Annotated in this window: 188 protein-coding genes, 6 pseudogenes and 1 other annotated feature (1 of these 195 running past the window's edge); of the genes and pseudogenes, 125 read left to right on the forward strand and 69 right to left on the reverse strand. The window is 60.9% G+C overall.

Annotated features, from left to right (window positions below; translation table 11 throughout):
* Nucleotides 1-641, reverse strand: the 5' portion of a protein-coding gene (locus ASD00_RS13765; protein ID WP_057207324.1) for a LacI family DNA-binding transcriptional regulator. It extends 382 nt beyond the left edge of the window; the window shows 641 of its 1,023 coding nt (coding positions 1-641); it begins with the start codon at nucleotides 639-641; the stop codon falls past the left edge of the window.
* 275 nt (nucleotides 642-916) lie between these two features.
* Here ASD00_RS13765 and ASD00_RS13770 point away from each other — a divergent pair, with 275 nt between their 5' ends.
* The 7 genes from ASD00_RS13770 (at nucleotide 917) to ASD00_RS13800 (ending at nucleotide 8,147) form a co-directional block, all read left to right on the forward strand.
* On the forward strand, nucleotides 917-2,254 hold the full coding sequence (locus ASD00_RS13770; RefSeq protein WP_057207165.1) for an extracellular solute-binding protein: 1,338 nt from the start codon (nucleotides 917-919) through the stop codon (nucleotides 2,252-2,254).
* Nucleotides 2,255-2,355: 101 nt separating this feature from the next.
* Nucleotides 2,356-3,303, forward strand: a complete 948-nt coding sequence (locus tag ASD00_RS13775; RefSeq protein WP_025430287.1) for a sugar ABC transporter permease — start codon at nucleotides 2,356-2,358, stop codon at nucleotides 3,301-3,303.
* A complete protein-coding gene (locus ASD00_RS13780; RefSeq protein ID WP_025430286.1) occupies nucleotides 3,300-4,241 on the forward strand; it encodes a carbohydrate ABC transporter permease in 942 nt (313 codons plus the stop codon). Before ASD00_RS13775 ends, ASD00_RS13780 begins: the two co-directional genes overlap by 4 nt.
* A complete protein-coding gene (locus ASD00_RS13785) occupies nucleotides 4,238-4,426 on the forward strand; it encodes a hypothetical protein (protein WP_025430285.1) in 189 nt (62 codons plus the stop codon). Before ASD00_RS13780 ends, ASD00_RS13785 begins: the two co-directional genes overlap by 4 nt.
* A 3-nt stretch (nucleotides 4,427-4,429) precedes the next feature.
* On the forward strand, nucleotides 4,430-5,527 hold the full coding sequence (locus ASD00_RS13790; RefSeq protein WP_057207166.1) for an ABC transporter ATP-binding protein: 1,098 nt from the start codon (nucleotides 4,430-4,432) through the stop codon (nucleotides 5,525-5,527).
* Nucleotides 5,520-6,515, forward strand: a complete 996-nt coding sequence (locus tag ASD00_RS13795) for an ABC transporter ATP-binding protein (RefSeq protein WP_025430283.1) — start codon at nucleotides 5,520-5,522, stop codon at nucleotides 6,513-6,515. Before ASD00_RS13790 ends, ASD00_RS13795 begins: the two co-directional genes overlap by 8 nt.
* A 12-nt stretch (nucleotides 6,516-6,527) precedes the next feature.
* A complete protein-coding gene (locus tag ASD00_RS13800) occupies nucleotides 6,528-8,147 on the forward strand; it encodes a dihydroxyacetone kinase subunit DhaK (protein ID WP_057207167.1) in 1,620 nt (539 codons plus the stop codon).
* Nucleotides 8,148-8,427: 280 nt separating this feature from the next.
* Here ASD00_RS13800 and ASD00_RS13805 read toward each other — a convergent pair whose 3' ends face one another.
* Nucleotides 8,428-9,318, reverse strand: coding sequence for a LysR family transcriptional regulator (locus ASD00_RS13805; RefSeq protein WP_025430281.1), 891 nt, complete (start codon nucleotides 9,316-9,318; stop codon nucleotides 8,428-8,430).
* Between the two features lie 213 nt (nucleotides 9,319-9,531).
* Between ASD00_RS13805 and ASD00_RS13810 the strand changes: the two are divergent.
* The 3 genes and pseudogenes from ASD00_RS13810 to ASD00_RS13820 all read left to right on the forward strand — a co-directional run bounded on the left by ASD00_RS13810 (nucleotide 9,532) and on the right by ASD00_RS13820 (nucleotide 12,291).
* Nucleotides 9,532-10,689: pseudogene (locus ASD00_RS13810) on the forward strand (aldo/keto reductase).
* A gap of 10 nt (nucleotides 10,690-10,699) precedes the next feature.
* Nucleotides 10,700-11,689 carry an aldo/keto reductase gene (locus ASD00_RS13815; RefSeq protein WP_057207168.1) on the forward strand — a complete coding sequence of 330 codons (990 nt, stop codon included), beginning with the start codon at nucleotides 10,700-10,702 and terminating at the stop codon, nucleotides 11,687-11,689.
* Nucleotides 11,690-11,709: 20 nt separating this feature from the next.
* Nucleotides 11,710-12,291, forward strand: coding sequence for a flavodoxin (locus tag ASD00_RS13820; RefSeq protein ID WP_057207169.1), 582 nt, complete (start codon nucleotides 11,710-11,712; stop codon nucleotides 12,289-12,291).
* Between the two features lie 158 nt (nucleotides 12,292-12,449).
* Here the strand turns inward: ASD00_RS13820 and ASD00_RS13825 are convergent, their stop codons facing one another.
* From ASD00_RS13825 to ASD00_RS13835, 3 genes are all read right to left on the reverse strand, one after another.
* Complete coding sequence (locus ASD00_RS13825; protein ID WP_057207170.1) at nucleotides 12,450-13,916, reverse strand: SulP family inorganic anion transporter; 1,467 nt, start codon at nucleotides 13,914-13,916, stop codon at nucleotides 12,450-12,452.
* Nucleotides 13,917-13,986: 70 nt separating this feature from the next.
* Nucleotides 13,987-14,042, reverse strand: a sequence feature (sul1 is cis-regulatory element that is thought to sense ions involved in sulfur or methionine metabolism; They are found in Alphaproteobacteria).
* Between the two features lie 316 nt (nucleotides 14,043-14,358).
* Nucleotides 14,359-14,655: a PRC-barrel domain-containing protein gene (locus ASD00_RS38725; protein ID WP_082523550.1), complete on the reverse strand. Its 297-nt coding sequence runs from the start codon at nucleotides 14,653-14,655 to the stop codon at nucleotides 14,359-14,361.
* Between the two features lie 181 nt (nucleotides 14,656-14,836).
* Nucleotides 14,837-15,085: a hypothetical protein gene (locus ASD00_RS13835; RefSeq protein ID WP_057207172.1), complete on the reverse strand. Its 249-nt coding sequence runs from the start codon at nucleotides 15,083-15,085 to the stop codon at nucleotides 14,837-14,839.
* A gap of 510 nt (nucleotides 15,086-15,595) precedes the next feature.
* On the opposite strand from ASD00_RS13835, the gene ASD00_RS13845 reads away from it, so the two are divergent.
* Nucleotides 15,596-15,841, forward strand: a complete 246-nt coding sequence (locus ASD00_RS13845) for a hypothetical protein (RefSeq protein ID WP_057207325.1) — start codon at nucleotides 15,596-15,598, stop codon at nucleotides 15,839-15,841.
* A gap of 1,108 nt (nucleotides 15,842-16,949) precedes the next feature.
* Here ASD00_RS13845 and ASD00_RS13850 read toward each other — a convergent pair.
* Entirely contained in the window at nucleotides 16,950-17,984 is a 1,035-nt protein-coding gene (locus ASD00_RS13850; protein WP_057207174.1) for an AraC family transcriptional regulator, read from the reverse strand.
* Nucleotides 17,985-18,146: 162 nt separating this feature from the next.
* Here ASD00_RS13850 and ASD00_RS13855 point away from each other — a divergent pair, with 162 nt between their 5' ends.
* The 13 genes from ASD00_RS13855 (at nucleotide 18,147) to ASD00_RS13915 (ending at nucleotide 33,282) form a co-directional block, all read left to right on the forward strand.
* Entirely contained in the window at nucleotides 18,147-19,013 is an 867-nt protein-coding gene (locus tag ASD00_RS13855) for a sugar phosphate isomerase/epimerase (protein WP_158071660.1), read from the forward strand.
* A gap of 7 nt (nucleotides 19,014-19,020) precedes the next feature.
* Nucleotides 19,021-19,869, forward strand: a complete 849-nt coding sequence (locus ASD00_RS13860; protein WP_057207175.1) for a sugar phosphate isomerase/epimerase family protein — start codon at nucleotides 19,021-19,023, stop codon at nucleotides 19,867-19,869.
* Nucleotides 19,866-21,380, forward strand: coding sequence for a sugar ABC transporter ATP-binding protein (locus tag ASD00_RS13865; protein WP_057207326.1), 1,515 nt, complete (start codon nucleotides 19,866-19,868; stop codon nucleotides 21,378-21,380). Before ASD00_RS13860 ends, ASD00_RS13865 begins: the two co-directional genes overlap by 4 nt.
* A complete protein-coding gene (locus ASD00_RS13870) occupies nucleotides 21,377-22,357 on the forward strand; it encodes an ABC transporter permease (RefSeq protein WP_057207176.1) in 981 nt (326 codons plus the stop codon). Before ASD00_RS13865 ends, ASD00_RS13870 begins: the two co-directional genes overlap by 4 nt.
* On the forward strand, nucleotides 22,354-23,355 hold the full coding sequence (locus ASD00_RS13875) for an ABC transporter permease (RefSeq protein ID WP_057207177.1): 1,002 nt from the start codon (nucleotides 22,354-22,356) through the stop codon (nucleotides 23,353-23,355). The genes ASD00_RS13870 and ASD00_RS13875 overlap by 4 nt, the downstream gene beginning before the upstream one ends.
* A gap of 62 nt (nucleotides 23,356-23,417) precedes the next feature.
* Entirely contained in the window at nucleotides 23,418-24,542 is a 1,125-nt protein-coding gene (locus tag ASD00_RS13880; RefSeq protein WP_057207178.1) for an ABC transporter substrate-binding protein, read from the forward strand.
* Between the two features lie 632 nt (nucleotides 24,543-25,174).
* Nucleotides 25,175-26,002: a phosphogluconate dehydrogenase C-terminal domain-containing protein gene (locus tag ASD00_RS13885; RefSeq protein WP_057207179.1), complete on the forward strand. Its 828-nt coding sequence runs from the start codon at nucleotides 25,175-25,177 to the stop codon at nucleotides 26,000-26,002.
* A 117-nt stretch (nucleotides 26,003-26,119) separates the two neighbouring features.
* Entirely contained in the window at nucleotides 26,120-27,061 is a 942-nt protein-coding gene (locus ASD00_RS13890) for a D-ribose ABC transporter substrate-binding protein (protein WP_057207180.1), read from the forward strand.
* A gap of 69 nt (nucleotides 27,062-27,130) precedes the next feature.
* Nucleotides 27,131-27,769 (forward strand): DUF2291 family protein, encoded by a 639-nt coding sequence (locus ASD00_RS13895; RefSeq protein ID WP_057207181.1) that lies wholly within the window; start codon nucleotides 27,131-27,133, stop codon nucleotides 27,767-27,769.
* Between the two features lie 2 nt (nucleotides 27,770-27,771).
* Entirely contained in the window at nucleotides 27,772-29,316 is a 1,545-nt protein-coding gene (locus ASD00_RS13900; protein ID WP_057207182.1) for a sugar ABC transporter ATP-binding protein, read from the forward strand.
* Nucleotides 29,316-30,383 carry an ABC transporter permease gene (locus ASD00_RS13905; protein ID WP_025430261.1) on the forward strand — a complete coding sequence of 356 codons (1,068 nt, stop codon included), beginning with the start codon at nucleotides 29,316-29,318 and terminating at the stop codon, nucleotides 30,381-30,383. The genes ASD00_RS13900 and ASD00_RS13905 overlap by 1 nt, the downstream gene beginning before the upstream one ends.
* A 2-nt stretch (nucleotides 30,384-30,385) precedes the next feature.
* Nucleotides 30,386-31,420 (forward strand): Gfo/Idh/MocA family oxidoreductase, encoded by a 1,035-nt coding sequence (locus ASD00_RS13910; protein WP_057207183.1) that lies wholly within the window; start codon nucleotides 30,386-30,388, stop codon nucleotides 31,418-31,420.
* A complete protein-coding gene (locus tag ASD00_RS13915; RefSeq protein WP_063963257.1) occupies nucleotides 31,417-33,282 on the forward strand; it encodes a hypothetical protein in 1,866 nt (621 codons plus the stop codon). Before ASD00_RS13910 ends, ASD00_RS13915 begins: the two co-directional genes overlap by 4 nt.
* A gap of 24 nt (nucleotides 33,283-33,306) precedes the next feature.
* Here the strand turns inward: ASD00_RS13915 and ASD00_RS13920 are convergent, their stop codons facing one another.
* Nucleotides 33,307-34,023, reverse strand: coding sequence for a transcriptional regulator NanR (locus ASD00_RS13920; RefSeq protein ID WP_025430258.1), 717 nt, complete (start codon nucleotides 34,021-34,023; stop codon nucleotides 33,307-33,309).
* Nucleotides 34,024-34,175: 152 nt separating this feature from the next.
* Here ASD00_RS13920 and oiaX point away from each other — a divergent pair, with 152 nt between their 5' ends.
* Nucleotides 34,176-35,432 (forward strand): 3-oxo-isoapionate-4-phosphate decarboxylase OiaX, encoded by a 1,257-nt coding sequence (oiaX, locus tag ASD00_RS13925; protein ID WP_057207184.1) that lies wholly within the window; start codon nucleotides 34,176-34,178, stop codon nucleotides 35,430-35,432.
* Nucleotides 35,433-35,435: 3 nt separating this feature from the next.
* Nucleotides 35,436-36,737: a four-carbon acid sugar kinase family protein gene (locus ASD00_RS13930; protein WP_057207185.1), complete on the forward strand. Its 1,302-nt coding sequence runs from the start codon at nucleotides 35,436-35,438 to the stop codon at nucleotides 36,735-36,737.
* 301 nt (nucleotides 36,738-37,038) lie between these two features.
* On the opposite strand, the gene ASD00_RS13935 is transcribed toward ASD00_RS13930, so the two are convergent.
* The 3 genes from ASD00_RS13935 to ASD00_RS13945 form a co-directional block, all read right to left on the reverse strand.
* Nucleotides 37,039-38,484 carry a sulfatase-like hydrolase/transferase gene (locus ASD00_RS13935; RefSeq protein WP_057207186.1) on the reverse strand — a complete coding sequence of 482 codons (1,446 nt, stop codon included), beginning with the start codon at nucleotides 38,482-38,484 and terminating at the stop codon, nucleotides 37,039-37,041.
* Nucleotides 38,485-38,624: 140 nt separating this feature from the next.
* Nucleotides 38,625-39,683, reverse strand: a complete 1,059-nt coding sequence (locus ASD00_RS13940) for a LacI family DNA-binding transcriptional regulator (protein WP_057207187.1) — start codon at nucleotides 39,681-39,683, stop codon at nucleotides 38,625-38,627.
* 64 nt (nucleotides 39,684-39,747) lie between these two features.
* The gene (locus ASD00_RS13945; RefSeq protein WP_057207188.1) at nucleotides 39,748-40,938 is read right to left on the reverse strand and encodes a glycoside hydrolase family 88 protein; all 1,191 of its coding nucleotides are present in this window, start codon (nucleotides 40,936-40,938) and stop codon (nucleotides 39,748-39,750) included.
* 156 nt (nucleotides 40,939-41,094) lie between these two features.
* Here ASD00_RS13945 and ASD00_RS13950 point away from each other — a divergent pair, with 156 nt between their 5' ends.
* The 10 genes and pseudogenes from ASD00_RS13950 (at nucleotide 41,095) to ASD00_RS13995 (ending at nucleotide 52,971) form a co-directional block, all read left to right on the forward strand.
* Nucleotides 41,095-42,018 carry a sugar ABC transporter permease gene (locus tag ASD00_RS13950; RefSeq protein WP_082523553.1) on the forward strand — a complete coding sequence of 308 codons (924 nt, stop codon included), beginning with the start codon at nucleotides 41,095-41,097 and terminating at the stop codon, nucleotides 42,016-42,018.
* A 37-nt stretch (nucleotides 42,019-42,055) separates the two neighbouring features.
* Nucleotides 42,056-42,904 (forward strand): carbohydrate ABC transporter permease, encoded by an 849-nt coding sequence (locus ASD00_RS13955; protein ID WP_057207328.1) that lies wholly within the window; start codon nucleotides 42,056-42,058, stop codon nucleotides 42,902-42,904.
* A gap of 47 nt (nucleotides 42,905-42,951) precedes the next feature.
* Nucleotides 42,952-44,034 carry a sn-glycerol-3-phosphate ABC transporter ATP-binding protein UgpC gene (gene ugpC / locus ASD00_RS13960; RefSeq protein ID WP_057207189.1) on the forward strand — a complete coding sequence of 361 codons (1,083 nt, stop codon included), beginning with the start codon at nucleotides 42,952-42,954 and terminating at the stop codon, nucleotides 44,032-44,034.
* 34 nt (nucleotides 44,035-44,068) lie between these two features.
* Nucleotides 44,069-45,355: a sugar ABC transporter substrate-binding protein gene (locus ASD00_RS13965; RefSeq protein WP_057207190.1), complete on the forward strand. Its 1,287-nt coding sequence runs from the start codon at nucleotides 44,069-44,071 to the stop codon at nucleotides 45,353-45,355.
* A 111-nt stretch (nucleotides 45,356-45,466) separates the two neighbouring features.
* On the forward strand, nucleotides 45,467-46,753 hold the full coding sequence (locus tag ASD00_RS13970) for an ABC transporter substrate-binding protein (protein WP_057207191.1): 1,287 nt from the start codon (nucleotides 45,467-45,469) through the stop codon (nucleotides 46,751-46,753).
* Nucleotides 46,754-46,812: 59 nt separating this feature from the next.
* Complete coding sequence (locus ASD00_RS13975) at nucleotides 46,813-48,687, forward strand: DUF2264 domain-containing protein (protein WP_057207192.1); 1,875 nt, start codon at nucleotides 46,813-46,815, stop codon at nucleotides 48,685-48,687.
* Nucleotides 48,688-48,733: 46 nt separating this feature from the next.
* A complete protein-coding gene (kduI, locus tag ASD00_RS13980; RefSeq protein WP_057207193.1) occupies nucleotides 48,734-49,573 on the forward strand; it encodes a 5-dehydro-4-deoxy-D-glucuronate isomerase in 840 nt (279 codons plus the stop codon).
* On the forward strand, nucleotides 49,570-50,334 hold the full coding sequence (gene kduD / locus ASD00_RS13985; protein WP_025430245.1) for a 2-dehydro-3-deoxy-D-gluconate 5-dehydrogenase KduD: 765 nt from the start codon (nucleotides 49,570-49,572) through the stop codon (nucleotides 50,332-50,334). Before kduI ends, kduD begins: the two co-directional genes overlap by 4 nt.
* A 106-nt stretch (nucleotides 50,335-50,440) precedes the next feature.
* A pseudogene (locus tag ASD00_RS38730) lies at nucleotides 50,441-50,569 on the forward strand (transcriptional regulator); the annotation flags it as partial.
* Nucleotides 50,570-50,838: 269 nt separating this feature from the next.
* The gene (locus ASD00_RS13995; RefSeq protein ID WP_244496048.1) at nucleotides 50,839-52,971 is read left to right on the forward strand and encodes an adenylate/guanylate cyclase domain-containing protein; all 2,133 of its coding nucleotides are present in this window, start codon (nucleotides 50,839-50,841) and stop codon (nucleotides 52,969-52,971) included.
* 200 nt (nucleotides 52,972-53,171) lie between these two features.
* On the opposite strand, the gene ASD00_RS14000 is transcribed toward ASD00_RS13995, so the two are convergent.
* From ASD00_RS14000 to ASD00_RS14015, 5 genes are all read right to left on the reverse strand, one after another.
* A complete protein-coding gene (locus ASD00_RS14000) occupies nucleotides 53,172-54,521 on the reverse strand; it encodes a DUF2778 domain-containing protein (protein WP_225906221.1) in 1,350 nt (449 codons plus the stop codon).
* 439 nt (nucleotides 54,522-54,960) lie between these two features.
* Complete coding sequence (locus ASD00_RS14005; protein WP_057207196.1) at nucleotides 54,961-55,566, reverse strand: nucleoside deaminase; 606 nt, start codon at nucleotides 55,564-55,566, stop codon at nucleotides 54,961-54,963.
* A gap of 85 nt (nucleotides 55,567-55,651) precedes the next feature.
* Nucleotides 55,652-57,139: a nucleobase:cation symporter-2 family protein gene (locus ASD00_RS14010; protein WP_107026964.1), complete on the reverse strand. Its 1,488-nt coding sequence runs from the start codon at nucleotides 57,137-57,139 to the stop codon at nucleotides 55,652-55,654.
* A 91-nt stretch (nucleotides 57,140-57,230) separates the two neighbouring features.
* Nucleotides 57,231-57,698 carry a hypothetical protein gene (locus tag ASD00_RS40000; RefSeq protein WP_146160872.1) on the reverse strand — a complete coding sequence of 156 codons (468 nt, stop codon included), beginning with the start codon at nucleotides 57,696-57,698 and terminating at the stop codon, nucleotides 57,231-57,233.
* A gap of 192 nt (nucleotides 57,699-57,890) precedes the next feature.
* Nucleotides 57,891-58,784: a LysR family transcriptional regulator gene (locus ASD00_RS14015; protein WP_057207197.1), complete on the reverse strand. Its 894-nt coding sequence runs from the start codon at nucleotides 58,782-58,784 to the stop codon at nucleotides 57,891-57,893.
* Nucleotides 58,785-58,876: 92 nt separating this feature from the next.
* Between ASD00_RS14015 and ASD00_RS14020 the strand changes: the two genes are divergently transcribed.
* The 3 genes from ASD00_RS14020 (at nucleotide 58,877) to ASD00_RS14025 (ending at nucleotide 61,084) form a co-directional block, all read left to right on the forward strand.
* Nucleotides 58,877-60,292: an aldehyde dehydrogenase family protein gene (locus ASD00_RS14020; protein ID WP_057207198.1), complete on the forward strand. Its 1,416-nt coding sequence runs from the start codon at nucleotides 58,877-58,879 to the stop codon at nucleotides 60,290-60,292.
* An 8-nt stretch (nucleotides 60,293-60,300) separates the two neighbouring features.
* Entirely contained in the window at nucleotides 60,301-60,453 is a 153-nt protein-coding gene (locus ASD00_RS40005) for a hypothetical protein (RefSeq protein WP_156408061.1), read from the forward strand.
* Nucleotides 60,454-60,517: 64 nt separating this feature from the next.
* On the forward strand, nucleotides 60,518-61,084 hold the full coding sequence (locus ASD00_RS14025; RefSeq protein WP_057207199.1) for a tyrosine-protein phosphatase: 567 nt from the start codon (nucleotides 60,518-60,520) through the stop codon (nucleotides 61,082-61,084).
* A gap of 98 nt (nucleotides 61,085-61,182) precedes the next feature.
* Here ASD00_RS14025 and ASD00_RS14030 read toward each other — a convergent pair whose 3' ends face one another.
* The 5 genes from ASD00_RS14030 to cmoA form a co-directional block, all read right to left on the reverse strand.
* The gene (locus tag ASD00_RS14030; RefSeq protein WP_051509367.1) at nucleotides 61,183-61,857 is read right to left on the reverse strand and encodes a phosphatase PAP2 family protein; all 675 of its coding nucleotides are present in this window, start codon (nucleotides 61,855-61,857) and stop codon (nucleotides 61,183-61,185) included.
* Nucleotides 61,858-61,916: 59 nt separating this feature from the next.
* Complete coding sequence (locus ASD00_RS14035; protein WP_057207200.1) at nucleotides 61,917-63,239, reverse strand: histidine kinase dimerization/phospho-acceptor domain-containing protein; 1,323 nt, start codon at nucleotides 63,237-63,239, stop codon at nucleotides 61,917-61,919.
* A 6-nt stretch (nucleotides 63,240-63,245) separates the two neighbouring features.
* Complete coding sequence (locus ASD00_RS14040) at nucleotides 63,246-63,899, reverse strand: response regulator transcription factor (RefSeq protein ID WP_057207331.1); 654 nt, start codon at nucleotides 63,897-63,899, stop codon at nucleotides 63,246-63,248.
* Nucleotides 63,900-64,124: 225 nt separating this feature from the next.
* The gene (locus ASD00_RS14045; protein WP_057207201.1) at nucleotides 64,125-64,874 is read right to left on the reverse strand and encodes an isoprenylcysteine carboxylmethyltransferase family protein; all 750 of its coding nucleotides are present in this window, start codon (nucleotides 64,872-64,874) and stop codon (nucleotides 64,125-64,127) included.
* Nucleotides 64,875-64,883: 9 nt separating this feature from the next.
* On the reverse strand, nucleotides 64,884-65,645 hold the full coding sequence (cmoA, locus tag ASD00_RS14050) for a carboxy-S-adenosyl-L-methionine synthase CmoA (protein WP_057207202.1): 762 nt from the start codon (nucleotides 65,643-65,645) through the stop codon (nucleotides 64,884-64,886).
* Between the two features lie 108 nt (nucleotides 65,646-65,753).
* Between cmoA and ASD00_RS14055 the strand changes: the two genes are divergently transcribed.
* Complete coding sequence (locus ASD00_RS14055; protein ID WP_057207203.1) at nucleotides 65,754-66,179, forward strand: LysR substrate-binding domain-containing protein; 426 nt, start codon at nucleotides 65,754-65,756, stop codon at nucleotides 66,177-66,179.
* A gap of 238 nt (nucleotides 66,180-66,417) precedes the next feature.
* Here the strand turns inward: ASD00_RS14055 and ASD00_RS14060 are convergent, their stop codons facing one another.
* The 4 genes from ASD00_RS14060 to ASD00_RS14075 all read right to left on the reverse strand — a co-directional run bounded on the left by ASD00_RS14060 (nucleotide 66,418) and on the right by ASD00_RS14075 (nucleotide 69,718).
* Nucleotides 66,418-66,657, reverse strand: a complete 240-nt coding sequence (locus tag ASD00_RS14060) for a 4-oxalocrotonate tautomerase family protein (protein ID WP_057207204.1) — start codon at nucleotides 66,655-66,657, stop codon at nucleotides 66,418-66,420.
* Nucleotides 66,658-66,743: 86 nt separating this feature from the next.
* Nucleotides 66,744-67,457, reverse strand: coding sequence for an SDR family oxidoreductase (locus ASD00_RS14065; RefSeq protein ID WP_057207205.1), 714 nt, complete (start codon nucleotides 67,455-67,457; stop codon nucleotides 66,744-66,746).
* A gap of 142 nt (nucleotides 67,458-67,599) precedes the next feature.
* A complete protein-coding gene (locus tag ASD00_RS14070; RefSeq protein ID WP_057207206.1) occupies nucleotides 67,600-68,532 on the reverse strand; it encodes a LysR family transcriptional regulator in 933 nt (310 codons plus the stop codon).
* 154 nt (nucleotides 68,533-68,686) lie between these two features.
* Nucleotides 68,687-69,718 (reverse strand): helix-turn-helix domain-containing protein, encoded by a 1,032-nt coding sequence (locus ASD00_RS14075; RefSeq protein ID WP_057207207.1) that lies wholly within the window; start codon nucleotides 69,716-69,718, stop codon nucleotides 68,687-68,689.
* A gap of 88 nt (nucleotides 69,719-69,806) precedes the next feature.
* On the opposite strand from ASD00_RS14075, the gene ASD00_RS14080 reads away from it, so the two are divergent.
* Complete coding sequence (locus tag ASD00_RS14080) at nucleotides 69,807-71,195, forward strand: FAD-binding oxidoreductase (protein ID WP_057207208.1); 1,389 nt, start codon at nucleotides 69,807-69,809, stop codon at nucleotides 71,193-71,195.
* 311 nt (nucleotides 71,196-71,506) lie between these two features.
* Here the strand turns inward: ASD00_RS14080 and ASD00_RS41645 are convergent.
* A pseudogene (locus tag ASD00_RS41645) lies at nucleotides 71,507-71,572 on the reverse strand (DNA polymerase IV); the annotation flags it as partial.
* Nucleotides 71,573-72,252: 680 nt separating this feature from the next.
* Here ASD00_RS41645 and ASD00_RS14085 point away from each other — a divergent pair.
* Both ASD00_RS14085 and ASD00_RS14090 read left to right on the forward strand, forming a co-directional pair.
* A complete protein-coding gene (locus tag ASD00_RS14085; protein ID WP_057207209.1) occupies nucleotides 72,253-73,686 on the forward strand; it encodes a family 16 glycosylhydrolase in 1,434 nt (477 codons plus the stop codon).
* A gap of 367 nt (nucleotides 73,687-74,053) precedes the next feature.
* Nucleotides 74,054-74,239, forward strand: coding sequence for a twin-arginine translocase TatA/TatE family subunit (locus ASD00_RS14090; RefSeq protein WP_025430220.1), 186 nt, complete (start codon nucleotides 74,054-74,056; stop codon nucleotides 74,237-74,239).
* 246 nt (nucleotides 74,240-74,485) lie between these two features.
* On the opposite strand, the gene ASD00_RS14095 is transcribed toward ASD00_RS14090, so the two are convergent.
* The 3 genes from ASD00_RS14095 to ASD00_RS14105 are packed head-to-tail and all read right to left on the reverse strand — an operon-like array spanning nucleotide 74,486 to nucleotide 76,888.
* Nucleotides 74,486-75,409 (reverse strand): U32 family peptidase, encoded by a 924-nt coding sequence (locus ASD00_RS14095; protein WP_057207210.1) that lies wholly within the window; start codon nucleotides 75,407-75,409, stop codon nucleotides 74,486-74,488.
* A gap of 4 nt (nucleotides 75,410-75,413) precedes the next feature.
* Nucleotides 75,414-76,391, reverse strand: coding sequence for a peptidase U32 family protein (locus ASD00_RS14100; RefSeq protein WP_057207211.1), 978 nt, complete (start codon nucleotides 76,389-76,391; stop codon nucleotides 75,414-75,416).
* Entirely contained in the window at nucleotides 76,382-76,888 is a 507-nt protein-coding gene (locus ASD00_RS14105; protein ID WP_025430217.1) for an SCP2 sterol-binding domain-containing protein, read from the reverse strand. The genes ASD00_RS14100 and ASD00_RS14105 overlap by 10 nt, the downstream gene beginning before the upstream one ends.
* A gap of 113 nt (nucleotides 76,889-77,001) precedes the next feature.
* Between ASD00_RS14105 and ASD00_RS14110 the strand changes: the two genes are divergently transcribed.
* Both ASD00_RS14110 and ASD00_RS14115 read left to right on the forward strand, forming a co-directional pair.
* Nucleotides 77,002-78,513 carry a UbiD family decarboxylase gene (locus ASD00_RS14110; RefSeq protein WP_057207212.1) on the forward strand — a complete coding sequence of 504 codons (1,512 nt, stop codon included), beginning with the start codon at nucleotides 77,002-77,004 and terminating at the stop codon, nucleotides 78,511-78,513.
* Nucleotides 78,510-79,136 (forward strand): UbiX family flavin prenyltransferase, encoded by a 627-nt coding sequence (locus tag ASD00_RS14115; protein WP_057207213.1) that lies wholly within the window; start codon nucleotides 78,510-78,512, stop codon nucleotides 79,134-79,136. Before ASD00_RS14110 ends, ASD00_RS14115 begins: the two co-directional genes overlap by 4 nt.
* Here the strand turns inward: ASD00_RS14115 and ASD00_RS14120 are convergent.
* From ASD00_RS14120 to ASD00_RS40935, 3 genes are all read right to left on the reverse strand, one after another.
* Nucleotides 79,085-79,777, reverse strand: coding sequence for an NnrU family protein (locus ASD00_RS14120; RefSeq protein WP_057207214.1), 693 nt, complete (start codon nucleotides 79,775-79,777; stop codon nucleotides 79,085-79,087). The genes ASD00_RS14115 and ASD00_RS14120 overlap by 52 nt on opposite strands.
* Before the next feature lie 9 nt (nucleotides 79,778-79,786).
* Nucleotides 79,787-80,203, reverse strand: coding sequence for a hemerythrin domain-containing protein (locus ASD00_RS38745; protein ID WP_082523556.1), 417 nt, complete (start codon nucleotides 80,201-80,203; stop codon nucleotides 79,787-79,789).
* Nucleotides 80,204-80,323: 120 nt separating this feature from the next.
* Nucleotides 80,324-80,485, reverse strand: a complete 162-nt coding sequence (locus tag ASD00_RS40935; protein WP_164474989.1) for a hypothetical protein — start codon at nucleotides 80,483-80,485, stop codon at nucleotides 80,324-80,326.
* A 123-nt stretch (nucleotides 80,486-80,608) separates the two neighbouring features.
* Between ASD00_RS40935 and ASD00_RS14130 the strand changes: the two genes are divergently transcribed.
* The 6 genes from ASD00_RS14130 (at nucleotide 80,609) to ASD00_RS14155 (ending at nucleotide 86,238) form a co-directional block, all read left to right on the forward strand.
* Nucleotides 80,609-81,166 (forward strand): cytochrome c oxidase subunit 3, encoded by a 558-nt coding sequence (locus ASD00_RS14130; protein WP_057207216.1) that lies wholly within the window; start codon nucleotides 80,609-80,611, stop codon nucleotides 81,164-81,166.
* A 5-nt stretch (nucleotides 81,167-81,171) separates the two neighbouring features.
* Nucleotides 81,172-81,450, forward strand: a complete 279-nt coding sequence (locus ASD00_RS14135) for a cytochrome C oxidase subunit IV family protein (protein ID WP_057207217.1) — start codon at nucleotides 81,172-81,174, stop codon at nucleotides 81,448-81,450.
* A gap of 172 nt (nucleotides 81,451-81,622) precedes the next feature.
* Nucleotides 81,623-82,075, forward strand: coding sequence for a cytochrome c (locus ASD00_RS14140; protein WP_057207218.1), 453 nt, complete (start codon nucleotides 81,623-81,625; stop codon nucleotides 82,073-82,075).
* A 24-nt stretch (nucleotides 82,076-82,099) separates the two neighbouring features.
* Nucleotides 82,100-83,446 (forward strand): nitric-oxide reductase large subunit, encoded by a 1,347-nt coding sequence (locus ASD00_RS14145; RefSeq protein WP_025430209.1) that lies wholly within the window; start codon nucleotides 82,100-82,102, stop codon nucleotides 83,444-83,446.
* Nucleotides 83,447-83,513: 67 nt separating this feature from the next.
* The gene (locus ASD00_RS14150) at nucleotides 83,514-84,326 is read left to right on the forward strand and encodes a CbbQ/NirQ/NorQ/GpvN family protein (RefSeq protein WP_025430208.1); all 813 of its coding nucleotides are present in this window, start codon (nucleotides 83,514-83,516) and stop codon (nucleotides 84,324-84,326) included.
* A 10-nt stretch (nucleotides 84,327-84,336) separates the two neighbouring features.
* On the forward strand, nucleotides 84,337-86,238 hold the full coding sequence (locus ASD00_RS14155; protein WP_057207219.1) for a nitric oxide reductase activation protein NorD: 1,902 nt from the start codon (nucleotides 84,337-84,339) through the stop codon (nucleotides 86,236-86,238).
* A 69-nt stretch (nucleotides 86,239-86,307) separates the two neighbouring features.
* Here the strand turns inward: ASD00_RS14155 and hemN are convergent, their stop codons facing one another.
* A complete protein-coding gene (hemN, locus tag ASD00_RS14160; protein WP_057207220.1) occupies nucleotides 86,308-87,660 on the reverse strand; it encodes an oxygen-independent coproporphyrinogen III oxidase in 1,353 nt (450 codons plus the stop codon).
* Nucleotides 87,661-87,886: 226 nt separating this feature from the next.
* On the opposite strand from hemN, the gene ASD00_RS14165 reads away from it, so the two are divergent.
* From ASD00_RS14165 to ASD00_RS14185, 5 genes are all read left to right on the forward strand, one after another.
* The gene (locus tag ASD00_RS14165) at nucleotides 87,887-88,177 is read left to right on the forward strand and encodes a DUF2249 domain-containing protein (RefSeq protein WP_025430205.1); all 291 of its coding nucleotides are present in this window, start codon (nucleotides 87,887-87,889) and stop codon (nucleotides 88,175-88,177) included.
* A 135-nt stretch (nucleotides 88,178-88,312) separates the two neighbouring features.
* On the forward strand, nucleotides 88,313-89,677 hold the full coding sequence (locus tag ASD00_RS14170) for a hypothetical protein (protein ID WP_057207221.1): 1,365 nt from the start codon (nucleotides 88,313-88,315) through the stop codon (nucleotides 89,675-89,677).
* Nucleotides 89,674-90,210 (forward strand): DUF2249 domain-containing protein, encoded by a 537-nt coding sequence (locus ASD00_RS14175; RefSeq protein ID WP_057207222.1) that lies wholly within the window; start codon nucleotides 89,674-89,676, stop codon nucleotides 90,208-90,210. Before ASD00_RS14170 ends, ASD00_RS14175 begins: the two co-directional genes overlap by 4 nt.
* Complete coding sequence (locus ASD00_RS14180; protein WP_025430202.1) at nucleotides 90,197-90,505, forward strand: metal-sulfur cluster assembly factor; 309 nt, start codon at nucleotides 90,197-90,199, stop codon at nucleotides 90,503-90,505. The genes ASD00_RS14175 and ASD00_RS14180 overlap by 14 nt, the downstream gene beginning before the upstream one ends.
* 126 nt (nucleotides 90,506-90,631) lie before the next feature.
* A complete protein-coding gene (locus tag ASD00_RS14185) occupies nucleotides 90,632-91,483 on the forward strand; it encodes a DUF1214 domain-containing protein (RefSeq protein WP_244496049.1) in 852 nt (283 codons plus the stop codon).
* A gap of 339 nt (nucleotides 91,484-91,822) precedes the next feature.
* Here ASD00_RS14185 and ASD00_RS14190 read toward each other — a convergent pair whose 3' ends face one another.
* A complete protein-coding gene (locus ASD00_RS14190; RefSeq protein ID WP_057207223.1) occupies nucleotides 91,823-93,046 on the reverse strand; it encodes an NnrS family protein in 1,224 nt (407 codons plus the stop codon).
* A 336-nt stretch (nucleotides 93,047-93,382) separates the two neighbouring features.
* Here ASD00_RS14190 and nirK point away from each other — a divergent pair, with 336 nt between their 5' ends.
* The 4 genes from nirK to ASD00_RS14210 all read left to right on the forward strand — a co-directional run bounded on the left by nirK (nucleotide 93,383) and on the right by ASD00_RS14210 (nucleotide 97,497).
* Nucleotides 93,383-94,525 (forward strand): copper-containing nitrite reductase, encoded by a 1,143-nt coding sequence (gene nirK / locus ASD00_RS14195; protein WP_057207332.1) that lies wholly within the window; start codon nucleotides 93,383-93,385, stop codon nucleotides 94,523-94,525.
* A gap of 110 nt (nucleotides 94,526-94,635) precedes the next feature.
* A complete protein-coding gene (locus tag ASD00_RS14200) occupies nucleotides 94,636-95,553 on the forward strand; it encodes an SUMF1/EgtB/PvdO family nonheme iron enzyme (RefSeq protein WP_057207224.1) in 918 nt (305 codons plus the stop codon).
* 120 nt (nucleotides 95,554-95,673) lie between these two features.
* Nucleotides 95,674-96,375 carry a Crp/Fnr family transcriptional regulator gene (locus ASD00_RS14205; protein WP_025430196.1) on the forward strand — a complete coding sequence of 234 codons (702 nt, stop codon included), beginning with the start codon at nucleotides 95,674-95,676 and terminating at the stop codon, nucleotides 96,373-96,375.
* A gap of 216 nt (nucleotides 96,376-96,591) precedes the next feature.
* Complete coding sequence (locus ASD00_RS14210) at nucleotides 96,592-97,497, forward strand: LysR family transcriptional regulator (protein WP_057207225.1); 906 nt, start codon at nucleotides 96,592-96,594, stop codon at nucleotides 97,495-97,497.
* 13 nt (nucleotides 97,498-97,510) lie between these two features.
* On the opposite strand, the gene ASD00_RS14215 is transcribed toward ASD00_RS14210, so the two are convergent.
* Together ASD00_RS14215 and ASD00_RS14220 are read right to left on the reverse strand one after the other, a co-directional pair.
* Nucleotides 97,511-98,461, reverse strand: a complete 951-nt coding sequence (locus tag ASD00_RS14215; RefSeq protein ID WP_057207226.1) for an alpha/beta hydrolase — start codon at nucleotides 98,459-98,461, stop codon at nucleotides 97,511-97,513.
* Between the two features lie 26 nt (nucleotides 98,462-98,487).
* Entirely contained in the window at nucleotides 98,488-98,709 is a 222-nt protein-coding gene (locus tag ASD00_RS14220) for a DUF2798 domain-containing protein (RefSeq protein WP_057207227.1), read from the reverse strand.
* Nucleotides 98,710-98,905: 196 nt separating this feature from the next.
* Here ASD00_RS14220 and ASD00_RS14225 point away from each other — a divergent pair, with 196 nt between their 5' ends.
* The 3 genes from ASD00_RS14225 (at nucleotide 98,906) to ASD00_RS14235 (ending at nucleotide 101,747) form a co-directional block, all read left to right on the forward strand.
* On the forward strand, nucleotides 98,906-99,697 hold the full coding sequence (locus ASD00_RS14225; RefSeq protein WP_057207228.1) for an SDR family NAD(P)-dependent oxidoreductase: 792 nt from the start codon (nucleotides 98,906-98,908) through the stop codon (nucleotides 99,695-99,697).
* Between the two features lie 145 nt (nucleotides 99,698-99,842).
* On the forward strand, nucleotides 99,843-100,637 hold the full coding sequence (locus ASD00_RS14230; protein WP_057207229.1) for an SDR family oxidoreductase: 795 nt from the start codon (nucleotides 99,843-99,845) through the stop codon (nucleotides 100,635-100,637).
* A 168-nt stretch (nucleotides 100,638-100,805) separates the two neighbouring features.
* A complete protein-coding gene (locus ASD00_RS14235; protein WP_057207230.1) occupies nucleotides 100,806-101,747 on the forward strand; it encodes a DMT family transporter in 942 nt (313 codons plus the stop codon).
* A 45-nt stretch (nucleotides 101,748-101,792) separates the two neighbouring features.
* Here the strand turns inward: ASD00_RS14235 and ASD00_RS14240 are convergent, their stop codons facing one another.
* From ASD00_RS14240 to ASD00_RS14250, 3 genes are all read right to left on the reverse strand, one after another.
* Nucleotides 101,793-102,758, reverse strand: a complete 966-nt coding sequence (locus ASD00_RS14240; protein WP_057207231.1) for an NADP-dependent oxidoreductase — start codon at nucleotides 102,756-102,758, stop codon at nucleotides 101,793-101,795.
* A gap of 134 nt (nucleotides 102,759-102,892) precedes the next feature.
* Nucleotides 102,893-103,348, reverse strand: a complete 456-nt coding sequence (locus ASD00_RS14245) for a carboxymuconolactone decarboxylase family protein (RefSeq protein WP_057207232.1) — start codon at nucleotides 103,346-103,348, stop codon at nucleotides 102,893-102,895.
* A gap of 4 nt (nucleotides 103,349-103,352) precedes the next feature.
* A complete protein-coding gene (locus ASD00_RS14250; RefSeq protein ID WP_057207233.1) occupies nucleotides 103,353-103,778 on the reverse strand; it encodes a cupin domain-containing protein in 426 nt (141 codons plus the stop codon).
* A 108-nt stretch (nucleotides 103,779-103,886) separates the two neighbouring features.
* Here ASD00_RS14250 and ASD00_RS14255 point away from each other — a divergent pair, with 108 nt between their 5' ends.
* Nucleotides 103,887-105,308, forward strand: a complete 1,422-nt coding sequence (locus tag ASD00_RS14255; protein ID WP_057207234.1) for a PLP-dependent aminotransferase family protein — start codon at nucleotides 103,887-103,889, stop codon at nucleotides 105,306-105,308.
* Between the two features lie 194 nt (nucleotides 105,309-105,502).
* On the opposite strand, the gene ASD00_RS14260 is transcribed toward ASD00_RS14255, so the two are convergent.
* Together ASD00_RS14260 and ASD00_RS14265 are read right to left on the reverse strand one after the other, a co-directional pair.
* Nucleotides 105,503-105,715, reverse strand: coding sequence for a hypothetical protein (locus tag ASD00_RS14260; protein WP_025430185.1), 213 nt, complete (start codon nucleotides 105,713-105,715; stop codon nucleotides 105,503-105,505).
* A gap of 314 nt (nucleotides 105,716-106,029) precedes the next feature.
* Nucleotides 106,030-107,268: a bifunctional alpha/beta hydrolase/OsmC family protein gene (locus ASD00_RS14265; protein ID WP_057207235.1), complete on the reverse strand. Its 1,239-nt coding sequence runs from the start codon at nucleotides 107,266-107,268 to the stop codon at nucleotides 106,030-106,032.
* A 168-nt stretch (nucleotides 107,269-107,436) separates the two neighbouring features.
* On the opposite strand from ASD00_RS14265, the gene ASD00_RS14270 reads away from it, so the two are divergent.
* The 4 genes from ASD00_RS14270 (at nucleotide 107,437) to ASD00_RS14285 (ending at nucleotide 111,529) form a co-directional block, all read left to right on the forward strand.
* Complete coding sequence (locus ASD00_RS14270) at nucleotides 107,437-108,312, forward strand: LysR family transcriptional regulator (protein WP_057207236.1); 876 nt, start codon at nucleotides 107,437-107,439, stop codon at nucleotides 108,310-108,312.
* Nucleotides 108,313-108,421: 109 nt separating this feature from the next.
* Nucleotides 108,422-108,868 carry a peptide-methionine (R)-S-oxide reductase MsrB gene (gene msrB, locus ASD00_RS14275; RefSeq protein ID WP_025430182.1) on the forward strand — a complete coding sequence of 149 codons (447 nt, stop codon included), beginning with the start codon at nucleotides 108,422-108,424 and terminating at the stop codon, nucleotides 108,866-108,868.
* Nucleotides 108,865-109,371 (forward strand): peptide-methionine (S)-S-oxide reductase MsrA, encoded by a 507-nt coding sequence (msrA, locus tag ASD00_RS14280; protein WP_057207237.1) that lies wholly within the window; start codon nucleotides 108,865-108,867, stop codon nucleotides 109,369-109,371. Before msrB ends, msrA begins: the two co-directional genes overlap by 4 nt.
* A 304-nt stretch (nucleotides 109,372-109,675) precedes the next feature.
* The gene (locus tag ASD00_RS14285) at nucleotides 109,676-111,529 is read left to right on the forward strand and encodes an ABC transporter ATP-binding protein (RefSeq protein WP_057207238.1); all 1,854 of its coding nucleotides are present in this window, start codon (nucleotides 109,676-109,678) and stop codon (nucleotides 111,527-111,529) included.
* Nucleotides 111,530-111,716: 187 nt separating this feature from the next.
* Here the strand turns inward: ASD00_RS14285 and ASD00_RS14290 are convergent, their stop codons facing one another.
* Together ASD00_RS14290 and ASD00_RS14295 are read right to left on the reverse strand one after the other, a co-directional pair.
* The gene (locus ASD00_RS14290; RefSeq protein WP_057207239.1) at nucleotides 111,717-112,370 is read right to left on the reverse strand and encodes a glutathione S-transferase family protein; all 654 of its coding nucleotides are present in this window, start codon (nucleotides 112,368-112,370) and stop codon (nucleotides 111,717-111,719) included.
* Nucleotides 112,371-112,470: 100 nt separating this feature from the next.
* Nucleotides 112,471-112,755 carry a hypothetical protein gene (locus ASD00_RS14295; RefSeq protein ID WP_057207240.1) on the reverse strand — a complete coding sequence of 95 codons (285 nt, stop codon included), beginning with the start codon at nucleotides 112,753-112,755 and terminating at the stop codon, nucleotides 112,471-112,473.
* A 9-nt stretch (nucleotides 112,756-112,764) separates the two neighbouring features.
* Between ASD00_RS14295 and ASD00_RS14300 the strand changes: the two genes are divergently transcribed.
* From ASD00_RS14300 to cysG, 9 genes and pseudogenes are all read left to right on the forward strand, one after another.
* Nucleotides 112,765-113,352, forward strand: a complete 588-nt coding sequence (locus ASD00_RS14300; protein WP_025430178.1) for an ANTAR domain-containing response regulator — start codon at nucleotides 112,765-112,767, stop codon at nucleotides 113,350-113,352.
* Nucleotides 113,353-113,404: 52 nt separating this feature from the next.
* Complete coding sequence (locus ASD00_RS14305; protein ID WP_057207241.1) at nucleotides 113,405-114,700, forward strand: CmpA/NrtA family ABC transporter substrate-binding protein; 1,296 nt, start codon at nucleotides 113,405-113,407, stop codon at nucleotides 114,698-114,700.
* Between the two features lie 354 nt (nucleotides 114,701-115,054).
* The gene (locus ASD00_RS14310) at nucleotides 115,055-116,347 is read left to right on the forward strand and encodes a CmpA/NrtA family ABC transporter substrate-binding protein (RefSeq protein ID WP_057207242.1); all 1,293 of its coding nucleotides are present in this window, start codon (nucleotides 115,055-115,057) and stop codon (nucleotides 116,345-116,347) included.
* Nucleotides 116,348-116,405: 58 nt separating this feature from the next.
* Nucleotides 116,406-117,299 (forward strand): nitrate ABC transporter permease, encoded by an 894-nt coding sequence (ntrB, locus tag ASD00_RS14315; protein WP_057207243.1) that lies wholly within the window; start codon nucleotides 116,406-116,408, stop codon nucleotides 117,297-117,299.
* A 14-nt stretch (nucleotides 117,300-117,313) separates the two neighbouring features.
* Nucleotides 117,314-118,114 carry an ABC transporter ATP-binding protein gene (locus ASD00_RS14320; RefSeq protein WP_025430174.1) on the forward strand — a complete coding sequence of 267 codons (801 nt, stop codon included), beginning with the start codon at nucleotides 117,314-117,316 and terminating at the stop codon, nucleotides 118,112-118,114.
* A gap of 6 nt (nucleotides 118,115-118,120) precedes the next feature.
* A complete protein-coding gene (gene nirB / locus ASD00_RS14325; protein ID WP_057207244.1) occupies nucleotides 118,121-120,583 on the forward strand; it encodes a nitrite reductase large subunit NirB in 2,463 nt (820 codons plus the stop codon).
* A 10-nt stretch (nucleotides 120,584-120,593) separates the two neighbouring features.
* Complete coding sequence (nirD, locus tag ASD00_RS14330) at nucleotides 120,594-120,923, forward strand: nitrite reductase small subunit NirD (protein ID WP_057207245.1); 330 nt, start codon at nucleotides 120,594-120,596, stop codon at nucleotides 120,921-120,923.
* 2 nt (nucleotides 120,924-120,925) lie between these two features.
* Nucleotides 120,926-123,583: a nitrate reductase gene (locus ASD00_RS14335; protein WP_057207246.1), complete on the forward strand. Its 2,658-nt coding sequence runs from the start codon at nucleotides 120,926-120,928 to the stop codon at nucleotides 123,581-123,583.
* Nucleotides 123,555-124,688 (forward strand): annotated as a pseudogene (cysG, locus tag ASD00_RS14340) (siroheme synthase CysG); the annotation flags it as partial. The gene ASD00_RS14335 and the pseudogene cysG, both read left to right, overlap by 29 nt.
* A 208-nt stretch (nucleotides 124,689-124,896) precedes the next feature.
* On the opposite strand, the gene nadE reads toward cysG, so the two are convergent.
* On the reverse strand, nucleotides 124,897-125,757 hold the full coding sequence (gene nadE / locus ASD00_RS14345; protein ID WP_057207247.1) for an ammonia-dependent NAD(+) synthetase: 861 nt from the start codon (nucleotides 125,755-125,757) through the stop codon (nucleotides 124,897-124,899).
* A 48-nt stretch (nucleotides 125,758-125,805) separates the two neighbouring features.
* Nucleotides 125,806-126,189, reverse strand: coding sequence for a GFA family protein (locus ASD00_RS38750; RefSeq protein WP_057217064.1), 384 nt, complete (start codon nucleotides 126,187-126,189; stop codon nucleotides 125,806-125,808).
* A gap of 455 nt (nucleotides 126,190-126,644) precedes the next feature.
* Between ASD00_RS38750 and ASD00_RS14355 the strand changes: the two genes are divergently transcribed.
* The 8 genes from ASD00_RS14355 to ASD00_RS14390 all read left to right on the forward strand — a co-directional run bounded on the left by ASD00_RS14355 (nucleotide 126,645) and on the right by ASD00_RS14390 (nucleotide 139,948).
* Entirely contained in the window at nucleotides 126,645-128,345 is a 1,701-nt protein-coding gene (locus tag ASD00_RS14355) for a SulP family inorganic anion transporter (RefSeq protein WP_057207249.1), read from the forward strand.
* A gap of 323 nt (nucleotides 128,346-128,668) precedes the next feature.
* Nucleotides 128,669-130,360 (forward strand): aspartate-alanine antiporter, encoded by a 1,692-nt coding sequence (aspT, locus tag ASD00_RS14360; RefSeq protein ID WP_057207250.1) that lies wholly within the window; start codon nucleotides 128,669-128,671, stop codon nucleotides 130,358-130,360.
* 276 nt (nucleotides 130,361-130,636) lie between these two features.
* Nucleotides 130,637-133,363 (forward strand): decarboxylase, encoded by a 2,727-nt coding sequence (locus ASD00_RS14365; RefSeq protein WP_057207251.1) that lies wholly within the window; start codon nucleotides 130,637-130,639, stop codon nucleotides 133,361-133,363.
* Nucleotides 133,364-133,572: 209 nt separating this feature from the next.
* Entirely contained in the window at nucleotides 133,573-135,264 is a 1,692-nt protein-coding gene (aspT, locus tag ASD00_RS14370; RefSeq protein WP_057207252.1) for an aspartate-alanine antiporter, read from the forward strand.
* A 133-nt stretch (nucleotides 135,265-135,397) separates the two neighbouring features.
* Entirely contained in the window at nucleotides 135,398-136,579 is a 1,182-nt protein-coding gene (locus ASD00_RS14375; protein WP_082523558.1) for a porin, read from the forward strand.
* A gap of 115 nt (nucleotides 136,580-136,694) precedes the next feature.
* Nucleotides 136,695-138,299 (forward strand): bifunctional aspartate transaminase/aspartate 4-decarboxylase, encoded by a 1,605-nt coding sequence (locus tag ASD00_RS14380; RefSeq protein ID WP_057207253.1) that lies wholly within the window; start codon nucleotides 136,695-136,697, stop codon nucleotides 138,297-138,299.
* 291 nt (nucleotides 138,300-138,590) lie between these two features.
* Nucleotides 138,591-139,739 carry a DUF2092 domain-containing protein gene (locus ASD00_RS14385; protein WP_348272066.1) on the forward strand — a complete coding sequence of 383 codons (1,149 nt, stop codon included), beginning with the start codon at nucleotides 138,591-138,593 and terminating at the stop codon, nucleotides 139,737-139,739.
* Nucleotides 139,736-139,948 (forward strand): hypothetical protein, encoded by a 213-nt coding sequence (locus tag ASD00_RS14390; protein ID WP_025430159.1) that lies wholly within the window; start codon nucleotides 139,736-139,738, stop codon nucleotides 139,946-139,948. The genes ASD00_RS14385 and ASD00_RS14390 overlap by 4 nt, the downstream gene beginning before the upstream one ends.
* A 200-nt stretch (nucleotides 139,949-140,148) precedes the next feature.
* Here ASD00_RS14390 and ASD00_RS14395 read toward each other — a convergent pair whose 3' ends face one another.
* Entirely contained in the window at nucleotides 140,149-141,072 is a 924-nt protein-coding gene (locus ASD00_RS14395) for a LysR substrate-binding domain-containing protein (RefSeq protein WP_057207255.1), read from the reverse strand.
* A gap of 112 nt (nucleotides 141,073-141,184) precedes the next feature.
* Between ASD00_RS14395 and ASD00_RS14400 the strand changes: the two genes are divergently transcribed.
* From ASD00_RS14400 to ASD00_RS14430, 7 genes are all read left to right on the forward strand, one after another.
* Nucleotides 141,185-142,843: a Na/Pi cotransporter family protein gene (locus ASD00_RS14400; protein WP_057207256.1), complete on the forward strand. Its 1,659-nt coding sequence runs from the start codon at nucleotides 141,185-141,187 to the stop codon at nucleotides 142,841-142,843.
* 100 nt (nucleotides 142,844-142,943) lie between these two features.
* A complete protein-coding gene (locus tag ASD00_RS14405) occupies nucleotides 142,944-144,146 on the forward strand; it encodes a 2-aminoethylphosphonate--pyruvate transaminase (protein WP_057207257.1) in 1,203 nt (400 codons plus the stop codon).
* Between the two features lie 21 nt (nucleotides 144,147-144,167).
* Nucleotides 144,168-145,436, forward strand: coding sequence for a phosphonoacetate hydrolase (gene phnA, locus ASD00_RS14410; protein WP_057207334.1), 1,269 nt, complete (start codon nucleotides 144,168-144,170; stop codon nucleotides 145,434-145,436).
* Nucleotides 145,437-145,446: 10 nt separating this feature from the next.
* Nucleotides 145,447-146,901: a phosphonoacetaldehyde dehydrogenase gene (gene phnY, locus ASD00_RS14415; protein WP_057207258.1), complete on the forward strand. Its 1,455-nt coding sequence runs from the start codon at nucleotides 145,447-145,449 to the stop codon at nucleotides 146,899-146,901.
* Nucleotides 146,902-147,247: 346 nt separating this feature from the next.
* Complete coding sequence (locus ASD00_RS14420; protein WP_057207259.1) at nucleotides 147,248-148,258, forward strand: putative 2-aminoethylphosphonate ABC transporter substrate-binding protein; 1,011 nt, start codon at nucleotides 147,248-147,250, stop codon at nucleotides 148,256-148,258.
* Between the two features lie 168 nt (nucleotides 148,259-148,426).
* Nucleotides 148,427-149,602: a putative 2-aminoethylphosphonate ABC transporter ATP-binding protein gene (locus tag ASD00_RS14425; RefSeq protein ID WP_057207260.1), complete on the forward strand. Its 1,176-nt coding sequence runs from the start codon at nucleotides 148,427-148,429 to the stop codon at nucleotides 149,600-149,602.
* Nucleotides 149,603-149,604: 2 nt separating this feature from the next.
* On the forward strand, nucleotides 149,605-151,611 hold the full coding sequence (locus ASD00_RS14430) for a putative 2-aminoethylphosphonate ABC transporter permease subunit (RefSeq protein WP_057207261.1): 2,007 nt from the start codon (nucleotides 149,605-149,607) through the stop codon (nucleotides 151,609-151,611).
* Nucleotides 151,612-151,689: 78 nt separating this feature from the next.
* Here ASD00_RS14430 and ASD00_RS14435 read toward each other — a convergent pair whose 3' ends face one another.
* Nucleotides 151,690-152,739 (reverse strand): GlxA family transcriptional regulator, encoded by a 1,050-nt coding sequence (locus tag ASD00_RS14435; protein ID WP_057207262.1) that lies wholly within the window; start codon nucleotides 152,737-152,739, stop codon nucleotides 151,690-151,692.
* A 214-nt stretch (nucleotides 152,740-152,953) separates the two neighbouring features.
* On the opposite strand from ASD00_RS14435, the gene ASD00_RS14440 reads away from it, so the two are divergent.
* The 7 genes from ASD00_RS14440 to ASD00_RS14470 all read left to right on the forward strand — a co-directional run bounded on the left by ASD00_RS14440 (nucleotide 152,954) and on the right by ASD00_RS14470 (nucleotide 160,523).
* Entirely contained in the window at nucleotides 152,954-153,736 is a 783-nt protein-coding gene (locus tag ASD00_RS14440) for a DeoR/GlpR family DNA-binding transcription regulator (protein ID WP_057207335.1), read from the forward strand.
* A gap of 83 nt (nucleotides 153,737-153,819) precedes the next feature.
* Nucleotides 153,820-156,270 (forward strand): FAD-dependent oxidoreductase, encoded by a 2,451-nt coding sequence (locus ASD00_RS14445; protein WP_057207263.1) that lies wholly within the window; start codon nucleotides 153,820-153,822, stop codon nucleotides 156,268-156,270.
* A gap of 292 nt (nucleotides 156,271-156,562) precedes the next feature.
* Nucleotides 156,563-156,796 (forward strand): AbrB/MazE/SpoVT family DNA-binding domain-containing protein, encoded by a 234-nt coding sequence (locus ASD00_RS14450; RefSeq protein ID WP_057207264.1) that lies wholly within the window; start codon nucleotides 156,563-156,565, stop codon nucleotides 156,794-156,796.
* On the forward strand, nucleotides 156,793-157,203 hold the full coding sequence (locus ASD00_RS14455) for a type II toxin-antitoxin system VapC family toxin (protein ID WP_057207265.1): 411 nt from the start codon (nucleotides 156,793-156,795) through the stop codon (nucleotides 157,201-157,203). Before ASD00_RS14450 ends, ASD00_RS14455 begins: the two co-directional genes overlap by 4 nt.
* A 670-nt stretch (nucleotides 157,204-157,873) precedes the next feature.
* On the forward strand, nucleotides 157,874-158,713 hold the full coding sequence (gene ppk2, locus ASD00_RS14460) for a polyphosphate kinase 2 (RefSeq protein WP_057207266.1): 840 nt from the start codon (nucleotides 157,874-157,876) through the stop codon (nucleotides 158,711-158,713).
* 99 nt (nucleotides 158,714-158,812) lie between these two features.
* The gene (locus ASD00_RS14465; protein WP_025430143.1) at nucleotides 158,813-159,283 is read left to right on the forward strand and encodes a hypothetical protein; all 471 of its coding nucleotides are present in this window, start codon (nucleotides 158,813-158,815) and stop codon (nucleotides 159,281-159,283) included.
* Nucleotides 159,284-159,356: 73 nt separating this feature from the next.
* A complete protein-coding gene (locus ASD00_RS14470) occupies nucleotides 159,357-160,523 on the forward strand; it encodes an AI-2E family transporter (RefSeq protein ID WP_057207336.1) in 1,167 nt (388 codons plus the stop codon).
* A gap of 199 nt (nucleotides 160,524-160,722) precedes the next feature.
* Here ASD00_RS14470 and ASD00_RS14475 read toward each other — a convergent pair whose 3' ends face one another.
* The 3 genes from ASD00_RS14475 to ASD00_RS14490 form a co-directional block, all read right to left on the reverse strand.
* Entirely contained in the window at nucleotides 160,723-160,956 is a 234-nt protein-coding gene (locus ASD00_RS14475; protein ID WP_025430141.1) for a BrnA antitoxin family protein, read from the reverse strand.
* A gap of 403 nt (nucleotides 160,957-161,359) precedes the next feature.
* Nucleotides 161,360-162,037 carry a phosphoribosylanthranilate isomerase gene (locus ASD00_RS14485; RefSeq protein ID WP_057207268.1) on the reverse strand — a complete coding sequence of 226 codons (678 nt, stop codon included), beginning with the start codon at nucleotides 162,035-162,037 and terminating at the stop codon, nucleotides 161,360-161,362.
* 19 nt (nucleotides 162,038-162,056) lie between these two features.
* On the reverse strand, nucleotides 162,057-162,914 hold the full coding sequence (locus ASD00_RS14490; protein ID WP_082523560.1) for a MurR/RpiR family transcriptional regulator: 858 nt from the start codon (nucleotides 162,912-162,914) through the stop codon (nucleotides 162,057-162,059).
* Nucleotides 162,915-163,062: 148 nt separating this feature from the next.
* Here ASD00_RS14490 and ASD00_RS14495 point away from each other — a divergent pair, with 148 nt between their 5' ends.
* The 9 genes and pseudogenes from ASD00_RS14495 to ASD00_RS14535 all read left to right on the forward strand — a co-directional run bounded on the left by ASD00_RS14495 (nucleotide 163,063) and on the right by ASD00_RS14535 (nucleotide 172,681).
* Nucleotides 163,063-164,316 (forward strand): extracellular solute-binding protein, encoded by a 1,254-nt coding sequence (locus ASD00_RS14495; protein WP_107026922.1) that lies wholly within the window; start codon nucleotides 163,063-163,065, stop codon nucleotides 164,314-164,316.
* Nucleotides 164,317-164,389: 73 nt separating this feature from the next.
* Complete coding sequence (locus ASD00_RS14500; protein ID WP_025430138.1) at nucleotides 164,390-165,292, forward strand: sugar ABC transporter permease; 903 nt, start codon at nucleotides 164,390-164,392, stop codon at nucleotides 165,290-165,292.
* A 3-nt stretch (nucleotides 165,293-165,295) separates the two neighbouring features.
* Entirely contained in the window at nucleotides 165,296-166,132 is an 837-nt protein-coding gene (locus ASD00_RS14505; RefSeq protein ID WP_025430137.1) for a carbohydrate ABC transporter permease, read from the forward strand.
* 134 nt (nucleotides 166,133-166,266) lie between these two features.
* Nucleotides 166,267-167,381 (forward strand): annotated as a pseudogene (locus ASD00_RS14510) (aminotransferase class I/II-fold pyridoxal phosphate-dependent enzyme).
* A 10-nt stretch (nucleotides 167,382-167,391) separates the two neighbouring features.
* Entirely contained in the window at nucleotides 167,392-168,378 is a 987-nt protein-coding gene (locus ASD00_RS14515) for a carbohydrate kinase family protein (protein ID WP_057207269.1), read from the forward strand.
* A gap of 388 nt (nucleotides 168,379-168,766) precedes the next feature.
* Nucleotides 168,767-169,873 (forward strand): polyamine ABC transporter substrate-binding protein, encoded by a 1,107-nt coding sequence (locus ASD00_RS14520; protein ID WP_063963258.1) that lies wholly within the window; start codon nucleotides 168,767-168,769, stop codon nucleotides 169,871-169,873.
* A gap of 36 nt (nucleotides 169,874-169,909) precedes the next feature.
* Nucleotides 169,910-170,980, forward strand: coding sequence for an ABC transporter ATP-binding protein (locus tag ASD00_RS14525; protein ID WP_200951455.1), 1,071 nt, complete (start codon nucleotides 169,910-169,912; stop codon nucleotides 170,978-170,980).
* Between the two features lie 12 nt (nucleotides 170,981-170,992).
* A complete protein-coding gene (locus ASD00_RS14530; protein WP_057207272.1) occupies nucleotides 170,993-171,877 on the forward strand; it encodes an ABC transporter permease subunit in 885 nt (294 codons plus the stop codon).
* A 9-nt stretch (nucleotides 171,878-171,886) separates the two neighbouring features.
* The gene (locus ASD00_RS14535; protein ID WP_057207273.1) at nucleotides 171,887-172,681 is read left to right on the forward strand and encodes an ABC transporter permease; all 795 of its coding nucleotides are present in this window, start codon (nucleotides 171,887-171,889) and stop codon (nucleotides 172,679-172,681) included.
* A 65-nt stretch (nucleotides 172,682-172,746) separates the two neighbouring features.
* On the opposite strand, the gene ASD00_RS14540 is transcribed toward ASD00_RS14535, so the two are convergent.
* On the reverse strand, nucleotides 172,747-173,643 hold the full coding sequence (locus tag ASD00_RS14540) for a helix-turn-helix transcriptional regulator (protein WP_162249725.1): 897 nt from the start codon (nucleotides 173,641-173,643) through the stop codon (nucleotides 172,747-172,749).
* 201 nt (nucleotides 173,644-173,844) lie between these two features.
* Here ASD00_RS14540 and ASD00_RS14545 point away from each other — a divergent pair, with 201 nt between their 5' ends.
* The 3 genes from ASD00_RS14545 to ASD00_RS14555 all read left to right on the forward strand — a co-directional run bounded on the left by ASD00_RS14545 (nucleotide 173,845) and on the right by ASD00_RS14555 (nucleotide 177,430).
* Entirely contained in the window at nucleotides 173,845-175,566 is a 1,722-nt protein-coding gene (locus ASD00_RS14545) for an amidohydrolase (RefSeq protein WP_057207275.1), read from the forward strand.
* 76 nt (nucleotides 175,567-175,642) lie between these two features.
* Nucleotides 175,643-176,020 carry a cupin domain-containing protein gene (locus tag ASD00_RS14550; RefSeq protein ID WP_057207276.1) on the forward strand — a complete coding sequence of 126 codons (378 nt, stop codon included), beginning with the start codon at nucleotides 175,643-175,645 and terminating at the stop codon, nucleotides 176,018-176,020.
* 3 nt (nucleotides 176,021-176,023) lie between these two features.
* On the forward strand, nucleotides 176,024-177,430 hold the full coding sequence (locus ASD00_RS14555) for an FAD-dependent oxidoreductase (RefSeq protein ID WP_200951456.1): 1,407 nt from the start codon (nucleotides 176,024-176,026) through the stop codon (nucleotides 177,428-177,430).
* An 85-nt stretch (nucleotides 177,431-177,515) separates the two neighbouring features.
* Here ASD00_RS14555 and ASD00_RS14560 read toward each other — a convergent pair whose 3' ends face one another.
* The 3 genes from ASD00_RS14560 to ASD00_RS14570 all read right to left on the reverse strand — a co-directional run bounded on the left by ASD00_RS14560 (nucleotide 177,516) and on the right by ASD00_RS14570 (nucleotide 182,538).
* Nucleotides 177,516-179,318, reverse strand: coding sequence for an NAD(P)/FAD-dependent oxidoreductase (locus ASD00_RS14560; RefSeq protein ID WP_057207278.1), 1,803 nt, complete (start codon nucleotides 179,316-179,318; stop codon nucleotides 177,516-177,518).
* A gap of 77 nt (nucleotides 179,319-179,395) precedes the next feature.
* Nucleotides 179,396-180,472: a 2,3-butanediol dehydrogenase gene (locus ASD00_RS14565; protein ID WP_057207279.1), complete on the reverse strand. Its 1,077-nt coding sequence runs from the start codon at nucleotides 180,470-180,472 to the stop codon at nucleotides 179,396-179,398.
* A gap of 161 nt (nucleotides 180,473-180,633) precedes the next feature.
* Entirely contained in the window at nucleotides 180,634-182,538 is a 1,905-nt protein-coding gene (locus tag ASD00_RS14570; RefSeq protein WP_057207280.1) for a sigma-54-dependent Fis family transcriptional regulator, read from the reverse strand.
* A 391-nt stretch (nucleotides 182,539-182,929) separates the two neighbouring features.
* Between ASD00_RS14570 and ASD00_RS14575 the strand changes: the two genes are divergently transcribed.
* Nucleotides 182,930-183,454 (forward strand): BA14K family protein, encoded by a 525-nt coding sequence (locus ASD00_RS14575; RefSeq protein WP_057207281.1) that lies wholly within the window; start codon nucleotides 182,930-182,932, stop codon nucleotides 183,452-183,454.
* A gap of 111 nt (nucleotides 183,455-183,565) precedes the next feature.
* Here the strand turns inward: ASD00_RS14575 and ASD00_RS14580 are convergent, their stop codons facing one another.
* The 8 genes from ASD00_RS14580 to ASD00_RS14615 all read right to left on the reverse strand — a co-directional run bounded on the left by ASD00_RS14580 (nucleotide 183,566) and on the right by ASD00_RS14615 (nucleotide 190,361).
* A complete protein-coding gene (locus tag ASD00_RS14580) occupies nucleotides 183,566-184,513 on the reverse strand; it encodes a carbohydrate kinase family protein (protein WP_025430124.1) in 948 nt (315 codons plus the stop codon).
* The gene (locus ASD00_RS14585) at nucleotides 184,510-185,028 is read right to left on the reverse strand and encodes an ureidoglycolate lyase (protein WP_057207282.1); all 519 of its coding nucleotides are present in this window, start codon (nucleotides 185,026-185,028) and stop codon (nucleotides 184,510-184,512) included. Before ASD00_RS14585 ends, ASD00_RS14580 begins: the two co-directional genes overlap by 4 nt.
* On the reverse strand, nucleotides 185,025-185,765 hold the full coding sequence (locus ASD00_RS14590; RefSeq protein WP_057207283.1) for a BtpA/SgcQ family protein: 741 nt from the start codon (nucleotides 185,763-185,765) through the stop codon (nucleotides 185,025-185,027). The genes ASD00_RS14585 and ASD00_RS14590 overlap by 4 nt, the downstream gene beginning before the upstream one ends.
* Nucleotides 185,766-185,791: 26 nt before the next feature.
* Nucleotides 185,792-186,565: a GntR family transcriptional regulator gene (locus tag ASD00_RS14595; RefSeq protein WP_156408443.1), complete on the reverse strand. Its 774-nt coding sequence runs from the start codon at nucleotides 186,563-186,565 to the stop codon at nucleotides 185,792-185,794.
* Nucleotides 186,566-186,586: 21 nt separating this feature from the next.
* Nucleotides 186,587-187,450, reverse strand: a complete 864-nt coding sequence (locus ASD00_RS14600; protein WP_025430120.1) for an ABC transporter substrate-binding protein — start codon at nucleotides 187,448-187,450, stop codon at nucleotides 186,587-186,589.
* Between the two features lie 32 nt (nucleotides 187,451-187,482).
* Nucleotides 187,483-188,247 carry an amino acid ABC transporter ATP-binding protein gene (locus tag ASD00_RS14605; protein WP_057207285.1) on the reverse strand — a complete coding sequence of 255 codons (765 nt, stop codon included), beginning with the start codon at nucleotides 188,245-188,247 and terminating at the stop codon, nucleotides 187,483-187,485.
* Nucleotides 188,244-189,164, reverse strand: coding sequence for an amino acid ABC transporter permease (locus tag ASD00_RS14610; protein WP_082523563.1), 921 nt, complete (start codon nucleotides 189,162-189,164; stop codon nucleotides 188,244-188,246). Before ASD00_RS14610 ends, ASD00_RS14605 begins: the two co-directional genes overlap by 4 nt.
* 351 nt (nucleotides 189,165-189,515) lie before the next feature.
* Nucleotides 189,516-190,361: a class I SAM-dependent methyltransferase gene (locus ASD00_RS14615; protein WP_057207286.1), complete on the reverse strand. Its 846-nt coding sequence runs from the start codon at nucleotides 190,359-190,361 to the stop codon at nucleotides 189,516-189,518.
* Between the two features lie 135 nt (nucleotides 190,362-190,496).
* Here ASD00_RS14615 and ASD00_RS14620 point away from each other — a divergent pair, with 135 nt between their 5' ends.
* Both ASD00_RS14620 and ASD00_RS14625 read left to right on the forward strand, forming a co-directional pair.
* Nucleotides 190,497-192,491: a transcriptional regulator gene (locus ASD00_RS14620; protein ID WP_156585578.1), complete on the forward strand. Its 1,995-nt coding sequence runs from the start codon at nucleotides 190,497-190,499 to the stop codon at nucleotides 192,489-192,491.
* Nucleotides 192,492-192,550: 59 nt separating this feature from the next.
* Nucleotides 192,551-193,210, forward strand: coding sequence for a phytochelatin synthase family protein (locus tag ASD00_RS14625; RefSeq protein WP_057207288.1), 660 nt, complete (start codon nucleotides 192,551-192,553; stop codon nucleotides 193,208-193,210).
* A gap of 233 nt (nucleotides 193,211-193,443) precedes the next feature.
* Here ASD00_RS14625 and ASD00_RS14630 read toward each other — a convergent pair whose 3' ends face one another.
* The 8 genes from ASD00_RS14630 to ASD00_RS14665 all read right to left on the reverse strand — a co-directional run bounded on the left by ASD00_RS14630 (nucleotide 193,444) and on the right by ASD00_RS14665 (nucleotide 203,239).
* On the reverse strand, nucleotides 193,444-194,724 hold the full coding sequence (locus ASD00_RS14630; protein ID WP_063963260.1) for an SGNH/GDSL hydrolase family protein: 1,281 nt from the start codon (nucleotides 194,722-194,724) through the stop codon (nucleotides 193,444-193,446).
* Nucleotides 194,725-194,733: 9 nt separating this feature from the next.
* Nucleotides 194,734-195,483, reverse strand: coding sequence for a glucose 1-dehydrogenase (locus tag ASD00_RS14635; RefSeq protein WP_057207289.1), 750 nt, complete (start codon nucleotides 195,481-195,483; stop codon nucleotides 194,734-194,736).
* An 18-nt stretch (nucleotides 195,484-195,501) separates the two neighbouring features.
* Nucleotides 195,502-197,826: a DUF4962 domain-containing protein gene (locus ASD00_RS14640; protein WP_057207290.1), complete on the reverse strand. Its 2,325-nt coding sequence runs from the start codon at nucleotides 197,824-197,826 to the stop codon at nucleotides 195,502-195,504.
* A 65-nt stretch (nucleotides 197,827-197,891) separates the two neighbouring features.
* On the reverse strand, nucleotides 197,892-199,460 hold the full coding sequence (locus ASD00_RS14645; protein ID WP_057207291.1) for an extracellular solute-binding protein: 1,569 nt from the start codon (nucleotides 199,458-199,460) through the stop codon (nucleotides 197,892-197,894).
* Between the two features lie 31 nt (nucleotides 199,461-199,491).
* Nucleotides 199,492-200,373: a carbohydrate ABC transporter permease gene (locus ASD00_RS14650; RefSeq protein ID WP_057207292.1), complete on the reverse strand. Its 882-nt coding sequence runs from the start codon at nucleotides 200,371-200,373 to the stop codon at nucleotides 199,492-199,494.
* 5 nt (nucleotides 200,374-200,378) lie between these two features.
* Entirely contained in the window at nucleotides 200,379-201,308 is a 930-nt protein-coding gene (locus tag ASD00_RS14655; RefSeq protein WP_057207339.1) for a sugar ABC transporter permease, read from the reverse strand.
* 8 nt (nucleotides 201,309-201,316) lie between these two features.
* The gene (ugpC, locus tag ASD00_RS14660) at nucleotides 201,317-202,429 is read right to left on the reverse strand and encodes a sn-glycerol-3-phosphate ABC transporter ATP-binding protein UgpC (RefSeq protein WP_057207293.1); all 1,113 of its coding nucleotides are present in this window, start codon (nucleotides 202,427-202,429) and stop codon (nucleotides 201,317-201,319) included.
* Between the two features lie 27 nt (nucleotides 202,430-202,456).
* Entirely contained in the window at nucleotides 202,457-203,239 is a 783-nt protein-coding gene (locus ASD00_RS14665) for a GntR family transcriptional regulator (protein ID WP_025430107.1), read from the reverse strand.
* A gap of 211 nt (nucleotides 203,240-203,450) precedes the next feature.
* Here ASD00_RS14665 and ASD00_RS14670 point away from each other — a divergent pair, with 211 nt between their 5' ends.
* The 11 genes and pseudogenes from ASD00_RS14670 to leuB form a co-directional block, all read left to right on the forward strand.
* Complete coding sequence (locus ASD00_RS14670; protein ID WP_025430106.1) at nucleotides 203,451-204,134, forward strand: GntR family transcriptional regulator; 684 nt, start codon at nucleotides 203,451-203,453, stop codon at nucleotides 204,132-204,134.
* A gap of 1 nt (nucleotide 204,135) precedes the next feature.
* Nucleotides 204,136-205,575: an aldehyde dehydrogenase family protein gene (locus tag ASD00_RS14675; RefSeq protein WP_156585558.1), complete on the forward strand. Its 1,440-nt coding sequence runs from the start codon at nucleotides 204,136-204,138 to the stop codon at nucleotides 205,573-205,575.
* 20 nt (nucleotides 205,576-205,595) lie between these two features.
* The gene (locus ASD00_RS14680) at nucleotides 205,596-206,342 is read left to right on the forward strand and encodes an SDR family oxidoreductase (protein ID WP_025430104.1); all 747 of its coding nucleotides are present in this window, start codon (nucleotides 205,596-205,598) and stop codon (nucleotides 206,340-206,342) included.
* Nucleotides 206,343-206,480: 138 nt separating this feature from the next.
* Nucleotides 206,481-207,956, forward strand: a complete 1,476-nt coding sequence (locus ASD00_RS14685) for an ABC transporter substrate-binding protein (RefSeq protein WP_025430103.1) — start codon at nucleotides 206,481-206,483, stop codon at nucleotides 207,954-207,956.
* Between the two features lie 158 nt (nucleotides 207,957-208,114).
* A complete protein-coding gene (locus ASD00_RS14690) occupies nucleotides 208,115-209,065 on the forward strand; it encodes an ABC transporter permease (protein WP_057207295.1) in 951 nt (316 codons plus the stop codon).
* Nucleotides 209,065-209,925 carry an ABC transporter permease gene (locus tag ASD00_RS14695; RefSeq protein ID WP_025430101.1) on the forward strand — a complete coding sequence of 287 codons (861 nt, stop codon included), beginning with the start codon at nucleotides 209,065-209,067 and terminating at the stop codon, nucleotides 209,923-209,925. Before ASD00_RS14690 ends, ASD00_RS14695 begins: the two co-directional genes overlap by 1 nt.
* Nucleotides 209,922-210,935 (forward strand): ABC transporter ATP-binding protein, encoded by a 1,014-nt coding sequence (locus tag ASD00_RS14700; protein ID WP_057207296.1) that lies wholly within the window; start codon nucleotides 209,922-209,924, stop codon nucleotides 210,933-210,935. The genes ASD00_RS14695 and ASD00_RS14700 overlap by 4 nt, the downstream gene beginning before the upstream one ends.
* Complete coding sequence (locus ASD00_RS14705; RefSeq protein WP_082523564.1) at nucleotides 210,932-211,906, forward strand: oligopeptide/dipeptide ABC transporter ATP-binding protein; 975 nt, start codon at nucleotides 210,932-210,934, stop codon at nucleotides 211,904-211,906. Before ASD00_RS14700 ends, ASD00_RS14705 begins: the two co-directional genes overlap by 4 nt.
* Before the next feature lie 57 nt (nucleotides 211,907-211,963).
* Nucleotides 211,964-213,355, forward strand: a complete 1,392-nt coding sequence (locus tag ASD00_RS14710) for an amidase (RefSeq protein ID WP_057207297.1) — start codon at nucleotides 211,964-211,966, stop codon at nucleotides 213,353-213,355.
* A gap of 45 nt (nucleotides 213,356-213,400) precedes the next feature.
* Nucleotides 213,401-213,564: isocitrate/isopropylmalate family dehydrogenase (locus tag ASD00_RS41650; protein WP_244496054.1), on the forward strand; the 164-nt coding region annotated here is incomplete at its 3' end.
* A 1-nt stretch (nucleotide 213,565) separates the two neighbouring features.
* Nucleotides 213,566-214,599, forward strand: a pseudogene (gene leuB, locus ASD00_RS14715) (3-isopropylmalate dehydrogenase); the annotation flags it as partial.

Below are 214,599 nucleotides of genomic sequence, written 5' to 3' on the forward strand. Positions count from 1 at the left end.
TTGATGATGCTGTCAAAGCCGCGGCGGCGCTCGATACTGTCGCGCGCCACCATGGTTTCCGCGACGATCATGATCTTGCCGACTTCCCGGCCGAGGAACCGGCCAATGATCTTGCCCGCTGTTGCACCGGCTGCGAAGTTGTCAACGCCAACAAAGTCTGCAGTTTCCAACTTTTCCTGTCCGGACAAAAACTGGACCAGATGAATGCCGCGCAGCATCAGCCGGCTGAGCGCGTCGCGCACCTGTGGTGACTCAGGCGCCATGACGGCGACGCCATCCACCTCTTCGTGTTCGATCGAGGCCAGATGCCGTGAAAGCTGATGCGGATCGTCCGTTGGAATTTGATCGACGGTTATTTCCGTCAACTCGGATTTGAGCGTTTGACTTGCCTCCCGAACACGTTGCAGCAGCTCCAGAAGATATTGATCGCCTTTGCTTGGGAGAACGAAGCGAAAGCGGTAGAGCTTGTTGCGAGCCAGGACAACAGCCGCCGGATTGCGAAAAAAACCAATTCGTTCAATGGCTTCGTTCACTTTTCGTACGGCTCCAGCACTGACATTCGGCCGGTCGTTCAAAACGCGATCGACTGTCGCCAAACTCAATCCGGCTGCTTCCGCCAGGTCTTTCGCCGTCGGTCGCATCATCTTTTTTCACCATCCTCCTGTTGCCGCCCACCGCCTCTTTTCCAACAGCACAAGCGAAAAAGCAAGAAATTGAGGTGCGCACCTCAAAAAAACCTTGCACTGAGGTGCGCACCTCAGTTATATGATTGACAACAGCAGCGGCCAGAGGAGTGCGCCGACGCTGGAGGGGAGGGTCGCTCCAAGGAGGGCGAATCTTCGAGTCTGTCGCAACTCGTTGAGAGCGCGAGGCACGTACCGATGGAGGTCGGAGTGTCACGCTGGAGGAGATTTCCATGACAGTTTCATATTTGAAGTCGGCGTTTGGCGCCGGTGTTGCAACCGCATTTTTGACGCTGGGCGCAACCGCGCCGGCGCAGGCCGAGGATTTGACGCTGTGCTGGGCTTCCTGGGATCCGGCCAATGCGCTTGTTGCGCTCAGCAAGGACTTCGAGGCCAAGTCCGGCCACAAGATGAGTTTCGAATTCGTGCCGTGGCCGAACTTCGCCGACCGTATGCTCAATGAGCTGAATTCCGGCGGCAAGCTCTGCGACCTGATGATCGGCGATAGCCAGTGGATCGGCGGCGCGGCGGAAAACGGCCAATACGTCAAGCTCAATGACTTCTTTGGCAAGGAAGGCATCAAGATGAGCGATTTCATCCCGGCGACCGTTACAGGTTATGCCGAGTGGCCGAAGGGTTCGCCGAACTACTGGGCGCTGCCTGCCTTCGGTGACGTCGTTGGCTGGAGCTATCGCAAGGATTGGTTCTCTCGCCCTGAACTGCAGGCGGAATTCAAGCAGAAATACGGCCGCGATCTTGCCGTGCCGAAGACGTTCGCAGAACTCAAAGATATCGCCGCGTTTTTCCAGAATCGCGAGATCGACGGCAACAAGGTTTACGGCGCCGCGATCTATACCGAGCGCGGATCCGAGGGCATCACAATGGGCGCGATGGACGTGCTCTACAGCTTCGGCTTCGAATATCAGAATCCGGACAAGCCCTATGAGCTCGAAGGGTATGTCAATTCAGACAAGTCCGTGAAAGGTCTGGAATTCTACAAGGAGCTTTACAATTGCTGCGCTCCTCCCGGATCGTCCGACGCCTACATGTCCGAGAACATCGATGCTTACAAGTCCGGCCAGGTTGCCCTGCAAATGAACTTCGCCTTCACCTGGCCCGGCATCCATGCCGATCCCAAAGTCGGTGGCGACAAGTCTGGTTATTTCGCGAATCCGGCCGGCCCCGACGGCGTGCAGTTCGCGCAGTTGGGCGGCCAGGGTATCTCCGTGGTCGCAGCATCCGACAAGCAGGATGCTGCCCTTGAATATATCAAATGGTTTGCTCAGCCCGATATCCAGGCCAAATGGTGGCAGCTGGGTGGCTATTCCGCATTGCGCGCAGTCGTTGAAGACCCCGGCTTCGCCAAGAGCCAGCCTTATGCGCAGACCTTTCTGGATTCCATGGCAATCGTGAAGGACTTCTGGGCGGAGCCATCCTATGCTTCGCTTCTACAGGCCTCGCAAAAACGCTTCCACAACTACGTCGTCGCCGGTCAGGGCACGGCCAAGGAAGCGCTTGACGGCTTGGCTGCCGATTGGACCGAGATCTTCGACGACGAAGGCAAATACTAGACACTGACCGCGTACCTCCCCGCGGCTTCAGATGTCTGTGCAGGACCGGCGCTCTTTAGCCGGTCCTGCGAACCAATCTGCATATGATTTAGGGGACTACCATGCTCGATTCATCGATCGAACGGGCGGCACGCGCAACACCGCCTGTGGTTGCCAAACGCATTCAAGGGCTCTCGGATCGGGCCATTGCCTGGCTTTTCGTGGCACCGTCGATCTTCCTGTTGCTCGCCGTCAACATCTTTCCGTTGATTTGGACAATCCGGCTGAGCTTTACCAATTTTCGGGTCAATCGGCCGAATGCCGAGGTCAGTTTCGTCGGGCTCAAGAACTACATCAATATCCTGACAGACTCGGACGTCTGGTTGACGATGCAGGCGACGGCCCATTTCCTGATCTGGACGATCGTCCTCCAGGTTCTGATTGGCTTCGCGCTGGCCTATCTGATCAACAAGAAATTTCGCGGCAACGACATGTGGACGACGATCATCGTGCTGCCGATGATGTTGAGCCCGGCGGTTGTCGGCAACTTCTGGACATTTCTCTACCAGCCGCAGATCGGCCTGTTCAATTACGCCGTGGGGTTCTTGACTGGAGCCGACCCGTCCGCCTTTTCGATGATCGGCGACGTGCCGCTGGCACCGTGGGCCATCGTAATCGTCGATACCTGGATGTGGACGCCTTTCGTCATGCTGATTTGCCTGGCGGGGCTACGGTCCATCCCTGGCAGCATCTATGAAGCGGCGGAATGCGACCGGGCCAGCAAATGGCGGCAGTTCTGGACGATCACAATTCCCCTGGTCCTTCCGTTTCTGATGCTGGCGATCCTCTTCCGCGGCATTGAAAACTTCAAGATGTTCGACCTTGTGGTGCAACTGACGGGCGGCGGTCCCGGGTCGACCACTGAGCTGACGTCCATCAACCTGAAGCGCGAAGCCTTCGAAAAATGGCGCACGGGGTATGCCTCCGCCTACGCGGTCATCCTCTTCGTGACGGTCTTCGGTCTCGCATCGATCTACGTCAAAGCCCTGAACAAGGTGAAACAGAGATGAGCAGCTATTCCGTAACAGAACCTTCGGGTCGCCAGAAATTGTTCGCGGGAACGCTTGTGGTCCTTTACGCCCTGATCACGATCCTGCCGCTCCTGTGGATCATCGGAACAAGCTTCAAGTCGCCCTCCGATGCCATCGCCTATCCGCCCAAAACGTTCTTTTCGCCAACCCTCGAAGGATATGTGAACCTCTTCACCACCCGCACGCGGGCAACGGAAGAGGATGTCAAAGCCCTTGGGGAACCGACGACCTGGTACGACCGCATCGTGCGCAAGGATGGCTTTATCATCGCCGGCCCATCGCGTTTCATGGAACGGTTCTGGAATTCGATCATCATCGGCTTCGGTTCGACGGTGCTGTGCATCGTCTTGGGCACTGCCGCGGCCTACGCCTTCTCCCGCTTCAAGGTACCGCTCAAGGATGACCTGCTGTTCTTCATCCTGTCGACGCGCATGATGCCACCGATTGCCGTGGCGATCCCGATCTTCCTGATGTTCCGCTCGCTTGGCCTCAACGACACCCATCTCGGCATGATCCTGCTCTACACGGCGGTCAACCTGTCGCTGGCGGTCTGGCTGCTTAAGGGCTTTATCGACGAAATCCCGATCGAATACGAGGAAGCGGCGCTGATCGATGGCTACACCCGCTTTCAGGCCTTTTACAAGGTCGTCCTTCCGCAAGCCATGACCGGCATTGCCTCGACAGCGATCTTCTGCCTGATCTTCGCCTGGAACGAATATGCCTTCGCCGTTCTTTTGACCTCGGGCACAGCCCAGACGGCACCACCCTTCATTCCCACGATCATCGGCGTCGGCGGCCAGGACTGGCCGGCCGTGGCAGCGGGTGCAACGTTGTTTCTCGTTCCCGTCATGATTTTCACGATTGTCCTTCGCAAACACCTGTTGCGTGGCATCACATTCGGAGCCGTTCGCAAATGACCGAATTTATCAAGGGGTTGCGCGGGTTCCGGCGCGGCGCATGGGAAATGGTCGCTTCGATCCTCATCGCGCTCGGGGTGTTCATGCTGATGCAGCCGTTCGCACTGTCGATGTTTTCCTACTCGTTCATCGTGACCCTGGTGGGCACTGTCATGTTCATCATCGTCAGCCATTTTCCGGAGTAACCCATGGCACAGATCAGAATTCAGAATGTGCGCAAGGAGTTCGGAGCATTCACTGCCGTCGAGTCCTCCTCGTTCACAGTGGAGGACGGTGAATTCTTCATGCTGCTGGGACCATCGGGTTGCGGCAAGACGACAACGTTGCGAATGATGGCCGGTCTGGAACTGCCGACCAGCGGTGAAATCTTCATCGATGGCGAAGAAGTCGGCATGAAGCCGGCAAGCCAGCGCGACATCGCCTTCGTCTTCCAGATGTTCGCCCTCTATCCGCATATGAATGTACGCAAGAACATTTCCTACCCTCTGCTGAGCCAGGGCATGCCGCGGGCCGAGGTCAAGGCACGCGTGGAAGATGTGGCGCGCATCCTCAAGATCGAGACGATCCTTGACCGCCCGGTCGGCGGATTGTCGGGCGGCGACCGCCAGCGTGTCGCCCTCGGCCGTGCTATCGTGCGCCGCCCAAAGGCGTTTTTCATGGACGAGCCTCTTGGCGCGCTCGATGCGGAGTTCCGCGAGCATATGGCCGAGGAACTGCGTGCACTTCACGACCGGATCGGTGCGACCACTGTCTACGTCACCCACGACCAGCTGGAAGCCATGCAGATGGGCGACAAGATCGTGGTGATGAACCACGGCGTCGTTGAGCAGTTCGGCAAACCGCAGGAAATCTATGACTGGCCGGCAACCAAATTCGTGGCAAAATTCATCGGTTCTCCGGCCATGAACTTCTTCGATTTTGACGGCATGATCGATGCCGGCGGCACTGTCGTCGAGCTTTCGGGGAAGAAGGTCGATGTTCCGTCATCGCGGCAAGGGGCCAGGGGCAAGCTGACAATGGGAGTGAGGCCCGAGCACATCCGCTTTTCCGATTCCTCTGAGTATCGCGGCAGAGTGCTTGCCACGGAATATCTCGGCACCACGCAGATCATTACGCTGGCGACGCCGAACGGCGAGGTCAAGGCGCGTGCGCCCTCGAGGCAGGCTGTCAGATCCGGGGAAGTCATCGGTCTTGAGTTCGATCCCGCCACCCTGACGATATTTGAGGGCGTGAAAGGGCAGGCGCTTCTGTCCGAAGCCAATGAGGGAGTGTTGCGCCATGGCTGACGTCGTTCTTGAAAACGTGACGAAGAAGTTTGGCAATCATACAGCGCTCGACAACGTGTCGCTGACGATACCGAACGGTTCCTTCGTCGTTCTCCTCGGGCCGACGGGCGCCGGAAAAACCACGACGCTGCGCATGGTGTCCGGTCTCGATCGCCCCGATAGCGGCAATATCTATTTCGGCGGCCACTCAGTCGAGGGACATTCACCGGCGCAGCGCAACGTCGCCATGGTGTTTCAGCAGTATTCGCTCTATCCGCATCTGACGGTGCGGCAGAACCTTGAATTCCCGTTGAAATCGCCGCTATTGAAGACGCCACGCGACGCGATTGACCGCAAGGTCAATGCGATCGCCGAGGTTCTGCAGATCTCCCACAAACTCGACAACAAGGCGACGGCGCTCTCGGGCGGCGAAATGCAGCGTGTCTCCATTGGCCGCGCGCTCGTTCGCACGCCGCAGATCTATCTCATGGACGAGCCTTTGAGCTCGCTCGACGCCAAGCTCAGGGCCGATTTGCGCGTCGAGCTGAAGAATATCCAGGCCAAGTCCGGCGCCACGCTGCTTTATGTCACCCACGATCAGATCGAGGCAATGACAATGGCAACGCATATCGGCGTGCTTCACGAAGGCCGGCTGGTGCAGTTCGGCGCCCCGCGTGAAGTCTACGAGCATCCGGTGAGCATCTATGCGGCAACAAAGCTCGGCCAGCCCCGCATCAACATTATTCCCGCCGACACTTTTCCCGGCGCACCATCCAGAGCGGCGCACATCGGCTTGCGGCCCGAGCACATTACACAGGGCAGCGGCCAGGAGGCATTGGTCCGGCGGGTCGAGCATCTTGGTGACCAGACCCGTCTTCATCTGTCCTTCAAGAAAAACGACCTCATCACCGTCACCGACGCCCACACCAGGCTGAAAAGTGGCGACACCGTGAAAATTCAGCCGGACAAGCCGCTCTATTTCGACGCGGCCGGCATGCGCTTAGCTTAGAGGAAGGATCACATGGCACAATTCATCAACAAGAGGGAAGACGTCGTCACCGAGGCGATCGACGGCCTGCTGGCGATAAGCGGCGGCTCGCTGGCACGACTCGACGGCTACCCGCATATTCGCGTGGTTCTGCGCAATGATTGGGACAAGTCCAAGGTGGCGCTGGTCTCCGGCGGCGGGGCAGGGCACGAGCCTGCGCATGCGGGCTTCGTCGGGGCGGGCATATTGACCGCTGCCGTCTGTGGCGACGTCTTTGCCTCGCCCAGTGTCGACGCCGTTCTTGCCGGCATTCTCGCGGTCACCGGTCCAGCCGGCTGCCTTCTGATCGTCAAGAATTATACCGGTGACCGACTGAACTTCGGTCTCGCCGCCGAACGCGCGCGTGCCTTCGGCCTGAATGTCAGCATGGTCATCATCGGCGATGACGTGGCATTGCCCGAGTTGCCGCAGGCACGCGGTGTCGCAGGCACTCTCTTCGTTCACAAGATTGCAGGAGCGTTGGCCGAGGCCGGTGCGGATCTGGAAACGGTGACGGCGGCTGCCCGGCGCGTGGCCGCCGGATCGAAGAGCATCGGCATGTCCCTCGATACATGTACGGTTCCTGGATCCCCAAAGGAGGACCGCATTCCGGCCCACATGGCCGAACTTGGGCTTGGCATCCATGGGGAGGCCGGTGTCGAGCAAGTCGACTTCATCGACGCTCGACTGGCCATGGAAGCAGCCGTAAGCAAACTTGCAGCGGCCATGGAGGATAGATCCTATGTGGCGCTCATCAACAATCTGGGCGGCACCTCAACGCTGGAAATGTCGGTACTAGCGCACGAACTGATCACGTCCTCGATCGGAGCGCGGATTTCGCACATCGTCGGTCCCGCGTCGATGATGACCTCTCTCGACATGCATGGTTTTTCGGTGTCCGTCTATCCAGCTGACGAAGCGGAAATAGCGGCGCTGAGCGCACCGGTTTCCATGGCGGCATGGCCCGGCGTGTCAACGGTCAAACCGGTCATCGTCAACATGCTGCCCGACGGCTTGACGCCAATTGCGCCGCTGTCGTCCGAACACAGGGAGACACGCGAGTTCATTGTCAAATGCTGCCGGATCCTGGTTGCAGCCGAGGAAGACCTGAATGCGCTGGATGCCAAGTCGGGCGATGGCGATACCGGCTCGACACTGGCTGGCGCCGCACGCGCCCTGATCAATGCGATCGACCGGCTGCCGCTCTCCGATCATACCCAACTCTACCGGGCGATTGGCCAGGAACTCAGCCAGACGATGGGCGGATCGTCGGGCGTGCTGCTGGCGATCTTCTTCGCCGCAGCCGGCGACGCTGCGTCAAGCGGCCTTCCCATGCGCGATGCGCTGAAGGCAGGACTTGCCCGGATGCAGGAAATCGGCGGTGCGCGTCTCGGCGACCGAACTATGGTCGATGCGCTTTCCCCCGCTCTCGACGCACTCGGCGACGGGGTCCGTTCGGCCGCCCTGGCGGCTCGGGAAGGAGCAAACCTGACGGCGACGCTCCTCAAGGCCAATGCCGGTCGCGCAGCTTATATCAACGCGCGACAACTGGAGGGCCATGTCGATCCGGGCGCGGAGGCCGTCGCCCGGCTGTTCGAACACCTGGCGGCGTGATGCTCGAGCGCATCTGCATTGCAGGTTGCGCTCGCCCAGATCCATGCCGAGGCGGTACTGCGCCGCCTTGGCAGCGGAGATATCGCCCTTGATGGCAACCAAATCCTTGCCGGCTGAGTGCCGAGAAACGGTGGATCGTGCCTTGGTGCGCCGCACCGGGCCACTTACCTTTGCTACTCTGTCGCGGGCTTCTTCGTTCACTGCCTCGCCATTGCCGGGCTCCGCATGTGCCTGACGCACTACAGTGTGACGTGGGCTCCAGGCATCAAGCGCAGTCCGTTCAGCTGCCGCGATACCGCAGAACGTCCACCAGCAATGCGAGAGCAGGCGATTGCTGCCGACGGCTCGGATAATACAGATGATAGCCGGGGAAGGAGGGGCACCAATCCTCCAAAACGCGCACCAGCCGCCCCTCGGCAACATGAGCGAGTACCTGGTCTTCGGGCATATAGGCGACGCCAAGTCCGTCCAAGGCCGAGGACAATCGCATGCTCAGGCTATTGAACACGAGTTGCCCCTCTCCACGCACTTTCACCTCGCGTCCGTCCTTTTCCAGACCCCAAGGGAATAGCCCGCCATAGGTCGGGAGACGGATGTTGATGCAGGTGTGGGCGGTCAGGTCCTGCGGGGTTTGTGGAAGCGGATGCCGCTCGAAATAGGCTGGCGACGCCACGACCGCCATGCGCATATTGGGGCCGATGCGCACTGCAATCATATCCTTGGCGACCTGCTCGCCCATGCGCACCCCGGCATCATAGCCTTCGGCGACGATATCGGTGAGGCCGTAGTCGACGATGATTTCCACCGCGATGTCGGGATAATCAGGGAGAAATCGTTTGAGCGCGGGCTGAAGGATCGAGATCGCGGGATGTTCACCGGCCGTGAGGCGAACCGTCCCGGCCGGCTTGTCCCGAAGCTCACCCAAAGCGACCAATTCGGCTTCGATCTCTTCGAAGCGCGGCGCAACCGTTCGCAGCAGGCGCTCGCCGGCTTCCGTCGACGAGACGCTGCGCGTCGTGCGGGTCAAAAGCCGCAGACCCAGTCGCTCCTCGAGATTGCGCATGGTCTGGCTGAGTGCCGACGGTGAGACGCCAAGTTTTGCAGCAGCCCGCGTGAAGCTTTTCTCCCTGGCGATAACCGCAAAGGCGGCGAGATCGTTGAAGTTTTCCATCTGGATTTGTTAGCTCATCTAAAAGGTTCATGCGGATTATGGCATCTAATCGCCATCGGCGTCACGCGCTACCTTGGAACTCAATGGTGCGGGCAGCCGGACACTCGGATCTCTTCCAGCTTCTTCCGGCTGCGTTCGCAACGCACTCGGCCCCGAAACACGACGGTCGATGGGTAACGGTCTGCAAACCGATCACAGGGAAGGACGAAAGACATGACGAATGAGGACACAACGACAATCGGCCGTCGAGGCTTCATCGGCGCGGCGGGAAGTCTTGCGGTGGCTCCCCTGCTCGCCAGTGCGAGTTCGCCGGCCTTTGCACAGGCAGGGACCGCGGACAGTTCTGCCTCAGTCCAGTCGAGCGATCGGCGAAAGCTTGGAACGCTGGAAGTCTCAAGCGTCGGCCTTGGTGTTCAGAACATGGGCCGGACCTATCAGATGACGATCCCGTCCCGGCTGGAGATGATCAACATCATCCGTGCGGCCCACGAGCGCGGCGTCACCTTTTTTGATACCGCCGAGGCCTATGGCCCGCATGAGTGCGAGCGGATTCTTGGCGAAGCCATCGAACCGTTCCGAGATGCCGTCGTGATCACCTCGAAATTCGGATGGAACATCGACCTCCAAACCGGCGAGCGCCGTCCCGGCCTCAACAGTCGTCCGGATCACATCAAGCTTGTGGTTGACGGCATGCTCAAGCGTCTGCGCACGGACCGCATCGACCTTCTCTACCAGCACCGCGTCGATCCGAACGTTCCGATCGAGGATGTCGCTGATGTAGTCAAGGACCTCATGGACTAGGGCAAGGTCCTGCATTGGGGCCTTTCCGAAATGGGGATTAACACATTGCGCCGCGCTCACGCCGCACTTCCCGTGTCGGCCGTCCAGAGCGAGTATTCGATGCTGTGGCGTGGGCCTGAAGATCAAGTGCTTTCGGTCTGCGAGGAACACGGCATCGGTTTCGTTCCATGGAGCCCGCTTGGTGTCGGTTTCTTGACGGGTGCAATCGACGCGCGGACGCGTTTTGCCGAGGGCGACATCCGCGGGATCGAATCGCGTTTCTCGCCGGAAAACCTGCCGGCGAACCTGGCGCTTGTGACATTGTTGAATAACTGGGCTGACCGGAAGCAGGCGACCCGGGCTCAAATTGCACTTGCGTGGCTGTTGGCGCAAAAGCCGTGGATCGTACCGATCCCTGGGACGACACAGATGCCGCACCTGCTTGAGAATATCGGCGCCACGTCGATCAGCTTCAGCGCCGAAGAGACCACAGAACTCAATGCCGCAGTCTCTGCCATAAAGGTGCGCGGCCAGCGCTTGCCCGATGCCGTTCTGGCCTACTCGGCCGTCGAGGCGCCTGAGAAGAAGTAAGGCATAAACAATGAAACACAGATATCTCGGAAATCTTGAAGTGTCGGCCCTCGGCCTTGGCTGCATGGGTATGACGGGCGTCTACGGCTCCGTTGGGGATAGGAGTGAGATGATCCAGCTCATCCACGACGCGCACGACCTGGGCGTGACGCTTTTCGACACGGCAGAAGCCTATGGACCTTTCGCCAACGAGGAATTGCTGGGGGAAGCCCTTCGACCAATCCGCGACAAGGTCGTCATTGCCACGAAGTTTGGCTTCGACATCGACCTTGAGACCGGCGCGCGCAACGGCGGCACCAACAGCCGCCCCGAACATGTCAAGGCGGTGGCGGAGGCCGCGTTGAAGCGGCTGAGAACGGATCGCATCGACCTCTTCTATCAGCACCGTGTCGATCCGGCCGTGCCGATCGAAGACGTGGCCGGCACCGTCAAGGAGCTTATCGCCGAAGGCAAGGTCAAGCACTTCGGTCTCTCGGAGGTCGGCGTCCAGACCATCCGCCGCGCCCATGCAGTCCAGCCCGTGACCGCGGTGCAGAGCGAATTCTCGCTGTTCTGGCGCGCACCGGAGGCCGAACTTCTGCCGGCGCTCGAGCAACTTGGCATCGGCTTTGTTCCCTTCAGCCCGCTCGGTGCCGGTTTCCTCACCGGCAAGATAGACGAGAACACGGCTTTTGATCCGACGGATTTCCGCAACCACGTGCCGCGGTTCACACCCGAAGCGCGCAAGGCGAACATGGCGCCGGTGGGCGTGGTCAAGGCAGTGGCCGATCGCAAAGGTGCTACGCCCGCGCAGATCGCGCTCGCCTGGCTGTTGGCGAAAAAGCCCTGGATCGTCCCGATTCCTGGCACCACCAAGCTCCATCGGTTGGAAGAAAACCTTGAAAGTGCCGATCTGGAGCTGGCGCCTAATGATCTTGCCGAGATCGATGCAGAGGTCTCCAAAATCGAGGTCCGTGGCGAGCGTCTTCCCGAAGCATCGCTCAAGATGACCGGGCTCTAATCAAAGGCAGGTGAACCGTCGTGACTGATTTCGGCAATCCGACCCGGAGGGGCCTTCTCACGGCGCCGCTGTTCCTCACCCTTGCGGCGGGCAGCGCGTCCGCCACCGTGGCCCAACAGGGCAAGAAGCCGCTCGTGGCGGTGTTTTCACGCAGCGGAAACACGCGGGTTGTCGCCCGGCAGGTCCGCCGTGCCCTGGGCGCAGATCTATTCGAGATCGAGCCGGAACAACCGTATCCCGACGACTATTTCGAGACGGTCGCGCAGGCGCAATCGGAACGCGACCAAGGCTATAAGCCGCCCTTGAGGGCGACGGTGGACAACGTCGCCAGCTATGCCACGATCGTCCTCGGTTTTCCGATCTGGGGCATGACGGCGCCTCCGGTGATACGGTCGTTTCTTTCCGCGCATGACCTATCGGGCAAAACCATTGTGCCACTCATCACCCATGGCGGTTACGGGCTTGGCGATAGCCTGTCGGTCCTCGCAACGCCCGCGCCGACCGTGAACCTGGTCGAGGGCTTCTCCATGCAGGCGCCGCAGGAACGACAGACGATTGAAAGGGTGACAGACTGGCTCGACCGCTTGGGTGCCCCCCAGTGAGGTCGGGATACTGCTTTTGGTACCGGCCGCCCAGGTCGGCTTCGGCCACAAAAGCGTGACGATTGTGATGGCCGCTGTTGGCCGACAGAACCTTAACAAAGAGGGCCATGGTCCTTGGCGTTCATGGCCAGCTCTTGTTGAGGATCAAATAATCTGGATCAGACCTCTTTAAGCTTCATCGCTCCATTCAGGCTCCCGATCAACGTGGCACTCGCCTCGTTCAGGCCCAATATATCCACGGCGATACCATGCGCCTTGTAACGTCCCACCACCTTATCCAGAGCATCGACGGCGGTGATGTCCCAGAAGTGTGCCTGTGATACGTCGATCAGAACAGCCATGCCACTTGCCTCTTCTATATCGAATGCCTCGACGAAGATGTCGGCCGACGCGAAGAACACCTGGCCCGACACGCGATATGTCAAACGTCCGGCAGCAGCGTCGACCGCGGTTTCAACCCGCAAGAGGCGGGCGACTTTGAATGTGAAGAAAACGCCACTTAGAAGGACGCCCACTGCCACGCCGAGTGCCAGGTTCGAGGTAAACACCGTGACGAGGACGGTCGCGATCATGACCGCGCTCGACACCTTGGGGTGAACGATCACACTGCGCAATGAAGACCAATCGAACGTGTCGATCGACACCATTACCATGATGGCCACCAGTGCTGCGACCGGAACCTGAGACACCCATGGCTTCAGCAACACCATCAGCACCAGCAGGAAGGCCCCCGCAAACAGCGTGGATAGTCGGCCGCGTCCGCCGTACTTCACGTTGCTGATGGTCTGGCCGATCATGCCGCAGCCTGCGATCCCGCCGAACAGGCTTGCCGCGGCATTTGCAATGCCGAGTCCCGTGCACTCCCTGTTCTTCGAACTCGGTGTTCCCGTCAGATCATTCACCACACTGGCCGTCATCATAGATTCAAGCAGGCCGACCATGGCGATGGCGAGCGCCGGCCCTGCGATAATCCTCAGCGTTTCCAGTGTCAGGGGAACGGTGGGCCAGCCAAAGATCGGAAGAGAGTCAGGCAACTTGCCGAGATCGGCAATGGTCATCACCGGGAGTTGTAACGAGATCGATACCAGGGTCAGAACCAAAATACAGATCAACGGCGATGGGATCGCCGTGGTGACCCTTGGGGCAAGGTAGATGACCGCAAGTCCTGCCGCCAGCATGCTGTAGGCAAGCCAGTCGCCGCCAATGATGTGCGGTAGCTGGGCTCCAAAGATCAGGATCGCAAGCGCGTTCACGAAGCCTGTGCGGACAGATTTCGAAACGAAACGCATGAGAACGCCGAGCCGAAGGAGCCCAAACAGTATCTGGAAGATGCCCGCGAGCAATCCGGCGGCAAAGAGATAGGGCAGCCCATGCGCGTGGACGAGGGGTGCTGCGACGAGCGCGACCGATCCTGCAGCAGCGGAAATCATGGCAGGACGCCCGCCCGTGAAAGCGATGACAATGCCGATGATGAAGGAGGCGAATAGGCCGACCTGAGGATCGACGCCGGCGACGAAAGAAAAGGCGATGACCTCGGGGATCAAGGCGAACGTCGCGACGGCCCCGGCGAGCATTTCGCGCATAGGGGCGGCGGACCAATCCCGGCGGATGGAGGAAAATTGCATCTGATGTGTTCTCGCAAAGCATGGCGAACGCGCTCGATCGAGCGGTTCTGAAGTTGGCATGCAGGTTTTGCGTGGTCTGGCGGATCGGCGGCCAGAAGAGCCACCCGGAGTTTCACCGGGTCCGTGGTGAGTGATTTTTTTATGACCTCATTTATTTCGCAATGCAACATGCAACGGAGCCTGCCGCGCATCGATTTGGGAGCTGCCGACCATGCTGGCTGTCGAGACCTCTGGTTCATCGCCGCTCAAGGCGCGAGTTTTGTGGCGGTCGGCGACATACGTTGCATCCGGCTATCTTCGTAGCGGACTTACCGTAGCTCCGTGAGGGAGTCCGCCAATGTGCGCACGTTGAACGAATGTGATCAGATCGGAGATATTCGCCGTCTGCGGTGCTTTTGACCACAGTCGGAGGAAGCCCGGCACATAGGCCGGGCTACAGTGGCTAATGGCGATGCTCGGGCATCTCCTTAAGCTGATCCTTGGTCCATGTCGTGATAGCGTGGACGTCGCCGTCCTCATCCCGCATGAAATCGAGATCGGTAAGGGGAACCGCGACCGGCTTGGCGCCTATGCCGAGGAAGCCGCCGACGTCAATGATAACGCTGCTGCCGGCGCCCGCTCCATGCACATGATCAACTTTGCCAACCTTATGGTCATCCGCTCCGTAAACTGTCGCACCTTCCAGGACTGCGGGCGTGAGTTCTGTGGCTGCGAGGCGGACGTGATTAGTGTGATCCATCTTCGTTTCTCCTTTGAAATGAACTGGTGAAACCTAATTGGAAGGAAAGTGTTCCATTCGAGCGCGATTGGTACTCGGCGTCTGAGTGCGATGGCGTGCCGCGCTTAACCCGCCGAGACGGGCGGACAGCGGCAAACAGACGCTGCTATCCACTAAAGCGTTCCAAGCGCCAGCGCGCCTCCTACCGCCAATAGCCCTGCCTAGTGTCCTCGATCGACGATCGCCCCATAATGTAGCCGATCGCGAAGGCAAGGGCGCCGATCGTAAGCACCAAACCCGTTGCGGTATGTGGGTGGTCCGCGGCCGCAGCAGCCACAGCACTGGTTTCGCGCTTCACCACATCTCCCGCTGTCTTTGCTACTTTGCGAACGCCAGTAGGTGGTTCGGTGGGTGTGCCGGTGAAGCCGGCTGTAAGGTCATTCTTTGCCATGGAGTTTCTCCTTGTTGGTGTGAAGGAGGAACTGACAATGGGGTGGGGAGGTTCCACAAATGGCCGACCGGCCCTTATCAATGGCGGTGCGTCGTCTGCGTAGGGCTGCGGAGCACCCGAAAAGCCGGATTTTCGATTGAGAAGTTTTGGAACGATTTTCCGAACACGGGGTTCATATTTCAGGCGTTCTGTGACGTCACCATCTTCGGTTTGAGGAATGCAATGATTGATCCTCCAAATCAGCCCCCAGGCACATCCGAGCGGAAGGTCGAACTCGACCAGGCGGTTGACTACGCGGTGCAGCTCCTTGTCGAAGAAGCCCACTTGGTCGGATGGGGCCGTGTAGAATTTCTGACGGCTATTTTGGACGCAACCAGTGCCCGACTTGCCGCGGCGGAAGAAGAAACAGAGCTAGAGGCCGGCGGCGTCACATTGCCAAGGGCCGCATACCCGACCGATTAGAGAATGCGCTTTTTCTCAATGGCCGACGAGCCGCAAGAAAGGTCGAACATGACGATTGCGATTGAGGAAGATCCGCAGGCATGGCGCGAGGATCTTCGACTGCGACTTGAGGGGTTGGTAGACCTGTTCGTCGTGGCAGGCATTCAGCAGGAAGATGTTTTCGCCGCCATCCTTGAGGATGTCGATGGTCTGCGCAGCGCCTGGATCCGCGATCCAGACCCCGCAGACGACGACACAGCGAAGACCACTATTGATGAACCTTCAAACGATTGGCCTGCGGCCGAGGGAAGGTAATCGTCCTGTTTTCTAGGGTTCACCGGGTCGCGGATGGGGCTTTTCCTCGTTGTCTGCTGCCACTCATTTTGGTGGTCGAGGATGAGTATCTGATCCCTATTTGGCTGCATATGGCGTAGGTCATAGCCCAAACGGACAACTTGTTTCGGAAAACCCGTCGTCCTATAAAACTGGTATACGCGCATCTGTCGAGCATGAGATAACTCCACGCCGGCAATCGCGCACTGCTTTCGACTCGTGACCACGGATGTACTGGCACTAGTCTTGGAAGCGACAAAGAAAAAAGGTCGGAGCCAGCGCGCCCCGGCCTTTTTTGTTGGGCCCGATGCTTATATTTACTCCGACGCATGCGCCTCTATTGAGCGGCCGCCGTTGGCTGGCGGCGTCGCTGTTTCAGTCGTCGTCTTTCCCGGAAGCACAAGCTTAGTGGCTTGAGCCTACTCGCCACTTCGAACCCGTTCAATATAGCGCTTCCTGTCTTCCTCGGACGCACTAGCCGACATGTCCTGTCCGAGTTCGGCCCTTTGAGATAGCGGGAGCCATGGTCGATTAGGGTTCTCTCTAACCCATAGCTGTCTGGCACGTCTTTCAATTTCAGCGTCTTCCAACGTCTCCTCCTTCGATTTGAGTTCGAGTACCGCAGGGCCAGGCTCTTGCACGACTGACCTTGAATCCTTTGCAGACCAGCGGGCAACCCGAAGTATCCTGGCCTGATAAGGATCTACGTAGTGCAGACACTCGATTGCTTCGATAGGCCGCCGTCGTCGCAAGGCCGTTGAGGCGGAATTTGACGTTGTCGTCAGCTCGCAGGCAGTCAAAGCTACGACCTGACCAAACTCGTGCATCTGGATCGGCGCGGCAACGGGAAGGCTGTTCGCAAATTCCTGGCGTGGATCCAGGGCCAGGTGTGATTGCAGCCGAAGACGAGGACCAACCGGATAGGAAAAAAACGTCCCGCAACCGGTTTGATTCGTCGCTGATGGTCATCCTGGCCATGTCCGCGTAACGCTCGAGACGCCGGTCCTTCCAAAGCCCTCTTTGCGCATAGCGCCGGCGCCCCTGTGCCAACCAGATCTTCGTTCGGTAGGGGGATCCCTCCTGACGGAGCTCAGCTGGTCATCATCGTCTGCTGTCGCGGCGTCTCAATGGGCGAGAAGCCGAAGCGCTTCTTGTAGCAGGTGGCAAAATATTGGCTCGAGGAGAAGCCGCAGTCATAAGCAACGTTGGTGACGGACTGCTGGCCACTTTCGAGCAGTTGGCGCGCCGCGTTCAGGCGCAACATCTGCAAGTAGCGCACAGGCGTCATGTTGGTCAGCACCTGGCAATGCTGGGTGAACTGGGTGCGCGAGAGATTGCATTCGACAGCCATGTTCTCCAGGGTCCAGTCTTCGTCGAGGGCATGCCTCAAGCGCTTGAGGAAAATCTCGACCGTGCGCTTGGAACTTGCGAGTGCCAGATCCAGCACCGGCGCCTGGCTTTCCAGCATTTGGCGGAACTGGAGCAGCATCATCGAGATCAGCAGGCGCAGGCGCGCTTCGCCGCCATGGATGTCACGGCTCGCCACCACCTCGTGAATATCCATGAAGGTGCGCGCGACTTCGCGCGAGGCGAGATAGGAGATCTGCTCGTTCTTGGACAGAAGCTCGCTCAGCCGCCTGCGATCCCGTTCCGGCCAGCCGATCCAATCGGGCCAGAGCCAGGTTTCATGCGGGCGGCGCACGCCCATGTCCATCAGCACCCAGACGATATGGCTTGCGCCGATATTGGGGTCGCCGAGCGCATGCAATTGCCACGGCCGGACGACGAACATCTGGCCTTCGCTGAGCGTGGTCTTGCGGCCGTCCATCGTAATGGTGAGAGAGCCGCGTGCGAGATAGGCGATCTTGACGCCTTCGTTGCAATGTTCGCGCAGACCCCAGTCCTGCGGGTTCGTCGCATCCCAACCGCCGACGGAACAGACCTGCGGTAGGGCGTGGCCGAGGTCGATGCCCGGATAGCCGCGTCGCGTCCATGCGTTGAGTGAGACCTGTCCGGCAAGAGACGCCTTCATCAGGTCCTGGCAGTTCCCGGCATAGAGCAGGGCACCCGGCTCACGGAAAACCGCCGGCCGGCCGACGGCTCGCTCATTGTTGACTTTGCTCATCGTTCTCCCCCGCCGATGTTCAAAATTTACCAGTCCTCTATTTCGAACGCGGACGCTCCTTTATTGCGCAATGCTGCGTCATCATCAAGCGGCAAACGGAGGCGCTTCGTGATTTGTCGTTGAAACTCAACGGCATGGAGGAGAATCAGGGAGGATTTGCCGGTGCGGATAGGTTTCCACACGGACGCGTTCAACTCGGCCTATTGGTCGTTCGAAAAATGCTTGCAGTGGGCGAGCGACAACGATGTGCACTTCATCGAGTGTGGCCTGATAGACGGGGTCAGCTGGATTCATGGGCTCGGCTACCAGCCGCATGTCGCGCTTTACGAGGATCCCGCACTGCTGCGTCGGAAGATGGATCGCTACGGCGTGCGCTTCTCCCAGGTCGATGCCGCCTATCCGCTTTCCGGCGAAGATGGCCCGTTGCGCGGCGTGCCTTACGTGCTGAAATCGATTGCCTGGGCCGCGCAGGCCGGCAGCCCTTGCGTCGACACGACCGACGGGCTCCATATGCCGCCGGGGCTGAGCGAAGAAGAATCGATGGCGCTCATGAAGCGCAGCTACGAGAAGATCATCGAGGTCGCGGAAGCGCACGAAATCATCGTCAATATCGAGCCGCACGGGCATTTCACCACGCGCCCCGAATTCATGGAGCGCATGCTTGCCTTCGTCGATTCCCGATGGCTGCGCATGAACATGGACACCGGCAACACCTTCATCGCCGGTCAGGAGCCGACGGAGTTTCTGCCGCGCTTCGTCGACAAGGTCAGCCACGTTCACGTCAAGGATGTTTCGCAATCGCTCGCCGCTGCGGTTCGTGGCGGGCAGACCGGCATCGCGGTCAGCCATTGCGCGCTCGGCGATGGTGTCAATGCCGACAACATCAAGGCCTGCCTCGCGATACTGCGCGATCACGGCTACGACGGCGTGCTCAGCCTGGAATGCGAGGGAGCCGCCGGCCCGATGATCGAGAAATCCCTGTCTTGGATTCGCGCGACCTGCCGCGACCTCGGCATCAAGCTGCACTGAGCGCGCCATGAACCTAGGCATCAACCTTCTCTGTCTGACTGACTTCGTCGAGGACAGGCACTTGGCCAGCATCGGACGGCTGCGCGACCTCGGTTATGACGGGGTCGAGGTCCCGGTCCTTAAAGGTGCCGTCAGCCACTATGAGCGCCTGGGCAAGGAGCTCGACACGCTCGGCATCGGCCGATCGACCACGTCGATCGTTCCGACGCCGGACGCCAACCCGGTCAGTTGTGACGCGGACGTACGAGCGCGCGGCCTTGCCCATCTCGACTGGGCCCTGGATTGCGCCATCGCCCTTGGGGCCGAAAGTATGGGTGGGCCCTTCCATGCACCGATCGGGTTCTTCACCGGGGCCGGGGCCAGCGAGGACGAGCTCAAATACGGCGCCGACGCACATCGGGCACTGGCGGAGCGGGCTGCGGCAAACGGTATGCATCTGAGCCTCGAGCCCCTCAATCGCTTCGAGACCTATTACCTGAACACCATGGAGCAGGCCCGCTCCTATGTGGACCGGGTTGGGCATCCAGCCTTCAAAATCATGTACGACACCTTTCATGCCAACGTCGAAGAGCGTCGGCCGGAGGCGGCCATTCGCCTGATCGGCAGCGACATCGGCGTCTTTCACGTCTCCGAGAACGATCGTGGCATCCCGGGACGGGGACACATAGACTTCGCCGCAATGTTCAAGATCTTGAAGGAGATCGGTTATGACGGCTGGCTGACCCTTGAAGCATTCGGCGCCGGACTTCCAGCAATCGCGACGGCAACCCGCGTCTGGCGGCCGCTGTTTCCCGATTTCGAGACGCTCTTTTCCGAAAGCGCGACGTTCATTCGCAAGACATGGGCACAAGCATGACCATTCCTTCTCCCGCAATCGAGATGCGCGGCATCACCAAGAATTTTCCCGGCGTCAAAGCGCTGAAAGGTGTGAGCTTCGTTGCCTATCCGGGTGAGGTCCACGCACTGGCCGGCGAGAACGGCGCCGGCAAGTCTACGCTGATGAAGATCCTCTCCGGCGTCTACCGACTGGATGGCGGCGCCGTCGTCGTGGGCGGAGAGGAGCGACATTTCACTCATCCGCTCGATGCGATCCGCGCCGGCATCGCGGTGATCTACCAGGAATTCTCGCTACTACCCGAGCGCACCGTGGCGCAGAACATCTTTCTCGGCCGCGAGCCGACGCGGTTCGGCCTCGTCGACCACGGGGCGATGAACCAGGAGGCGCGACGCGTGCTCTCGCTGTTCGGCTCGTCGCATCGGATCGAACCCGACACGGTTGTCGCCGACCTCGATGTCGCAAGCCAGCAACTGGTCGAGATCGCCAAGGCGGTGTCGCTCGATGCACGGGTGATCGTGATGGACGAGCCGACTGCCGCCCTGAACGAGGCGGAATGCGAGGTGCTGTTCGGCCTCGTTGACACGCTGAAGATGAGGGGTGTGGCGATCGTCTATATCACGCACCGCATGCGCGAGATCACGCGGCTTGCCGATCGGGTGACTGTGCTGAAGGACGGCGAAACGGCCGCGAGCTTCGACGAAGTGCCGGAGCCCGATGTGATCGTACGCGCCATGGTCGGCCGCGATATCGGCGATTTCTATGCGGCGCCGGCGACGTCGCAGGAGATTGGTGATGCCGTGCTCTCCGTGCGCAATGCCGGCAACGAGCGGCTGAAGAACATTTCCTTCGAACTTCGCGCCGGCGAGATCGTCGGTTTTGCCGGATTGCAGGGGGCAGGGCGCGTTGCGCTCGCCCAGGCGATTTTCGGCTTTTCGCCCTTCATCAGGGGCGAGGTGCTGCTTGCCGGCAAGCCGGCGCGGTTCACCAACCCGCGCGACGCCATCCGCGCAGGCATCGGCCTTTTGCCGGGCGATCGCAAGGCCGAAGGGCTGGTGCTCATGCAGTCGGTCACGGACAATGGCATGCTGACGGCAAGGGCGCTGTCGGCTCTCGCGGGCAAGGCTGATGCGACCGCGTTCGCCTCCACTGAGGAGATGGATAGGCTGCTGCAGGACCTCGACGTGCGCGCGGGCAGCTTTTCCCAGGAAATCAAGGCGCTCTCCGGCGGAAACCAGCAGAAGGCAATTGTCGCGCGCTGGCTGGCTCTGGCGCCACGCTTGCTGATCTTCATCGAGCCGACGCGCGGCATCGACGTCAATGCCAAGGCCGGCATCTACCACCTCATGCGCGATCTCGCCCGCAAGGGTACGGCGATCATGATGATTTCGTCCGACCTGCCGGAGGTGCTCGGTGCTGCCGACCGCATCCTCGTTATGCGCGCCGGCGAACTGGTGGCAGCGTTCCAGCGCGGCGTGTCGGAAGCCGATGTCATGCTCGCTGCAACCGGCGAAGAGGCGGTGGCGGCATGAACACGGCGATCTTCACCAAACGCCCCACTTCGCGCATTGAGCGCTATTCGCCGGCCCTGCTGCTCGCTGCCGCGCTTCTGATCTACATCGCTATCGCGCTCAGCCTTGGTTTGACGCGGTTCCTGACACCGGAAGCGGCGATCTCCATCCTCAACCGCTCCATCGCGCTCGGCATGACCGCTGTCGGCCAGACCTTCGCCATTCTCGTCGGCTCGATAGACCTGTCGGTGGCGCATCTCATTTCCGCGTCGGCGGTGGTCTCGTCGGCGATCATGAACGGTGATCCGGCGATGATGGTGCCTGCCGTCCTCGCGGTGCTGCTGATGGGTGTTCTGGTCGGCACGTTGAACGGGCTGCTGATTATCAGGCTGGAGGTCAATCCGCTCATCGCGACGCTGGGCATGGCGCTCATCATTCAGGGTTGCCTTGCTTCCTTCCACGGCAAGTTCGCAGGTTCGGTCCCGGATGCGTTCCAGTTCTTCGCCTATGGCACTGTGCTGGGATTGCCATTCAGCCTCATCATGCTGGCGCTGGTCGTTCTTGCTGCCTGGGTCCTGCTGCGGTTCACTCGCTTCGGGTCCAACATCTACTCAGTCGGCGGCAATCGCGACACCGCGCGTGCAGCGGGCATCAAGACGGGCCGCGTGGTGATGGCGAGCCATATCATCTGCAGCCTGTGTGCGTCACTGGCGGGCCTTTATCTCGCAAGTCGCCTGAAGTCCGGTTCGCCCTGGATCGGCACGGAGGGTGCATACGACCTGGAATCGATCGCCGTCGTGGTCATCGGCGGGACGATCCTCTCCGGCGGCAAGGGCGGGATCTGGGGCACCGTCGCGGGCGTCATCATCTTCTCGCTGATCGACTCCATCTTTAATCTCGCCGGCGTCGACGCCTTCGCCAAGCAGGTGATGCGTGGCATCATCATTGTCGCAGCCGTCGCCTTCTACGCCGTGCGTTCGAAGAGGATAGTGGCATGATTCAGCAAACCATCGGCTCTGCAGAGACGCCCGGCACCTCGAGAAGCGGCCGCTTCCCGAAGATCAATCCCGTCTTCTTCGTGCTTGCAGCCCTGCTCGTCGCCATCACGCTGTCGAACCCGAATTTCGTCGAGCCCCCCGGATACATGAATTTCCTGAAGCGTGCCGCGCCGCTGGCGATCCTCGCCGCCGGCCAGATCTATGTCATCGTCTCTGGTGGATTCGATCTCTCGGTCGGCTCGCTGATCACGCTGACAGTGGTCGGTTCATCGATGCTGCTCAACAACAATGCCGATGCGACATGGTGGGTGATCCCTGTCATGTACGCTGTCGGGCTCGCTGTCGGCGTGATCAACGGTCTCGTCGTCAGCTTTCTGAGGGTCCCCTCGCTGATTGCCACACTCGGCATGATGATTACTCTGAACGGTGCAGCCTTCATGTGGTCGAGCGGATCGCCGCGCGGCTACCTGCCCGAGACTTTCCGCTTCTTCGGGCGCGTCAATATCCAGGGCATTCCGCTCATTCAGTTCCTGCCGGTTGCGCTGCTGGTGCTGCTTTCGGTCGGCATATGCCTGTTCTGGCTCATGCATCGCACCAATCTCGGCCGCATGCTGCATGCGATCGGCGACAATCCGCGGGCGGCGCAGATGTCGGGCGTCCCGCTCGAGCGGGTTCGCATCACCGCCTTCGTCGTGTCGTCGCTGAGCGCCGTGACGGCCGGCATTCTGCTCGGCGGTTTTGCGGGCGTCTCGACAGATGTCGGCGTCGGCTACGAGCTGCAGGCGATCACGGCTTGCGTCATCGGTGGTGCGCAGCTTCTCGGCGGGCGTGGCTCGGTGCCCGCGTCGATCGCCGGCGCGTTGACGCTGACTGCGATCTTCACGCTGCTCAATTTCATTGGCTTGCCGAAACCGGTGCGCGATGTCGTGCAGGGCGTGATCCTGATCGTCGCCGTCGTGCTTGCCACCTATCGGCGCAACCGCGCCGGTGGGACCTGAGTTTCGTCGGCCGAAGGGCCGTCGGGAGGAACTGAAAAATCATGATCAAATGGGAGTGAGACATGAAAAGACTGCTGACCGCCACCCTTTCGGCTGCCCTCATCGCCAGCACCGCGCAGGCCCAACAGCTGAACTTCGACGATCCTGCCGAGTTCGCCAGGCAGCGCGAGCTCTTGACGGCAAAGGCCAACGGCCCGGGTGGGGAGCCGTGGGCGCAATATTACGGTGACCAAATGGCCGACACCGCAAAGTTCAAGAAGGATGGTCCCTACACGATCTGCTTCTCGAACGCCGGGGTCAACAATGCCTGGCGCGTGACCGGCTGGACGAACATGCAGGCTGAAGTGAAGCTCCATCCGGAAATCAAGGAGCTCATCCATGTCGATGCCGAAGGCTCCGACGACAAGCAGATCTCCGACATCGACGATCTGATCAATGGCGGCAAATGCTCGGCTCTGATCGTCTCGCCGAACACGACCGCGGCGCTGACCCCGGCCGTCGAGAAGGCCTGTGCCAAGCTGCCCGTCATCGTCTTCGATCGCGGCGTCAACACAAAATGCCCGGTCACTTTCATCCACCCGGTCGGCGGTTATGGCTTCGGCATCCAGGCAGGCGAATTCGTGGCGGCCAATGCGCCGGCCGGCGCCAACGTGCTGATGCTGCGCATCGTGCCCGGCGTCGACGTACTGGAGACCCGTGCGTCCGCCGCCAAGCACATCTTCAAGGAAAAGGGGCTGAACGTCATCGGCGAGGAGTTCACCGAGGGCGACAACGCCAAGACCAAGTCGATCGTCGAGGACTATCTGCAGCGCGGCACGATCGACGCGGTCTGGATGGATGCCGGCGCCACCGCCGTTGCAGCGCTGGAGGCTTTCGAAGACTCCGGTCTGCCCCTGCCTGTTATCACCGGGGAGGACCAGCAGGACTTTCTGATGAAATGGAAGGCCGAAGGCTTCAAGGCGATCGCGCCGACCTACCCGACCTATCAGTGGCGCACGCCCATCATTGCGGCCGTGAACGTGCTGAAGGGTGAACCGGTCCCGGGTCCGGAATGGGTGATGCCGCAGCCGGCGATCACAGCCGAGACGCTCGACCAGTACGTCAACGACAAGATGCCGCCGCTACATCATGCCATGTGCGGCTGCGAAAAGCTGCCCGACTATCCGGCAGCATGGGGTGGGCAGTAAGAAGAAGAGGGCTGCGCGACAGCGCGGCCCCTTCCGTCGTCTCCCTCGCTGGACCGGTCCATAGAGCCGACGTTCCTCGGCCCGCGAATTGCCGGGTACAGGCCGACCGGAAATCTGAACGAGGCCATACCATCATAGCGCTGGCCGGTTACAGAGCGAAAAGGTGACGCCTTTTGCGCCCAGCCTGTCAATGTCACCAACGCCAGCCCCTTTGCTATAACCTCCGCGTCGCCGAAGGCCGATGCCACGTTGGTTGCGTCCGTCCTCATGGCGACTTGTCCCAGCTGTTTCAGGTCAAGCCACGCTCCGCCAGGTGACGGCCGCCGAGTACGCCTGCGTTCTTCGGTGAGCAGTTGCGGATCAGCCCAGAGGGTTTCAGTGCTTTGGTAGTCGAACGTCTGTGATGCGGCTCCTCTTGTGGGCAGGCCTTGTGCAGGCAGATGCCTCTACCCGGCTTGCAATCGAGCCGTCCTATTGCCGGCGCGGTTTCGCAGATCTCGATAACATGTATCTTATGATACCTGTTGACATGTTATACCAGTTGAGAAATATAGTCCTACGCCGGGATCGGCGGAGGAACGTTTCGGCTGGACGAGATTGGCTCCGGTCACTTGCATTTAGGGAGGTCTTCGATGACATCGATCGCGCTGTTCGGTGCCGGTGGCAAAATGGGCTATCGGCTCGCCAAGAATCTGAAGGGTTCGCGCTTCGATGTCCGGCATGTCGAAGTGAGCGACGCCGGCAAGGCGCGCCTTTCGAAGGATCTCGGCATCGCCTGCGTTTCCGCCGATGAGGGCCTAGATGGTGCCGATGTCGTCATTCTTGCGGTTCCGGATACTGCGATCGGCAAGGTCGCGGCCGGCATTGCCGGCAGGCTGAAGCCGGGCATGATGGTCGTGGCGCTCGATGCCGCGGCCCCATTTGCCGGCCATTTGCCCGAGCGCGCGGACCTTACCTATTTCGTCACGCATCCCTGCCATCCGCCGATCTTCAATGACGAGACGGATCCAGCGGCCAAGCGCGATTTCTTTGGCGGCATCGCGGCCAAGCAGCACATCGTTTCCGCTCTGATGCAGGGTCCGGAAAGTGCCTATGCGCTCGGCGAAGAGATCGCCAAGGTCATCTGGGCGCCGGTCATGCGCTCGCACCGCGTCACCGTCGAGCAGATGGCGCTGCTGGAGCCGGGCCTGTCCGAAACGGTCTGCGCTTCGCTGCTCGTCGTTATGCGCGAAGCAATGGACGAATGCGTGCGCCGCGGCGTTTCCAAGGAGGCTGCCCGCGACTTCCTGCTCGGCCACATGAACGTGCTCGGCGCCGTGATCTTCGAGGAGACACCGGGCGTCTTCTCCGATGCCTGCAACAAGGCGATCGAGTTCGGAAAGCCCGTGCTCATGAAGGACGACTGGAAGCGCGTGTTCGAGCCCGCGGAAATCGCCGCGAGCATCCAGCGCATCACCTGATTTACGGCGGGCTTGGTCCGCGTTGACGGCGCCACGCGCCGGCAAAAAATCGCACCGGGAGGCCATTCTCAATGGGGGGATGGCCGAAGGAGACCGGGGCTAACTGGGAGGAGAAACATGAACATTACCCGTAGACTGATCACTATCGGTTTTGCTGCCGTCATGGCGGCTGGCGTTGCCATGCCGTCGTTTGCTGCCGATCTCATCGCGATCATCACGCCGAGCCACGACAACCCGTTCTTCAAGGCGGAAGCCGTAGGCGCGGAAGCCAAGGCCAAGGAGCTCGGCTACGAGACACTGGTTCTCGTTCATGACGACGACGCCAACAAGCAGTCGCAACTCATCGATACGGCAATCGGCCGCGGCGCCAAGGCGATCATCCTCGACAATGCCGGCTCGGAAGCCTCGATCGCCGCCGTAAAGAAGGCCAAGGATGCGGGCATCCCCTCCTTCCTGATCGACCGTGAAATCAACGCCACGGGCGTCGCTGTTTCCCAGATCGTCTCGAACAACTACCAGGGCGCGCAGCTTGGTGCCGAAGAGTTCGTCAAGCTGATGGGCGAGAAGGGTAACTATGTCGAGCTGCTCGGCCGCGAAGCCGACCTCAATGCCGGCATCCGCTCCAAGGGCTATCACGACGTCATGGACGAATATGCGGACATGAAGATGGTCGCCCAGCAGTCGGCCAACTGGAGCCAGACCGAAGGCTACTCCAAGATGGAGACCATCCTTCAGGCCAATCCGGACATCCAGGGCGTGATCGCCGGCAACGACACGATGGCCATGGGCGCGATCGCGGCTCTGCAGGCGGCCGGCCGCAAAGATGTCATCGTCGTCGGTTTCGACGGGTCGAACGATGTGCGCGACTCGATCAAGGCGGGCGGCATCAAGGCAACTGTCATGCAGCCAGCCTATGCCCAGGCACAGCTCGCCGTCACCCAGGCGCATGAGTACATCACGACCGGCAAGGCGCCGGCCGAAGAAAAGCAGCTGATGGACTGCGTGCTGATCACAGCGGACAACGCCGGCAAGCTCGAAACCTTCGCGCTCTCCGAATAATCCTCTCGCAATGGCGCGAGGCAGGGGAAAACCCTGCCTCGCGTTTGCTGTTTATGACGGAGAATGGGAATGCTGAGGTTTCAGGCTGCCTGTACACTCATGCTTGCCGGCGCGCTTGCGCTTGGCGGCTGCAAATTCGTCAAGACCGAGGACGAACAGAAGCAAGCGGCGGCAGGCGCCTTCAATCCCGACAGGCTGGTCGCCGACATTTGGGACGCGAAGGTCGTACCCTATCTCGACGAGCGTGCAGGCGCGTTCAAGGATGTCACCGCTCTTGCCGCAAACAATCTGGACGCGGCGGCGGAAAAATACGGCCACAAGGAAAAGCAGGGCAACGCGCCATGGACCTTTGCGGCCAAGGTCGACGGCGTGATCGTCGCCGAGGAGACGAAATCACGCGCGGCCTACGTTGATGTGGACGTGGACGGCGACAAGAAGGCGGACGTGCGCGTCTCGATCGGCCCGGCCATCCGCGGCACGGCGTTGCGCGACAGCCTGAAATTCGTGAACTTCAACGAGTTCAAGAACCAGATCGAATGGGCGCAGTACGGAAAGGCCTTCAACACCCACGTGAACCGCGCCTTGCTTGAAAAGCTTTCGCGCGAAGGGCTCACCGGCAAGACGCTCAAAGCGACCGGCGCCTATCCGCTGCCGGCCAAGGGTCAGTTGCCGCAATTCGTGCCTGCCACCATCACCGTGGGAGGTTGACGATGGCCAATCTCGACGACGGCGACGTCATTCTCGAACTGAAGGACATCACCAAGGCCTATTCCGGTATCGTGGCGCTGAAGAAGGCGGACCTGAAGCTTCGCCGCGGTGCCGTGAATGTGCTCGTCGGCGAAAATGGTGCCGGCAAGTCGACGATGATGCGCATCATCGCCGGCGTGGAGCGCCCGACGCTCGGCGAGATCTGGATGGATGGCGAACGCATCCACCTGAACAGTCCCGCCGACGCGGTGCGCCACGGCATCGGTATCGTCTTCCAGGAACTGAACCTCTTCGGCAATCTCTCGGTTGCGGAGAACATCTTTGCCACCCGCGAGATCACACGTGGCCTCCGCGGCATCGACCACAAGGCGCAGGTGGAAAAAGCCAACGAATTCCTCAATCGCCTGGAAGCAGGCATCTCCGCCGAAACGCTTGCAGAAGACCTGCCGATCGGCCAGCAACAGCTCGTCGAGATCGCTCGCGCCGTATCGCTCGACACCCGCATCCTTATCATGGACGAGCCCACCTCGGCGCTCAGCGCCGCCGAAGTCGACGTACTCTTCCGCGTGATTGCGGACCTGAAAGCGCGCGGTGTTGCGATCGTCTACATCTCGCACCGGCTGGAAGAGCTGATGCGCATCGGCGACTACATCACGGTGCTGAAGGACGGCGAGATCACTGGCCATGCCATGGTCAAGGACATCGATACGCGCTGGATCGTGCGCTCGATGATCGGATCGGATGCCAAGGATTTTGCCAAGCAGGTCGAGCACGAGCCGGGCGAAGAGGTCTTTCGCACCGAAAACATCTGCCTGCCGCGCGCGCAGGGCGGCTATGCCGTTGACCATGTGTCGATCGGCGTTCGCAAGGGCGAGATCCTGGGGATCTACGGTCTCATGGGCGCTGGGCGCTCCGAGCTTTTCGAATGCATCATGGGCCGCCACGAGCACTATACGGGGAAAATCTTCGTCGAGGGCGAGGAGCTGAAGGGGCGCGACACGACCCGCCGCATCCGCGAGGGCCTGGCGCTGATCCCGGAAGACCGCCAACGCGAGGGCCTCGTGCAGTCCATGTCGATTGCTGACAACCTTTCCATGGCAAGCCTCGGCCAGTTCCTGAAGGGTGGCTTCCACATCGATCTCAAGCTTGAGAAGAAGGCGATCCTGGACGCGATCCGCAATCTTTCGATCAAGGCGAAGAACCCGGACTTCGACGTCACCTCGATGTCGGGCGGCAATCAGCAGAAGGTCGTCATCGGCAAGGCGCTGATGACCGGGCCGAAAGTGCTGCTGATGGACGAGCCGAGCCGCGGCATCGATGTCGGCGCCAAGGCGGACGTTTTCCGCACCATGCGGCGCCTGGCGGGCGAGGGGCTCGCCATCCTGTTCTCCACCTCCGACCTGGAAGAGGTCATGGCCCTTTCCGATCGCATCGCGGTGATGAGCAATGGCCGCCTCGTGACGGTGGTCGACCGCAAGGATGCCACCGAGGAGATGGTCATCTCGGCCTCCGCAGAGGGACATAAAACCAAAAGGATGCATGCGTGATGACGACAGCAACGCAAACTGCCGCCGCTGGCAACAGCCTCTCCACTGGGGCGGCCCTGCTCACGCTCATGAAGCTGAGGACGTTCATCGCGCTCTTCGCGGTGATCATCTTCTTCTCGATCTTCGCGCCGAATTTTCTGTCGACCGCGAACATGATCCTGATGTCAAAACACGCGACGCAGAACGCCTTTCTCGCCATCGGCATGACCTTTGTCATCATCACCGGTGGCATCGACCTGTCCGTCGGCTCGATCGTCGGGCTCTGCGGCATGATTGCGGGCGGGTTGATCATGTACGGCGTGGCGCTGCCGCTCGGCTACACCGTCTATTTCAATATCGTCGAGGTCGCGATCATCGTGATGGCAGTCGGCATCCTCATCGGTGCGGTCAACGGTCTGCTGATTACCCGACTGAACGTTGCGCCCTTCATTGCGACGCTCGGCACACTCTATGTCGCACGCGGCATGGCGCTGCTCTATTCCGATGGCCAGACCCTGCCCAATCTCAACGGGCGGGAAGACCTCGGCAACCAGGGCTTCAGCTATCTCGGATCCGGCTCGATCCTCGGCCTTCCGGTCTCCGTCTGGATCCTCATCGTCGTGGCGTTGGGTGCGGCCTACTTCGCCCGCTTCGTGCCGCTCGGCCGGCACATCTTCGCAGTCGGCGGCAATGAGCGCGCCTCGCGCATGTCGGGCATCCGTGTCAACCGCGTCAAGATGTTCGTCTACATGTTCTCCGGTTTCTGCGCGGCGATCGTCGGCCTCGTCATCTCCTCGGAACTGATGGCCTCGCATCCCGCGACCGGCACCAATCTCGAGCTCAACGCTATTGCAGCGGCAGTTCTCGGTGGTACATCCATGTCCGGTGGGCGCGGCACGATCGGCGGAACGATCATCGGCGCCTTCGTGATCGGCATTCTGTCCGACGGGTTGGTGATGATGGGCGTGAGTTCGTTCTGGCAGATGGTGATCAAGGGCCTCGTGATCATCGTCGCCGTGGTGGTGGACCAGGCACAGCGCCGCCTGCAGCAGCGCGTGGCCCTGATGCAGATGGCAAAGGCAGGCTGAGCATGGCCAAGATCAAGGGCGCGCTGATCGGCTGCGGTTTCTTCGCCGTCAACCAGATGCATGGCTGGCAGGATATTGCCAATGTGGAGATGGTGGCGATCTGCGACCGCGATCCGGAGCGGTTTCGTATCGTCGGCGACCAGTTCGGCGTCGCGCGGCGCTACCAGTCGGCAGAGGCGATGTTTGCCGATGGCGGCTTCGATTTCGTCGATATCGCCACGACGGTCGGCAGCCATCGGGCACTGGTGGAGCTTGCCGCCAGTCACGCGGTGCCAGCGATCTGCCAGAAGCCGTTCGCGCCGACCCTAGAGGATGCCAAGGCCATGGTGGCTGCTGCCGACGGGGCTGGCATTCCGCTGATGATCCATGAGAACTTCCGCTGGCAAACGCCGATCCTCGCAGTGAAGGCGGTTTTGGACCGTGGCACGATCGGCATGCCCTTCTGGGGGCGCGTCTCCTTCCGATCCGGCTTCGATGTCTTTTCAGGCCAACCCTATCTCGCCAAGGGCAAGCGCTTCATCATCGAGGATCTCGGCATCCATTCGCTCGACATCGCCCGTTTCCTCTTCGGTGATGCGCACCGAATGACTGCCCGCACGGCGCGCATCAATCCTGACATTGCCGGTGAGGATGTGGCGACCATGCTGCTCGGCCACGACAACGGCATCACCTCGATCGTCGATGTCAGCTATGCGAGCAAGCTACCGGAAGAACCGTTCCCGCAGACCTTCGTCGAGATCGACGGCAGCACGGGCACGCTCCGTCTCGGCAAGGACTACAAGCTCACCGTCCATGGGCCAGAGGGCACGACGGAAAGCCTCGTCGCGCCGAAGCTGCTCCCCTGGGCCTCGCGGCCATGGCACAACATTCAGGAGAGCGTGGCGCTGATCCAGAAGCACTGGGTCGAGCGGCTGGCCGCGCGGCAGGAACCGGACACCTCCGGCCGCGACAATCTGCAAACCTTCGCCCTTGTCGAAGCCGCCTATCTTAGCGCCAGGCGCGGCGAGACCGTTTCGCTTGTGGATCTGCTGGGATGAACAAAGACGCGCTGCTGCTCTACGGGACCCGGGAGCGTGAGCCCGAAAGCCGCACGCTCATCGCCGGCGATTTGAGCGTGGCGCTTCAGGACGGTAATCTTCGCAGCCTTCGGTTCCGCGGCTATGAGGTGTTGCGCGCGATCGCCTTCCTGGTGCGCGACGGGGATTGGGGCACCTGCAATGCCATGATCAGTGCCCTTGCCGTCGAAGAGAAAGAACAGGGTTTCTCCGTCACTTACAGCGCCCGCTTCACCGCGCCTTCGGGCGCCAATCTCGATTGCGCGGTCGCGATTTCTGGATCCGAGCGGACAGTGAGCTTTTCCGCAAACTGCATCAGCGACGCTGACTTCGAGACGGCCCGTGCCGGCTTCGCCGTGCTGCACCCGGTCGTCGGCGTCGCGGGCCAGCCAGTGGAAGTCCGGCATGGCGATGGCAGTATCGAGCAGGCGCATTGGCCGGAGCAGATCGAGCCCTGGCAACCTTTCAAGGATATCGCGGCGATCACGCACCGCGTTGCGCCGGGCATCGAGGCAACAACGCAGTTCGGTGGCGACGTCTTCGAGATGGAGGACCAGCGCAACTGGACCGACGGATCCTATAAGACCTATGTGCGGCCACTGGCGCTACCCTGGCCCTACCGCGTGCCGAAGGGCGAAGCGTTCGGCCAGCGGATTACCGTAGACATCCGGGCGGAAGAGGGCGCGGCATTCGCGGTGGCGTCGGATACGGTCACACTTGCGCTGGCGCCGACGGCACTTCGCTTTCCGGAGCTCGGCGTCGGCTTGCGGCCGGAATGCTTCGCCGACCAACTCGCCTCGCTTGCCGTCCTCAAAACGATCGACGCGCGCCATCTGATCGCCTATTTCGATCCTGACGCCGGACATGGGATCTCGGCGCTGGAAGGATACGCGGATATCGCTGAGCGGTCCGGCCTCAAGGTGACACTGGAACTTGCCCTGCCATGCAAGCGCCCGCTTGAGGAGGAAATGGCCGAACTCGCCACGTTCATCGAAAAGGCTGGTCTGGCGCTCGATACGCTGTTCATTTGCCCGTCAGTGGACCGTCAGTCAACGCCGCCCGGCAGTCAGTGGCCGCAGTGCCCGCCGCTCGCGGATGTCTATTCCGCGGCGCGGGCAGCCTTTCCCGGCGTTCGGCTCGGCGGCGGCATGATGAGCTATTTCACCGAGCTCAATCGCAAGCACGTGCCCGGTGATCGGATAGACTATGTCAGCCATTGCACCAACCCGATCGTGCATGCGGCTGATGACCTTTCCGTCATGCAGACCTTCGAGGCCCTTTGCGATGTCGTGCGTTCCACGCGGGCAATCTATGGCGACAAGCCCTATCGCATCGGCCCTTCCACCATCGCCATGCGCCAGAATCCCTATGGCAATGCCACGAAGGACAATCCGGCCGGCGGCCGTATCCCGATGGCCAGTGTCGACCCTCGGCACAATGGACGTTTCGGCGCCGCCTGGGCGCTGGCCTATGCCGCAACCGTGGCCTCTGCAGGACTGGAAGTCCTGACGCTTTCGACGCTTGCAGGCCCTTTCGGGCTTGTCGCCGGTGAGGGGGAGACGACCGCGAAAGGCGAGTTGCGGCCGCTTGCACATGTGCTGGCGCGTCTCGGGGCGCTCGCAGGCGAAGAGGTTGTCGCGGTCGAGACCTCACGGCCGGATGCGGTGCTGGGGCTGGCGTCCCGGGAGCGGTTGCTTCTGGCAAACATAACGCCTGCGCCGCAGACAGTGATGCTCACTGCTACGCCGCGAAAGGTCGTGGAAATTGCGAGCGGTGAGAAAGTCCTGGCGTCAGGACAGCACGTCACTCTACCAGCCTATGGCTGCGTCGAGATCTTCATCTGAGCGTTATACCAACCTACGTTGATACTACTTCTGGCTCTTGAGGGCATAGAGTGCGCGGGAGCGCTCCAGGTGTTTTACCATCGCCTGTTCGGCAAAATCGGCGTCACCCTTTTCGATCGCGCGGATGATTTCCGCGTGTTCTGCAAGTGTGAAGTCCTCGCGGCCCGTCCATATGAGCATTTCCGTATGGTAGGACTTCAACCATCCCAGCATCGCGCCGCTGACGGCCGCAAAGATCGGGTTGCCCGAAATCCGGGCGATCGCGTGGTGGAATTCCATGTCGGCATCGATGAAGGCATCCGCATCGCCGAGGCTCTGTTTCTGCTTTTCGAGCAGCGCGCGCAGTTCGGCGATCTGTGCCGGGCTTACCTTGGCTGCCGCCTCGCGGACCATGCCGCGCTCGAAGAAGATGCGGGCGCTCTTGAGGTGTTCCAGCGAGTCCGAAGAGCCGGAAAGCATCAGCTTTGCCGGCAGATCGACCTGCCGGAAGATGGATTCCGCGGTTATGCGCAAAACTTTGGCGCGCTCGCCTTGGGAAATCTCGACGAGGCCCTTGCCGGCAAGCGCCTGCATCGCTTCGCGGATGGCCGGGCGCCCGACGCCGTAGCGTTCCATCAGTTCGCGTTCGGACGGCATGTCGTCGCCGGCCTTCAGCTCGCCGGTCTCGATCATGAGCTTCAGTCGCGAAAACACTTCATCGGAGAGTTTCTTGCGGACGATCGGTTCGGAAACAACGTTCATGAGTCACCTGGATTCGACAGGTTTGATTATGCATCAAGTTCCTGTGCTGCAACAGGTTTCGCCGCAGCCGGCTTGCAATAACATAAATACTCATTATACCAGTTTGTAGCCGTTAACAAGCATTGCCGCACGGAGGTGCGGGAGGAGAGAACGTGATCCGTCTGACCTATCGGATAGAGACGCCCGGATCTGTAGAAGCGATGGCGTCGAAGATCGCCAGCGACCAGTCGACAGGCACCTTCGTGGCGTTGCCGGGGGAGACGGAAGAGCTGAAGGCGCGCGTAGCGGCGCGCGTCGTCGCCGTCCGTCCGCTGCCGCCCACGCACCAGGCCTCCTTCTCTGACGAAGGGGGCGGCGCCACACAGTTCAACCGTGCGGATGTCGACATCGACTTCCCGATGGACGCGGTGGGCACGGATCTCTCCGCGCTGATGACCATCGCCATCGGCGGCGTGTTTTCCATCAAAGGGCTCACCGGCATCCGCATTGTCGATATGAAGCTGCCGAAGGAATTTGCGGCGGCCCATCTCGGGCCGCAGTTCGGTGTGGCGGGAAGCTTCGCATTGACCGGCGTGACGGATCGCCCGATCATCGGCACCATCGTCAAGCCGGCGCTCGGTCTCAGGCCGCATGAAACAGCTGATATGGTCGGCGAGTTGATCGAGGCGGGCGTCGATTTCATCAAGGACGACGAGAAGCTGATGAGCCCGGGCTATTCGTCGTTGAAGGACCGCGTCGCGGCGATCATGCCGAAAATCCTCGCCCACGAGCAGAAGATCGGCAAGAAGGTCATGTACGCCTTCGGCATCAGTCACGCCGACCCCGACGAGATGATGCGCAACCACGATATGGTCCTTGAGGCCGGCGGCAATTGCGCCGTGGTCAACATTAATTCGATCGGTTTTGGTGGTCTCGCCTTCCTGCGCAAGCGCTCTAGCTTGGTGCTGCATGCCCACCGCAATGGTTGGGATATCCTCACGCGCCATGCCGGCCTCGGCTTCGAGTTTTCCGTCTGGCAGCAGTTCTGGCGCCTGCTCGGCATCGACCAATTCCAGATCAACGGCATCCGCGTGAAATACTGGGAGCCGGACGAAAGTTTCGTACAATCCTACAAGGCCGTCAGCACGCCGTTGTTTTCGGAAGACGACAGGGCGCTGCCGGTGGTCTGCTCGGGCCAGTGGGGCGGGCAGGCGCCCGATACGATCGCGGCGACCGGCGGATCGACAGCGCTTCTCTACCTCTGCGGCGGCGGCATCGTCAGCCATCCGGGCGGGCCGGGAGCGGGCGTGAAGGCGGTCAAGCAGGCATGGGAGGCGGCGGTCGCGGGCGTGCCGCTGGACGCTTACGCGCAGGATCATCCGGAACTCGCGCAATCCATCGAGAAATTTGCCGATGGCAAGGCGGCCTGAGCCATGACACGACCGCTGATCAGCTATTATGGCGACGACTTCACCGGCTCAACCGACGTCATGGAGGCGCTCGCCTCGAACGGTGTCGAAACGGTGCTTTTCCTGAAAGTGCCGGACGCGGACCTCTTGTCGCGCTTCGACGGCGCGCGCGCCTTCGGCCTTGCCGGCACGAGCCGCAGCGAAACGCCTGAGTGGATGGACGTGCACCTTCGCGAAGCCTTCGGCTGGCTGAAGACGCTCGACGCCGAACTCTGCCACTATAAGGTCTGCTCGACCTTCGATTCCGCGCCGCATGTCGGCAATATCGGCCGGGCGATCGAGATCGGCCGCACGGTCTTCGGCGAAGCGACCGTGCCACTCATCGTCGGCGCGCCCCAGATCCGCCGATATACGGCCTTCGGAGAGCTCTTCGCCGCCTATCAAGGCCGCAACTACCGCATCGATCGTCATCCGGTCATGTCGCGCCATCCGGTCACGCCGATGGACGAGTCCAATCTGCTGATGCATCTCGCGCGCCAGACAAAGCTCTCTTCGGCACTCATCGATAATGTCGCGCTGCTGGGCCGGTCGGCGCTTGAAGACGCCGACATCCTGCTCATCGACGTGCTCGACGCGTTGACCCAGGCCGCCGCCGGTGCCTTGGTCTGGAACGCGCTGCATCCCAGAAGCGGCTTCATTTGCGGATCCTCCGGTGTCGAATATGCCTTGATCCCCGCATGGCGGAACGAGGTTCTGATCGGCGACAAACCTGTCTTTGCCGAGGCCGGTCCGGTGGATCGCATCGCGGTCGTGTCCGGCAGCGTTTCTCCCACCACGGAGCGGCAAATTCGCCATGCGCTCGCAAACGGTTTTGGCGGCGTCACGCTTGATCCTCTTGCACTTTCCGGCGACGGGGCCGGATCTGCAATTGCCGTGGCGATCGAAGCCGGCCTCAAGGTGCTGGAAGGCGGCGACAGTGTCGTGCTTTACACGGCGCTTGGTCCATCTGCCGATCGGGGCGGCGAACTCGATTCATCGACAGGCGCTCGTCATCGCCTCGGCCGCGCGCTCGGCCAAATTCAGTCGGCGCTTGTCCAGCGCGCCGGGATCTCGCGCGCCGTGGTGGCCGGCGGCGATACGTCAAGCCACGCGCTCGGTCAGATGGGCATTTTGGCACTGACGCTAAAGATGCCCCTGCCGCAGACGCCGGGCTCGCCGCTTTGCATCGCTCATGGCGGTGCGGTGGATGGCTTGCAGATCGCGCTGAAGGGCGGGCAGGTTGGCGGCGACGACTATTTTTCCATGATCAGAGCGGGCAAAGTATAACTCGGGCGGTGAGCGGCACACCAACGTTAGGCTGGAAATAAAGAGATAGAGCGTTTCCGCGCCTCCGTTTAACGCAGACGTGCGACTGGGCCGCCCGGGCGAGCTGCCGGATCATTCTTCGAAATGCTCATATTCGAAGGTCGACCTCCAGCCAGGCGGACAGCGCCGGCATGATCTCCAAGATGAGATCGGGTGCGCTTGATCGGCGAAGATGTCGGTAAACCTCAGAGCGACGACTTGTTCGCTGTGGCGGCCTCGAAGCTGTCCACCAGTAGCCCGTAGGGCGGGTTATGACCGGAACTTAAGGGAAGGCCAAGGCTTTCCTGCGCAGTATGAACTGCTGAAGCGCATCAGGGCCAAGCGCGATATGGTCTCCTGTTAGCCGCATGTGCTCGGTCAGTTTGGAAAACAAGTATGCGGCCAGATCTTCGCGCTCCACGACCAGGTTGGTCGTTTCCTGCGGGTCGCTTGCCAGCGCGTAAAGCTCAAAGAAGACCTCGTCCTTGAAGATGTCGACGATGAGCTTGTGCGATTGGTGGATGATACACCGCGAGAAGTTGCCCAGGGCGCCATTGCCGTCGAACTGAACAAAGATATCCTTATGCTCGCAAGGCGTCCCGGCGTTGATCGACGGCATCAGGGAGCGGCCGGGAAGGTCTTTGGGTTTCTCGACGTTCACGATGTCGCAAATCGTTGGCAAGACGTCGATGTGACTGACCGCTTGGTCGCAGACCCCGATGCCGGCCATGGGCGCCGGCATCTTGAACAGGAGAGGTGTTCGGATCGCCTCCTCGTACATGCACATCTTCTGCCAGAGGCGATGCGAGCCGAGCATCTCGCCATGATCGCTCGTAAACACGATCAGTGTTTCGTCGTAAATGCCTTCAGCCTTCAGCTTGGAAACGATCGCTCCGATGCAATGGTCGAGAAGAGCCACCAGCCCGGCATAGACGCGCCAAATCTCTTTCCAATCGTCGCGGCTGTAACGGGTGCCGAGGAAGCCGGGTAGATTGTAGAGCTGCAGCGGACTTTGGCCGGAGAACCATTGGCCGACATTGTCAGGCGGCTCGACCTCTCGCGCCAACGAATACCACGGCTCGGGCACATCGAAGGGGGGATGCGGCGCCAGGAACATGGCGCTCAGGAAAAGTGGCCGCGATCTGTCGCGGTTCTCGATGGCGCCGAGCGACGATTGCAGGATATAGCCGTCGAAGAAGCTGTCGAACCCCGGCTCATAGCAGCCGGTCGCCGGCGTCGAATAGTCTCCGACCGAGGTAACGGTGCCTGAAGTCAGTTCCGGAACGATGCCGCGGAAGCGTGGGCCTCCAGGTGGACGGTGCCCCCTCGCATCGAGAAACGCGCCGTAATTCTCTTCAAGTGCATGCCACCTGACCGCCGTGCCTTCGCGCATCTCGAGCGGTGGCTGGTACATCAGATGCTGTTTTCCCGCGTGCCATCCGTCCCAATCGGCAGACAGCAGTCCGTACAGGTTGGCGATATCGTCACCTATGAAGCCATGCTGTTTGTCTACCTCGATCCAGGGGTTGATCAGGCAACCGGTCGAATTGGGATATCGCCCGGTGAAAAACGCGCCGCGCGAAGGCACGCACAGCGGCGAGGCGCAATAGGCGTTCGGAAAGAGGCAGCTGTCAGCCTGAAGCGCCTGCAGATGCGGCATGTAGGATGTGCCGATGAAATCATAGCGAAGCTGATCAGCCATGATGACGACGACGTTGGGTTTCTGCATGAAGGCGTCCTCGCTAAGCCAAGGAGAAAAGACAGCGCAATGCGTTCGCCGTGGCAGCCCGGTCAGTCAGACATCGGCGGTGGCATGCCGTCTGCAAGGGGTGAGCAGGCGTCGGTGAAGGCCTGTAGGTTTCGTCGTCGTCAGCGGGCGGGACGTTCCCTGGGCGGACCGACGGTCGCCCTTTCGATCAGTTTGACGCCCATGTTGACGCGCGTGATGCTTTCTTCGGCGTTGGCTATTCGCTTCATCAGCAGTTGAACGCCGATCCGGCCGAGCTCGATGCGATCGATGCTGATCGTCGTCAGCGGCGGCCGGCTGTGCATGGCAATCGCTACGTCATCGAGCCCGATGATCGAATAGTCGTCGGGCACCGAAAGGCCTTGGCTTTGAAGCGCCTGCATGACGCCGAGCGCGACCACGTCCATGCTGCAGAAAAGCGCCGTCGCCTTGTCCAGCCTGCCGCTCTCAAGCGCCTGGCGCGTGGCCAGTTGCGCCTGGGTTTCCAGGAAACCCATCTTGCCGAGATCAATGAGGTGCTTGTCCGGATAGAAGGCTATTCCAGCCTCTTCCAGCGCGAGACGAAAACCCTCAAGGCGACGCTGCATCGACAATCGCCGTGGCAGCGTCACGTGCACGATGTCTCGGTGCCCGGCCTCGAGTAGACGACGTGTCGCAAGCCAGCCGGCCGACCAGTTGTCGGGCAGAACACTGTCCATGCGCATCGAGCGATCCATGCCGTTGATCAGAACGGTCGGCACGCCACTTGCGGCGAGCCGGTCGATCGCAGCCCGGTCGTCGAGGCCGACCGCGATGACCGTGCTCGGCTCTGCGCCACGCAGGTATTCGTCGATCTCCGCGGTGTTCTGTTTGGTGTCGAGCGTCAGCAGCTGCACGTCGACTTTCAGCGAATGCGCCGCTGCCTCGTCCAGTGCGCCGCGGATCACATCCTCGTAGAACTGCGACCCGGAGTAGTACTCGGCCGGCACGATCAACGCGGTGCTTCCGATGCCAGCCTTGTGAAGCGATCGGGCGTTGCGCCCGAGGTAGCCGAGTTCTTCGGCAAGAGCCAAAATCTTCTTGCGGCTCTCACCGCTGACGCCGCCGCGATTGTTCAGCACCTTCGACACGGATGCGACCGAAACGCCGGCTGCATCGGCGATGTCGCGCAGTGTCAGTGTGGCGAGTTGATCATCGGTCATTGGAAACCCACTCCATCAGATTCCTGCGCTTTTTGGGAGTCGCAGCGACTGGCATTTTGTCTGCTTACCAGAAGAATTGTGTATGCCCGAGCGACCGCATCAAGGCCTCCATGAAATAGTAGTCTCCATAGGGAAGCATGGTGTCGGAATAGCCTGATCCGACATGGGCCGCGCCATGGGCGAGAAGGCCGAGTGCCGTTGGATCTTCGGTCAGGTCGCAGGTGTCGAGCAAGCCAGCGATCAAGCGGTCGGCAAACCCGCGCCAGGCTTGAGCCTCGTCGACGTCGCACTGGTCGGCGAGCATGTAGATGCCGGCTGCCATGATGGCGCCGGCCGAACTGTCGCGCGGCGCGTTCTTCGGGTTGGGGACGTCATAGTCCCACACGGGCACGAGGTCGCTGCCCATCAGCTGCTCGGCCTTGGCGGCGAGCCTGCGGGCCGCATCCAGATAGGTCCTGTTGCCGGTGACGCGCGCGCATTGCGCAAAACCGTGGATCAGCCAGGCCTGGCCGCGTGACCAGCATGATCCGTCGGCATGGCCCTGGTGGGTTTCTCCGCGCAGTGCCTCGCCGGTGCTCGGGTCGAACAGGAAGGTGTGGAAGCTGGTATCGTCGTCGCGCACCAGATGTTTCAATGTGGTGTCGGCATGGCCGTCGGCGGCCTCGCGAAAGTCGGCGCGTCCGGTTTCGCCGTAGGCCCAGTAGAGGAGGGCGAGGTTCTGCATCGTATCGGCGATGATCCGCCCGTTGGCGAAATCTGCGCGCATGGAGCCATGCGCCGGTTGCGCGTTCCACGCCTGAAGATAGCGCCCCTCCGGTCGGTACCGGCCGAGCAGCAGATTGGCGGCTTCAAGAGCGAGCGCGCGCGGCTCCTTCTCGCCGGTCATCAGCCATTCGGCGACGCAGCTGAGCGAGAACTGGAAGCCAAGATCATGGTCCTGAGCGCGGCGATGCGCCAGAATGCCCCGAAAGATCGAGCGGCGGGCGCGCGCTGCGTTCAGGAATGTCGGATCTCCTGTTAGCTGCGAGGCAAGCCATAATTGGCCGGCATGAAAGCTCACGACCCAGTCGTAGGGGCTGCAATAGGCCCAGCTATTGTCGCTCAAGCCGATCTTCGGGTTGCGAATGCCGATGATCGGCATGGTCGTGCGCAATTTTTCGATGCTGCGTACGAGCGCTGCCTGGTGGCGATCAACATGAGAGGTGGCGGCTGCCGGCACGGAGGCTGCAAAGTAGCTACTGGTTTCGATTTTCATGTGAGTGCTCCTGAGTTTGGAAATCTTTTTGCTCATTACGCAATTTTCGTCAATAGCGAAACTTTCGCTTGACGAAGAATGTTTTCGGTTTCATTCTTATGTCTAGTCTGGGCGTCCTTCGTGACGTCCACGGCGCCGATAAGGGAGGGTGAGGGAATGTCCATTACGGACGCATCGAACGCAGGGCCGCCTCTGAGCGTGCGACTGCGCAGCCAGTTGGGCGGCTACGGCTTCCTGCTGCCCTGGCTGCTGGGGTTTGTCGTGCTGACCTTGGGGCCGGCCGTTTCGTCGTTCTATCTTTCGCTTACCGACTTCGGCCTGATGGGTCCGGCCAACTGGGTCGGTGCCGAGAACTACGTGCGGATTGCCAGCGACGACCCCCGTTTCTGGACGGCGATGAGGGTGACCTTCACATTCGTTCTATTATCGGTGCCGCTCAAGCTGATGTTCGCGTTGGCGATCGCCGTGGCGCTGAACAAGGGGTTGCGCGGCCTGACGGTCTTTCGCGCGATCTTCTATCTTCCGTCGCTGGTCGGCGGCAGTGTCGCAATCGCTGTGCTCTGGCGGCAGGTCTTTTCAGGCGACGGCGTGTTGAACCAGGTTCTGGCGGCGCTTTTCGGCTACGAAGGCCCGAGCTGGATCTCGAACCCGTCCACGTCGCTCTACACCCTGGTTCTGCTCGCGGCCTGGCAGTTCGGCTCGTCGATGATCATCTTTCTCGCCGGTCTGCGCCAGATCCCGCAGGATATGTACGAGGCGGCCAGCATTGATGGAGCAAGTCGCTCCCGCCAGTTCTTCAAGATCACGCTGCCGCTTTTGACGCCGGTGATCTTTTTCAATGCGGTGATCCTGACGATCGACGCGTTCAAGGCTTTCACCTCGGCTTTCGTCGTCAGCGACGGCAGCGGTGGTCCGATCGATACGACGCTGTTCTACACGCTCTACCTCTACCAGGAAGCCTTCACCAACTTCCGTTTCGGATACGCATCAGCCCTTGCCTGGGTGCTGGTGGTCATCATCGCCATTTTCACGACGCTGTCCTTCATGTCGGCCAAATATTGGGTGCACTACGATGACTGATACCGTCTACGCGTCGAACGTCGTCGAGGCAGCTGCCATGCCCGACGGAGCCAAATCCTCGCCGCTGAAGCGGGCGTTGGTCTACGCGCTCCTGACCGCCGTGAGCTTCATCATGCTCTATCCGTTGCTGTGGATGGTCTCGAGCTCCTTCAAGCCAGAGAACGAGATCTTCGCGACGACATCGCTAATACCGCAGGAGTTTACGCTCGATGCCTACCGACGCGGTTGGAATGGCCTGAGCGTCAGCTTCGGCCACCTGTTCCTCAACTCGCTGCTGATCTCGGTCCTGGTCGTCATTGGCAACCTGATATCGTGCTCGATGGCCGCCTATGCCTTCACGCGGCTGCAGTTCAAGGGACGCGGGTTCTGGTTCGCGCTCATGCTCGGAACCCTGATGATGCCGCAGCATGCGGTGCTGATCCCGCAATATCTGATGTTTCTCAAGTTCGGCTGGGTCAACACGATCATGCCGCTTGTCGTGCCGAAGTTCTTCGCCATCGATGCCTTCTTCATCTTCCTGATGGTTCAGTTCTTCCGCGGCATCCCGCGCGAACTCGACGAGGCGGCCATCATGGACGGCGCCGGGCCGTTGCGCATCTTCCTCAAGGTGATCCTGCCGCTTTCGACGCCTGTCCTGGCGACCGCCGCAGTCTTCTCCTTCATCTGGACCTGGGACGATTTCTTCGCGCCGCTGATCTATCTGAACGACATCGAGAAATACACGGCCCAGCTTGGCCTTCGAACCTTCGTCGATGCCACGGCGCAATCGGATTGGGGCGCTCTGCTTGCGATGTCGACTTTGACCGTATTGCCGATCTTCATCCTCTTCCTCCTGTTCCAGCGGCTGCTGATCGAAGGCATCGCGACGACGGGCATGAAGCGGTAGTGCCGCGAACAAAAACCACAGAACAAGCAATAGGAAAGGGGAGCCCCATGACGACGCTCGCTTTGAAGCAAGTCCAGAAGCGCTACGGTGCCGTCGAGGTCATCCGCGGCGTCGACCTCCAGATCGGCAGCGGCGAGTTCGTCGTTTTCGTCGGCCCGTCGGGGTGCGGCAAGTCCACGCTCTTGCGCATGATTGCCGGGCTGGAGCCCATCTCCGGCGGCGAGCTGGCGATTGGCGGCGCCAGGATGAATGAGAAGGCAGCCTCCGAGCGCGGCATCGCCATGGTCTTTCAGTCCTATGCCCTCTATCCGCATATGAGTGTCTACAAGAACATGTCGTTCGGCCTTGAAACCATGCGCATGCCAAAGCCCGAGATCGATCAGCGGGTGCGCAAGGCCGCCGAAATCCTGCAGATCACGCAGCTGCTCGAACGCAAGCCAAAGCAGCTGTCGGGCGGCCAGCGTCAACGCGTCGCCATCGGCCGCGCCATCGTGCGTGATCCGAAAATCTTCCTGTTCGACGAACCCTTGTCCAACTTGGATGCCGAGCTTCGCGTGCAGACCCGTGTCGAGATTGCAAAGCTCCACGCCGATATCGGCGCCACGATGATCTACGTCACCCATGACCAGGTCGAAGCCATGACACTGGCTGACCGGATCGTCGTGCTACGCGCCGGCCGGATCGAGCAGCAGGGAACGCCGCTCGAAATCTACAACAGGCCGGTCAACCGCTTTGTCGCCGGCTTCATCGGTTCGCCCAAGATGAATTTCCTGGATGTTTCCGTGGTGGGGCGCCGCGACGACGGTGTTGTCATCGGTCTTGCCGGTGCCGATGTCGCGGTGCCGCTGGTCGAGAGAGCCGAGATCGGGGCGACCCTCAGTCTTGGCGTTCGCCCGGAGCATATCAGGGCCAACAGCGCGGGCGGCATCCATCTGGGGACATTGACGATCACCCATATCGAGCATCTCGGCGGCCAGACCATCGTCTATGGGCGTCTGCCCGACAAGCAGGCGCTCATCGTCGCCATGGAAGGCCAGACACTGCTTGGCACGGGCGAAACGCTGAGCGTCAGCATCGCGCCGGAACATTGCCATCTCTTCGACGCCGAAGGGCGCAGGCTTGCCGACTAGGCTCAGGCAAAAACGGAACCAAAGGGAGGAATTCATGATCAATCGACGCGAACTTCTACGCAACGGCCTGCTGCTCGGCGGAGCGGCTGCATTTTCGCAGCTTCCGCTGCGGACCGCATTTGCCGACAGCGCCACGATGCGGCTCTACTGGTGGGGCACGCCTGCGCGCGCCGAGCGCACCCTTGGCGTCGCCCGGCTGTTTGAAGCCGCCAATCCGGATGTCAAGATCAACGGCGAAGTCGGCGGCAACGACTATTGGTCGAAACTGACGACGATGCTTGTTGGCGGCAATGCCCCTGATATTTTCCAGCTCGAGCCTGGCCGATTTGCCGACTATGCGCGCCGTAACACCACGCTTCCGCTCAACGATTTTCTCGGCAAGTCCATTCGCACCGACAAGCTCGCGCCGGGTGTGCTGGAGCTTGGAACCGTTGACGGCAAGGTGGCGGGCATGCCGCTGTCGCTCAACGCGTTCGCATTGTTCTATGACACGGAAGCCTTCAAGCAGGCCGGGCTCAATCCGCCGGGGGCCGCGACCACGTGGGACGAGTTCGCCAAACTTTGTGTCGAACTGACCAAGGCGATCGACCGCAAGAACGTTTGGGCGGTCGGCAACGCATCACGTTACACCTATGCCTTTGATGCATTCTTGAACCAGCGCGGCAAGCGATTGTACGGCGAGGACGGCAAGATCGGTTTCGATGTCAACGATGCCAAAGACTGGTATGGCTACTGGGAGAGCCTCGCCAAGAACGGCGGCTGCGTGTCGGCCGAAGTTCAGTCGATGGACCAGATCCAGGTCGATTCAAACCCGCTGGCAACCGGCAAGGCCGCTATGGCCATCGCGTTTTCGAACCAGCTTCTCGGCTACCAGTCGGCGATGAAGAACCCGCTAGGGATCACCACGTTGCCGGTGACGGATCCATCAGGACCGTCCGGCCTGTTCTACCGGCCGGGTCTGCATTTCGGCATTGCAAGCACCTGCGAAAATCCGGAACTTGCTGCCCGGTTCATTGACTTCTTCGTCAACGATATGGCTGCCGGCAAGGTTCTCGGCGTCGAGCGCGGCGTTCCCGTCAACACCGACGTCAAGGGCGCGGTCGTTCCGCTGATCGACGACGTGTCGAAACGGACGGTCGACTACATCTCGTCGATTGCCGGCCGGGTCGGCGCCTATCCTCCGCCAGTGCCGGTCGGCGCCTCCGAATTCGACACACGCGCCTTCCGGCCGCTGGCAGACAAGGTGGCCTTTGGCCAAGTGACGCCCGCAGAAGCGGCTGATCAGTTGGTTGCGGAAGGCGGCCGAATTCTCAAGGGCTGATCGTCTCGCGACGATAGTGGCCGCTTCGCTTGTCGAAATCGCCTATGCGCCCAAGTGCGCCGCCGAAGGAGGTCGGCGGCGCACAGAAATCGAAGCTTTCGGGAGAGGACCATGCTTGGCAGACGCGAATTTTTGCAATTGGGGTTGTTGTTCGGGGGCGCGGCAACGTTTTTGCAATCGCCGTTGCGCTCGGCACTGGCGGATAGCGCAACGATGCGCCTCTTCTGGTTCGGTTCTCCCGCACGCGCCGAGCGCACGCTTGGTGTTGCCAGGTTGTTCGAGGCCGCAAATCCCGGCGTGAAGATCAATGGCGAGGTTGGCGGCAACGACTATTGGTCGAAGCTGGCGACGATGCTGGCCGGTGGCAATGCGCCCGATATTTTCCAGCTCGCGCCAAGCCGCTTTGCCGACTACGCCCGCCGCAACACCCTGCTTCCGCTCGGCGATTACCTGGGAAGCGTAATCCGTACCGACAAGTTGATGCCCGGCGTCCTCGATCTCGGGGCGGTCGACGGCAAGGTCGTCGGCATGCCCCTGTCGTTGAATGCGTTTGCTCTGCTTTACGACAGTGTCGCCTTCGACGAGGCCGCCATTGCGCCGCCCGGACCGACGACGACCTGGGACGATTTTGCCAGGCTCTGCATCGACATCACCAAGGCGATCGGCCGGAAGAATGTCTGGGCGGTCGGCAACGGCGCGCGCTACAGCTATGCCTTTGAGGCGTTTCTCGTTCAGCGCGGCAAGCGACTGTACGGCGAAGATGGCCGGATCGGCTTCGATGCCACCGATGCCAGCGACTGGTACGGCTATTGGGAAAGTCTGGCGAAGAACGGCGGCTGCGTGTCGGCCGAGGTCCAGGCAATGGACAAGCTTCAGATCGATTCCAATCCGCTTTCAACCGGTCACGCGGTGATGGCGATCGCCTTTTCCAACCAGTTGCTCGGCTATCAGGCGCTCGCTAAGAACAGGCTGGGGATCACCTCGCTACCGATCGCCGACGCGGCGGGACCTTCCGGCCTGTTCTACAAGGCGAGCCTGCATTTCGGGATTGCCAGCACCTCGAGGCAGCCGGAGCTTGCAGCCCGGTTCCTCGATTTCTTCACCAACGACCTCGCGGCCGGCAAAATTCTCGGCGTGGAACGCGGCGTGCCGATCAACCTTGATGTCAGGGAGGCAGTGACGCCTCTTGTCGACGATGTCTCGAAACGATCGGTGGACTACATTTCCTCGATAGCGGGACGGGTGGGCGCCTTTCCGCCCCAGGTTCCGATCGGGGCCTCCGAGCTGGAGGAACGCGTGTTCCGACCGATCGCCGACCAGGTTGCCTTCGGCCAGCTGACGGTCGCTGCAGCCGGCGAGGAGCTGGTCGCGCAGGCAAACCGCATCCTCAGGAGCTGACGTTTCCAACGGCTCGCCCTGGGCCCTGCACCATAAGCCTCCCAAGACAGGAATGGCCAATGACAGATGGCATATACCCCGACAGCCTGTTCCATCCGTGGTCGGGCAATGAACTGCGCACGCGGGCCGATGTCGAGCGCGCGCTGAAATCGCTCTGCGACCCGGCCGAATCCTACCGGTCGGCCGGTGGCGCGCGGTTGCGGTTCGACGCGACCGCTGCGCATTTCGATCAGGCGGCAGCCGATCTCGAGGGCTTCTCGCGGTTGTTGTGGGGGCTGGTGCCGGCGCAGGTCGGCGGTGCCGACTGGATCGACTGGAAGCCGATCGCACGCGGTCTTGCGTGTGGCACGGATCCGCACCATCCGGAATATTGGGGGCAGCCGACGGATCGCAACCAGCGCCTCGTCGAGCTTGCGGCAATCGGCTTTGCGTTGCGTCTCGTGCCGGACAAACTCTGGGCTCCTCTTGAGCCAGATGAGCGCGAGAACGTCGTCGCCTATCTCAAGTCAGGGCATGCCTGCCGGTTTTCTGAGAACAACTGGAAGTTCTTCCGGCTGCTCATCAGCCTGGGGCTGGATTCCGTCGGCGCCGATCACGATCAGGGTTTGGACCAGGCCTATATCGACGAAATCGAGACCTTCTATTTCGGTGATGGCTGGTACAGCGACGGTGACGCGCGCCGCGCCGACCACTACATTCCCTTCGCCTTTCATTTCTACGGGCTCATTCTTGCCGTGCTCGACGGCCGCGCCTACACGCAGCCCTATCGCGAGCGTGCGCGTCTCGCCGCCGGCGATATGACGCGTTGGTTTGCCGATGATGGCGCCGCATTGGCGTTTGGCCGGTCGATGACCTATCGCTTTGCCATCGCCGGTTTCTTCGGCGCTCTGGCATTCGCCGGCGAGGAGGCGCTGCCGTGGGGGCAACTGAAGGGCTTCTATCTGCGCAATCTGCGCTGGTGGGCCAAGCAGCCGATGGCGTCGAGAGACGGCATCCTGCCGGTTGGTTACGCTTACCCGAACCTTCTGATGTGCGAGACCTACAACTCACCGCAGTCGCCCTATTGGGCCTTGAAGGCGTTTCTGCCGCTGGCCTTACCGGAGCAACAACCCTTCTGGAGCGCTGAAGAGGCGGATTGCCCACCGCGCGCCGACGTCGCCGTGCACGTGCACACGGGCATGATCATCAGGAACCCTCCTGGTGATGCCATCGCGCTTTGCGGTGGCCAGCAAACGGGTCCGCAAAACACCTGGGCACGGTTCGGTGCCGAGAAATACAGCAAGTTCGTCTATTCCGCCCGCTACGGTTTCAGCGTGGAAAGTGACCCCAACCGTTTCGCCGACGCTGTCCTGGACGGCATGATCGGATTCAGCAGCGACGGTCTCCAGTTCCATGTCCGCCAGGCCAACGAGCAAGTGCTGATCGCCGATGACGTCCTCTACGCGCGCTGGCGGCCCAATGGCGACATCCTGGTCGAAACCTGGCTCTACTGTCATGGCGATTTCCATGTCCGCACCCATCGCGTCTGGGCCGAGCGAGCGGTCCTAACCAAGGAAGGCGGCTTTGCGATCGCCCGAAGCGATCGGCTTGCCGATGCACTGGAAGGTGAAGCTGGCAACGCTGTTGTTGCAACTCCGCACGACCTGTCGGCGATCGTCGATCTCGGCTCGTCGGTCATCCGTGCCGGCAAAGCGCATATCGCCCAGCCGAACACCAACCTGATTGCCGGAAGGACGCTGGTGCCGCAGTTGACGGCAGAGATTCCCCGGGGAACGAGCACACTTTTTGCAGCCGTCCTGGCGAGCGCCGATCCGGCCGCCGGGCGCAGCACGCTGACGCGCTTGCCGCCGGCCCCCGACCTGCCAGCGCTTGAAGCCCTGATCAAGGCAAGCGGCCGGCCGGTCACCCTTATGAGCAGAAATACGAGTGCCTGACCGGCTGTTGACGCCGGCCTATTTTGCAAGTCGAGGACAAGAACTGATGGATATTCGCCAAGCTATACATTTCGAACAGGCCGAGACGCTCGACACCGAGGGGCTGCGCCGCCATTTCCTCATCAAGGATCTCTTCGCAGCCGGCGAAATACGCGCCGCCTACAGCCACTATGACCGCCTGGTTCTGCTCGGCATCCGGCCGGAAGCTGCACCGCTCGCCTTCAGCGCCGAGCTCGCGAAATCCGCTGGCGTTGCCGATTTTCTCGAGCGGCGGGAACTGGCCGTCGTTAACCTTGGCGGCGGCGCGGCGAGAATATCCGTCGATGCCGTGGATCATGTCATTGCGCCTTTTGAGGCGCTCTACATCGGCAAGGGTGCGAAAGGCGTGTCCTTTGCCGCCGTGGACGAGGCATCGCCTCCAAAACTCTATGGCGTCTCGGCGCCCGCGCATGCCAGCCACCCCACCCATAAGATCACCCAGGATGAAGCGTCTCCCCAGGCGCTCGGGACGAGCGAGGCCGCCAACAAGCGCACCATCTACAAATATGTCCATGATGGCCTGTTGCCGACCTGCCAGCTCATGCTCGGCATCACGCGGTTCGAGCCGGGAAGCGTCTGGAACACCATGCCTGCGCACCTTCACGATCGGCGCATGGAAGCCTACCTCTATTTCGACATGCCGGAAGATCGTATGGTCGTCCATCTCATGGGGCGGCCCGAGGCGACGCGTCACCTGATCGTTCGCAACGAGCAGGCGGTCATTTCGCCCCCGTGGTCGATCCACAGTGGCAGCGGCACGGGCTCCTATGCCTTCGTGTGGGCAATGGCAGGCGATAACCAGTCCTTCGCCGACATGGATTTTGTGGCAATGGAGACCCTGCGATGACCGAGATTGGGGATCTGTTCAGTCTTTCCGGCAAGTGGGCGCTGGTCACAGGCGCCCGGGGAGGGCTGGGACAGGCGATGGCTTTGGCGCTCGCGAAAGCCGGGGCCGACATCGTCGGCCTCGGCTCGACGCCGATGCCGGAAACAGGCCAGCTGATCGAAGCTGCCGGACGCCGATTCCTCGGCATCCAGGCGGATCTTTCGCAACCCAACGATTTTCGCTCTCTCGTCGGCGAGATCGAAGAGCAAGCCGGGCCCATCGATATCCTGGTCAACAATGCCGGAACGATCAGGCGTGCCGATCTGCTCGACTACTCCGAGGCTGATTGGGACGTGGTGACGAACGTCAACGAAAAGAGCCTGTTCTTCCTGAGCCAGGCCATTGCGCGCGGCATGGTTTCACGCCGCTTCGGTCGCATTATCAACATCGCATCGCTGCTCTCCTTCCAGGGGGGCATCCGGGTTCCGGCCTATACCGCCTCCAAGCATGCGGTGGCGGGGCTGACGAAGCTGATGGCAAACGAGTTGGCTGCATCCGGTGTCACCGTCAACGCAATCGCGCCCGGCTATATGGAAACTGACAACACCGCGGCCCTGCGAGCGGATCCGGAGCGACAGAGGCAAATCCTCGAACGTATTCCCGTCGGGCGATGGGGCGTTCCTGAAGATCTGGCGACCGCGGTCCTGTTTCTGGCAAGTCCGCATGCATCCTATGTGACTGGAGCTATCATTCCGGTGGATGGAGGATGGCTCGCGCGGTGATGGCACTTCGATCGTTAGGACAGTCGCTATGTCGAGCGTGCAGTTTGGGGGTGGCAGTGGAGAAAAAGAGCGCATTGCTTCACCCGAGGCGAGATCGGCATCAGAGGATCTGAAGGGTGAGAAAATCATCTCGTTCTCGCGCCAGAACCTGTCTTACACGGAGCGCTCCGAGAAGTTCGAGGAGTACGATCTTTCGACGAACGTCACTTACAGCTGCGACGACACCTTCTCGCTACAGCGCCGCGCGTCTTATAAGACGCGCAAAGGTCGCTGTAGCACTTTGAATTGCTGCATGCTTTCATCCTTAAATCGAATACGAGCGTTGGCCGTCGAGTGATTTCTGGCATAAGATGGCATCTGCTATACGCCGAGGTTGGCACTGCCCAACAGGCAGCAGATGACCGTTCCACATTGAACAGTCTGCTGTAGCAGAGGTGCGACGTTCGGATCATCACCATTGACGGTATTTGCCCGGCACTTCGCGTTATTGGTGGGAGTTGATTCATGCGTTCGCCAGATATGACCGGAATATCCCGACCCCCGCGCTGGGGGTTGGCCGCAAAGCTGTTTACGACGCTCGTCCTGCTTGGCGCCGCCGCGATCTTGGTGACCGGTGTACTCGGTTACTTCCGTGCCCGTGACGCCATCGAAAAAGCGGTTTTCGACCAACTCACGGCCGCCCGTCAGAACAAGACGCGTCAAGTCGAAACCTATTTTCGCACCATCGCAGCGGAACTGCGCCTGCTCGCCGCCTCCAAGATGGTGGTTGATGCGACGCGCGAATTCCGGATTGCAGTCGACCAGCTCGATCGCGCAGGCGTACAGCCTGACCTTCGGCAGAAGGTCCAAGATTGGTACGCTGAGAACTTCATCCCGCAGATGACGAGTATCCTGGGAAGGCAACCGGAGCTGTCCGACTATCTGCCGGTTGGTGGCGCTCCGTACTATCTGCAGTATCACTACATCGTGGAAAATCCGAACCCGGCGGAGCGACGCAAGCTTCTCGATGATGCCGGTGATGGCAGCGAATACACCAGGCTGCATGCCACCTATCATCCATTGATGCGCGCAGCCGCCTCGATGGTCGGTTTCTTCGATTTCATGATCGCCGATCCCAAATCGGGTCGACTGATCTACACAGTCCAGAAGGAACTCGATTTTACCACATCCCTGCAATTCGGTCCCTACCGCCGCTCCAACGTCGCATCCGCTGTCGCGCGCTGCGCAGAGCCCGCCGGACAATCGGCCATCTGCCTGGAGGATTTCGCTCCATATGCACCGACCGGTGGAGCGCCAATTGCCTTCATGGGAGCACCGGTGATTGATAAGGGTGTCGTCATCGGGGTGCTGGTGGCGCAACTGTCGAACGAGGAGATCGACAACGTCGTCACTGGTGGTCGCCGGTGGCGACAGGAAGGGTTCGGCGACACGGGCGAGGCATATTTAATTGGACCCGACTATCTGGTGCGCTCTGGACCGCGGACATTCTACGAGAACCGGGAGGCGTACTTCGCCGAACTCAAGTCTGTCGGTGCCTCGGACGAGGAGATCGCCGCCATTCAGCGTTACGGGACGCCGGTGATGCATCAGCGCATCGACACCGAAGCATCTCGGGCAGCACTTGCCGGTGTCGAAAACACCGGCGAGATCATCGGGTACCGTGGCGTGCCGACACTCGCCTCGTGGGGCCCGCTCGAGATACCCGGCGTCAGGTGGGCGCTCGTCGCTAAAATTGACAGCGCCGAGGCGTTCGCGCCGATCGCCCAGCTCCGCCAGGAGCTGCTGATCGTCGGGGGATTGGCGCTGTTGGCGGTGGCCGTGACGGCCGCATGGCTTTCGCGCGCACTGCTCGGACCGCTGCGTGAACTCACTGCCGGAGTAAAGCGCTTCGCGGCCGGCGACTATGGAGCCAGTGTGCCAGTTCACACGCGCGACGAGGTGGGCCAACTCTGCTCAGCCTTCAACGGCATGGTCGAGACGCTGCACGAAAAAAATGTCGTGATCGAGAACAAGAATCGTGAGAACGAGGAACTGCTCCTCAACGTGCTGCCGGCTCCGATCGCCAACCGGTTGCGCGGTGGCGAGGCTGGGATCGCCGACGGCTTCGCCGAGGTGACCGTCGCCTTCGCGGATCTGGTTGGCTTCACGGCTCTGTCATCGGAGATGCCGCCACACGAGGTCGTCACGTTTCTCAATGGGCTATTCACGCGCTTCGATGTCGCCGCCAATGAACTCGGAATCGAGAAGATCAAGACGCTTGGTGACGCCTATATGGCGGTGTGTGGCTTGCCCGAGCCGGTGGCTAACCACTCCGAGCGGATGGTGCGCATGGCTATCCGCATGGTTCACATTACCCGAGAGCACGCGATGGAAAACAACGTCTCGATGAAGCTCAGGGTTGGCGTCAATACCGGGCCGGTCGTGGCCGGCATCATCGGCAAAAGCAAGTACATCTACGACCTGTGGGGCGATACGGTGAACCTTGCCAGCAGGATGGAATCAGGCGGCGTGCCCGACGCGGTTCAGGTGACGCGCCCTGTCTACGAAAAGCTCAAAGACCACTTCGTCTTCGAGCCGCGCGGCCCTATCGAAGTCAAGGGCAAGGGCAAGGTAGAGGCCTGGCTGTTGAGGTTGTAATGCCGGACCGGCCATATCCGGCCTGTCGATCAGGTGGAAGCGATACGGGAACGCGTCCGCAATTTCTCGCCGGCATGAACGTCTACGTCTCAACCGCGCGGAGATGATGTAGCTGGAATACTCCAACCCGCGTCCTTCTCAGTCGCGTTGGCGAAACGCCTTGGCGGACATCACTACCGCGACTGCCGGGATGTTGTCCGTCAGCCCTTCTTTCCGTTCGATGCCATCTGTATGCCGGCCGCGCGTCCGCCGCTCGGAACCACGACGATCTGCCTGACCTTGCCTTCTTTGAACGCTGTGAGGAAACGCTTGTAGTCCTTGAAGGCGACGCAGCCATGCGATTCCGCCCGGCCGCTGCGCAGCAGGTAGCTGTGGGTCAGGAAACCGTCTCGGCCGTGCTTGTTCTTTCCGTCGACAGGCAGCATGCGGACCGCCTCGACCCCATGGAAGCGCGTTTCGCGCATCTTGAGATTGTAGGTGTGCGGTGGGGTCGGTCCGGTCATCTTGACGTTCACGTAACGCGGATTGTCGGCCATCTTGCCGATGCCGGAATGGGCCTCGAGCACGCTGCCGTCGGGCATGTAGACCTTCGCGGCGGTGATGTCGTAGACCGCGACGCCATTTCCTGCGCGGGCACCGCCGCCGAATAGGTTGCGGAGCGCGCCGAGGCCGCCACCGGATCGATTGTCCGCCGGATTGTTCGGCCGCACAAAGGCAAGCTGTTGCTGCCTTGGCGTTTCGCGTTCTTCGGTCCTCTTGATTTCATCGGCTTTCGGTGCCGTCCCGTCTTGGACCTGCCTGATCTCTGGCTTTTCGGCTTCAACGACAGGCTTCTGAACTTGACGGCCACCGGGACGGACCTGTGGCAGCGGTCCCGAAGACGGCGTGTCCTCGTAGTCTGGCAGGGCAACGGCCTCATCTTCGGCGTTCGGGTCCGGCGAGGCCGCGAGGTCGTCCTCCATTGGTACTGTCAGCAACGCCGAAAACACAGCGCTGTCCGTTGCGCTCTGAGAGGGCCCCGCATAGGCCAACGAGACCAAGGGCTTGTCGGTTGCTACGGCGCGCGGCGGCCCGAACCGTTCCGGCGCAGGCGCGTCAAGACTGGCGATCGCGCGGCCTGGCGTGACGGAATGAGAGGCCCTGAAGTGGCTGGCGAGCTGCTCGGATGTCAATGCAGCCTGCTTCGCACCGGAACTGAAGCGTGCAGCCTTGCCACTCGTCTCGGCATCTCCAAAGATATCGGCCCTGCGGGGGAGTTTCCCTTCGGCGCCGCTAAGGCTTGCGAGCACGACGGGCTCGGCCACGGCGACCAGCCTCGGCGTCTGTTCGACCCTTGCCTGCTTGACCCACGGGCGCTCTTTTTTGTGCTGCGCCGCATAGAGTTGTGGTTTGGGCAGGAGGTTGCCCGAACCGTGACCGAAATAGCTGCCCATCGCGACTGCACCCACGACGGATCCCGCGGCCGCGCCGGCAAGGGCGATGCCGCAACAGGTGATCAGCAGTGGACGCAACAGACGGCGCAAAGACTGTGAACGAACGACCTTACTCAAACGCATCTCAAGCCAGTAAATCTCGCAAACGCTCTCGGGCCGACGAGCGACCACCGCTGCGCAATTTCCCGGATTGTCCCCTTTTTGACGACGGATCGACAAAGAATGAACAAGTATGGTTAAATTTTGCTTTCCATGAATCTCACTAGATTAAAACTGGCATCAAGGCGTCCGTTCTCGGCCGTCGAATGGGTTTGCCGGATGATCGGCGGCTGGTTTCTGAAGTGGGTAGGATGCCGGGTGTAGCCCCAGCAAGGACTACACCCGATGCGTACTCTTCAATCAGCCTACAGCGCCGCGCGTCCTATTCGACGCGCAAAGGTCGCTGTAGCACTTTGAATTGCTGCATGTTTTCGTCCTTAAATCGAATGCGATTTGAGGAAACATGCTGTAGGCGACGGTTTCTATCGAGACCGACGTGAAGGGACGGATCGGCGCGTTAGTTGAGGGGAATTGCATTATCCCCCTTGCTGGCTTGATAGACAGAAGAGAGATCGTCGTATTTGCGGCCGATTGCAGTTGCTCTTTCCTTCAAAAGCGAATGCTGCGGTTCCGGAACTCCGTCGATCAGCCCCATGATCGACTGTCCTTTCCAGAATGAATTCGTCCGATTGTAGCCCCCGGGCTCCAGCGTGAAGACTTCCTTCAGGATCTTCAAATCGTGCGGAATGGAAAACGCATCCCGGGAATCCTCGTGGCTGAAGAAGTAAAAGAAGTTGTCGAAGCCTGCCCAGGTGATCGCCGAAAGGCACATCGAGCACGGCTCATGGGTCGACAGGAAGATGAGGTCCGTCGTATCCGGCCGCTCGGATCCGGTCATCTCATAGAAGCGCTTCAGGGTGTGAACCTCCCCGTGCCATAACGGGTTCTCGGTTTCGTTGTTGGTTTCGACGAGCACAGTGGAAAGGTCCGATTTCCGCAGCAGCGCCGCTCCGAAGATCTTGTTGCCGGCCGCGACGCCGACCTCCGTGGCGGGGATGATGCCAGCCTCCATGGCTGTCAGCAGGGCGTCGAGCAGACGCGTCGTTTCGATTTCTTCTGACATTCTTCATCTCCTTGAAATGTCGGGAAAAAGTTTTGTCCGGACCAAAGTTTAGATTTCGATCCGGACAGTGATTTCAAAGCAATGCTCAGTGAGCGCCCTCAGGGATCATCGGTATTTCGATGCCTTTTTCGTCATAGAGCTTGCCGTTGAGGAAGTAGTCGCCATCGCGAAGCCGCACGATGTCCTTGTAGCGGATCGTCCGTTCTGTCCCCGCCACGAACACTGACTGCTGATCGGCATTTCCTGCTTTGAAATGGTTGAACAGCAGGTTGAGGACGATCGCCATCAACGCAGCGGAACTGATGCCGGAATGAAAGATCGTCGCGACCCAGGCCGGGAAGTGCTCGTAGAATCCCGGTGACGCGATGGGGATCATGCCGAAACCGATCGACGTCGCGACGATGATCAAGTTCATGTTGTTGTGGTAGTCGACCTTGGAGAGCGTGCGTATGCCACTTGCCGCGACCGTACCGAAAAGGACGATGCCGGCCCCACCGAGAACGGAACTTGGCACGGCTGCAACAACGCGTCCCATGACCGGCAGAAGGCCGAGGGCGACGAGAAAAAGACCGCCGGTCGCCACCACATAGCGGCTCTTCACGCCGGTTACGGCGACAAGCCCGACGTTCTGGGCAAAGGCACTCTGTGTGAACGAACCGAAGATCGGCGCGAGAATACTCGACAGCATGTCGGCCCGAAGCCCATCGCCCAGGCGGTGAGAATCAACCTTCGTTTCGACGATCTCGCCAACGGCGAGAATGTCGGCTGATGTCTCCACGAGCGTCACGATGATGACGATCAGCATCGAGACGATGGCGGCGATCTCGAAGGTGGGATAGCCGAAATGGAATATTGTCGGCAGGGCGAAGAGGGGGCCATTTCCGACTTGCGAAAAGTCGGTCATGCCAACGGCATAGGCGATGCCCGTTCCGATCACGAGCGCAAGCAGGATGGAGAGCCTTGAAACCGATGCGCTTCCAAGCTTGCTGAGCAGGAGAACGATGGCGAGCGTTGTGGCGGCCAGCTGGATATTTGCCGGGCTTCCGAAATCGGGGGAACTGTTGTTGCCGCCCATTGCCCAGAACGCGGCGACCGGCATCAGCGTCAGTCCAATGGTGGTGATGACGATACCGGTGACTAGGGGTGGGAAGAAACGGGTAATCCGTGAGAATACGGGCGTAATCAATAGCCCGATCAACGACGCCGCGATAACGGCGCCGAGAATAGACGGTATTCCCCCATTGCCGGAAATCGCCACCATTGTCGCAACCCCCGAGAACGAAACGCCCTGTACAAGCGGCAGACGGCTCCCGAAGAATGGCAATCCCAATGTTTGCAGGATGGTGGCCAGACCACCGGCAAAAAGCGACGCCGTCACCAGGAGGCCGATGTCACTTGGGCTAAGCCCCGCCGCCTGTCCGACAATAAGGGGTACGGCGACTATGCCGCCGTACATCGTCAGAACGTGCTGTAATCCATATGCGATATTGGCGCCGATGCTGAGTTTTTCGTCTTCCGGGCGCCTGCTTGATGCACTTCCCTCTTTTATAATTGCCAAGGTAAACTCCTCCATACCTTTGCTGAGTTGCGTTTTGAGTTGAACCCCATTTCGGTCAGACACGTCGGCATAGCCATCGGGGCACAGGCCTATGCCGAGCATGGGCTCATGCCTGAATGAGAGATCGTTGCCGCTTATCGTCGACGTTGCTGGAACGCGCACGAGAGACGTGTCGTCGTGCAACAGGGGCAGGGTGTCCGAACCGAATTTCAGGAGCGGTGCCCGGCGGCGCTGCGCGCTCTAAGAGGTGAACCGGATCATCGAAGAGACCGAGCGGCAAGGCAGTTTCGCCACCCTCGATCGAACGGATCCTGATTCCGCGAACGAAATCGAGGCTGCCGATAATTTTATGGATACCCTGGGACCGAGCAATGACTGTGAAACGCTTCGAGTGGACGTCGACCAGCTCTGATGCGACCACGTCGCTCTTGGCAGGGGACTTGCGACGGGCGTCAGACTGGCGCGTATTGCGGCAGATAACGCAATGAAAGCCATAGACTAACCGACCAGCGGTTGAGGTCTTCCAATCATGCTCAAAGCAAAAAATATTACCAAAGGGAAGTTCGGTTTCCATGCCCCCACCAGCTCCATAGTTGAACTGGCAATTGGCCAGTTTCGCTAGGACCCTGTTCCAGGAGGTGCGAACTCCGGATCGTCATCAACGTGGGTTGAACGGGGCAATTCTTGCGAGGCACAGGCCTACGCTTCAATTAACGATGCAATGTTTTTACAGATACTGTCAAGGGGGCCAAGGAGACGTTATCGCTTATCGAGATCGTTCCTTCACGAGATCGATGAAGGCGCGTAGTTTGGCGGGCGCGTGCCGGCGCCCGGGGTAGTAGAGGCTGAGGCCGGGATAGGCCGGGGTCCAGTCATCCAGCACCTGGATCAGCCGTCTCGCCGCCAGATCCTCGGCGACCAGGTCTTCCGTGATCAGCAACAGGCCGACGCCGGCGAGAACCGCCTCGTGCATCAATGCGGTTTCGTCGAGCGTCAGGACGCCGGGAACGTCAATCTCCACCGTCTCGCCGCGCTTCTCGAATTCCCAGCGATAGATCGAACCGGAGGACATGCGCATGCGGATGCAGACATGGCGCAGCAGGTCGGCGGGCACGCGCGGCTGTTCGCGGCCCGCAAAATAGGCGGGCGACCCGACGACGATGGAACGGATCGTCCGGCTGAACGGCACGGCGATCATGTCCGCCGGTAGGCTCTCCTGAAGGCGGAAGCCGGCATCAAATCCTTCCTCCACAAGATCGATCAGCCGATTGTCGGTCACCAGCTCGACCTTCATCTCCGGATAGCGCCGGAGATATTCGAGGATCAGCGGCGACAGGATCATCCGCGCTGCGCCGAGCGAGGTGTTCAGCCGCAGCGTGCCGGAAGGGCGCTCGCGGTGCTGATCGACATTCTCGATGGCGGCGTGGATTTGCGAAAGGGCCGGAGCGACCTCCGCGATGAACTGCTCGCCCGCCGCCGACAGCGAAACGCTGCGGGTGGTGCGATCGAACAGGCGTACGCCAAGCCGCGCCTCGAGACCCGCGACCGCGTGACTGAGGGCTGAGGAGGACATGCCAAGGTCGCGGGCGGCGGCGCGAAATCCACCGCGTCGGGCCACCGCCACCACGGCTTCCAGTTCAATCAGGCCGCTGCGATTCATTGCGCTGGTTTCCGGGACAGTTTGCGTCTCTTTCACGGTCTTATACACGCAATCGGAAGGCGCTACATCCTGGTTTCAACAGGAGAACGACTATGCGCGATATCAACGAAATCTACATCGATGGCGCCTTCGTCACGCCGCACGGGACTGAGCGGTTCCAGCTTTTCAACCCGACTACCGAACAAGCGATCGGCGCGGTGCGCCTGGGCGACGTCGAGGACGCCCGCGGCGCAATTGCTGCTGCGAAACGCGCGCTGCCGGCGTGGTCGCAGACCAGCAAGGAGGAGCGGATCGTCCTGTTGCGCCGTTTCCATGACGTGGTCGCCGCCCGGTTCGACGATCAGCTCGACGCTATCGTCGAGGAATACGGCGCGCCGAAGAGCCGCGCCGGTTGGATGGTGAACATGGCGGCCACTGCCTTTCTGGAGGCGGCGGAAACGCTTGAGGCTTATGATTTCAACCAGACCATCGGCCGTGCGGACGTGCGCATGATGCCCTTGGGCGTCGTCGCCGCCATCACGCCCTGGAACAGCAATGCCTCCTTCATCTGCGGCAAGATGGCGATGGCTATCGCCGCCGGCTGCACCATCGTGATCAAACCCAGCGAAATGAGCGCAATCCAGACCCGGATCGTCACCGAGGCGCTGCATGAGGCGGGTGCTCCTGCAGGTCTGTTCAACATCGTCACCGGACGGGGTGATGTCGTCGGTGCGGAGTTCGCCTCTCACCCCGACGTCGCCAAGGTGACGTTCACCGGTTCGACAGCAGTTGGACGGTCGATCCTGCGGTCGGCCGCAGAGACGATGAAACGCGTGACGCTGGAGCTCGGTGGCAAGGGGCCGCAAATCATTTTGGACGATGCCGATCTCGATGAGGCGATCCCAGTGGTGGTGGCGTCCGGTTTCATGAACAGCGGCCAGGCTTGCGTAGCGGGGACGCGGGTTCTCGTCCCGGAACGCAGAATGGCAGAGACCCTGGCGAGGCTGAAGGCCGAGGTCGAGGCGGTCCGCGCCGGCGATCCGACCAACCCCGAAGTGTCCGTTGGCCCAATGGTCAGCCGGAAGCAGTGGGACCGGGTGCAATCCTATCTGAAGCTTGGACAGGAGGAAGGCGCGACGCTGCTGGTCGGCGGCGAGGGCCGACCTGAAGGCCTTGAGCGCGGCTGGTTCGTGCAGCCGACCGTCTTTGCCAACGTCACCAACGACATGCGGATCGCGCGCGAGGAAATCTTCGGACCTGTGCTGAGCGTGATCGGTTACGCCACGGAGGAAGACGCTATCGCCATCGCCAACGACACGACCTACGGCTTGCAATCCTATGTCCTGTCGTCAGATCCCGTGCGGGCGCGACGGGTTGCCGCGCGCCTGGAGGCCGGGCGAGTCGTCATCAACGGAGCACCCCACGAGCCCCTGGCACCCTTCGGTGGGTTCAAACAGTCGGGAATTGGCCGCGAACGCGGCGTCGTGGGCCTGGAGGCTCATCTTGAGCCCAAGGCGATCCTTGGCTGAGGCAATCGATGGCGTCTCTCGAGGTCTGTCTCGACCTCGAGAGACCCCTGATCGTCCTGCTGGACGCCGATCTTTCGGAAGACGCCGGAACGGATTTCTTCGCAAGCGGCGATGACGCCGTCTCCAGCTTCCAATGGTCAGCCGCAGCAGGCGAACATTGACAACATTGGCGTTCAGCTTCATGTCAGCGGTTGCATCCATGGTGCTCGAAAAGGAGCACGTTGGATGAAATTTGGATCCATAAGACCAATCCTGTGGGCGACACTCGCGGCCGCATTGATCATCGGAGGGTACCTCGGCGGTATCCAGCTTTCCGGGAACTTCCACGAGGTTGTTCCGGGCGAGCTCTACCGTTCGAACCAGCCGACGTCGGCGCAGATCGCCGACTACGCCAAGCGATTTGGCATTAGGTCGATCGTCAATCTTCGTGGTGTCGACAACGGCGCGGCTTGGTATCGCGATGAGGTCGCAACTGCCGCAGCGCTCGGTCTGAAACATGTGGACTTCAGGATGTCCGCGAGCCACGAGATGACACTCGATCAATCCTTGAACCTCGTATTGCTGCTGCGCGATGTTCCCAAACCGGCCCTCATTCACTGCCGGTCAGGCGCCGACCGCACGGGGCTTGCTTCGGTCATCTATCTCCAGCAAATCGCCAAGGCCGACGAAGAGACCGCCGAAAAACAGCTGTCGATACGCTTCGGGCACATCGGGATCCCCTACCTTTCCCCCAGCTACGCAATGGATGAGAACTGGGAGATGTTGGAGAAGGTCTTCGGCCTCGCCGGTTAGGGCATTTCCAGGAAAAGTGCCAAGCGACGTTCCGTGAGGAAATGTTTGGAAACAAAGAGATGGAGCATTTCTTTCACACCGCTTAAATCGGAAGCGCTCTAACCGGCACTCTCCTCGGGGCGGGGCAGATAACGCCTGGCGATCATCCAGCAGATCGTTGCCCATGTCGCACCCGCACACCAACCGCCAAATACATCTGTCGGATAGTGAACGCCGAGGTATATCCGGCTCAATCCGACCATCAAAGTCAGCGCCAGGGCCACGGCGATGACGTAGAGACGCGTGGCGCGGTTCGATTGGACCCGCGAGAGAAGCAGGCCCAACGTCAGATAGGTAACCGCAGACAGCATCGCATGCCCGCTTGGAAAGCTGAGATCATGCACATCGACCAGGTGGGGCACGATGTCGGGTCGAGGTCTCGCAACCCCGATTTTCAGAAGCGTGCTCAGCAACCATCCACCCAGAACCGAGAGCAGTACGAACATACCGGTGGCGCGACGCGATGCGAGAACCAGATAGCCGACTGTAACGATAGTGACGAGGGTCAGTACGGTGGTGCCACCGAGGCTGGTGATGTCGGTGACCACATGCGTCAACCATCCGGGCCCGATGGGAGCGGAGAGGTTGCCGGGCTGGCGCAGCGCGCGCAGGATCGCCTCATCGAACGCGCGCGTTTCTCCCTCGACCACCTCGCTCGTCAGCCTAATGAAGACAAAGGCGCCTCCGGATGCCAGTGCAAAGGCGGCGATGCCTAGGGGCCCATACGCCCTCATGCGTCTGTAAAACCGTTCGGTTAGCGCGGCGATCTTGGACAAGGCGGGCTCCCGCTGGGTTAAAGGCGCACGGCGGCCTCGAAGCCGCCCAACCTCCCGGTCGCAGGAGATTGGAGTGCCAGGCTGCCGTTCATCTGCTCGACGAAGCGCTTGACGATCGACAGCCCAAGTCCAGAGCCGGCCGCTTGCGTTGGTCCGCGCGTGAACCGTCTCGTCAGGCCCGCCAATGTCGGTTGATCGAGGACGGCGCTTTCATTGACGACGCGGATGCCATCAGTGCCGAAATAGACATCGACGACACTGCCCGACGGGCTGTGGACCAATGCATTCTCAAGCAGGTTGCGCACGACGATCGCGAAGGCATCCGGGCGGATTTGCCGCTCGAGGCGCGCCTCATCCGGCGCATGAAGCACGATGCGCCCCGCGCCCAACGCAGATCGCCCGATGTCTTCGATGACAACCTGCAGGACCGGGAAGAGGTCCGTTTTTTCGTCCGACACGCCGATGCCTGCTTCAGCGCGCGACATCTGCAGCAGTTTTTCCGCCAGCCGCCCCAGATGTTGAAGCGATCGTTCGATCTGTCCGACACGGGCAGACAGCGAAGGCGGCACCTCCGCGAGCAGCCGTTGGGTCTGCGCCAGCGCGCCGGCAATCGGTGTGCGCAACTCGTGTGCGCTGTTGGCGGTGAATTCCCGCTCGGATTCGAGAACGGCCCGCAGTCGATCCAGCAGCAAGTTGACGGAGCGGGCGATCGGGCGAAGCTCGACCGGGAGCCCGGCTTCATCCACCGGCACCATGTTGCCACCATCCTTGGTGCCGATATCGTCGCGCAGCCCTTCAATTGGAGACAGGGTCATACGGACGACGAGGATGATGGCAATGATGCTGGCGGGAATGAGTGCCAGGATCGGGAAAAAGAGGGCCATTCCCCCCTCGATTGCAGCCTCGCGCCTATTGTCGAGGGAGTCCGCCACTTGGATGTAGAATGAGCCGTCCGCGGTCCCGGCCGTGTATATCCGGTGCGTATCGTTCTGCGAGAAGCCGACCTCGAGGGGGGCCGGGAAGGGCTCGGCAGGCGCATCCCTCGATTTCAACAGGATCTGCCCGTCCCGACCGCGAACCTGGTAGACAAGATATTCGCGGTTGCTGGCTGCTTTTTCTGCCGGGCGTCGTAGCGCATCGCCCGCATCCCGCCCGGCCAGATCGTCGATGACGATCGGAAGCAGGCGTTCGGCGGTTTCCTGAATGCCGCTATCGAAAATCTCGGAAAACTCGTCCTGCATGATGAGGATGCCAAATCCCATGGCGACGAGCCAGAAAACCGCGACGACACTTGTGATCGCGACGACGAGCTTGCGGGTCATGCTTGGTTTCTGGAACATGGTCACTCACTTGATGCAGTAGCCCACACCCCGAACAGTTTCGATGCGGTCATGGCCGATCTTTTTTCGCAGCCGGCTGATGTAGACCTCGACCGTGTTACTTTCGATCTCGGCGCCGAAGGCGTAAAGCTCCTCGTGAAGCTGTGCCTTGGACACAATTGCTCCGGGTCTGGCCGCCAGTTTGTCCAGGACGGCCCATTCGCGGGCGCTCAAGAGCTGGACCTCATTGTCTACCACCACGTTTCGGTTGATCTGGTCTATCTCGATCCCGGGTAGGCGAATGGTCGAGGTTGGCTTGCCCGCATAGCGCCTCGATACCGCCAGCATGCGCGCAGTCAATTCGTCGAGGTCGAAGGGTTTGACGAGATAGTCGTCTGCCCCGCTGTTAAGTCCCTCGATCCGATCGGATACTTGATCGTGCGCTGTCAGGATGATGACCGGCGTTGCATCCTGACGTGAGCGTAAAGACCGGAGCAATGACAGTCCATCTCCATCCGGCAATCTCAGGTCGAGAAGGATAAGCCCGTATTCGACCGTCCCCGTTGCCGACATCGCATCAACGACGCTTAAGAACCAGTCTACGGCATGGCCCGCGGCGGCGACGTGATCACGCAGCGCCTCCCCCAGGACCTGATCGTCTTCCACAAGCAGAACGCGCAAGCTACCATCCGCCACCAAACAACCTCTGCCTATTGTCGCCCATAGGCATGCGTCAAGTCGATTGTTTTTCGATCGGGCGGATTGCTCATGAGGCCATGGCTCCCTTGCCTGCCGAAAAGGCGCCGAGTTGTGGATCGTAGGCTGCGGGATCCCTGGCATGAACCCGAAGGGCGCGAGACGATGGAAGCCATCGTCTCCGGGCAGGGTGCCCGGCAGCCGGCGCCCTTAGAGCGAAGTCTTCGGTTCGCGAAACGCACCGTGCTTCTTGAAGTGGCTGACCAATGCGGTCGCCATGCCGACAAGCGCCATCAGGGCAGCCAGAACAAGCAGATAGGATCGCCGGTGCTCAAGGTTCTCGGCGATGGCGAACCGATACATTTCCGTTGCGAGGATGGCGAGCAGAGCGGCTGAGACAGTCGAATAATCCTTGGCGACGACGCGTTTGAAATTGAATGACATCCCGTCGATCGAGTGACGGAAGTTCTCAAGCCGCAGCGCCCAGCGCGGCACGTCTCGACAATAGGCCCGATAGGCTTCGCCGAACTTCTGCTCCAGGAAAACTTCCTCGGCATAGACGATGCATTGGTACATGAAGGCAAACAGGCCAACGCCAATCGCAATGACCAGCGGATTGCCGTGCAGCAGGAAAATGCCGGTATAGACGAGCATGTTGCCCACATAGAGCGGGTTTCGGCAGACGCCGAACATGCCTTCGGTGACCAGGTCCTTTGCGTAGACCCTCTTGTTCAACCCGCCGCGCTTAATGTAGGCGTAGCCCACCACGACCGTGCGTAATGCCAGCGCGGCGAGAACAACAGCAATGGCGGCCGCGGTCTTCAGCAGGTTCGCTGTCCCGCTGCCCCACATTTCGGTTGACGGCGGCACCAGGATGAATAGTGCCAGGATGATGGCCGGGAAGACCTGGTTGCGGTACCGGAAGAAGAAATTACCGAGCTGTATCATTAGCGTCTTCATGTCGGCGCCCTACTTGACTGCGACGATGCCGCAGAAATTGTACCAGCGGAAAAAGACTTCGACGCTGCGGAAGCCCACTTCTTTCAGCAGTTGCAGGTTTTCCTCCAGGCGATAGGGGATCAAGACATTCTCCAGGGCTTCGCGCTTCTTGGATATCTCGATCTCGGAGTAGCCGTTGCGCCGCTTGAAATCGTAGTAGTGCTGGATGAAGAGCCGGTTGAAGGTCGTATCTTCACCCGTCAGCTTCTCGACGAGAAGCAGGCAGCCTCGATCGTTGAGAGCTTGATACATCATGCGCATAACGCGTTCGCGGTAGAGCGGACGAATGAACTGCAGCGTCAGCAACATGGTGACGACGCTCGCATTGTCCATGTCCACGCCCTGATGGAGGTCGGCGACCTTGAGGTCGATCTGCCTGCGGGGTGCCGATGCGTCTATCTTCTGGCGCGCCTTGTCGAGCATGTCGGGCGCATTGTCGATGCCGACGAAGCGAACGCTCGGCTCGATGACGCCGTCGAGGCTTAGAAGGGTCGTGGCTGTGGAGCAGCCGATGTCATAGACGTTGGTGTCGGGTTGCGCGAAATCACGCGCAAGCTCGCACACCATGCGCTGCATTTCCTCGTAGTAAGGAACGGAGCGGCCGACCATGTCGTCGAACACATCCGCAACCGTTGCGTTGAAGGCGAAATCCCCGACCTGTTGGTCGTCGCGGGCAAAGACTTCGTCCTTCCCGCTGGAGCGAAGATGCAGGTGTTGTGCCTTGTTGGCCATGGGTCGCAATCCGATTGATACCTTGCGTCATGACCTTCATCGCAGGCGATGAAGGTCTACCGACATTCGCAACAGGCCATTCGAACCTGACATGAACCTGAACGACGGTTGATCCCACTCATCGGATCGTTCCGGCAGGAGAATCCGACCGCCGATCTTGTCATCCAATCGCTCGCGCTGGGCTCGCTTGAGAGGCCCGACCTAACCATCACATATCGGCGAAGCGCCGACGCTCGCGAAGTGTCATCGGCGTTCCTGCTGGATAGGACGATGGCGGTCTGCTCGCCGAAATTGATAGCGGGAAGCAGGGGGCAGCTCGAGGCCAGTGACATCCTCGATTTGCCCATCTTGCTGGACACGGCAGACGCATGGTCTTGGCGGTGCTGGTGCAGTTCTGCGGCGCTCACGTTCGAGCCTCGGGGCGGAAGCATCGCTTTCGATACCGACGAGGCGTCGATCGACGCTTGTATCTCGGGATTGGGAGTAGGACAGGCAAGCCCGCTGTTTATCGAACACGAGCTGAGATCGGGTTAGCTTAGCCTTGGCGGCGTCGGTGTTGCCGGTGGTCGGTGCTTACGAGACCTCAAGGCCCGTCGAATTCGGCATGGCAGGCGTTTTCCTGAAATGGTTGGAGAAATGGACGAACGTCGAGGTTGATTGACAGAGATTCGACGTTCATGCTTTGCGCTACGAAATCCGGCGTTTCCACTATCGCAACGGTCTCTGCCCACACGTTTGGGCAGAGACCGTTGAAATCGGTTGGCCAACTGCTTCAGGACTTGGCGGCGGCAGCACGCAGTGTGCGGTATTGTGCCGTCGGAAGCCCACCCCAGCCCCAGTTATCAAGATCGACCTCTTCGATCACGACATAGGTCGATTCAAGCGGCTTGTGCAGAACATTGAGCAGCACCTCGCTGACGCCCTTGATGATGGCCGCCTTTTCCTCCGCCGACACCGAATTGCGGCCGGGCGTGGTTCCTTCGCGGGTAACCTGTACGGTGACAATAGGCATTGCAGTCTCCTTGCCGAGAGTTGGTTCGGTAAATCATCGGATTTGGTGGGCCGGCGCGGGGATCGTCCCGAGCCAGCACCATGAGGTTACCAGCGCCCGGCGTTCTGGCCGCCATCGACATGGAGGATCTCGCCGGTGACGAAGCTCGCGTTCTCCAGATAGAGTACGGCGTCGACGATATCGCGGATTTCGCCCATCCGGCCAACCGGATGCAGCGCAGAGAGGGCCGCGTGTGTCTCGGGCGCGTGCATGGGGGTCTTGATAACCCCTGGAGATACCGCGTTGACGCGAACCCCGCTCTTCGAGAATTCCATGGCAAGCGACTGGGTGACCGCGTTCAGCCCACCCTTGGTCAGGGAAGCAAGCGCTGAAGGCAGGCCGACGATCGGCTGATTGACCAGGCTTGTGGTGATGCTGACAATGTGGCCCGAGCCCTGCTTCAACATTTCGGCCGCGGCACGCTGGGTAATGTGGAAGAATCCGGCGACATTGACCCCGAGGTTGTGATCATAGTCTTCCTGGGTCATTTCAATGAACGGCTTGGCAAGAAACACGCCGGCGTTGTTCACCAGCGAGTCGATGCGACCGAAGCGCTCCATACCTTCGCGGACGATCCGTTCGGCGGTCTCCGGCCTGCTGATGTCGCCGGGCACGGCGAGAATGTCCGGGTCGGCCGTGGCCGCGATCGACCTGGAACTGGCTATGACGCGAAAGTTTCGGTCACGGTAGGCGCGAACCAGGGCGGCGCCGATGCCTTGTGACGCGCCGGTGATAATGACGACCTTCTGTTCGGTATTCATGATGTGATCCTTTCTCAATGGCAGCGACCGTCTGATCGACGCCCGCCCGACGCCCTCGGCGTTGGTGCTATTGATTTAGATCTATCCTGAAATCGGGAGAATGGTCAGAAGTTGGACGTCAGTCATTCGAATATCGGCATAATCAAGGGAGCGTACCTGCTTCTGCAGCCAGTCGGGCAAATTCGGAGCGCAGACGTGGCGTGGCGAAATCGACAAAGGCTCGAACCTTGGGCACGGACATGCGCCCCTGGGGTGCGAGCAAATGAACGGGCAGGGGTGGGTGCTCGGCGTCGGCGAGGACGATCTTCAGTCGCCCGTCTTTGACATGTTCAGCGACATGATAGGAATAGAGCCTGGCTACGCCTCTACCCGCGACGGCCGAAGCAGCGGCGGCCCGAACGCTGTTGACGATCAATCTCGGCGTGAAGTGAACCGTCCGCGGAATGGTCGAGTCTTCTGCCGGTGTGAAGTTCCAGGAATCGAGACCGAAATTGGTAAAGGCGATGATCTGGTGCTTTGTGAGGTCGGCTGGCACCTCGATGACGGGATGATTGGCGAGATAGCGGGGAGAAGCGACCACCACGCGCCTGACATCACCGCCCAATCGCGTGGAAATATGTGACGAATCCGCCAGATGGCCAATACGCAACGCAATGTCGACGCCTTCGTCCACCAGGTTGACGAACCGATCGAGCAGCAGCAGCCGGGCAGAAACAGCCGGGTGGACGTCGAGGAAATCATCCAGGATCGGACGCATAACCTCGTCCCCTATGATCGGCGGCACGGAAATGGTCAGCGTTCCACGCGGAGCCGCACGCTCACCGCCGGCGAGCATGTCGGCCTCCTCGAGATCGATCAGCACCCGCCGACAGGCAGTCGCGTAGCGTTGGCCGGCCTCGCTGAGCTTGAGTGTGCGGGTCGTGCGATGCAGCAGTTCGGCACCCACATGCGCTTCCAGGAAGCTCAGCGCGCGACTGACCGCCGTCGGGGAGCGCTTCAGCCGACGGGCAGCACCTGCGAGGCTGCCCTCGTCGATCGCGGTCACGAACACTTTCATTGCATCAATGCGATCCATTATTCTGCCGATCTCCGGTGTAGTGCCTATCAGCAGGCAAGTATTCGCCCGAAACTGGCAATAGGTAAATATGCGAACCGAAGGCACCTTCGGTTCCTCTCGGTCGAGATCGATATCGGCGATCGTCGCCGGCTGTGCCGAAACGCGGCTCCAATCAGGTATGTTTCAAGGCTTGGCGCAGCGAGCCAAATCTGAGGCGATAATGCGCGGCGGTCAGGCCCGTTTCACGGTGGAACAGGCGGCTGAAGAAGCTTGCGTCCTCATAGCCTGTTTCGTTGGCGATCGCCTCGATCGTCAGGTCGGTTGTTTCCAGCATCTGCTTTGCTTCTTCGATACGAAGCGCGTGTGCGTAGGCCAGCGGCGTCATGCCTGTCGCTTTGGTGAAGCGGCGGATGAACGAGCGTTCCGACAGCCCGGAAAGAGCCACCATTGCGGCGACGGGCGCGCGGGTCTTGTAGTTCAGCGCGAGCCACTTTTGGCAGGAGTTGATCACCGCGTCGACCGTCTGGCGGAGGCTCATGAGTGACGCAAATGGCTGCTGCCCCAGGTCATGCCATTGCAGCATGTAGACCTTGGCCACTTCCATCGCCTCCTTGAGGCCGACGAACCGCGCAATGAGGTAGAGAGCGAGATCCTGCCAGCTTGACCCGCCCCCCGCCATAACTATGCGCTGCGCCTCACCACTCAGGACCAGTGACCGATCCAGGCGCACCCTGACACCAGGGTAATTGTTGGAAAGGGTCGTGACATAGCCCCAGTGGATCGTCGCTTCGCAATTGATGAGCAGTCCCGCCTCGCCGAGCAGGACGGCACCGGAACAGGCACTGGCCAGCAACGCGCCATCCTCATGCGTTCGCCTTAGCCATCTTGCTTCAGGCTCATACAGCCCTGCGACGCTGTCGCCCGGATTGATGAAAAAATCCGGAATGCACACGATCTGCGGTGGAGGGCAGTCGCCGAATGCGAAGTCTGGTTTGACCCAAATGCCGTTGGCGGCGCGAAAACCACTGTGTGAACGGGCAACGACATAGGGGCGCATGCGCTGTTGTCCCGCTTCACCCTTGACGATGAACGGCCAGTCGCGGCCGGGAGATGAAAACAGATCGAACATGCCGAACAAGGCGGAGGCCGTGACTTCGGGCACCGCGAGAAGTGCTACATTGATAGGGCTGTCCTGATCAAGCATGGCAGAAATGACCGCCTTCCAGCATTTTCGACTTTAGTACCAAGCGTCGAACGCGACTAGGCTCTTTCAGCCAAGAGGAGGTCTCGACATGTCCCATGATGTGCTCCGCAGTGTACTGCGTGGCGAGCTGCTCGAGCCCGGAACTTCGGCTTATGACGCTGCTCGAGTGGTTTGGAACGGGCTGATCGATCGGCGGCCTGCCTTGATTGCCAGATGCCGCAATGCTGCCGACGTCATCGCAGCGGTAAACCATGCGCGGACGCATCGGCTCACCATCGCCGTTCGCAGCGGCGGGCACAATGTCGCCGGCTACGCCGTTTGCGATGATGGTCTGATGGTCGATATGTCGCCCATGAATGCCGTCCACATCGCGCCTGGGCTCGACCGTGTGCTGATCGAAGGCGGGGCGACATGGGGCGATGTCGATGCGGCGACCACGCCTTTTCGGCGGGCCACGCCGGGCGGACTGATTTCGATGACAGGCGTGGCCGGGCTCACTCTTTCGGGCGGCATTGGCTGGTTGCGCGGCACCCATGGCCTGAGCTGCGACAATCTCATTGCTGCCGATGTGGTCACCGGTGATGGCAGGCTCATCCGCGCCAGCGAAGTCGAGAATATCGACTTGCTTTGGGCGCTAAAGGGCGGCGGCGGGAATTTTGGCATCGTCGTGAACTTCGAGCTTCGTCTTCACGAAATCGCCGATCCGGTGATGTTCTGCGCGCCTGCCTATCCGGAAGAGCACGCCGTCGACGTCATCCCACAGTGGCGCGACCATATGGCTTCAGCCCCTGACGAAGTCAGTGGTCTCGCCGAATTCTCCACCATACCGAGTGATCAGGCCTATCCGGAACAGACATGGGGCAGGCGAGTGATAACGCTTGCCACTGTTTATGACGGTCCCGCTGAAAAAGGGGAGCGCGTCATGCAGCCGTTGCGCGCTCTTGGTGAGCCGTTGCTCGATTTCAGTGGTCAGATGCCCTATCGCGAGCTCCAGTCCATTTATGACGGATTGTTCCCCAAGGGGCGTGACCGCTGCTACTGGAAATCGACCTACCTTTCGGGCCTTGGTGACGATGTCATCGGCGCGATCATCGAGCGCCTGATTAAACGACCCTCCGAGATGACCTACGCGTCGATCTGGAAATTTGGCGGAGCCATGCAGCGCGTTGCTTCCGATGCCACTGCCTTCGGCGATCGCAACATACCTTACATGTTGAGCCTTGATGCGATCTGGTCCGATCCGTCAGATGATGACGCGAACATCAGTTGGGTTCGCAATGCATGGCAGGACATGCAGCCCCATTCCACGGGTCGCCTCTACCTGAATTTTCCCGGGCTCGGCGAGGGTGACAACCTGGTTCGCAATGCTCTCGGCGCTGAAACCTATTCGAGACTTCAGAAGATCAAACGCGTCTACGACCCGGAGAACATCTTCCACTTGAACCAGAACATTGCGCCGGACGTTCGATTGTCTTGACCAATGAGCGGTCGCGGCAGTCGGCAAGGGCTGCACTCTGCCGATGGGGCGGATCGACCTGTGGATCCAAGCGCGCGTCACGCCGGAGTGGTACGCCATTTAGATCGCGACGTTGTCCCGCTCTCTCCTGTTACCAGTGGAACATTCGAGCTGACGCCGATGAGGTAGATTTCATCCGCGGATCTGTGGAGGAGAAACGTGATGGCGACAGACATGACCATATCCGAGGTTTTGAGAGATCCGCTTATCAGGCAGGTTTTGCGCGCCGATGGTATCGCACCTGACGTGTTTTCTGCTGCTTTAAAGCAGGCGGCCGCAGGTTTGCGACGCAGTCCCGGATTGTCTTGCTCTTCGACTGAGGCCCAGAACGCATCCATATCGACGTGAATGAGTTTCCGGAGCGGTCAAGTGCCTCATCGTCCAAGGTAGTTTCGCGACCAGCTGTTTAGCGAGGCGACAAGATCGTCTACGCGCGGCCGCCCACCGCGCGTTCTTATTAGACGTGCAAAGATCGCTGTAGGACTTTGAATTGCTGCATATTTTTATCCTTAAATCGAAGGCGATTTAAGGATAAAAATATGCAGTAGGCGGCGGCAACGATACGAGTTGCTTGCGATCGTCACGAACGGAAATTCGTTCTCCAGCACACCCGAACCGGTGCTTCGGTGCCGCTTTTCGGATGGCGCCGTCGCCGTTGCCGAGCATCCAAGGCGCCACGTGCGGTTCCGAATCGGACAATTTCGGCAGCATGCTTCGAAGCCTACTTGCGTAACCGGGAGCATCCACACATGCACGCCGGAACACACCTTTGCGTTCATGCAAGATCTCTGAGGATGTGGCAGGATTTCCCTCTAAGCCTTTCAATACGCGACAAAATTCTGTTTGCAGCGATGTGACCTGGGTCGTGTCATTTACTGCGGCAAAGCGTTGAGATCATCCCGATCACCTGCGTTTTCCAGCGCCGCAATTCACATCAAAAACCCATAAATGCAGGCGGTGCCACCGTCTGCCGAGCGATGTTAGCTTGCCTTCGGGAGGAAACGAAGGAGCTGACCATATGCCAAAATCGATCGTCAACGCCGTAGGCACCCCGCTTTTTTACAGTGGAGCATCGACTGCGTGGTTCTCTGCGACGGGATCGGGGCCTGTGCTTTACGGCACTGAGGCAAACGACTCGATCTGGGGCGATGGCTCCGTCGATGTCACCATGGCGGGCGGGAAGGGTGACGACATTTACTACCTCTATTCGGGCATCAACCGTGCCATGGAGACGGCTGGAGCTGGTGTTGATACCATCAACACCTGGATGAGCTATACCTTGCCTGAGAATTTCGAAAACCTGACCGTCACCGGCAGCGGCCGGCATGCTTTCGGCAACAACGCCGACAATATTATCTCGGGGGCTTCCGGTAGCCAGACGATCGACGGCGGCGGCGGCAACGACATTCTGGTCGGCGGCAGCGGCGCGGACATCTTCGTCGTCGGCCGAGGTGGCGGCAGCGATCTGATTGCCGACTTCGACAGTTCCGATACGGTCCGGCTGAATGGTTACGATCTCACAAGCTTCCAGCAGGTCACCAGCCTTGCGACACAGGAAGGCACGGATTTGAGGCTGAACCTCGGCGACGGCGAGAGCTTGCTGTTTGCTGACACGACCGTGGCCGATCTCGCGCCGGAGCAATTTCAGCTTAGTCTCGATCGCTCAAACCTTGCGCTGAGTTTTGCCGACGAGTTTGACAGCCTCTCCCTTCATGATGGCGATCAGGGCGTATGGGATGCAAAGTTCTGGTGGGCGCCTGAAAAAGGCGGAACCTTGGCCAGCAACGGCGAACTGCAGTGGTACATCAATCCTGACCATGCGGAGACCGCTGCCATCAATCCATTTTCGGTCGAAGATGGCGTGCTGACGATTAAGGCAGAGCCGACGCCGGATGCACTGGAATCAGAGATCGATGGGTACGAATACACGTCCGGAATGCTGACGACGTACTCGACCTTTGCGCAGACCTACGGCTATTTCGAAATCAGAGCGGACATGCCGACCGAAACCGGCACTTGGCCGGCGTTCTGGCTGTTGCCGGCAGATGGCTCCTGGCCCCCCGAACTCGATGTTGTCGAGATGCGGGGGCAGCAACCGAACATTGTCAACGTAACCGTTCACAGCAACGAGACCGGCGAACAGACAAGCGAGACGACCGCAGTCAAGGTCGCCAGTACCGAAGGGTTTCACACCTACGGCGTGCTATGGGAAGAGGATGAAATCGTCTGGTATTACGACGACGTCGCCGTGGCGCGTGCCGATACGCCCGCCGACATGCACGACCCCATGTACATGGTGGTCAATCTGGCGGTGGGAGGGGCAGCGGGGGAACCGAACGCAGACTTCGGCGACGGAGCAGAAATGCAGATCGACTATATTCATGCCTATGCTCTGGATGAAGTGCAGTCGGCGACTGGCGAAGCGCAGCCGATGGACGACTGGTTATCCTGATTCTTCACTTGGGCGCGCGCCGACCAATGCTCAGCCCGTGCCTCCTTGAGCGGTTGGACAGTGCCGACATCCGTCCGAAGTTGCCCCGCGTCGAACAGTCCGGCGATTGCGCGCAGTGCCTTGGCTCGCTTCTCGTCGGGATGCGCCGTCGGCGACACAAGGATGCCACCGGGCCGGCAATCTCTGGTAGCGGTTTAGCGCCAATGAACACCAGATCGGACTGACGGGTGAACGAGCGCCGCGCGCTTTGAATGTTTGCGACCTGACAAAGACTGGTGCCTCATGGCCCGCTAGCTTCCCGATTGTCGCCAGCGGCGCCATCGCCGCGCGGCATTGTAACGGTTCATTGGATCAGGGAAACAACGATATGGGATCTTTTAGTGTCTGGCATTGGGTGATCGTGCTGGCAGTCGTGTTGCTGTTGTTCGGGCGCGGCAAGATCCCGGAGTTGATGGGCGACGTCGCCAAGGGCATTCGCAGCTTCAAGAACGGCTTGAGCGACGAGACCGCAGCGCCCGCCGAGAAGCGGATAGAAACGGGATCGGGAGAGTAATCGGTCGCGCCGAGCCCACGACCAATCAGCCTGAGCATGCCGATCGTCAACCGGCTCGCTCAGGCAGTCGGTCGGGGGGAAGCCTCACGACCTGCTGGAGCAATTGATCGATTTTCTTCCGGCAAATTCAAACGAGCGTGGCGTGATCGATCAGACCGCGGATGCTGCCGACGAAGTCAGCGATGTTGGCATCGTGTGTCGGCACCATGGCTGCGTGGATCAACGCAGCTGCCAATGCGCGCCTCCCTAGGGTGAGCCGGTCGGGGCTGAGATCCACGACGCGCCGGATTGACCATGGTGAAAGCCGTTCGACAACGGCACGCCGGGATAGGCGATAGGCAGCCGTTCGAGCCCCTCTGTGGCCGAGATCCGCCCGGTTGCAACATCCTCATAGATACGGGCGACCGTCACCATGTCGCAGTCCTGCGGCGACAGCCGGATACGGCTGATGCCGGCGGCAGCCAGTTCGGCAAGCTCCTGCAGCAGGCTCTGGCATGTGTGCGACAGGGTCTGGACCCCATTGAGCGTGAGGAACGGCTGGCGATCGAGCGTCTCGACAATGAGGCCGTCGCTGTCTTCGCCGCAGATGAACTGGCAGTTGTCCTTCACCAGCCCCTTGGAGCGGGCGTGTGCACAGCGTGCCGAGATTGCGAGCGGCACCCGGCCAAAGCCGAAGATTTCGAACGCGACATCAGGCGCATCGCGAACGATGTCGCTGACCGACGCCATGGGCAACTCCGGCGGCAAACAAATGCTGGTCGCGCCGCGTGATGCCAGCAGCCGGGCCGTAGCACCGTTGTAGACATTGATCAAAGGCCCGACCGAATGCGGTTTGCCGGCAAGGAGCCCGAGCGCAGACAAATCGTTGGCCTCGATCGGGTGGATGCTGTCGCGCACCAGACCGCGCACGAGTTGGCTCTCGCGCTCCAGGGTGACGAGTGCAAGCGAGGCAAGGCTGACCTTCTTGCCGGCGCCTTCCAGCCGTTCGATTACTTCCGCGACATGCGGCTCGATGAAATGCAGGCGCTTCGAGCAGACCGCCTCGCCGAGGGTGACATGATCAACCGGGGCTTCGTCGGCGATACGGAAATAGAAGTCGCGCCATTTCGGTCCATCCCAGAGGTAAAGCACCGGGCCGAGGCTGAGCGAGGGGTGGGTTGTTGCGGACATGTCGTTACCTCCACCGCTTTTCATAGGCGCCCGACGTCGTCTTCTGTCCTTCGCTGAGCCGCCTAAGTCGTGACAACAAGGCGGGCCTTTCGGCCGCATCGGCAGCGACGGCGCGGCGCATGATTGAAACAACTTCGGCGACATAGGCCTTGCCGCGCTGGCGACCCTCGATCTTCAGTGCGCCGACGCCGGCATCGCGCAAGGCATCGATATGATCCATGACATCGAGAGAAACCGGATCCTCGAAGGCGTAGCCACGCTCCTCGGCGATGTCGAAACGTCCCTTGCAGAGCGTCGGATAGCCGGCAGCCTCGCCGGCCGGAAATCGGTTGATGGTGTAGTCGCCCAGCTCCGACACCAGTTCGCTGCCATCCTCGCGGTAACGAACGTGGCTTGCCGGCGAGCAGACTCCGTTCATGTTGGGCGATTTGCCCGTGGCATAGGACGAGAGGGAGCAGCGGCCTTCTGCCATCACGCAAAGCCCGCCGAAAACAAAGACCTCGATCTCGCAGCTGATCTGCCGTGCAAGGCGGGCAATATCCGGAATGGTCAGAATACGCGGAAGCACGACGCGCTTCGCTCCGAAGGTTTCGACCAGGAATTTGACGGCATCGGCGTTGGAGGCGGAAGCCTGGACCGAGACGTGTAGCCGCTGCTGAGGGTGGCGCTCGGCGGTGTAGGCCATCAATCCGAAGTCGGCGAGGATCACGGCATCGGCCCCCAGACGCACGGCATCGTCGACGGCGTCATGCCAGAGCTTTTCGTGGCCAGCCCGCATGAAGGTGTTGATGGCAACGAAGGACATCACCTTGTGCCTGCGCGCATAGGCGATCGCCGTCTTCAGCTCATCGCGCGAAAAGTTCAGGCCGGGAAAGTTGCGTGCATTGGTCTCGTCGCGAAAGCCGCAATAGACCGCATCGGCACCGGCATCGACGGCCTCGCGAAAGGCAGCCGGCGTGCCTGCCGGACAGATCAGTTCCATCTGGCTGCCTCCCCGGACAATGCGCGTGTCCTGATCTCAGATGCCGCGCGCCGAACCAAAGGCGCGAACGGCCCGCTCATGCGGGCGATATCTGCGGGTAGGTCGATATTGCAGTCGTCGAGCGCGTTGCGCAGCGCCAACATGGCTTCCATGTCGCCCGTTATCGTCAGGCTTCTGGAAAAGAACACGGCATCGCCGTCGATCTGGCCCTCGAGCAACGCCAGAAGCAGCACGAACTTGCCGCCCATGCAGGCGTCAGCGGCCGGCAGATGGGCAGCGCGGTGAACAGAGATGCGCCGGGCGGCCGGCTCGACCAGAAAGCTTACCGGAAGGTCCGTCGGGACGAAGGCATAGCGTTTGCCGGCGTGTTCCCCGAGCCGGTCGAAGAGATCCGGATGCTGCTCGACGACCTGGGCAAAGACGAGCCGCGCGGCGTGTTCTAAGAGGGGGATTGGTACGATCCGGAGCGGCACGGTCATCGCAAAGGGTAGGGTCATGGGCTGCCTGCATGAAAACGGAGCAAAGGATGGCCGCATGCTAGTCGGCGCGTCGCCACCGCTGTTTGTCCCACGTCAAAGACATCGGGCATTTGCCGCCCGTAAGAGGCGGTATGAACAAGAGCTTCCGTCCCGCCAAGGGTTTCGTCTCGCTTCAGGATTTTGCCTGTGCGCTGGAGCGCGAGGGGGAGCTGAAGCGTATCTCCCGTCCCGTGTCCCTGGTGCACGAAGTGACGGAGATCCACCGGCGCATTCTGGCAGATCAGGGCCCGGCTTTGCTCTTCGAGCGGCCGGTCGATGCGTCAGGGCGCGTCCACGACATCCCGCTCTTGGCCAATCTCTTTGGCACCGAGCGTCGGATCGAACGTGGTTTCGGACTGACGGCCGGCGGGCTGACCGGGCTTGCACGAGACCTGGCGGAACTGCGAGACCCACGGGCGCCGGGATCGCTGCGCGACGCCTGGGACCGGCTGCCGCTGTTGCGCTCGGCGCTCTACATGCGGCCGAAACATGTGACATCAGCACCGTGTCAGGACATCGTCTGGCGCGGTACGGACATCGACCTTGGCCTTCTGCCGATCCAATGGTGCTGGCCGGGCGAACCCGCACCGCTGATCACCTGGCCACTGGTGATCACCCGCGCACCGGACGATCCGCGTGATGTCAATGTCGGCATCTATCGTATGCAGGTGCTTGGCCGGGATCGAGTGATCCTGCGCTGGCTTGCCCATCGCGGCGGCGCGCGACACCATCGCCTGTGGCAGCGCCAGGGGCGCGACATGCCGGTTGCCGTAGCAATCGGCGCCGATCCTGCGACGATCCTCGCTTCGGTCATGCCGCTGCCGGAGGGGCTGAGCGAGCTCAACTTTGCCGGATTGCTGCGGCGCAGCCGAACGCAATTAGTCGCCGCCACATCGGTGCCGCTGGCCGTGCCGGCAAATGCCGAGATCGTGCTTGAGGGAACGGTGTCGGCAACCGAGACCGCCGACGAGGGCCCCTATGGTGACCATACCGGCTACTACAATTCGGTCGAGCCGTTTCCGGTCATGACGCTTTCTGCCATCACCACGCGCCGTGCCCCCTATTACCTCTCCACCTACACCGGCCGCCCGCCAGACGAGCCTTCGCGGCTCGGCGAGGCGATGAACACATTGTTCATTCCGCTCGCCAAGAAGCAGTTCCCCGAGATCACCGATCTCTGGCTGCCGCCGGAAGCCTGTTCCTATCGCGCTATGGTGGTCGCGATCGACAAGCGTTACCCCGGACAGGCGAAACGCCTGATGATGGGTCTATGGTCGATGCTGCCTCAGTTCAGCTACACCAAACTGATCATCGCAGTCGACCCGGATATCAATGTCCGCCACTGGCCCGACGTCATGTGGGCGCTGGCGACCCGCTTCGATGCCAGCCGCGACGTCACCATCATTGCCGACACACCGATCGACTATCTCGATTTTGCGTCGCCGCGCTCCGGTCTCGGCGGCAAGCTCGGGCTGGATGCCACCACCAAGATCGGTTCCGAGACCGATCGGGAATGGGGGCGGGTGCTCGACATGACGCCCGATGTCGTCCGCCAGGTGGATGCCATCTGGGCCGATCTTGGGCTTGAAAGGAAAGCATCATGACCAGGCACCGAATTGTCGTTGGTATCACCGGTGCGTCGGGCGCTGCAATTCCGTTGCGCATTGCCGAGCGGCTTGCACAGATCGAGGAGGTGGAGATGCATCTCGTGCTATCGCCGTCGGCCCATCGCACCCTTGCCCATGAGGTTGGCGGACATGCGCTGTTGCGGCTGCTGGAGAAGGCAGGCCGGACTTATGAGCATGACGATATCGGCGCTGCGATCGCCAGCGGGTCGTTTCCGACCGCCGGCATGATCGTCGCACCCTGTTCGATGCGCACGCTTGCCGCGATCGCCAACGGGCTTGCCGACAATCTTATCGTTCGCGCCGCGGACGTGCATCTGAAGGAACGCCGTCGTCTGGTGCTGATGGCGCGCGAAACGCCGCTGCATCTCGGCCACTTGCGCAACATGTGTGCGGTGACCGAGATGGGAGCGATCGTCATGCCGCCGGTGCCGGCATTCTACCATCGGCCTGATAGCGTCGAGGCAATCATCGATCATCTCGCCGCAAGGGCGATCGATCTCCTCGCGCTGCCGATCGGCCCGCTTGCGACCGCCTGGCAGGGGGAGGTTCAGTCGAAAGGCAACGCCTGCAACAGCGGATCTGCCCCGAACATAACGTAGTGGCCACCGGCGAGCAGCCAGAACGTGATCGCCGCGGTCGCGAAGGCTGACAGGATCATCACCGGATCGAGGCGCAGGCACGCCTGACCTTTCAATATCGCGACAAAGGGCCAAATCGAGGTGCCTTGCCGGGTAATCGAGTAATTGTCCCCGAGGCGCCGCCGCACACGCTTTTCCACCATCGGGAAACCGCCGAGTGCAAAAAGCGCGAAGCCGCCGAAGAGCACCAGAGAGCGCAGATCGCCATTGGTGACGACATGGCCGAGAGCCCACAGCAGGAAGCCCCAAAGCACCGGGTGACGTGTGACGCTGACGATCGCACCCTTCCGGGCGTTGCTATGGTAAATGGAGATCGACAGCGGGTTCTCACTGAACAGGCCGGCGAGAACGAGGAAGAGCCCGAGTGGCGCGAGGACAAATGTCGTCCACGCCTGCCACGGGGCCGGCTCCCAGAGCGGGATGAAATCGAGCGCAAGCGCTGCCTGAAAAACCCAGATCAGCGCGACGATCGACAGCAGCGAATAGACGGTGAAATAGGTCCGCCGCCCCAATAGTGTGATCAGCCGCTGACGCAGCGTCGGCAATGCCGGCACCATATGAAGGGCAAGGAAAACTGCGAATGCCGCGAGAAAATTGGACATCACTGGGCCTCAGATCCTCTCAGTGAGGAGCAAACGTTCTGTCGCGATATGGCGCCGGACGGTTTCGAAAAAGGCGCGCAGCATGTAGCCGATCGCCTCCCAGCTGTGCGGGCAGCGCGCGTGAAGCAGTTCATGGAGGACGCGGGCGACTTGCTCGGCCAGTTTTCCGTCATGCCGGTGCTCGTCGCGCAAACGCTCGATCAGCCTCTGTCCGTCGTCAGTGCCTCTTGCCGCCATGATGGCTGGAAACAGGATCTGATCCTCAAGCCTGTGCACAGCCAGCAGCGTCGATGGCAACCTGTCTGCAATCTCGCTGCAAGCGGCTGCATCGATGCGGCGCGGCAGGGAGTCGGCAATCGCCTCGAGGCGATCACACAATCCGAGTAGGCCATGATAGCCTTGTTCCAAGGCAGTCCGTCCAGGCATGGGCAGCTCCGTCAGCGAGGTTTGTCATCCCTCAATCGTCTAGGCGCAATCGAAAGGGCGATCTTTGACATTTCGCAAAGTGGATGGCGACCGACTGGTGAGGAGACATCCGCGACGTGGCTATTGCGACGGGTCGAGGAAGAGCACGAGGGCGATCGCGACGGAAAACAGGATAGCCGACAGCGTTGCCGCACGCTGCAGGACCCCCATGCGATAGAGAAGGATGGCGAACCCGACAATGATCGGGGTTGCGACGGAAAGGCCGATTTGAGCATCTGTCATCGGAAAACTCCTGGATAGATCCTGCTGCTATCAGCCCAGTTGCCAGGCCTCTTTGCGTAATCGCAAAGACAGGTCATCCCCGCCTGCCTAGGTGTCGGCCGGTTCCGGCAAAGGAGTTGGCGCATGGACGGACGGGCACTCCCGGTTCAAGACGCAGACGAGAACGCATCCGCGGATGACCTTCTGCTTTGGGTGCTGGTGTGGAGCGAGTTGGCCGCCTTCGGCATCCTGCTCGTAGGTTTTCTCGTGGTCGGTGTCATCCAGGCGGACGCGTTTGCCGCCGCCCGTTCACATCTCAACCCGTTGCTCGCAGGTATCAATACGCTCGTTCTTCTGACCAGCGGCTGGCAGGCGGCTCTGGCGACGCGCCCGGTCGCTTCGACGCCGACGCGCCGGCGCACGCTCGTTCTGGCCGCGCTCTTCGGTTTCGCCTTCGTCGCCATCAAGCTTTTCGAATATTCGACCGAAGTCGCCGTCGCCGGGTTGCCGCAGTTCGGCGCCTTCTTCGAGCTCTATTTCCTCATCACTGGCTTCCACCTGGTGCATGTCGCCTTCGGCAGCGTGATTCTGCTGTTGGTCGCCTGGCGCCCAAGCCCGGGAAACATCGCTCTGATCACCACGCTCTGGCACGTCATCGACCTTGTCTGGATCGTGATGTTCCCGATCATCTATCTCGCGTGAACGCCATGACCCATCACAATGCGCGCCGACTTCGCAATACCTTTGCCGTGCTGATCGCGATCGTGCTTTCCGGCATGGCCATCATGACGCTTTGCGGCGGCACGGCTTTTGTGATCGCGGCCCTGCTGGTGCTGGCGGTGATCAAATGCCGGCTTGTTGCCCTCGATTTCATGGGCCTTGGTCAGGCGCCGGCTGGCCTGCGGTTTGGGCTCTTGGCCTGGCCGATGATGCTTGCGCTTCTGGCCATCGCCAAGCTTGTGATGGGCGTGGCGCTATCCGCTTGAAACCACTCTCTGTCTTGTTTGCCAAAACGCAAAGAAGGCCCTTCGGAAATCCCTAGACATGGGTCGCGCCCCGACAGTTCGTCGGTGCCGCACGTCGCGGCGCCAAGCGGGGAGGGGATCAGATAAGCCGGCCACGGTGTTTGCGGCCGGCCGAAGTCGAAAGGATGACGTGATGGCAGAACGCCTCACCAAGACCGGGGCCCGAAACGTCTTTTACGGCGGGTCCTTTTTCTTTTTTGCAATCTTTGTCGGGCTTACCGCCCACAGCCACTACTACATGCGGACTGTTTCGACCGATGAGTCGACCCTGACGGACGCCGTCGCCCGCGGCAAGCACGTCTGGGAAAAGAACGCCTGTATCAACTGCCACACGCTTCTCGGTGAAGGCGCCTATTTCGCGCCCGAGCTCGGCAATGTCTGGAAACGCTGGGGCGGCGAGACCGATCCGGAAGGTGCGCGCGAGACGATGAAGGCCTGGATGGCGGCCCAGCCGAGCGGCATCGAAGGGCGCCGCCAGATGCCGCAGTTCAACCTGACCCAACAGGAACTCAACGACCTCGCCGATTTCCTGGAGTGGACGAGCCGCATCAAGACCCAGAACTGGCCGCCGAACGAGGCCGGCTAAGCGTTGCGATTGGAGTGTGAAATCATGAAATACCAGACCCAGAAGGTCGCAATGCTCTACTTCTACGGAGCAATCGGCCTGTTCCTCGCCCAGGTGCTGTTCGGCGTCCTTGCCGGCACCATCTACGTCCTTCCCAATACCTTGTCCGAACTGTTGCCTTTCAACATCGTTCGCATGGTGCACACCAACGCGCTCATCGTCTGGCTGCTGATGGGCTTCATGGGGGCCACCTATTATCTCCTGCCGGAAGAGGCGGAGACCGAGCTTTACAGCACGAAGATCGCAATCGCGCAGTTCTGGATCTTCCTGATCGCGGCTGCGATTGCCGTCGTCGGCTATCTCCTGCACATCCACGAAGGCCGAGAGTTTCTCGAACAACCCTTCGCGATCAAGGTCGGAATCGTCATCGTCGCTCTGATGTTCCTCTATAACATCACGCTGACGGTCCTTAAGGGCCGCAAGACGACCGTCACCAACATCCTGATCTTCGGGCTCTGGGGTGTGGCGATCTTCTTCCTCTTTGCCTTCTACAATCCGATCAATCTCGCGCTCGACAAGATGTACTGGTGGTACGTCGTTCATCTGTGGGTCGAAGGCGTCTGGGAGCTGATCATGGCGTCGGTGCTCGCCTTCCTGATGATCAAGCTCAACGGCATCGACCGGGAAGTCGTCGAAAAGTGGCTCTATGTCATCGTCGGCCTGGCACTGTTTTCGGGCATCCTCGGCACTGGCCACCACTACTACTGGATCGGCGCGCCGGGCTACTGGCAGTGGATCGGTTCGCTGTTCTCGACGCTCGAGGTCGCGCCGTTCTTCACCATGGTGATCTTCACCTTCGTGATGACCTGGAAGGCCGGCCGCAAGCATCCGAACAGGGCGGCGCTGCTGTGGTCGATCGGCTGCTCGGTTATGGCCTTCTTCGGCGCCGGCGTCTGGGGCTTCCTGCACACGCTGTCGTCGGTGAACTACTACACCCACGGCACACAGGTGACCGCCGCTCACGGGCACCTCGCCTTCTTCGGTGCCTATGTCATGCTCAACCTTGCGGTCATGGCCTATGCGATCCCCGAAATCCGCGGGCGGGCGCCCTATAACCAGATGCTTTCGATGGTCAGCTTCTGGATCATGTGCACGGCCATGTCGGTGATGACCTTCGCGCTCACCTTCGCCGGTGTGCTGCAGGCCCATCTGCAGCGCGTGCTCGGTGAAAGCTACATGGACGTCCAGGACCAGCTCGCGCTGTTCTACTGGATCCGCCTTGGCTCCGGCGTCTTCGTGCTGATCTCGGCACTGATGTTCGTCTGGGCAATCCTCGTTCCCGGCCGGGAACGCAGCAAGACGCTGAGCGCATCGATGCAACCCGCAGAATGAATGAACGTGCCGGTCCGGGTTGCCCGAACCGGCCAATCTCCTTCCTCCTTTTTTACGGAGTCATGCCATGAGCATTGTTCAACCAAGCCTGGTACCGGTATCGATCGACATTCCGGCCTATAGCCCCTCCGGCAATGAATGCGCGCTGTTCGAGAATGCCTGGGTCCGGCAATTGCCGCTGCTGCTCAAGGGGCCGACCGGTTGCGGCAAGACGCGTTTCGTCAGCCATATGGCAGCAAAGCTCGGTCTGCCGCTTTCCACCGTCTCCTGCCATGACGATCTGGCTGCAGCGGATCTGACCGGACGCTACCTGTTGAAGGGCGGAGATACGATCTGGGTCGATGGCCCCCTGACGCGCGCCGTGCGTGAAGGCGGGATCTGCTACCTCGACGAGATCGTCGAGGCCCGCAAGGACGTCACCGTCGTGCTGCATCCGCTGACAGACGACCGCCGCATGTTGCCGCTGGAGCGGACCGGCGAATTGCTCGAAGCGCCTTCCGCGTTCATGCTGGTCGTCTCCTACAATCCCGGCTACCAGAACCTGCTCAAGAGCCTGAAGCCGAGCACCCGACAGCGCTTCGTCGCAATCGAGTTCGATTTCCTGCCACGCAACCAGGAGATCGAAGTGGTCTCGCGCGAGAGCGGACTGGCCGCAAGCCAGGTCGCGCCACTCGTCAACCTCGCTCAGCGCCTGCGCGCACTCAAAGGGCATGATCTCGAGGAGGGCGTCTCGACACGGCTGCTTGTCTATTGCGCCTGCCTGATCGATGCGGGAATGCCGATCAGGGATGCGGTGCGCGCTGCGATGATCGAGCCGCTGACCGATGAGCCGGACGTGCGGGCAGCCCTTCTCGAAGTCGCCGCCTCCTTGATCGCTTGAGGACAGGCCCATGCTGGATTTCCTAGAACTCGAAGAAACCGTCGGGCGCGCCTGGCACCGGTTCATTGGCAACACCGGCACCTGGCGACGTTATCCCGAGCAGGCTGTCAAACTGGCCGACATGATGCCGATGCTGGCGATCAGCTTTCGAGGACACGGCGGCGAGACCGCGGTCCAGATCGTCCCCGCACGCGGCCGCACGTCTGGCCACCGTCTGAAGTGGCGACAGAAAATGGGTCTCGGCGAGGAAAAGCTCGTTCAGCCTGGCCGGGATCACGCCTCGTTGATGCTGCCCGGCGAGATCGACATCTTTCCCGACCGGAAACTCAACATTGACCTCTATCTCTGGCTGGTCGCCTATATGGCGACCATGCCGCTTGCCCCGCGTGATGAGGCCGACCCGTTACAGGCCGACCTTACGTATCTGTCGCGGGCGCAGGAAACCGTGGCGGAGGTCTTTCAGCGATTTCCGGGCATGCGCCATAAATACTGCCGCCTGGCTGAAGCCGTTCTTATCGAGCGCCAGCGCGGTTCACTCCCGTCGGTAGAGCAGCATGTCGAAAACCGTGTCCTGCGGCTGTTGCGCAAGGCGGCCGGACAGCCGGATACGACTTTGCCGGTAATCTTCCCGCATCGCGCGCCGCCGGGATATTTGCCGCTGCTGCCGGTGCCGCTGTGGCCCGATACCTTGCTGCGACCCGAGACCATTACCGAACGCGATGACGATGTGGCGGCAACAGGTGCCGCCTCCAGCCAGATCGCCGAGACCGAACGGCACGTGGCCGTCAGGGAAAACCCGGAGAACCGCAAGGGCGATCGTAGCCCCTTCATCCTCAACCGCTTCGAAAAAATTCTGGCGATGGCCGAGATGGTCAATGTCGACCGGCCATCCGACGACAGCGACGAACACGACAACAAGGCCGCACAGGATCTTGACGAGATGACGCTTGGCGAGCGGAAGGGCCGCCCGTCTGCGCGTTTTCGCTTCGATCTCGACCTGCCGCCGGAAGCCGTCGACCCGACGCCGCTGACATCAGAACTGACCTATCCCGAATGGAACTACAGGACGTCGAGCTATCTGAAAGACCATTGCCGGGTGCTGGCCAGCCCAGCCTCGGGCATGGAGGACCGGGCTGAACTCACACCGGAAACCAGGAGCCTGATCCGGCGGGTACGGCGCCAGTTCGAAGTGCTGCGTCCGCGCAACGAGATCCTGCGCGCGCAGATCGACGGCGCCGATCTCGATCTCGATGCCGTGGTGCGGGCTCGCACCGATCTGGCGGCCGGCGGGCAGGGCAGCGATCGCATCCATCTGATGAGCCGCCCGCAGGTTCACGACCTCGCCGTCACCATCCTGGTCGACGTCTCGCTTTCAACCGATGCCTGGTCCGACAATCGCCGGGTGCTGGACGTCGAAAAGGAGGCGCTGCTCATTCTCGCCCATGGCCTTTCGGCCTGCGGCGACAATCATTCGATCCTCACTTTCACCTCGCGGCGGCGCGACTGGGTGAAAGTGGAAAGCGTCAAAGCTTTCGACGAGCCGATGGGCCCGCTGGTCGAATCTCGTATCGCCGCATTGAAGCCGGGATATTACACCCGCATCGGTGCGGCTCTCCGCCATGCCACATCAGAGCTTCAGAGGCAGCCCAACCGCAAGAAGCTGCTTTTGGTCCTGACCGACGGCAAGCCGAACGACGTCGATCACTATGAGGGACGCTTCGCGCTGGAGGACAGCCGCAGGGCGGTGATGGAAGCGCGCCGCAGCGGCATCAGCGCTTTTGCCGTCACCGTCGACCGGGAGGCGCGGTCCTATGTGCCTGCCATGTTCGGCCAGAACGGTTATGCGCTGGTCGGCAATATCGCCCGGCTGCCGGCGGCATTGCCGGCGATCTACCGAAGCCTGGCGGGATAGAACGGTCAGGTACAACGCGAAAAGGCCCGGTCTCGACCGGGCCTTTTCGTGTTTGATGTCGGCCGCGGTTCAGGCCGCCTTGCTGTGCGTGCGTTGCGCGTCGTCGATATAGGCATCGAATGCTGCGGCCACGGCGCGGATCACGAAGCGATGATCTTGGCTTACCGTTATGACGCCGTCGGCGATATCCAGCACGCCATCCTTGGCCATCGTCGTCAGCCGTGCATTGCCACCGAGAAGGAGGTTCGGGTCGCGTCCGTGTGCGGTGGCGATTGCCTTGATGTCGACCGTGAAGTCGCACATCAGTCTCTCGATGATCGCGGCACGCAGGCGATCCTCATCGGTCAAACGATAGCCCTTGGTCGTTGCCAGCCGTCCAGACGCGATGTGGCTTGCATAAAGTCCTGGGGGAACCTCGCTCTGCACGTAGCCCGCTTGTGACCGGCCGATTGCCGAGGCGCCGAAACCGATCAGCGTTTCACAATTGTCCGTGGTATAGCCCTGAAAATTCCGCCGAAGCGTGCCGGAGGATTGCGCGAGCACGAGATCGTCGTCGGGCAGGGCGAAGTGGTCGAGCCCGATCTGGCGGTAACCCGCTTCACAGAGCGCCTCGCTGATGGCGAGCGCCTGATCGGTGCGCGCCGAAGCGTCGGGCAGCACGTTCTCGTCGATCATGCGCTGGTGTTTCTTGAACGACGGCACATGCGCGTAGCCGAAGACGGCAAATCGCTCCGGCCGCATCGCCACTGCCGCCTGGACCGTCTCGACGCAGGAGCGAACCGTCTGGTGCGGCAATCCATAGATCAGGTCGAAATTGATTCCGGTGACACCGGCTTTGCGAAGATGCGCCACTGCATCCGCCGTCTGCTGTTCGCTCTGAATGCGGTTGATCGCCTTCTGGACGACCGGGTCAAAGCTCTGCACGCCGAGGCTGGCGCGTCCAACGCCCCCCTCGCCAAGCGCTTGCGCCATGGCTGCGGTCAGGCGTCGGGGATCGATTTCTACAGCCACGCCTGTCTTTTGACCAAACAGGTAGCGTTCGCGCAGGAGGGCCATCAGGGAAAGGAACTCTTCCGGCTCGATGATCGTCGGCGTCCCGCCGCCGAAATGGACCTCGCCGATCGGCAGCGGCGCGGACACATGATCGGCCACCATGCCGATCTCCTGCCTCAGCACGTTGAGGTAATCGAGGATCGGTTCGTCCTGCCGGGTAATCGTGGTGTGGCAACCGCAATACCAGCACATCGATCGACAGAAGGGGATGTGCAGATAAAGAGACACATCGCGATCCGCGGGAACCGCGCCGAGCCAATCGGCGTAGGTCTTGCGATCGACATCGGCGGAAAAGCGCGGTGCGGTCGGGTAGCTGGTGTAACGCGGCAAGCGCATCTCGGCATATTTCAAAAGGGCGGTGGACTGCATGGCGGTTCCTATCGGCTTGTCGAAACAATCGACCCGTTTCTAGGCCTCGTGCCCCCGTCGTTCTTTGCGAAATGCCAAGTAACCGAGCATGAAGGCGCAAAGCGGGATTTGTTTGCGCTTCGACAAAATGTCGCGTTGCCGTCGGCATTAGCCTTTGCAAATCCGGGCCGTTTGCGCCGGCGTTTCCCGGAAGCTGAAGCAACAACGGCGCCCTGAACGGACTGAGATGACCACTGCAGAAACAGAAACCAAGCCCTTTATCGACGTGCGCACCATCCCGCCGGTGGAGCGCCATCCGAAGATCTTCGGCATGCTCAATGCGCTGGCCGAGGGCGGCTCCTTCATCATCGTCAACGACCATGATCCGCGTCCGCTGCACTATCAGTTGGAAAGCCGCTACCCCGGCGAATTCACCTGGGATTACCTCGAACAGGGACCGGATGTCTGGCGGGTCGAAATCGGCCGGCAACAGGCCTCCGGCTGCGATTGCTGCTGCGGCAGCAGCAGCGGCCACTGATACGAGTGTCCCGGTTAGGGCGTTTCCAGTTTAGGCAGAGCCGCAGGAACGCTCTATCTCTTTGTGTTTACGCATTTCCGGCCGGAAAACCGCTTCGCACTTTTCCTGGAAATGCACTCTTCTGGATGAACCGCGATGTTCGGAGCCACGCTTTCCCGCTGGACGATGTCCTATTTCGCGGCCGCGCTGATCTTTCTTGCCACCAGCGAGATCATGATGGTCCTCGGCTTCGGATATCCGGTTTCATCCATCGAGGCACCTGAGACGCTGGCGCTCGTCCATACCATTGCGCTCGGATGGCTCAGCCTGCTGATGGCGGGGGCACTGCTGCAGTTCGTGCCTGTTCTCGTTGGTCGGCCGCTTTCGTTTCCCAACCTGGCTTTTCCGGCTCTGGCGCTGCTGGTTGTCGGCATAACCAGCCTGGTGCTTGGTTTTGCCAGCCTCGCAGGCGCCGACAGCCTTTCACCGCTCCTTCTGCCGTTCGGGGCGACTGTGACGATCGCCGGTTTCGGCCTGCTCATCATCATCTTTGCATCGACGCTTTGGCAGGCGCGACCGCTGCCCTTGCCCGCGCGGTTTGTCGCCGTTGGTCTTGGCTCGCTGGTCATGACCTTCTTTCTCGGTGGCATCTACGCATTCGTCCTTGCCGGACTTGCCGATGCGCCGGCCGCGATCGATCTGACGCTCGAAGGTGTTTCGCTCCATGCCACGTTGGGGCTGGGCGGCTGGCTGAGTTTTACGACCATGGGGGTCAGCTACCGTCTTTTGACCATGTTCATGCTGTCGCCGGACCGCGAACGGCATAGCAGCAGGATCGTCTGGGCGCTGGGTGCTGTTGCCCTCGGAATGATCGTCTGCATTGTGCCGATGATCCTTTCCGGTTCGGACGGGCGGACGACCCTGCTCGTCGGTGCGGCGCTCGCCGGTGTGATCGCCATTGGAATTTACATGGCGGACATCGTGCGGATCTACCGCGAGCGCAAACGCAAGCTCATCGAATTGAACAGCCGCGCCGGCATCGGCGCTTTCGTGGCGCTGATTGTCGCGACCGTATTCCTTGTAGCTTCGGTCTTGAGCGGCCGCATCGAAGAAGGCGTCGGTCCGCTCGTCTATCTCGTCACTTTTGGCTGGCTGACGGGCATGGGGCTGGCACAGCTCTACAAGATCGTTCCCTTCATCACCTGGCTCGAATGTTACGGCGCGCTGCTTGGACGCATGCCGACGCCGCGCGTTCAGGATCTGGTCGTCGAAACGCGTGCGGCGTTCTGGTTTCGCCTCTACTATCTCACCGTGATCGTTGCCTCGACAGCGCTCTATTTCGACAACGCATTGCTGTTTCGGGCGAGCAGCCTTGGCCAGTTGATTGCGGTCAATGCGTTGCTTTGGGAATTCGTGGCAACACGAAGGCTCAGCAACGTGCCCGGCAATCTTCAGCTTCCTGGCGGCTTCGCCCGTCCGCATCTCTTCTTCCCATCGTTTCAGTCACGGAGACAACCATGATCAAAGACCCCTACGAACTCGACGTCCGGCCGCTTCTCAAAAGCGGTAGCGATCCGTTCCAGGCCATCATGCGCGCCGTCGACGGTCTGGCACCCGGACAACCGCTCAAACTGATTGCAACGTTCAGGCCGGTGCCGCTTTTCAGCGTCATGGCCGGCCGCGGCTTTGCCCACCAGGACCAGCCGCTCGGCAACGGTGACTGGGAGGTTCTATTCACGCCGGAGGAACAGATCGACGAGATCAGGGTCTCCGCCGGCGACACGGATCTGGACGCCTGGCCGGATCCCGCGCGCCAGCTCGACCTGACGGATCTGGACCCGCCCGAGCCGATGGTTCGCATCCTCGCCGTGGTGGAAAAGATGCAGGCCGGCGAGGTGCTTTTCGCACTTCTCGCGCGTGAACCGTTGTTTCTCTATCCCGAACTTGCCATGCGCGGCCACAAATGGGCCGGGAACTTCGACGCGGCGGGCGAGACCTATCGCATCCTGATCCGCGTCGGTGGACACAAGGGGCACGAAAATGCAGCCGACTGAACGCGAAGAGCTGGTCGAAAGCATACGCAGCGCCCTGCGGATGATTGTCGATCCGGAAATGGGGTCCAATGTCGTGGATCTCGGTTTGATCTACGACATTGCTGTCCAGGATGGCGGCATCGTCCGCGTAACGATGACCACGACGATAAAGGCCTGCCCCGCCACGGCCTTTCTCAAGGAAGCCGTGCAGAACTGCGTCTGGTACGTTCCCGGCGTCGAATATGCCGAAGTGCGGCTGACCTACGAGCCGCCATGGACCCCGGAAATGATGCGCGAGGCATCTGCCAGGTATTAGGTCGTGGACGTGTAAACTTGCAGGCATGTAGCGTGCTGGTGCGCACTGTGCTGTCAATCATCTGAACCACAGCACCGTTCAGGTTCGAGATCGCTCTACGGCGACATCGCTGCGGCAGTCAGGAGCGTGAAGGACCATGCGCGTGTCTATCGGCTGTCGGCGGGCAAGGAGCCGCCGGAAACCACCTTTATCAACATCTCAGGCAAGCAGATGAATACGGTCCATGCCAATGACTTCCATTTCTACGAGGAGCTGAACAGCGTCATCCAGACCGAGCCGGGCGATGCATTCGATCCCGAAATTGTCGGCCTGTTCGCATCTATTGGCATAAAGAAGGGCAAGCCGTTCGCGCCTGATACCCGCATGAGGGCAATCCTCACCGAGGCTGTTGCAGTCGGCAATGCGACGGCCCGGTCCATGGTCTTTGCTCCCCGCGATGAACGCGCGAAATTTTACCCCGACCGTCAATGGAACAATGGCTTCATCGGCAACAGCTATCAGTTCCTGAACGACGGCGAACGCATGCTCGACGCGCGCACGATGTTCCACTACGCGGCGACGGGGATCACACCTGCGATGGCAGATGCAAAGCCCGGCACCGGCTCAGCCTACGCGTTTGCGGTCAGGGACTCGACCGGAACCTATCTCGACGGCAGCCAGACATACAAAATCACCTTGCCTGCCCCCGTTCCGGTCGGACAGTTCTGGTCGTTCACGGTGTATGACAATCAGACCAGATCAATGTTGGAGACTGACCAGAAGCTCGCAGGCATCGACAGCAATCAGCCGGGCATCAAGAAGAACGAGGACGGTTCGGTGACAGTCTGGTTCTCTCCAGAGGCTCCGTCGGGACAAGAGGGAAACTGGGTTCAAACCATACCCGGCAAGGGCTGGAATTCGCTGTTGCGGCTGTATGCTCCATTGGAGCCATGGTTCGACAAGAGTTGGAAGCCAGGCGACTTCGAGAGGGTTGATTGAACACGCGCCGCGGGTTCCGGATGTTTTGCATACGGTCCGACACCCGCCCCGCTGGGAAGTCACCGAAGAAATGAACCACAGGCACTGCATGAGTGCTAGATTTCTTGCGTCTGCCGCCGTGGCAAGTGTTTCTGCCCCCAACGCTTTTTTCAGCGCAGCCAATGACCGGTTATTGGCTGCGCTAGCGATTTTCGAGAGGTTCGCCTCACGTCCGCTGTCGGAGGCACAAGCTTCGATCCTGCGGGGCGGCGTCTTTATGAGTACATGGCCTCGTTGGAAGGTTGCCGCAGCGGAGGCAACCTTCTTTTTTGGTTATGCAGAACCAACTTACTCGGGGCGCTAGGCAGCACCCCGTGGCGCGCGCCGGGCGCGAACCAGCATCGGACCGTATTCGATGCAGAACAGCGCAAAGGCTGTGATCCAGAGTGCTCCCGATAGCGCGAGCAGGTGATGATAGTGCGCCGGCAGGATCTCGGCGAAGGGGCGCGCCAGCGCCGCGCCGATGATGGCGATGTAAGAGGCGCAGCTGAGGTTCGATGCAGCCAATGGCCGTCCGGTGTGTCCGCGGCTTGCGCGCGTCATGACGGCCAGCATCATGCAGGCTATGACCCCAACGGTCATCACATGCATGACGGGGTACGCGTCGAGAGCGCCGACCGCGCCTGCCGCAACGGCGGCAAAGCCGAGTGGAACGAAGGCATAGGCCGCGTGCAGGACGAACACGATCTTGTCCGGCCACGTGGTCCACCCGCGCCAGCGGATAAGCCGGGCCGCCTGCAGCAACGAGGCGGCGGACGCTACCGTAGCCGTGACGATGTGTTGCGGCGCGAAGGTCCAGCAGACAAGAGCAGCGACGCCGACGAGAATCGTCACTGTGTCAAAGCGGTTATAGGGAACCGGAAAGTCGGTCCGGCCGAACTTGTTCAGCCAGTTGCGGGTGAAGCTTGGCAGAATTCTGCCGCCGACAATCATGATCAGCATGACATAAGCGCCGATCGCCAGCCGTGCCGCCGCGTCGACGTCGAGCTCACGGACGACGGAGATATGGAACCACGCATTGGCGGCTGAAAGAAGAACCAGACCGCCGACGATTTTCAGATCTTTCCACTTCCGACCGACGATGATTTCGCGCGCGCAGATCGCGAGCAACGCCGGCATGAAGGCGGCCTCGATGATCACTGCGAACTTCAATCCGATAACATCGGTTGCAAGCAGCGCCAGCCGCCCGGCAACCCACAGGGCGAACAGGTAGGCGAGCGGCCTGCCAGAAACTGGCAGCCTGCCGGTCCAGTTCGGAACAGCGGTCAAAAGGAAGCCTGCGAGTACGGCGGATGAGAACCCGAAGAGCATCTCGTGTGCGTGCCAATGGGCAGGGCCATATTCGCCGGCAATGTCGATACCCGTGGTAAGGGCGGCAATCCATCCGGCCATGGCGAAGATCGCCCAGAGACTGGCGCCGAGGAAGAAGGGTCTGAAGCCATAGGAAAAGAGAACGGGACCGGTGGTGGCGATTCCGCGCGGGATTCCTCCGCTGGGCCTTGGTTTGCTGAAGTAACTAAACATTGTTCGATCCTGTTCTTTCGTCGAGCGGACGGGTGGATGGGATCGATTTATCCGGGGCTTGCCGAGGCATCTTTGCGAAAACGCAATTATAGAGCCTGGCGAACGCCGCCCCCGGCGAAGATTTGCAGAAAAACATCCACTTTCCGGGGCGATTTGTTCCAAGACAAAGACGTCATTCGCTCTCGGTTCTACTTGAGGCATGACTACTGAAAAACCGGTGGTCAAAACCTGAGGTGAGCCCGCCAGGGACGGCAGAGGACACCGTAACACGTTGAATTTCGGCATGATTTTCGGACGACCACTCCGGTCGCGCGGTCATGCCCAAGGAGAGCAATGATGACAGAACAGCTGCAGATGACTCGCCGGACGATTCTGGCCGGCGCCGCCTTCGCTGGCGCGCTGACGCCGATCCTGACGGCGACCTCGACCCAGGCCGCAACGGCCGCCGCTCCCGCGGCAGCGGACACGGCGCCGGTCGACATTGCGACACTGGAACGGGTCAAGGTCGACCTCGTCGCTCCGCCCTTCGTTCATGCTCACGATCAGGTCGCCAAGACCGGCCCGCGCGTGGTCGAGTTCACCATGACCATCGAAGAAAAGAAGCTGGTCATTGACGGCGACGGCACCGAAGTGCACGCCATGACCTTCAATGGCTCGGTTCCCGGTCCGCTGATGGTCGTCCACGAGAACGACTATGTCGAACTCAGATTGATCAACCCCGCCACCAACACGCTGCTGCACAATATCGACTTTCACGCAGCAACGGGGGCCTTGGGCGGTGGCGGCCTGACGCAGGTCAATCCCGGCGAGGAGACGACCTTGCGCTTCAAGGCGACCAAGCCTGGCGTCTTCGTCTACCATTGCGCGCCGGAAGGCATGGTGCCCTGGCACGTTACCTCGGGCATGAACGGCGCCATCATGGTGCTGCCGCGTGACGGGCTTAAGGATGAGAAGGGACAGCCGCTGACCTATGACAAGGTCTACTACGTGGGCGAGCAGGATTTCTACATCCCACGCGACGAAGCCGGCAACTACAAGAAATACGAAACGCCCGGCGAAGCCTATGAAGATACCGTCAAGGTCATGCGCACGCTGACCCCGACCCACGTCGTCTTCAATGGCGCGGTCGGAGCGCTGACCGGCGAGAAGGCGCTGACGGCGGCCGTTGGCGAACATGTGCTCGTCATCCACTCGCAGGCCAACCGCGATACACGGCCACACCTGATCGGTGGACACGGCGACTATGTTTGGGCAACCGGCAAGTTCCGCAACCCGCCCGAGCTTGATCAGGAAACCTGGTTCATTCCGGGCGGCACGGCCGGCGCGGCCTTCTACACATTCCGGCAGCCGGGCATCTATGCCTACGTCAACCACAACCTGATCGAGGCCTTCGAACTGGGCGCGGCCGGACACTTCAAGGTCACCGGCGAGTGGAACGACGATCTGATGACCTCGGTCGTCAAGCCGGCTTCGATGTAGCCCCGACATGACAATCGGCCGCGTTGCCCGAAGAGGTCTTTGGGCAGCGCGAGGCAGCGACAAAGGCATGCGCCGGATCCATCGGCGCATGCCAATAGAAGGGGAAGAACATGCGCGATAGACGTCACAAGAATTCGGTTTCGGTGTTTTCCGTCGCCGTTCCAGCTTTGCTGCTGGTTGCCATCGGCGGGGTGCTTTCGGCCAAGGTCGGGCTGCTGGATGACCTCGACGCAACGGTCGACACCCGCATCGAAGCGCCAGTGACAGTGACGATTGAGCCGCGCCGCATGGAATACCGGGCCGAAGGCCACTTCATCAAGAATGGCTTTGCCGTCGATGCACCGCTGGTCGATGCGACGCTGGCGAAACCGTTCAGGATCATGAAGTACCAGGTTAGCCGCACGGACTATCAGCGTTGCGTCGAAGACGGCGCTTGCGAAAAGGGTGAGCCGGCGGCAAGCCTCGGCAATGATACCCCGATGACCGGCGTCAACTACACCGACGCCAGCAACTATGCCGCCTGGCTGACGGAAAAGACGGGGCAGGTCTGGCGTTTGCCGACCGATCGGCAATGGGCCTTTGCGGCCGGCCGGAAATTTCCCGACGACGCGCTCGGCATTGACGGTAGCAAGGACAATCCGGCGCTGAGGTGGCTTGCCGACTACGAGCGCGAATCCGCGCGGCAGAAGTCGAAGAACCCAATGCCGCAACCGTCGGGCACGTTCGGCGAAAACGAATTCGGCGTCGCCGATCTCGACGGCAATGTCTGGGAATGGACGCAGACCTGCCACCGTCGCGTGACGATCGGCGTCGATGGCGAAGTGCTGAAGATATCGCCAGCCTGCGGGATCTACGTCGTCGACGGCAAGCACCGTGCGTCGATGAGCTTTTTCATTCGCGATCCGAAGAGCGGCGGTTGCGCGGTCGGCGTGCCGCCGGACAATCTCGGCTTCCGCCTGGTTCGCGACGATCGTTGGTATGCGGACATGCTGTACGCCTTCGAGCGCCGTTTCCCCGGTGCGGTGTAACAGCGCGGGGCCTTGATTATCGCCGCTTAAGGGCGGCGAAAGGGTGTTGTCCGCTTCTTCCTCCCGATCGCACGTGATATAGCAGCCCGCATCGCCGATCCGCAGGAGACAGGAAACGACGTGGCTGCACTGGACCGAACACTCGTCAAATCACTCCCGCTGTTTCAGAAGATGAGCGATCAGGAGCTGGACAAGCTCCTGGCGCACGCGACCGTGCGGCGCGTCCCCCAGAATGAGGCCGTCTTCGAGCAGGGGGCTGCGGCCGACTCATTCTATCTGCTTCTGCACGGACGCCTTAAGGTCACTCAGGTCACCCGCGACGGACAACAGATCATCGTCCGTGTGGTCAATCCGGGCGATCTGTTCGGCTTTGCCCGCGCGCTGCAGCGCAGCGACTATCCGGGCACGGCGATGACGGCAACGGAAAGCCTCGTCCTCGCCTGGCCGACAGAGCTCTGGAACGTGTTCGTCGAGAGCAATCCGCATCTGGCCATCAATGCGATGCACACGATCGGCCAGCGGCTCGACGAGGCCCATACCCGCATCCGCGAGATGTCGACCGAGGAAGTCGAACGCCGCGTCGCGCACGCGGTTCTGCGCTTGGCCGAACAGGCCGGAAAACGCGAAGAGCTCGGGGTGCGCATCGACTTTCCCATATCCCGCCAGGACATTGCCGAAATGACCGGAACGACGCTCCACACTGTCTCGCGCATTCTCAGCGCGTGGGAGGGACGGGGACTGGTGCAGGGCGGACGACAGAAGCTGCTTCTCTGCGATCTGCCAGGGCTTCGACGGCTCGCGGAACAGGTCGAGAAGAGCTAAGGATTGGACTGCCCCTCCGCGAGGTGTGTTGCTTCCAGACGTCCGGTCAAGGCCACTGTAGTCACCATCGGACCAATGCAGTACCTATGGGCAAACTCTAGAGCGCCGTGCGTTCAGATGAACGCACAAAGGACGCTCTAGCACTTTGAATCTAGAGCATCTTATCCGCTTTCGGTGATGCCACTTGAAAGCGGGATGCTCTAGTCGCGGGGTCCAATGGATCGACTTGATGCTATGCGGGTACTGCTTGCGGTGGTCGACGCCGGAAGTTTGTCGGCTGGCAGCCGCAAGCTGAATGCTCCCTTGCCGAGTGTCAGCCGCAAAGTCGCTGATCTCGAGCGGCACCTCGGTGCAAACCTAATCATTCGCACAAGCCGAAACCTGCAACTGACTGATGCCGGTCGTGATTATGTCGAAGCGGCGCGGAAGATCGTGGCGGACCTGGAGGAGGCCGAGCGACGCGCCTCGGGTGAATATCAAACACCGCGCGGAACGTTGACGATCACGATGCCGGTGGAGTTCGGAAGCCGCTACGTGCTGCCGATTGCATTGGACTTCATGGACAAGCACCCGGAAGTCTCCTTGAACATCTTGTCGTTGGACCGCTCAGTCAATCTCGTCAACGAGCAGGTGGATGTTGCCATTCGTCTCGGGGAACTTGCCGACAGCTCTCTTTACGCAGTCAAGGCTGGCGAGTTTCGCCTTCTGACGGTTGCCAGTCCAGCTTATCTCAAGCGGCATGGCGTGCCTGAGCATCCGAGCGACCTGCCGAAGCATGACGGCATCATGTTCAACAACCGCTCGTTCTTCTGGGGATTTGACGTCGACGGTAAACTGATCGAAGCTCTTCCGATCACCCGGCTCGAAGTCAACACGGCGGCAAATTGTGTTGCCGCCGCGTTAGGTGGCGTGGGCATCGCCCGGGTCTTCGACTACCAGGTACCGGAGGAGCTCTCCACCGGTGCGCTTGTGCCGATCCTGCAAGGTTATGGCGGCGAGGCGAAACCGATCCATATCGTTTATTCGCGTCAAGGGCTTCTCGCACTTAAGGTGCGCGCCTTCATCGACTGGGCCCTGCCGCGGCTTCGTACGACTTGCAGCGAGTATGGATCGGCCGCCTGATAGCTACGCCCCGTCACCGAAATGAAGCTCGAACCTCTTCGATCGTTTGCTTCGGGCTCTGCAGATGAGGGTAATGCCCAACGCCGGCAAGAAGATTGAGTTTTGCGGGGAGCCTTGAGGCGAGTTCGAGCCCCATTTCCTTCTTGATGTAGAGGTCGTTCTCACCCCAAACCACATTTACGGGTGTTTTGAACCGGGCCAATTGCGATTCAAAATAGTCCTGGTCCCGCGTGAAGTGAGAATAGTAGTATGAGAAAGCGTCTGCCGTCGTCATAGCGCCGTGGTTCCAGCCGTTGGCCATGTCGTCCTTGAATTCCTGCGAAACCTCGAACTGCGCTTCCTTGGGCAGGCCTCGTCTGAAGGCGTTCTCGAGGATATCCGCGCGATTCTTGTTCAGCTGGGCACGCGCCTGACCGGTCGCTCCCGCCACCTTCAGGCTTTGCAGGCTCTCGTACATGTATTGGGGCCTGTTGAAGGGAGCGAAGTCACCGACAATGATCGTCTTGGCGATATCAGGGTTTTCCAACGCCAGGAGAAGCGCCGGCAGGGCTCCGATGTCGGTTGCGTAGATCGTCAGCTTCGATGTGTCGATATCGGCCTTCGCCACGTATTCGTTCAAGACGCGCGCGTAGTCCTTGGGTGCATAGGAAAATCTGTCGACCGCTGGCCTTGATGAGAGGCCGTAGCCTGGCCAGTCGAAAGCATGAACCTCGTAGTCATTGCCAAGGGCGAGCGAAACATCTTTCCAGGCATAGAGGGTCTCCGGAAACCCATGCAGGAAGAGAACGGTCCCTTTCGGTCTCGGGTTGTGCACTACCATTCTTCTAAGCGTGATGTCTGCATCGATCTTCAGGAAGTCGATGTTGGCCTTTGGTTGCCGGGTGTCTTCGGCGCTTGCCGGTGCGATGGCCGAGCAAAGCACCGCGGCCGCCGCTAACAACGTCCCAATGGATGATTTTGGCATGTCAGTTTCCTCAATGTAGCGTCAGATCAGTAGATCAGGCGATCGACTTGCGCCTGAAGGCGAGGGCCGATCAGGAGGATTGCGGGAATGACGATCACGTAGCCGATCCCCCAGGAACGCAGCCACGTCAGGACAAATCCATTCGAAAAGCCCAGATTGAAGGCGAGAAGCGAGAAGGAGATGATCCCCGTCGTCACGACGCCCATCGACAGGGCGAATGCGATTTTCCGTTTCAGATGTATGTGCATGTCTCTCTCCCAGAGGGCTCGGAAATAGTGGCTCAATCAGCCTGCTTGTCGTCAGCGACGCGCTCAGGACCTGGCATAAGAATTGAGCGCCACGCCCGCGGCCGGTAGAGCAAGAATGCGAGAGGCAGCCTCTTGATGTCGGCAAGTCCCAAACGGGGCGGAATGACATACACCGGTCGCGAAAGGACGAAATGTCATGTCGCGAACGCACCCGAAGGCCCTTGTGACCTACGCGTCATGCGCGATCGGTCTCCTTTATGCCGATCGGCTGGCGCGCCGCGGATACGATGTTGTGATGCTTGCAAATGGTGCTGATCGACCAGCCGCGCTTGCGCGTATTCTGCAAGCCGAAACCGATGCGGCGGTCGAGATCATCACTCCAAACCTTTGCACCGATCGCGGCCTGGATGACGTGGAAGCCAGTTTCGCGCGAGGAACCGGCTTTGACGTCGTCGTCAATAATCTCGGCCTGCCTCCCGGCAAGGCACTGGCCGAAGCTTCTGCGGCAGATCTCGACCGCCTGATTGGCACGAATGTGAGGGCATACACGCGCATTTCGGCGGCCGCCGCCCGGAGCATGGCCCTTCGGCGCCACGGTGCGATTATCAACGTGGCGTCGGCCGTCGGCATCGCACCCGAAACTGCAACCGGCGTCTATGGCGCGAGCAAGGCCTTCCTGATCGCCCTGGCCCGCACGATGCAACACGAACTGGGACATCACGGCGTTTATGTACAATTGGTTCTGACCGCCGCAATCCGCACCGATGTCTGGCCATTTGCGGGATGTGAAGCCGAACTTCTGCCCGGAATGATGAGTGCCGCCGACGTGGTGGATGCCGCATTGGTCGGATTCGACCGTCGCGAGCCGCTGACCATTCCCTCTCTGGCGAAGGCAAGCCAATGGGCGCGGTACGAACACGCGCGCAAGACGCTGCTCGATGATCTCGTGAATGGCGAGTTGGCGCCGCGATATCGGCGCCTTGTCTGACCCGAGACTACGAAACGAGAGGCTGGCTCTCATTTCCCCTCAGTACCGGTCGCTGGGTGTCCAGCCTAATCTAAAGGGCATGAGCAGAGACCGAAGCTCGCCAGCGATGACGGCCTGCTTTCACCACAATCAGAGAGGAACGACGATGCAAGAGACGTTGGGAAAAGCTGTCATTACCGGTGCATCGAGTGGTATCGGTGCGCTTTACGCTGATCGCCTGGCTCGGAAGGGTTATGATCTGATCCTCGTCGCGCGAAACGGCGATCGGCTGCGGCGAGCTGCTGCAACCATTCACGAGCAGACGGGCCGCACGGTTGAAACGGTCGCGGCCGACCTGACGGTCGCGGACGATGTGGCGCGGGTCGCGGCGCAGATCGCCGGTGATCCGCGGATAACCATGCTGGTCAATAATGCCGGCGTCGGAGCAACTGCGCCTCTGCTCCAATCTGACGCTCACGCCATGAGCGCGATGATCGCACTCAACGTCGACGCTCTGATGCGCCTCACCTATGCCGCGGTGCCTGCCTTCGTTGAGCGGAACAGGGGCACCATCATCAATATCGCTTCGATCGTGGCGGTTGCACCTGAGAGACTGAATGGCGTCTACGGCGGCACGAAGGCCTTTGTTCTCGCCTTCAGCCAGAGCCTGCGTCAGGAGCTCGCCGACAGCAACGTTCATGTGCAGGTCGTGTTGCCAGGCGCCACTGCGACCGACTTCTGGGATATCGCCGGCTTGCCCGTGCAGCACTTGCCCCAGGAAATCGTCATGCCGGCCGATGCCTTGGTCGACGCCGCGCTCATGGGTCTCGCCCGCAACGAATTCGTTACGATCCCCAGCCTTCACGATGTCGGCCAGTGGGACACCTTCGAGGCTGCCCGCCAGGCGATGGCCGACAATCTGTCTACGAACAAACCCGCCGACCGCTACCTGGCCAACTGACCACCATTGAGGGCACACGGGCGACAACGTCGACGCCCGGCAGTGCCTCGAACGAACGCTTAGATCAAGGGAAGCGCGAAGGCTCTATCGCTGTGTAGCATAGAGAATGGCCATGGAACGAGCAGACGGCGGGACCGCCTCGCTTGGCTTGGCAGATCGGGGCCAGTTATGGACAGGCAGTTTTATATCGGCGTTTTCGCGGCGATTTTTGCCGCATTCGCCTTTTCCCTCAACTTCATCGTGCCGTTCGTCATCGGCGATTACTCTACCTTCGATTTTGCTCTGATCCGCCATGTCGTTTCGGCGGTGGTTGGCGTGTATATCTTGGTGATGACCAAGGGGGTGGCGCAGTACCTTACCCCCGGCAACTGGCTCATCGCCACGTGGCTCGCCTTCATCGGCTATGTCGGCTATTTCCTCACGGTTACGGGCGCGGCCATCTATGCCGGGCCGGTGATTGCGCCCGCATTCCTCGGACTTGTCCCGATCGTTCTGGCCCTCATCGGCAATCGGCGGCAGGGATCCCTGCCGTGGCGATTTTTGGTGATGCCGCTCATGCTGGTGTTGTTCGGTCTTGTTCTTGTCAACAGCGCCGCGTTCACCGAGGTCGGATTGGATTCTGTGCGTTCACTCTGGATTGGGGTTCCACTTTCTATCGCAGCCGTCGTGTTGTGGGTATGGTTTGCCATTGCTAACCAGGCAGCACTGGCCGCCAGACCGGGCATGCCTTCAGGTGTGTGGTCGGCTCTCATCCTCATCGGCGGCGGCATTTTGATGCTGGTTTTCTACCCGATTGGCGCAGCGATGGGGCTGTTCCAGCTTCCCAAGCTTGGTTTCGGATGGGGCACCGCTGCACCATTGTACCTGTGGGGTGTGTCGCTCGCTCTGGTGGCGACAGTTGGCGGCGTCTGGACCTGGAATGTGGCCGCGCGCAGCCTGCCGGTCGCGCTGGCGGCTCAATTGATCGTTTCAGAAACGGCCTTCGGCGTCATTGGTGGGCTCATTGTCCATGCTCGAATACCGACGGTTTTGGAAGGCGCCGGCGTTGCGATACTGATCGCCGGGGTCGTTCTGGCGATCCGCGTGTTCCATGGAAGAAGGGCCTGTTGAAGCGACCCATCATTCCATTTCTCCGGTAGCCTGGCGCGATTTTCGTTAGTTGGCTTCACCCATTGCCAGGACGATTTTTCCCTTCGGTCTCGGCAGCTCGCCTTCGAGCATCAAGTGCGCGTCCTTCGCTTGCTCAAACCGTAATGTCGCCCCGACATTCATCCGGAGGGCACCTCGGGAGACGAGAGAGGAGATGCGGGCAAGGCTTTCGGTCGATACGTCGACGAGAAAAAATTTGGACAGGACCTGGTGCTGTGCGGCCAGAGCCTGGTCCGGAACCGAAACGGCCGAAATCAATCGCCCTCCCTTTTTCAGCACCCGGAACGATCGCGTTTGGGTTTCTCCGCCCACCAGATCGATGACGGCATCGACATCGCGAATTTCGTCCTCAAATCTGGTTTTTGTATAGTCGATGACCGTTTCGCCACCGAGAGCAACAACGCTTTCGATGTCACCCGACGCGGCGGTGCACACTGTCCGAAGGCCCGCTTCTCTGGCGAATTGCACGGCATAGGCGCCGACGTTTCCCGCCGAACCGTGGATCAGCACAGTTTGGCCCCTTTCCAAACCAGCCTGATCGAAAAGTGCCTGCCATGCTGTTACCGCGATCACGGGCAGCGATGCCGCAGCGACGTGGTCAATCGACACTGGTTTGTTATCGAGCATGGAAGCACTGGCGACTGCGTATTGCGCGTATCCACCACAAAAGCGCTTGTTGGTGACGCCATAGACATAATCTCCAACCTTGAACCGCGTCACCCCAGCGCCGACCGCGCCGACCTCGCCTGAGATGTCCGAACCGAGAATGAGAGGGAGAGGCTGGGGCAGGGCGCTGTTGCCGGCGCGAATCCACCCATCCCAAGGGCCAACACCAGCCGCATGGACCTTGACGATGACCTCGTTCATCCCTGGCTCTGGAGTGTCCACGCGCTCCAACTGCATTACATCTGGCGGCCCGAACTGATGGACGCGCCATGCCTTTCCTGAGAAGGTCTTTGAGACATCCGGCATGTGTTTTCCTCTCGATGTTAGTGCAGTGACGAGCGCGCTGCTCACAGTGAAACAGCCCGGGCTCCACCGCCAAATCGCGTTGGGCCGCGCTGCGGACGCGCGATCGGCCGCGGTCCGCGAGCGCTGTTTCGAGGCTATCTGCCAATCGCCGCGTGGGGCACATTCCTGAAGCTTATGGCCATCCGATTGTAGGCGTTCATGAGGCTGATCGCGATCGTGAGATCGACGTGTTCGCGTTCGCTGAAGACGGCGCTGACAGCGCCATAGGCGTCACTAGGCACACCCGTCTCTGCCACGCGCGTCACTGTTTCGGCCCATGCGAGCGCCGCACGCTCGCGCTCGTCGAAGAGAGGGCCGGCTTCCCGCCAGGCTTGAAGCAACGCGATCTTCTCGATCTGCTGCCCCTTCTTCAAAAGATCCCGCGTGTGCATGTCGAGACAATAGGCACAGTTGTTGATCTGGGAAACACGCAGATAGACCAGCTCGAGCAAAACGGATGGGAGGCCGCTTTGCATGACGTAGCCGTAGACACCGCCCAGCGCTTTCGCGCCGGCAGGAGCGATTTGGTTATAGTCCAGACGGGCTGACATCGGTTCATTCCTTTGCTTTGGCTGTGGTGGTCAGTTCCTTGTCGTCGGTGTCGACGACAAAGACAGCCAGAAGCTTGGCAGGTTCGGTCTTGCTCGCGTTGCGGCTTACGAGGTGGCTGGAGCCAGGGGTCTCGTAGAAGCTTTCGCCGGGACGATAGGTCCTCTTGGGCTCATCGTTCACCTGTGACTCGATTTCTCCCGACAGAACATAGGCAAAAATGAACGCCGATTTTGCATGGACATGTGGCAGTGACGCTCCGCCTGGACCGTAATCGACGACCACGGCGCGAACCGACTTGCCGGGAATGTTCGGAATATTCTGCTCGAAGGCCGGCGTAACTGTTTCGAGGGGATCATGCGCGGCGACGGGCATCGCAGCGGCAATGGCGACTGCGGTGCAGGCTGCACCGATGATGGATCGTGCATTCATGATGACATTTCTCCTTTGTGGCCTGTTCATCTACTCGCTATAAATACCCCTCGACTGGTCCTGTAATAAGCACCAGGAACGCACGAAAACCCTGTACCACGGGACGGAATGGCTAAACCGCTTGAGCTGCAGATTGATCGCACTGCGAAGAACCCGCTGGCGGACCAGATCTGCATGGGCATCACGGCCGCGATCGACAGTGGCGTACTGGCATCAGGTGTGCGCCTACCCTCCTGGATAGACTTGGCGGCCCAACTTGGCGTCGCCCGTGGCACCGTTCGGCTGGCCTACGATAAACTGGCGGCGGCTCAGCTTATCGTTGCATCTCGCGCAACGGGAACGCGTGTAACGGAGCGACCGATCCTATCCCGGCGACAGGATTCCCCACCGGAGCCTGGCTCCTTCATGGAGCGGTATCAGGAGATGATCGCGGGCCCGGCAATCTTCCAGATGGGCGTGCCGGCGAAGGAGACCTTTCCCGCAAAACTCTTCGCCAGGATCCGGTCCCAAAGTGTGCGCGCCGAGGCGAGCGCACCGGCGATGTATCCGGACCCACGCGGCGAACTCGAGCTGCGGCGGGAGATCGCCGCCTATCTTGCCATTGCGCGCGGGATCGAGTGTTTGCCCTCTCAGATCCTCATCACTTGCGGTTTTGCCAGCGGCCTTGGATTGACCCTCCACGCGTTTGGGCTCGAAGGACGCAAGGCATGGATGGAGGATCCTGGATTTCCGTTCACGCGGCGCGGGCTTGAGTTGGCGAGATTGTTGCCTGTCCCTGTCCCGGTTGACGCCGACGGCATCGATGTCGACTACGGCCTTCGCATCGCTCCGGACGCGGGGCTAGTCGTTGTGACACCTGGACAGCAGGCTCCAACTGGAATGACGCTTTCGCTCGGGCGACGGCTGCATCTTCTTGATTGGGCGGATCAGGCGGGAGCTTGGGTAATCGAGGATGATTATTTGGGCGAGTTGCAACTGACAGGCCGCGCCGCGCCGGCACTCGCCTCGATTGATCGTGCAGGCCGGGTCATCCATATCGGCTCGTTCAGCAAGACCATAAGTCCGACATTGCGCCTCGGCTTTGTCCTCGTGCCGCGGTCTCTGGAAGCCCGCTTCGCCGAGGTGGCGGCATGTTTGGCGCCTCCGCCCGGGCCATCCGTACAACTCGCCACCGCGGAGTTTATTTGCGAGGGGCATTTCTTGCGGCATCTGCGGCGCACGAAACGCGCATACACGGCACGCCGAGACGCATTGCTGCGGTGTCTGGAGGCGCGCGCAGACGGGATAATCGTTGATACGGCGGGTCTGGCCGTTCTGTTGCGCCTCCCCGATGGCGCGCCGGATGTTTCCATCGTGCGCGAAACGCTACCGTTCGGCCTGGCACCGGCACCCTTGTCGGTATGGCACGCGTCGCCAGCCTTCGCGAAACCCGGTCTGCTTTTGGGCGTTGCCACGTGTCCTCAGCAATATGTCGAGCGGTCTTGTGACCGCCTTCTCGAAATTATTCATCGCTGCACATCGTCGCGATGAGGAAGGCACCGGCCCAATCCGTCGGTCTTTTCTGACAGCCTGATCACGGATCCAATGTGCCAACCTTCAAAGGTGGCGGTCAACATACTCCGCCACTCGCGTGCACAAGGGCGAAAGAACGGAGCCTGAGGCCAGCAAGGGGCAGTCTATTGGAGCGCTGGTGATCGCGATCAATCACAGCCGGTGCTTGTCAGCTAGAGGCGCGGGGTTCTGGGTGAGAACTCCTCATCGAGATCCTCGAAATGAAAAGGCGGAGCGAGCGTTCCGTGTGCCTCAGTTGTGGCGAGGAGACCGGCACTGGACCGACTGATTGGCACGAACGGTGCCCTCTTGAAATCGCCCGAGTAAAACAGGGAGGCCGCTGCGGCGACGCAGAAGGCAAGAAAAAGATTGATGATGCCGGACATTTCACGTGCCTTGCTTTGATATTGGCGCCCAATCCGCGGCCAGTGTTCCAGGTGCTGCTTGCCCCGACCATTTACCGCCAAACCACATGGCCTGCAGGCAAGTCTCGACGCCTTGACACAGATCGATAACGCACCTGGAACACTGGTATTCGTTGCGCATGTAGACGTAACCTTGATTTCTCAAGCGTTTGTATCCGATGCCAACGAACCCATCTTCCTGCGATCGCGTATACCGGATATGTCTGCCAAGGGGCGTTTCTGTAATCATTTGTATCCGCGCAGGCGGATTGCGGCGGCGCCTCAATCGAGAGCGGTTATCGCAACGGCGCTTTCACGACCGTTTCTATCCTTGCGACACCCTCCAGCGTACGATGGACCGGGCATTTGTCGGCGATTTCAGCGATCTTGTCTCGAAGCTCCTCTGAGACCTCGCCGTCGATTGATATGACGCGTTCGAAGCGATCAATCCTGCCGCCAGTGCTGCGCTCAGATTCCGTGCATTCCACACAATCCCTGGCATGGATCTTCGTGTGGGAGACATCAACGCCGATGCGTCCGAGCGGCAGATTCTTGTATTCGGCGTATTGGCGCAGCGTCATCGACGTGCAGGCGCCGAGCGCAATGGACAGGAAGTCAAAGGGTGACGGACCGGAATCGAGCCCGCCCATTGCCTTTGGTTCATCGGCGAAAAGACGATGGCTGCCGGCCTGGGTGGTGTTCTGAAATTTGCCGCCGCCTGTCTCCGTCACCCGCACATGCTCTATCGGCTCCGCGCCTTGCGGCGTATCGGCAGCGAGATAGCGCGTCATCCATCCTGAAATGACCCGTCCGGCAAAGGCTGCGTCCTCAAGATTTGTGAGCAAGTGGTCTGCCTTGTCCAGCGATATGAAGCTTTTTGGATGTCTGGCTGCGCCGAAGATTTCGGTAGCGTTGTCGATGCCGACGGTTTCGTCCAAGGGGCTATGCAAAATGAGCAGTGGCTTTTTCAGCGACGCGACGGCGTCCTTGATGCGGTGCGCACGCGCATCCTCGACAAATTGCATGTTGACGAGAAACTTGCGTCCGGCGAGATCCACTTCCGCCGAACCGGACGTCTCGATCTCCTTGAGGCTCGCGCCCAAGTTCTTCAACACGTGGCCGACATCGGCCGGTGCGCCAATCGTTGCAACCGCGCGGACTTCAGCAATGTCCCTGGCCGCCGCGAGCACTGCGGCCCCGCCGAGCGAATGACCGACCAGCAACGAGGGTGCCTGGAAGTGATGACGTAGATAGTCGGCCGCCGAGACAAGGTCGGCAACATTCGAGGAGAAATTCGTCGATGCGAATTCGCCTTCACTCGATCCCAACCCCGTGAAGTCGAAACGCAGGACAGCGATACCCTCTCGGGCCAGTTCCGCTGCGATCCGGCGCGCCGACGCCAGGTCCTTGGAACAGGTGAAACAATGGGCAAACAGAGCGTAGGCGCGCAGGGGCCCGCTGGGGAAGTCGAGCCGGGCGGCAAGAGCTGCTCCGGAATGGCCGGCAAATTGAAGCCGTTGCGAACTGAAAGCCATAGGAATGCTCCATCGCTGCTGGGATGTGCGCAGTCTATATGAGCGGCGGCGGGCGGCTACCCGGATTCGTTCCGGACCCATTCGGCTCGTGCCCTTCACCTGAGCCAAGCGTTGCGGCAAGCTGTGTGCTCCCGACTGCAGCCAGGCAACCAACGTGGAGCATCAGACATGGACATCAATCAGGTCAGATACTTCCTCAATCTGGCTGAAACGTTGAACTTCACGGAAGCCGCGCGTCGAAGCGGCGTGTCGCAACCGAGCTTGACGCGCGCAATTCAACGCCTCGAAGAAGAGCTGGGCAGTCCACTGATCTATCGCGATGGCAAGGACAGCCGCCTCACGGCGCTTGGTCGCGACGTCCAGGCTGAATTCATGCGGGTGGAACTCGCTCTTCGAAACGTGCGCGAACATTCAGAAAGCACGGTCCACGGCCGCCGCCGTATTCTCGACATTGCCGTTGCCCCGACGATCGGCCCCGCCAAGTTCACGGCATTCTTTGACAAAGTGCTCAGCCAACTCCCTGCCGTAAACCTCAACATGCATCAGTTGTCGGCCGGCGAGGGTGCGCTCGAGGTGCTGTCGGGCAAGTATCATGCCTGCATCCTTCCGGAAGCGCCACGTTTCAACCCCAAGCTCAACATCGTGCCGCTGTTTCGTGAGCGATTTCTGCTCGCCTGCGCTGAGGGCCATCCGCTCGCCGGAAATGAAGTCGTCAGCGCCAAGGTCATCGCCTCGTATCCATATGTCGACCGGCTCGCCTGCGAGTTCCACACCCAGATCACAGAGCACCTGATGAACCACAACGCGGTGATGCAGCCGCGTTTCAGTGCCGATCGCGAGGACTGGGTCCAGCAACTGGTGTCGGAAGGTCGCGCGATCTGCATTATGCCCGAGTGGTCGGTGGTGGTTGAGGGGATAGTGACCCGCAGGATCGAAGGCATGTCATTGGAGCGAGAGGTGGTATTGGCATCCGTTTCCGGTTCCGGCACGCCACTTGAGATGCGCAAGATCGCACAGATGGCAACCCGTCACGATTGGGCCTGAGCCGCGAAACGCCCCATGACATCGCTATTGAATCTATGCACGCCCTCTATTGGGAAAATCGCCGACCCAGCGCCATATTCTGGCAGCAAGTCCAATAGGAGTAATGGCTGTGAAGTACACGAAGACCGATGACGCGATCGCCAGGCTGACGTCGATTCAGTACCAAGTGACCCAGAAAAATGCGACGGAACGGCCCTTTACCGGGTCGTACAATGACAACAAGGAACCGGGCATCTACGTCGACATCGTTTCAGGCGAACCGCTGTTTGCCTCTGCCGACAAGTTCGAATCCGGTTGCGGCTGGCCGAGTTTTACCAAGCCGATCGTACATGCAAATGTTCGCGAATTGTCTGATGGTACTCATGGCATGATCCGCACCGAAGTGCGCTCAGCTCATGCCGATAGTCACCTCGGCCACGTGTTCACCGACGGTCCGGCAGATCGGGGTGGATTGCGTTATTGCATCAACTCCGCGGCGCTGCGGTTCATTCCGCTCGGTGAAATGCAGGCCGAGGGCTATGGTGCCTATCTCAACCAAGTGGAGACTTTCAAATGACCGAGAAAGCTGTTTTGGCTGGTGGCTGCTTCTGGGGCATGCAGGATCTAATCCGAGCGTTGCCCGGCGTCATCAAGACCCGGGTGGGTTACACCGGCGGCGATGTACCGAATGCGACCTACCGCAATCACGGCACCCATGCCGAAGCCATTGAGATCGTGTTCGACCCAGAATTGATCAGCTATCGGCGGATTCTGGAGTATTTCTTCCAGATTCACGACCCAACGACGGTCGACCGGCAGGGCAACGACATCGGCAGTTCGTACCGATCTGCGATCTACGTTCTTGGCGATGAGCAAAGACGAATAGCTGAAGACACCATCGCCGACGTTGACGCGTCGGGACTTTGGCCAGGAAAAGCCGTGACGTCAGTCGAGCCGGTTGGAGATTTCTGGGAGGCCGAGCCGGAGCACCAGGACTATCTGGAGCGCTATCCCAACGGCTACACCTGCCACTTTCCGCGCGCGAACTGGGTGCTACCCAAGCGGGAAGCAGCCGCGTAACCGCCGGGACGCCAGCTTCAAGAGAATGGCATCCCAGCGTTCTGGTGATTTGCCGGAACACTGGGATGCCCCAGTACACGGATGCGATCGCGAGCACATATGCCCGCGGTCGCTTTTCGGCCAACCGTGCGTGGTTGGCAAAGACGCCGGGTCTGGGAACTGATATCCGAGGTCTTTGCCCCCTCCCAATAGTTGCAAAGTTCCCGGATTTTGCCAAAATATTCTAATTTAGATTGCAGGAAGAGGGTGGTAAGGTGCGATCTGCGTCGCTGACTTTCCCATCCGCTATTTGACCGAGTGGCCCATGTCGATTTCAGATGCGATCTACCGTCCGTTCGAAACCTTGATCCGACCCCTGGATATTCCTTACCGACCGCTGCCGTCCAAGGGGCCCGCAACTGTCCTTCTGCATTTCATATCGATGTTCCGTGGCGTGCTGATCGCGCTCGCGCTTTCGTCCATGGCGATTGAGGCCATCAACCTGACTATCGTCTGGGGGCTTTCTGTCATCGTCGATGGCGTATCGCAGAACGGTGCATCCGCCTTCTTGCACAACGAATGGCCCCTCCTGACCTTTCTTGGGCTGCTGATCTTTCCGGCCATGCCGGTCGCCTCGTTTCTATTGAACACACTCAACTCGCATACGCTCGGCGTCGGCATGCCGGCCGCTATCCAATGGCAGGGTCACAAGGCGGTCGAGCGGCAGGATCTGGCGTTTTTCCACGATCTTTTTGCCGGACAGGTCGCTTCGCGCCTGTCACAAGTATCATCCGCCGTTCAGCAGCAGATCATCGCCGCCTTCCAGTCCATTCCACGTTTCCTGCTGCAGATGGTCGGTTCCGTCGTTTTGCTGAGCGCCCTATCCTGGCAGCTCGCCTTGCCCGTCATCGTCTGGATCGGGCTCAATGTGGCACTCGCCATCAAGATGGCGCCGATTTTTGTCGAACGCTCGCGCAGCACTGCCAAGCAGCGAAGCTTGGTGTCAGGCGCCATCACCGACCTTTACACCAACATGCAAATGATCAAGCAGTTCGCTGCCGAAGACAGCGAGGCCGGCGCGATCCGTCGCATCATTCACAAAACCATACAGACGCAGCACAAGGAACAGCGCATCTACCGCACGTCGGAACTCATTGTCGTGGCGCTGAACATGGCACTTTGGCTGGCGATGCTTTCGATTGGTTTTTCGGGCCTCGTCAACGCCTTTCTCACGGTCGGCGAGTTCGTCGGGGCGGTCTATATCCTCCAAAGACTGTCCGGGCACACTTTCACGTTCCTGCAGATGGGCCAGCAGATCTTCCAGGCGATCGGGACGATTAAGGATGCGATGCCCGTGATGACGACGCCGCCGACCATAACAGATCGGCCTGACGCGAAGACCCTCGTAGTCAACAGCGGCGAGATACGCTTCCAAGACGTCCGCTTCGCATACAAGTCCGGCAAGCCCGTCATCGCCAATCTATCGCTGACGATGCGGCCCGGGGAGAAAGTGGGGCTGGTCGGCCTTTCCGGGGCCGGCAAGACCACGCTGGTGAGCCTGCTGCTGCGCTTCTACGACATCAACGAAGGCGCTATCCTGATCGACGGGCAGGACATCCGCGATGTCACACAGACAAGTCTTCGCCGCAACATCGGGGTCATCGCGCAGGACGTCGCGCTACTGCACCGTTCGGTCGGCGACAATATCCGTTACGGCCGACCGGAGGCGACGCAGGAACAGGTCGAAGAGGCGGCCAAAACGGCAAGGGCCGATGTGTTCATCGCCGATCTTGCTGATGGCGAAGGCCGTAAGGGCTATGGCGCCTTCGTCGGCGACCGCGGCATCAAGCTCTCGGGCGGTCAACGGCAGCGCGTGGCGATCGCCCGCGTTCTGCTGAAGGATGCGCCGATCCTCGTGTTGGACGAAGCGACTTCCGCCCTCGACAGCGAATCTGAGGCGGCCATCCAGGAAAAACTCAACCTGGTGATGGAGGGAAAGACGGTGATTGCCATAGCACATCGCCTTTCGACCATCGCCATGATGGACCGGATAATCGTACTCGATCAGGGACGCATCGTGGAAGAAGGCAGGCCGGAAGAACTGGTTGAACAGGATGGCCTGTTTGCCCGTCTGTGGAAACGCCAGACCGGCGGCTTCATTCCTGAAGAGATAGGCTAGCCCTGAGACAGGCAGTTGGTGGCGAGATGGGCCATCGAGCGGTTTCCAACTTACCGTCACGCCTTCTGTGTCTTCATTGGTTTTCCGCCGTTGCGTCGATCTCAGCCAAAAGGGTCGGTCCCCAGCGGGGCTGACGGTCGCGCGAATACTCGCGTTCACGTTGATGCGTCCGTCGTAGAGTGGACCTTTATCCGCCTGTTGTTGTAGCGGTGAAAACCGCTAATTGAGCGTCGAAAGCACGCTGGTAGGCGGGTCGCGCTTCGCCGCGGGTGATATAGGCGGCGAGGTTCGGATATTCGTCCAATATGCCTGATCCTGCCAATCTGCGCAGCACCGCCACCATAAGAAGGTCACCGGCGCTGAACTCGCCGTCGAGCCAATCGGCATTGCCAAGCCTCCCGGAAAGTTCGCTCAGCCGTTTACGGATGCGGCCCTCGACGGCAGACGTCCGCTGCTCGTACCAGGTCTCATCGCCTTCCAGATACCTGGCGATTTCGCGATCCACGATCGGCGGCTCCATCGTGTTGAGCGCGGCAAACATCCATGTGATCGCGCGTGCCCGGGCATTCGCATCGTGTGGCAGCAGGCCCGAACGGCGTTCGGCGATATGGAACACAATGGCGCCGGACTCGAACAGGGCGAGATCGCCTTCTTCATAGGTCGGGATCTGTCCGAAAGGATGAAGCGCTAAATGCGCGGGTTCCTTCATCGTTTTGAACGAAACAAGACGAACGTCGTAAGGTTGGCCCACTTCTTCGAGCGCCCAGCGAACGCGCATGTCACGCGCCATGCCCCTGCCGCGATCGGGCGACCGTTCAAATGCGGTAATGGTGATAGTCATCACTGTTCTCCATAGCTCGTCTGTCTTGAAGACGATCGACTAAGCGAGATTCCGACACTCCGTGCTCGCGATTGCTCGGGGGTATTACCGCAATTCTGGCCTATGCCCTGCGGGCATCATATCGACGCAGATCAGACTTGGCAGCAATTGCATGGCGCCCCTCACCACTGAGAAGCCCGGCGATCGCAGAATGCCCCGTGAGCATCTTGCCGGATTCTATAGTCTTGGGAATAATCTCTGCGGAAAGAAGCCTATGGCTTCGGAAGCGCTGTCTGGAGCAACGTTCCGACCTCATAAATGACGCGGCATCGACTAAAAAATAGGCAACGATAAATTTGTTAAGAAAATAGGCAATTCTGTTGCGGAAATTGCTGCGCTGCATCATGATCGCTTCATGACAAACCGCGACCTCACCATTCTCGTCATCGACGAGAACGCCATTCGTGCCTCGATCATCGAGGAAGGATTGCATGAGGCCGGGCATCGCAAGGTGACTGTCATTCATGAGGTTCAGGGTGTCGCGCGCGTCATCGACAGTCTCAGGCCCGATGTCATCGTCATCGACATCGAAAACCCCAATCGCGACATGATGGAGCATCTGTTCCAGCTGACGCGCACGGTGGGGCGGCCGATCGCGATGTTCGTGGATCGCTCCGACACCGCTTCGATCGAGGCGGCGGTGGAGGCGGGCGTGTCGGCTTATATCGTCGACGGTCTCAAGAAGGAGCGCGTCAAGCCGATCCTCGACATGGCCGTCAGTCGTTTCAACGCCTTCAGCCGATTGCAACGGGAACTGGCCGATGCCAGGTCCGCGCTCGAGGAGCGCAAGGTCATCGAGCGCGCCAAGGGCATCCTGATGAAGATCCGTGGTCTCTCGGAAGAGGAAGCCTTTGCCCTGCTGCGGCAGACGGCGATGAACGAAAAGAAGAAGATGTCTGAAATCGCGCAAAGCGTGGTGACGGCCGCCGGCCTGCTGATGTGATGGCGGGCGCGGCGTACCGGCTTTGTCGCAAGGAGTAGGTGGAGTGAACAGCATGGCCAATTTCGGCGATATCGGCAGCGGCCTCACCTCGTCCGGTCACGGATTGCCGGCGCCGCAAAAGATGCGCAGCGAGGGCGCCCGCACGCTTCGTGCCGGCTTCATCCCACTCGTCGATGCATCGGTCCTGATCGCCGCTTGCGAGTTCGGTTTTGCCCGCAGCGAAGGTCTGACACTCGATCTGGTCAAGGATGTCTCCTGGGCGAATGTCCGCGACCGTTTGGCGTTCCGCCAGTTCGATATTGCCCACATGCTTTCCCCCATGCCGGTTGCGGCCATGCTTGGACTTGGCTCCAATCCTTCGCCGACGATCACGCCCTTCTCGCTCGGGCGTGGCGGTAATGCCATCACGCTGTCCAATCGGCTCTTTGCCCGCATGGTGGAGGAGGGGGGGCTTGAAGGCGCCGAGAACGCGCTTGCCTATGCGCAAGCGTTCGCCGCCGTACTTGGTCGCATGAAAGCGAATGGCGATGCGCCGCCGACCTTGGGCGTCACCTATCCGTTCTCCTCGCACAATTACGAATTCCGCTACTGGCTGGCTGCCGGCGGCGTTGATCCGGATCGTGACGTCAAGCTTGTCGTCGTGCCGCCGCCGATGACAACAGACGCGCTCGAAGCCGGCGCGATCGATGGTTTCTGCGTCGGCGCGCCCTGGAACATGGTTGCATCCGAGCGCGGCGTCGGACGTATTGTCGCCGCCAAGCAGGATATCTGGCCGTCGGCGCCCGAAAAGGTCATCGGCATGCGCCCCGAGTGGGCCGAAGCCAATCCAGAGACGGTTTCGCGGTTGATCGTGGCGCTGGATGCTGCCGCCCGTTGGTGCGACGATCCGCAAAATCGCGATGCCTTGTCCGAAGCGCTCGCCGACCAGCGCTATGTCGGCGCCCCGGTCGAAATCATCCGCCGCGTGCTTTCCGGTGAGTTCACCATCGACGCTCAAGGACAGCGTCGGGTCATCGACGACTATTTCGTCTTCCACCGCAACTTCGCCAACTATCCCCGCCCGAGCCACGCACTCTGGATCTACAGCCAGATGGCGCGCTGGGGACAGGCCGACTTGGGCCCGGAAGCGACGACGGCGGCAGCTTCGGCCTATCGCCCTGACCTTTATCGGCTTGCGCTCGGGGCCGATGCGGCACCGGCGGAAGCCGATATCAGGATCGAGGGCGCATCCGCTGAGGATCGCTTCATGGACGGCCATGTTTTCGATCCTGCCGCGATTGAGGCCTATGTCGAGGCGTTTCCTGTGCGTGCAGAGAGCGGCGCGACCGCATCTGGTGCTGACAACTGATGGTTCGGCCGCTGCTTGTTTGGGCAGAGCGGCCGAGCCGGCTGTGTGCAGCGCACAATAATTCAGCAGATTCTACAATAGCTGTTTTGCTGGGCAATTACGCTCGTTCGTATTTTTATCATTCGATATCAAACTATTAGTTCCTGGCTTGTCGAACTGGCACGGCTCTTGCTTGGAAGAAATTGCTTCGGTCAACGGCGATTGAAGCGAGTTCAAACGCCAGATCGCGTTTGCCAGAGACACTGACGTCGCACGGTTTTTGTTTCCCGAGGATTCCTCCTGGTCCCGGACGCAATCTCCAAGCGGCGTTTTTTTATGTCCGGTTTTGCCCGGCAGCAGCAGAGGAACCTGCGCATGATCAAGTTTTCGACTGGCGGACTGACCCGCCGCGGCCTGCTGAAAACCACAGCGACGGCCGCTCTACTCGGTGCCGTCAAGACGGCCTTCCCGACCGGCGCCTTTGCACAGTCGGCCGGTCCCGAGACTACCAAGGCGGTTCTCGGTTTCATTGCTCTGACAGACTCCGCGCCGCTGATCGTCGCCAAGGAGAAGGGCTTGTTCGACAAATACGGCATGACCGAAGTCGACGTCGTCAAGCAGGCCTCCTGGGGCACCACACGTGACAACCTCGTGCTCGGTTCAGCCGGCGCCGGCATCGATGGCGCCCATATCCTGACGCCGATGCCCTACCTGATTTCGACCGGCAAGGTGACACAGAACAACCAGCCGCTGCCGATGGCGATCCTCGCGCGCCTCAATCTCGACGCGCAGGCAATCTCGGTCGGTGGCGCCTATGCCGATCTCAAGGTCGGCCTCGACGCGTCGGCGCTCAAGGAAGCCTTTGCCAAGAAGAAGGCTGAAGGCGCGGCCGCCAAGGTGGCGATGACCTTCCCGGGCGGCACACATGACCTGTGGCTGCGCTATTGGCTCGCCGCTGGCGGTATCGATCCGGACTCCGATGTCGAGACCATCGTCGTGCCGCCGCCGCAGATGGTCGCCAACATGAAGGTCGGCACCATGGACTGTTTCTGCGTCGGCGAGCCGTGGAACGAGCAGCTCGTCAACCAGAAGATCGGCTATACCGCCGTCAACACCGCCGAGATCTGGAACGAGCATCCGGAAAAATCCTTCGCCATGCGGGCCGACTGGGTGGAGAAGAACCCGCGCGCCGCAAGGGCGCTCACCATGGCCATCCAGGAAGCGGCGCAATGGTGCGACGACATGGCCAACAAGGAAGAGCTGGCAAAGATCGTCGGCAAGCGCAGTTGGTTCAACGTGCCGCCGAAGGACATCGTCGACCGGCTGAAGGGCGAATACGACTACGGTAACGGCAAGGTCGTCGAGGCGAGCCCGCACTTCATGAAGTTCTGGCGCGACCACGCCTCCTATCCCTTCCAGAGCCATGACAGCTGGTTCCTGACGGAGAACATCCGCTGGGGCAAGTTTGCTCCTGACACCGACATCAAGGCGCTCGTTGCCAAGGTCAACCGCGAGGATATCTGGCGTGAGGCGGCCAAGGAGCTCGGCGTCTCCGACATCCCGACCTCGACCTCGCGCGGCATCGAGAAATTTTTCGACGGCAAGGTGTTCGATCCGGCGGACCCGCAGGCTTACCTGAAAAGCCTGAGCATTTCGCGCCTCGCCTGAGCCTTCGTGGCGGCGGGCGAGCCCGCCGCCGCTCGACTTGAACCTTTAGGAGAACGGTATGTCCGTCACCAATCTCAAGCTTCCCCAGGAGGCTGCTCAGCGGCCCGTGGCCCGGGTCATCGCCTTTACCCGTGCGACGAAGCCCGGCGGTAGCCGCCGGTTGCCGGCAGCACTCGCCACAGCCTTGACCAACCTCGTCCCGCTGGTGGTGACCCTGAGCTTTATCCTCGTCGCCTGGCAGGTGATCTGTTCTGCGCCCGACTCGAGCCTGCCGGCGCCGACACGTGTTCTGGAGGAAAGCTGGGAGCTGATCGCGCATCCGTTCTATGTCGGACAGGGCGTCGATCAAGGCCTGTTCTGGCATATCTCGGCCAGCCTTCAGCGCGTCGCGATCGGTTATGCGCTCGCCGCTGTCGTCGGTATCGCGCTCGGCGCACTCGTTGGCCAGAGCGCCCTTGCCATGCGCGGGCTCGATCCGATCTTCCAGGTGCTGCGCACCGTGCCGCCGCTCGCCTGGCTGCCGCTGTCGCTCGCCGCCTTCCAGGACGGCACCCCCTCGGCGATCTTCGTGATCTTCATCACCGCGATCTGGCCGATCATCATCAACACCGCGGTCGGCATCCGCAACATTCCGCAGGACTACCAGAACGTCGCCAAGGTGCTGCGGCTCAATGCCTTCGAATATTTCGGCAAGATCATGCTGCCGGCTGCTGCCCCTTACATCTTCACTGGCCTTCGCATCGGCATCGGTCTTTCCTGGTTGGCGATCGTTGCCGCCGAGATGCTGATCGGCGGCGTCGGCATCGGTTTCTTCATCTGGGATGCGTGGAACTCGTCGCTGATCAGCGACATCATCGTTGCGCTCATCTACGTCGGCATCGTCGGCTTCCTCCTCGATCGTCTCATCGCCCTCATCGGCCGCGTCGTCACCCGCGGCACGGCAACTGCGTGAGAAAGGCAAAGACCATGACCAAGAGCTATCTCTCGCTTGAGCTTATCGACAAGAGCTTCGAACGCGGCGGCGTCAGGACGGACGTTCTGAAGCAGGTCTCGCTTTCCGTCGACAAGGGCGAATTCATCTCGATCATCGGCCATTCCGGCTGCGGAAAGTCGACGCTGCTCAATATCGTCGCCGGCCTGACGCAGGCGACCACCGGCGTCGTGCTCCTCGATGGCCGCGTTGCCGACGAGCCGGGACCGGACCGCGCCGTCGTCTTCCAGAACCATTCCCTGCTGCCCTGGTTGACGGTTTACGAAAACGTCCGCCTCGGCGTCGACAAGGTCTTCCGCGCGACCAAGGGCAAGGCCGAACGTCACGAATGGACCATGCGCAATCTCGAGCTGGTGCAGATGGCGCATGCCGCCGACAAGCGTCCGTCCGAGGTTTCCGGCGGCATGAAGCAGCGCGTCGGCATCGCCCGGGCGCTGGCCATGGAACCGAAGGTTCTTCTGCTCGACGAGCCGTTCGGCGCGCTCGACGCCCTGACCCGCGCCCATCTGCAGGACCAGGTGATGCAGATCCACGCCGAGCTCGGCAATACGGTGCTGATGATCACCCATGATGTCGATGAAGCGGTGCTGCTTTCCGACCGCATCGTCATGATGACCAATGGTCCCTCGGCGCGCATCGGCGAAATCCTCGATGTGCCGCTAGCCCGCCCGCGCCGGCGCATCGAACTGGCGGCCGACCGAACCTACCTCAAATGCCGCGAAGCGGTGCTCAAGTTCCTCTACGAGCGCCACCGTTTCGTCGAAGCTGCGGAGTAATTTCCCATGGCTCACCAAACGCCCGAAAAACTCGTCATCATCGGCAATGGCATGGCGCCCGGACGCATGCTGGAGCACCTGTTCGAACAGGCGCCGGGGCAATATCAGGTCACGATCTTCAACGCCGAACCGCGCGTCAACTACGACCGCATCATGCTTTCGCCGGTCCTTTCCGGCGAAAAAGACTACGAGCAGATCATCATCCACGGCGATGGTTGGTACATCAAGCACGGGATCACGCTCTACAAAGGCCACAAGGTCGTGGCGATCGACCGCGCGAAGAAGACTGTGACCTCTGATCACGGTGTGACCGAAAGCTACGACAAGCTTGTCATCGCGACAGGCTCAGTGCCCTTCATTATCCCGGTTCCCGGCAAAGATCTGCCCGGTGTTATTACCTACCGCGACCTCGATGACGTGCAGGCAATGTTGCTTGCCGCGCAGTCGCGCGAAAAGGCTGTCGTCATTGGCGGTGGCCTGCTCGGGCTTGAAGCGGCCGCCGGACTTGCCTCGCGCGGTATGGATGTGACCGTACTGCACGTGATGCCAACTCTGATGGAGCGCCAACTCGATCCGGCGGCTGGTTATCTCTTGCAGAAAGCCGTCGAGGAGCGCGGCATCAAGGTCATCTGCAAGGCCAATACCAAGGCAATCATCGGCGATGGCAAGGTCGAGGGCATCGAGCTCGACAACGGCACGATCATTCCCGCGACACTCGTCGTCATGGCTGTCGGCATCCGGCCGAACGCGGGCATCGCCAAGGAAGCCGGCCTAGCGGTCAATCGCGGCATCGTCGTCGACGACGGCATGCAGACCTCCGATGGCGATATCCTGGCGCTTGGCGAATGCGCCGAGGTCGGCGGCATGGTCTACGGCCTCGTCGCACCACTCTACGAAATGGCGCGCATCGCCGCATCGCATCTGGCGGGCGATCGCTCGCCCGCCTTCGTGCATTCCGACACGCCGACGAAGCTCAAAGTCACCGGCATCAACCTGTTCTCCCTCGGAGACTTTGCCGAAGGCGACGATCGCGAGGAGATCGTGCTGCGCGATGCAGCCGGCGGCGTCTACAAGCGGCTGGTGCTGAAGGACAACCGCATCATCGGCACAGTGCTTTATGGCGAAACCGCCGATGGCGCCTGGTTCAACGATCTGAAGAAGAAAGCCACCGATATCTCGGAAATGCGCGAAACGCTCATTTTCGGCCAGGCCTATCAGGGAGGGTCCCCGCTGGACCCTATGGCGGCCGTTGCAGCCTTGCCGGATGATGCAGAAATCTGCGGCTGCAACGGCGTGTGCAAGGGCAAGATCGTGGCGACGATCAAGGGCAAGGGATTGACGTCGCTCGACGATGTCAGGGCGCATACGAAGGCGTCCGCTTCCTGCGGTTCCTGCACCGGGCTCGTTGAGCAGGTGATGTCGCTGACGCTTGGCGAAACCTACAATCCCGCCGCCGTCCAGCCGATGTGCACCTGCACCGAGCTTGGCCACGACGATGTCCGCCGCCTGATCAAGGCCAAGGGCCTGAAGACCATTCCCGCCGTGATGCAGGAACTGGAGTGGAAGACATCCTGCGGCTGCGCCAAATGCCGCCCGGCGCTCAACTACTACCTCGTCTGCGACTGGCCGGACGAATATGCCGACGACTACCAGTCGCGCTTCATCAACGAGCGTGTGCACGCCAATATCCAGAAGGACGGCACCTACTCCGTCGTTCCGCGCATGTGGGGCGGCGTCACAAACTCTGGGGAATTGCGCGCGATTGCCGACGTCGTCGACAAGTTCGAGATCCCGATGGTCAAGGTCACCGGCGGTCAGCGTATCGACCTGCTCGGCATCGAGAAGGAAGACCTGCCGGCCGTCTGGGCCGATCTCGGCAAAGCCGGCTTCGTGTCGGGCCAGGCTTATGCCAAGGGCCTGCGCACGGTGAAGACCTGCGTTGGTTCCGACTGGTGCCGCTTCGGCACCCAGGATTCCACCGGCCTCGGCATCCGCATCGAGAAATTCATGTGGGGTTCCTGGACGCCGGCCAAGCTGAAGCTGGCCGTCTCCGGTTGTCCGAGAAACTGCGCCGAGGCGACCTGCAAGGATATCGGCGTCATCTGCGTCGACAGCGGTTTCGAGATCCACTTCGCCGGTGCAGCCGGGCTCGACATCAAGGGCACGGAGGTTCTCGGCCTGGTGAGGACCGAGGATGAGGCGCTCGAGCATATCGTCGCTCTGACGCAGATGTATCGCGAGCAGGCCCGTTATCTCGAGCGCATCTACAAATGGGCCAAGCGCATCGGTCTCAACGAGATCCGCCGCCAAATCATGGACGATGCCGAACGGCGCAAGGCGCTCTTCGACCGCTTCGTCTTCAGCCAGAAATTCGCCCAGGTCGACCCCTGGTCGGAGCGTGTCTCCGGCAAGGACAAGCACGAGTTTCGGCCGATGGCGACAGTCGGATTTTCAGAAGCGGCGGAGTGAGGGGGTGGACATGAACTGGATCTCAATAGGTGAAATCTCGGACATCCCGCTTCGCGGCGCACGCTGCGTGCGGACGCCCGAGGGCAAGATCGCCGTCTTTCGCACCGCCGAAAACGAGGTTTTCGCCATCGAAGACCATTGCCCGCACAAGGGCGGGCCGCTGTCGCAGGGCATCGTCCACGGCACGGCGGTCACTTGCCCGCTGCACAACTGGGTGATCTCGCTCGAAACCGGCAAGGCGCTGGGCGCAGACGAGGGCGCCGTGCGCACGATCCCTGTGCGCAACGATGGCGGTGCGCTGTTCATCGCACTCGAAAGCCTGATGATCGCGGCGGAGTAGTCATGGCAACCGAAGTCAAAACCACCTGTCCCTATTGCGGTGTCGGCTGCGGCGTGGTCGCGACGGTTGGCGATGACGGCGGCGTCGGTGTGAAAGGCGACCCGGATCATCCGGCCAACTTCGGCCGGCTTTGCTCCAAGGGGGCGGCGCTTGGCGAGACGCTCGATCTCGACGGGCGGCTGCTCTATCCCGAGATCGGTGGACAGGCCGCGGAGTGGGATAAGGCGCTCGACCTCGTCGCCGATCGCTTTTCGCAGGCGATTGCCGAGCACGGGCCGGATTCTGTCGCCTTCTATGTCTCCGGTCAGTTGCTGACCGAGGACTACTATGTCGCCAACAAACTGATGAAGGGGTTCATCGGTTCGGGGAATATCGACACCAACTCCCGCCTCTGCATGTCCTCATCGGTGGCGGGTCATCGCCGCGCCTTCGGATCGGACACCGTTCCCGGTTGCTACGAGGATCTGGAGCTTGCCGATCTCGTGGTGCTGACGGGCTCCAACCTCGCCTGGTGCCATCCGGTACTCTACCAGCGCCTCGTTGCTGCCAAGGCGGCGCGCCCACAGATGCGCGTCGTCGTCATCGACCCGCGCCGCACCATGACGGCCGATATCGCCGACATGCATCTGGCTGTCCGGCCGGATGGCGACGTCGCGCTCTTCAATGGTCTCCTTGCGTACCTGGCCTCCAGCCCGGCCGTAAACCAGGGCTACATCTCGGCACACACCAGCGGATTTGCCGAGGCCCTCGCCGCGGCAAGCGCCTTCGATCAAGCCACACTGGCGCGACTAACTGGGCTCGACGAACAGGAACTCGCCGCCTTCTTCCGACTTTTCGAGAGCAGCGAAAAGGTCGTCACCTGCTACAGCCAGGGGGTCAACCAATCGGTCTCCGGCACCGACAAGGTCAATGCCATCATCAACTGTCACCTGGCGACCGGCCGGATTGGTCGACCCGGCATGGGGCCGTTCTCCCTGACGGGCCAACCCAACGCCATGGGCGGCCGCGAGGTTGGCGGCCTTGCCAATATGCTGGCCGCCCACATGGACATAGAGAAGGCCGGAGACCGCGATCAGGTCAGACGCTTCTGGGGTGCGCCGGCCATCGCCGCAAGACCAGGCCTCAAGGCCGTCGACATGTTTCGCGCAGTCGCCGATGGGCGCATCAAGGCGATCTGGATCATGGCGACCAATCCGGTGGTGTCGATGCCGGATGCCGATGCGGTCGAGGCAGCGCTCAGGGCCTGTCCCTTCGTCGTGATCTCCGATGTCATCAGGCAAACAGATACGACCCGTCATGCGCATGTGCTGTTACCTTCGCTTGGTTGGGGCGAGAAGGATGGCACCGTTACGAACTCCGAGCGCCGCATCTCCCGCCAGCGCAGTTTCCTGACGGCTCCTGGTGAAGCCCGGGCGGACTGGTGGCAACTTGCCGAAGTCGGCAGCCGCATGGGTTTTGCCGGCGCCTTTGCCTACGCATCGGCATCCGAAATCTTTGCCGAACATGCCGGCCTTTCCGGTTTCGAGAACGATGGCCGGCGCGATTTCGATGTCGGCGCCTATGCCGAAATCGATGGTGCCGGCTATGATGCACTCATGCCGTTCCAATGGCCGCAGCCGCGGGGCAAGGCAAGTACTGTGACGCGCTTCTTCGCCGATGGCGGATTCTACCATCCGGATGGTCGCGCGCGCTTCATCACGACCGCAAGCCAGCTTGCCAATCGCGTCAGCGATGCCTTCCCCTTCACCCTCAATACGGGGCGCGTTCGCGACCATTGGCACACGATGACCCGGACGGGAAAGAGCGCGCGGCTCTCCGCCCATATCGGCGAACCCTTCGTCGAGATCCACCCCCGCGATGCGATGGAGCTTGATCTTTCGCCGGCTGATCTCGTGGTGCTGGAAAGCCCCTTTGGTGCGGTGGTCGTCCGAGCACTGATCACCGACCGCCAGGCGCGCGGCAATCTCTTCGTGCCGATGCATTGGAACGACCAGTTCGCGGCTAAGGCGCGCATCGATGCCTTGGTGCCGCCGATCACCGATCCTGTTTCGGGCCAGCCCGCCTCCAAGAACGTTGCCGTTTCCGCCCGCCGTTTCTCAGCCTCCACCTATGGATTTGCAGTCAGTGCCGCAAGGCCGGAAGGGCTTGATTGCGCCTATTGGGCGCTGGCCAAGGCAAGGGGCGGGTGGCGGCTCGAACTGGCGTCGCAGACCGAGCCTGATGATTGGGTGGCGTGGTGCCGACGCATCTTCGATATCCCGGCGGATATCGAACCAATCGGCTATGCCGACGGGCCGTCCGGCCATCGCCGGCTTGCCTTCTTCGATGGCGCCAAGCTGTTGCTGGCGCTTTATCTCGCGCCAGAACCCGTCGCCGTTGCCCGCAGCTGGGCGGTGGAGCAGCTCGGGGCCTCGCATGCCGATCTGCGACTTCGCTTTGCGCTCGTCGCCGGCCGACCGGGTGCGGATAAGCCCGATCCGGGAGCAACCGTCTGCTCCTGTTTCAATGTCGGGATCAACCAGATCGTTGCTGCCGTCCGTGGCGGCTGCCGCTCGGTCGAAGCTATCGGCCAGACGCTGAATGCCGGAACCAATTGCGGCTCGTGCCGCGCCGAGATCAGGGGGATCGTCGATGGATGCCTTGCTGCTGCCGCGGAATGAAATGCGCCTGCGCGCGGACCCGCCGCGCATGATGCCTTTAGCGAAGCTGCCCGTGTTCTTTGCGCTCGAAGGCCGCCGTGTCGTTGTGGCCGGCGGCTCCGACGCCTGCGCCTGGAAGGCGGAGCTGTTGGCGGCCTGCGGTGCCGAGGTGCATGTCTATGCACCGCCTGAGGAAATCGGAGAGGTCTGCGCCCGCCTTTTCGAGGCCGGTTCCTCTCACCCAGGCGGCAGGTTCACCCATCACCGCGAGGCCTGGACAAAGGAAGCGTTCGCTGGTGCGGCGCTTGCGATTGCCGACTGCGAGGGCGATGAGGACGCGCGGTCCTTCTTCGAGGCGGCCAATGCGGCTGGCGTGCCGGTCAACATTATCGACAAACCGGTCTATTGCCAGTTTCAGTTCGGCTCCATTGTCAATCGCTCGCCGGTCATTGTCGCCATATCGACTGACGGCGCCGCGCCCATTCTTGCCCAAGCGATCCGCCGGCGCATCGAGACCTTGCTGCCGCCGGTCCTGAAGGATTGGGCGTCGCTGGCACAGGCGATCCGCGACAAGGTCAATGCGCGCCTCAAGCCCGGCGCGGCACGCCGCGCCTTTTGGGAGCGTTTTGTCGATCGTGCCTTTCAGGAGACACCGGAGGAGGGTGTCGAGATGCGGCTGGTGGCGGAGATGGATCGCCTCGCGGCGAACCGGACCGACACCGGCCGCGTCACGCTCGTCGGCGCCGGGCCGGGCGACGCGGAGCACCTGACGCTGAAGGCGGTGCGTGCCTTGCAAGTGGCCGATGTCATCCTTTTCGACGGTCTCGTTTCCGATGAGGTGCTGGAGCTTGCCCGTCGCGAAGCCAAGCGTCTGCTGGTGGGCAAACGTGGTGGGCGCGCGAACTGCAGCCACGAAGACCTCAACGACATAATGGTATCCTGGGCACGCGCCGGCAAACGGGTTGTCCGGCTGCAATCCGGTGACCCGGCGATTGTCGGCCGTGGCCGCGAGGAGATCGCCCGGTTGGAAGAAAGGGGCATTGCGGTCGATGTCGTCCCTGGCATCACGGCGGCGAGCGCGATGGCGGCACGCCTGTGCGTCCCGGTTGGAGACCGGGATCATAGCGATCCCATCTCCCGATGGGCGTGACGACGGAGACCGCCTTTATTGACAACGATCGCAAGGCGACAGTTGAGGGACGCATCCTAGATGCGCATTTCGCACTGTGGTTCTATAGGCAGCAAACCGCCAGCAGCGTCGTCACTTCCTCTGGGACCGGCCGCTGCAGCATCTCTGTCATTCGCCCTGGGCGAAGCGCCACCATGAACTCTGGTCAAGGCGCCGCTGCGGGATCCGCGACGAAAGCAGGGCCGATCGGCAGCGCACGTTTATGTCCGCTCCCCCGATACGCAGCAAGAATTCGCTCGGCGGCCGACTTGCATATGGTCTTTCCTTCGAGGAAGTCATCGATCGCGTCATAGCCAATTCCATAGACCTCTTCATCGGGCTTCAGCGGGGCGTCTGTCTCCAGATCGGCTGTGGGGACCTTGGAGACGAGATCGGACGGTGCGCCCATGTAAGTGGCGATGGCGCGTACCCGTCTCTTGTTCAGCCCACTGAGAGGGACGACATCTGCGGCGCCGTCTCCGTGCTTGGTGAAGAAGCCCATCAGGGCCTCGGCGGCATGGTCCGTTCCAATCACCAGCCCGTTTGCGGCACCGGCGATCGCGTACTGGTAGATCATCCGCTGACGCGCCTTCACATTGCCGAGGTGGAAGTCGTCGCGCGCCGTGCCAAAAAGATCGCCAGCGGATTTTCGAACCTCAGTGAACAAAGCGTCGGCAGCCGGTTTGACATTTGCTTCCAGGCCAAGATCGGGGTTGATCACCGCCAGACATTCGCGAGCGGCCGCTTCGTCAGCCTGTGTCCCATAGGGCAGCCGAACGGCGATGAACTGCGCGAGATAGCCGTCCTCGCGCAACGCCCGGACGGCCGCTTGTGCAAGCAATCCGGCAGTCAAGGAATCGACCCCACCGCTGATTCCCAATACATAGGCCCGGGCATTTGCCTGTCGCAAATAGCCGGCCAAAAAAGCAATCCGCTCTCTTGCTTCCCTCTCTGCATCGAACTCGTCCGGCACGCCGAGTGCCCGAATGATCTCGAATTGCTCGTCCACTGACCAGTTTCCGGTCAAATCTGCCTCCCATTCGCCGCGTCCGCGTCAAGTGCTTTCATCGTCGGCTCATCTTTTGTGGCGGTCCTCCCAATGTTGCTCGGCGCCCGGCACTGGGGCAAGCCAGGGTTCACGTCTCTTCACCCACAATTCATAGGTTGGAACCAGGTTGGTCGGTGCATCGCTCAAGCTGCCAAGTTGGACCTCGGCTTCATCTTCGTCATAAGCAAACATGTGGGAGCTGCAGCGCGTGCAGAAACGCTGTCCGTTATGGGCAAGCGTCGTCTCCCCGGTAGCGTCGAAATCGACTCTGGCCCAAATGGCGTAGAATGTGAACGCCGATCCGCTCTCTCGGCGGCAATTGGCGCAATGACAGATACCAACTCGGATGGGTTCGCCTTTCACCTCGTATTTGACCTGCCCGCAGAGGCAGCTACCTGATCTCTTCGTCATGGTTGTGGCTCCGTTTCCTCCACAGGCGGGGGCTGGTTCGATCATCAATGACTCACCGGGATCCGGATTGCCATTGCTAAGGGCGTCGTACGTGTTTCCGCTGCCACCCTCATCGCGCGTAACGAACGCCGTCAAATCAATCAATGACCGACTGATGCAGCACGTACAACGGCACCGTGAATGGTGCGGAAAACAAGGAGCATCGCTTTCTGAAACTGAACCTGAGAGCGCTCGCCTCTGCCTTCTGCGCGGTTCTCGCCGTAGTCTTCCTGATGGGCGTAATGGCGCGGATACTACAATTGTGCTGGCCGCATTATTGTGGGCTTGGCGAACGATCGTGATAGTGTTGAGATTGTTGCGCGTGGGGATCTCCAGGATGGCGAGCGGATGATCCTGTGCTGTTGGGGCAGGCTTGATCGTTCCGACCTGGCACATAGCCGTATGAGGGCAAAGTCATGGTCCCGTTACCGCATACCGACCAATCCATCCAGCCATCGACCGGCACACTGCGACCGGATATCATCGCGGGCCTGACGGCCGCGGCCGTGGTGCTGCCGAAGGCCATGGCCTATGCGACCGTTGCCGGCCTTCCCGTCAGCGTCGGGCTCTACACCGCCTTTGTGCCGATGATCGTCTATGCCCTGCTCGGCACCTCGCGCGTGCTCAGCGTCAGTTCGACGACCACCCTTGCAATTCTGACCGCAAGCCAGCTCGCACTCGTGGTGCCCGATGGGAACCCTGAGCAACTGATCACCGCAACCGCAACGCTGACGGCGCTCACGGGCCTGCTCTTGATCGCGGCTTCGGCCCTTCGTTTGGGTTTCGTGGCAAATTTCATTTCGTCGCCGGTGCTCACGGGTTTCAAGGCCGGGATCGGCATCGTCATCGTGTTGGACCAGGTGCCAAAACTGTTCGGGCTGCATTTTACCAAGGAGGGATTCTTCCGGGATATCCTGAACCTCGTCTACCATTTGCCCGAGACGTCGCTCGTCACATTCGCGGTCGGGGCCACGGCACTGCTGCTCCTACTCCTCCTGGAAAGCCGTTGGCCGCATTCTCCGGCTCCTCTCGCTATCGTCGCAGCGGGAATTGCCGTTTCGTGGTTCGCGGGCCTCGGCCCGGCCGGCGTTGCCATCGTCGGGCACATTCCTCAAGCCCTGCCTTCGCTTGTGCTGCCGGATATCGACCTGATCCTGCAACTCATTCCGGGTGCGTGCGGCATCGCGTTGATGAGCTTCACTGAGACGATTGCTGCTGGACGGGCTTTCGCAGTCGCGGGTGAACCGCCCATCCGCCCAAACCGCGAACTGGTAGCGACTGGCGCTGCCAATCTTGCCGGCGGACTCTTCGGCGCGATGCCGGCAGGCGGGGGCACATCGCAGACGGCGGTGGTACGCGCCGTCGGGGGACGCACGCAAAAGGCATCGCTGGTCACGGCGGCGGCCGCTGCGGCGACAATGCTCGTTCTTGCACCGCTCCTCGGGCTTTTGCCGCAGGCTGTGCTCGCGGCCATCGTCATCGTCTACTCCGTCGGCCTCATCCAGCCGGCCGAGTTCGTTTCGATCCGCAAGGTTCGCCGGATGGAGTTTCGCTGGGCGCTCGCCGCCTTCCTCGGCGTGCTCTTGTTTGGCACGCTCCAGGGCATTCTGGTCGCCATCACCCTGTCGCTCGTCGGCCTCTCGGCACAGGCGGCAAACCCTCGCATTCACATGGTCGGCCGCAAACGCGGCGCAGACGTTCTGCGGCCGCTTTCGGCCGAGCATCCAGATGACGAAACCTTCGAAGGCATGCTCATCCTGCGGCCGGAGGGGAGGCTCTTCTTCGTGAACGCCCAGCAGGTCGGCGACCGTATTCGCACGCTGGCCACTGAACAAAAGCCGCGCGTTCTGATGCTGGACCTCAGCCGCGTTGTCGATATCGAATACTCGGCACTCCAGATGATCATCGATGGCGAACGAAGCCTTGCGCGAGCGGGCATCGAACTCTGGCTCGCAGGCCTCAACCCGGATGTGCTCGCCTACATCAGGGCATCAGGGTTTGCCGACCAGCTTGGGCCTGGCCGCATGTTCTTCAATACCCGCACTGGTATCCGCCGCTACCAGGACAGCCTTGCGGCAACGCCGTCACAGCCCGGGACGGGTGCGGCCACGACTTGATGTTTCGGCGCACCTGACATCCGGTTTTCGCGCTTTCGGTGTGTTTGTTTTCGGGCCGCGCCCCTGGAACATGGTTCCAAGCAGAGGATGCGGCTTCCGACCACGCGCGGGAAGTACTGCGCATCAATCAGCTCAAAGGAAGAAGATAACAAAAAACAATGTGTTTCCCTTGGTCTGGTGGCGTATTTTAAAGTTTTGGATATCGTAGTATTTTATTCTAAATAACACCTTGAAACGAGTGTGTAAGGGTGTATTCTCGCAGAAATAGCGATGAGCATTTAGTCAGATTTGGTTCCCGATTTCCGAGTAATGGGGGAGGCACTATGATTGACTGGTTCGTAAACACGCTTCGTACTTATCCTGAAATTGCAATATTTCTCTCCTTAGCGCTTGGATATTACTTCGGGTCGTTCACGTACAAGGGCCTCGGTCTCGGTGCGGTGACAGCCACGCTGATTGCTGCCGTCATCATCGGGCAGCTCGGGATCACCATATCGCCACCGCTCAAGGCCACGTTCTTTCTGATGTTCCTGTTTGCAATCGGCTACGGTGTCGGGCCGCAATTCGTGCGCGGCATCGCCAAAGATGGCCTCCCGCAGGCATTGTTCGCCGCGGTTGTCTGTGTCTTCTGCCTCGGAGCACCCTATATCGCCGCGAAGATAGCCGGCTACGATGTCGGCTCAGCGCTTGGGCTCTATGCCGGTTCGCAGACCATCTCCGCGTCGATGGGTTTGGGAACGGACGCAATCAATCGCCTTGGTCTGGCGCCGGAAGAAACCAAGAAGCTGCTAGATGCGATGCCGGTCGCCTATGCCGTCACCTATATTTTCGGCACGATCGGATCGGCTATTGTGCTGGCCTTGATCGGCCCCGCGCTCTTGGGTATCGACCTCGAGGCGGAATGCAAACGCTACGAGGCGGAGCAGGGCGGCAAGAAGGAGACGGGCGGGGCGGGAACCGCCTGGCATCACTACGAGTTGCGCGCCTATCGCGTTCGGGAGGGAGGGCCGGTCGTCGGCAAGACGGCACATGACGCCGAATCCATGATCCCCGAGCAGCGGGTTTTCATCGAGCGTATCCGCCGAGGATCAAAGATCGAGGATGCGACGGCAGACACGGTCATCCAGGCGGGTGACATCGTTGCCGTGGCCGGCCGACGCGAAGTGCTGGTGAGCCTGATCGGCCATGCGGCAGAGGAAGTCGACGATCGCGAGTTGCTGGCGGTGCCCGTCGAGGGTGTCGATGTCCTTGTCACCACCAAAGAGGCGAACGGAAAGACGCTGGCCGAACTGGCACAATGGCCGTCGTCCCGCGGCGTGTTTCTGCGCCGGATCGCCCGTGGTGCCACGGCGACGGAGATCCCGATCCTTCCGAACACCCAGATCCATCGTGGCGATATCCTGACGATCGTTGGACGGACGCAGGATACTGCCGCAGCCGCCAAGGCACTCGGTGTGGCCGATCGTCCGAGCGACGTTGCCGACGTCGCGTTCATCGGCGCTGCGATCGCCATTGGCGCCTTGATCGGCGCGCTCGTCTATAAGGTCGGTGATGTGCCGTTTACGCTGTCGACGTCGGGGGGAGCGTTGATCTCTGGGCTCTTCTTCGGCTGGCTGCGCTCCGTGCGGCCGAAGTTCGGACGGATTCCGACATCGACGGTCTGGTTCATGAATTCGGTCGGCCTCAACGTCTTCATCGCCGTGGTCGGTATCTCGTCGGGGCCAGGCTTTGTTGCAGGCTTGCAGCAACTTGGTTTCAGCCTGTTCCTTTGGGGCATATTCGCAACGACCGTGCCGCTGGTGCTGGCAATGTATGTCGGGAAATATGTGTTCCGGTTCCACCCTGCCATTCTCTTGGGGTGCTGCTCTGGCGCGCGCACGACGACTGCCTCCCTCGGCATGATCAATGATCGTGCCAAGAGCCAGATCCCGGGGCTCGGCTATACCGTAACCTATGCCGTCGGTAACACCCTGCTGACGATCTGGGGCATGGTGCTTGTGATGATGATGACCTAGAGCATTTCCAGGAAAAGTGCGAAGCGGTTTTCCGTCAGGAAATGCGTAAAAACAAAGAGATAAAGCGTTTCTGTGACTCCGTTTAAATCGGAAACGCTCTAGCGTCTGTTTCGGGCCGTCATCGATCGTCTTTCGAGGCTCGGACCGGCAGAAGCCGCGCCCGGTTTTCGAGGTGTGTCAGTCTCATTTTGCGACCGGAATTGTAGCTGCCACTGAGTGAGAACCGCGGACGGGTGACAGCGGGCAGCCGATTCAGAACAGAGTTGGGAGCGCGTTATGCCAAGCAAGACCACACATGTAGATCAGTTTCTGCTCATCCATTCGGCACGGGCCGATAATTGGCGCGAGATCACGACATTGGCCGATGCCTGGGCCGCTAACCGGGGCGAGCGGACAGCGCTGGAGGCGGCGATCGCCGAAGTGGCACCGGCCGAGGAGTACCACGCCTATCCGGGTGGGCGATTGCTTTCGGCGCTGGCCGAGCGCATCGCCACCAACGATGCCGGCGGGGCGGCGAAACTCGCGCGGCGCATCTCCAACGGGCTTCTTTCCCATTCTTATCGCGGGCGCCCGAGCGAGTGGGATGTCCATGACGAGATGTCCGTGACAGACGTGCCCGATATCATGCCTCCCGGAACCGGGGAAGCGGGCGGCCGCCGGCCATACTTCGAAGTTCTGTTCGTCAACAGCCAGCCGGCCGTGCGGTGGGAGGCGTTCGCAGCCGAGATCCGCAGGCTACGCCGGCCCGAGGATGGCTTCATCTACGAGCCTGTTCTGGTGGGGTCCTTTGAGGATGCGTTCTGTGCGGCCGCATTGAACCCGGCCATCATTGCCGTCGTGCTCGCCGAGGGTTTTCCCTATCGCTCGCGTCACGACGCGCCGGTGCTCCGCTCCGTGCTTGATCCGCTTGGAGAAGCCGAGGGACCGGACATGTCGGCGCTTCGTCTGGCGCGCGGATTGAAGCGGATCCGGCCGGAGCTCGACGTTTATCTGCTCTCCGACCGCCAGGTGGAAAAAATTGCCGGCGATCCGGCGGCCGACGCTGTGCGGCGCGTGTTCTACGCGGTTGAAGAACCGCTGGAACTGCATCTCGCCATCCTTGAAGGCGTGCAGGCGCGCTACGAAACGCCCTTCTTCGACAATCTGAAGAAATATGCGCGGCGGCCTATCGGCACGTTTCATGCGCTGCCCATCGCCCGCGGCAAATCCGTCTTCAAGTCGGACTGGATCCGCGACATGGGCGAATTCTATGGGCTCAACCTGTTCCTGGCGGAAAGCAGCGCGACGACGGGTGGGCTCGATAGCCTGTTGGAGCCGACCGGCACGATCAAGCGCTCTCAGGAACTCGCTGCCCGCGCCTTCGGCGCCGACCACGTCTTCTTCGTGACGAATGGCACGTCCACCTCCAACAAGATGGCGGTGCAGGCGCTTCTGGCGCCCGGCGACATCGCGGTGGTCGATCGCAACTGCCACAAATCACACCATTACGGCATGGTGCTGACCGGTGCGCAGCCATACTACGTCGAAGCCTTCCCGATGACGGAGTATTCGATGTATGGCGCCGTGCCGCTCGCGAGCATCAAGCGCGCGCTGCTGGCCTTGCGGGCGGAAGGGCGCCTCGACCGGCTGAAGCTGCTTGACCTGACCAACTGCACCTTCGACGGACATATGTACAATGTCAGGCGCGTGATGGAGGAATGCCTCGCTATCAAGCCCGACCTTATCTTCCTCTGGGACGAGGCGTGGTCCGGATTTGCCCGGTTTTCTCCGTTCCTGCGTCCGCGCACGGCCATGGGGGCAGCAGCCGACATCGAGGATTGGCTGCGCGATCCAGCCTCGGTCAGCGCCTATGAAAAGCAGCACGCCGACCTCGGCAAGAATCCCTCGGACGAAGCGCTGCTCGCCGCTCGTCTGATCCCAGACCCGCGCCTCGTCCGCCTCCGGGTCTACCAGACCAACTCGACGCACAAATCCATGTCGGCGATCCGGCAGGGCTCGATGTTGCTGGTCAAGGATGTCGATTTTCACAACGTCGAGGCTCAATTCCACGAGGCGGTTTTCACGCATGCCTCGACCAGCCCGAACCAGCAGCTGATCGCCAGCCTCGACGTTGCGCGCAGGCAGATGGAACTCGACGGTTACGGGTTGGTGATGAACGCAATCGAAATTGCGCTCAAGATCCGTCGCGCGATCAACGAGCATCCGCTGATTTCGAAATACTTCCGCGTCCTTGGTGCCGATGAGATGATCCCGGCGGAGTATCGGCAATCAGGCTTCAAGGACTACCTGGCGCCGGGCGCTACCTGGGCCACGGCGGTCAAGGCGATGAAGGAGGACGAGTTCTACCTCGACCCCACGCGCATGACGCTGGTGTGCGGAACGGCCGGCTTCGACGGAACGCAGTTTAAGGGATTGCTGGCGAACGAGTATGATATCCAGTTGAACAAGACGTCGCGCAACAGTGTGCTGCTGCAGTCCAACATTAACAATACCCGCAGCGATATCGCGCACCTCATTCGTGTTCTCGTCGAGATCTGCCATGGTATCGAAAAGCGCCTTGCCGACGGCGGCGAGGGCGAGCGTGCTGCGTTCGCAGCGCGGGTAAAGTCGCTGATGACCGATGTGCCCGACCTTCCCAATTTCAGTCACTTCCATGAGGTGTATCGCGGCGATGCAGGGCGGACGACGCCGGAGGGCGACATGCGCGCCGCCTTCTTCAACGCCTATGACGCGTCTGTGTGCGAATACGTACCGCTCATTGGTGCCGAGTGCGACCGGCGCCTGAAGGACGGGCCGGAAATGGTCTCCGCCAACTTCGTCATTCCCTATCCGCCCGGATTTCCGATCATGGTGCCGGGGCAGGTGCTGACGCAGGAGACGATCGACTTCATGCGCAAACTGGATGTGAAAGAGATCCACGGCTACGAGAAGGCGCGGGGACTGAAGCTGGTCAAGCCAGACGCAGTCGCCGCCAAGGCGAAGCGTCAATCAAAAGCACGGTAGCGCCGGGATGTATCGGCGCTCGATTGTTTCGATTTGGTGATGCAGCGCGCACTGGCGACCTGAGCGCGCAACCACAGCGGGTTGGCGAGGTGGGCGCGGTCAGGTCCGTCGCAGCGGGTTTTTTGCGGCTTAACTTTTGGCATGAGCGTTTGGGGCGGCAGTGAAGGCGTCGTAGTCCCGGATCGGGGCGCGGGGGAGCTAGTCTGGACATGGTTTGGGTCGAACAGTTCCTGATCAAATATCCTGAGCTTGCCGTATTCCTTGCTATCAGCATCGGATATCTGATCGGCGATCTCAAGTTCAGTGGCTACAGCCTCGGGCCTGTAACCGGCTCGCTGTTTGCGGGCATCCTGATCGGGCAGTTCGCCCATGTGCCGATTGCCGGGATGGCGAAATCGCTGCTGTTTCTGCTGTTCCTCTTCGGCATCGGCTACTCGGTCGGACCACAGTTCCTGCAAGCCCTGAAGCGGGATGGGATGAAGCCCGTGTTGCTCGCGGTCGTCGTCTGTGTGACCGGGCTGCTCATGGCCGTCGTAGTTGCCAAAATCCTTGGTCTCGACCCCGGTTTTGCGGCGGGACTGCTGTCCGGCTCCCTCACCGAAAGCCCGGCGATGGGCACGGCAACCGAGGCAATCAATGCGCTGCCGCTGCCTGAGGCGGATCGCGCGCGGTTCGTGGCGCACATCGCTGTAGCTGACGCTGTTTGCTACGTCTTCGGCGCGGTTGGCGTCATTCTGTTCTGCAGTGTCGTGGGCCCCAGACTACTCGGCATCGACCTCGTTGCCGAGGCGCTGAAGCTGGAGAAGGAGTATGGAATTACCCGCAAGGCGGTCGGTGTCTCCTCCGCCTGGCACAGGTTCGAGATTCGCGCCTATGAAATCGCGGACGGTGCGCCGGCAGCTGGCTTGTCGATAGCCACCGCAGAGGCGACGTTTCCAGAACACAGGCTTTTCATTCAGCGCTTGCGTCGAGGGGACGCAATCATCGAGGCGGCCCCGGAGGTCGTGATCAACCCCGGTGATATCGTTGCCGTATCCGGAACGAGGGAGGCGCTGGTCAGCGTCCTCGGACCGCGCGCCGAAGAGATCGAGGACCGCGAACTACTCGACGTCCCGGTATCGGTTTCCGATGTGCTGCTGACAAGCCCTGATCTCAAGGGCCGAAGCATCGCGGCTGTCGCCAAAGAAAGCTGGACGCGGAGCCTCTATCTGCGCGCCATTACGCGTGGGGGGCAGGATATACCCATCGCGCCGGGGATCACGGTGGAACGCGGCGATATCCTGCGCCTGGTGGGACCGGAGGCCGTCGTGTCAAGCGCCGCCAAGCGCATCGGTGTCGTCGTCGCGCCGACGACGGCGACAGACTTCCTGGTCCTTGGTCTTGCGATATTCCTTGGCGGGCTTGTCGGCGTTCTCGTCACATTTCCCATCGGTGACATGCGGATTTCGCTCAGCACCAGTGTGGGCACGCTCCTGGCTGGGTTAACGGTGGGGCATCTGCGCACGCGCTTCCCGCTTTTCGGCCGAATACCGGATGCCGCGGTGTCGCTCATGACCTCGCTTGGTCTTGCCGCCTTTGTCGCGATGACCGGTCTTCATGCCGGACCTGTGTTTGCATCCGCCATCGCCGAAGCGGGCGTCGGACTTCTGTTCGGCGGCATGATCGTCACCATGACTCCGTTGATTGTCGGCCTATACTTCGGGCGTTACGTGCTTGGCATGAACCCCATTTTGCTGCTGGGCGGGCTCGCCGGGGCACAGACCATGACAGCCGGCATGGCGGCGGTTCAGGACAGGTCGGGAAGCACAGTTGCGGTCCTTGGCTATACGCCGGCGGTCCCCATCGGCCATATCCTGCTCACGACCTGGGGAACGGTGATCGTCGGTATCGTCTCGGGATGAAATACTGCAAGTTTAATCAATCAGCGGCGACGCTGCTGCATGCTAGAATTCGCAACAGACTTTCATAGTAAAAAGACGAATACTGACTGCGAATCGACGATGCGAATCGCCAATGATCTGAAAGGTGCTTTTGATGCGACAGACACTATACATTGTTCCGCCCGCACTTCTCATCGCTGCATTGGCGGGCGCAGGGACTGTGGCGGCGCAGGAGCCGGCAAAGCCGGCGGTGCAGGCCACGGAGGCCAGCAAGGCTCCGGAACACTGGATTCCCAAGCTGCGGCTCGGCGACGACAATGCCTATTTTGAATTCTACGGTCAGATCAACAAGGGCCTGCTGGTCTACGATGACGGCGGGGCAACGGATAACTACTTTCCGGTCGACAACGGCAACTCGTCCACGCGGGCGGGCTTTCGCGTCTACACCCTCATGGAAAAGGGCTGGTCGTTCGGCGCCAATCTCGAATGGGAATGGAACCCCTATTCGACAACCAACGTGAACCAGTTGAACAAGGATCACTATGATTGGGGGACTGACCTGCTGCGCAAGGCGGAAATTTATCTCGACTCGAAGGAATACGGCAAGTTCTGGCTCGGCCAGGGCAGCATGGCATCGGACACGACGGCCGAGGTCGATCTGTCCGGCACGGGCGTGGTCGGCTATTCGCTTGTTTCCGATATGGCCGGGGGACCGTTTTTCCGCAACGATGACGGGACGCTTTCGACGGTCAAGGTCAAGGACGCGTTCACCAACTATGATGGTCTCGGCCGCAAGTTCCGCGCCCGATATGACACGCCTTCGTATGGCGGATTCAGCTTTGCGTCGTCGGTCGGCACACAGGTCGTGCCCGAAGAAACCGACGTTACCGTGTGGGACATGGCGGTTCGATACGATGAGACCTACGATGCCTTCAAGGTCGGTGCCGCAGTTGCCTTTTCGAGGCCAGGCGACGGCAACTCGATTTACGACGCGTCCGTTTCCGTCCTGCATATCGATACCGGTCTCAGCCTCACCCTTGCCGCGGCCTATTCCGACAAGGACACGGTCGATGGACACTATGGCTACGTGAAGGTCGGCTATCAGACTGATATTTTCGACGTCGGCAAAACTGCGTTTTCGGTCGACGCCTATTTCGGCAAGGACATTGCGGGCAAGGGCAGTAACAGCGATTCCTTCGGGGCGCAGATTGTCCAGAACCTCGACTATCTGCAGACGGAACTCTACCTTGGAGCCCGGACCTACTCACTCGACCAGGAGACTGCCGATCTACAGGACAGCTTTGCTGTCCTGGGCGGCGCCAGAATAAAATTCTGAAGCAACGACGGGCAGCATGCTGCCCGTCAAACCACGCGATCATCGTGCATTCGTTCACTTTTGTTTCGACTTGGCCGCTTCGGCGGACCTTGCAGTTCACAGGGAGGAATGACCTATGGCAGAGATCGACTATCGCGAATACGAGAAGATGAGCCCGTTCGAAATCAAGGACGGTCTTATGAAGCTCGCCAAGCGCAGCGCGCTGAAATCCACCAATGCGCTGCTCAATGCCGGCCGCGGGAATCCGAACTGGATCGCGACCACGCCGCGTGAAGGGTTCTTCCTTTTCGGCCAGTTCGCCCTGACCGAAAGCCGGCGGACGATGGACAACCCCGCGGCGGGCCTGGCCGGCATGCCTCAGATGAAGGGCATCGCGGCGCGACTGGACGCATGGTTGGCGAAGCATGTAGAAGATCCGGGTGCCGACTTCCTGTCGAGGATGGTCGAGCATGGCGTCAAGATGTTCGGTTTCGATGCCGACGCCTTCGTTTTCGAATTGGCGGACTCGATCATCGGTGACAACTATCCCGTCCCGGACAGGATGCTTGTCCATGCCGAGCAGGTCGCGCATCGTTATCTGATGTGGGCGATGGGCGCGAGCAAGCCCGTCGGCAAGTTCGATCTCTATGCCGTGGAGGGCGGCACGGCGGCGATGTGCTACATCTTCAAGTCGCTGATCGCCAATCGCATCCTCAAGAAGGGCGACACGATCGCGATCGGCACGCCGATCTTCACCCCCTATATCGAGATTGCGGAACTCGAGGATTATGCATTCAAGGCCGTCCATGTCAGGGCGACGCAGGAGCATCGTTTCCAGTATTCCGACGAAGAGCTCCGCAAGCTCGAGGACCCGAAGATCAAGGCATTCTTCGTCGTCAATCCGGGCAATCCAACATCGATGGCAATCGATCCGCAGACGATGAAAAAGCTGGTCGATCTGGTCAATACCAAGCGGCCGGACCTCATCCTTCTGACCGATGACGTATACGGGACGTTCGTGCCGAACTTCCGCTCGCTGATGTGCGAGCTGCCCTACAACACCATCTGCGTCTATTCCTATTCGAAGTATTTCGGCTGCACCGGATGGCGTCTCGGCGTGATCGGTATCAACGAGAAGAACATTCTCGACGATCTCTTGACCAAGCTCCCGGCCAAGGAACTGGAGGCGCTGGACAACCGATACCGCTCGATCACGCTTGAGCCGCGCAAGCTCAAGATGATCGACCGCATCGTTGCCGATAGCCGCGACGTTGCGCTCAATCACACCGCGGGGCTCTCGTTGCCGCAGCAGGTGATGATGACCATGTTCTCCATCAGCGAGCTGATGGATACCGACAAGCTCTACCAGAAGGCCTGCATGGCTATCTGCAACGACCGGGTGAACATGCTGCTTGAGGGGCTGCCGCTCGACCTGCAGCCGAATGCGAATTTTGCCGGCTACTACGGAACGATCGATTTCGAGTTCTGGCTGCGCAAATATGTCGGCGAGGAGATGGTGACCTGGCTGAAGGCGAATGTACATCCGCTCGATCTGGTCTACCGGCTGGCGGAAGATCATTCGATCGTGCTGCTCAATGGTGGCGGCTTCGATGCGCCGAACTGGAGCGTACGCGTTTCCTTCGCCAATCTTCCCGATGACGTCTATGACGACATTGGCCGCGCGGTTCGCGCTGTCGGGCGCGGTTATGTGGATACGTTCAACGCGCTGAAAGGGAAGTAACACAGATTTTCCAACAGCGGTTCGCAAATTACTGCGAACCGCTCTCGCTGCGCGAGTCACGGCCTCGGCTCGCTGCGGCGCAAGACGTCCGACGAGGTATCTACAGTCAGAGGTAGATGTTGTTGGTACCAGCAAGCAGTGCGCGATAGTCAAATTCACACGTCAGTGAGAAGGAGTCATTCGATGCTAAGTACATCCACAACGATGCTCGACTACAAGGAACACAAAGGTATCGGGCAGGAAGCCGGCGGGATCACATCGCGGCATCGCGGGTTGGTCAGACGACTGCTCGTGACGGTCGCCCTTTTGGCGGCCGCCCCCACCTTTGCCCAGAACATGCAGGAGCCTTCCAAGCAATACAGCAAGGAAGAGATGCAACAGGCACTAGAGACCAGGGAACAGTACGACGTTCACGGTCTGCGCTTCGCCATGTCGGAAGCGACATTGCGACCTGGAGCGGAAGGACTTCTTGACGACATCGCTGCGGCGCTCAAGAACTTCCCTGAATGGGGCCTGAGAATTGTCGGCCATACCGATACCAGCGGTAATGAGGAGACCAACCTGCGCCTTTCCGCCGAGCGTGCAGAGGTCATCAAGGCGGCTCTCGTCGAACGCGGAATCGATGCCGCCAGGCTGACGACGGGAGGCGTCGGACAGGCCCAGCCGATTGCCAGCAACGATACGGCCGATGGCCGGGCTCTCAACCGCCGCGTCGAGCTCGTCAGGGTCACCGACTCGGCCGAAGCCAAGAAACTGCTCAAGGCCATGACCGACTACCTGGCGGCGCAGAATGCCCTGTCGTTCGGCTATGATTCCACCTTCCAGGTCGTCACCAACAGCGATCAGAAACTCGGACTGGCAAGCTCGGGGACAGTGACCCTCAGTCGGCCCGACAAGGTACACACGACCCGTTCGGGCGGCTTTGTCGACAGCGAGGCGCTGTTCGATGGAAAGACGCTGACACTCCTGGGCAAGAACCTCAACAAATACACGCAGGTCGAAATACCCGGGACGGTCGATCATCTGATCGACGAGCTAAAGGACAAGTACAACTTGCCTTTGCCGGCCGCCGACCTGTTGATGACCGGTGCATATGACGAATTGATGCAAGGGGTGTATGATTCAAAGGATCTGGGAAGCGGCGTCGTCAATGGCGTGGAGTGCGATTCTCTCGCCTTCCGCAAAGACGATGTCGATTTCCAGATTTGGATCGCGCACGGGGCAGAGCCCTATCCCTGCCGCCTGGTCATAACCTCAGGGCAGGTGAAGGGTGGGCCGGAATACAGCATCCAGATCAGGGATTGGAAATCCGGGGCGGCCGTTGCGCCGGGTGATTTCGACTTCAAGAATGCGTCGAATGCCGAAAAGATCGATGTGAACGACCTCCAGCACAACCTGGGTGAATTGCCAGAGAACTTCAAGGTAGGAGATAAAAAATGACCTTCCGTAAGCGCGCAGCAATGATCTGCCTTGTTTGGGCAGTTCTGTTTGGCATCGGCGAGCTGGCGAAGGATGTGCCAGTTCTCGCGATCCCCACCTTTACCTCTGACGCCGTTGCCGTGGTCGGCCGGCCGTTGACGCCGGTCAGTGTGGCCGGTGCCGCGCGGCGGACGACCCGGCGCTGTGCCGCAGGCGTTTATAACTGCTAGAAGAGCGCGTGGCCGTTCGGCAGGCATGGCCGATTTCGGATAGGAATTCGGACGGTTGATGCAGTTCGGCCCGCATGATCTCGGCTTCAGCACATTCCGACACTCTTGCCGTCAAGGCTGGAGCCGGCTTTGCGCATGCCTTCAATTGCGTGGTGAACGGCTGCGAAGGCGTTGCTCCCAAACCTGCGGTCTATCGCCGGTCAGGCGCGAGTTGCTGCGCCCGACGGCTTGGCATCGCCTGCCGTGACGTCTTCTGCACTCTGCGTAAGTTTGCGCGCTATTTCATAGAATGCATGGACAAGTTTCCCGTTGCTGCGTTCGCGCAGGCAGATGAGCGCTTCGTCCATCAGCATTTCCGGGGCATCGATCTTGATCGGCACGAGACGCGTGTCCTGGCCGAACTCGGCGGATGAGACGAAACCGACGCCGCCGCCAGCAGCGACAATCTCGCGAACCGCCTCGCGGCCCTCGGCCTCGATCAGCGGCGTCAGCGTGACGTCGCATTGTGCGGCCATGGCCTCGAGCTTCTGGCGGGTCTTGGAACCTCGCTCGCGCATGACGAGCGGATGTTTTGCAAGCTCTGCGAAGGTGGCGCTCTGACATGTCGCCAAAGGATAATCGCGGCTTGCGAAGGCGATGATCGGCGTCGAATTGAGCTTCAGAACGTCGAAGTCGCCGGCCTGCGGGATTTCACCGAGAACGCCGATATCCGCTTCATAGGCGTGCAGGCTGGTGATGACGGTTTCCGTGTTGCCCGCATCGATCGAAACCTGCACGGTCGGGTAGGCCCGCCGGAAGGCGGCCAGGATGTGCAGCAGATGGTGTGCGGCATCCGCGACGATCCGCAGCTTTCCAGCCCTTAATGCGCGCGACTCCGAGAGAAGATCGAGTGCCTGTTGCTCGACGTCGAACATGCGCCGGGTGACTTCGAGAAGCTGCTGGCCCGCCTGGGTCAGTGTTACCTGCTTCTTGTTTCGATTGAAGAGCAGGACGTCATACTCCTCCTCCAACTTGCGTACCTGATCGGAGACGGCGGGCTGCGTCAGGAAGAGCGCCTCGGCTGCCCGCGAGAAGCCGCCATGGATGGCCACATTGTGAAAGGCACGGAGCTGGACATAGCGCACGGTAACATCCCCAAAGATAAATTCTATCTATGCAACTATCAGAACGAACGATTTGATTTATGTAAAGGGGCAAAAGATAATTTCCGGAGTTAACCCTTTCCGGAGCGCGCCTATGAATCTTTCGGCTGTCGCCCTTGAACTTACCGCCGCAACAGTCCTGCTGCTTTATGCCGTCAGCCTCGTCAAGAAGGGCGTCGAAGCTGCCTGCGGCGACGTGGTCACCCGTGCCGTTGGAGGGGCAGGCGGCAGGCCCCGCGCGGCAGCCTACGGCTGTTTGATTGCAATTGCCCTGCAGAGTTCGACGGCGGTTGCGATGCTCGCCGCCAGCTTTGCCGTAAGTGGAGCGCTGAGCCTCGATGTCGGGCTGGCGGTCCTTCTCGGCGCGGACCTGGGCTCTGCCCTTGTCGTCAAGATCTTGAGTTTTGATCTGCACTGGCTGGCGCCATTGCTGATTGCCGCTGGCGGCCTCCTGCATCTCAAGGCGCGCGCTCGCAAGCCGGTCGAGGCCGGGCGTGCGGTTCTCGGGATCGGCCTGTTGCTCCTGTCGCTGCAGATGATCGGCCATGCGACCCTTCCGCTTGGTCAAAGCCCATTGCTGCCGGCAGCGATCGACATGCTGAGCAAAGACCCTCTCACGGTCATGATCGTGGCTGCGGTCTTCACCTGGGGCCTGCATTCAAGCGTTGCGGCCATCCTTTTGATCCTGACCTTTGCCGCAAAGGGCCTGCTGCCGCTCGATGTCGGCATTCCCCTGATCCTTGGCGTCAACCTTGGTGGTGGGCTGATCGCGCTGTGGCTGACCCGAGGCCTGCCGGTGGAAGGCAGGCGGCTGCCGCTTGGCAATCTCGTCTTTCGCGCGCTGTTCAGTGCCGCAGTCTTTGCGCTGTTTTCCGCGCAGCTCTCTTTTGCGTGGCTGCCTGGCACGACGGTGGCTGCCGAGCTCGTCAATCTGCACGTGCTGTTCAATGCTGCACTGGTGCTCCTGGGTCTCATATCGTGTGGTCTGATGGCGCGCTTCGTTCGCGTTCTCACGCCTGACAACGCCGGCGGAAAAGATGCCGGTCTTGCAGCGCATGTCAGTGCGCTCGACCGGTCTCTGATCGAAAAGCCGGCGCAGGCTTTGGCGGCGGCCGCTCGCGAAGTGCTGCATATGGGCAACCTGATCACGCGTTTGCTCGAACCGGTCATGGGGGTAATCGCGTCGCCAACGCCCGAGACGGTCGATGCGCTGCGTCGCATCGACGGCGACATCCATCGCGCCCATAGCGAGATCAAGCTCTTTATCGCCGCAGTTAATAGAGGTGTGCTGACGGAGGAGCAGTCCCGGCGCGGCATCGAGCTCACCGAGGCGGCCATTCATCTGGAATATGCCGGCGACGTGGTGTCGAAGAGCCTGTTGCGCATGGCGGAGGAGCGGCTGGAAGGGGCGGGCGCCTTTTCGCAAGCCGGCTGGCACGAACTGACGGCGCTGCATGACGCAGTGTTTTCGAACGTGAAACTTGCCGCCAATCTGCTGGTCTCGCCCGAACCGGTGATTGCCCGCGAGATGGTGCGCCAGAAGGAACACGTGCGCCGGCTGGTGCAGGAAAGCAGTCAAAGCCACCTTGAGCGGCTGAGGCAGGGAATTGCTGCCAGCATCCAATCGAGCGACATGCATCTGGAGATCGTGCGTGCGCTGAAAGAGCTCAATTCACTGGTCACGACGATGGCCTATCCCCGTCTTCGCGAGACCGGGGATCTGCTCGAAAGCCGCCTCGTTCCGGCCGCCTAACATATAAGTGTAATCTATAGATTCATACAAAAGAACGATTGTACATATACATTCGGCCACCGCATTGTCGGTTCCGGAGACGCCAACGTGAGGACGGACAATGCCAAACACCGCTTCTGACAGAACCATCGCACCGCTGGAAACGCCGAGACTGGGCGAGCCCTATCTGCTGACGCCCGGTCCGCTGACGACGGCCTATGAAGTCAAGGAGGCTATGCTTAGGGACTGGGGATCATGGGACGGTGATTTCCGTGCGATGACTGCCGACCTGCGTCGCCAGCTTCTCGATATTGCCGGCGATACCAAGGGCGAGTTCGATTGCGTTCCGATGCAGGGCAGCGGTTCGTTCTCGGTCGAGGCGATGCTGGGCAGTTTCGTTCCCCGCGACGGCAAGGTGCTGGTGCTGATGAACGGCGCCTATGGCAAGCGCATCGCCCAAACGCTCGCCTATCTCGGCCGCGACCACGTGACGATCGACAAGGGCGATTACATGCCGCCACGCGGACCCGAGGTTGCCGCTGCGCTCGACGCGGATCCGGCCATTACCCACGTGGTCGTCGTTCACTGCGAGACCAGTTCCGGCATCCTCAATCCGCTGAAGGAAATCTCCGAGGTCGTCTATGCCAGAGGCCGCAAGCTGCTGGTCGACTCGATGAGCGCCTTCGGTGCCGTACCGGCCGGCGTTGCCGACTTCCGCTACGAGGCGATTGTTTCCTCAGCCAATAAATGCATCGAAGGGGTGCCTGGCTTCGGCTTCGTCATAGCCCGCAAAAGCGAACTGGAGGCCGCCAAGGGCCGCAGCCACTCGCTCAGCCTCGATGTGCACGCGCAATGGGACTACATGAACAAGACCGGTCAGTGGCGCTACACGCCGCCGACGCATGTCGTCGCTGCATTCCTGGAGGCCCTTCGTCTGCATCGCGAGGAAGGCGGAGTCTCCGCCCGCGGCGCGCGTTATGCCCGCAACCGCGACGTCATGGTCGCCGGCATGCGCGAGGCAGGCTTCGAGACCCTGCTTGCCGACCGGTGGCTGTCGCCGATCATCGTTACCTTCTTCAGCCCTGCCGATCCGGCTTTCGCCTTTGATCGGTTCTACGACCTGATGAAGGAGAAGGGGTTCATCATCTATCCCGGCAAGCTGACGGTCGTCGACAGCTTCCGCGTCGGCTGCATCGGCCGCATGGATGAACATGTGATGCGCCGCGTGGTCGAGGCCGCGCGCGCATCCCTCACCGAAATGGGGGTCGCCAGTGCTGCGCCTCCGGCGATCGCCCTTGCCGAACGCAGCCGTCTCGCCGCCTGAATGAACGATAGGATTTTCCCGATGAACCAGATGTCCAAGATCAACGTCGCCGTCACCGCGAACCGGCGCAGCTATCCCTGGCCAAACGTCCCAGCCATCGCCATCTGCCTCGATGGCTGCGAGCCGGCCTATCTCGACGAGGCCATCAAGGCCGGGTTGATGCCGACACTTGCCCGCATGCGCCAGACGGGCACGGAGCGCACCGCGCTCAGCGTCATCCCGAGCTTCACCAACCCCAACAACCTCTCCATTGCGACCGGCCGTCCGCCGGCCATTCACGGCATCTGCGGCAACTACCTCTACGAACCGCAGACCGGCAACGAAGTGATGATGAACGATCCCCGCTTCCTGCGCGCGCCGACCATCTTCAAGGCCTTCTACGATGCCGGCGCGAAGGTCGCGGTCGTCACCGCCAAGGACAAGCTCCGTGCGCTTCTCGGTCACGGCCTCAAGTTCGACGAGGGCAGGGCGGTCTGCTTCTCGTCCGAAAAGTCCGACACGTCGACCAAGGCGGAACACGGCATCGAGAATGCCTCGGCCTGGCTTGGGCGCCCGGTGCCGGAGGTCTATTCGGCGGAACTTTCGGAATTCGTCTTCGCAGCCGGCGTAAAGCTGCTGAAGGAGTTCAGCCCTGACGTCATGTACCTGACGACGACCGACTACGTGCAGCACAAATATGCGCCGGGCGTTCCCCAGGCGAACGCCTTCTACGAGATGTTCGACAAGTACCTGACCGAACTCGACGCGCTTGGTGCGGCGATCATCGTCACGGCCGATCACGGCATGAAGCCGAAGCACAAGGCCGACGGTTCTCCCGATGTCATCTACGTGCAGGACGTGCTCGACGAGTGGCTCGGAAAGGACGCTGCCCGCGTCATCCTGCCGATCACGGATCCCTACGTCGTGCACCATGGTGCGCTTGGCTCGTTCGCGACCGCCTACCTGCCGGAACGCGCCGACAAGGAAGAGATCATCGAGCGGCTGGCAGCGATCGACGGCATCGACCTCGTGCTGTCGCGGCCCGAGGCCTGCATTCGTTTCGAACTGCCGGATGACCGCATCGGCGATATCGTCATCATCTCGTCGGAGAACAAGACGCTTGGCACCAGCGAGCATCGCCATGATCTTGCCGCGCTGAACGAGCCGTTACGCTCACACGGCGGCCTCACCGAGCAGGAGGTGCCCTTCATCTCGAACCGCAAGTTGCCCGAACTTGTTTCCGCGGCCACGCTGCGCAACTTCGACGCCTTCTACTATGCGCTCGTCGCGGCGGCGCAGCCGGCAAACTAGGGAGCGGACGATGACCAAGGTGGAAACGACATTCGCCATTCGCCATGAGCCGATGCGCATCGCCGGCAGACACGTCGATGCCGAAGGGCTGATCGAGGTGCATTATCCCTGGAACGATGCCGTCATCGGCACCGTTCCAGCCGGCAACGCCGAACATGCTCGCAAGGCCTTCGAGATTGCGGCGGCCTACCAGCCGAAGCTGACACGCTACGAGCGCCAGCGCATCTTGCTAAAGGCGGCCGAGATGCTGGTCGCCCGCAAGGAGGAGATCTCCGATGTCATCACGCTGGAGCTCGGCATATCGAAGCAGGACTCGCTCTACGAGGTCGGCCGCGCCTTCGACGTGCTGACGCTGTCGGGTCAGATGTGCATTCGCGATGACGGCGAGATCTTCTCCTGCGATCTCACCCCGCACGGCAAGGCGCGCAAGATCTTCACGATGCGCGAGCCGCTGACCGTCATCTCGGCGATCACCCCCTTCAACCACCCGCTCAACATGGTGGCGCACAAGGTTGCGCCGGCCATTGCCACCAACAACTGCGTGGTGCTGAAGCCGACGGAGCTGACGCCGATGACGGCGCTCATTTTCGCCGACATTCTCTATGAGGCCGGATTGCCGCCGGAAATGCTGTCGGTGGTGACCGGCTGGCCGGCGGATATCGGGATGGAAATGATGACCAACCCGAACTTCGACCTCATCACGTTTACCGGCAGCGTGCCTGTCGGAAAGCTGATCGCGGCGAACGCCCACTACAAGCGCCAGATCCTCGAACTCGGCGGCAACGACCCGCTGATCATCCTCAATGATCTGTCGGATGACGACCTGGCAAAGGCGGCGGACCTGGCGGTCGCCGGCGCGACGAAGAATTCGGGCCAGCGCTGCACGGCCGTCAAACGTATTCTGTGCCAGGAGAGCGTGGCCGACCGCTTTGTGCCGCTCGTTCTGGAACGGGCCAAGAAGCTGCGCTTCGGTGACCCGATGGATCGGGCAACGGAACTGGGCACGGTCGTCCATGCCCGAGCCGCCGAAACCTTCGAGCGTCGCGTGCACAAGGCTGCCGAAGAGGGAGCGGAGATCCTCTACGATCCCGGCCGCCGCGGCGCCCTGCTGCCGCCGATCGTGGTCGATCGCGTGCCGCATTCGAGCGAACTCGTGATGGAGGAAACCTTCGCGCCGATCATCCCGATCGTGCGGGCACCCGATGATGACGATGCCCTGATTGCGCTGTCCAACTCGACCGCCTTCGGCCTGTCGTCGGGCGTCTGCACCAACGACTTCCGCCGCATGCAGAAATACATCGCCGGTCTCAGGGTCGGTACGGTGAACATCTGGGAAGTGCCCGGTTATCGCATCGAGATGTCTCCTTTCGGCGGCATCAAGGATTCCGGCAATGGCTACAAAGAAGGTGTGATCGAAGCGATGAAGAGCTTCACCAACGTCAAGACGTTTTCCCTGCCCTGGTGAACAGGGCCCTGGTGATCCGGGTGTCCCCTGCCTGACCACTATTTCTGGGAGCTGTCGACCGACAGCTCCCTTTTTCTTGGGGCCTGTTGCGAGCCGCATTGTCTGCATCTGCCGCTCGCTGATGCAGGCGTTCGCTTCTTCATCAATCGGCAGCAGATGCCAGTGAGACGGCAGAAGACCTATAGATTTTACTTTGCTAATGATAAGAATAATAAATTTTACTAATTGAATACACCCACGCAGAATGCCTCCTGAAGCGTGCAAGACAAGGGCAGCGACAGATTGTCCGCCATGCTTCCCGGATTTTTCCAGGCCTCCAGAGGAGATTTTCAGCATGACCAGACACATGTTTTTTATGCTTGCCGGCGCCATGTCCGTGGCTCTTCCCGTCATTGCTTCCGTCCAGACCGAGCTCACCGTTTACACCGCTGTCGAAGCTGTCGACCTTGATCGCTACAAGGCAACCTTCGAGAAGGCGCATCCCGATATCACGATCAACTGGGTCCGGGATTCAACCGGCGTCATGACGGCAAAACTGCTCGCCGAAAAGGACAACCCGCAGGCGGACGTCGTCTGGGGACTTGCTGCCACATCGCTGCTTCTCCTGAAGACTGAGGGCATGCTGGAGGCGTATCAGCCCCAGGGCGTCGAGGCGCTCGACAAGAAGTTCGTCGACGGTGACACACCGCCGAGCTGGGTGGGAATGGACGCCTATGTTGCGGCCCTCTGCTACAACACGGTCGAGGGCGCAAAGCTCGGGCTGAAGGCCCCTGCAAGCTGGGATGACCTGACGAAGCCTGAGTACAAGGGCCACATCGTCATGCCGAACCCGAGCTCGTCGGGCACCGGCTTCCTCGACGTCTCCGGCTGGATGCAGATGTGGGGTGAGGAGAAGGCCTGGTCCTTCATGGACAAGCTTCATGAGAATATCTCGGCCTACACGCATTCCGGCTCGAAGCCCTGCAAGATGGCCGGTGCTGGCGAGGCTGTCATCGGCGTTTCCTTCGAGTTCCCCGGCGCCAAGGCCAAGAGCGCCGGCGCGCCGATCGACATCATCTTCCCGAGCGAGGGCTCGGGCTGGGAAGCCGAGGCGACGGCGATCATTGCCGGCACGGCAAACCTTGAAGCCGCCAAGACCCTCGTCGACTGGTCGGTCACCAAGGAAGCCAACGAAATGTACAATGCCGGCTATGCCGTGGTCGCCTATCCGGGTGTCGCCAAGCCGGTCGAGCATCTGCCCACCGACATCGCTTCAAAGATGATCGACAACGACTTCGAGTGGGCCGCGAACAATCGCGCCACCATTCTGAAGGAATGGCAGAAGCGCTACGACGCAAAGTCGGAACCGAAGAGCTGATCGGCCCAGGCGGAGTGCATGCGCGCTCCGCCTGTCGCATTCTCTCCTTGGGTCGCATTCGATTTGAGGATCAAAACATGCAGCAATTCAAAGTGCTACAGTGACCTTAGTGCGTCCCTTATGACGCGCGGCGCTGCAGAAATCCCTGACAGCCAGCGGAGCTTGCAGATGAGACATGCCATGTCGATCGAACCGACACCCACGAGCATTCCCCGCGCCTCTGACCAGGAGACCACACCGTCATCCCCCTGTCTCGAAATCCGCGATCTCTGGAAGAGCTATGGCGATTTCACGGCGCTGCGCGACATCTCGCTCGATATCGGCAAGGGTGAATTCGTCTGTTTCCTCGGCCCGTCGGGCTGCGGCAAGACGACCCTTTTGCGGGCGATCGCCGGCCTCGATCTGCAGACACGCGGCGTCATTCGGCAGGATGGCCGCGACATTTCGGTTCTGCCCGCGTCGAAGCGCGACTACGGCATCGTCTTCCAGTCCTATGCGCTCTTTCCCAACCTCACCATCGAGCAGAACATTGCCTTCGGCCTGGAAAACACCGGCCGCTCGAAGGCGGACGTCGCGGCACGTGTTGCCGAACTGCTTGAAACGGTTGGGCTTTCGGCGCAAGCCAAGAAATATCCCGCCCAGCTTTCCGGCGGACAGCAGCAGCGCATCGCTCTTGCCCGCGCCATCGCCATATCCCCTGGGCTGCTTCTGCTCGACGAACCGCTGTCTGCCCTCGACGCCAAGGTGCGCGTTCATCTGCGCCATGAGATCAAGTCGCTGCAAAGGAAGCTCGGTGTCACGACCATCATGGTGACGCACGATCAGGAAGAAGCGCTCGCCATGGCCGACCGGATCGTCGTGATGAACCACGGCGTCATCGAACAGGTCGGATCGCCGACCGAAATCTACCGCCATCCCAAGACCTTGTTCGTTGCCGACTTCATCGGCGAGACCAACCAGTTCCAGGCAAAGGTCCTGCCGGATGGTCAGGTCGAGATCGGGAATTCCGCCTTCTGTTGTCCAACGGATGGCTTTGCCGTCGGGGATCCGACCACGGCGGTGGTCCGCCCTGTCGATATCATCCCGCACGGCGCCGACGCACACGCGGTCCATTCGCTCGATCGGCCGGCGACGCCGCAGAATCTGATCGATGCCGAAGTGCACGAGATGGAGTTCCTCGGCATGTTCTGGCGGACGCGGCTGACCGCGCCGCGGCTCGGAGATAGGCCCCTCGTCGCCGATTTCTCGGTCAATGCGGTGCGCCGGCTGCGCATCGAAACGGGCGGGGTCATCCAGGTCGAGATACCGCGGGAACGCCTATTGCTCTATCCGAGGGGCATCTGACAATGAGCATAACGATCGACTACGCCCCACCGGGCAAAAGACTGCGCCAGCAGGCCTCGCGCGACGACCTCGTCAAACTCGGCTTCATGGCCGTCATCGGGCTCTACCTGATCGTCGCACTGGGCGCGCCGCTTTTCGTCATGCTGTCGAAGTCGATGTCAACCTACCGCTTCGATCTGAGCGCCTTCGAATTTCAGGTGAGCGACGAGACGGGGAAGAATTGGGCGACGGCAGTCACTGCGGATGCGCTCAACCGGGAACTCGGCGTTGTCACCGAGAAGGACCTGGCCACAAATTCGGACGGCCGCCTGGCCGCTACGAAATTCTTCCCGCAGTTCAATTTTCGCAGCCCCGTCCATTACCGCATTCGTGGGATGACGGACGATACGGCGTTTCTCGCCGGCTCCACGCTGGAGAAGGGCACCGAGTGGCGCGAATATGATTCCGCCACCTTCCGCCGGGTTGTGTTGCGCCCGGCCGGCACCATCGGCGTCGAAAACTTCAAGACCTATTTCTCGACGCCGGCGCTCGCCCGTTCGATCTACAACTCGGTTCTGATGGCGTCGATCAGCACGGTGGTGACGGTTTCGATCGCGTTTGCGCTCGCCTATGCATTGACGCGCAGTTGCATGCCGCTCAAGGGGCTGTTCCGGGGCATCCTCACGATACCGATCCTCGTGCCGTCGCTCTTGCCCGGCATTGCGCTGGTCTATCTCTTCGGCAATCAGGGTGTCTTCAAGGACTGGCTGCTGGGCTATTCCATCTACGGTCCGATCGGCATCGTCATCGGCTCGGTGTTCTTCACGCTGCCGCATGCCTTCCTCATCATCCTGACCGCCTTGTCCGTCGCCGATGCGCGCCACTATGAGGCCGCGGCGTCGCTCAGGGCCAGCAAATGGCGCACTTTCACCACCGTGACGGTGCCCGGCGCGCGCTATGGTCTGGTGTCGGCCGCCTTCGTGGTCTTCACCCTTGTCATCACCGATTTCGGACTGCCCAAGGTGATCGGCGGGCAATACGGCATGCTGGCAGTCGATATCTACAAGCAGGTGATTGGCCAGCAGAATTTCGAGATGGGTGCTGTCGTCTCGGTCATTCTTCTGGTGCCGGCGGTGCTGGCTTTTGCCGTCGACCGCAGGATGCAGAAGCGCCAGGTGGCGCTGCTGTCGGCGCGGGCGGTGCCCTATGCGCCGAAGCGCAATGTCCGCATGGACGGCTTCTGCTTTGCCTTCTCGTGCCTCGTCAGCCTGTACATTCTCGGCATGATCGCCATGTGTCAGATCGCGGCACTGGTGAAGTTCTGGCCCTACGACTTGACGTTGACGACCAAGAATTTCGCCTTCGACCTGATGGATGGCGGCGGTTGGGCGGCCTATGCCAATTCGATCAAGCTCGCCTTGCTGACGGCATTCTTCGGCTCGGTGATCGTCTTTGCCGGCGCCTACATGGTCGAGAAGGCCGACGGGTTCCGCTTCGGTAGGGGTGTCTTTCATTTCCTCGCCATGATGCCGATGGCCGTGCCGGGCATGGTGCTGGGCCTGGCCTATATCTTCTTCTTCAACAACCCGGCCAATCCACTCAGCTCCATTTACGGCACGATGACGATCCTCGTCGTCTGCACGGTGACGCACTTCTACACTGTGGCGCACCTGACGGCGCTGACCGCGCTAAAGCAGATGGATCCGGAATTCGAATCCGTCGGGGCGTCGCTCAAGCAGCCCTTCCACCGGCTGTTCTTCCGGGTCACTTTGCCGGTCTGCCTGCCGGCGATCCTCAACATCGGCATCTATCTCTTCGTCAACGCCATGACGACGGTTTCCGCCGTGGTCTTTCTCTATTCAACCGACACCAAGCTTGCGTCGGTCGCCGTGCTCAACATGGATGATGCCGGCGACATCGCGCCGGCTGCGGCCATGGGCATGATGATCTTCTACACCAATGTCGTCGCCAAGCTCATCCATGCGGGGGTCACACGCGGGCTACTCGCGCGCACGCAGGCGTGGCGGTAGGCCTTACGGTGTCGGGACAGGGTGGCGTTCGGCTGCCGGGCTTCTCCCTTGGCAATGGGCTGAGGCCCCGCCGGTCGCCTAGGCGACCTTCATGTCGGGCAGCACACGACCAGGCTCTCCTGAGGTCGATCGCGAAGGCCGGCGGTGCGCCAGTTCTGCCAGGCGCGTGCGCTGCGGCGTACAGCCGTAGGTCTCCCTGTAGGTCCGGGAGAAATGCGAGGCCGAGGAAAATCCGCATGCCACGGCGATCTCGAAGACGGGAAGCGATGAATTGACGAGAAGCAGGTGCGCGCGCTCCAGCCGCAGCTGGAGATAGTAGCGCTTGGGGGAGCGCCTCATCTCGCGCCGAAACAGGCGTTCTATCTGACGGCGCGATAATCCAGTCGTGGGAGTTATGTGGGCAAGTTTCAATGGATCGGCGAGGTTCGCCTCCATCTGCTCGATGATGTCGATCAGCACACGGTTATCGATGCCGACGCGGGCCTGAAGCGGCAGCCGCTGGCGCTCTCCGGCGCTGCGGACCCGTTCCGATAGAGCCAGCTCGCAAACGCGATTTGCTACGTCCCGTCCGAGATCATCTTCGACAATGCGCAGGAACATGTCGAAAGGGGCATTGCCGCCGGCGCAGGTATAGAGGTCGCTGTCGATCTCGAAGGCCGTCTGGCGGGCTTTCGTCGTGAAGAACCGTTCGGAGAAGTCCGGAAAGTGCTCCCAATGCACGGCGCAGCGACGCCCATCGAGCACGCCGGCCCGTGCCAGGCTGTAGAGGCCGCCTGCGAGTCCAGCGATGGCAATGCTTCCCCGCCGGGACAGCCGCAGCCAGCCTTCCGCCTTTCCGTCGGCAGGGGGAATGGCGCGGCCGCCGCAGACTACGATCATGTGGGGACGCTCAGGTTGTTGCAGCCCGTCCCGCTCAGAGGTGAGCGCTGCGTCGGCCATCAAGCGCATGCCGCAGCTTGACAGCGCAGGCTGGCCGTCGCGTGTCAGTATCTGCCAGCTGTAATGTCGCCTGCCCAGAACATCATTGGCGAGGCGAAGCGCTTCAAGCGCGGAGGTGAATGCGTGCTGCGTGAAGCCGTCGAGCAGGTAGAAGGTAAATCGGCGGCCTTGTGTGCATGCCTGTTGCACTGCCTGCCTCCCTTTGCGTCAATGAGTGCTTGAGATCAAGATGCAAATAATAGTTACATTATGCAACATAATTAGACATCTTTCATGGGTGATTATGCGCGGGCCCAGCGGTTTGATGCACTTCAGACCGGGAGAATGAAGGCGAAATTGGTTTGCGGTGACGCTTTTTGCGGCGCGTCTTGTCAAAACGCCAAAAATGATCGCAGATATCTGCATGTCAGATACTCAAAGCGCTCGTGCCCTTGCTCCCCGCCGTCATGGCGAGATCCTCCGCCGTCTGGCCGCCGATGGCACGGTCAGCATCACCGAGCTTGCCGATTTTTTCGATGTGTCGCGCCAGACGATCCGTCGTGACTTGAAACACCTGGCGGAGCGAGGCCAACTTGATCTCGTTCACGGCGGCGCGACGCTGTTCGAGCCGACCGAGGCCGCCTTCACGGAGAGGCGTGGTGAGAATGCTGCGGCGAAGGCATCGATTGGCAGGGCTGCAGCGGGTCTCGTGCGCGACGGCATGGTCGTGTTTCTCGATTCCGGCACGACGACGCTTGCGGTGGCCCATGCCCTGTCAGAGCGAAAAAACCTGACGATTTGTACGACTTCCCTTTCGATAGCGCTGCAGATGTGTCGCCAGCCGCTGGTTCGGGTGCATATGCTTGGTGGTGAGATCGATCCGGCAGAGGAGGCGGCTGTCGGCATTGATGCGCTTGAGGCGATCAGCCATTTCCGGGTGGATGTGGCTTTCCTCGGCGGCGGCGGATTGTCGCCGGACGGTGAGGTGACTGACTTTACCCGCAATGGTGCCGAGCAGCGCTCGCGCATGATCGCGATGGCAGCGAAGGCCTACTTCATTCTCGATAGCTCGAAGTTCGGCCGGCTGACGCCGCTGCGCATTCCGCGCTTCGAATTGGCAGCCGGGGTAATCGTCGATGCGCGACCGCCGCAGGCGATCTGCGAAGCGCTGGAGCGCCGAGGTCCAGGCCTGATTGTCGCGACGTAATGTAATATTTTGTAACTTATTGTCTTGTTATTTGCTCTTCCGTTGTTATGGTGTGGCCTTCCACGGCTTCGGGAGGCTGTTTCATGGCTCAGAATTTTCCAACGCAGGCACAGGTCGTCATCATCGGCGGCGGCATTATCGGCTGTTCGGTCGCCTATCACCTCACCAAGCTCGGCTGGACGGACGTCGTGCTCTTGGAGCAAGGGCAATTGAGCGGCGGCACCACCTGGCACGCAGCCGGCCTTGTCGGCCAGCTGCGCAGCCATGCGAACATGACCAGCCTGATCAAATATTCGACGCAGCTCTATAGCGAGCTGGAGGCTGAAACCGGGCTCGCCACCGGCTGGAAGAATTGCGGCTCCGTTTCCGTCGCTCGATCGGCCGACCGTATGACGGTGCTGAAGCGCACGGCCGCGTCAGCCCGCGCGCAGGGCGTCGCCATCGAGGTGATTTCGCCGAAAGAGGCCCAGGATCTCTGGCCGGTGATGGCCATCGACGACCTGGTGGGCGCCGTCTGGCTGCCGGGTGACGGCAAGGCCAATCCGACCGATCTGACGCAGTCGCTCGCGAAGGGCGCGCGCAATCGGGACGCGCGCATCATCGAGCATGTGCGCGTCACCGGCATTGTCACTGCCGATGGCGCGGTTACCGGTGTGGAAACGGATCAAGGGACGATCGCCGCCGAGGTCGTCGTCAATTGCGCCGGCCAGTGGGCGCGCAAGGTCGGGCTGATGTGCGGCGTGTCGGTGCCGCTGCATTCGGCCGAACACATGTACATTGTAACCGGCAGGATTGAAGGCGTTCACCCGGATCTGCCGGTCATGCGCGACCCCGATGGCTACATCTACTTCAAGGAAGAGGTGGGTGGCCTGGTCATGGGCGGTTTCGAGCCGGAAGCAAAACCGTGGGGCATGGCGGGCATTCCGGATGATTTCGAATTCGCCTTGCTTCCTGACGACTGGGACCAGTTCGAAATCCTGATGCAAAGCGCCCTGCAACGGGTGCCGCAACTGGCGACATCAGAGGTGAAGAAGTTCTATAACGGTCCTGAAAGCTTCACGCCCGACAACAACTTCATGCTCGGCGAGGCGCCGGAACTGAAGAACTTCTACGTCGGCGCCGGCTTCAACTCGATGGGCATTGCGAGCGCCGGTGGCGCCGGGCGTGCGCTGGCGGAATGGATCGTCAACGGCGCGCCGACCATGGACCTCTGGCCGGTCGACATCCGTCGCTTTGCAAACTTCAACAACAATCCGCGCTGGCTGCATGACCGCGTCAAGGAGACGCTCGGGCTGCACTATGCCATGCCCTGGCCCAACCGCGAGCTGGACACGGCGCGGCCCTTCCGCCGCTCAGCCCTCTATGATCGGCTTTCGGCAAAGGGCGCCTGCTTCGGCTCGAAAATGGGCTGGGAGCGTGCCAACTGGTTTGCGGCCGAGGGCGAAAAGCCGGTGACGGACTATGCCTTCGGCCGGCAGAACTGGCACGAGGCGGTCAAGCGCGAGATGAAAGCAACGCGCGAGGTGGCCGGCATCTTCGACCAGACCTCCTTTGCCAAGCTTCTCGTCCAGGGGCGCGATGCCGCAGCCACACTCAACCGCATCTGCGCAGCCGATATCGACGTTGCGATCGGTCGTTCCGTCTATACCGGGCTCCTCAATGTGCGCGGCGGCTATGAAAGCGACCTGACGGTGCCGCGGCTGGCTGCGGACCGCTTCCTTCTGATTACCGGTTCGGCGCAGCCAGTGCACGACGCCGACTGGATCCGCAAGAACCTGCCGGCCGAAGCGCATGTGACGCTGACTGACGTCACCTCTGCCTACGCGGTTCTGGCGCTCATGGGTCCGCGTGCGCGGGATATCCTGTCCCGGCTGACATCAGCCGATCTCTCCAATGCCGCTTTTCCCTTCGCGACGATCCGGGAGATCGATATCGGCTATGCCACGGCCTATGCCAACCGCATGACCTATGTCGGTGAACTCGGCTGGGAACTGATCGTGCCGACGGAGTTCGCCGTCGGTGTCTACGAGGCGTTGCACGACGTCGGACGGGATTTCGGGTTGCGCGATTGCGGCTACTATGCGCTTGAGGCGCTCCGGCTGGAAAAGGGCTATCGCGCCTGGGGCCGCGAGCTGACGCCTGATGTCAACCCTTACGAGGCGGGCCTTGCCTTCGCGCTCTCGCTCGACAAGCCGGACGGCTTTCTCGGCCGTGACGCGTTGATCGCCGCAAAGGAGAAGGGCGTGCCCACGCGGCGCATCGTGCAGTTCACCGTCGATGATCCGTCGCCGATGTTATGGGGCGGTGAGCTGGTTCTTCGCGATGGCAAGCCCGTCGGCGAAGTCCGCTCGGCCGCCTACGGCCACACGCTCGGCCGCTCCGTCGCCCTTGGCCTGATCGAACATTCCTCTGGCGTCAACAAGGAATTCCTGGAGGGCGGGAGATTCGAAGTCGAGCTTGCCGGTGATCGGTTCTCCGTGACCGCGCATCTTTCCCCGGCTTATGATCCGAAGGGTTTGCGTGTCAAGGTGTAGGGATGTGGCGTTCGCGGGTGGGCGGCTCCCGCTCACCCGCACGATCTTCGTGACAAACGTGCGCAGTGCTGCTGCGCACCGGAATGCGTCTCGACCTGAACGCGCATACACGCCACCGCCTCGGCGTCTGGATAACCCACGCGCCTCACCTGGCTGAGATCGTGTCCCATCGCGTCGTCCGACCTTTAGCCTGAGGGGCGTGTCGCAACCAGACGCTGTGCGGCCGCTCCTCTTGAAAGCCGGGCTGCGAAGTAATACCTTGATGAAACCATTCCTTACAACGGTACCGACAATGACCACGACAGTTACAGCCAAGGGGCAGGTTACGATCCCGAAACCAGTGCGCGACCTTCTGGGTATCGTGCCTGGAAGCAAGGTTGATTTCCAGCGCGCCCCGGATGGAAACATCGTGCTCGTACATGCGGCCAAGAAGCAGCAGCCCAGCCGCTTCTCGAAGCTGCGAGGGCACGCCGGTAAAGGGCTGGATACCGACGCGATCATGGCACTTACGCGTGGCGAACCGTGATACTTGTCGACACGAATGTTCTTCTCGACGTTGTCACCGACGATCCGACATGGGCTGATTGGTCCATAACCCAGCTCGAAAACGCAAGTCTTCGTGGGAAACTGTGGATCAACGACATCGTCTATGCCGAGCTTTCCGTTCGCTACGACCGTATCGAAGATGTCAAAGCGTTCGTCGACCAGGCAGGCTTGGAACTGACATCGGTGCCTCGCGAAGCTCTCTTTCTGGCTAGCAAGGTCTTTACCCGATATCGCAAGGCGGGTGGGACGAGGACCGGCGTGCTCCCCGACTTTTTCATCGGCGCGCACGCGGCCGTCAGCGGCTTGCCGTTGCTGACCCGTGATGTCGGCCGCTATCGGACCTATTTCCCCACTTTGACGTTGATCGCGCCGCATTTGCCGACGTAGAGACGCGGCGCGCTCCGCTTCAAAATGGGGGCGCCGGGCAAGCCGTCGCGATTATTGGAACTGGATGCCGTGGGTGCGGTCTGAATGGTCCGTGTTGGCACAGAGGCTCCCGCATCACCATGTCCGACACGGCAATAACTTCCGGTCAAAGGTGCCGCCAAAGTGTTCCGGCTTGGAGCGACGTGGATCGTTAATGATAGGCATTATGGTCCGGACAAAACATTCGCATATGCATAGATAATAATGTAGCCTGACGTTGTGCTGCACGAGCGCAAACACGCGGCGAGCATCGGGCGGTGTTGGCTCGTGCGCCCTCCTTAAGACTTTGGGGGGAAGAACATGGATTTTGGCATTGAAGGCGGCTCGGAGGCGGCTTGCGCGACAACGCCGACCGACGCTGAATTAGAAACACAGCTTACCCGTATCCAATCAAGCCCCGAATTCGATGCCCCGGACCGGGTGCGGAACCCTCAACTCGTGTCGTTGAGGAAACCCGCACAGGCAAGGGCGAGCGCAGCAAGTCTTATTCGGTCGCCAAGAAGGCTTTCGGGCAGGACGCGTTCCATTGACGCGCGAACTGATCCCTTCGTGTGCGCCTGTCCAGCCGGGCAAACGACGTGCTTTCGACAAGGCAATAAATCGAAGGGTGGAGAAACGTGAGGACAAAGAAATGGACGACATAACCGATAGGCCCATTGAGGCACAAAGTGAAAAAAAAACGAAGAAAGAGGCGCGCCGTTACGAAAAGCGCCTCGTAAAGTTGCAGGTCGAGTTGTCGCATCTGCAGTCCTGGGTGCAAAAGTCAGGAGCACGTATCGTCATCATCTTCGAGGGACGTGATGCCGCCGGCAAGGGGGGCGTCATCAAGCGCATAACCCAGTGGGTGAGCCCACGGGTCTTCCGTGTGGTCGCCCTGCCTGCACCCACGGACCGGGAGAAGTCCCAGATGTACATGCAGCGCTACATTGCTCATCTGCCTGCCGCCGGGGAAGTCGTGATCTTCGACCGCAGCTGGTACAACAGGCCGGGGGTCGAGCGCGTCATGGGGTTCTGTACGGAAAAGAAGGCGCGACACTTTCTCGAGGCGCTGCCGCGGTTTGAAGCGGCGATCGTCGAGAATGGCGTCACTTTGCTGAAGTATTTCCTGACAGTGAGCGAGGATGAGCAAGAGCGTCGCTTCCGCCGCCGTATCGATGACCCGTTGAGGCAATGGAAACTGAGCCCAATGGATCTGGAATCCTATCGCCGCTGGTGGGATTATACGCGTGCCTATGACGAGATGATCCGGATGACGGATAGCCAACTCGCGCCTTGGTGGATTGTTCCCTCGGACAATAAAAAGCGCGCGCGCATCAACTGCATCTCGCACATCCTCAAATCGATACCCTACGAGCGCGTGAAGTTCGAAGAACCCGAGCTCGGTAAGCGTCAGAAGCGGCCGTCGGGCTTTATTGAAGACACGAGCCCGCGTAATGTGGTGCCGGATATCCAGGGATCCGCCGGTCACTAGAAATGCAGGCAACGACGGAGCGATGGTGCTGGGACGCCTGCATTCCCCGTTCGATGCCTGAACCACTCGATGAGCGAACAATCTGTTGGAGATAAAGCGATGAGTGCGGAAAAAGATACAGGACAGCCCGCCGCCATTCCGACCGCGGCCGATCTGCGCAAGAACTTGCTCGAAAAACAGCTCGCCGCAATGGAACGCGACGACAAGATCAGGGATCGGGAGCGTGAGGAACGCGCGAAGTTCGCCGATGAATTCTTCAAGGATCACGTCGGCGAAGCGGAGCGGGCAATCATCCGCAAGGTGGTCATGCGGGCTGTTGCAGATGGAAAGATGGAGGCGCTCGTCTACACGTTTCCCTCCGATTTCTGCACCGACAACGGCAGGGCAATCAACAATGCCGATCCGCAATGGCCCGAGACGCTGCAGGGCAAGGCCAAGGAACTGTACGATCGATTTAAAGCTGCCGCGCAACCTCAGGGCTACAAGCTGAAGGCAATGGTGGTCACGTTCCCTGGAGGGATACCCGGGGATATCGGCTTCTTCCTGAACTGGGAAGCGCCAATAGCTTAGCTCGAAATGGTGGCAGGGCAGGATCTAACTGCCTTGCCATATGTTCGTCCTACGAGGGGGCGGGGGCGCTGTCATGGATGACGATCGACTTGGTAAAAGCAATAGTTTAGCGCCTGCTCCGGTGGCGACGGCCTCAATCGAAACACGGATCACGGACCTCGTCCGGTTCGGTATCGTTGGGCTGTTTGCCTATTGGTCGCTGACGCTAGTGGTACCCTTTGCCATTATCGGCATATGGGCCGCTATCCTGGCAGTCGCGCAGTATCCGCTTTATCGCAGGCTTGAAAAAATGCTTGGTGGTCGCGGAAAGCTCGCGGCCGTGCTCATTACGCTGGTGAACCTTTCCCTCATTATCGGCCCACTGTCGGCTCTCATCTTCGGCTCGCTCGACGGCGCGCAAGTGGTGTACGAAAAGCTCAAGGGTAGCGAGGCAATCATGCCGGCGCCGCCAGAGGCCGTTCGGAACTGGCCCATCATCGGAGAGCGGATCTACAATGCCTGGAGTCTTGCTTCAAACAATCTGGCGGCCGCCCTTAACCGGTTCCAACCGGCACTACTGCAAGCCGGCAGCAAGGCCATCGGCGTTCTTGCCAGCATCGGGTTGGGATTTGTAGGTTTCATTGCGTCGGTGATTGTCACCGGCTTTCTGTTTCGCCCTGGCTTGAAGATCTCCGAGTTCTTGAATGGGTTTGCGCACAGGATCGCCGGAGAGCGAGGGCAAGGGTTCGTACGGCTTGCAACCGCCACGATCCGAAACGTCGCAAGGGGCGTCATCGGCGTGGCGTTCATTCAGACGATATTGTGCGCGTTGGTTCTGAAGCTCTTCGCGGTGCCCGCAGCCGGGTTGATCGCGTTTGTCGTGATGATCCTGTGTATCGTGCAAATCGGGCCGTTTCCTGTTTTCCTGCCCCTGATCGTGTGGGGATGGATGACAATGGAGTTCCAGTCAGCCTTGCTCATGACGCTTCTCCTCGTTCCGATCGCGTTGATCGACAACATTATGAAGCCCATTCTGGTCGCTCGTGGCCTTTCCACACCAATGCTCGTCATTCTGGTCGGGGTGCTCGGCGGCACGCTTGCCTATGGATTGATCGGCCTGTTTCTGGGCCCGATTGTTCTCAGCGTCTTTTATGACCTTCTTACTGTCTGGATCCGTTCAGACAGGATAGCTGCGCAGCCAGATCAGCGCCCGGCCCGGCAAAGCGGCGAAGTCGTTTCTGACACCGGCATTCAAGGCTAGCCTATGATGCCGTTGGCGCCGTCGCGCTCCCGATCTAACCTCGCTATTTGGGCGTCCGGCTACCCGAAGCGCCTTCGCGGACGGGCGATGCCTTTCCGAAGGCACCGGGGGGCAGCAATAGCGCGCAGCGATGAGTGAGAGACCTGCGGTTCGATGACGCTCAAGGCGCGCGAAATTGCGCCGCGTTCAGCGCCGACGATCAAACTGACGGTTTCATGGCGGCGCGCAAGGTATCGTTGATACGATCCTGCCAGCCGGGCCCGTCCGCCTGGAAATGGGCGAGCACATCGCTGTCGATCTTCAGCGATACGAGTTCCTTGGTGTTCGGGATCGCAGGTCTTTCGACCGCGGGAGCTGCCACCTTCTTCGCCGGCCTGAACAGCGCCTCGGCGGCATCTTTTGGATTGGATGGTCTTCGTGGTGTCGTCGCCATGGTCGCTTCCTTTCGTGGCCGATGGGGTCCTGTCGTCCCGCTCGTTCAACCAAGCGATACATTGCTTCAGTAACAGGCGGCAGACCGGCACGCCACTGAAACAGACCCACATGCACGTGACCCGCCGTATTCTGTCCGTTTTGATGGTTTTGCTGCAGCGGCGTGCCAAGCGTTCGAAATTGCGGTGGCCGGCCAGGGCGTTCCCCGCAAGGCTCGTCAATACAGTCGGGTGCCGGTCACCCTATTGCACGGTGACAGCGGCGGATCGGCGGGCGCAGGTGGACCTGCAAGACGACCACGCCGGCGAAAGCTAGGACAAGACTCATTTCTCCCGAACTGCCGGGGCGGCCGGGGTGCTCGGGTTCGTCAAGCCATCCCGGAAGATCGAGATGAAAGTACCATTTCAGGCGTGCTTCGCGGCAGCGACGAAGGCCGAAATCTTGTCGATGTCCTTGCGAAAGCCACCCTCGGCGAGGGGGCGGTTCGTATGGGTGAGTGAGTCCACCGCCCAGGGCCGGACAGCCTCGATCGCAGCTGCGACGTTCTCCGGCTTGAGGCCGCCCGCCAGGATCACCGGCCGTTTGCTGCGTTTTACGATCTCGCGGCTGAGCGACCAGTCATGGGTGACGCCGGCAGCGCCAATGCCGCCGATATGGGCAGCGACGGAATCCAGGATGAAGATGTCCGCAAACGGCTCGAAGCGCGCTGCGTGATCAAGCGCCTCCGGCCCGGTCATCGGTATGGCCTGGAGGATCTTCAGGTCGGGGTATTTTGCCAGCAGCTTCGTGCGCAACGTCTTGACGTGCTCAGGGGTCACGAGCTCGATGTCGCCACACAGATGCAGCACATCAGGCTGCACCGCGTCCACCATCTCGGCGATCGCCTCGAGATCACTCTCCACCGACAGCGCCACCCGTTGTGCCTTGCCCTTAAGGGCATCGGCGATCTCGCGCGCAGTGGCGAAGCTGATCTCGCCGGGCAAGCCCCGGTTCGAAGGCGTGAGGCCGAGATAGTCGACGCCGACTTTCGCCGCAGCCAGGGCCTCGGCAACTGTCTGCATGGTATAGATTTGTGTTTTCAATGCCCTGCTCGTGTTTTGGCTAGATTGATTTCGGGAGGATCGCCTTGACCATGCGCTCCTCGGTGAGTTGAACCCGCTCGGCATTGCGTGCGGCAAAAACGGCATAGAGCGCATCGACCAATGTCATCTGCGCGATCTGCGCTGCCATCGGCTCGCTGCCCTGCTCATGCGAGACGCTGACGAGCACGACATCGGCGAGTCGCGCTAGCGGCGAGCTGCTATTTCCGGTGATGCAGAGCGTTGAGGCGCCGCGCGCCTTGGCTTCCTGCAGCACGAGAACCGGATCGCTTGTAATGCCGGAATAGGAAATGGCGACGGCGAGATCGCCCGGCCCAGTCAGCGCCGCATGCATGATCTGCAGTTGGGAATCGACTGGCGCATCGCATCGCAGTCCCAGCCGGATACAGCGTTGATAAAATGCCTGCGCGACGATGCCGGACCCGCCCACGCCGCCGACCAAAATGTGCTTGGCACCGGCCATCAGATCGATCGCCGCAGCCAGGGTCTTTTCATCGAGAACACCGAGCGTATCGGTCAGGGCCTGGCCAATTGCGCGAAACAATCGGCTTGCGGCCTGCAGGTCGCTTGTCTGCGGCTCGGACGACATTTCGGCTTGAACGATGCGCGGCTCCTGAGCCATCGCCAGCTTGAGATCGGTGAATCCCTCAAAGCCCGCGGTGCGGCACATGCGCAGCACGGTCGTATCACTGACATCCGTCGCCTGGGCGATTGCCGACATCGACTGGCGGATTGCGCTGTCGCTGTTGTCGAGCATCCAAAGCGCCACGCGCCGTTCGGAATCTGACAATTTCGGCAACACACTTCGCAGCCGGATGCTGGCCGGAATGCTGCTGTTGCCTCGCAAATCATTGACCATTGACGGGGCCTTTTTTCGGTTTGGCGGTGCGCCTTGGCGAAGAGGCTAGCATAGTCATGTTGTGGTGTCACTATAGACACGACTTATATGATGTGGCATCACTACATCAACGCGAGAAGATGCGCTGCTGGACTTCTGGGAGGATGTCATGGGACTGAAGCGTTTGTTGATTGCTGGTGCGGCCATGGTGCTGACCGCCCTTCCGGCCGCGGCCGGTGAGCTGTCCTTCTGGCACGCCTATGCGGGCCAACAGGACAAGGTCGACTTCATCAATTTCGCCCTGGACGAATTCGCCAAGGCGCATCCCGACATCAAGCTGGATGTCGTTGCGGCCGAACAGTCGGCCTATAAGACCAAGCTCAACACGGCCATGGCGTCGGGCAACCCGCCTGACGTATTCTACACGCTGCCCGGCGGCTTTCTGAATGCCTTCGTCAATGGCGGGCAGATGTACGCGCTCGACGCAGACCTTGCCAAGGACGGCTGGGGCGACAGTTTCCTCGAAAGCGCCCTCGCGCAGACAAGCAAGGATGGTCACGCCTACGCCGTTCCCGTCGATGTCGACTCCGTCGTCTTCTGGTACGACAAGGCGCTTTTTGCGGAAAACGGCTGGACGGTGCCGTCGAGCTACGATGAGCTTCTGGCATTGGCCGAGACGATCAAGGGCGCGGGCATTGTCCCGTTTGCGCTTGGCAACAAGGATGCCTGGCCGGCGACGTTCTGGTTCCAGTATCTCGAGATGCGTCTCAAGGGATCCGGCGTCGTTTCCGCCTTCGTCAACAAGGATGCCAAGGCCGCGCTCGGCGACGAGGCGACCAAGGCGCTGGAACATGTTGCCGCGCTTTCGAGCAAAGGCTATTTCCCGATCGGCTTCAACGGCATGGGCGACCAGGAAGCCAACATGCTCTTCCTCAACGGCCAGGCAGCCATGATGCTGAACGGGACCTGGCAGATCGGCGCGTCCGCCGATGCGCCCGAAGGCTTCGAACTCGGCTATTTCGCATTCCCGACAGTCAAGGACGGGGCTGGTGACCAGTCCGACGTCCTGGCCGGCGTCGCCGCCACCTTCGGCATTTCGCAGAAGGCGGAAAACAAGGCCGATGCCGTGACCTTGCTCAAGTTCCTGACGTCGAGCCAGGTCATGACGAAGTATGTCGAGCTTCGAAAGACGATGGTGACGGTGAAGGACGCAACGACCGAGGCAGCCGCAGGACCTGTCCTGTTCGATATCAGCGGCAAGCTGATGGCGAAGGCAGGCCACCTCGATCCCTTCTATGACACCGCCATGCCGCCGGCTGCGACCAACATCTACTACACGTCGCTCCAGGGTGTGCTTGACGGCTCGGTGCCGCCGGCCGATGCGGCCAAGCGCCTCGAGGATGCGCTGCGGACCGACAAGTAGTTGGCGCCAGCAACATGACCAGCTTGCGCGGCAAGCCGCTCGCCGCGCGAGCCCTCCATGGAGCCCAAGAACGATGAGTACCAACAAGGGCTTTGCCAACAGCCACAACAGAGCGGCGCTCCTGTTTCTGTCGCCTGCATTCCTGCTCATTGCAGCCTTCGTCGCCTATCCCGTCGTCTATGCCGGTTGGCTCTCGCTCTTCAGTTGGGACGGAGCGTCTGCGCCGGTATTTCAGGGAGCGGGCAATTTCGTCCGTCTTGCCGGCGACCCGATCTTCTGGCGGGCGCTTGGCCGCAACCTTCTCGTCGCGCTTTCGGCCATGGTCTTTCAGGTGTTTCTTGCGCTCTGCATCGCCTATTGCCTGGTGCGCATCGTGCCTGCGTTCAGCCGAATATTCCTGTTCTTTTATCTCGTGCCGGTGATGGTCAGCGAGATCTGCATCGGGCTGCTCTGGCGCTTCATGTACAATCCCTATTTCGGTCTGGTGAACGCGGCATTCGGTGCGCTTGGGCTGGATGGCCTGAAGCGCGGTTGGCTCGGCGAATCCGGCACGGCTTTCTCAGCCGTAGTGGTGGTGATGAGCTTCACCTATCTCGGCCTTTATGTCCTGCTATTCGTGGCGGCGGTCAGGAGTGTGCCCGAAAGCGTCTACGAGGCCGCCGAGATCGATGGGGCCGGCCATTTCACCAAGTTCTTCTCGATCACCATCCCCATGGTCGGCGACGCGGTTCGCGCCAATTCCCTGCTGGCGATCATCGGTTCGCTCAAGACCTTCTCGCTCGTCTTTGTGCTCACCAATGGCGGCCCGAACCACGCAAGCGAGGTGGTCTCCACCTACCTCTACAAGATGGGCTTCGGCAGTTTCGAGATGGGCTATGCGGCAACCATCGGCTTCACGCAGATGCTGCTGACGGCGGTCGGCGCGTGGCTCGTCTTCCGGTATCTGAAAAGAGCCGGCGTCGGCGGGAGAACTTGAGCCATGGCTGCCGTTCGCCGCTGGACAGTCACCAATACGGTGGTCCTCGTTCTCCTGACGCTGCATGTGCTTCTGGTTGTCTTCCCGTTCATCTGGATGATCTACAGCACCTTCAAGACCAACAAGGAGTTCATGCGCTCGGTCTGGTCTTTGCCCACGAGCTTCTCGCTTGACGCCTATGTCGGCGCCTGGAGCGGCGGCGCGCTTGGCGGCTACGCTGTCAACTCGCTGCTGATCATGGCCGGCGCGACGGTTCTCACCGTGGCGGTGTCAACCCTCGCCGGTTACGCGCTGGCAGTCTATCGGCCACGCTGGATGCCTGCCGTCGAACTCAGCCTGACGGCGGCCATGGCGATCCCCGCCTATGTCGCGCTCGTGCCCTTGGTGGTGATGCTTCGTGGCGCCGGACTGCTCGATACGCATATGGGTGTCGTGCTGCCGACTGCCGCCTTCAACGTACCGGTCACGATCTTCATCATGCAGGCCTTTTTCAACACGCTGCCGCGCGAACTCTTCGATGCGGCGCGCATGGATGGTGCTTCCGAGTGGTCCATCTTCGCCCGCGTCGCGCTGCCGATCGCGCGCCCGGCGATGTTCACCGCGGCGATCGTCAACATGATCTGGGTCTGGAACGATTTCCTGTTTCCGGTCGTCTTCATCAACAATCCGGCGCGCAAGACGTTGCCCGTGGGCCTCACGGATTTCGTCGGCGAGCACATCACCAATTATCCGGTGATGCTGGCGGCCATCCTGATCGCCGCCATCGCGCCGCTGGTTCTCTTCATCTTTTTCGAACGCCAGATCACCGCCGCTTTGCTCGGCGGTGCCGTCAAGGAATAGCCGTTAATGACCCGGCTCAAGTCCGGGTCCAATGCAGGAGAAGTTTCATGTCGCCTAAAGAGCTCGATTTTGCCAGCCGGGCAGTCTTCTACACGCCCGAAGAGCATTCCCAGTCGATCAGCTATCCGATCTACATGTCGGCGAATTTCCAGTATGGCGGCGACATCTACGACCAGATCGTCGCCGGTGCGCGCAAGGAAGTGAACATCTATTCGCGCTGCGGCAACCCGACCGAATACAAGTTCGAGGAACATATCGCCCAGCTAACAGGCGGCACGGCATGCCTGGCGACCGCTTCCGGAATGGCCGCGATCTCGCATGCGCTGTTCGGCATCCTGAAAGCGGGCGACCACATCGTTGCCGATCTCACCACCTATTCGAGCACGCACGAATTCTTCGATCACCGCGCTGGCGATTTCGGGCTGAAAGTGAGCCTTGTCGATTGCACCGATGTCCGAGCGGTCGAAAACGCGTTTACCGATGAGACCAAAGTTCTCTATGTCGAGGCGATCGCCAATCCAACCATGAAGGTGCCGCCGCTCAAAGCGCTGGTGGAGCTCGCCCATTCGCGCGGCATCGTGGTCATTTGCGACAACACCTTCGCGTCTCCGGCCGTTTGCCGGCCTCACGAATTCGGCGTCGACGTCGTGGTCGAAAGCGCCACCAAATTCATCGGCGGCCACAACGACGCGGTCGGCGGGGTGATCACGCTGAAGTCCGACATCCTGCCTGCGGATTGGCTGGAGGACGTCCGCTGGAATACGCTCAACAAGCTTGGCGCGCCGCTGTCGCCGTTCAATGCCTGGCTGTTGCTGCGCGGGGCACAGACGCTTGCGTTGCGCCTGGAAAAGCAGTGCGCCAATGCGCTTGCCCTTGCAAAACATCTTGAAGCGCATCCCAAGGTCAAACGTGTCTTCTATCCGGGGCTGCCCTCGCATCCGAACCATGCCTCGGGAGCGAGCAGTTGCGCGGCGGTGGCGCCATGCTCTCCTTCTGCGTCGAAGACGAGGCTTCGGGCGTACGGCTCTTGAAGCGGCTGAAGCTCGGTTCGTTCGCGGCAAGCCTCGGCGGACTGCGCACCACGACGCAGATGCCGGCGACCATGGCCTTTCTCGATATTCCCAGCCAGGAGCGGGAGGCGATGGGCGTTGTCGATGGCCTGGTGCGCTTCTCGGTCGGTATCGAACATGTTGACGACATCATCGCCGACGTAGATCAGGCGATACAACAAATGCATCTCGATCTCTAGGGTTTGCGCAATGGCAGCGATCGTCCTCCTTGGCGATATCAATATCGACCTCGTGCTTGATATCCCCGAGTATCCGCTCGAGGGAGGAGAGGCGATCGCAACGGCCCAGCGGCACATGCTGGGCGGCTCAGCCACGAATACCGCTATCGCGCTGTCACGCGCCGGCCACGACTGCCGGCTGATCGGGCGCGTGGGGCAAGATGCCTTGGGAGAGCAGGCGCTGTCGTGGCTCGAGGACATCGGTGTTTCGACGGCGTGGATCGGCCGGGACCCGTCTGAGCCCACGCAAACGAACATCGTGACCGTCGGCAAGAGCGGTGAGCGAACGATGTTTGCCTATCGCGGGGCCAACGCACACCTGTCCCCGGCATCGATCGTCGACGCCCCGTTCGAGGATGCAGCGCTCTTTCATCTCTCCGGCTACGCCTTGTTGCAAAACCCGCAATCCGACGCAGCTTATAGAGCGATCGAGCTTGCGCAGCGGCACGGGATCCCGGTGACATTGGATATTCCGGCCGGTGTTGCGTTGTCGGTCGCGCCGCATGTGCGCAATCTGCTGCCGAAGCTCGATACCATCATGCTCGGCAGGGCCGATCTTGCACCGCTTGCGGGAGAAGGCTGCGAAATTCCTGTTGAAGAGGCGATCAAGTCCCTGTTGCGTCAGGGCGTGCGAAGGATCGCGCTCAAGCATGATGTCACGGGTTCGTCTCTCTACCAAAACTCCGGGGCTGAAAGCGCGCCGTGGTTTTCCGTCGCTACGGTCGACACGACAGGGGCAGGTGATGCCTTCGCGGCAGGACATATAATCGGGCGCGTGTCGGGATTGCCTGGATCCGAATGCTGCCGGCTTGCAAATGCGTTCGGTGCCGTTGCGGTGACCCGGCAGGGAGCAGGGTTGTCGATGCCCGCGCTGGAGGAAGTCATGAAGCTGATCTCCGTCAGTAACGGCAACAGACCTGGCATAGCGGGCTCCGACGAACAATTGGGACGACAGTAACTCTCGGCCCAAGTCCTGCAGGATTCACACCGAAACGGGCTGGCAGGCGTATGTCTCTGTTCGCTCGACGAGGCGCCCTTGCCCGTCACCTTTTCTGGCGGCTTCGGCCAATGACGCCGCTGGCGCAATGTCGCCGGCAACGCGCTCAAATCGGAGCCGCAGGCAATCTGTGCTTCGGCTGAAATCACTCCCTGCGTTCCTCTACACAGCATCAGGATCCGGCGCGACATAGTCGTGCTGAGCCCTTGGAAACATGGGCTTTTAAAGCTGAAGATCATGTGCAGCGGCATCGAACAGCCGCCCAGCCTAGCCAAAGGGAGTGTTGACCCATTGCGCCTGGCCCCGCAGTTTTTCCCGAAACGAAGGCCATTCTGCCTTGGGAGGGAACATGTCTGGTTCGTGCCGTTCGCTGATGCACTCGGTTGCCATCGCTTCGATCGCCTTGCTCTATGGGCAGGGGGGAGCGAGGGCCGATGAGAAGCTGTTTATCTATAACTTCTCCGACTATTTTGCCGAAGACACAGTTTCTAACTTCGCAAAGCGTAGCGGCGTGGACGCGCGTGTCGATTTCTTCGATTCGCTGGAGGTCCTGGAGACACGCTTGCTGGCAGGGGGAAGCGGTTTCGATGTTGCCTTTCCAAGCGCAACCGTCGGCGAGCGGCTCATCCAATCGGGTGCACTGAAGCCGATCGATGCTTCCAGTCTCAAAAACTATAAGAATCTGGACAAGGATCTCCTGAAGCTCGTTGCCGAACACGACCCGGGCAATCAGTACCTCGTCCCGTACATGTGGCTGACGACAGGGATTGCCTACAATCCGAAGCTCGTTGAGGAGCGGGTCGGCGACGCCCCGACAAACAGCCTCGATATGTTCTTCAAGCCGGAACTGGCGAAAGAGTTTCAGGACTGCGGCATTGGCATCGTCGATGCGCCGAACGAGGTGGTTCCAATCGCTCTGAACTATCTCGGGCTCGATCCTTATTCGACAAAACAGGAAGATCTTGACAGGGCCAAGGACCTGCTCCTGACGTTGCGCCCCTACATCCGGCACATGCAGAGCGGCCAACTGGTGGCGGACATGGCATCCGGCCAGCTGTGCCTGGCGATGATGTGGAGCGGTGACGCGGGCATTGCTGCAGCGCGCGCCGAGGAAGCCAACAACGGCATCGCGGTCAATTATTCAATCCCGAAGGAAGGCACGATCATCTCCTTCGATACCATGGCCGTGCCCGGCGATGCGCCCGATCCGGAGCAGGCACTGGCCTTTATCGACTACGTTCTCGAGCCGAAGACAGTCGCCGACATCAGCAATCACGTGTTTTACGCCAACGCCAATGCTGCTGCCACGCCGCTGGTCGACGAGGCGATCCGCACGGACCCGAACGTCTATCCGCCCGCGGAAGTTCGCGCCAAGCTCTTCGTCGACAAGTCGCTGCCGCCACGCCAGGCGCGCGAGCGTACCCGGGTGTGGACTGCGTTTAGGGCCGGCAACTGAATGTCTTGCCTGAAAAGCGGGAGCAGAAGGACATCCGTGTTGCAATCTTACGTATCAATCGAGAATCTTTCCAAGTCCTTCGGTCTGTTCAGCGCCGTCGACGATATCTCGATCGGTATCGGGAAGGGGGAATTCTTCTCGCTTCTTGGTCCATCCGGATGCGGCAAGTCGACCTTGCTGCGCATGATCGCTGGTTTCGAAACGCCGACATCGGGGGTCGTCCGGCTCGACGGGGAAGATGTTACGGACGTTTCGGCCCATCGCCGACCAACGAACATGATGTTCCAGTCCTACGCGCTGTTTCCCCATCTGTCAGTGGGCAAGAATATCGCCTTCGGCCTGCAGCAGGACCGGCTGGCAGGAACTGAGATCCGGCAGCGTGTGGGCGAGGTGGCCGAAAAGCTGCAACTGACGGCGCTGCTGGATCGCAAGCCGCAGCAGCTGTCTGGAGGACAAAGGCAACGGGTCGCGTTGGCGCGAGCATTGGTCAAGCGGCCGAAGGTGCTGTTGCTGGACGAACCTCTCGGTGCGCTTGACAAGAACCTGCGCACCGAAACCCAGCACGAGCTGGTCAGGCTTCAGCGGGAGCTGGGGCTAACCTTCATCATCGTCACCCACGACCAGCATGAGGCAATGACCGTGTCGTCGCGCATCGCGATCATGCGGCAGGGCAAGGTGCTGCAAATCGGGTCGCCTGCCGAAGTCTACGAAACACCGGTTTCCCGCTATGTCGCGAAATTCCTGGGCGAAGCGAACGTGTTCGAAGGCGGCACGTCCAGACGCTCCGGCAACGAGCTGACGGTCGAAAGTGCCGAGGCCGGCGGTTCGATCTTTGCGACCGCCAGTGACCATATATCCGCCAATGGTCGCTTCTGGGTATCGGTGCGGCCGGAAAGGGTCGAGCTCAACAAACAGGGCAGCGGTCTCGAAGGTACCATCGAACAATTCAGCTACGCCGGGGCAGGGCGCCACTATCGGGTACGCCTGAAGAGCGGGGCAACGCTGGACGCGCTGCGCGTCAATCTGGGCGCTGAGGACGATCTGGCGGTCGGCGACACCGTTTATGCCTCATGGATGCCGCAGGCCGCCCGCCTGCTGGCCGACTAGGGGAACGACACGATGCAATCAAAACCTGATCTCGGCCGGCGCGCACTGGTGCTCGTGCCCTATGGCTGGCTGGCCGTCTTCTTTCTCATGCCGTTTCTGCTCGTGCTGGCGATCAGCCTCTCGTCCGTTCGCCTCGGCATGCCACCCTATGAGCCGCTATTTGCCTGGCAGGGATCGCTGCTCAGCATTCGGCTCAATCTTGAGAACTTCATTTTTGTGCTGGGTGAAAACACTTATCTCCTTGCCTATCTCACGAGCCTGAAGGTGGCGGCGATTTCGACGATAATGATGCTGGCGATCGCCTATCCGCTCGCCTACGGCATCGCCAGTTGCGCGCCGGCGTCGCGCTCCTTTCTCATCTTCCTCGTGATCGTGCCGTTCTGGAGCTCTATGCTGATCCGCGTCTATGCCTGGATGAGCATTCTGCGCAACGACGGGCTGTTGAATTCGTTGCTCCTTAACCTCGGCATCATCTCCGAGCCGCTGCGGATCATGAACACCGAGACCGCGATCTATATCGGCATCGTCTACACCTACCTGCCGTTCATGGTGCTGCCGATCTACGCCAATCTCAGTGCCAGCGACCGTACCTTAATCGAGGCGGCACGCGATCTCGGTTGCTCGCGCATGGCGGCATTCTGGCGCGTCACCTTTCCACTCAGTTTGAGGGGTGTTGCTGCAGGATGTGCACTGGTCTTCATCCCGGTCATCGGCGAATTCGTCGTGCCTGACCTGCTTGGAGGTGCGGACACACAGATGATCGGCAGGACGATCTGGATCGAGTTCTTCAACAACCGGGACTGGCCGGTGGCCTCCGCCGTCACCGTGCTGCTTCTCGTCATCCTGGTGATACCCATCGTCCTGTTTCAGACACGTTTGTCTCGAACCTCTAAGTGAGGAGCGACTATGCCCCAGCCATCCTGGTTCAACCGGTTTTCCATTTTCGCCGGGCTCACCTTCCTCTACCTGCCGATCGTGGTTCTGGTTGCCTACAGCTTCAACGCCTCGCGGCTGGTCACCGTCTGGGGCGGCTTCTCCACTCAGTGGTACACGGCCGCGATCACCAATCAGTCGATCGTCGAGGGCGCCAAGATCAGCTTTCTCGTGGCAGCGATCTCGGCAACATTCGCGACCGTTCTCGGATCGCTTGCGGCGATCGTGACTGTCAGAATTCGGCGCTTTCGTGGCCATCATATCTTCAACGGCATGCTGGTGGCGCCGATGGTGATGCCGGAGGTGGTAATGGGCGTGTCGATGTTGTTGATGTTCGTGACGTTGGGCATCGATCGCGGCCCTGTAACGATCACGCTTGCCCATGCCACCTTCACCATGTGCTTTGCGGCAGTGGTGATGCAATCCCGACTGGCCGAACTCGATCCGTCGCTGGAGGAGGCCGCAAGAGATCTCGGCTGCCCGCCATTCCTGGCGTTCGTGAAGGTGGCCGTGCCGAACATGGTTCCGGCCTTCGTCTCGGCCTGGCTGCTGTCGTTCACGCTGTCGCTCGACGATCTCGTGATATCGAGTTTCACGACCGGGCCCGGAGCCTCGACCTTGCCGATGAATATCTATTCGCAGATCAAGTTCGGCGTGACCCCTGAGGTCAATGCCATCTCGACGATCATCCTTGGTGTCGTCGTCTTCGGCCTGGTGGCGTCACGCATCGTCTCCAGACCATCGGCAAAGAGCAGTCTTGCCGTTTAGGCGTTCGGTCAGGTGGCGGAGCCCATGGCGTTAATAAGGCCTCAGTCGCCTGCAACGAACGCCCGTCAGTTGCAGGCAAGTTCGCCCGTGAGTTGCCCGCGCTTGGCGAGGTAGCCGGACAGCGGGTCTTCGTAGACGTTCCTGGCTGAAGAGACTGCGTCTATGAACAACGCAAAAAGCGCCGTTTGTGACGTGATATCCAGCTTCGAGTAGAGATTTCGGCGGTGGAGCTTCACTGTTGCCGGCGAGATGCCGAGTCGAGTCGCAGCCCCTTTGACGGAATAGCCGCGCAGAACAAGCTGAGCGACCTGGCATTCGCGCTCCGTCAGGACGCTCCGGCCGAAATTGCCTATCGCCTGGGCAAGCGCCTTCTGCAACGCGGAACCCTCGCCATCAAGCGTCTCGGGTCTGAGGTCGCGGAAATGGCGGATGACTGCCGTGCGCAGGATCGGAGCGAGGCTCTCGAGCAGTTGCACTTCCTGTGCGCTGAACGCGATGCTCGACCGCTTGCGGCCGAGAGAGATCGCGATCTTCGAGGCATCGTCGAGGCTGACGATGAAGTTGAACTCGTCATGAAGTCCGGAATGCTGGTAGTATTCGCGGTAGTACTGGGTTCGATCGAACGAAGGCGCGATCTGGCTCAGGCGATAAAGCCCGTCATCTTCGTTCTCGACAGCGAGTTGATAGAACGGATCGAGCCGGTAGGGGCCCTGAAGGTAATGCCGGATGTCGGACAGGCCGCGATGCGTCTGCCAATCGTTGAAGAGTATCTTCGGCGCACTGTCGCCGCGATAGAGCAGGATCAGCCCCGCATCCACGGAAACGTGCTGCTTCAGTGCCTCAGTCAAGCGCTCCTGGAAATCAAGTCGACCGATATTACCGATCAGTGACATTGCCAGTTCATTGATTGCAGGCGACTGCGTCACCGTGCCTGGCTCGCTCGTCGCGATACTCCCGTTCATGAAAATGTCCTCCCTCGCGCGAGGGTAGGTGAGTTTCGAAACGGCCGCAAGGCATGGCCATGGCCTGTTGCGGACATGGTCGGAACCCCCGCGCCAACCGCCGATCGGCGAACCTAGCCCTTTGGAGTATTCCGCATCCGGCCGCATTGCCGCTTACTCCATGCATCCGCTTCATCTGTTCGGACCTCGGGAGGGAAAGACGTGCGCACCAAGAAATCACCTGTTCTGCTGCACCAGCTTCTGGCTGGCACCATGCTCGCCGCGCTTGCGGCCGGATCATCGTCGACGGTTGCGAATGCCGCTGCCGACCTTATCGCCGTCAATGGCGACGTGCGGACCGTCGATCCGAATACGCCTCGAGCGGAAGCCTTTGCCGTCGAGGGCGGAAAGTTCGTGGCGGTCGGCACCAGCGCCGAGATCCGGTCGCTCGCCGATGGCAAGACCACGGTGCTCGATCTCGGCGGCAAGACGGTCACGCCCGGCTTCATCGATGGACATACGCATCTGACAAGCGGCACGGACTACGTCACTGGTGTCGATCTCTCCTACATCCCAGACAAGGAAACGTGGCTGAAGAAGATCAAGGAGGCGGATGAACGCCTGCCACCAGGCGTGTGGATCACCGGAGGCGGCTGGGACTATACGCTGAAGGAAGGCAAGCTTCCGACGAAGGAAGACATCGACGCCGTGGTCAAGGATCGCCCCGTCGTTCTGCGCGATATCGATTTCCACTCGATCTGGGTGAACACCAAGGCATTGGAAATCGGCGGCGTCACCGCGAAATCCGAGGTGCCCGCCGGGGGCGAGATCGTCGTCGACGCCAAGACCGGAGATCCGACCGGGATCCTGCTAGAAGGCGCTGGCGACCTCATCACCAACAAGAAGCCGGCCTATTCCGACAAGGAACGCGCCGAAGCGCTGCTGCAGACCGTGAAGTTTGCCAACAGCGTCGGCCTGACCGGCGTCCATGACATGTCGTCTATCGCCGCCGTCTACGACTATCTGAAACTCGTCGAGGACAAGAACCTGTCATTGCGGGTCTGGTACGGCTTCTTCGAGGACAAGGCTGCAAATATTCCGGCGGCGGCAAAGGATCGTGAGGCCGTCGACAGCCGCGTGGCTGCCAGCGGGGAGACCAAGGTGAAGGGCCCGCTGCTCACGGTCGGTTACGCCAAGTCGGTCGTCGACGGGGTGCTGTCGACCCACACGGCCTACCTGCTTGAAAACTACTCGGATCGCACGGGATGGAAGGGAGAGCCCTTCCAGTCGGAGGCTGATCTCAGCGCACTGATCAAGGCTGCCAACGACAACGGTTTCCCGACTGCCGTCCACGCGATCGGCGATGCCGGCGTGCAGATGACGCTGAACGCATTCGAAAAGGGACAATCACCCGGGAAATACCCCAATCGCGTCGAGCATATCGAGATCATCTCTCCGCCCGATATCGAGCGGTTCAAGAAGCTCGGCATCGTGGCGTCGATGCAGCCGAATCATGCAACCGGAACGATCGGAAAATACATCACCGAGCGGGTAGGCCATGAGCGCGAAAGCCATGCCTATGTCTGGAAGTCGATGCTGCAGCACAAGGTGCCGGTCGTGTTCGGATCCGACTGGGCGACATCGCCGCTCAGCCCCCTGACCCAGATCAACGATGCCGTTTTCCGCGAAAGCCCGTTCGGGCTCGGCGATGGTCCATGGCACCCCGAGCAGGCGGTCACTTTTGACGAGGCCCTGTTCGCCTACACCCAGGCCGGCGCCAACATGACGCCGTGGGCCAATGAGATCGGCTCGATTTCGACCGGCAAATGGGCAGACTTCGTCGTGCTCGACGCCAAGCTTCCCGATCCCGTCGACCGGTCCATTCGCAAGCGGCATGTCGAGGCGACCTATGTCGCCGGAACGGAAGTCTATCGGGCGAAATAGCAGCCCCAAACCGCATCCGGCGGGGCCGGGCAGCCTCCCGTCCCGCCAACCACTGACCATGCATTCAGGAGCATACATGTCCAAGGTAATGAAAATCGATCGCAATGGCGTCGGCCTGCGCGAGCTGGAAAAGTGCAGCGTCGTGCCCGTCGAAGCGATCCTGTCGGGTTTTGCCGACGAGATGGGCGATGTCCACTTCGAGAGCGCCGACGGCTCGATCGTCGTCGGTACATGGCAATCGACGCCCTATGCCGAAATGCTCTCCTACCCTGACGGGGTGGAGTACAGCGTCATTCTCTCGGGAAAAGTCTCGATCACCAGCCCGGACGGATCGGTGGAGACGTTCGAAGCCGGCGAAAGCTACCTGCTGCCGCAGGGGGTTGAGGTCCGGTTCGAGGTGCTGGAGACGATGCGCAAAGTCTACGTCTTGCATACAGCAAAGACTGACGGGTGACCTATGGCACACCCAATGCTACGACCGTCGGTAGCGTCGCTTGCCGACGTGGAGATGTCGCCGTTCTGGCTGGATCGGTCGGATGCTCCCGAGGCGCTGCCGCCGCTGACGGCCCATCGAAAGGCTGATCTGCTGATCGTCGGTGGCGGTTTCACTGGCCTCTGGGGCGCAATCCAGGCCAAACAGGCGAAGCCCGATCTCGATGTGGTGCTGATCGAAAAGAGCACCGTGGCCAACGGCGCCTCCGGTCGACCGGGCGGTGTCGTCTCGACGTCGGTGATGCACGGCCTGTCCAATGCGGTGCGCGTATTCCCCAACGACATTGCCGAGCTGGAGCGGCTCGGCAAGGAGAACATGCATGGGTTCATGCAGACCATTTTCGACCATGGTATCGACTGCCACGCCGAGTGGGGCGGCGAACTGACCGTTGCCGTGGATGCAGACCATCTCGAAGCCCTTCACAGGGAACACGAACTGCACCTTCAATATGGCCATCAGGCCGTGTTTCTCGATCAGGACGCTGTCCAGGACCAGATCGGATCGCCGCGCTACAAGGCCGGGATCTGGTCAAAGGATATCAGCGGCACGGTGCACCCCGCCTTGCTCGCCTGGGGTTTGAAACGAACGGCCCTTTCTCTCGGCGTTGAGATCTTTGAGAATACGGAGTTGCTGGCGCTCGATGAGGTCGGAGCCAAGATCGAGGTCAAGACGCCATTCGGCGCGGTGACCGCGCCGAAGGTGCTGCTGGCCACCAACGCATTCGCCTCCGGCCATCCCGGCATCAAGCGCCGTGTCGTCGCCGTCAGAGATCGGGTGCTCGCGACCGAGCCGTTGTCTGAGCAACAGATGGCGTCGATCGGCTGGAAGAACCGGCAGGGTGTCTACGACACCCGAACCCAGATGAACTACTTGCGGCTGACGAAGGACAACCGGATCATCTTCGGGGGAAGGCTCGGCTATGCCTTCGCGGGCACGACGTCACCAAGCGTCGATAGCGACGTCAACACCTATGAGCCGCTGGCGGCCGCGTTCTTCGATACGTTTCCGCAGTTGCAGGGACACCGCTTCACGCATGCCTGGAGCGGCCCGATCGATCTCAGCACACGCATGGCGGTGCATTTCCAGAGATACCACGCAGGCAAGGTCGTTTATGCCGGCGGATATTCAGGTTTTGGGGTCTCCGCGTCGAGATTCGGCGCACGCATAGCGCTCGACATTCTCGACGGCTCGAACACTTCGGAGAGCAGGCTGGATTTCGCAACGCAGCTGCCCAACGTCGTGCCGCCGGAACCCTTTCGCTGGCTCGGGGCACAGGTCACGATGTATGCGCTCGACACGGCCGACCAAAAGGGCGGATGGCGCAAGCCGTGGCTCAGGCTGGTTTCGGCAATGGGCTTTCCGTTGAGTTGAGAATGCCAGCGCCTTTCTGATCTAATACAGCGCAAGCGATGCGACAGGATTGGCCGGAGGCCGGCTCCGGCCAATCCTCAAGGCGTCAGCCGCGGTGATGGCGCTCCTGCAAGCCGTAGACCGGCGTTTCGATGCCGGCTTGTCGGGCTTTCAATTGCAGCGAGAGGTACTGCGAATAGTGCCGTGACTGATGCAGGTTGCCGCCGTGAAACCAGAGGGCTTCCTGCTGTGTCGGCTTCCACATGTTGCGCTGCTCGCCTTCCCACGGACCGGGGTCCTTTGGCGTGTCGGAGCCCAGACCCCAGCATTTGCCGACCTTTTCGGCAACTTCGCGGCTGATGAGATCGGCCGCCCAGCCGTTCATCGAGCCGTAGCCGGTGGCATAGACGACGAGATCCGCCGGTAGCTCCGTGCCGTCCTTGAGTACCACCGACGTTTCGGTCAGGTGATCAACGTCTGAGCCGGATTTCAGCTTGATCGAGCCGTCGATGATGAGGTCGCAGGCGCCGACATCGATGTAATATCCCGATCCGCGGCGCAGGTATTTCATGAACAGGCCGGAGCCGTCGGCGCCCCAGTCGAGCATGAAGCCCGCCCTTTCGAGATCCGCATAGAACTTGGCGTCGCGCTCGCGCATCTTGTCGTAAAGCGGGATCTGGAACTCGTGCATGATCCTATAGGGCAGCGAGGCGAAGATGAGGTCTGCCTTGCGCGTCGTCATGCCGGCCGCAACCGCCCGCTCGGAATAGAGGTCGCCGAGCCCGATCTCCATCAGCGAATCCGATCGTACGATGTGGGTCGAGGAGCGCTGGACCATGGTGACGTCGGCGCCCGCCTCCCACAGTGCGGCGCAAATGTCGTGCGCCGAGTTGTTGGCCCCGACCACCACCACCTTCTTGCCCTTGTAAGCGTCGGGGCCTGGATGTTGGGAGGAATGCTGCTGTTCGCCCCTGAAGATTTCCTGTCCCTTGAATTTGGGAACGTTGGCCTTGCCGGACATGCCCGTGGCGAGCACAAGCTGCTTCGGCTTCAGCACCACTTCCTTGCCATCGCGCTCGACAACGACGGTCCATTCCTGCTTGTCCTCATCATAGGAAGCGGATTTGCAGGTGGTCGAGTTCCAGTAGTTGAGCTCCATCACCTTGGTGTACATCTCCAACCAGTCGCCGATCTTGTCCTTCGGCGCAAAGACCGGCCAGTTCTCCGGGAAGGGGATGTAGGGCAGGTGGTCGTACCAGACGGGGTCGTGCAGGCAGAGTGACTTGTATCGCTTGCGCCAGCTGTCGCCGGGTCGCTCGTTCTTCTCGATGATGATCGTAGGTACGCCGAGTTGGCGCAGGCGCGCACCGAGCGCAATGCCGCCCTGGCCGCCGCCGATGATGACGACGTAGGGCTGCGTCTCGTAGCCGAGCCCGGCGGCTTCCGCCTGGCGCTTTTCGCTCCAGGTCTTGCGATTGGGGTCGTGGCCGTGTTCCGCCCCCATCGGTCGCTTCAGACCCTTGGGTTCCTCATGCCCCTTGAGCTCGCTCATCGTCGTCAACAGCGTCCAGATCAGGCCATTCTTCAGACGGATATGACCGTAGCCACGCGCAACATCCGTTTCGAATTCGAACCAGCCCTGCGTGATGCCCTCGCCGTCGCTTGCCAGTTCCTTCTCATCCTGGCGAAATCGCGATGGTTTGATTGTTTTCAGTTGCCTTGTCAGCATGTCGCGGATCTGGTCGTGGCCCTCCATCGTGCGCAGGTTCCAGGTGAACGTGACCAGATCTCGCCAATAGCAGTCAGCCTGGAACAGGTTGACCGCGGCTTCGACATCTCCGCGCTCCAGCGCCTTGCCGAGCTTGGCAAGGGCTGCGTCTATCTTCGTGTTGGGGCTGTCTTCAAGCATGGTATCTCCTCCGTGTTGCTCGAGTGTCAGGTGGCAAACGCCGGGGAAGCTCCTCCTTCCCCGGCGTGCCCGGATGATCATTTTGTAAGGTCGATCAGGATCTTCAGTTGCTTGCCGGCCGGATCGAGCAAGGCGTCGAAGCCTTGGGCAACGGCCCGGTCGAGCGTGATGGTGCTCGTCACAACCTTGGCGGCCGGAAGCAGACCCGATGCGATCAGCCGGATGACGCGCGGCCAGTAGTGGGTCGGGTAGGCCCAGGATCCGCGCAGGTCGATGTCCTTGAAGGTCACCTGGAACCAGTCGAGCGGGTTCTCGTGCGGATGCAGACCCGTTTGCACGACGACACCCTGCTTGCGCACGGCATCGACGCAGGCTTTCAGCGCATGTTCGTTGCCGACGCATTCGATCGCGACATCGCAACCGACCTTGCCTTCCGAGGTCGCCCGAACGATGTCGCCGGGATTGTCCCGTTTGGGATTGATCGTGATCAGATCGGGCAGGATCGATCTTGCGAAATCGAGCCGCGCATCGTTGATGTCGGAGACGAACAGCTGTGCGGCGCCGGCTGCCCTTGCCGCCAGTAGTGTCAGGATGCCGATCGGTCCGGCACCGGTGACGAGCACGCTGCTTCCCGCCGTCACGCCACCGCGATCGCAGGCATAGACGGCAACCGCAGTCGGTTCGACAAGGGCTGCCTCCTCGTCGCTCATCGCATCGGGGATCTTCTGGACGTTGTATTCGTTGAGCATGGCATAGTCCGCCATCCCGCCCCATTGCCAGCTGAGGCCCGCCAAGGCGAGGTCGGTGCTGAGGTGGTAAAGACCGCGATCGGCAAAGTAGTCGCCGGATCGCGGCATGATCAGCGGTTGAACGGATACCCTGTCTCCGACCGCAATGGTGTTTACGCCGTCGCCGATCGCCTCGACGATGCCACCGAACTCGTGCCCGAGAATCTGTGGCGCCCGCGCGCCGGTGAACGGGTGCGGTTCCCTCGGAATGAAAATCGGGCCATAGGCGTATTCGTGCAGGTCCGTGCCACAGATGCCGACAAAGCGATTGCGGATGAGGACCTGGCCTGGCCCCGGATTGCGATCGGGTGGCGAGATCTGTTCAAGCCGCAGATCCCTGGCTGCATGAAATCTGAGTGCGCGCATGTTTCCTCCGTTCTGCCTTTTGTTGCGACAGTACGGAGCAAGGGGCGTGCCAGGGCTGGGTCAGGTTTGAATATCGTTGCTAATCAATGGCGTAGCTCGACCTGGTGGGCATCGTCCACCTGAGGCGGATGCAACAGGTGTGGTGCCACACCTGTTGCATGCTAGTGCTTGGCGCGCAGCCGGTGGCGCTTGATCTGACGATGGACGGTGGAGCGATCGACGCCCAGGCGCCGTGCCGCCTCGGAGATGTTCCAGCCGCAGGAAGAGAGCATGATCTCGAGCGCCGTGCCGTCATCGGTCTTTCCGATTGGGGAAGGACCTTCAGTCTTGCCTGTCGGCGTCGCTGTGAGGTGGTCCGGCAGGTCGCCGAGTTCAATCCTGTTTTCATCGCAGACGGCAGCGGCGACGGCGAGAACGTTATCCAGCTCGCGAATATTCCCGGGCCAGCCATGCGCCTTCAGCGCGGCCAGCGCGTCCGACGAGATGTGCAAAGGTCGCTCCTCGGTGCGGTGTTTTTCGAGGAGTGTCGCGAGCAGCCATTCGAAATCCGCCCGATCGCGAAGCGGCGGCATATGGAACACGACGGCATTCAGACGATACAACAGGTCTTCGCGGAAGCGCCCCTCCTGCACCAGTTGCTGCAGCGGCCGGTGCGTTGCCGAGACGATGCGCAGGTTCACCGATTTCGGTTCCTGCCCGCCAATCGGCAGGATCTCCCGTTCCGCCAGGACCCGTAGCAATCTTGTCTGCAGGGTGAGGGGCATGTCGCCGATCTCGTCGAGGAAGAGGGTTCCGCCGTCGGCCTGTTCTATCAGGCCCTTGCGCCCCTTGGGCGATGCCCCGGTGAAGGCGCCGGGCAGATAGCCGAAGAGTTCGCTCTCGATCAGATGCTCGGGCAACGCGGCACAATTGATCGCAACGAACTTACCCTTGAGGCCGCTGCAGTCATGGATTGTTCGGGCGAGGTGCTCCTTGCCCGAACCGGTCTCGCCCTGGATGAGGACCGGCAATGCGGTCGGCGCGAGTTTGGTGATCCGATCCTGAAGAGCTGCGATCACCGGCACCTGGCCGCCGAGCCGTCGAGCGGGCGAGGCCGTTGCGATCTTGCCGGCCGACCGGCCAACAGGAAACTGCGGTTCGATCGCGTGGGCAAAGAGAGCATTGCCGTCACGCGCGGTCAGAAGCCGTTCCTCAGTCGGCCTGCAACGGGTCAACTCCACCAGGCCATCAACCCCGATGTCGAAGAAACGCGACATCGGTTGCCCGATGAGGTTTTGCGGGTCACGCCAGTCAAGCCCGGCCGAACGCGCCAGGATCCGTGCGCCGCCATGGGTCATGCCGATGATGTGGCCGCGGCCGTCGATCGAGATCGCCGCCTCAGGATCGACGTCGAGAAACTCGGGCGAGCGGGCAAAGCGCAGCACCCATTCATGGCGCGTCCGAGCCATTAGGTTGGCGAGCTCGATACGACGCACGGTGGCGGCCACAAGGTGGCGCGCAAGGTTCTGGCTTGCCTTCAGGATTGGAGAGCTGAGCAGAGAAATGTCGAGAACGGCCGAAAGCCCGCCTTCTGTATCGTAGATCGGCGCTGCGGTGCAGGAGAGCGGCGTATGCGTTGTGTCGAAATGGTCGCTCTGGTGGATCGTCAAGGCTTCTCCGGTCTCCAGACAGGCGCCGACGGCGCAGGTACCCGCCCGCGCTTCGGCCCAGTCGGATCCAAGGTAGAGGCCGGCCCGGCGCAGGTTGTTGTCGAAGGAAGGATCGCCCAGAAATTCGACTGTCACGCCTTTCCTGTCGGAGAGCAGCAGAACGTAGTTCTGTCCGGCGACCTGGTTGTAGAGGTTTTCAAGGCCTGACCGCGCGATCCTGATAAGGTCCTCGGCTTCCTGCCGATGCTCGCGAAGGCGCTGTTCAGGCAGGATGTAGGCTTCGCATGTCTGCGCTGGATCCAGCTTGTGCTGATCAAGGCACCGCAGCCACGACTTGACGACAATGTCGTCGCGTCCCGTTGCCAGGCCCTGTCCCACCCGCTCGATCTCGCGGACATGTTCAGAATGTGAAACCATGGAACTTCAATGGCATTGCTGCCACGCTCCTCCATTCCTCCGAACGCGAATGTGTCCATGGCGAAACGGCTTTGTAAAGGGCAGGCGGACATTTCGTTCAGTTTGAGCGCGATCGCCTGGTCGAAAACACAAACTGCGTGCGAACGGTCTCAGCGCGACCGGTAGCTGTTGAAGCGGGGCACCTTCCAGGGTTTGCGGAGAAGGCAGGCATTCCCGCATTCGAAGCATTTCATTCAAGCGTCCGTGAGCGGAACGGGATGCTTTCCGGCCGATATATAATTCCTCAACTCAAGTTCGATTTTAGGGTAGAATTAGGCCGCGATTTAAAGGACTGCAGTGTCCTTTGCGCGCCGAATTCGACGTGTGGCGCTGCAGAGGAAAGGTGAAGCCAATGAAAAGGTTTGCAATCGTTGCCTTGTCGCTTGCGACTGCGCTGACAAGCGCTCCGCCGGTCATGGCATTTCCCACAATTGCCGCGCCAGGGATTGAGGCGCCGCAAGCCCAGCTGGTTCAGTACAGGCGATATCGCGGCGGCTACGGCGGGTATGGCGGGTACAACCACGGACATCATCACAACGGTGGTGGTGACGATTGGGCTTGGGCACTGGGTGGGCTTGCCGCCGGCGCCGTTATCGGCGGGCTGCTGGCTCAACCCAGATATTATGGCCCCGGTTACTACGGCGGGAACTACTACGGCAATAACTACTATGGCGGGAACTACTATGGCGGGAACTACTACCGGCAGCGCTATTATGCGCCACGCTATTATGCGCCACGCTACTACCGCCAAGTCTACGGCGGCGGCAGTGCACATGTGCGCTGGTGCTACGCGCGCTACCGTTCCTATAGGGCATACGACGATACATTCCAGCCCTATTACGGTCCGCGACAAGCGTGCGTCTCACCTTACTATTGAGCGCGGTTGAGGTATGCCGTTAAACGGATTCATCCGCTATCTGGGCGGGTTTGGACTGCTGGCAAGCAATCTGTACCGTCGCCCGGGACAATATATCATCGAAATCCGCGCTCAATGGCGCGGCCGGTGCCGGGTTCTGTCATCGCACCAGCGAAGGATTTCGTCGGCGTTGGCCTTGCCGCCGCGGGGACCATGGACGGTGACTGAGCGGGCTGCGGCAGCCACGGCGAAGTTCAAGGCATCGGCAAAGGGTTGGTTCTGTTCAAGACACCAGGTCAGCACGCCGCCAAAGGTATCGCCAGCGCCAGTCACGTCGACGACATCGACCGGAAACCCACTGGCGCGCAGTATCGTGTCACCGTTACGCGCCTCTGCACCCTCGGCCGCCAACGTGCGCACCACCCAGTCGATGTCATGATCGCGCATCCAGTCTCCGATGCACGACAGGTCTTCATGGCCGAAGGCGGTACGGAAGCCGACCTGGTTGAAGATGACCACCGCCGCACCCTTGAGATAGGGCATGTCCTCAGGCGTGCAGCCGCCGACGTCGAGATCGAAGATGGCGCGGCGCCCGTGCTGGCGCAGGTCGGCCAGAAGTCCGGCCTGTTTCAGAATGCCGCTTTCCGTCCGCACGTGCAGCCGGCGGACACGATAGAGGGTCGTATACATCAATCCGGGCTGACGCAGCGCCGTCAAACTGTCCGGTGACAGCCACATCGGTTGTTCGCCCATCTCAACAGTCAGCACGATGTGCTCGCCATCGACCAGGAAGATCAGGTTGCGCGATTCGGGAATAGCAGGGTCGGTCAGCATGTGGCTGACGCCGACGCCGTTCTCCACGAGGTCGGCAATCAGCCGTTTTGACAGCGGGCTGTCGTTGAGCAGTGAGATGAACTGCGTTCGGCCGCCCAGTGCCGCATGTACCACAGCGGCGTTGGCGATAGAGCCGCCGGTTTCCGCCGGCAGTTCGGCGACCATGCCCTTGTCCGCACGACCCGGCCAGCGATCGGCGGTGTAATATTCGTCGAGCGCCACGTCACCGATGAAAAAGGTTGTCATGCGCTCAGTCCTTCCTGGTTGGCCGCCTTGATCAGGCGTGGTCCGCCAGCCACAGGCACCCAGGGGCTTTCACCGAAGCCACATATCGCCATCCAATAGTAGGGCGCAGGGCCCGAAACGCCGCGGCAAGCGTCGTGCCAGACGCCACGATGCATCACTACCACTTGCCCCGGCGCAATCACGAATGCTTCAAGGTCATCGCGATGCGGTGCCTCTGCGTCGGATGCGGGCGCGACGGCCAGCACGATCGATTGCGATGCGCAGAACAGCGCCTCTTCGGTTCCCAGGTGCCGCTCCATTGCCGCGCAGAGCCATGGTCCGCCGCCGCCGCGCGTGATGCCAAGGTGGCCAGAGCCCTCAATCAGCGGTGCGGCGGTGAACCCGTCGCGCCAGCCGTCGCCCGCTGTCCATATTGCCTTGGGATCTGAATCGTCGGTCAGGTTGTAGGTCGTACCGAACCGCGAAAAGTTCTCGGCGGTCACCGGCCGGGCGAGGACGGCATCCGGAGCGCTCATGCGGCACTCCTGGCAGCACGCACGACGCGCATCAAGCCGGCGACGTGGGCCGCTTCAACCCGGCCGGTGTCCTTATGGTCGTGCTTGAACCAGCTTCCGACGACGGCGCCGTCTGCGTGGGTAAGCTGTTCGGCGGCATTGGCCTCGGTAAGGCCGGCTCCGATCAGTAGCGGTACACCACCCCCGGTTGCGGCACGGAAACGCGCCACCTTGTCCATGTCGGTCGGCCGGCCCGTCGCATCGGAGGTCACCACGAGGCCGTCGCAACGCGAGGCGCCGATGCGCACGTCCTCTGCTTCCGGCCTGCCGGACAGGACCGGTTGATATTTGAACCGCACGCCCCCGAGCAGCAGCGCCGAGACGCCTTCACGGCGGGTGGCAAGGTCTGCGGCGAAGGGAGCATCCGTCTCGGGCGGCAAATGACCGGCAACGGAATCGACCTGGATGAAGGCGACGGGATAGTGTCGGGCAAGTTCAAATGCGCGCGCATCATCGCGTAGCACATTGACGCCGATGCGCGTGCCGAGATCAAGGCCCAACAGCCGCTCCAGCACCCGCTCCACATCCTCGGCGTGGCCGAAATAATTCTCAACTACCAATCCATCGACACCTTCACCCGCCATGATGCGGGCTTCTTCCTCGGCTTGGGCGAGTTTGCCCTCGGGGCTGTCGCCTGCCAGGTGCAACATGCCGAGAATGGGTTTTGGCGTCGTAAAGGTCTCGCCGAAGCGGCTCATGTTCGTTCTCCTGCGTCGCGCCGCCATCAGGCCGGCGCGGTATCACGCCCCCAACGGGTGGCGAATTTCATCTGGACCGCCGGCGAGTAGACGATCGACGTGCGTTCGACCAACCGATCGTCGGCGTCGAGCACATCCCCGCTGGCGCAAAGATAGCCCGGCACGTCGTGTGCCGGAGCAAACACCTCCCGCAAACGGTCGGATGGCGGCACAACCGTCAAAAGCAATTCCGAGCGAATGGGGTTGCGGTCATAGTCGCGGCGCAATACCTCGTAGAGTGATTGCGCCGCGAAATCGTAGCGGTCGATGCCTGGATAGAGGGCGAGATCGAGCTGCGACGTATCGACGTTGAGCCAGTTGACGGTCTCGCCGTTGGCAAGCCCGCGAGCGCGCACCAGGAACAGTTCACCGTTCTCAACCCGATGCTCCAGTACCCGCGTCGTCGGGCGTTGGCCTTGTCGGCGGGCCAGTTCCGTAAAGCTGCCGAAGTTCCAGATATTGTGGCTGATCGGCCGGTGCGAAACGATCGTGCCCCGGCCGCGAACCTGCTGGACCAGTCCCTCCGACACCAAAAGCGCCATCGCATTGCGCACCGTGGTCCGGGCGATGCCGAACTGGTCACGCATTTGGTTTTCCGAGGGAATGGCTTCCCCCTCGGAAAAATCGCCGCTCAGGATTGCGGCTCGAAGAGCCCGGTAGAGCTGCCGGTAAAGTTGCTCGCTCGAATAGAGATCGAGGCGCAATCTCGACAATCTGTCGTCGGCGGCGATGGGGGCGTCAGGCATGGAGGGATGGGTCAAGGCGAGCTCCGTTTGGCTCCGTTACTTCGTGGTTCCGTTCACCTTGAACTCTTCCACGGCAGCATCTTTCAAGCCATGACGATCGAGGATCTGTGCATAAGTACCATCCGCCTTCAGCGCCTCGAGCGCTGCAAGAACCGCATCGCGCAAGGGGCCATTCGCCTTGGCAAAGGCGATGCCGTAGTAATTGATCTCGTCGACCTTGCCGATCTGGTAGAACTTGCCCGGTTCCTGCTTCATCAGATCGAGCAGGCCCTCCAGGCCGATGACCGAGGCCTGTGCACGGCCTTGGCGGATCTGCATGATGTGCTCGGCCTGTGTGGGGATCTGGATGACCGTGATCGGCTTGTCGGCAGCACAATTGGTCTTGCCGACATTTTCCGCCCATGTGACCCAGCTGGTGCCCGTCGCCACGGCCACGGTCTTGCCGCAGAGATCGGTTTCAACCTTGATCTCTCCCTGCTGATCGGCCGTGGAATAAAAGACGTTGCCAGTCTTGAAGTAGTCGATGAAATCGAGCTGTGTCTGGCGTTCGACCTTGTCGGAGAAGGCGGTCATGATCATGTCGGACCGGCCGGTGACGACCTGAGGAATGAGCTGCGGGAATTCGACGTTCTGGAACTCGGCCGTCAGGCCGAGGCGCTCGGCGACGGCCTTGGCGAGATCGATGTCGAAACCCTTCAGGTCGGTCGAGCCGGCATCGCTGTATTCCATCGGCGGATAGGCAAGGCTGATGGTGACGTTTAGTTTGCCAGCGGCGCGCACGGCTTCGGGCAGGGCGGCGGCCAGCTTCTCATCGGCCGCGGCATGGGCCCCTCCGGCTACACACAGGCTGATGAATGTGGTGGAGGCAAGTCCCAGAACTATTGGTAGCAGTCGTTTCATTTTCTGTTCTCCCATTTTTAAGCTGAAATTTCTCAGGCCAGAACGCGGCTGAGGAATGTGCGCACGCGCGGATCACCGGGGTTGCTGAGGACCTGTTCCGGCGCGCCGGTCTCGCGAATTTCTCCGTCGATCATCACCACGACGCGGTCTGCCACCTCGCGGGCAAAGCCGATCTCATGGGTGACGACAATCATGGTGGTACCGCCGCGCGCCAGATTGCGCATGACCTCCAGCACCTCGCCGACAAGCTCCGGATCGAGCGCGCTGGTCGGTTCGTCGAACAGCATCACCCGTGGCTCCATGGCGAGCGCCCGGGCGATTGCCACGCGTTGTTTCTGGCCGCCTGAAAGCTGCGACGGATAGCTTTCGGCCTTGGCCGCCATGCCGACCTGCTCCAGCAGATCCATGGCGCGGGCTTCGGCTTCGGCCCGGCGCAATCCGCGCACGATCATCGGCCCTTCGATGACATTGCCGAGCACCGTCAGATGCGCGAACAGATTGAAGTGTTGGAACACCATGCCGAGCTGACTCTGCTGTGCGCGTAGTCGCTTGACGGGCAGCTCCTGCAGGGCGCCGCGATGGAGCGCGTAGCCCATGATCGCACCATCGACCCAGACATAACCGCCGTTTGGCGTTTCGAGATGGTTGATGCACCGAAGGAACGTGCTCTTGCCGCTGCCCGAAGGGCCGAGGATGCACAGCACTTCACCATAGGCGACTTCGAGGTCGAGGTTCTTCAATACCTCGTGGCTGCCGAAACTCTTGCGGATACCTACCGCCTTGACCGCGAGACTCATGCTTCCCTCACAGCGGCGAGACGCCGCGCCCGTCCTTTGAACCAGCTTCGATTGCTGGCAGCGGCATCGCGGCCGAAATGGCGTTCGAGATAATATTGACCGATGGAAAGGACCGTCGTTCCGGCGAGGTACCAGGCGGCGCACACGAACAGCAGCTCGATGACCGCGCCGTTGATGAAGTAGATCCGCTGGGCCGCGTTCAGCATTTCGCCCATGGCGATCGTGGCGGCGAGCGAGGAGAATTTCAGCATGCCGATGGCGCTGTTGCCAAGAACCGGCAGGATCAACCGAAGGGTCTGCGGCAGCATAATGCGCCGCATCGTCTGGCCGGGCGTCATGCCGAGTGTGTGGGCCGCTTCCTTCTGGCCGCGATCGACGGACGAGATCCCGCCGCGCACCACTTCCGTCAGATAAGAGCCCTCGTTGACGCCGAGACCAAGAACGGCAGCGACAAAGGGCGTCACCACATCAACCATGCGCTCGTCGACCAGGCCCGGAATGTAGAGACGGGGAAAGACGAGTGCGATGTTGAACCAGATGAGGAGCTGGAGCAGCACCGGCGTGCCGCGAAATATCCAGACGTAAAGCCAGGCGGCAAAGCGCAGGATTGGATTTTCCGAAAGGCGCATGATCCCGAAGGCGAAGCCGAGGACCACGCCAAGTGCAAGCGCGCAGGCCGAGATCAAAAGGGTCCAGCCGAAACCGGTGATGATGACGCCGGCCGTTAGAAACTGCCCGACGACCGTCCACTGGATTTGACCAACCGCAAAGGCGCGACCGATCACTGCCAGCAGGAGGATGACGGCACCACCGCTGATCCAGCGCCAAGGATGGCTCAAACGGCGAATGGGCACGTCCGGACCTGGCAGGTCTGTCAGCGACAGCGTGGGAGTTGCATTCGAGGTTGATCGGGTCATGATGTCCAAATGTAGGGTTAGGCCTACAACTTACTAGATGCGCTCTAGGGAGGAGTCAAGCGGACCGACCGCCGAAGGAAAAACAAGCGCTTTGTCGGGAAAATGGGCACGTAATCACAGGTCGCGTGCACGTCCGCGCGGCTGCGCGATACAGAAGCACCTCATCAGCAGCCAGTTCGTGGCGCTGGACTATCCAGTTAGAGGGGGAGTGTCGTCGGCGTTTACGTTGATCGCTCGCTCGGGAGGCTCATCGATGACATATCGTCGTAAGGTTGGACCGTTTCGATGTACACCGCCGAGCACGGATCGAGACGCGTGCGCGGCGGTGACATGGGTCAACATAGCCTTGACTCAGAGCCTTGTAACAACGACTTCCTGATACTCGCTCGGCACCACCATGGTGCCGCCATCGGCGCGATTGAAGCGTGCAACGAGTGCCAGCAGATCGGTAGCGAGCGCGTCCTGTCCCGCGGGTTCCAGAGCGGCGAAGGTCTTCAAAACAGGGCCGTAGAAGGTCCGGAAGACCTCAAGCCAATGGTCTGGCGACTTGTAGCGGAACACAAACTGCCGCGGCATTGCCGCAACCGAGGCGGACGTAGCAGGAAAAAGTTCCTCAAGGCGCGGGCGCGATCCCCAGAGCGCCGGCGAGCGGGCACCTGCCGGCGGTGGGACATGGCGACCGATCGTCTTGAACACCTGCCCGATGAAGCCATCGGGGGTCCAGTTCGCAAGGCCAATGGAGCCGCCGCGCTTGCAGACACGAAGGAGCTCGCCGGCGGCCCGCTCCTGATCGGGCGTGAACATCACGCCGAAAATCGAGAGCACAGTGTCGAACGACTGATCGGCAAAGGGCAGGTTTTCTGCATCTGCCTCCTGGAAGGTGATGGAGAGACGGTCAGCCTTGGCGCGCTCACGAGCGCGCTCCAGGAGCGCAGGGACGTAATCCGTCGCTGTGACGTCGCACCAGCGCCGGGCCGCGGCAAGCGCTCCGTTGCCGTTGCCAGCGGCGACGTCGAGCACCTTGGAGCCGGCGCGCAGATCGAGCGCTTCACAGAGGCTCTCGCCAACAATTTGCAGGGTCGTGCCGACGACGGCGTAATCGCCTGAAGACCACGCGTTTTGCTGCCGGGCCTTGAGCGCGCCGAGGTCGACGGCAGGCTGGTGGTTCTGGTCGGCTAGAGCTGCGGATGTGGACATTTTTTCCTCCTTAAGGCAGTTTGATTGGGTCATGGTGCGTCTGTCACAGGCCTGTTTCGAGCATCTGATCTTCCGCGGCTTCTGGTTTAGGCAGAGAGCGTGGGAACCGGCGTGGGAGCCGGCGTGGTAATGACCATGGAACCTTACGGGCGAAGGCAGATCGACATGCCGTCGTTAACGCTCCGACTGCTCGGACCATTGGCAATTCGCCGTGAAGGCGTGGACGTGCCGTTGCCCGGATCGCGCAAGGTGCGTGCTCTTCTTGCCTATCTGGCGCTTTCGCCTCATCCCTCTGGCAGGGCTCAGCTTTGCGACCTTCTGTGGGATGTTCCCGACGATCCGCGCGGTGAACTGCGATGGTGTCTGAGCAAGATCCGGTCGCTGATCGGTGAGCAGCGCGTCCGTGCCAAGGGCGATACGATCGCCCTTGATCTGTCGGATTGCTCGGTCGATGCGATCGAGGTTGCCGCAGCCCATCGACACGGCTTCAGGACGCTTGCACCGGAACAGTTGCGATCCCTGGCCGACCTTTTTGTCGGCGATTTTCTTGACGGCCTTACGATTGATCGCTGCCCGGGATTTGACAGTTGGCTGGCGTTCCAACGGCGCCGATTGCGCGATACCCATGCAGCTCTCCTCGATCACATCGTACAACGCGCCGGCCATGAGGAAGTGCGCAGCTATCTCGATCGCTGGATTGCCCTTGCCTCCTTTGACCTTCGTCCCCACGAGCTGCTGCTGCAAAGCCTTGCTGCCGACGGGCGCGTTCGGGAAGGAGAGGAACACCTGGCAGCGACTGCCAAGCTTTTCGATAGTGAAGGCGTTGACAGCAAACCTCTTCGAGAGATCTGGCGCACGGCCAGGGCCCAGGCTGACGAGACGTTCATCGTGCATCCGGCGCCCGTCGCCGAAACGGCGCCGAGCGAAACAGCAGCACCTCAGACGCATCGCCGTGCCTCGATCGCCATCATGCCCTTCGATGACACGTCGCCGATGGCCATTCCGGGTGGGTCGTCGGATGCGCTCGTTCACGACATCATCACACGGCTCGCCCGACAGCGAAGCCTCAGCGTGATCGCCCAGGGCACCATGTTCGCCCTGCGCGACCGCCGGTACACACCGCACGAGGCTGGCCGGATGCTCGGCGTCGACTATGTCGTCAACGGCTCGTTCCAGCGCCTCGGAAGGCGCATCACCGTCTGCGTCGAACTTACGGAGGCGCAAACCGCCCGTATCGTCTGGGCCGAGGTCTTCGAGTACGATGCCGCAGAGACCTTTCTTCTGCTTGACGAGATCGGCAGCCGGATCGTCGTCACCATCGAGCGTGAAGTCGAAGCGCTTGAGAGCAACCGGGCAATCCTGAAGCCACCGAGTTCTCTCGATGCGTGGGAGGCGCATCACCGCGGGCTCTGGCACATGTATCGCTTCACCAGGAGCAACAATGAACAGGCCCAACACTTCTTCGAGATCGCGATAAACCTCGATCCGACATTCGCCCGCGCTCACGCGGGCCTTTCCTTCACCCATTTTCAAAGCGCCTTCCAGCACTGGGCGGATCAGGACGTGGAGGTCGAGCTCGCGTATCGGGCAGCCAACCAAAGCATGATGGCCGATGACCGCGACCCGGCCGCGCATTGGGCAATCGGCCGAGCGCTCTGGCTGCGGGGCCTGCACGACCAATCCGTCGGCGAGCTGGAACAGGCGGTCGAACTCAGCCCCAGTTTTGCGCTTGGTCATTATTCGCTCGCCTTCGTCCAGGCTCAGTCCGGCGATGCGCAGGCAGCTATTGTGGCGGCTGATCTTTCGCGAAAACTCAGTCCATTTGACCCGCTGCTCTTCGGCATGCTGGCAAGCCGGGCGCTGGCACTCGTGCGCCTCGGACGCTTTGAGGAGGCCGCCGGCTGGGCCGTCAAGGCTGCGGCTCGGCCGAATGCCCATGCCCACATTCTGGCGATCGCGGCGCTATCGCTGGCGCTCATCGGCCGGCTCGACGAAGGGCGTGGCTACGTGGCGTCGATCCACCATCGGTTTTCAGGTTACAGCCTGAGCGATTTTCTGACCGCGTTTCATCTGGGGCCCGAACAGCAGACGCTGTTTCGCGAAGGTGCAAGGCAGATCGGCCTCCATTGATGACATCTTGTCCCTGGTTCATTGTTTCTGATCGTCCTTGCCTTTTTGGGGATCAGACAATGAAACATCGGGTCGTGCTTGGCTTTGCGGCCGCCTTGGGTTTGCTCGTTGCGGCGACATTCGTCGTGCCTTCTCGGACCTCCGTTGCTCCCATAGCGATCGAGACATCTGTCATTCGCAGTTCAGATCTTCTCGAAAAAGCCTGGAGCCTCCCGGTCGCTTCTGCCTTTGACAAACGCGTCACGTGGCAGTCGAACGGTTCGCGGTGTGGACCTGCAAGCCTTGCAAACAGCTTCCGCTCGATCGGTGAAGACGAAACGACCGAGGCCGACGTCCTCTCCGGAACAGGTACGTGCTGGACGGGGTACTGCATAATAGGGCTCACTTTGGACGAGCTGGCTGAGCTTGCGCGAAAGAAGACGAGCCGCCAGGTCACCGTGCTGCGGAACCTGACCGCCGAGCAGTTCCGTGAGCACATGACGCACGCTAACGATCCCGACCGTCGCTACATCATCAACTTCGATCGTAGGACGATTTTTGGAGCGGGAGCAGGACACCACTCACCCGTGGCGGGATATCTGGAGGCCGAAGATCTGGTGTTCGTCCTGGACGTGAATGAGCAGTTCAAGCCCTGGCTCATCGAGCGCGATCGCTTGTTTGTCGCCATGGATACTCTCGACGGTGATAGCAAAAGAGGCCTGCTTCAAATCGGCCCCTGACCGCGTTGTCGCTTTCGCAGCGGGCGTGTCTGGATAGGCAGATCTTCGAAGTCCCTCGGGGCACCGGGAATGTGCTGCAGACGGCGAACCGGTCAATCGGTTCGGCCTGCTCGACCGCAGGCGGGCGCTACGACCATATGCGGAGGTCACTCTGCGATATAGAGTCTCAAGCTTCCTGCCTAATAGTAAGTGTTTTCTTACCATAAGCCAGGAAGCGTGTGATCCCAGATGGTTTAGCGGTGCCAGCCCAGGGCGGGCGGGTCGACCTGGCGTAGTTGCGGCATGGAGAAACGCATCGTTGCCGGGCGCCCAGATGAGACAATGCGCAGGTTGAGCGCGAGCCGAAGCCTCTGGGATGGCGTTTTGATTTTGATCGGCGGTGTCTTCAGGATGCCTGACCATGCCTCGGTCGGATAGGACGCGAGGTTGCCGTCACCGAGATCGAAAGGTGCAAGTGCCTGTGCAGTCAGACCTTCCGGGCCACAGTCTTCAAGCACAAGGGAGATGTCCCGCCAGCCATCATGTGCGTCGACCTCGACCGCGCAGCTCGCCCGGACCCAGGCGCCGGCCGGCAGCGGATTGATGAATCCTTCCGGCAAGATCTCCAGGACGCAATGGCCGCCTTCCAGACTGATTTCTTGCCAGCCTGCCGGATGACCGGTGCTGCTTACGGCACGGCTGGCCGTGACGTCGCAATCGGACGGCGGCCGGGCAAACGCCTTTGCGTTGCCCGGAAGCGGATCGGGAACAAAACTTCCGAGGGGATTGTGAACCGGGTCGAAACGATCGTCCCGCGCCCACCGTTCGGGAACGTGCGGAGCAAGCAGCCCGCGGAGGTACTCGGCCAACGCCTTGCCGACGGCATGACCGCCCGGCACGGAAAAATGCGTGCCGTCATCGGAGAATCCTGCGTGTGGAACGCCGTCCGCGCTATGCCAGTCGACCCAGGCGCCGTTCCAGTCGAAGATGTGGCAACGGGGTCTTCGCGCCGCGAAGGCACGGCTCTTCTGGTTGATCCATTGCGCCTTGGCACGCTCCGATCCGCCGGCCGACCATTTTTGCGTCCCGCGGGCAAGAATCGGCAGCAGGATGACCAGCTTGCCGGCATCGAGCAGGCGGGACACGATCGCCTCGCGGATCGCCTGAATGGTTTCCTTGGTCTCCACCATCATGTCGTTGGTTCCCGCGTCAACGATGATGAGGTCGAAATCAAGCGCAAGGACCTGGTCGATCCGGTTGGCGATATCTAGGGCCTTTTGGCCGGAGACACCGGCGTTAAGGCCACCGAAGCCGCGCGAGTCACCCACCCGCCCGCTCGGCTCCCAGCCAGGATGTACGCGTGGGTCGTGGAAGACGGTGATATCGAGCTGGCCATGGGTCAGCACCTCCGCCCATGTCGACCAGCCCCTGGCCGACGATCGGATATGCCGCTCGCCGGCTTGGTGATTCTGCTGGACGAGCGAGGTCCCGAGCAGGGCGACCCTGCTCCCATGGATCGGAGATGTGACTGTCATGTTCTGGTCCTACGAGAAGAACGTGCCGCCATTGACGTCGTAGCTGGCGCCGGTGATGAAGGCAGCCTCGTCGGAGACGAGGAACGCGACCAGGCTTGCGACCTCAGCCGATTGTCCCTCGCGCTTGAGCGGTGTCGCTGCCGCAACGCGCTCGCGCACTTCCGGTTTCGTGAAGGTGTCGTGGAAAGCCGTGGAGATCATGCCAGGGCAGACGGCGTTGACCCTGATCTTCGGGCCGAGCTCCTTCGACAGACCACGCGTGAACGTCATAACGGCCCCCTTGGAGGTCGCGTAGGCAACAGCGCCGGGGCCGCCACCATCACGGCCGGCCTGGGACGCGAAGGTGACGATCGAGCCGCCTTCATTCATGGCGGGCACCGCGGCTTTGGTTGCGTTGAACAACGACGTCAGATTGACGTCGATCACTTCGCGAAAGAACGCCTCGTCCATCTCGGACAGAGTCTTGCGGGCGATAATGCCGCCGGCGACGTGCACGAGGCCATCAAGCCTGCCGAATTCCGACACGGCCTTGTCGACCGCAGCCTGGGCATCCGCCGCATTGGTCATGTCCGCTCTAAGTGCGACCGCCTTGCCGCCCGCCGCTTTGATCGCGCCGACGCTCTGCTCGGCGCCTGACGCGGAGCCGAAATAGGTGACGACGACCTTTGCGCCTTCCTTGGCAAGTCGCTCGGCGCAAGCCTTGCCGATGTCGCGTCCGCCGCCGGTGACCAGCACGACTTTGTCTTTCAGTCCGTTCATGGAAATATCCTTTCGTGATCAGAAGTTCTTTGGGATGACGATGCGCAACTGGTTGTCGTCGACATCGGTGAAGTAGATGTCGGCGCTGAACCCCTGGTCGTCGATGAAGTTAAAGACCCGCCGCGGCTCGTCGAGCGAATAGGGAACGAGCAGGGTGACGAGCGTGTGCTTGCTCGCCGAGGGCAGGCTGGCCTCGATATGGTATTGGGTATCCATGCCCTCGACGTCGGCGGGATCGACACCTTCGAAACCTTCGACCAGGCGAACATTGGGCGGGCCGGAGGTCGAGTGCACGAACTGCCCGTAAAGGCCGGCGCGCTCTCCAGTCAGGCGGAAGCTGTTGGTGCCGACGTCCATCGGTCGTGTCGCGTGAAACAGCCATTGAACGGGCTTTGGCCGGGAGCACTCGACGCGATCGACCAGAACGACGAAATCGCTTGCGGTGAAGTAGACGTCGCGTTCGGCCCGCAATACGTCCGGATCTGCGGCCCGGTAGGCCGCCGTCGCATCGCCGCTGATGAAGACATGGGACGGCTCCTCGCGCACGGTGACAATCCGCCCTCCGGCCTTTTTTGCAATCGTCTTGTCGCCGTCGGCATACTGGCCTTTGCCGTCGATGAGGATGGCGTTCTTGGAGATGGTCTGGCGCCGCCAGTTGCGGTGCATGGTGGAGTTGAAGGCCACGTAATAGCCGCTCTGGATGGCCAGATCTTCGCCAAAGGCATAGAGCAGGAAAGCGTTCTGGTCGCCATGGCTGTGGCTGAGCGAGCCGAAGGTGCTGCTCTTGAACAGAAACTGGATATGCCGCGCAGGATCGTCCATGTATTTCTGGATGGCGACCCAGCCGATATCCTTGAACCATTTCACTGGAGGCAGGTCGCTTGGCGCCTGCGCTACGATCTGCGGATAGTCGTGGCGATAGACGAGATCGTCGAAATTGAGGTCCCACCAGCCGTAATTGTAGAACTCCATCTCGGTTCCGGCGGCGTCGGCCTTAAGGCGCTCGTAGTACCACTGGTAATAGGGATTGCCGGTGACGCCGGCGAACTGGCGGACATTGTAGCCGACCTTTACTCCCGGCGGGTCGCCGAGGGTGGAATCGTCTCCGAAACAGGCGCGACGGGTACCCGGTGCCTTGGTGTAGAGCGGGAAGTCGCCCGTCTTATGGAAGAACGGCCGCTTGTAGAGGTCGACGTCCAGGAAGTTCTTGATGAGGTTGGCGGCCTCCGTCAGGTAGGCGATGCCTGTCATCCAGTAATGCGGACCCTCGGCCCACCCGCCATCCGCGTCGCCCCATGGGGAGTAGAGTGTGAACAGGAATTCGATCGTATAGTCGAGCCAGCTTTCCGCCTCGTCGCTTTCTCCAGCAAGAGCGATGCAGGCGGCCGTCAATGCGGCCGATAGCGAGCGCACGGCGTGACTGTCATAGGGGAAGACATGGATGCGCGCGCGCCACAGGACATGATCGGCAACTTCGCGCGTCCGCGCCAGCAGGACGTCGCGGACCTCCGTCCGTTCCGTGTCGTCGAGATGATCCCACAGCCAGTCGTAGCCCCAGGCGAGTGCGGTGACGACGCGGAAGGCTGCCTCGTCGTTGTAGGAACGCGCGGTGGCGCCCGCACGATCCCATCGCGCGATCGCCAGCAGCCATTCACGCGCCCTGGTGATCAACGCGGGATCGTCGAGAATTACGCCGGCGATCGCCAGATGGCGCACCGCGTAGATGGCTTCCTGGCAATCGATGTACATCTGCCGCCAGAGTTTCGCGACGCGCACGTTGTTGGGGTAGAGGGCAGGCTCTGCGATGAAATCGCGCGTGAGCCATGGCGCGACAGACTTGTCGAAAAAACCCTGCCAGCCGCAATGATCGGCATCTGCCTCCAGACGTTCGCGAAAATCACCGACTTCGCTCGGACCGAGCCAAAGTCGGGGATGGCGTAGATCCGCAGCCTTCCAGCGGACTTGCGCGCGCGGCAGCGGTGTTTCCGGCAAGCCGGGCAGGATCTCGAATATTCGAACGCTGCTCCAGGCGGACACAACGGTTTTGGATGCGCCATCCCATAGCGCGAAGGCCCAGTGATAGACGCCGGGCTCGAAGGTTACGTCCGGCGTGAAGAAGTTCCAATTAAGGTCTTCGAACAGCAGCGTATCGGCCGGTGGAAAGGATGGATTCCGGGACACCTTGAGGGCATAGCGGGCATTGTCGTCCAGCGCCGGCAGCCAGCTGAAACGCGGCGGGTTCTCCTGGATGGCGGAGCCGTTCGGCTGATAGGTGATCGTCAGCGTGCCGGGTTTCGGCTCGTCGAGATAATGCAGTCGTGGGGCTTCGTCAGCTTTGGGCATCGAAAATGACGTCCTTTAACAAGTCGGGGAGTGAATAGGGCGCGGCCGCGCCGCGCCCTGATGTGTCAGTTCTTGGCGTATTGGCGGTCGTAGGCCGTCTGCATGACCTTGATGACCTCGGGCAGGCCGAGCTGTTCGAGGCGAGCCTGATAGGCATCCCAGGAGGCGTCGACATTCTGTGCGCCGAGCACGAAGGTCTGCTGCATCTCGGTCATGTATGTGAGCAGGCTCGGCCAGTACTTGTCGTAGACCGCCCGTTCCTCGGCGCTCATCGAGACGCCGGTGAATTCGGGCTGCAGCAGGCCGGGTTCCTTCTCGTACATGGCGATCCCGTCGAGGGCCATCTTGTTGGTCCACTGCTGTTCGGACGGGTAGGAGGCCCAGTAGCCGCGCGGCACGCCGGCGCCGATCTCCCACATCTGGGCGTTCACCGGCTTTGGGTTCTTGAGGACGCTGTCCTTGTAGACCGGTTTGCCGTCTTTCATGTCGTAGTTGACGCCCTCGACACCCCAGTTGGAGAGAATGCGACCCTTTTCGGAGAACCAGAAGTCGAAGTACTTGATCGTCTCGGCGGGGTGCTGATTGGTGTAGGAGATCGCCCAGCCGGCAGGCTGAACGGTCGCACGCCGACTGTCCTCGAAGCGCTTTCCCGATACCGTTTTCGGTGGCAGCATCGGTGCGAAATTGATACCGGGAACGCTGTCCTTCAGAGCCTCGGTATAGTTCGAGGTGCTGGCGAACCAGTCATGGGTCATGCCGCCGATATTGTTACCGAGCATGTATTCGCGAACGCGCGCGCCGCGAGTAAAGACTTCCGTGTCGATGAGCCCTTCGCCAAACCACTGGGCAACCTTTGAAATCCCGGTCTTGTAGTTTGCCGTCGTCCACGGGTGGACGATCTTGCCGTCCTCGACCATGAAGTCGCCGTAGCGTTCCGACCCCGAGACGCGCGCATCCCACATGTTGATGAGCCGCACCGCCTCGATCGGCTCGCGGGCGAAATAGGGAACCTCGTCCTTCTTGCCGTTGCCGTTGGGATCTTTCTCGCGAAATGCCTTGAGCACGGTGTAGAGCTCGTCGACATTTTGCGGCTCCTTGAGACCGAGCTTGTCCAGCCAGTCCCGCCGGATGAACCAGGCGCGCGAATACTCTCCCTCCGGAACATAAGGGATGAAGTAGACATGCCCATCGGGCGCGCTGATGGCGCGGCGCACCACGGGATGATCGTCGAAGAACTTCTTCAGGTTGGGGGCGTTTTCGGCGATCAGGTCGTCAAGCGGCAGGAAGGCGCCTTCCATGCCGTAGCGGATAAAGTCGTCCTTGAGGCCGCCTGTCACATCGCCTCCCACGATATCAGGCAGATCGCCAGACGCCATCAACAGGTTGAAAGCGTCGCGGCTGTTGCTGGTGGCAAGCGAGGCCACGTTCTTGACATGGATCCCGGTCCATTCGGCCGCTTTTTTCTCAACGGGCCAGTTCTCCGTGTAGACGTACTTGTCGCGGAAATGGAAGTGGATCGTCAGTTCGAGCGGATCGTCGACAATCTTCGTCGACGCGTCCTCGGCGGCGGCGCTGCCCAATTGCAGAAGCGCACAGGTGGCAAGTAGCGAAAGCCTTTTCCCAAAACGTCTCATTCCATTTCTCCTCCTTAAACAGAACTGGCCGTTATTCCTTGACCCCACCAAGGGTGATGCCCTTGTTGAAGTATTTCTGGATGCTCGGATAAATCAGCAGGACCGGAATGATCGAGGCGATCATGATCGCGGCTGTGACGGTTTCGAATGAGTAGCGCGAGCTCAGCAGGCTGCTGGCAAACTCGTCGTTGGCGGTGAGGTCGACGATGATGCGCTTCAGGTAGAGTTGGAGCGGGATCTTTTCCTCGCCGCGCAGCAGCACCATGGCCCAGAAGTAGCTGTTCCAGCGCGAGACGATGCAGAACAGACCGACGGTGATGATGGCCGGCTTGGACAGCGGAATAAATACCTTCCAGAGCAGCTGCCATTCGCTGGCGCCGTCCATCTTCGCCGCTTCCTCGAAGGATTTCGGCACGGACTCGAAGAAGTTGCGCAGCAGGATGACGTTGAAGGCATTGCAGGCAAAGCCGATGATCAGGCCGAAACGCGAATCCAGGAGGCCAAGGTCGCGCATGTTCAGGAAGAACGGGATCATGCCGGCATTGAACCAGAGGGTGAATGCCACCATCAGGTTCAGGAATTTGCGTCCGCGCAGCCTTGTGCGCGACAGCGCATAGGCGCCGGGGATCATGATCGCCAGGCTGACCGCGGTGCCGCCGAACGTGTAGATGAAGGTATTGCCGTAGGCGATCCAGAACAGGCGGTCGGACAGCACGAATTCATAGGCCGCAAGCGTCAGGTCCTTGGGAAACAGAATGACCTGCCCGGAGGTGACCGCCGCACCTGACGAGATCGATACCGCCAGCAGATAGATGAACGGATAGAGGGTCGACAGGACGAACAGTCCGATCAGGGCCGCATTCGCATATCCGAAAATACGATCGCCGCGCGAGTATAGGCTGAAAGTGGCCATGACATTCACCAGAGCGAGGTTGATGAGACCTTCCGGCTGATCCGGTTGGCCGTGAAGACGAGGGCAAACGCGATGACCGCGTTGAACAGGCCGGCGGCAGTCGCCAGGTCGTACTGGGTTCCCTGCAGGCCGGTCCGGTAGACATAAGTCGAGACAACGTCGGCGGTGCGGTAGGTGGCCGGTTGGTAGAGTAGGATGATGTATTCGAAACCGACCTCGACCAGGTTGCCGATGCGGATGATCAGCATGATGATGATCGTCGGCAGAATGCAGGGCAGGGTGATGCGCCACATCATCTGCCAGCGCGAGGCGCCGTCGACCCGGGCGGATTCGTAGAGTGTCGGGCTGATACCGGCGATGGCAGCGAGATAGACGATCGATTCGAAGCCTGCCTCCTTCCAGACGTTGGAGCCGATGAACACGGTGCGGAACCATTCCGGCTGTGTCAGGAAGTAGATCGGATCGAAGCCGAGGCTGGACAGCACGAGGTTGACCACGCCCGTGGTTGGCGACAGCAGGTTGATGACGATGCCTGCAACGATCACCACCGAAATGAAGTGTGGAAGGTAGACGACGGTCTGTGAGAAACGCCGGCCGACTTCGCTCTGCAGCTCATTGAACATCAAGGCCAGGATGATTGGCACCGGGAAGGCGAAGATCAGCCCCAGGCCGCTGATGGTGATCGTATTGATGAAGGCGCGGATGAAGATCTGGTCATTGAGCAGCGTCCGGAAATTGTCGAACCCGACCCAGGGACTGCCGGCAACGCCACGGAACGGGCTGAAGTCCTTGAAGGCAATCTGCAAGCCTTCCATCGGCTTGTAGAGGAAAAGCAGGAACCAGACGAGCATCGGCAGCAACAGCACGTAAAGCTGCCAGTCTCGGCGAAGATCCTCCGCCAGGTCCTTGATATGCTGGGCGAACTTCGATCCCATCATCTGCCTCACGCCTGTCCGTTGATGGCTTTGCCGGTCTCCACGTCGAAGACGTGAAGTCTGGCGGTGGGGATCGACAGCCTGGCGACATCCGACAGGCTTCTCCCGTCCACGGGCGTATCGACCTTGGCGACGACCGGCTGGCCGCCGACCCTGCAATGAAGCAGCGCTTCCGAACCGAGAGGCTCGACGAGGTCCACGGCCGTCGCTATCTCCTGGGTGTCGGCCCCCGGACGGCCGACTTCGATATCGAGGTGTTCGGGACGCAGGCCGACGAGAACTTTCTGGCCGGCGCGCATGCCGGCGGCGATTGCAGCGGGCATGCGGAACTGGACCGGAACGTTGCCGTCGACGCAGGCAACGGGAGCGCCGTTTGCCGCTTCCACGCGCGCTGCCACGAGGTTCATGGGCGGCGATCCGAGGAAGCTCGCAACAAACGCATTGGCCGGATTGAGGAAAAGCTCCATGGGCGAGCCGACCTGTTCGACGCGTCCGCCATTCATGACGACGATGCGGTCGGCAAGCGTCATGGCCTCCACCTGGTCGTGCGTCACGTAGATGCTGGTGACGTCCATGCGCTTGTGCAGCCGCTTGATCTCCGCGCGCATCTGTGTGCGCAGCTTGGCGTCGAGATTGGACAGCGGCTCGTCGAACAGAAACACCTGTGGCTTTCGCACAATCGCGCGGCCCATCGCCACGCGCTGTCGCTGGCCGCCCGAAAGATCAGCGGGCTTGCGCTTCAGATAAGGCATCAGATCGAGAATGGCGGCCGCCTCGTTGACAGCGGCTTCGACGACGTCGTTCTTCTCGCCACGGACGCGCAGTCCAAAGGCGATGTTTTCCGCGACGTTGAGGTGCGGGTAGAGCGCGTAGTTCTGGAACACCATGGCGACGTCGCGATCTTTCGGCGCGACCCGGTTGACGACGCGGCCACCGATCGAGATCGTGCCATCTGAAATGTCTTCGAGCCCGGCCACCATGCGCAGGGTCGTGGACTTGCCGCAGCCCGACGGTCCGACCAGAACGACGAACTCTCCCGGTGATACCGACAGCTTGATGGAGTGCACGACTTCGAGTGCGCCGTAGCGTTTCACTACGTCGTTCAGTTCAACTGCAGACATTTGATTCCTCCCGCCGGCGCGAACCCCTTAGGTCAGGTTGCGCCGCGGCCTCCGTTTTTCTGTCGTTGTCGCATTGATCGATTCAATGTAGCTCCACAGCTTCGGGTCGCGTGAGAGCTCGGTAATCTTGCTTTCGAGCGAGCCGAGGTGTCGGCTCATTGCCGCCACGGCCGCATCCGGCGAAGCTTCACGAATGGCATCGACGATGGCCCGATGTTCCTCGATGACTTCTGCAGTGCGGCGAACGCCGAAGACCATCTTCAAATGGCGCATGCGATCGATCTCGCCCTTCGCCTGGTTGACGAAGGTCCACACACCGCTCAGACGCGCGGCTGCGAAGATGGCTTTATGAAAGCTCTCGTCGAGCTCGAAGAAATTCGTGTAATCCTCGCCCTCTACGGCTGCAATCTGCTGGTTGAGGCAGAGTTCAAGGCGGCCGAGATCTTCGAACGTGTGGCGCTTGGCCGCCTCTGCGGCCGCTCCGGCCTCCAACCGAAAGCGAATGAAGCACGCCTCGATATAGCGCTGGACCTCGATCGTCGCGACAAACGTGCCGCCCTGCGGCACGACCTTGATCAGGCCTTCCTCCGAGAGGCGGATGATCGCTTCGCGAACCGGTGTCTTGCTGACGTTGAGGATCGCGGCGACCTCCTTTTCCGGCAACGCGCGGCCAGGCAGCAACCTCACCTCGACGATCAGTTGCCGAAGCAGGCGATAGACCTTTGACGTCGTGTTGCCCGCACCCTCGATCAGGGACGGCCGAAGGAGCTCGTCAAGTGGAAGTGCCGGTATGGTGACAATCTCAGACATATCTATCCGCTAACTGATATCTTAGTTGCAAGATTGATGTCTTAGAGTGCGATTGTCAACTGTAAATAATTTTGTCGTCGAGCGAGGGGTCTGCGTCGGAAAATCACGCCTCTTCCGGTCCCGATCCCGCGTGGCGGTTCGCTGGCCTATCAATCGCAATTGACATCGTCTGTATCCTGGATACAATTTGCCTCGATCTTGGGAGGGATCGATGAGTCAAACCTTTGAATGGCGAAGCCAGTCGCGCCTGCTCGACGAAGTTGCCCAGGCGCTTCGCGAGCGCATCTATGCCGGCGTTTATGCGCCTGGAGCGACGTTGCGCCAGGAGCGGATCGCTGCCGAATTCGGCATCAGCCGTACGCCGCTTCGCGAGGCCTTGCGGGTGCTGGAGCGCGACGGGCTCGTTGTGAACAAACCGGGCAGCGGTGTCAGGGTGGCCACCGCCGACCTGCCGAAACTTCTCGATGCCTATGCTGTGCGCGAGGCGATGGACGGCGTGGCGGCGCGCAATGCCGCCGAGCGCGCCACAGCATCCGAAATCAAGGCGCTCGCGAAACAGATCGATCAGCAGCAGAAGGTCGTCGAGCGCTGGGATCCCGGCGCCTACACCCAGTCCAACGTCGTCTTTCACGAGGCAATCGTCAGTGCTTCGCGCAATGCGTCGCTGGCGTCGCTCGGGCCGCTTCTGCGGATGACCTCTCAGGTCTTCGCTCCGGCCTTTTCGCTTTCCAGCGAACGCGCCAGCACTGCCGTTGCCGAGCATCGGCTCATTGTCGAGGCGATAGCGGCAAGGGACCCTGATCAGGCTGAGAAGCTGGCGCGCGCGCATATCCATGCGACGGCCATGAGATTGAAAACGCTCCTCCCGCAGGGCGAGACTGACAACGAGGCATGATGTGAAGACTTACGGCAATTTCATCGCGAACACGTGGCAGGACGCAATTGGCGGCGAGCACATCGCCGTCAGGGATCCCTCCAACGGTGAGATATTCGCGCGCATTGCCCGGGGAAACCGGGACGACATCGACGTGGCCGTGCGCTCGGCGCGCTCGGCACTTGGCGGCCAATGGGGGCAGTTGACGGCTACCGAACGCGGACGGGTGCTCAGCCGGATCTCGGCAGCGGTGCTGCGCAACATCGACCTTTTGACGGAGCTTGAAGCGCGGGATGTCGGCAAGCCCCTGACACAGGCGCGGGCTGATGTCGTCGCGCTCGCGCGCTATCTGGAATTCTATGGCGGCGCCGCCGACAAGGTGCATGGCGACACCATCCCCTATCAGAACGGCTTTACCGTGCTGACCATTTACGAGCCGCATGGGGTTACGGGTCATATCATCCCGTGGAACTATCCGATGCAGATCCTTGGTCGAAGCCTCGGCGCAGCCCTTGCCATGGGCAATGCGGCCGTGGTCAAGCCGGCCGAGGAGGCGTGCCTGACCATCCTGGAATTTGCACGCATCGCCGAAGAAGAGGGCCTGCCATCAGGAGCGCTGAACGTCGTCACCGGTTTGGGCGCGGAAGCGGGTGCCGCGCTTTCCGAACACCCTGATGTCAACCATATCTCGTTTACCGGTTCGGTGCGCACCGGTGAGATGGTGCAGACGGCGGCGGCGAAGAATGCGGTGCCGGTGACGCTCGAACTCGGCGGCAAGTCGGCGCAGATCGTCTTTGCCGATGCGGACCTCGACCGTGCCATGCCATTCCTGGTCAACGCCGGGATCCAGAACGCCGGGCAGACCTGTTCGGCCTCGTCACGCATCCTCGTCGAGCGCGCCATCTACGAAGACGTCGTGGCGCAGATGAGCGAAAGATATCGCGCGCTCAGGGTCGGACCGGCCAGCGCCGATCTGTCGCTTGGCCCGGTGGTCTCGCATAGGCAAAAGGCGATCATCGAGGGCTTCCTTGCCGATGCCGCCAAGGATGGCCTGAAGATCGCGGCTGAGGGCGTGATCGTCGCCGACGCACCCGCTGACGGCGCCTATGTCGCACCGACATTGCTGCGTGACGTGCCGCAAGAGCACCGCACGGTACAGGAAGAAATCTTCGGCCCGGTCCAGGTGATCATGCCGTTCGACAGCGAAGAGGAGGCCGTTCGCCTTGCAAACGGCACCGCCTATGGTCTCGTCTGCGGGGTCTGGACAAACGACGGTGGTAGGCAGCTGCGCATGGCGCGCGCCGTCCACGCCGGTCAGGTCTTCGTCAACAATTATGGCGCCGGCGGCGGCGTCGAGCTGCCCTTCGGCGGCGTCAAGAAATCGGGCCATGGCCGCGAGAAGGGTTTCGAAGCCCTCTACGGCTTCGCCAGCATGAAAACCATCTCGGTTTACCACGGCTAGTTCAGCGTCGGGAGGAACAAGTGTCACTAGAAGGTAAGATCGCTCTCATCACCGGTGCAGGCTCCGGTTTCGGCGAGGGCATTGCGAAGCGTTTCATCGACGGCGGTGCCAAGGTGGTCGTTGTCGACCGCGATGCCGCAGGGGCCGAGCGCGTGGCCAAGCAACTCGGCAGCAATGCGTTTGCCGTCGTATGCGACATCTCCAAATCATCGGACGTCGACGCCGCCGTTGCCGCGAGCCTCGAGAAGTTCGGCCGCGTCGACATTCTCATCAACAATGCCGGCATCGGCCACAAGCCACAAAACGCCGAGCTGGTGGAGCCGGACGAGTTCGACAGGATCCTCGGCGTCAACGTGCGTGGCGTCTATCTCATGACGCGCGCGCTGCTGCCGCACATGAAACAGAACAAGACAGGCGTGATCGTCAATATCGCCTCGACTGGCGCCAACCGGCCGCGGCCGAACCTTGCCTGGTACAATGCGACGAAGGGCTGGGTGGTCTCCGCGACCAAGGCGCTGGCGATCGAACTTGCTCCGTTCAACATTCGCGTCGTTGCCCTCAATCCGGTTGCCGGCGAGACGCCGCTTTTGACGACCTTCATGGGCGAGGATACCGAGGAAATTCGCCAGAAGTTCCGCGATTCCATTCCGTTGGGCCGCTTGCTGAAGCCCGAGGATCTCGCCGAGGCCGCCGCCTTCGTCGCATCGCCGCAGGCGTCGATGATCACCGGCGTTGCACTTGACGTCGATGGCGGGCGTTCGATCTGATGACGACAGCGCCGCGCGTCTCTTAGGGCGCACGAAAGTCGCGGCACTTTGATTGACTGCATGTTTCCTTCAATCGGATGCGATTAATGGAAACATGCAGTGGGACCATAAACAACCAAACCGCAAAGCGGGGGAACCATGCTTAACTTGACGAAATGGGCACTTGCTTCGTGCTTCATCGCCGCATCGCTGACCACAGCCATGGCCAAGGACACGATTACCGTCGGCCAGGTGCTGGAACCGCCGGGCCTCGACCCGACCGCGGGCGCCGCCGCGCCGATCCGCTATATCACCTACGGCAACCTGTTCGAAGGCCTGGTGCGCGTGGTTGAAGATGGCACCGTCAAGCCGCTCCTGGCCGAGAGCTGGGCAATCTCCGACGACCAGAAAAGCTACACGTTCAAGCTTCGTCAGGGCGTCAAGTTCCACGACGGCACGCCATTCGACTGCTCGATCGTCAAATTCTCCTATGAGCGCGCCGTCGCAGCGGACTCCACCAATGCGCAGAAGGGCCTCTTCGAGCCGATCGAAAAGACCGAGTGCCCGGATCCGGCAACCGCAGTCGTGACCCTGAAGCGCCCGGCATCCAACTTCCTGTTCAACATGGCATGGGGTGACGCGGTCATGATCGCGCCGTCATCGGCCGCCGACAACAAGACCAAGCCTGTCGGTACTGGCCCCTACGCGTTCAAGGAATGGGCGAAGGGCGACAAGGTCGTGCTGAACAAGAACGCCGATTACTGGGGCGAACCGGCCAAGCTGACGGAAGTCACCTTCAAGTTCATCAGCGACCCGTCCGCAGCCGCAGCCGCCGTTCTTGCCGGCAACGTCGATGCGTTCCCGATGTTCCAGGCCGCCGAACTCGTCAGCCAGTTCCAAAGCGATCCCAACCTCCAGGTCGAGGTCGGCAGCACCTCCGGCAAGGTGGTTCTTGCGCTGAACAATGCGCGCAAGCCGTTTGACGACGTCAGGGTTCGTCAGGCGCTTGCCCATGCGATCGACCGGAAGACCCTGGTCGAAGGCACCTATTCGGGCTTCGGCGAGACGATCGGTTCGCATTATTCCCCGGTGGAGCCCGGCTATGTAGATCTGAACGAAACCTATCCCTATGACCCGGGCAAAGCGCAGCAACTGCTGCAGGAGGCCGGTGTCGAAGGTCTGGAAATGACCATCATGCTGCCGCCACCCGCCTATGCCCGGCGCGGCGGCGAGATCATCGCGGCCATGCTCAGCGAAGTCGGCGTCAAGGTGAACCTCGTTCCGATCGAGTTCGCGCAATGGCTCGACCAGGTGTTCAAGAACTCGGATTTCGACGCGACGATCATCGCACACGCCGAAGCCCGCGATCTCGATATTTACGCTCGCGACAAATACTATTTCAACTACCAGAACCCGGACTACAAGGCGCTCTACAAGTCCTTCACGCTCGCGTCGACGGAAGCCGAACAGCTCGATCTCGTCGGCCAGCTTCAGCGTAAACTGGCGGCCGATGAACCGAACGTTTTCCTCTACGCCCTTCCGAAGATCGGCGTCTGGAACAAGAAGGTGAAGGGTCTGTGGAAGAACATGCCGGTGCCGGCGGACGATCAGACCCAGACCTACTGGGAAAATTGATCGCTTCTCATGAGGTGGAGCGGTATGCGGGCTGAAAACCGCACACACTTTTCCTCATCCCGCTCCAGCATTCGCCCCTCCACAAATGGGGGCGGATGCAGATCAGCCGTTGACCGTCCCCGGCGCCGGTCAACGCTCGCTCATTCCGGGAGGTTGATGTGATTTCCTTTGTTGGCGGTCGCCTTGTGTCGCTCGTACTGACGACCCTGGTCGCCTCTATCATCGTCTTTCTGCTGATGCAGGTGCTGCCCGGCGACCCGGCAGTGCTGATGCTCGGCATGAACGCCGACCCGGACGCGATCGCGGCGCTGCACCGGCAGCTGGGCCTCGATCAGCCAATCTGGATCCGCTACCTCCAGTGGATCGGTGGCTTTGTCGTCGGCGATTTCGGCATGAGTCTCACCTATTCGGTGCCGATCCGTGAACTACTCGGACCCCGCATCCTGGTGACATTGCCCCTGGCTCTCCTCTCCATGGCGATCTCGGTCGTGGTTGCAATCGCCATTGGCGTCTATGCCGCGGCCAATCGCGGCAAGGCCGGCGACACGGTCGTCATGGGCATCGCCCAGGTCGGCGTCGCCATCCCCAATTTCTGGCTTGCGCTTCTGTTCATTTTGCTGTTCGCGCTGAAGCTTGCCTGGTTTCCGGCCTCGGGCTTTGCCGGCTGGCAGGACGGTATCTGGAGCGGCCTGCAATCGCTCATTCTTCCAGCCTTTGCGCTCGGCCTGCCACTCGCCGCCATTCTCGGACGCGTCACCCGCTCGGCCGTCATCGAAACGCTCGGGGAGGATTTCATCCGCACTGCCCGCGCCAAGGGCCTCTCGCGCGCTGGTGCGCTTTGGAGGCATGCGGTGCCGAACGCACTCATCCCCGTCGTCACCATCATCGGCCTGCAGTTTTCGTTTCTGCTTGCCGGCACGATCATCATCGAGAACGTCTTCAATCTGCCGGGTGTCGGCCGGTTGGTCTTTCAGGCGATCGCGCAGCGCGATCTGGTGACCGTGCAGACGCTCGTGACGCTGCTTGCCGCGTCCGTCATCACCATCAATTTTCTCGTGGATCTCGTTTACGGCTATCTGGATCCGCGCCTGTCGAGGGGAGGCCACTGATGAGCACCTCGGCAATCACTTCGGAACCAGGCCTGTTGGCCAAGCTTTTTGGTAGCCGAAGCCTGATGTTCGGCCTGACGGTCACCGCCATCCTCATTGCGATGGCCGTGGTTTCCACCGTCTGGACACCCTTCTCGCCGACGGCGATGAATTTCCGCGACAAGCTTCAGGGACCAAGCCTCGCCCATTGGTTCGGCACCGACAATTTCGGCCGCGATATCCTGTCGATGATCATGGCCGGGGCGCGCAACTCGATCGCGGTCTCGATCGTCGCGGTGCTCGTCGGCGCCGGCATCGGCGTGCCGCTCGGTGCATGGGCTGCGGCCCGCGGCGGCTGGGTCGATGGCCTGGTCATGCGCATGAGCGATCTTGCCTTTGCCTTTCCTGCACTGCTGACGGCGGTCATCATCACGGCCATCTTCGGCCCCGGCGCGACCAATGCCATGATCGCCATCGGCATCTTCAACATTCCGGTCTTTGCCCGCGTGACCCGTGGCGCTTCGATGGGGCTTTGGAAGCGCGAATATGTGCAGGCGGCCCGCTGCGCCGGTCGCGGCGACGTGGCGATCACCTTTCTGCACATCCTGCCCAACATCAACCACGTGCTCCTGGTCCAGGTGACGATCCAGTTCGCCTTAGCAATCGTTGCAGAAGCCGGCCTTTCCTATGTCGGTCTTGGCACCCAGCCACCGATGCCAAGCTGGGGCAAGATGCTGAACGATGCCCAGACCTTCATCTATCAGGCCCCATGGCTCGCCATCTTCCCGGGACTTGCGATCACGTTCGCCGTGCTCGGCCTCAACCTCCTCGGTGATGGCCTGCGCGACATTCTCGATCCGCGCGTGAGGCGACAAAGATGACGGCACCCTTGCTACGAATGGTCGGAATGTCGGTCGAGCTGTCAGCGGGCATGACCCAGGTCGATATCGTCTGCGACGTCGATCTTGAGCTCAATCGCGGCGAACGCCTCGGTATCGTCGGAGAATCCGGCAGCGGCAAATCCATGACGGCGCTCGCCGTGATGGGACTGCTGCCGCAGCGCATGCGGGTGCGCGGCGAGTTGATGTTCGATGGCCGCAACCTCGCAGATCTGCCCGAAGCCGAATTCTGCAGATATCGCGGCCGGCGCATTGCGATGATCTTTCAGGAGCCGATGACCGCCCTCAACCCGGTCAAGTCGATCGGCGCCCAGATCGCCGAAGGGCGACGCCTTCATTTTGGCGAAACCAGAGCCGATGCGGAAAAGAAGGCGCGATCCTTGCTGGACAGGGTTGGTCTGCCGGCGCCGCGCTTCAATCTTGACCTCTACCCACATCAACTCTCCGGCGGCCAGCGGCAGCGCGTGATGATCGCCATGGCGATCGCCTGCGAACCGGACCTGTTGATTGCCGACGAGCCGACGACCGCGCTCGACGTGACGGTGCAGGCACAGATCCTCGATCTGCTCGACGACCTGATCGAAGACACCGGTACGGCCCTGATGCTGATCACCCACGATCTCGGCGTGGTTTCCGAAATGACCGACCGTATCGCGGTCATGTATGCTGGGCGTGTCATCGAGACGGGGCGCACCGACGACGTGTTCGCGCGCATGGCGCATCCCTATGCGAGGGGCCTCTTCGCTGCGTCTCCTCATGGAGCTGCCCTTGCTCCGCGCCAGATCGGGGGAAGGCCAAGGCTGAACGCAATCCCGGGCATCGTTCCCGATCCCTTTGCGCGGCCGGACCATTGCTCCTTTGCTGAGCGTTGCGCCTTCGTTCAGCCCGACTGTCGGCGGGCGATACCGCCACTGGATCTGATCGATACCGACAGGAATGTGGAGCATCGCGCCGCCTGCTTTCATCCACGCGAAAGGATGGTGGCACCATGAGCAATGTCATTCTGAGGACCATCGATCTGGTGCGCGAGTACCAGTTGCCGCGCCCATCGATCTTTTCCAAGCAGACCAGCTTGCGCGTGCTGCACGGTGTCAGCGTCGAGCTTGGCGCCGGCAAGAGCCTCGGCATCGTTGGCGAAAGCGGCTCGGGAAAATCGACCCTTGCGCGCGCCGTCATGGGGCTTGAACGCCCGCAATCGGGGCAGGTTACCATTGCCGGCAAGGATATCTATTCGCTGGACCGATCAGAGTTGCGGGAGGCGCGCAAGGGATTTCAGGCGATCTTCCAGGATCCCTACGGGTCACTCGATCCGCGCCACACGGTGCGGACCATCATCTGCGAACCCATCGTCTCACTGGAACGCGGAACCAGCGCGCTTGAGCGCAACCGGCGCGTTGAGGAGGTGCTGGAGGCGGTCGGCTTGCCCTTGGCGTCAGTCGACAAGTATCCGCACGAGTTTTCCGGTGGCCAGCGCCAGCGTATTGCCATTGCGCGCGCACTCATCACCCGACCGGCGCTGATTGTTGCCGACGAACCGGTTTCGGCGCTCGACGTCTCGATCCAGGCGCAGGTGCTGAACCTGATGATGGATCTGCAGGAGAGGCTCGGGCTCTCCTATCTGTTTATCAGCCACGATCTGGGCGTGGTTCGCGCCATCACCGACCGGGTCGCCGTCATGCATCTCGGGCGGATCGTCGAGGAGGGACCGACCAACGAGGTGTTCGACAACCCGCGCCACCCCTACACGCAGGCGCTTGTCGCCGCCGTGCCGAAACCCTTTGCCGGACGCCGCAAGCGGGTCCGGTCGAACGCCCCGCCGCAAACGCCTGTCCATACCGCCACGACCTCAGAGGGCTGCGCCTATGCCGCCGTCTGTCCGCGCAGGCAGGATATCTGTCTCGCCCAAACGCCCATGGCCAAGCCGGTGACGCCGGCCTGGTCCGCCCGCTGTCACTTTGCCTAGAACTCTTTGAAATTCTGCAATTCTCCGGAGTTGCTCTTGTTGCAGGAATTATTGCCCATGTCCGATCTTGCCGATTTCACCGCCGTCGATCTTGTCGAGGCTTACCGCCTGCGAAAGCTCTCTCCCGTCGAAGTCGTCGATGCTGTCATCGCGCGCATCGATGCATCCGAGCCGAAACTCAATGCGCTTTGGGCCTACGATCCGGACGAGGCGCGCAAGGCGGCGAAGGCGTCCGAGGCACGTTGGGGCAAGGGTGAGCCTCTGGGCGCGATCGATGGCGTGCCGGTGACGATCAAGGAGAACATTGCGACAAAGGGAACGGCTGTGCCGCTTGGCTGCGCGGCCGTGCCGCTGGTGCCGGCCGTGACCGATGCGCCGCCGGCGGCGCGCACCCGCGAGGCGGGTGGCGTCATTCTGGCCAAGACCACCATGCCTGATTACGGCATGCTGTCTTCCGGCCTTTCCAGTTTTCACAAGCTGGCGCGCAATCCCTGGGACCTGTCGACCAATCCCGGCGGTTCGAGCGCCGGAGCAGGTGCGGCCGCAGCCGCCGGCTACGGTCCGCTCCATATCGGCACCGATATCGGCGGTTCCGTCCGCCTGCCGGCCGGCTGGTGCGGCGTCGTTGGTCTGAAGCCTTCGGCGGGCCGGATCCCGATCAATCCGCCGTTCATCGGCCGCGTCGCCGGGCCGATGAGCCGCACTGTCGCCGATACGGCGCTTTACATGTCCGTTTTGTCGAAGCCGGATGCACGCGACACCATGTCGTTGCCCTATGCCGATATCCCCTGGCTCGACCTTAAACGCGATGTCAGGGGATTGAAGATCGGCCTCTGGCTCGATGCCGGCTTTGGCCAGGCGGTTAGCGCGGAAACCGAGCAGGCGGTCAGCCAAGCGGCAAAACTCTTCGCGGACGCCGGTGTCATCATTGAGCCTGTCGAGCCCTTCCTCACCCGCGAGATGATCGATGGCCTCGATCGCTTCTGGCGTGCGCGCGGTTGGGAAGACGTCTCGCGTCTTTCGCCGGAACAGCAGGCGCAGATACTGCCCTACATCTTCAACTGGATCGAGACGGCCAAGGATTTTTCCGGCCGCGACGTCTATACCGGCTTCGCCCAGATCGACGCCATGCGCAACGCCATCCATGCGGCGTTGACCGGTTTTGATTTCATCCTCTCGCCAACGGCACCGACCGCGTCCTATCCCGCCGAATGGGCCTCGCCGATCAATGACCCACAGAAGCCGTTCGAGCACATCGCCTTTACGGTCGCGGTGAACATGGGCGGACAGCCGGCGATCTCGGTCAATTGCGGCTATACTGCCAGCGGTTTGCCGATCGGGCTTCAGATCATCGGCCAGCAGTTTGACGATATCGGGGTCTTGCGCCTTGCACGAGCATTCGAGACCCTGCGTCCGCAACAGCGGCCATGGCCGAAGGTCACCGCATGAGCCGCCCTGCACCAACACAAACACTGAAACGACAGGAGTGCCGAAATGGCCGATCGTAAGCTTTTCATCCTTCCCGGCGACGGCATCGGCCCGGAAGCCATGGCGGAAGTGCGCAAAATCATCGCCTACATGAATGCCGAGCTTGGCGCCGGCTTCGTGACGGACGAAGGCCTCGTCGGCGGTTCTGCCTATGACGCCCACGGCCAGGCNCGCAAAATCATCGCCTACATGAATGCCGAGCTTGGCGCCGGCTTCGTGACGGACGAAGGCCTCGTCGGCGGTTCTGCCTATGACGCCCACGGCCAGGCGATTTCGGAAGGGGACATGGCCAAGGCGCTTGCAGCCGACGCCGTGCTGTTTGGTGCCGTCGGCGGTCCGAAGTGGGATGCCGTGCCTTACGAGGTCCGTCCCGAAGCCGGTCTCTTACGCCTGCGCAAGGACCTGCAGCTGTTTGCCAACCTGCGCCCGGCCATCTGCTATCCGGCGCTTTCCGCCGCATCGTCGCTGAAGCCGGAACTGGTCGAAGGCCTCGACATCCTGATCGTGCGCGAGTTGACCGGCGGTGTCTATTTCGGCGAGCCGAAGGAAATCATCGATCTCGGCAACGGCCAGAAGCGCGGCATCGACACCCAGGTCTACGACACCTACGAGATCGAGCGCATCGCCGGCGTTGCCTTCGAACTGGCCCGCACCCGCAACAACCGCGTCTGCTCGATGGAAAAGCGCAACGTCATGAAGTCGGGCGTGTTGTGGAACCAGGTGGTGACCGAAACCCACAAGGCGAAATATTCCGATGTCCAGCTCGAGCATATGCTGGCCGATGCCGGCGGCATGCAGCTGGTGCGCCAGCCCAAGCAGTTCGACGTCATCGTCACCGACAACCTGTTCGGCGACATGCTGTCGGACGTGGCGGCGATGCTGACCGGCTCGCTCGGCATGCTGCCTTCGGCCTCGCTCGGTGCACCGGATGGTGTCACCGGCAAGCGCAAGGCGCTCTACGAGCCGGTGCACGGTTCGGCCCCTGACATTGCCGGCAAGGGCATCGCCAACCCGATCGCCATGATCGCCTCGTTTGCCATGTGCCTGCGCTACTCCTTCAACCTGGTGACGGAAGCCGACAACCTGGAAAAGGCGATCGCCACCGTGCTCGACAAGGGCATCCGCACCGGCGACATCATGGCCGAAGGCGCACGCCAGGTCGGAACCGTCGAAATGGGCGAAGCCATCCTCTCCGAGTTCAAGGC

The sequence above is a fragment of the Ensifer sp. Root31 genome (assembly GCF_001424825.1).
In the GTDB taxonomy this organism is placed as follows: Bacteria; Pseudomonadota; Alphaproteobacteria; order Rhizobiales; family Rhizobiaceae; genus Ensifer; species Ensifer canadensis.

Coding starts and splice junctions, on each gene's coding strand:
- ASD00_RS13770 (WP_057207165.1), top strand. CDS start 917: ATGACAGTTTCATATTTGAAGTCGGCGTTTGGCGCCGGTGTTGCAACC.
- ASD00_RS13775 (WP_025430287.1), top strand. CDS start 2,356: ATGCTCGATTCATCGATCGAACGGGCGGCACGCGCAACACCGCCTGTG.
- ASD00_RS13780 (WP_025430286.1), top strand. CDS start 3,300: ATGAGCAGCTATTCCGTAACAGAACCTTCGGGTCGCCAGAAATTGTTC.
- ASD00_RS13785 (WP_025430285.1), top strand. CDS start 4,238: ATGACCGAATTTATCAAGGGGTTGCGCGGGTTCCGGCGCGGCGCATGG.
- ASD00_RS13790 (WP_057207166.1), top strand. CDS start 4,430: ATGGCACAGATCAGAATTCAGAATGTGCGCAAGGAGTTCGGAGCATTC.
- ASD00_RS13795 (WP_025430283.1), top strand. CDS start 5,520: ATGGCTGACGTCGTTCTTGAAAACGTGACGAAGAAGTTTGGCAATCAT.
- ASD00_RS13800 (WP_057207167.1), top strand. CDS start 6,528: ATGGCACAATTCATCAACAAGAGGGAAGACGTCGTCACCGAGGCGATC.
- ASD00_RS13805 (WP_025430281.1), bottom strand. CDS start 9,318: ATGGAAAACTTCAACGATCTCGCCGCCTTTGCGGTTATCGCCAGGGAG.
- ASD00_RS13815 (WP_057207168.1), top strand. CDS start 10,700: ATGAAACACAGATATCTCGGAAATCTTGAAGTGTCGGCCCTCGGCCTT.
- ASD00_RS13825 (WP_057207170.1), bottom strand. CDS start 13,916: ATGCAATTTTCCTCCATCCGCCGGGATTGGTCCGCCGCCCCTATGCGC.
- ASD00_RS38725 (WP_082523550.1), bottom strand. CDS start 14,655: ATGGATCACACTAATCACGTCCGCCTCGCAGCCACAGAACTCACGCCC.
- ASD00_RS13835 (WP_057207172.1), bottom strand. CDS start 15,085: ATGGCAAAGAATGACCTTACAGCCGGCTTCACCGGCACACCCACCGAA.
- ASD00_RS13845 (WP_057207325.1), top strand. CDS start 15,596: ATGACGATTGCGATTGAGGAAGATCCGCAGGCATGGCGCGAGGATCTT.
- ASD00_RS13850 (WP_057207174.1), bottom strand. CDS start 17,984: ATGAGCAAAGTCAACAATGAGCGAGCCGTCGGCCGGCCGGCGGTTTTC.
- ASD00_RS13860 (WP_057207175.1), top strand. CDS start 19,021: ATGAACCTAGGCATCAACCTTCTCTGTCTGACTGACTTCGTCGAGGAC.
- ASD00_RS13865 (WP_057207326.1), top strand. CDS start 19,866: ATGACCATTCCTTCTCCCGCAATCGAGATGCGCGGCATCACCAAGAAT.
- ASD00_RS13870 (WP_057207176.1), top strand. CDS start 21,377: ATGAACACGGCGATCTTCACCAAACGCCCCACTTCGCGCATTGAGCGC.
- ASD00_RS13875 (WP_057207177.1), top strand. CDS start 22,354: ATGATTCAGCAAACCATCGGCTCTGCAGAGACGCCCGGCACCTCGAGA.
- ASD00_RS13880 (WP_057207178.1), top strand. CDS start 23,418: ATGAAAAGACTGCTGACCGCCACCCTTTCGGCTGCCCTCATCGCCAGC.
- ASD00_RS13885 (WP_057207179.1), top strand. CDS start 25,175: ATGACATCGATCGCGCTGTTCGGTGCCGGTGGCAAAATGGGCTATCGG.
- ASD00_RS13890 (WP_057207180.1), top strand. CDS start 26,120: ATGAACATTACCCGTAGACTGATCACTATCGGTTTTGCTGCCGTCATG.
- ASD00_RS13895 (WP_057207181.1), top strand. CDS start 27,131: ATGCTGAGGTTTCAGGCTGCCTGTACACTCATGCTTGCCGGCGCGCTT.
- ASD00_RS13900 (WP_057207182.1), top strand. CDS start 27,772: ATGGCCAATCTCGACGACGGCGACGTCATTCTCGAACTGAAGGACATC.
- ASD00_RS13905 (WP_025430261.1), top strand. CDS start 29,316: ATGACGACAGCAACGCAAACTGCCGCCGCTGGCAACAGCCTCTCCACT.
- ASD00_RS13910 (WP_057207183.1), top strand. CDS start 30,386: ATGGCCAAGATCAAGGGCGCGCTGATCGGCTGCGGTTTCTTCGCCGTC.
- ASD00_RS13915 (WP_063963257.1), top strand. CDS start 31,417: ATGAACAAAGACGCGCTGCTGCTCTACGGGACCCGGGAGCGTGAGCCC.
- ASD00_RS13920 (WP_025430258.1), bottom strand. CDS start 34,023: ATGAACGTTGTTTCCGAACCGATCGTCCGCAAGAAACTCTCCGATGAA.
- ASD00_RS13930 (WP_057207185.1), top strand. CDS start 35,436: ATGACACGACCGCTGATCAGCTATTATGGCGACGACTTCACCGGCTCA.
- ASD00_RS13935 (WP_057207186.1), bottom strand. CDS start 38,484: ATGCAGAAACCCAACGTCGTCGTCATCATGGCTGATCAGCTTCGCTAT.
- ASD00_RS13940 (WP_057207187.1), bottom strand. CDS start 39,683: ATGACCGATGATCAACTCGCCACACTGACACTGCGCGACATCGCCGAT.
- ASD00_RS13945 (WP_057207188.1), bottom strand. CDS start 40,938: ATGAAAATCGAAACCAGTAGCTACTTTGCAGCCTCCGTGCCGGCAGCC.
- ASD00_RS13950 (WP_082523553.1), top strand. CDS start 41,095: ATGTCCATTACGGACGCATCGAACGCAGGGCCGCCTCTGAGCGTGCGA.
- ASD00_RS13955 (WP_057207328.1), top strand. CDS start 42,056: ATGCCCGACGGAGCCAAATCCTCGCCGCTGAAGCGGGCGTTGGTCTAC.
- ugpC (WP_057207189.1), top strand. CDS start 42,952: ATGACGACGCTCGCTTTGAAGCAAGTCCAGAAGCGCTACGGTGCCGTC.
- ASD00_RS13965 (WP_057207190.1), top strand. CDS start 44,069: ATGATCAATCGACGCGAACTTCTACGCAACGGCCTGCTGCTCGGCGGA.
- ASD00_RS13970 (WP_057207191.1), top strand. CDS start 45,467: ATGCTTGGCAGACGCGAATTTTTGCAATTGGGGTTGTTGTTCGGGGGC.
- ASD00_RS13975 (WP_057207192.1), top strand. CDS start 46,813: ATGACAGATGGCATATACCCCGACAGCCTGTTCCATCCGTGGTCGGGC.
- kduI (WP_057207193.1), top strand. CDS start 48,734: ATGGATATTCGCCAAGCTATACATTTCGAACAGGCCGAGACGCTCGAC.
- kduD (WP_025430245.1), top strand. CDS start 49,570: ATGACCGAGATTGGGGATCTGTTCAGTCTTTCCGGCAAGTGGGCGCTG.
- ASD00_RS13995 (WP_244496048.1), top strand. CDS start 50,839: ATGCGTTCGCCAGATATGACCGGAATATCCCGACCCCCGCGCTGGGGG.
- ASD00_RS14005 (WP_057207196.1), bottom strand. CDS start 55,566: ATGTCAGAAGAAATCGAAACGACGCGTCTGCTCGACGCCCTGCTGACA.
- ASD00_RS14010 (WP_107026964.1), bottom strand. CDS start 57,139: ATGGAGGAGTTTACCTTGGCAATTATAAAAGAGGGAAGTGCATCAAGC.
- ASD00_RS40000 (WP_146160872.1), bottom strand. CDS start 57,698: ATGGAAACCGAACTTCCCTTTGGTAATATTTTTTGCTTTGAGCATGAT.
- ASD00_RS14015 (WP_057207197.1), bottom strand. CDS start 58,784: ATGAATCGCAGCGGCCTGATTGAACTGGAAGCCGTGGTGGCGGTGGCC.
- ASD00_RS14020 (WP_057207198.1), top strand. CDS start 58,877: ATGCGCGATATCAACGAAATCTACATCGATGGCGCCTTCGTCACGCCG.
- ASD00_RS40005 (WP_156408061.1), top strand. CDS start 60,301: ATGGCGTCTCTCGAGGTCTGTCTCGACCTCGAGAGACCCCTGATCGTC.
- ASD00_RS14025 (WP_057207199.1), top strand. CDS start 60,518: ATGAAATTTGGATCCATAAGACCAATCCTGTGGGCGACACTCGCGGCC.
- ASD00_RS14030 (WP_051509367.1), bottom strand. CDS start 61,857: ATGAGGGCGTATGGGCCCCTAGGCATCGCCGCCTTTGCACTGGCATCC.
- ASD00_RS14035 (WP_057207200.1), bottom strand. CDS start 63,239: ATGTTCCAGAAACCAAGCATGACCCGCAAGCTCGTCGTCGCGATCACA.
- ASD00_RS14045 (WP_057207201.1), bottom strand. CDS start 64,874: ATGAAGACGCTAATGATACAGCTCGGTAATTTCTTCTTCCGGTACCGC.
- cmoA (WP_057207202.1), bottom strand. CDS start 65,645: ATGGCCAACAAGGCACAACACCTGCATCTTCGCTCCAGCGGGAAGGAC.
- ASD00_RS14060 (WP_057207204.1), bottom strand. CDS start 66,657: ATGCCTATTGTCACCGTACAGGTTACCCGCGAAGGAACCACGCCCGGC.
- ASD00_RS14065 (WP_057207205.1), bottom strand. CDS start 67,457: ATGAATACCGAACAGAAGGTCGTCATTATCACCGGCGCGTCACAAGGC.
- ASD00_RS14070 (WP_057207206.1), bottom strand. CDS start 68,532: ATGGATCGCATTGATGCAATGAAAGTGTTCGTGACCGCGATCGACGAG.
- ASD00_RS14075 (WP_057207207.1), bottom strand. CDS start 69,718: ATGCTTGATCAGGACAGCCCTATCAATGTAGCACTTCTCGCGGTGCCC.
- ASD00_RS14080 (WP_057207208.1), top strand. CDS start 69,807: ATGTCCCATGATGTGCTCCGCAGTGTACTGCGTGGCGAGCTGCTCGAG.
- ASD00_RS14085 (WP_057207209.1), top strand. CDS start 72,253: ATGCCAAAATCGATCGTCAACGCCGTAGGCACCCCGCTTTTTTACAGT.
- ASD00_RS14090 (WP_025430220.1), top strand. CDS start 74,054: ATGGGATCTTTTAGTGTCTGGCATTGGGTGATCGTGCTGGCAGTCGTG.
- ASD00_RS14095 (WP_057207210.1), bottom strand. CDS start 75,409: ATGTCCGCAACAACCCACCCCTCGCTCAGCCTCGGCCCGGTGCTTTAC.
- ASD00_RS14100 (WP_057207211.1), bottom strand. CDS start 76,391: ATGGAACTGATCTGTCCGGCAGGCACGCCGGCTGCCTTTCGCGAGGCC.
- ASD00_RS14105 (WP_025430217.1), bottom strand. CDS start 76,888: ATGACCCTACCCTTTGCGATGACCGTGCCGCTCCGGATCGTACCAATC.
- ASD00_RS14110 (WP_057207212.1), top strand. CDS start 77,002: ATGAACAAGAGCTTCCGTCCCGCCAAGGGTTTCGTCTCGCTTCAGGAT.
- ASD00_RS14115 (WP_057207213.1), top strand. CDS start 78,510: ATGACCAGGCACCGAATTGTCGTTGGTATCACCGGTGCGTCGGGCGCT.
- ASD00_RS14120 (WP_057207214.1), bottom strand. CDS start 79,777: ATGTCCAATTTTCTCGCGGCATTCGCAGTTTTCCTTGCCCTTCATATG.
- ASD00_RS38745 (WP_082523556.1), bottom strand. CDS start 80,203: ATGCCTGGACGGACTGCCTTGGAACAAGGCTATCATGGCCTACTCGGA.
- ASD00_RS40935 (WP_164474989.1), bottom strand. CDS start 80,485: ATGACAGATGCTCAAATCGGCCTTTCCGTCGCAACCCCGATCATTGTC.
- ASD00_RS14130 (WP_057207216.1), top strand. CDS start 80,609: ATGGACGGACGGGCACTCCCGGTTCAAGACGCAGACGAGAACGCATCC.
- ASD00_RS14135 (WP_057207217.1), top strand. CDS start 81,172: ATGACCCATCACAATGCGCGCCGACTTCGCAATACCTTTGCCGTGCTG.
- ASD00_RS14140 (WP_057207218.1), top strand. CDS start 81,623: ATGGCAGAACGCCTCACCAAGACCGGGGCCCGAAACGTCTTTTACGGC.
- ASD00_RS14145 (WP_025430209.1), top strand. CDS start 82,100: ATGAAATACCAGACCCAGAAGGTCGCAATGCTCTACTTCTACGGAGCA.
- ASD00_RS14150 (WP_025430208.1), top strand. CDS start 83,514: ATGAGCATTGTTCAACCAAGCCTGGTACCGGTATCGATCGACATTCCG.
- ASD00_RS14155 (WP_057207219.1), top strand. CDS start 84,337: ATGCTGGATTTCCTAGAACTCGAAGAAACCGTCGGGCGCGCCTGGCAC.
- hemN (WP_057207220.1), bottom strand. CDS start 87,660: ATGCAGTCCACCGCCCTTTTGAAATATGCCGAGATGCGCTTGCCGCGT.
- ASD00_RS14165 (WP_025430205.1), top strand. CDS start 87,887: ATGACCACTGCAGAAACAGAAACCAAGCCCTTTATCGACGTGCGCACC.
- ASD00_RS14170 (WP_057207221.1), top strand. CDS start 88,313: ATGTTCGGAGCCACGCTTTCCCGCTGGACGATGTCCTATTTCGCGGCC.
- ASD00_RS14175 (WP_057207222.1), top strand. CDS start 89,674: ATGATCAAAGACCCCTACGAACTCGACGTCCGGCCGCTTCTCAAAAGC.
- ASD00_RS14180 (WP_025430202.1), top strand. CDS start 90,197: ATGCAGCCGACTGAACGCGAAGAGCTGGTCGAAAGCATACGCAGCGCC.
- ASD00_RS14190 (WP_057207223.1), bottom strand. CDS start 93,046: ATGTTTAGTTACTTCAGCAAACCAAGGCCCAGCGGAGGAATCCCGCGC.
- nirK (WP_057207332.1), top strand. CDS start 93,383: ATGACAGAACAGCTGCAGATGACTCGCCGGACGATTCTGGCCGGCGCC.
- ASD00_RS14200 (WP_057207224.1), top strand. CDS start 94,636: ATGCGCGATAGACGTCACAAGAATTCGGTTTCGGTGTTTTCCGTCGCC.
- ASD00_RS14210 (WP_057207225.1), top strand. CDS start 96,592: ATGGATCGACTTGATGCTATGCGGGTACTGCTTGCGGTGGTCGACGCC.
- ASD00_RS14215 (WP_057207226.1), bottom strand. CDS start 98,461: ATGCCAAAATCATCCATTGGGACGTTGTTAGCGGCGGCCGCGGTGCTT.
- ASD00_RS14220 (WP_057207227.1), bottom strand. CDS start 98,709: ATGCACATACATCTGAAACGGAAAATCGCATTCGCCCTGTCGATGGGC.
- ASD00_RS14225 (WP_057207228.1), top strand. CDS start 98,906: ATGTCGCGAACGCACCCGAAGGCCCTTGTGACCTACGCGTCATGCGCG.
- ASD00_RS14230 (WP_057207229.1), top strand. CDS start 99,843: ATGCAAGAGACGTTGGGAAAAGCTGTCATTACCGGTGCATCGAGTGGT.
- ASD00_RS14235 (WP_057207230.1), top strand. CDS start 100,806: ATGGACAGGCAGTTTTATATCGGCGTTTTCGCGGCGATTTTTGCCGCA.
- ASD00_RS14240 (WP_057207231.1), bottom strand. CDS start 102,758: ATGCCGGATGTCTCAAAGACCTTCTCAGGAAAGGCATGGCGCGTCCAT.
- ASD00_RS14245 (WP_057207232.1), bottom strand. CDS start 103,348: ATGTCAGCCCGTCTGGACTATAACCAAATCGCTCCTGCCGGCGCGAAA.
- ASD00_RS14250 (WP_057207233.1), bottom strand. CDS start 103,778: ATGAATGCACGATCCATCATCGGTGCAGCCTGCACCGCAGTCGCCATT.
- ASD00_RS14255 (WP_057207234.1), top strand. CDS start 103,887: ATGGCTAAACCGCTTGAGCTGCAGATTGATCGCACTGCGAAGAACCCG.
- ASD00_RS14260 (WP_025430185.1), bottom strand. CDS start 105,715: ATGTCCGGCATCATCAATCTTTTTCTTGCCTTCTGCGTCGCCGCAGCG.
- ASD00_RS14265 (WP_057207235.1), bottom strand. CDS start 107,268: ATGGCTTTCAGTTCGCAACGGCTTCAATTTGCCGGCCATTCCGGAGCA.
- ASD00_RS14270 (WP_057207236.1), top strand. CDS start 107,437: ATGGACATCAATCAGGTCAGATACTTCCTCAATCTGGCTGAAACGTTG.
- msrA (WP_057207237.1), top strand. CDS start 108,865: ATGACCGAGAAAGCTGTTTTGGCTGGTGGCTGCTTCTGGGGCATGCAG.
- ASD00_RS14285 (WP_057207238.1), top strand. CDS start 109,676: ATGTCGATTTCAGATGCGATCTACCGTCCGTTCGAAACCTTGATCCGA.
- ASD00_RS14290 (WP_057207239.1), bottom strand. CDS start 112,370: ATGACTATCACCATTACCGCATTTGAACGGTCGCCCGATCGCGGCAGG.
- ASD00_RS14295 (WP_057207240.1), bottom strand. CDS start 112,755: ATGATGCAGCGCAGCAATTTCCGCAACAGAATTGCCTATTTTCTTAAC.
- ASD00_RS14300 (WP_025430178.1), top strand. CDS start 112,765: ATGACAAACCGCGACCTCACCATTCTCGTCATCGACGAGAACGCCATT.
- ASD00_RS14305 (WP_057207241.1), top strand. CDS start 113,405: ATGGCCAATTTCGGCGATATCGGCAGCGGCCTCACCTCGTCCGGTCAC.
- ASD00_RS14310 (WP_057207242.1), top strand. CDS start 115,055: ATGATCAAGTTTTCGACTGGCGGACTGACCCGCCGCGGCCTGCTGAAA.
- ntrB (WP_057207243.1), top strand. CDS start 116,406: ATGTCCGTCACCAATCTCAAGCTTCCCCAGGAGGCTGCTCAGCGGCCC.
- ASD00_RS14320 (WP_025430174.1), top strand. CDS start 117,314: ATGACCAAGAGCTATCTCTCGCTTGAGCTTATCGACAAGAGCTTCGAA.
- nirB (WP_057207244.1), top strand. CDS start 118,121: ATGGCTCACCAAACGCCCGAAAAACTCGTCATCATCGGCAATGGCATG.
- nirD (WP_057207245.1), top strand. CDS start 120,594: ATGAACTGGATCTCAATAGGTGAAATCTCGGACATCCCGCTTCGCGGC.
- ASD00_RS14335 (WP_057207246.1), top strand. CDS start 120,926: ATGGCAACCGAAGTCAAAACCACCTGTCCCTATTGCGGTGTCGGCTGC.
- ASD00_RS38750 (WP_057217064.1), bottom strand. CDS start 126,189: ATGACGAAGAGATCAGGTAGCTGCCTCTGCGGGCAGGTCAAATACGAG.
- ASD00_RS14355 (WP_057207249.1), top strand. CDS start 126,645: ATGGTCCCGTTACCGCATACCGACCAATCCATCCAGCCATCGACCGGC.
- aspT (WP_057207250.1), top strand. CDS start 128,669: ATGATTGACTGGTTCGTAAACACGCTTCGTACTTATCCTGAAATTGCA.
- ASD00_RS14365 (WP_057207251.1), top strand. CDS start 130,637: ATGCCAAGCAAGACCACACATGTAGATCAGTTTCTGCTCATCCATTCG.
- aspT (WP_057207252.1), top strand. CDS start 133,573: ATGGTTTGGGTCGAACAGTTCCTGATCAAATATCCTGAGCTTGCCGTA.
- ASD00_RS14375 (WP_082523558.1), top strand. CDS start 135,398: ATGCGACAGACACTATACATTGTTCCGCCCGCACTTCTCATCGCTGCA.
- ASD00_RS14380 (WP_057207253.1), top strand. CDS start 136,695: ATGGCAGAGATCGACTATCGCGAATACGAGAAGATGAGCCCGTTCGAA.
- ASD00_RS14390 (WP_025430159.1), top strand. CDS start 139,736: ATGACCTTCCGTAAGCGCGCAGCAATGATCTGCCTTGTTTGGGCAGTT.
- ASD00_RS14400 (WP_057207256.1), top strand. CDS start 141,185: ATGAATCTTTCGGCTGTCGCCCTTGAACTTACCGCCGCAACAGTCCTG.
- ASD00_RS14405 (WP_057207257.1), top strand. CDS start 142,944: ATGCCAAACACCGCTTCTGACAGAACCATCGCACCGCTGGAAACGCCG.
- phnA (WP_057207334.1), top strand. CDS start 144,168: ATGAACCAGATGTCCAAGATCAACGTCGCCGTCACCGCGAACCGGCGC.
- phnY (WP_057207258.1), top strand. CDS start 145,447: ATGACCAAGGTGGAAACGACATTCGCCATTCGCCATGAGCCGATGCGC.
- ASD00_RS14420 (WP_057207259.1), top strand. CDS start 147,248: ATGTTTTTTATGCTTGCCGGCGCCATGTCCGTGGCTCTTCCCGTCATT.
- ASD00_RS14425 (WP_057207260.1), top strand. CDS start 148,427: ATGAGACATGCCATGTCGATCGAACCGACACCCACGAGCATTCCCCGC.
- ASD00_RS14430 (WP_057207261.1), top strand. CDS start 149,605: ATGAGCATAACGATCGACTACGCCCCACCGGGCAAAAGACTGCGCCAG.
- ASD00_RS14440 (WP_057207335.1), top strand. CDS start 152,954: ATGTCAGATACTCAAAGCGCTCGTGCCCTTGCTCCCCGCCGTCATGGC.
- ASD00_RS14445 (WP_057207263.1), top strand. CDS start 153,820: ATGGCTCAGAATTTTCCAACGCAGGCACAGGTCGTCATCATCGGCGGC.
- ASD00_RS14450 (WP_057207264.1), top strand. CDS start 156,563: ATGACCACGACAGTTACAGCCAAGGGGCAGGTTACGATCCCGAAACCA.
- ppk2 (WP_057207266.1), top strand. CDS start 157,874: ATGGACGACATAACCGATAGGCCCATTGAGGCACAAAGTGAAAAAAAA.
- ASD00_RS14465 (WP_025430143.1), top strand. CDS start 158,813: ATGAGTGCGGAAAAAGATACAGGACAGCCCGCCGCCATTCCGACCGCG.
- ASD00_RS14470 (WP_057207336.1), top strand. CDS start 159,357: ATGGATGACGATCGACTTGGTAAAAGCAATAGTTTAGCGCCTGCTCCG.
- ASD00_RS14475 (WP_025430141.1), bottom strand. CDS start 160,956: ATGGCGACGACACCACGAAGACCATCCAATCCAAAAGATGCCGCCGAG.
- ASD00_RS14490 (WP_082523560.1), bottom strand. CDS start 162,914: ATGGTCAATGATTTGCGAGGCAACAGCAGCATTCCGGCCAGCATCCGG.
- ASD00_RS14495 (WP_107026922.1), top strand. CDS start 163,063: ATGGGACTGAAGCGTTTGTTGATTGCTGGTGCGGCCATGGTGCTGACC.
- ASD00_RS14500 (WP_025430138.1), top strand. CDS start 164,390: ATGAGTACCAACAAGGGCTTTGCCAACAGCCACAACAGAGCGGCGCTC.
- ASD00_RS14505 (WP_025430137.1), top strand. CDS start 165,296: ATGGCTGCCGTTCGCCGCTGGACAGTCACCAATACGGTGGTCCTCGTT.
- ASD00_RS14515 (WP_057207269.1), top strand. CDS start 167,392: ATGGCAGCGATCGTCCTCCTTGGCGATATCAATATCGACCTCGTGCTT.
- ASD00_RS14520 (WP_063963258.1), top strand. CDS start 168,767: ATGTCTGGTTCGTGCCGTTCGCTGATGCACTCGGTTGCCATCGCTTCG.
- ASD00_RS14530 (WP_057207272.1), top strand. CDS start 170,993: ATGCAATCAAAACCTGATCTCGGCCGGCGCGCACTGGTGCTCGTGCCC.
- ASD00_RS14535 (WP_057207273.1), top strand. CDS start 171,887: ATGCCCCAGCCATCCTGGTTCAACCGGTTTTCCATTTTCGCCGGGCTC.
- ASD00_RS14540 (WP_162249725.1), bottom strand. CDS start 173,643: ATGAACGGGAGTATCGCGACGAGCGAGCCAGGCACGGTGACGCAGTCG.
- ASD00_RS14550 (WP_057207276.1), top strand. CDS start 175,643: ATGTCCAAGGTAATGAAAATCGATCGCAATGGCGTCGGCCTGCGCGAG.
- ASD00_RS14555 (WP_200951456.1), top strand. CDS start 176,024: ATGGCACACCCAATGCTACGACCGTCGGTAGCGTCGCTTGCCGACGTG.
- ASD00_RS14560 (WP_057207278.1), bottom strand. CDS start 179,318: ATGCTTGAAGACAGCCCCAACACGAAGATAGACGCAGCCCTTGCCAAG.
- ASD00_RS14565 (WP_057207279.1), bottom strand. CDS start 180,472: ATGCGCGCACTCAGATTTCATGCAGCCAGGGATCTGCGGCTTGAACAG.
- ASD00_RS14570 (WP_057207280.1), bottom strand. CDS start 182,538: ATGGTTTCACATTCTGAACATGTCCGCGAGATCGAGCGGGTGGGACAG.
- ASD00_RS14575 (WP_057207281.1), top strand. CDS start 182,930: ATGAAAAGGTTTGCAATCGTTGCCTTGTCGCTTGCGACTGCGCTGACA.
- ASD00_RS14580 (WP_025430124.1), bottom strand. CDS start 184,513: ATGACAACCTTTTTCATCGGTGACGTGGCGCTCGACGAATATTACACC.
- ASD00_RS14585 (WP_057207282.1), bottom strand. CDS start 185,028: ATGAGCGCTCCGGATGCCGTCCTCGCCCGGCCGGTGACCGCCGAGAAC.
- ASD00_RS14590 (WP_057207283.1), bottom strand. CDS start 185,765: ATGAGCCGCTTCGGCGAGACCTTTACGACGCCAAAACCCATTCTCGGC.
- ASD00_RS14600 (WP_025430120.1), bottom strand. CDS start 187,450: ATGAAACGACTGCTACCAATAGTTCTGGGACTTGCCTCCACCACATTC.
- ASD00_RS14605 (WP_057207285.1), bottom strand. CDS start 188,247: ATGAGTCTCGCGGTCAAGGCGGTAGGTATCCGCAAGAGTTTCGGCAGC.
- ASD00_RS14610 (WP_082523563.1), bottom strand. CDS start 189,164: ATGACCCGATCAACCTCGAATGCAACTCCCACGCTGTCGCTGACAGAC.
- ASD00_RS14615 (WP_057207286.1), bottom strand. CDS start 190,361: ATGTCCACATCCGCAGCTCTAGCCGACCAGAACCACCAGCCTGCCGTC.
- ASD00_RS14620 (WP_156585578.1), top strand. CDS start 190,497: ATGGAACCTTACGGGCGAAGGCAGATCGACATGCCGTCGTTAACGCTC.
- ASD00_RS14625 (WP_057207288.1), top strand. CDS start 192,551: ATGAAACATCGGGTCGTGCTTGGCTTTGCGGCCGCCTTGGGTTTGCTC.
- ASD00_RS14630 (WP_063963260.1), bottom strand. CDS start 194,724: ATGACAGTCACATCTCCGATCCATGGGAGCAGGGTCGCCCTGCTCGGG.
- ASD00_RS14635 (WP_057207289.1), bottom strand. CDS start 195,483: ATGAACGGACTGAAAGACAAAGTCGTGCTGGTCACCGGCGGCGGACGC.
- ASD00_RS14640 (WP_057207290.1), bottom strand. CDS start 197,826: ATGCCCAAAGCTGACGAAGCCCCACGACTGCATTATCTCGACGAGCCG.
- ASD00_RS14645 (WP_057207291.1), bottom strand. CDS start 199,460: ATGAGACGTTTTGGGAAAAGGCTTTCGCTACTTGCCACCTGTGCGCTT.
- ASD00_RS14650 (WP_057207292.1), bottom strand. CDS start 200,373: ATGGCCACTTTCAGCCTATACTCGCGCGGCGATCGTATTTTCGGATAT.
- ASD00_RS14655 (WP_057207339.1), bottom strand. CDS start 201,308: ATGGGATCGAAGTTCGCCCAGCATATCAAGGACCTGGCGGAGGATCTT.
- ugpC (WP_057207293.1), bottom strand. CDS start 202,429: ATGTCTGCAGTTGAACTGAACGACGTAGTGAAACGCTACGGCGCACTC.
- ASD00_RS14665 (WP_025430107.1), bottom strand. CDS start 203,239: ATGTCTGAGATTGTCACCATACCGGCACTTCCACTTGACGAGCTCCTT.
- ASD00_RS14670 (WP_025430106.1), top strand. CDS start 203,451: ATGAGTCAAACCTTTGAATGGCGAAGCCAGTCGCGCCTGCTCGACGAA.
- ASD00_RS14685 (WP_025430103.1), top strand. CDS start 206,481: ATGCTTAACTTGACGAAATGGGCACTTGCTTCGTGCTTCATCGCCGCA.
- ASD00_RS14695 (WP_025430101.1), top strand. CDS start 209,065: ATGAGCACCTCGGCAATCACTTCGGAACCAGGCCTGTTGGCCAAGCTT.
- ASD00_RS14700 (WP_057207296.1), top strand. CDS start 209,922: ATGACGGCACCCTTGCTACGAATGGTCGGAATGTCGGTCGAGCTGTCA.
- ASD00_RS14705 (WP_082523564.1), top strand. CDS start 210,932: ATGAGCAATGTCATTCTGAGGACCATCGATCTGGTGCGCGAGTACCAG.
- ASD00_RS14710 (WP_057207297.1), top strand. CDS start 211,964: ATGTCCGATCTTGCCGATTTCACCGCCGTCGATCTTGTCGAGGCTTAC.